General features: G+C 55.3%; 210 protein-coding genes, 6 pseudogenes and 1 riboswitch (1 of these 217 cut by a window edge). Of the genes and pseudogenes, 70 read left to right on the plus strand and 146 right to left on the minus strand.

Going from position 1 to position 230,686, the window contains the following annotated elements; translation table 11 throughout:
• Nucleotides 1-38: 38 nt before the first annotated feature.
• Nucleotides 39-1,835: a nitrate/nitrite two-component system sensor histidine kinase NarX gene (gene narX, locus BFV64_RS13000; RefSeq protein WP_069602168.1), complete on the plus strand. Its 1,797-nt coding sequence runs from the start codon at nucleotides 39-41 to the stop codon at nucleotides 1,833-1,835.
• Complete coding sequence (gene narL / locus BFV64_RS13005) at nucleotides 1,828-2,478, plus strand: two-component system response regulator NarL (RefSeq protein WP_008499531.1); 651 nt, start codon at nucleotides 1,828-1,830, stop codon at nucleotides 2,476-2,478. The genes narX and narL overlap by 8 nt, the downstream gene beginning before the upstream one ends.
• A 3-nt stretch (nucleotides 2,479-2,481) precedes the next feature.
• Here the strand turns inward: narL and BFV64_RS13010 are convergent, their stop codons facing one another.
• The 6 genes from BFV64_RS13010 to BFV64_RS13035 all read right to left on the minus strand — a co-directional run bounded on the left by BFV64_RS13010 (nucleotide 2,482) and on the right by BFV64_RS13035 (nucleotide 13,437).
• Nucleotides 2,482-3,888 (minus strand): YchO/YchP family invasin, encoded by a 1,407-nt coding sequence (locus BFV64_RS13010; protein ID WP_014884179.1) that lies wholly within the window; start codon nucleotides 3,886-3,888, stop codon nucleotides 2,482-2,484.
• Nucleotides 3,889-4,036: 148 nt separating this feature from the next.
• Nucleotides 4,037-6,514, minus strand: a complete 2,478-nt coding sequence (locus BFV64_RS13015) for a nitrate reductase (protein ID WP_069602169.1) — start codon at nucleotides 6,512-6,514, stop codon at nucleotides 4,037-4,039.
• Entirely contained in the window at nucleotides 6,511-10,497 is a 3,987-nt protein-coding gene (nirB, locus tag BFV64_RS13020; protein ID WP_081330963.1) for a nitrite reductase large subunit NirB, read from the minus strand. Before nirB ends, BFV64_RS13015 begins: the two co-directional genes overlap by 4 nt.
• Nucleotides 10,498-10,510: 13 nt before the next feature.
• Nucleotides 10,511-11,299, minus strand: a complete 789-nt coding sequence (locus tag BFV64_RS13025) for an ABC transporter ATP-binding protein (RefSeq protein ID WP_014884182.1) — start codon at nucleotides 11,297-11,299, stop codon at nucleotides 10,511-10,513.
• Nucleotides 11,300-11,308: 9 nt separating this feature from the next.
• On the minus strand, nucleotides 11,309-12,187 hold the full coding sequence (gene ntrB, locus BFV64_RS13030) for a nitrate ABC transporter permease (protein ID WP_014884183.1): 879 nt from the start codon (nucleotides 12,185-12,187) through the stop codon (nucleotides 11,309-11,311).
• 2 nt (nucleotides 12,188-12,189) lie between these two features.
• Nucleotides 12,190-13,437 (minus strand): CmpA/NrtA family ABC transporter substrate-binding protein, encoded by a 1,248-nt coding sequence (locus tag BFV64_RS13035; RefSeq protein WP_059373518.1) that lies wholly within the window; start codon nucleotides 13,435-13,437, stop codon nucleotides 12,190-12,192.
• Between BFV64_RS13035 and BFV64_RS26020 the strand changes: the two genes are divergently transcribed.
• The gene (locus tag BFV64_RS26020; protein ID WP_255343926.1) at nucleotides 13,436-13,558 is read left to right on the plus strand and encodes a hypothetical protein; all 123 of its coding nucleotides are present in this window, start codon (nucleotides 13,436-13,438) and stop codon (nucleotides 13,556-13,558) included. The two genes, BFV64_RS13035 and BFV64_RS26020, sit on opposite strands and share 2 nt — an antisense overlap.
• 106 nt (nucleotides 13,559-13,664) lie before the next feature.
• Here BFV64_RS26020 and nasR read toward each other — a convergent pair whose 3' ends face one another.
• Entirely contained in the window at nucleotides 13,665-14,849 is a 1,185-nt protein-coding gene (gene nasR / locus BFV64_RS13040) for a nitrate regulatory protein NasR (protein ID WP_059373521.1), read from the minus strand.
• 72 nt (nucleotides 14,850-14,921) lie between these two features.
• Between nasR and BFV64_RS13045 the strand changes: the two genes are divergently transcribed.
• The 3 genes from BFV64_RS13045 to BFV64_RS13055 all read left to right on the plus strand — a co-directional run bounded on the left by BFV64_RS13045 (nucleotide 14,922) and on the right by BFV64_RS13055 (nucleotide 17,617).
• A complete protein-coding gene (locus BFV64_RS13045; protein WP_059373523.1) occupies nucleotides 14,922-15,275 on the plus strand; it encodes a DsrE/DsrF/TusD sulfur relay family protein in 354 nt (117 codons plus the stop codon).
• A 106-nt stretch (nucleotides 15,276-15,381) separates the two neighbouring features.
• Complete coding sequence (locus tag BFV64_RS13050; protein WP_014884188.1) at nucleotides 15,382-17,166, plus strand: methyl-accepting chemotaxis protein; 1,785 nt, start codon at nucleotides 15,382-15,384, stop codon at nucleotides 17,164-17,166.
• 211 nt (nucleotides 17,167-17,377) lie between these two features.
• The gene (locus BFV64_RS13055; protein ID WP_045135486.1) at nucleotides 17,378-17,617 is read left to right on the plus strand and encodes a DUF1883 domain-containing protein; all 240 of its coding nucleotides are present in this window, start codon (nucleotides 17,378-17,380) and stop codon (nucleotides 17,615-17,617) included.
• A gap of 30 nt (nucleotides 17,618-17,647) precedes the next feature.
• On the opposite strand, the gene BFV64_RS13060 is transcribed toward BFV64_RS13055, so the two are convergent.
• A complete protein-coding gene (locus tag BFV64_RS13060) occupies nucleotides 17,648-18,343 on the minus strand; it encodes a gamma-glutamylcyclotransferase (RefSeq protein ID WP_023330588.1) in 696 nt (231 codons plus the stop codon).
• A gap of 179 nt (nucleotides 18,344-18,522) precedes the next feature.
• Nucleotides 18,523-18,753 (minus strand): putative cation transport regulator ChaB, encoded by a 231-nt coding sequence (gene chaB, locus BFV64_RS13065; RefSeq protein ID WP_014884191.1) that lies wholly within the window; start codon nucleotides 18,751-18,753, stop codon nucleotides 18,523-18,525.
• A gap of 269 nt (nucleotides 18,754-19,022) precedes the next feature.
• On the opposite strand from chaB, the gene chaA reads away from it, so the two are divergent.
• Nucleotides 19,023-20,123 carry a sodium-potassium/proton antiporter ChaA gene (gene chaA / locus BFV64_RS13070; protein ID WP_014884192.1) on the plus strand — a complete coding sequence of 367 codons (1,101 nt, stop codon included), beginning with the start codon at nucleotides 19,023-19,025 and terminating at the stop codon, nucleotides 20,121-20,123.
• Nucleotides 20,124-20,238: 115 nt separating this feature from the next.
• Here chaA and kdsA read toward each other — a convergent pair whose 3' ends face one another.
• The 6 genes and pseudogenes from kdsA to hemA all read right to left on the minus strand — a co-directional run bounded on the left by kdsA (nucleotide 20,239) and on the right by hemA (nucleotide 25,283).
• Nucleotides 20,239-21,093 carry a 3-deoxy-8-phosphooctulonate synthase gene (kdsA, locus tag BFV64_RS13075; protein ID WP_014884193.1) on the minus strand — a complete coding sequence of 285 codons (855 nt, stop codon included), beginning with the start codon at nucleotides 21,091-21,093 and terminating at the stop codon, nucleotides 20,239-20,241.
• A 36-nt stretch (nucleotides 21,094-21,129) separates the two neighbouring features.
• The gene (gene sirB1 / locus BFV64_RS13080; RefSeq protein ID WP_008499515.1) at nucleotides 21,130-21,939 is read right to left on the minus strand and encodes an invasion regulator SirB1; all 810 of its coding nucleotides are present in this window, start codon (nucleotides 21,937-21,939) and stop codon (nucleotides 21,130-21,132) included.
• 35 nt (nucleotides 21,940-21,974) lie between these two features.
• A pseudogene (locus tag BFV64_RS25920) lies at nucleotides 21,975-22,064 on the minus strand (siroheme synthase); the annotation flags it as partial.
• An 8-nt stretch (nucleotides 22,065-22,072) separates the two neighbouring features.
• Complete coding sequence (gene prmC / locus BFV64_RS13085; protein WP_014884194.1) at nucleotides 22,073-22,903, minus strand: peptide chain release factor N(5)-glutamine methyltransferase; 831 nt, start codon at nucleotides 22,901-22,903, stop codon at nucleotides 22,073-22,075.
• Complete coding sequence (prfA, locus tag BFV64_RS13090) at nucleotides 22,903-23,985, minus strand: peptide chain release factor 1 (protein ID WP_014884195.1); 1,083 nt, start codon at nucleotides 23,983-23,985, stop codon at nucleotides 22,903-22,905. Before prfA ends, prmC begins: the two co-directional genes overlap by 1 nt.
• A gap of 41 nt (nucleotides 23,986-24,026) precedes the next feature.
• On the minus strand, nucleotides 24,027-25,283 hold the full coding sequence (gene hemA / locus BFV64_RS13095; RefSeq protein WP_069602170.1) for a glutamyl-tRNA reductase: 1,257 nt from the start codon (nucleotides 25,281-25,283) through the stop codon (nucleotides 24,027-24,029).
• A gap of 201 nt (nucleotides 25,284-25,484) precedes the next feature.
• On the opposite strand from hemA, the gene lolB reads away from it, so the two are divergent.
• The 4 genes from lolB to dauA all read left to right on the plus strand — a co-directional run bounded on the left by lolB (nucleotide 25,485) and on the right by dauA (nucleotide 29,839).
• Nucleotides 25,485-26,096: a lipoprotein insertase outer membrane protein LolB gene (gene lolB / locus BFV64_RS13100; protein WP_045281217.1), complete on the plus strand. Its 612-nt coding sequence runs from the start codon at nucleotides 25,485-25,487 to the stop codon at nucleotides 26,094-26,096.
• Nucleotides 26,093-26,962 carry a 4-(cytidine 5'-diphospho)-2-C-methyl-D-erythritol kinase gene (ispE, locus tag BFV64_RS13105; RefSeq protein ID WP_045281216.1) on the plus strand — a complete coding sequence of 290 codons (870 nt, stop codon included), beginning with the start codon at nucleotides 26,093-26,095 and terminating at the stop codon, nucleotides 26,960-26,962. Before lolB ends, ispE begins: the two co-directional genes overlap by 4 nt.
• A 125-nt stretch (nucleotides 26,963-27,087) precedes the next feature.
• Entirely contained in the window at nucleotides 27,088-28,035 is a 948-nt protein-coding gene (gene prs, locus BFV64_RS13110) for a ribose-phosphate diphosphokinase (RefSeq protein ID WP_003856663.1), read from the plus strand.
• A 124-nt stretch (nucleotides 28,036-28,159) separates the two neighbouring features.
• On the plus strand, nucleotides 28,160-29,839 hold the full coding sequence (gene dauA / locus BFV64_RS13115) for a C4-dicarboxylic acid transporter DauA (RefSeq protein WP_069602171.1): 1,680 nt from the start codon (nucleotides 28,160-28,162) through the stop codon (nucleotides 29,837-29,839).
• On the opposite strand, the pseudogene BFV64_RS13120 reads toward dauA, so the two are convergent.
• Nucleotides 29,825-30,876: pseudogene (locus BFV64_RS13120) on the minus strand (MerR family transcriptional regulator). The gene dauA and the pseudogene BFV64_RS13120 overlap by 15 nt on opposite strands.
• A gap of 120 nt (nucleotides 30,877-30,996) precedes the next feature.
• A complete protein-coding gene (gene ychH / locus BFV64_RS13125) occupies nucleotides 30,997-31,272 on the minus strand; it encodes a stress-induced protein YchH (RefSeq protein WP_008499505.1) in 276 nt (91 codons plus the stop codon).
• 274 nt (nucleotides 31,273-31,546) lie between these two features.
• On the opposite strand from ychH, the gene pth reads away from it, so the two are divergent.
• Nucleotides 31,547-32,131 (plus strand): aminoacyl-tRNA hydrolase, encoded by a 585-nt coding sequence (gene pth / locus BFV64_RS13130; protein ID WP_069602172.1) that lies wholly within the window; start codon nucleotides 31,547-31,549, stop codon nucleotides 32,129-32,131.
• A 126-nt stretch (nucleotides 32,132-32,257) separates the two neighbouring features.
• Entirely contained in the window at nucleotides 32,258-33,352 is a 1,095-nt protein-coding gene (ychF, locus tag BFV64_RS13135; protein WP_023312134.1) for a redox-regulated ATPase YchF, read from the plus strand.
• Nucleotides 33,353-33,406: 54 nt separating this feature from the next.
• Here ychF and BFV64_RS13140 read toward each other — a convergent pair whose 3' ends face one another.
• From BFV64_RS13140 to BFV64_RS13305, 36 genes are all read right to left on the minus strand, one after another.
• Nucleotides 33,407-33,700 (minus strand): YciI family protein, encoded by a 294-nt coding sequence (locus BFV64_RS13140; RefSeq protein WP_045281214.1) that lies wholly within the window; start codon nucleotides 33,698-33,700, stop codon nucleotides 33,407-33,409.
• Between the two features lie 99 nt (nucleotides 33,701-33,799).
• Entirely contained in the window at nucleotides 33,800-34,165 is a 366-nt protein-coding gene (locus tag BFV64_RS24285) for a hypothetical protein (RefSeq protein ID WP_071890869.1), read from the minus strand.
• Between the two features lie 283 nt (nucleotides 34,166-34,448).
• The gene (locus tag BFV64_RS13145) at nucleotides 34,449-34,676 is read right to left on the minus strand and encodes a hypothetical protein (protein WP_032636254.1); all 228 of its coding nucleotides are present in this window, start codon (nucleotides 34,674-34,676) and stop codon (nucleotides 34,449-34,451) included.
• Between the two features lie 503 nt (nucleotides 34,677-35,179).
• Nucleotides 35,180-35,440, minus strand: a complete 261-nt coding sequence (locus tag BFV64_RS13150) for a hypothetical protein (RefSeq protein ID WP_014884203.1) — start codon at nucleotides 35,438-35,440, stop codon at nucleotides 35,180-35,182.
• A complete protein-coding gene (locus BFV64_RS13155; RefSeq protein ID WP_069602173.1) occupies nucleotides 35,437-39,816 on the minus strand; it encodes an RHS repeat-associated core domain-containing protein in 4,380 nt (1,459 codons plus the stop codon). Before BFV64_RS13155 ends, BFV64_RS13150 begins: the two co-directional genes overlap by 4 nt.
• 3 nt (nucleotides 39,817-39,819) lie before the next feature.
• Nucleotides 39,820-40,260 (minus strand): DcrB-related protein, encoded by a 441-nt coding sequence (locus BFV64_RS13160; RefSeq protein ID WP_059372652.1) that lies wholly within the window; start codon nucleotides 40,258-40,260, stop codon nucleotides 39,820-39,822.
• A gap of 350 nt (nucleotides 40,261-40,610) precedes the next feature.
• Nucleotides 40,611-41,165, minus strand: coding sequence for a hypothetical protein (locus tag BFV64_RS13165; protein WP_230278695.1), 555 nt, complete (start codon nucleotides 41,163-41,165; stop codon nucleotides 40,611-40,613).
• 76 nt (nucleotides 41,166-41,241) lie between these two features.
• Nucleotides 41,242-41,736, minus strand: a complete 495-nt coding sequence (locus BFV64_RS13170) for a hypothetical protein (protein ID WP_230939116.1) — start codon at nucleotides 41,734-41,736, stop codon at nucleotides 41,242-41,244.
• Nucleotides 41,729-43,651 (minus strand): type VI secretion system Vgr family protein, encoded by a 1,923-nt coding sequence (locus tag BFV64_RS13175; RefSeq protein ID WP_023337403.1) that lies wholly within the window; start codon nucleotides 43,649-43,651, stop codon nucleotides 41,729-41,731. Before BFV64_RS13175 ends, BFV64_RS13170 begins: the two co-directional genes overlap by 8 nt.
• A gap of 71 nt (nucleotides 43,652-43,722) precedes the next feature.
• Nucleotides 43,723-44,175, minus strand: coding sequence for a hypothetical protein (locus BFV64_RS13180; RefSeq protein ID WP_014884217.1), 453 nt, complete (start codon nucleotides 44,173-44,175; stop codon nucleotides 43,723-43,725).
• The gene (locus BFV64_RS13185) at nucleotides 44,159-44,962 is read right to left on the minus strand and encodes a DUF8093 domain-containing protein (protein WP_014884218.1); all 804 of its coding nucleotides are present in this window, start codon (nucleotides 44,960-44,962) and stop codon (nucleotides 44,159-44,161) included. The genes BFV64_RS13180 and BFV64_RS13185 overlap by 17 nt, the downstream gene beginning before the upstream one ends.
• 20 nt (nucleotides 44,963-44,982) lie before the next feature.
• Nucleotides 44,983-46,401 carry a serine/threonine protein kinase gene (locus BFV64_RS13190; RefSeq protein ID WP_014884219.1) on the minus strand — a complete coding sequence of 473 codons (1,419 nt, stop codon included), beginning with the start codon at nucleotides 46,399-46,401 and terminating at the stop codon, nucleotides 44,983-44,985.
• 24 nt (nucleotides 46,402-46,425) lie between these two features.
• Nucleotides 46,426-49,041, minus strand: a complete 2,616-nt coding sequence (tssH, locus tag BFV64_RS13195) for a type VI secretion system ATPase TssH (RefSeq protein ID WP_047625886.1) — start codon at nucleotides 49,039-49,041, stop codon at nucleotides 46,426-46,428.
• A gap of 38 nt (nucleotides 49,042-49,079) precedes the next feature.
• Nucleotides 49,080-50,123, minus strand: a complete 1,044-nt coding sequence (gene tssG, locus BFV64_RS13200; RefSeq protein WP_069602174.1) for a type VI secretion system baseplate subunit TssG — start codon at nucleotides 50,121-50,123, stop codon at nucleotides 49,080-49,082.
• A complete protein-coding gene (tssF, locus tag BFV64_RS13205) occupies nucleotides 50,120-51,991 on the minus strand; it encodes a type VI secretion system baseplate subunit TssF (RefSeq protein ID WP_014884222.1) in 1,872 nt (623 codons plus the stop codon). Before tssF ends, tssG begins: the two co-directional genes overlap by 4 nt.
• A 2-nt stretch (nucleotides 51,992-51,993) precedes the next feature.
• The gene (gene tssE / locus BFV64_RS13210; RefSeq protein ID WP_014884223.1) at nucleotides 51,994-52,557 is read right to left on the minus strand and encodes a type VI secretion system baseplate subunit TssE; all 564 of its coding nucleotides are present in this window, start codon (nucleotides 52,555-52,557) and stop codon (nucleotides 51,994-51,996) included.
• Nucleotides 52,550-53,362 (minus strand): type VI secretion system accessory protein TagJ, encoded by an 813-nt coding sequence (locus tag BFV64_RS13215; RefSeq protein ID WP_045281208.1) that lies wholly within the window; start codon nucleotides 53,360-53,362, stop codon nucleotides 52,550-52,552. The genes tssE and BFV64_RS13215 overlap by 8 nt, the downstream gene beginning before the upstream one ends.
• Before the next feature lie 9 nt (nucleotides 53,363-53,371).
• A complete protein-coding gene (locus BFV64_RS13220; RefSeq protein ID WP_045281207.1) occupies nucleotides 53,372-54,364 on the minus strand; it encodes a hypothetical protein in 993 nt (330 codons plus the stop codon).
• Between the two features lie 16 nt (nucleotides 54,365-54,380).
• Nucleotides 54,381-55,178: a PP2C family protein-serine/threonine phosphatase gene (locus BFV64_RS13225; RefSeq protein ID WP_014884226.1), complete on the minus strand. Its 798-nt coding sequence runs from the start codon at nucleotides 55,176-55,178 to the stop codon at nucleotides 54,381-54,383.
• Nucleotides 55,175-56,929, minus strand: a complete 1,755-nt coding sequence (tagH, locus tag BFV64_RS13230; RefSeq protein ID WP_023337405.1) for a type VI secretion system-associated FHA domain protein TagH — start codon at nucleotides 56,927-56,929, stop codon at nucleotides 55,175-55,177. Before tagH ends, BFV64_RS13225 begins: the two co-directional genes overlap by 4 nt.
• 87 nt (nucleotides 56,930-57,016) lie before the next feature.
• Nucleotides 57,017-57,433: a hypothetical protein gene (locus BFV64_RS13235; protein WP_032636243.1), complete on the minus strand. Its 417-nt coding sequence runs from the start codon at nucleotides 57,431-57,433 to the stop codon at nucleotides 57,017-57,019.
• Nucleotides 57,427-58,416, minus strand: a complete 990-nt coding sequence (locus BFV64_RS13240; RefSeq protein ID WP_069602175.1) for a hypothetical protein — start codon at nucleotides 58,414-58,416, stop codon at nucleotides 57,427-57,429. The genes BFV64_RS13235 and BFV64_RS13240 overlap by 7 nt, the downstream gene beginning before the upstream one ends.
• 113 nt (nucleotides 58,417-58,529) lie before the next feature.
• Complete coding sequence (locus BFV64_RS25415) at nucleotides 58,530-59,048, minus strand: hypothetical protein (RefSeq protein ID WP_127341522.1); 519 nt, start codon at nucleotides 59,046-59,048, stop codon at nucleotides 58,530-58,532.
• Complete coding sequence (locus tag BFV64_RS13245; protein ID WP_014884229.1) at nucleotides 58,999-59,481, minus strand: Hcp family type VI secretion system effector; 483 nt, start codon at nucleotides 59,479-59,481, stop codon at nucleotides 58,999-59,001. The genes BFV64_RS25415 and BFV64_RS13245 overlap by 50 nt, the downstream gene beginning before the upstream one ends.
• Before the next feature lie 179 nt (nucleotides 59,482-59,660).
• On the minus strand, nucleotides 59,661-60,110 hold the full coding sequence (locus tag BFV64_RS13250; RefSeq protein WP_080335823.1) for a T6SS amidase immunity protein Tai4 family protein: 450 nt from the start codon (nucleotides 60,108-60,110) through the stop codon (nucleotides 59,661-59,663).
• The gene (locus BFV64_RS13255; protein WP_045134166.1) at nucleotides 60,095-60,589 is read right to left on the minus strand and encodes a T6SS effector amidase Tae4 family protein; all 495 of its coding nucleotides are present in this window, start codon (nucleotides 60,587-60,589) and stop codon (nucleotides 60,095-60,097) included. The genes BFV64_RS13250 and BFV64_RS13255 overlap by 16 nt, the downstream gene beginning before the upstream one ends.
• A 3-nt stretch (nucleotides 60,590-60,592) precedes the next feature.
• Nucleotides 60,593-61,018 carry a Rap1a/Tai family immunity protein gene (locus BFV64_RS13260; protein WP_045134167.1) on the minus strand — a complete coding sequence of 142 codons (426 nt, stop codon included), beginning with the start codon at nucleotides 61,016-61,018 and terminating at the stop codon, nucleotides 60,593-60,595.
• An 80-nt stretch (nucleotides 61,019-61,098) separates the two neighbouring features.
• Nucleotides 61,099-62,598: a type VI secretion system contractile sheath large subunit gene (gene tssC / locus BFV64_RS13265; protein ID WP_014884232.1), complete on the minus strand. Its 1,500-nt coding sequence runs from the start codon at nucleotides 62,596-62,598 to the stop codon at nucleotides 61,099-61,101.
• 3 nt (nucleotides 62,599-62,601) lie between these two features.
• Entirely contained in the window at nucleotides 62,602-63,126 is a 525-nt protein-coding gene (gene tssB, locus BFV64_RS13270; protein WP_014884233.1) for a type VI secretion system contractile sheath small subunit, read from the minus strand.
• Nucleotides 63,127-63,201: 75 nt separating this feature from the next.
• Nucleotides 63,202-64,218: a type VI secretion system protein TssA gene (gene tssA / locus BFV64_RS13275; RefSeq protein WP_023330612.1), complete on the minus strand. Its 1,017-nt coding sequence runs from the start codon at nucleotides 64,216-64,218 to the stop codon at nucleotides 63,202-63,204.
• An 11-nt stretch (nucleotides 64,219-64,229) separates the two neighbouring features.
• Nucleotides 64,230-64,946 carry a type VI secretion system-associated protein TagF gene (gene tagF / locus BFV64_RS13280; RefSeq protein ID WP_014884235.1) on the minus strand — a complete coding sequence of 239 codons (717 nt, stop codon included), beginning with the start codon at nucleotides 64,944-64,946 and terminating at the stop codon, nucleotides 64,230-64,232.
• 16 nt (nucleotides 64,947-64,962) lie between these two features.
• Entirely contained in the window at nucleotides 64,963-68,583 is a 3,621-nt protein-coding gene (gene tssM, locus BFV64_RS13285; protein WP_023330613.1) for a type VI secretion system membrane subunit TssM, read from the minus strand.
• Between the two features lie 2 nt (nucleotides 68,584-68,585).
• Nucleotides 68,586-69,824 (minus strand): DotU family type VI secretion system protein, encoded by a 1,239-nt coding sequence (locus tag BFV64_RS13290; RefSeq protein ID WP_014884237.1) that lies wholly within the window; start codon nucleotides 69,822-69,824, stop codon nucleotides 68,586-68,588.
• Between the two features lie 17 nt (nucleotides 69,825-69,841).
• Complete coding sequence (gene tssK / locus BFV64_RS13295; RefSeq protein WP_014884238.1) at nucleotides 69,842-71,185, minus strand: type VI secretion system baseplate subunit TssK; 1,344 nt, start codon at nucleotides 71,183-71,185, stop codon at nucleotides 69,842-69,844.
• A 28-nt stretch (nucleotides 71,186-71,213) separates the two neighbouring features.
• Nucleotides 71,214-71,717, minus strand: a complete 504-nt coding sequence (tssJ, locus tag BFV64_RS13300; protein ID WP_069602176.1) for a type VI secretion system lipoprotein TssJ — start codon at nucleotides 71,715-71,717, stop codon at nucleotides 71,214-71,216.
• Between the two features lie 23 nt (nucleotides 71,718-71,740).
• Nucleotides 71,741-72,235, minus strand: coding sequence for a hypothetical protein (locus BFV64_RS13305; RefSeq protein ID WP_014884240.1), 495 nt, complete (start codon nucleotides 72,233-72,235; stop codon nucleotides 71,741-71,743).
• A gap of 998 nt (nucleotides 72,236-73,233) precedes the next feature.
• Here BFV64_RS13305 and BFV64_RS13310 point away from each other — a divergent pair.
• Both BFV64_RS13310 and BFV64_RS13315 read left to right on the plus strand, forming a co-directional pair.
• Entirely contained in the window at nucleotides 73,234-75,522 is a 2,289-nt protein-coding gene (locus BFV64_RS13310; RefSeq protein ID WP_069602177.1) for an FdhF/YdeP family oxidoreductase, read from the plus strand.
• Between the two features lie 22 nt (nucleotides 75,523-75,544).
• Entirely contained in the window at nucleotides 75,545-76,441 is an 897-nt protein-coding gene (locus tag BFV64_RS13315; protein WP_014884242.1) for a LysR family transcriptional regulator, read from the plus strand.
• Here BFV64_RS13315 and BFV64_RS13320 read toward each other — a convergent pair.
• Together BFV64_RS13320 and BFV64_RS13325 are read right to left on the minus strand one after the other, a co-directional pair.
• Nucleotides 76,420-77,178, minus strand: coding sequence for a phosphate/phosphite/phosphonate ABC transporter substrate-binding protein (locus BFV64_RS13320; RefSeq protein WP_045134172.1), 759 nt, complete (start codon nucleotides 77,176-77,178; stop codon nucleotides 76,420-76,422). The two genes, BFV64_RS13315 and BFV64_RS13320, sit on opposite strands and share 22 nt — an antisense overlap.
• Nucleotides 77,171-78,139: a fatty acid desaturase gene (locus tag BFV64_RS13325; RefSeq protein WP_045134173.1), complete on the minus strand. Its 969-nt coding sequence runs from the start codon at nucleotides 78,137-78,139 to the stop codon at nucleotides 77,171-77,173. Before BFV64_RS13325 ends, BFV64_RS13320 begins: the two co-directional genes overlap by 8 nt.
• Nucleotides 78,140-78,287: 148 nt before the next feature.
• Here BFV64_RS13325 and BFV64_RS13330 point away from each other — a divergent pair, with 148 nt between their 5' ends.
• Together BFV64_RS13330 and gap are read left to right on the plus strand one after the other, a co-directional pair.
• On the plus strand, nucleotides 78,288-79,268 hold the full coding sequence (locus BFV64_RS13330; RefSeq protein WP_069602178.1) for a GlxA family transcriptional regulator: 981 nt from the start codon (nucleotides 78,288-78,290) through the stop codon (nucleotides 79,266-79,268).
• 78 nt (nucleotides 79,269-79,346) lie between these two features.
• Entirely contained in the window at nucleotides 79,347-80,357 is a 1,011-nt protein-coding gene (gene gap / locus BFV64_RS13335; RefSeq protein ID WP_023330621.1) for a type I glyceraldehyde-3-phosphate dehydrogenase, read from the plus strand.
• Between the two features lie 40 nt (nucleotides 80,358-80,397).
• Here the strand turns inward: gap and BFV64_RS13340 are convergent, their stop codons facing one another.
• The gene (locus tag BFV64_RS13340; protein ID WP_014884246.1) at nucleotides 80,398-81,585 is read right to left on the minus strand and encodes an MFS transporter; all 1,188 of its coding nucleotides are present in this window, start codon (nucleotides 81,583-81,585) and stop codon (nucleotides 80,398-80,400) included.
• Nucleotides 81,586-81,700: 115 nt separating this feature from the next.
• On the opposite strand from BFV64_RS13340, the gene BFV64_RS13345 reads away from it, so the two are divergent.
• Nucleotides 81,701-82,657 (plus strand): AraC family transcriptional regulator, encoded by a 957-nt coding sequence (locus BFV64_RS13345; RefSeq protein ID WP_023337412.1) that lies wholly within the window; start codon nucleotides 81,701-81,703, stop codon nucleotides 82,655-82,657.
• 15 nt (nucleotides 82,658-82,672) lie between these two features.
• Here BFV64_RS13345 and BFV64_RS13350 read toward each other — a convergent pair whose 3' ends face one another.
• Complete coding sequence (locus BFV64_RS13350; protein ID WP_069602179.1) at nucleotides 82,673-84,013, minus strand: carbohydrate porin; 1,341 nt, start codon at nucleotides 84,011-84,013, stop codon at nucleotides 82,673-82,675.
• A 420-nt stretch (nucleotides 84,014-84,433) separates the two neighbouring features.
• On the opposite strand from BFV64_RS13350, the gene BFV64_RS13355 reads away from it, so the two are divergent.
• Nucleotides 84,434-86,119: an alpha,alpha-trehalase gene (locus tag BFV64_RS13355; protein ID WP_023338423.1), complete on the plus strand. Its 1,686-nt coding sequence runs from the start codon at nucleotides 84,434-84,436 to the stop codon at nucleotides 86,117-86,119.
• An 82-nt stretch (nucleotides 86,120-86,201) separates the two neighbouring features.
• On the opposite strand, the gene BFV64_RS13360 is transcribed toward BFV64_RS13355, so the two are convergent.
• Nucleotides 86,202-88,304 (minus strand): TonB-dependent siderophore receptor, encoded by a 2,103-nt coding sequence (locus BFV64_RS13360; protein ID WP_069602180.1) that lies wholly within the window; start codon nucleotides 88,302-88,304, stop codon nucleotides 86,202-86,204.
• Between the two features lie 112 nt (nucleotides 88,305-88,416).
• Nucleotides 88,417-88,671 carry a GlsB/YeaQ/YmgE family stress response membrane protein gene (locus BFV64_RS13365; protein ID WP_014884251.1) on the minus strand — a complete coding sequence of 85 codons (255 nt, stop codon included), beginning with the start codon at nucleotides 88,669-88,671 and terminating at the stop codon, nucleotides 88,417-88,419.
• Nucleotides 88,672-88,878: 207 nt separating this feature from the next.
• Here BFV64_RS13365 and ycgR point away from each other — a divergent pair, with 207 nt between their 5' ends.
• A complete protein-coding gene (gene ycgR / locus BFV64_RS13370) occupies nucleotides 88,879-89,610 on the plus strand; it encodes a flagellar brake protein YcgR (protein ID WP_014884252.1) in 732 nt (243 codons plus the stop codon).
• Nucleotides 89,611-89,647: 37 nt separating this feature from the next.
• On the opposite strand, the gene emtA is transcribed toward ycgR, so the two are convergent.
• Nucleotides 89,648-90,259 carry a membrane-bound lytic murein transglycosylase EmtA gene (gene emtA, locus BFV64_RS13375; RefSeq protein ID WP_014884253.1) on the minus strand — a complete coding sequence of 204 codons (612 nt, stop codon included), beginning with the start codon at nucleotides 90,257-90,259 and terminating at the stop codon, nucleotides 89,648-89,650.
• A gap of 106 nt (nucleotides 90,260-90,365) precedes the next feature.
• On the opposite strand from emtA, the gene ldcA reads away from it, so the two are divergent.
• Both ldcA and BFV64_RS13385 read left to right on the plus strand, forming a co-directional pair.
• Nucleotides 90,366-91,280, plus strand: coding sequence for a muramoyltetrapeptide carboxypeptidase (gene ldcA, locus BFV64_RS13380; RefSeq protein WP_069602181.1), 915 nt, complete (start codon nucleotides 90,366-90,368; stop codon nucleotides 91,278-91,280).
• A gap of 97 nt (nucleotides 91,281-91,377) precedes the next feature.
• A pseudogene (locus tag BFV64_RS13385) lies at nucleotides 91,378-93,093 on the plus strand (potassium/proton antiporter); the annotation flags it as partial.
• Here BFV64_RS13385 and BFV64_RS26150 read toward each other — a convergent pair.
• The 3 genes and pseudogenes from BFV64_RS26150 to BFV64_RS13395 all read right to left on the minus strand — a co-directional run.
• Nucleotides 93,049-93,150, minus strand: a pseudogene (locus tag BFV64_RS26150) (hypothetical protein); the annotation flags it as partial. The pseudogenes BFV64_RS13385 and BFV64_RS26150 overlap by 45 nt on opposite strands.
• 9 nt (nucleotides 93,151-93,159) lie before the next feature.
• Nucleotides 93,160-94,230 carry a catabolic alanine racemase DadX gene (dadX, locus tag BFV64_RS13390; RefSeq protein WP_069602182.1) on the minus strand — a complete coding sequence of 357 codons (1,071 nt, stop codon included), beginning with the start codon at nucleotides 94,228-94,230 and terminating at the stop codon, nucleotides 93,160-93,162.
• Between the two features lie 9 nt (nucleotides 94,231-94,239).
• The gene (locus BFV64_RS13395; RefSeq protein ID WP_014884257.1) at nucleotides 94,240-95,538 is read right to left on the minus strand and encodes a D-amino acid dehydrogenase; all 1,299 of its coding nucleotides are present in this window, start codon (nucleotides 95,536-95,538) and stop codon (nucleotides 94,240-94,242) included.
• 321 nt (nucleotides 95,539-95,859) lie between these two features.
• Between BFV64_RS13395 and BFV64_RS13405 the strand changes: the two genes are divergently transcribed.
• Nucleotides 95,860-97,392 (plus strand): SpoVR family protein, encoded by a 1,533-nt coding sequence (locus BFV64_RS13405; RefSeq protein WP_063861470.1) that lies wholly within the window; start codon nucleotides 95,860-95,862, stop codon nucleotides 97,390-97,392.
• 109 nt (nucleotides 97,393-97,501) lie between these two features.
• Here BFV64_RS13405 and fadR read toward each other — a convergent pair whose 3' ends face one another.
• Nucleotides 97,502-98,221 carry a fatty acid metabolism transcriptional regulator FadR gene (gene fadR / locus BFV64_RS13410; protein WP_014884259.1) on the minus strand — a complete coding sequence of 240 codons (720 nt, stop codon included), beginning with the start codon at nucleotides 98,219-98,221 and terminating at the stop codon, nucleotides 97,502-97,504.
• Nucleotides 98,222-98,421: 200 nt separating this feature from the next.
• Between fadR and nhaB the strand changes: the two genes are divergently transcribed.
• The gene (nhaB, locus tag BFV64_RS13415) at nucleotides 98,422-99,960 is read left to right on the plus strand and encodes a Na(+)/H(+) antiporter NhaB (protein WP_023330627.1); all 1,539 of its coding nucleotides are present in this window, start codon (nucleotides 98,422-98,424) and stop codon (nucleotides 99,958-99,960) included.
• Between the two features lie 143 nt (nucleotides 99,961-100,103).
• Nucleotides 100,104-100,634: a disulfide bond formation protein DsbB gene (dsbB, locus tag BFV64_RS13420; RefSeq protein ID WP_014884261.1), complete on the plus strand. Its 531-nt coding sequence runs from the start codon at nucleotides 100,104-100,106 to the stop codon at nucleotides 100,632-100,634.
• A gap of 99 nt (nucleotides 100,635-100,733) precedes the next feature.
• Here dsbB and BFV64_RS13425 read toward each other — a convergent pair whose 3' ends face one another.
• From BFV64_RS13425 to BFV64_RS13435, 3 genes are all read right to left on the minus strand, one after another.
• A complete protein-coding gene (locus tag BFV64_RS13425) occupies nucleotides 100,734-101,174 on the minus strand; it encodes a cysteine cluster protein YcgN (RefSeq protein WP_014884262.1) in 441 nt (146 codons plus the stop codon).
• A 93-nt stretch (nucleotides 101,175-101,267) separates the two neighbouring features.
• Complete coding sequence (locus BFV64_RS13430) at nucleotides 101,268-101,927, minus strand: fumarylacetoacetate hydrolase family protein (protein ID WP_045134178.1); 660 nt, start codon at nucleotides 101,925-101,927, stop codon at nucleotides 101,268-101,270.
• Nucleotides 101,928-101,973: 46 nt separating this feature from the next.
• Nucleotides 101,974-102,249, minus strand: coding sequence for a YcgL domain-containing protein (locus tag BFV64_RS13435; RefSeq protein ID WP_014884264.1), 276 nt, complete (start codon nucleotides 102,247-102,249; stop codon nucleotides 101,974-101,976).
• A gap of 123 nt (nucleotides 102,250-102,372) precedes the next feature.
• On the opposite strand from BFV64_RS13435, the gene minC reads away from it, so the two are divergent.
• The 3 genes from minC to minE are packed head-to-tail and all read left to right on the plus strand — an operon-like array spanning nucleotide 102,373 to nucleotide 104,189.
• Nucleotides 102,373-103,080: a septum site-determining protein MinC gene (minC, locus tag BFV64_RS13440; RefSeq protein WP_023330629.1), complete on the plus strand. Its 708-nt coding sequence runs from the start codon at nucleotides 102,373-102,375 to the stop codon at nucleotides 103,078-103,080.
• Between the two features lie 23 nt (nucleotides 103,081-103,103).
• Entirely contained in the window at nucleotides 103,104-103,916 is an 813-nt protein-coding gene (minD, locus tag BFV64_RS13445; protein WP_014884266.1) for a septum site-determining protein MinD, read from the plus strand.
• Between the two features lie 3 nt (nucleotides 103,917-103,919).
• On the plus strand, nucleotides 103,920-104,189 hold the full coding sequence (gene minE, locus BFV64_RS13450; protein ID WP_008500504.1) for a cell division topological specificity factor MinE: 270 nt from the start codon (nucleotides 103,920-103,922) through the stop codon (nucleotides 104,187-104,189).
• A 74-nt stretch (nucleotides 104,190-104,263) separates the two neighbouring features.
• On the opposite strand, the gene rnd is transcribed toward minE, so the two are convergent.
• The 5 genes from rnd to BFV64_RS13475 all read right to left on the minus strand — a co-directional run bounded on the left by rnd (nucleotide 104,264) and on the right by BFV64_RS13475 (nucleotide 110,643).
• Nucleotides 104,264-105,379 carry a ribonuclease D gene (rnd, locus tag BFV64_RS13455; protein ID WP_162184518.1) on the minus strand — a complete coding sequence of 372 codons (1,116 nt, stop codon included), beginning with the start codon at nucleotides 105,377-105,379 and terminating at the stop codon, nucleotides 104,264-104,266.
• 83 nt (nucleotides 105,380-105,462) lie between these two features.
• Nucleotides 105,463-107,148, minus strand: coding sequence for a long-chain-fatty-acid--CoA ligase FadD (fadD, locus tag BFV64_RS13460; RefSeq protein ID WP_014884268.1), 1,686 nt, complete (start codon nucleotides 107,146-107,148; stop codon nucleotides 105,463-105,465).
• A gap of 203 nt (nucleotides 107,149-107,351) precedes the next feature.
• Nucleotides 107,352-107,933, minus strand: coding sequence for a Slp family lipoprotein (locus BFV64_RS13465; protein ID WP_014884269.1), 582 nt, complete (start codon nucleotides 107,931-107,933; stop codon nucleotides 107,352-107,354).
• 37 nt (nucleotides 107,934-107,970) lie between these two features.
• Nucleotides 107,971-108,666, minus strand: a complete 696-nt coding sequence (gene tsaB, locus BFV64_RS13470; RefSeq protein WP_014884270.1) for a tRNA (adenosine(37)-N6)-threonylcarbamoyltransferase complex dimerization subunit type 1 TsaB — start codon at nucleotides 108,664-108,666, stop codon at nucleotides 107,971-107,973.
• Nucleotides 108,667-108,732: 66 nt separating this feature from the next.
• Entirely contained in the window at nucleotides 108,733-110,643 is a 1,911-nt protein-coding gene (locus BFV64_RS13475) for a DNA repair helicase YoaA (protein ID WP_023330632.1), read from the minus strand.
• A gap of 133 nt (nucleotides 110,644-110,776) precedes the next feature.
• On the opposite strand from BFV64_RS13475, the gene BFV64_RS13480 reads away from it, so the two are divergent.
• Entirely contained in the window at nucleotides 110,777-111,121 is a 345-nt protein-coding gene (locus BFV64_RS13480) for a RidA family protein (RefSeq protein ID WP_014884272.1), read from the plus strand.
• A 6-nt stretch (nucleotides 111,122-111,127) separates the two neighbouring features.
• On the opposite strand, the gene BFV64_RS13485 is transcribed toward BFV64_RS13480, so the two are convergent.
• A complete protein-coding gene (locus BFV64_RS13485; RefSeq protein WP_014884273.1) occupies nucleotides 111,128-111,322 on the minus strand; it encodes a YoaH family protein in 195 nt (64 codons plus the stop codon).
• A gap of 61 nt (nucleotides 111,323-111,383) precedes the next feature.
• On the opposite strand from BFV64_RS13485, the gene pabB reads away from it, so the two are divergent.
• The 4 genes from pabB (at nucleotide 111,384) to BFV64_RS13505 (ending at nucleotide 116,571) form a co-directional block, all read left to right on the plus strand.
• The gene (gene pabB / locus BFV64_RS13490) at nucleotides 111,384-112,712 is read left to right on the plus strand and encodes an aminodeoxychorismate synthase component 1 (RefSeq protein ID WP_047344673.1); all 1,329 of its coding nucleotides are present in this window, start codon (nucleotides 111,384-111,386) and stop codon (nucleotides 112,710-112,712) included.
• Nucleotides 112,713-112,714: 2 nt separating this feature from the next.
• A complete protein-coding gene (locus tag BFV64_RS13495) occupies nucleotides 112,715-113,293 on the plus strand; it encodes a CoA pyrophosphatase (RefSeq protein ID WP_069602183.1) in 579 nt (192 codons plus the stop codon).
• Between the two features lie 184 nt (nucleotides 113,294-113,477).
• Entirely contained in the window at nucleotides 113,478-114,842 is a 1,365-nt protein-coding gene (gene sdaA, locus BFV64_RS13500; RefSeq protein ID WP_023330634.1) for an L-serine ammonia-lyase, read from the plus strand.
• 130 nt (nucleotides 114,843-114,972) lie between these two features.
• Nucleotides 114,973-116,571 (plus strand): EAL domain-containing protein, encoded by a 1,599-nt coding sequence (locus BFV64_RS13505; protein WP_069602184.1) that lies wholly within the window; start codon nucleotides 114,973-114,975, stop codon nucleotides 116,569-116,571.
• 6 nt (nucleotides 116,572-116,577) lie between these two features.
• On the opposite strand, the gene yoaE is transcribed toward BFV64_RS13505, so the two are convergent.
• Complete coding sequence (gene yoaE / locus BFV64_RS13510) at nucleotides 116,578-118,137, minus strand: CNNM family cation transport protein YoaE (protein ID WP_014884278.1); 1,560 nt, start codon at nucleotides 118,135-118,137, stop codon at nucleotides 116,578-116,580.
• A 461-nt stretch (nucleotides 118,138-118,598) separates the two neighbouring features.
• On the opposite strand from yoaE, the gene manX reads away from it, so the two are divergent.
• The 5 genes from manX (at nucleotide 118,599) to mntP (ending at nucleotide 122,760) form a co-directional block, all read left to right on the plus strand.
• Nucleotides 118,599-119,561, plus strand: a complete 963-nt coding sequence (gene manX, locus BFV64_RS13515; RefSeq protein WP_014884279.1) for a PTS mannose transporter subunit IIAB — start codon at nucleotides 118,599-118,601, stop codon at nucleotides 119,559-119,561.
• Nucleotides 119,562-119,608: 47 nt separating this feature from the next.
• A complete protein-coding gene (gene manY / locus BFV64_RS13520) occupies nucleotides 119,609-120,409 on the plus strand; it encodes a PTS mannose transporter subunit IIC (RefSeq protein WP_008500490.1) in 801 nt (266 codons plus the stop codon).
• Between the two features lie 12 nt (nucleotides 120,410-120,421).
• The gene (locus BFV64_RS13525; protein WP_006810994.1) at nucleotides 120,422-121,273 is read left to right on the plus strand and encodes a PTS mannose transporter subunit IID; all 852 of its coding nucleotides are present in this window, start codon (nucleotides 120,422-120,424) and stop codon (nucleotides 121,271-121,273) included.
• A gap of 61 nt (nucleotides 121,274-121,334) precedes the next feature.
• A complete protein-coding gene (locus BFV64_RS13530; RefSeq protein ID WP_047026974.1) occupies nucleotides 121,335-121,793 on the plus strand; it encodes a DUF986 family protein in 459 nt (152 codons plus the stop codon).
• 199 nt (nucleotides 121,794-121,992) lie between these two features.
• A riboswitch (yybP-ykoY riboswitch) is annotated at nucleotides 121,993-122,183 on the plus strand.
• Between the two features lie 10 nt (nucleotides 122,184-122,193).
• Nucleotides 122,194-122,760, plus strand: a complete 567-nt coding sequence (gene mntP, locus BFV64_RS13535; protein WP_014884281.1) for a manganese efflux pump MntP — start codon at nucleotides 122,194-122,196, stop codon at nucleotides 122,758-122,760.
• On the opposite strand, the gene rlmA is transcribed toward mntP, so the two are convergent.
• The 6 genes and pseudogenes from rlmA to mgrB form a co-directional block, all read right to left on the minus strand.
• Entirely contained in the window at nucleotides 122,757-123,572 is an 816-nt protein-coding gene (gene rlmA, locus BFV64_RS13540) for a 23S rRNA (guanine(745)-N(1))-methyltransferase (RefSeq protein ID WP_045134181.1), read from the minus strand. The genes mntP and rlmA overlap by 4 nt on opposite strands.
• A 67-nt stretch (nucleotides 123,573-123,639) precedes the next feature.
• The gene (gene ftsI / locus BFV64_RS13545) at nucleotides 123,640-125,358 is read right to left on the minus strand and encodes a peptidoglycan glycosyltransferase FtsI (protein WP_032629033.1); all 1,719 of its coding nucleotides are present in this window, start codon (nucleotides 125,356-125,358) and stop codon (nucleotides 123,640-123,642) included.
• A gap of 218 nt (nucleotides 125,359-125,576) precedes the next feature.
• Nucleotides 125,577-125,786: a transcription antiterminator/RNA stability regulator CspE gene (gene cspE, locus BFV64_RS13550; RefSeq protein WP_001062678.1), complete on the minus strand. Its 210-nt coding sequence runs from the start codon at nucleotides 125,784-125,786 to the stop codon at nucleotides 125,577-125,579.
• Nucleotides 125,787-125,798: 12 nt separating this feature from the next.
• Nucleotides 125,799-125,943, minus strand: a pseudogene (locus BFV64_RS13555) (DUF2627 domain-containing protein).
• A 671-nt stretch (nucleotides 125,944-126,614) separates the two neighbouring features.
• Nucleotides 126,615-126,905, minus strand: coding sequence for a YebO family protein (locus BFV64_RS13560; RefSeq protein ID WP_069602185.1), 291 nt, complete (start codon nucleotides 126,903-126,905; stop codon nucleotides 126,615-126,617).
• Nucleotides 126,906-126,979: 74 nt separating this feature from the next.
• On the minus strand, nucleotides 126,980-127,123 hold the full coding sequence (gene mgrB, locus BFV64_RS13565; protein WP_014884286.1) for a PhoP/PhoQ regulatory lipoprotein MgrB: 144 nt from the start codon (nucleotides 127,121-127,123) through the stop codon (nucleotides 126,980-126,982).
• 160 nt (nucleotides 127,124-127,283) lie between these two features.
• Between mgrB and BFV64_RS13570 the strand changes: the two genes are divergently transcribed.
• A complete protein-coding gene (locus BFV64_RS13570; RefSeq protein WP_014884287.1) occupies nucleotides 127,284-127,523 on the plus strand; it encodes a YobH family protein in 240 nt (79 codons plus the stop codon).
• A gap of 66 nt (nucleotides 127,524-127,589) precedes the next feature.
• Here BFV64_RS13570 and kdgR read toward each other — a convergent pair whose 3' ends face one another.
• A complete protein-coding gene (gene kdgR, locus BFV64_RS13575; RefSeq protein ID WP_014884288.1) occupies nucleotides 127,590-128,381 on the minus strand; it encodes a DNA-binding transcriptional regulator KdgR in 792 nt (263 codons plus the stop codon).
• 178 nt (nucleotides 128,382-128,559) lie between these two features.
• Between kdgR and BFV64_RS13580 the strand changes: the two genes are divergently transcribed.
• On the plus strand, nucleotides 128,560-129,933 hold the full coding sequence (locus BFV64_RS13580; RefSeq protein ID WP_069602186.1) for an MFS transporter: 1,374 nt from the start codon (nucleotides 128,560-128,562) through the stop codon (nucleotides 129,931-129,933).
• Nucleotides 129,934-129,983: 50 nt separating this feature from the next.
• Here BFV64_RS13580 and htpX read toward each other — a convergent pair whose 3' ends face one another.
• The 4 genes from htpX to BFV64_RS13600 form a co-directional block, all read right to left on the minus strand.
• Complete coding sequence (htpX, locus tag BFV64_RS13585; protein WP_014884290.1) at nucleotides 129,984-130,865, minus strand: protease HtpX; 882 nt, start codon at nucleotides 130,863-130,865, stop codon at nucleotides 129,984-129,986.
• Between the two features lie 193 nt (nucleotides 130,866-131,058).
• On the minus strand, nucleotides 131,059-133,107 hold the full coding sequence (prc, locus tag BFV64_RS13590; RefSeq protein WP_014884291.1) for a carboxy terminal-processing peptidase: 2,049 nt from the start codon (nucleotides 133,105-133,107) through the stop codon (nucleotides 131,059-131,061).
• 19 nt (nucleotides 133,108-133,126) lie between these two features.
• Nucleotides 133,127-133,813, minus strand: coding sequence for an RNA chaperone ProQ (gene proQ, locus BFV64_RS13595; protein ID WP_014884292.1), 687 nt, complete (start codon nucleotides 133,811-133,813; stop codon nucleotides 133,127-133,129).
• Nucleotides 133,814-133,909: 96 nt separating this feature from the next.
• Nucleotides 133,910-134,407 (minus strand): GAF domain-containing protein, encoded by a 498-nt coding sequence (locus BFV64_RS13600; protein ID WP_014884293.1) that lies wholly within the window; start codon nucleotides 134,405-134,407, stop codon nucleotides 133,910-133,912.
• A gap of 132 nt (nucleotides 134,408-134,539) precedes the next feature.
• Here BFV64_RS13600 and yebS point away from each other — a divergent pair, with 132 nt between their 5' ends.
• From yebS to BFV64_RS13620, 4 genes are all read left to right on the plus strand, one after another.
• Nucleotides 134,540-135,823 carry a membrane integrity lipid transport subunit YebS gene (gene yebS, locus BFV64_RS13605; RefSeq protein WP_063943272.1) on the plus strand — a complete coding sequence of 428 codons (1,284 nt, stop codon included), beginning with the start codon at nucleotides 134,540-134,542 and terminating at the stop codon, nucleotides 135,821-135,823.
• Nucleotides 135,792-138,425 (plus strand): PqiB family protein, encoded by a 2,634-nt coding sequence (locus tag BFV64_RS13610; RefSeq protein WP_069602187.1) that lies wholly within the window; start codon nucleotides 135,792-135,794, stop codon nucleotides 138,423-138,425. The genes yebS and BFV64_RS13610 overlap by 32 nt, the downstream gene beginning before the upstream one ends.
• 77 nt (nucleotides 138,426-138,502) lie before the next feature.
• Nucleotides 138,503-139,945, plus strand: a complete 1,443-nt coding sequence (gene rsmF, locus BFV64_RS13615; protein ID WP_045134186.1) for a 16S rRNA (cytosine(1407)-C(5))-methyltransferase RsmF — start codon at nucleotides 138,503-138,505, stop codon at nucleotides 139,943-139,945.
• A 106-nt stretch (nucleotides 139,946-140,051) separates the two neighbouring features.
• Nucleotides 140,052-140,291 (plus strand): YebV family protein, encoded by a 240-nt coding sequence (locus BFV64_RS13620; protein ID WP_008500472.1) that lies wholly within the window; start codon nucleotides 140,052-140,054, stop codon nucleotides 140,289-140,291.
• A gap of 34 nt (nucleotides 140,292-140,325) precedes the next feature.
• On the opposite strand, the gene pphA is transcribed toward BFV64_RS13620, so the two are convergent.
• A complete protein-coding gene (pphA, locus tag BFV64_RS13625) occupies nucleotides 140,326-140,970 on the minus strand; it encodes a protein-serine/threonine phosphatase (protein ID WP_045134187.1) in 645 nt (214 codons plus the stop codon).
• A gap of 167 nt (nucleotides 140,971-141,137) precedes the next feature.
• Here pphA and BFV64_RS13630 point away from each other — a divergent pair, with 167 nt between their 5' ends.
• Complete coding sequence (locus tag BFV64_RS13630) at nucleotides 141,138-142,079, plus strand: VirK/YbjX family protein (RefSeq protein ID WP_045134188.1); 942 nt, start codon at nucleotides 141,138-141,140, stop codon at nucleotides 142,077-142,079.
• 405 nt (nucleotides 142,080-142,484) lie between these two features.
• On the opposite strand, the gene BFV64_RS13635 is transcribed toward BFV64_RS13630, so the two are convergent.
• Genes BFV64_RS13635 through yobA form a run of 3 tightly spaced genes read right to left on the minus strand, consistent with a single transcriptional unit; the run spans nucleotide 142,485 to nucleotide 144,082 of the window.
• On the minus strand, nucleotides 142,485-142,823 hold the full coding sequence (locus BFV64_RS13635) for a YebY family protein (RefSeq protein ID WP_014884299.1): 339 nt from the start codon (nucleotides 142,821-142,823) through the stop codon (nucleotides 142,485-142,487).
• Between the two features lie 16 nt (nucleotides 142,824-142,839).
• A complete protein-coding gene (gene copD / locus BFV64_RS13640; RefSeq protein ID WP_045134189.1) occupies nucleotides 142,840-143,709 on the minus strand; it encodes a copper homeostasis membrane protein CopD in 870 nt (289 codons plus the stop codon).
• A 1-nt stretch (nucleotide 143,710) separates the two neighbouring features.
• Nucleotides 143,711-144,082 (minus strand): CopC domain-containing protein YobA, encoded by a 372-nt coding sequence (gene yobA / locus BFV64_RS13645; RefSeq protein WP_023338431.1) that lies wholly within the window; start codon nucleotides 144,080-144,082, stop codon nucleotides 143,711-143,713.
• Nucleotides 144,083-144,219: 137 nt separating this feature from the next.
• Between yobA and BFV64_RS13650 the strand changes: the two genes are divergently transcribed.
• The 3 genes from BFV64_RS13650 (at nucleotide 144,220) to exoX (ending at nucleotide 145,898) form a co-directional block, all read left to right on the plus strand.
• Nucleotides 144,220-144,450, plus strand: coding sequence for a DNA polymerase III subunit theta (locus BFV64_RS13650; RefSeq protein ID WP_013096102.1), 231 nt, complete (start codon nucleotides 144,220-144,222; stop codon nucleotides 144,448-144,450).
• A 110-nt stretch (nucleotides 144,451-144,560) separates the two neighbouring features.
• The gene (locus BFV64_RS13655) at nucleotides 144,561-145,211 is read left to right on the plus strand and encodes a carbon-nitrogen hydrolase family protein (protein ID WP_069602188.1); all 651 of its coding nucleotides are present in this window, start codon (nucleotides 144,561-144,563) and stop codon (nucleotides 145,209-145,211) included.
• A gap of 24 nt (nucleotides 145,212-145,235) precedes the next feature.
• Nucleotides 145,236-145,898: an exodeoxyribonuclease X gene (gene exoX / locus BFV64_RS13660; RefSeq protein ID WP_014884303.1), complete on the plus strand. Its 663-nt coding sequence runs from the start codon at nucleotides 145,236-145,238 to the stop codon at nucleotides 145,896-145,898.
• Here the strand turns inward: exoX and ptrB are convergent.
• Both ptrB and BFV64_RS13670 read right to left on the minus strand, forming a co-directional pair.
• Nucleotides 145,895-147,955 (minus strand): oligopeptidase B, encoded by a 2,061-nt coding sequence (ptrB, locus tag BFV64_RS13665; protein ID WP_032636201.1) that lies wholly within the window; start codon nucleotides 147,953-147,955, stop codon nucleotides 145,895-145,897. The genes exoX and ptrB overlap by 4 nt on opposite strands.
• Nucleotides 147,956-148,040: 85 nt before the next feature.
• Entirely contained in the window at nucleotides 148,041-148,691 is a 651-nt protein-coding gene (locus BFV64_RS13670; RefSeq protein WP_069602189.1) for a tellurite resistance TerB family protein, read from the minus strand.
• Between the two features lie 169 nt (nucleotides 148,692-148,860).
• Between BFV64_RS13670 and purT the strand changes: the two genes are divergently transcribed.
• A complete protein-coding gene (gene purT / locus BFV64_RS13675) occupies nucleotides 148,861-150,039 on the plus strand; it encodes a formate-dependent phosphoribosylglycinamide formyltransferase (protein ID WP_023330716.1) in 1,179 nt (392 codons plus the stop codon).
• A gap of 43 nt (nucleotides 150,040-150,082) precedes the next feature.
• On the opposite strand, the gene kdgA is transcribed toward purT, so the two are convergent.
• From kdgA to zwf, 3 genes are all read right to left on the minus strand, one after another.
• Nucleotides 150,083-150,724, minus strand: a complete 642-nt coding sequence (gene kdgA / locus BFV64_RS13680) for a bifunctional 4-hydroxy-2-oxoglutarate aldolase/2-dehydro-3-deoxy-phosphogluconate aldolase (RefSeq protein WP_069602190.1) — start codon at nucleotides 150,722-150,724, stop codon at nucleotides 150,083-150,085.
• A 39-nt stretch (nucleotides 150,725-150,763) separates the two neighbouring features.
• Nucleotides 150,764-152,575 carry a phosphogluconate dehydratase gene (gene edd / locus BFV64_RS13685; protein ID WP_032636199.1) on the minus strand — a complete coding sequence of 604 codons (1,812 nt, stop codon included), beginning with the start codon at nucleotides 152,573-152,575 and terminating at the stop codon, nucleotides 150,764-150,766.
• A gap of 234 nt (nucleotides 152,576-152,809) precedes the next feature.
• On the minus strand, nucleotides 152,810-154,285 hold the full coding sequence (gene zwf / locus BFV64_RS13690) for a glucose-6-phosphate dehydrogenase (RefSeq protein ID WP_014884309.1): 1,476 nt from the start codon (nucleotides 154,283-154,285) through the stop codon (nucleotides 152,810-152,812).
• A gap of 358 nt (nucleotides 154,286-154,643) precedes the next feature.
• Here zwf and BFV64_RS13695 point away from each other — a divergent pair, with 358 nt between their 5' ends.
• Together BFV64_RS13695 and pyk are read left to right on the plus strand one after the other, a co-directional pair.
• Nucleotides 154,644-155,519 carry a MurR/RpiR family transcriptional regulator gene (locus tag BFV64_RS13695; protein ID WP_032629265.1) on the plus strand — a complete coding sequence of 292 codons (876 nt, stop codon included), beginning with the start codon at nucleotides 154,644-154,646 and terminating at the stop codon, nucleotides 155,517-155,519.
• A 134-nt stretch (nucleotides 155,520-155,653) separates the two neighbouring features.
• The gene (pyk, locus tag BFV64_RS13700; protein ID WP_008500455.1) at nucleotides 155,654-157,096 is read left to right on the plus strand and encodes a pyruvate kinase; all 1,443 of its coding nucleotides are present in this window, start codon (nucleotides 155,654-155,656) and stop codon (nucleotides 157,094-157,096) included.
• A gap of 45 nt (nucleotides 157,097-157,141) precedes the next feature.
• Here pyk and lpxM read toward each other — a convergent pair whose 3' ends face one another.
• From lpxM to znuA, 3 genes are all read right to left on the minus strand, one after another.
• Nucleotides 157,142-158,113 carry a lauroyl-Kdo(2)-lipid IV(A) myristoyltransferase gene (gene lpxM / locus BFV64_RS13705; RefSeq protein ID WP_045134193.1) on the minus strand — a complete coding sequence of 324 codons (972 nt, stop codon included), beginning with the start codon at nucleotides 158,111-158,113 and terminating at the stop codon, nucleotides 157,142-157,144.
• A 119-nt stretch (nucleotides 158,114-158,232) separates the two neighbouring features.
• Complete coding sequence (gene mepM, locus BFV64_RS13710) at nucleotides 158,233-159,552, minus strand: murein DD-endopeptidase MepM (RefSeq protein ID WP_014884312.1); 1,320 nt, start codon at nucleotides 159,550-159,552, stop codon at nucleotides 158,233-158,235.
• Between the two features lie 15 nt (nucleotides 159,553-159,567).
• Nucleotides 159,568-160,512, minus strand: a complete 945-nt coding sequence (gene znuA, locus BFV64_RS13715; protein WP_045134199.1) for a zinc ABC transporter substrate-binding protein ZnuA — start codon at nucleotides 160,510-160,512, stop codon at nucleotides 159,568-159,570.
• Nucleotides 160,513-160,589: 77 nt separating this feature from the next.
• On the opposite strand from znuA, the gene znuC reads away from it, so the two are divergent.
• On the plus strand, nucleotides 160,590-161,345 hold the full coding sequence (gene znuC, locus BFV64_RS13720) for a zinc ABC transporter ATP-binding protein ZnuC (RefSeq protein ID WP_014884314.1): 756 nt from the start codon (nucleotides 160,590-160,592) through the stop codon (nucleotides 161,343-161,345).
• Nucleotides 161,342-162,130, plus strand: coding sequence for a zinc ABC transporter permease subunit ZnuB (gene znuB, locus BFV64_RS13725; protein ID WP_014884315.1), 789 nt, complete (start codon nucleotides 161,342-161,344; stop codon nucleotides 162,128-162,130). The genes znuC and znuB overlap by 4 nt, the downstream gene beginning before the upstream one ends.
• 307 nt (nucleotides 162,131-162,437) lie before the next feature.
• On the opposite strand, the gene BFV64_RS13730 is transcribed toward znuB, so the two are convergent.
• From BFV64_RS13730 to aspS, 8 genes are all read right to left on the minus strand, one after another.
• Nucleotides 162,438-163,135, minus strand: a protein-coding gene (locus tag BFV64_RS13730; RefSeq protein ID WP_095033700.1) for an IS1-like element IS1B family transposase whose coding sequence is annotated in 2 segments (ribosomal slippage) — nucleotides 162,438-162,886 and nucleotides 162,886-163,135 — 699 coding nt in all. Because the reading frame shifts where the segments join, the coding sequence is not laid out codon by codon here.
• A 50-nt stretch (nucleotides 163,136-163,185) separates the two neighbouring features.
• Nucleotides 163,186-163,503, minus strand: coding sequence for a hypothetical protein (locus BFV64_RS13735; RefSeq protein ID WP_201159193.1), 318 nt, complete (start codon nucleotides 163,501-163,503; stop codon nucleotides 163,186-163,188).
• A 195-nt stretch (nucleotides 163,504-163,698) separates the two neighbouring features.
• On the minus strand, nucleotides 163,699-164,709 hold the full coding sequence (gene ruvB, locus BFV64_RS13740) for a Holliday junction branch migration DNA helicase RuvB (protein WP_069602191.1): 1,011 nt from the start codon (nucleotides 164,707-164,709) through the stop codon (nucleotides 163,699-163,701).
• Between the two features lie 8 nt (nucleotides 164,710-164,717).
• Nucleotides 164,718-165,332 carry a Holliday junction branch migration protein RuvA gene (gene ruvA / locus BFV64_RS13745; RefSeq protein WP_023330723.1) on the minus strand — a complete coding sequence of 205 codons (615 nt, stop codon included), beginning with the start codon at nucleotides 165,330-165,332 and terminating at the stop codon, nucleotides 164,718-164,720.
• An 81-nt stretch (nucleotides 165,333-165,413) separates the two neighbouring features.
• Nucleotides 165,414-165,935, minus strand: coding sequence for a crossover junction endodeoxyribonuclease RuvC (gene ruvC, locus BFV64_RS13750; protein WP_014884319.1), 522 nt, complete (start codon nucleotides 165,933-165,935; stop codon nucleotides 165,414-165,416).
• 34 nt (nucleotides 165,936-165,969) lie between these two features.
• Nucleotides 165,970-166,710, minus strand: a complete 741-nt coding sequence (locus BFV64_RS13755; RefSeq protein WP_014884320.1) for a YebC/PmpR family DNA-binding transcriptional regulator — start codon at nucleotides 166,708-166,710, stop codon at nucleotides 165,970-165,972.
• Between the two features lie 27 nt (nucleotides 166,711-166,737).
• Nucleotides 166,738-167,181, minus strand: coding sequence for a dihydroneopterin triphosphate diphosphatase (gene nudB, locus BFV64_RS13760; protein WP_032636195.1), 444 nt, complete (start codon nucleotides 167,179-167,181; stop codon nucleotides 166,738-166,740).
• A gap of 1 nt (nucleotide 167,182) precedes the next feature.
• On the minus strand, nucleotides 167,183-168,955 hold the full coding sequence (aspS, locus tag BFV64_RS13765; protein ID WP_014884322.1) for an aspartate--tRNA ligase: 1,773 nt from the start codon (nucleotides 168,953-168,955) through the stop codon (nucleotides 167,183-167,185).
• A gap of 264 nt (nucleotides 168,956-169,219) precedes the next feature.
• On the opposite strand from aspS, the gene BFV64_RS13770 reads away from it, so the two are divergent.
• Genes BFV64_RS13770 through cmoB form a run of 5 tightly spaced genes read left to right on the plus strand, consistent with a single transcriptional unit; the run spans nucleotide 169,220 to nucleotide 172,800 of the window.
• Nucleotides 169,220-169,786, plus strand: a complete 567-nt coding sequence (locus BFV64_RS13770; RefSeq protein WP_014884323.1) for a hydrolase — start codon at nucleotides 169,220-169,222, stop codon at nucleotides 169,784-169,786.
• Nucleotides 169,783-170,601, plus strand: coding sequence for a DUF72 domain-containing protein (locus BFV64_RS13775; protein WP_045134194.1), 819 nt, complete (start codon nucleotides 169,783-169,785; stop codon nucleotides 170,599-170,601). The genes BFV64_RS13770 and BFV64_RS13775 overlap by 4 nt, the downstream gene beginning before the upstream one ends.
• 51 nt (nucleotides 170,602-170,652) lie before the next feature.
• Nucleotides 170,653-171,048: an MAPEG family protein gene (locus BFV64_RS13780; protein ID WP_014884325.1), complete on the plus strand. Its 396-nt coding sequence runs from the start codon at nucleotides 170,653-170,655 to the stop codon at nucleotides 171,046-171,048.
• A 40-nt stretch (nucleotides 171,049-171,088) separates the two neighbouring features.
• Nucleotides 171,089-171,832: a carboxy-S-adenosyl-L-methionine synthase CmoA gene (gene cmoA / locus BFV64_RS13785; protein WP_014884326.1), complete on the plus strand. Its 744-nt coding sequence runs from the start codon at nucleotides 171,089-171,091 to the stop codon at nucleotides 171,830-171,832.
• Nucleotides 171,829-172,800 (plus strand): tRNA 5-methoxyuridine(34)/uridine 5-oxyacetic acid(34) synthase CmoB, encoded by a 972-nt coding sequence (gene cmoB / locus BFV64_RS13790; protein WP_014884327.1) that lies wholly within the window; start codon nucleotides 171,829-171,831, stop codon nucleotides 172,798-172,800. The genes cmoA and cmoB overlap by 4 nt, the downstream gene beginning before the upstream one ends.
• Nucleotides 172,801-173,062: 262 nt before the next feature.
• Here cmoB and cutC read toward each other — a convergent pair whose 3' ends face one another.
• Together cutC and BFV64_RS13800 are read right to left on the minus strand one after the other, a co-directional pair.
• Nucleotides 173,063-173,806 carry a copper homeostasis protein CutC gene (gene cutC / locus BFV64_RS13795; protein ID WP_045134195.1) on the minus strand — a complete coding sequence of 248 codons (744 nt, stop codon included), beginning with the start codon at nucleotides 173,804-173,806 and terminating at the stop codon, nucleotides 173,063-173,065.
• A 78-nt stretch (nucleotides 173,807-173,884) separates the two neighbouring features.
• Complete coding sequence (locus tag BFV64_RS13800) at nucleotides 173,885-174,445, minus strand: VOC family protein (RefSeq protein WP_014884329.1); 561 nt, start codon at nucleotides 174,443-174,445, stop codon at nucleotides 173,885-173,887.
• 239 nt (nucleotides 174,446-174,684) lie between these two features.
• On the opposite strand from BFV64_RS13800, the gene argS reads away from it, so the two are divergent.
• A complete protein-coding gene (gene argS / locus BFV64_RS13805) occupies nucleotides 174,685-176,418 on the plus strand; it encodes an arginine--tRNA ligase (protein WP_014884330.1) in 1,734 nt (577 codons plus the stop codon).
• Between the two features lie 35 nt (nucleotides 176,419-176,453).
• On the opposite strand, the gene bglB is transcribed toward argS, so the two are convergent.
• The 5 genes from bglB to flhB form a co-directional block, all read right to left on the minus strand.
• Complete coding sequence (bglB, locus tag BFV64_RS13810) at nucleotides 176,454-177,593, minus strand: beta-galactosidase BglB (protein WP_059372783.1); 1,140 nt, start codon at nucleotides 177,591-177,593, stop codon at nucleotides 176,454-176,456.
• Between the two features lie 4 nt (nucleotides 177,594-177,597).
• Nucleotides 177,598-179,181, minus strand: a complete 1,584-nt coding sequence (locus tag BFV64_RS13815; protein ID WP_069602192.1) for an MFS transporter — start codon at nucleotides 179,179-179,181, stop codon at nucleotides 177,598-177,600.
• 262 nt (nucleotides 179,182-179,443) lie between these two features.
• On the minus strand, nucleotides 179,444-179,836 hold the full coding sequence (gene flhE / locus BFV64_RS13820) for a flagellar protein FlhE (RefSeq protein WP_014884333.1): 393 nt from the start codon (nucleotides 179,834-179,836) through the stop codon (nucleotides 179,444-179,446).
• Nucleotides 179,836-181,914 carry a flagellar biosynthesis protein FlhA gene (gene flhA / locus BFV64_RS13825; protein WP_014884334.1) on the minus strand — a complete coding sequence of 693 codons (2,079 nt, stop codon included), beginning with the start codon at nucleotides 181,912-181,914 and terminating at the stop codon, nucleotides 179,836-179,838. Before flhA ends, flhE begins: the two co-directional genes overlap by 1 nt.
• Entirely contained in the window at nucleotides 181,907-183,055 is a 1,149-nt protein-coding gene (flhB, locus tag BFV64_RS13830; RefSeq protein ID WP_023330732.1) for a flagellar biosynthesis protein FlhB, read from the minus strand. Before flhB ends, flhA begins: the two co-directional genes overlap by 8 nt.
• Nucleotides 183,056-183,557: 502 nt before the next feature.
• Here flhB and BFV64_RS13835 point away from each other — a divergent pair.
• From BFV64_RS13835 to BFV64_RS13850, 4 genes are all read left to right on the plus strand, one after another.
• Entirely contained in the window at nucleotides 183,558-184,133 is a 576-nt protein-coding gene (locus BFV64_RS13835; RefSeq protein ID WP_014884336.1) for a fimbrial protein, read from the plus strand.
• Nucleotides 184,134-184,257: 124 nt separating this feature from the next.
• Nucleotides 184,258-184,950: a fimbrial biogenesis chaperone gene (locus BFV64_RS13840; protein ID WP_023330733.1), complete on the plus strand. Its 693-nt coding sequence runs from the start codon at nucleotides 184,258-184,260 to the stop codon at nucleotides 184,948-184,950.
• Nucleotides 184,951-185,039: 89 nt separating this feature from the next.
• On the plus strand, nucleotides 185,040-187,514 hold the full coding sequence (locus tag BFV64_RS13845) for a fimbria/pilus outer membrane usher protein (protein WP_158008544.1): 2,475 nt from the start codon (nucleotides 185,040-185,042) through the stop codon (nucleotides 187,512-187,514).
• A gap of 238 nt (nucleotides 187,515-187,752) precedes the next feature.
• Nucleotides 187,753-188,667 (plus strand): fimbrial protein, encoded by a 915-nt coding sequence (locus tag BFV64_RS13850; RefSeq protein ID WP_226856234.1) that lies wholly within the window; start codon nucleotides 187,753-187,755, stop codon nucleotides 188,665-188,667.
• A 46-nt stretch (nucleotides 188,668-188,713) separates the two neighbouring features.
• Here BFV64_RS13850 and cheZ read toward each other — a convergent pair whose 3' ends face one another.
• The 11 genes from cheZ to BFV64_RS13905 all read right to left on the minus strand — a co-directional run bounded on the left by cheZ (nucleotide 188,714) and on the right by BFV64_RS13905 (nucleotide 200,332).
• On the minus strand, nucleotides 188,714-189,358 hold the full coding sequence (gene cheZ, locus BFV64_RS13855) for a protein phosphatase CheZ (RefSeq protein ID WP_014884340.1): 645 nt from the start codon (nucleotides 189,356-189,358) through the stop codon (nucleotides 188,714-188,716).
• Nucleotides 189,359-189,368: 10 nt separating this feature from the next.
• On the minus strand, nucleotides 189,369-189,758 hold the full coding sequence (cheY, locus tag BFV64_RS13860; RefSeq protein WP_069602194.1) for a chemotaxis response regulator CheY: 390 nt from the start codon (nucleotides 189,756-189,758) through the stop codon (nucleotides 189,369-189,371).
• A gap of 17 nt (nucleotides 189,759-189,775) precedes the next feature.
• Entirely contained in the window at nucleotides 189,776-190,825 is a 1,050-nt protein-coding gene (locus tag BFV64_RS13865; protein ID WP_014884341.1) for a protein-glutamate methylesterase/protein-glutamine glutaminase, read from the minus strand.
• Entirely contained in the window at nucleotides 190,822-191,688 is an 867-nt protein-coding gene (gene cheR, locus BFV64_RS13870) for a protein-glutamate O-methyltransferase CheR (protein WP_014884342.1), read from the minus strand. The genes BFV64_RS13865 and cheR overlap by 4 nt, the downstream gene beginning before the upstream one ends.
• Before the next feature lie 19 nt (nucleotides 191,689-191,707).
• Entirely contained in the window at nucleotides 191,708-193,309 is a 1,602-nt protein-coding gene (tap, locus tag BFV64_RS13875) for a methyl-accepting chemotaxis protein IV (RefSeq protein ID WP_069602195.1), read from the minus strand.
• 44 nt (nucleotides 193,310-193,353) lie between these two features.
• Entirely contained in the window at nucleotides 193,354-195,021 is a 1,668-nt protein-coding gene (gene tar / locus BFV64_RS13880) for a methyl-accepting chemotaxis protein II (RefSeq protein ID WP_063943289.1), read from the minus strand.
• An 83-nt stretch (nucleotides 195,022-195,104) separates the two neighbouring features.
• Nucleotides 195,105-196,067, minus strand: a complete 963-nt coding sequence (locus tag BFV64_RS13885) for a Csu type fimbrial protein (protein WP_069602196.1) — start codon at nucleotides 196,065-196,067, stop codon at nucleotides 195,105-195,107.
• Complete coding sequence (locus BFV64_RS13890) at nucleotides 196,064-198,448, minus strand: fimbria/pilus outer membrane usher protein (protein WP_047626991.1); 2,385 nt, start codon at nucleotides 198,446-198,448, stop codon at nucleotides 196,064-196,066. The genes BFV64_RS13885 and BFV64_RS13890 overlap by 4 nt, the downstream gene beginning before the upstream one ends.
• Nucleotides 198,424-199,182 (minus strand): fimbrial biogenesis chaperone, encoded by a 759-nt coding sequence (locus BFV64_RS13895; protein WP_014884347.1) that lies wholly within the window; start codon nucleotides 199,180-199,182, stop codon nucleotides 198,424-198,426. The genes BFV64_RS13890 and BFV64_RS13895 overlap by 25 nt, the downstream gene beginning before the upstream one ends.
• Before the next feature lie 16 nt (nucleotides 199,183-199,198).
• On the minus strand, nucleotides 199,199-199,747 hold the full coding sequence (locus BFV64_RS13900; protein WP_032636170.1) for a Csu type fimbrial protein: 549 nt from the start codon (nucleotides 199,745-199,747) through the stop codon (nucleotides 199,199-199,201).
• A gap of 12 nt (nucleotides 199,748-199,759) precedes the next feature.
• The gene (locus BFV64_RS13905; RefSeq protein ID WP_023337442.1) at nucleotides 199,760-200,332 is read right to left on the minus strand and encodes a Csu type fimbrial protein; all 573 of its coding nucleotides are present in this window, start codon (nucleotides 200,330-200,332) and stop codon (nucleotides 199,760-199,762) included.
• Nucleotides 200,333-200,761: 429 nt separating this feature from the next.
• Here BFV64_RS13905 and BFV64_RS13910 point away from each other — a divergent pair, with 429 nt between their 5' ends.
• Nucleotides 200,762-202,021: a dicarboxylate/amino acid:cation symporter gene (locus BFV64_RS13910; RefSeq protein WP_014884350.1), complete on the plus strand. Its 1,260-nt coding sequence runs from the start codon at nucleotides 200,762-200,764 to the stop codon at nucleotides 202,019-202,021.
• Nucleotides 202,022-202,124: 103 nt separating this feature from the next.
• Here the strand turns inward: BFV64_RS13910 and cheW are convergent, their stop codons facing one another.
• The 6 genes from cheW to flhD all read right to left on the minus strand — a co-directional run bounded on the left by cheW (nucleotide 202,125) and on the right by flhD (nucleotide 207,557).
• Nucleotides 202,125-202,628, minus strand: coding sequence for a chemotaxis protein CheW (gene cheW, locus BFV64_RS13915; RefSeq protein ID WP_014884351.1), 504 nt, complete (start codon nucleotides 202,626-202,628; stop codon nucleotides 202,125-202,127).
• Nucleotides 202,629-202,647: 19 nt separating this feature from the next.
• Nucleotides 202,648-204,684 (minus strand): chemotaxis protein CheA, encoded by a 2,037-nt coding sequence (gene cheA, locus BFV64_RS13920; RefSeq protein ID WP_047626983.1) that lies wholly within the window; start codon nucleotides 204,682-204,684, stop codon nucleotides 202,648-202,650.
• A gap of 4 nt (nucleotides 204,685-204,688) precedes the next feature.
• Nucleotides 204,689-205,618 carry a flagellar motor protein MotB gene (gene motB, locus BFV64_RS13925; RefSeq protein ID WP_014884353.1) on the minus strand — a complete coding sequence of 310 codons (930 nt, stop codon included), beginning with the start codon at nucleotides 205,616-205,618 and terminating at the stop codon, nucleotides 204,689-204,691.
• Complete coding sequence (gene motA / locus BFV64_RS13930) at nucleotides 205,615-206,502, minus strand: flagellar motor stator protein MotA (protein WP_008500417.1); 888 nt, start codon at nucleotides 206,500-206,502, stop codon at nucleotides 205,615-205,617. The genes motB and motA overlap by 4 nt, the downstream gene beginning before the upstream one ends.
• A gap of 123 nt (nucleotides 206,503-206,625) precedes the next feature.
• Nucleotides 206,626-207,204 carry a flagellar transcriptional regulator FlhC gene (gene flhC / locus BFV64_RS13935; RefSeq protein WP_014884354.1) on the minus strand — a complete coding sequence of 193 codons (579 nt, stop codon included), beginning with the start codon at nucleotides 207,202-207,204 and terminating at the stop codon, nucleotides 206,626-206,628.
• 2 nt (nucleotides 207,205-207,206) lie between these two features.
• Complete coding sequence (gene flhD / locus BFV64_RS13940) at nucleotides 207,207-207,557, minus strand: flagellar transcriptional regulator FlhD (RefSeq protein ID WP_013096050.1); 351 nt, start codon at nucleotides 207,555-207,557, stop codon at nucleotides 207,207-207,209.
• Between the two features lie 794 nt (nucleotides 207,558-208,351).
• On the opposite strand from flhD, the gene uspC reads away from it, so the two are divergent.
• On the plus strand, nucleotides 208,352-208,780 hold the full coding sequence (gene uspC, locus BFV64_RS13945; RefSeq protein ID WP_014884355.1) for a universal stress protein UspC: 429 nt from the start codon (nucleotides 208,352-208,354) through the stop codon (nucleotides 208,778-208,780).
• A 16-nt stretch (nucleotides 208,781-208,796) separates the two neighbouring features.
• Here uspC and otsA read toward each other — a convergent pair whose 3' ends face one another.
• From otsA to araF, 5 genes are all read right to left on the minus strand, one after another.
• Nucleotides 208,797-210,221, minus strand: coding sequence for an alpha,alpha-trehalose-phosphate synthase (otsA, locus tag BFV64_RS13950; protein ID WP_014884356.1), 1,425 nt, complete (start codon nucleotides 210,219-210,221; stop codon nucleotides 208,797-208,799).
• Nucleotides 210,196-210,999 (minus strand): trehalose-phosphatase, encoded by an 804-nt coding sequence (gene otsB / locus BFV64_RS13955; RefSeq protein WP_063614365.1) that lies wholly within the window; start codon nucleotides 210,997-210,999, stop codon nucleotides 210,196-210,198. Before otsB ends, otsA begins: the two co-directional genes overlap by 26 nt.
• 176 nt (nucleotides 211,000-211,175) lie before the next feature.
• Nucleotides 211,176-212,156 carry an arabinose ABC transporter permease AraH gene (araH, locus tag BFV64_RS13960; protein ID WP_014884358.1) on the minus strand — a complete coding sequence of 327 codons (981 nt, stop codon included), beginning with the start codon at nucleotides 212,154-212,156 and terminating at the stop codon, nucleotides 211,176-211,178.
• Nucleotides 212,157-212,170: 14 nt separating this feature from the next.
• A complete protein-coding gene (araG, locus tag BFV64_RS13965; protein ID WP_014884359.1) occupies nucleotides 212,171-213,685 on the minus strand; it encodes an L-arabinose ABC transporter ATP-binding protein AraG in 1,515 nt (504 codons plus the stop codon).
• A 71-nt stretch (nucleotides 213,686-213,756) separates the two neighbouring features.
• A complete protein-coding gene (gene araF / locus BFV64_RS13970) occupies nucleotides 213,757-214,746 on the minus strand; it encodes an arabinose ABC transporter substrate-binding protein AraF (protein WP_008500409.1) in 990 nt (329 codons plus the stop codon).
• 788 nt (nucleotides 214,747-215,534) lie between these two features.
• On the opposite strand from araF, the gene BFV64_RS13975 reads away from it, so the two are divergent.
• Together BFV64_RS13975 and BFV64_RS13980 are read left to right on the plus strand one after the other, a co-directional pair.
• Nucleotides 215,535-216,038 carry a non-heme ferritin-like protein gene (locus BFV64_RS13975; protein ID WP_014884361.1) on the plus strand — a complete coding sequence of 168 codons (504 nt, stop codon included), beginning with the start codon at nucleotides 215,535-215,537 and terminating at the stop codon, nucleotides 216,036-216,038.
• Nucleotides 216,039-216,192: 154 nt separating this feature from the next.
• On the plus strand, nucleotides 216,193-217,536 hold the full coding sequence (locus tag BFV64_RS13980; RefSeq protein WP_014884362.1) for an anaerobic C4-dicarboxylate transporter: 1,344 nt from the start codon (nucleotides 216,193-216,195) through the stop codon (nucleotides 217,534-217,536).
• A 42-nt stretch (nucleotides 217,537-217,578) separates the two neighbouring features.
• Here BFV64_RS13980 and BFV64_RS13985 read toward each other — a convergent pair whose 3' ends face one another.
• Nucleotides 217,579-217,830, minus strand: coding sequence for a DUF2766 family protein (locus BFV64_RS13985; RefSeq protein ID WP_014884363.1), 252 nt, complete (start codon nucleotides 217,828-217,830; stop codon nucleotides 217,579-217,581).
• A 108-nt stretch (nucleotides 217,831-217,938) separates the two neighbouring features.
• The gene (gene azuC, locus BFV64_RS25425; RefSeq protein WP_014884364.1) at nucleotides 217,939-218,022 is read right to left on the minus strand and encodes a stress response protein AzuC; all 84 of its coding nucleotides are present in this window, start codon (nucleotides 218,020-218,022) and stop codon (nucleotides 217,939-217,941) included.
• A 237-nt stretch (nucleotides 218,023-218,259) separates the two neighbouring features.
• On the opposite strand from azuC, the gene yecR reads away from it, so the two are divergent.
• Together yecR and ftnA are read left to right on the plus strand one after the other, a co-directional pair.
• Complete coding sequence (gene yecR / locus BFV64_RS13990) at nucleotides 218,260-218,598, plus strand: YecR family lipoprotein (RefSeq protein WP_069602197.1); 339 nt, start codon at nucleotides 218,260-218,262, stop codon at nucleotides 218,596-218,598.
• Between the two features lie 197 nt (nucleotides 218,599-218,795).
• Nucleotides 218,796-219,293 (plus strand): non-heme ferritin, encoded by a 498-nt coding sequence (ftnA, locus tag BFV64_RS13995; protein WP_014884366.1) that lies wholly within the window; start codon nucleotides 218,796-218,798, stop codon nucleotides 219,291-219,293.
• A 36-nt stretch (nucleotides 219,294-219,329) separates the two neighbouring features.
• Here ftnA and BFV64_RS14000 read toward each other — a convergent pair whose 3' ends face one another.
• On the minus strand, nucleotides 219,330-219,671 hold the full coding sequence (locus BFV64_RS14000; protein ID WP_048997443.1) for a hypothetical protein: 342 nt from the start codon (nucleotides 219,669-219,671) through the stop codon (nucleotides 219,330-219,332).
• 231 nt (nucleotides 219,672-219,902) lie between these two features.
• Between BFV64_RS14000 and tyrP the strand changes: the two genes are divergently transcribed.
• On the plus strand, nucleotides 219,903-221,114 hold the full coding sequence (gene tyrP / locus BFV64_RS14005; RefSeq protein WP_048997444.1) for a tyrosine transporter TyrP: 1,212 nt from the start codon (nucleotides 219,903-219,905) through the stop codon (nucleotides 221,112-221,114).
• A 32-nt stretch (nucleotides 221,115-221,146) separates the two neighbouring features.
• Here the strand turns inward: tyrP and BFV64_RS14010 are convergent, their stop codons facing one another.
• The 9 genes and pseudogenes from BFV64_RS14010 to BFV64_RS14055 form a co-directional block, all read right to left on the minus strand.
• Nucleotides 221,147-221,815: a YecA/YgfB family protein gene (locus BFV64_RS14010; RefSeq protein ID WP_069602198.1), complete on the minus strand. Its 669-nt coding sequence runs from the start codon at nucleotides 221,813-221,815 to the stop codon at nucleotides 221,147-221,149.
• Nucleotides 221,816-222,418: 603 nt separating this feature from the next.
• The gene (locus BFV64_RS14015; RefSeq protein WP_000019445.1) at nucleotides 222,419-223,399 is read right to left on the minus strand and encodes an IS5-like element ISKpn26 family transposase; all 981 of its coding nucleotides are present in this window, start codon (nucleotides 223,397-223,399) and stop codon (nucleotides 222,419-222,421) included.
• 411 nt (nucleotides 223,400-223,810) lie between these two features.
• Complete coding sequence (locus BFV64_RS14020; protein ID WP_069602199.1) at nucleotides 223,811-225,853, minus strand: DUF262 domain-containing protein; 2,043 nt, start codon at nucleotides 225,851-225,853, stop codon at nucleotides 223,811-223,813.
• Nucleotides 225,846-227,297 (minus strand): DUF262 domain-containing protein, encoded by a 1,452-nt coding sequence (locus BFV64_RS14025; protein WP_080316470.1) that lies wholly within the window; start codon nucleotides 227,295-227,297, stop codon nucleotides 225,846-225,848. Before BFV64_RS14025 ends, BFV64_RS14020 begins: the two co-directional genes overlap by 8 nt.
• A 24-nt stretch (nucleotides 227,298-227,321) precedes the next feature.
• Nucleotides 227,322-228,490, minus strand: a protein-coding gene (locus BFV64_RS14030; RefSeq protein WP_137984540.1) for an IS3-like element ISEc52 family transposase whose coding sequence is annotated in 2 segments (ribosomal slippage) — nucleotides 227,322-228,241 and nucleotides 228,241-228,490 — 1,170 coding nt in all. Because the reading frame shifts where the segments join, the coding sequence is not laid out codon by codon here.
• Nucleotides 228,491-228,555: 65 nt separating this feature from the next.
• Nucleotides 228,556-228,744, minus strand: a pseudogene (locus tag BFV64_RS14040) (transposase); the annotation flags it as partial.
• A 60-nt stretch (nucleotides 228,745-228,804) separates the two neighbouring features.
• A complete protein-coding gene (locus tag BFV64_RS14045; RefSeq protein ID WP_069602200.1) occupies nucleotides 228,805-229,296 on the minus strand; it encodes a hypothetical protein in 492 nt (163 codons plus the stop codon).
• A gap of 388 nt (nucleotides 229,297-229,684) precedes the next feature.
• A protein-coding gene (locus BFV64_RS14050; RefSeq protein WP_095033700.1) for an IS1-like element IS1B family transposase occupies nucleotides 229,685-230,382 on the minus strand; the annotation gives its coding sequence in 2 pieces (ribosomal slippage) (nucleotides 229,685-230,133 and nucleotides 230,133-230,382; 699 coding nt in all).
• 175 nt (nucleotides 230,383-230,557) lie between these two features.
• A protein-coding gene (locus BFV64_RS14055; RefSeq protein ID WP_235611119.1) for a site-specific integrase crosses the window boundary here: on the minus strand, nucleotides 230,558-230,686 show its final stretch. 987 nt of this gene lie beyond the right edge of the window; 129 of the gene's 1,116 nt are visible here — the last part of the coding sequence; its start codon lies off the right edge, out of view; the stop codon is at nucleotides 230,558-230,560.

Raw genomic sequence — 230,686 nt, forward strand, 5'->3', positions numbered from 1 at the left:
TTCCTGCAAGCAGGCCACGTCAGGAGCCCGGCAACTCTATGTTAAAAAGATGTTTATCACCGCTGACACTCGTCAATCAGTTAGCCCTGATCGTTTTGCTGTCCACCGCACTCGGCGTGACCGGCATGGCGATTTCCGGCTGGCTGGTACAAGGGGTACAGGGTAATGCGCATGCCATCAATGAGGCAGGCTCGCTACGCATGCAGAGTTACCGTCTGCTGGCGTCGGTGCCTCTGACGCAGGACGACCAGCCTCTCATTGATGAAATGGAGCGCACGGCTTTCAGCCCTGAACTGGAAAATGCAGCCATCCGCGCCGGTCAGCAATCCCAGCTTAAAGCCCTTCAGGGCTACTGGCACACCCAACTGGAACCCGGACTGAAACAGGCGCAAAGCCCGGAGACGGTCGCGCAGGACGTGGCGGGTTTTGTCTCACGCATTGATGCCCTGGTCTCCTCTTTTGACCAAACCACTGAATTACGCATCGATCGGGTGGTGATGGTACACCGTGCCATGGCGCTGTTTATGGGCCTGCTGCTGATCTTCACCATTATCTGGCTCCGCGCGCGGCTGCTGAATCCGTGGAAACAGCTGCTGACCATGGCCCGGGCGGTAACCGCCCGGGATTTTACCCAGCGCACGCACATCAGCGGACGCAACGAAATGGCGATGCTCGGCCAGGCGCTCAACACCATGTCGGCAGAGCTGTCCGAAAGCTACGCGGTGCTTGAGCAGCGCGTACAGGAAAAAACGGCGGGGCTGGAGCAGAAAAACGAAATCCTCTCTTTCCTGTGGCAGGCCAACCGCCGGCTGCACATGCAGGTGCCGCTCTGTGAACGCCTCTCCCCGGTGCTGAATGGCCTGCAAAATCTGACCCTGCTGCATGACCTGGAGCTGCGCGTTTACGACGTGGAAGATGAAGATAATCATCAGGAGTTTACCTGTCAGTCCGACATGTCCTGTGATGATAAAGGCTGTCATTTATGCCCTCGCGGCCTGCCGCCGTCGACCACTGGCGGCACGACGCTGAAATGGCGACTAACGGACAGCCATACCCAGTACGGTATTCTGCTGGCGACCCTGCCCGCCGGGCGTCACCTGAGCCACGATCAGCAACAGCTGGTTGATACGCTGGTTGAACAGCTAACGGTCACGCTGGCGCTCGACAGGCATCAGGAAAAACAGCAGCAGCTGATCGTTATGGAAGAACGCGCCACCATCGCCCGCGAGCTGCATGACTCAATCGCCCAATCGCTCTCCTGTATGAAAATGCAGGTAAGCTGCCTGCAGATGCAGGATGCGCAGATGCCGGACAGTAATAAACAGCTGCTCAGCCAGATACGCAACGAGCTGAATACGTCCTGGGTACAGCTGCGTGAGCTGCTGACCACCTTCCGCCTGCAGCTGACCGAGCCGGGCCTGCGTCCGGCGCTGGAAGCCAGCTGTCAGGAGTTTAGCGCCCGGCTGGGGTTCCCGGTGAAGCTGGATTACCAGCTGCCGCCGCGGTTTGTCCCGTCACATCAGGCTATTCATCTACTGCAGATCGCCCGTGAAGCACTCAGCAACGTGCTTAAACACGCGGAAGCGACGGCGGTCACGGTCACCGTCAGCCAGCACGCTAACCAGGTCAGACTCACGGTTCACGACAACGGCCGCGGCGTGCCGGAAAATGCCGAGCGCACGAACCACTATGGTTTAATCATTATGCGAGACCGCGCCCAAAGCCTGCGCGGTGATTGTCAGGTTCGCCGGAGAGAGACGGGTGGCACGGAAGTCGTGGTCACCTTTATTCCCGAAAAACCGCTTACAACTTCTCAAGGAGAAACCCATGACTAATCAGGAACCGGCATCCATCCTGTTGATCGACGACCATCCGATGCTGCGTACTGGCGTAAAACAGCTGGTCAGCATGGCACCCGATATTACCGTGGTTGGCGAAGCCAGCAACGGGGAACAGGGCATTGAGCTCGCCGAGTCCCTCGATCCCGATCTGATCCTGCTCGATCTGAACATGCCCGGCATGAACGGCCTGGAGACCCTCGACAAGCTGCGGGAAAAATCGCTTTCCGGACGCATCGTCGTCTTTAGCGTCTCGAACCATGAAGAAGATGTGGTCACGGCGCTGAAGCGCGGCGCGGATGGTTATCTGCTGAAAGATATGGAGCCGGAAGATCTGCTTAAAGCACTGCAGCAGGCCGCGGCGGGCGAGATGGTGCTGAGTGAAGCCCTGACGCCGGTGCTGGCCGCCAGCCTGCGGGCCAACCGCGCCACGTCTGACCGTGACGTCAGCCAGTTAACACCGCGCGAACGCGATATTCTCAAACTAATCGCCCAGGGGCTGCCGAATAAAATGATCGCCCGCCGTCTGGATATCACCGAAAGCACGGTCAAAGTGCATGTGAAGCATATGCTGAAGAAAATGAAATTAAAATCCCGCGTTGAGGCCGCCGTGTGGGTACATCAGGAACGCATTTTCTAAGGATTACTCATCCGGCAGCAGCTTCCAGCGCGGGTCGTCGTCAGGAATAGCGATCAGCGGCTGCACCACCGCAAGCGTGATCTCATTGGACGAGACGCGCTGGCCCTTCTCATCTTCCACTACCGCCGAAAGATGCCAGCGGTTTGTCGCGCCTTCTGCCTCATTCCAGGCAGGCATAATCACGCTCCAGCCGTCGCTGCTGTTACCCTTCCCGGGCGACGTCAGGCTCAGTGCCTGGGTATCGCCCTGCCAGTGGATCTGACGGATGCCGTGCGTGCTACGAATCTGTAGCTTCAGCATGACGGTTTCCCCCCCTTTCAGATCCCACGGCGGCGTTGCCAGCCAGACGGACAGCGTTTTACGCTGGCGGAACTCCATAATCGGAAGGCTGTTGCGCTCGGGGGAATCATAGCGGCTGCCACGCAGAGAACGCGTGGCCGCAACTTCACTGGCGGAGAGTTGCTTCACCAGCGGCACGCCAAAGCGGTAGTTAAGCTTCAGGCCGAGGTTATTCTGGCTTTCGCCGCTTTCACCCTGCTTATGCGCGGCGGTCAGCGTGACCAGCGGAACGGGGGTATAGTTAAGCCCAAGATTGACCGCCACCGGGTTGTGATAGCCGGTTCCGCTGTTGAAGAGATCAACGTTGTCGCCAAAATACTGCTCGACGCTGACGCTGGTGTTCAAGTGATGAAACCACGGCAGCCAGGCTTTGGCGGTGACATCATATCCCCGCGCCATTCGCTGTTCCTGAACATCAGATCTGTCGCGCCATCCGGCAAACGGCTGGTAATAGTTCGCTGACAGGCGCAGATTCTCCCCCCACACCTCGGCGCCCAGTCCGGCACGCTGCAGGTTTTCGTCCAGCAGATTATCGTAGAAGGTGTTATAGCCCAGCAGCCATTTTCCGGCGACCCAGCGCTGGCCGATTCCGGCGTTACTGACCAGGCCATCCGTCTGCTGCGTCAGGCCAAGCTGGCTCCAGCTCAGGTAACGGTTGTTATCGTTCCAGGGGATAAACCAGCTCCCGCTGCTGCCGTTAAATTTGCCCTCGTTATCGACCAGTAAATTGACGCTGGCGTTCCCCCAGGGCGACAGCCAGGACTCAATCTGCTGGTTCACTTCGCCGCTCACCGCGTCGCGCACCTGACCAAAGGCAAACTGACGCGCCTGCTCGCCCGTTGTCAGGCCGTTGTCGGTCATACTGGCTTCACCAAAGGCTTTCGCCATTTCGGCCAGGTGCTTTTCCCCTTCCCCTGAGGGAGCAGCCATACCCAGGTCGGGCAGATTATCCCCGTTATTATCAAAAGGATTTTGTGCCTGCTGGATAAAGGAACGCGGCGCACCGTGAACGGCTCCGGCCGTAAGAAGGGGGAGTAAGAGCAGAAAACGAATGCGGGACGATACAACCATCAACGTCGTAAAAAAGAACCTGTGTTTATGGATAAACTCTTATTATGTTAACGCGATAAGCCTGGAAATGCAGTTCTGGCGGAAATTTCAGGATTATCCTGAAACTGATTGCCGGGTGGCGGCTACGCCACCCGACGCGCTTACACCATCATCCAAACAGTCCTTTCAACTCCGAAACGCAGGAGCCACAGTTCGTGCCGCACCGTAACGTTGCCCCCAGCGCGGCGACGCTTTCGCACCCTCCGGCTATCGCCTCCCGAATCGCATTTTCTCCGACGCTGAAGCAGCTACAGATAATGCGTCCCGGATCCGCCGTCTCCTCCACACCCTGCCCGTTCAGCAGCGCATGACGCTCTGCAGGCGTCGTGGGGGGCGAGCGAAAAGCAGCGTCAATGATCGGGTGTACCAGATCCGGTAACGCGGTGCCTTCCCAGAAGCCGAGCATCAGCTGACCTTCATGCCAGGCAAGCGCACTACTGCGTTCGCCGGTTTGAGCAACCTGTAACTGCCAGCCCCGGCTGCTGGCGTAGTTCATGACCCACGACAGCAACGGTTTATCTCCTGATACCGTCAGATGCGAGGCTTTACGCCACCAGTGAACCCAGGATGGTAACGCCGGCTGTTCGTGGGTATAGAGCACCCCTTGCCAGGCGGGCAGCCAGGGCATGATCCGAACGGCGGTTTGTTTGCTCTCCGGCTGGCCAGACGCCGGATCGCAGCGCCCTTCCACCAGCGCATTCACCTTTCCCTGACGGGCAAACACGGCGTTCCAGTGCATCGGGGCAAACGCCTCGCCTTGCCGGATGCCGCGGTTGACTCGCACTCTGGCGACCATCACGCCGCGCGGCGAACTGATCCGCGCCAGCTGGCCATCACACAACGAGAACCGCACGGCATCGCTGGCGCAGACCTCAACAAACGGCTCCGCGATATGCTGCATCAGCCGGGACACATACCCCGTCCGGGTCATGGTGTGCCATTGATCGCGGATGCGTCCGGTATTGAGGATCACCGGGTACAGCGTGCTGACCGCCGCACCGTGCTGGACCGGATCGACCGGCACCAGGTTTCGGCGCGGAAAATCCCCCGTTGACCACTGATACGGCTCCAGCCGCTCCCACGCTTCGCGGGTAAGTTCAGCCAGGTCATGCAGGTTCAATGCCCGCGTGCCGTCATTTTCAAAGGCCGTCAGCGCCGCGTGCTCGCAAAAAATCTCGTGCGGATGTTGCCAGGCAAAGGCGTCGCCGTGCCCCAGCCGTTTTGCAATCTGCGCGACGATCCACCAGTCCGGTTTTGCCTCTCCCGGGGCAGGCAGAAAGGCGCGCTGGCGCGAAATACGCCGCTCGGAATTGGTCACAGTGCCGTCCTTCTCCCCCCAGGCCAGCGCCGGAAAACGGATATGGGCGAACCGGCTGGTGTCGGTATCGTTCATGACCTCAGAAACAATCACCAGCGGGCAGCCTGCCAGCGCCTGACATACGGCGTGACTGTCCGGCAGCGAGACCGCTGGGTTGGTGCCCATGATCCACACCGCCTTCACTTCGCCACGGGCAATGGCATCGAACAGTTCAACCGCCATCAGGCCTGGCGTCTGCGCCAGCCTTTCCGTTCCCCAGAAACGCGCCACCCGCGAAAGGTCGTCCGGTTCAAAGTTCATGTGCGCCGCCAGCTGATTTGCCAGCCCGCCCACTTCCCGTCCGCCCATGGCGTTTGGCTGTCCGGTCAGCGAAAACGGACCGCAGCCCGGGCGGTTGAATTTTCCGCTGGCAAGATGGACGTTGATGATGGCGTTACACTTGTCGCTACCGCTCGATGACTGGTTGATCCCCATGGTGTAGAGCGTGATCGCGCGTGGCGCGGTGACAAACCAGTCATAAAACACACCAATATCCTGCACAGGAAGGTCGCAAAACGCCGCCACGCGGGCCATCGGCCACGCGTCGGTTCCCTGGATCACATTGAGCAACCCCACAAACAGCCCCGCATCGCTGCCGGGTTTTAGCGCCAGATGCAGGTCAGCGATATCACAGGTAGCCGTTTCACGCGGGTCAATCACCACCACCTTCATCTGCGGATTGGTTTGCTTTGCCTGCACCAGCCGCTGGTACAGAACGGGGTGCGTCCAGGCGGCATTCGAGCCCACCAGTACCACCAGATCGCTGTTCTCCACGTCCTCGTAACTGCACGGCACCACGTCCTCACCGAAGGCACGTTTATAACCCACCACCGCTGACGACATGCAGAGCCGGGAGTTGGTATCAATGTTCGCCGCCCCGATGAACCCCTTCATCAGCTTGTTAGCGGCGTAGTAATCCTCGGTTAACAGCTGGCCGGACGCGTAGAACGCCACCGCCTGCGGCCCCCATGTGTCGATAATGTGCTGGAGCCGTTCACCTGCCGCCCCCAGTGCCTGCGTCCAGTCCACCTCATGACCGTCGAGGACCGGGCGCAAAAGCCGCCCCTGTAAATCGGTTGTCTCCCCCAGGGCGGCCCCTTTCACGCACAGGCGACCAAAATTCGCCGGATGGGTTTCATCTCCCCGAACGCTGACCACGCCGCCTTCCAAGCGGGCGACCACGCCGCAGCCCACCCCGCAGTAGGGGCATGTTGTCCGGGTTTCTGTCATGAAGCCTCCGCACGCATGACCAGGGCATCGTTACCGACCCACACTTTGCCGTTTTCAATTTTCACCGGCCAGGCGCGTACCGCAGGCTCACCATTTTCAACCTGACAGCCATCGCGCAGACGAATGCGCTGTTTATAAAGCGGAGAGATCACCACCGGCTCCCCCGCCGCATCGCCAAGAATGCCGCGAGAAAGCACGTTCGCACGGCTTCCTGGCTCCAGGTCGTCGAGGGCATAAACGGTTTTGCCAAAGCGGAACAGCGCAATCGCATTGTGACCAAGACGCGCGCCAATGCCCGCCTGTTCGGGGATATCCTCGATACCGCAGATTTCCTGCCAGCGTTTGCCTTGCTCTGCGGCAGTGTCGTTCACAGCGGTGCGGAACAGCGCCAGACGGTTGGGATCGTTGAGCGTGGTCTGCCATTCGCACTGGTAGGTTTCTACCACCCGGGCCATCTCCTGCTCCAGTTCGTCGGCAATACCCAGACTGTCCTCGAGGATCACCTCGCGCAGATAGTCGAGGCCGCCTTCCAGGTTGTCCATCCAGGTGCTGGTGCGCTGCAGGCGATCCGCCGTGCGGATGTAGAACATCAGGAACCGGTCAACGGTACGGATCAGCGTTTCATCGTCCAGATCGCTGGCGAAAAGATCCGCATGGCGCGGCTTCATGCCGCCGTTGCCGCACAGGTAGAGGTTCCAGCCTTTATCGGTGGCAATGACGCCCACGTCTTTGCTCTGCGCCTCGGCACACTCGCGGGTACAGCCGGAAACCGCCATTTTGATTTTGTGCGGCGCGCGCAGGCCTTTGTAACGGTGCTCCAGTTTGACCGCGAGGCCGGTGGAGTCCTGCACGCCATAGCGGCACCAGGTCGACCCAACGCAGGATTTCACCGTGCGCAGAGATTTCCCGTAAGCGTGGCCGGTCTCAAATCCGGCTTCCACCAGCGCCTGCCAGATCTCCGGTAGCTGTTCCAGAGTGGCGCCAAAGAGGTCAATACGCTGCCCGCCAGTGATTTTGCTGTAAAGGCTATAGCGCTTTGCAATCTGGCCGATGGCGATCAGCCCGTCGGCGGTCACTTCCCCGGCGGGCATACGCGGCACGATGGAATAGGTTCCGTCCTTCTGAATATTGGCAAAGTAACGGTCGTTGGTGTCCTGCAGCGGCAGATGCGCCGGTTTAAGCAGATACTCGTTCCAGCAGGAAGCCAGCACGGACCCGACCAGCGGCTTACAGATTTCGCACCCGTGTCCCTGACCGTAGCGGCTGATGAGCTGGTCAAAGGTGCGGATATGGTTGACGCGCACCAGGTGGTAAATTTCCTGGCGTGACCAGGGGAAGTGTTCACAGATATCCTTTTTCACCTCCACGCCCTGTTCAGCTAGCTGAAACTCCATCACCTGCTTCACCAGCGCACTACAGCCCCCGCAACCGGTCGCCGCTTTAGTGCACTGTTTGATGGCACCGATATCCGTTGCGCCCGCGCTCACGGCCTGGCAAATATCGCCCTTGCTGACGTTATGACACGAACAGATCTGCGCACTTTCCGGCAGCGCCGCCACGCCCAGCGCTTTTGGCGCGCTGCCTGAGGATGCGGGTAATATCAGGGTTTCCGGCGCTTTCGGCAGGCTGATTCCATTGAGCATCATCTGCACCAGCGTGGCGTATTCGCTGGCATCACCCACCAGCACGCCGCCGAGCAGCGTTTTGCTGTCGTGGCTGACCACGATTTTCTTGTAGATTTGCTGCGGGCCGTGCGTCCACTGGTAGCTCAGCGCCCCCGGCGTGCGCCCGTGAGCGTCGCCAAACGACGCCACATCCACGCCCAGCAGCTTGAGTTTGGTGCTCATATCCGCGCCGGTGAAGGTTTTATCCTCCCCTGCCAGCGCGGCGGCGGCCACGCGTGCCATCTGGTAGCCCGGGGCAACCAGTCCAAAGATTTCCCCTTCCCACAACGCGCATTCGCCAATGGCAAACACGTCACGGTCGGAAGTCTGGCAGCCATCGTCAATGCAGATCCCGCCGCGCTCGCCGATAGCCAGCCCGCTGCTGCGCGCCAGCGCGTCCTGCGGACGGATACCGGCAGAAAAGACCACCAGGTCCGTTTCCAGCGCTTCGCCATCGGCAGAGCGCAGCACCAGCCCGTCATCCGTCGACGCAATTTCCGTAGTGGCTTTAGCGGTGTGAACGCCCACGCCCAGCGCCTCGATTTTCTTGCGCAGCATCGACGCGCCGTCGTTATCGAGCTGAACCGCCATCAGATTGGGCGCAAACTCCACCACGTGAGTATCGAGCCCGAGTTGTTTCAGGGCGTTTGCTGCCTCCAGCCCCAGCAGCCCGCCGCCGATGACGACCCCGCGACGCGCACCCGCCGCATGGGCCGCAATGTTGTCGAGATCGTCGAGCGTGCGGTAGACAAAACAGCCCGGCAGATCGTTACCCGGTACCGGCGGGACAAACGGGTATGAGCCGGTCGCCAGCACCAGTTTATCCCAGTGCGTTTCATGCCCACTGGCGGTACGCACCACGCGCGCGTCGCGGTCAATGGCGACAATCTGCTGCGACAGGCGCAGCTCAATGCCGTTATCAGCAAAAAAATCCCCTGCCACCAGCGAGAGCGAATCCGCACTGCGGCCGCCAAAATACTCGGACAGATGCACGCGGTCATAGGCGGCATAGCGCTCTTCACCAAAGACCACGATCTGATACTGCTGATGTAAGTTGCGGTTAACGCAATCTTCGAGAAAATGATGGCCGACCATACCGTGCCCAACCACCACCAGAGTAGGTTTTGTCATAGCGTTCTGTCCTGCAACCTGCGGTTGCGTAGTGAATCGATCGAACAGCCAGTCCGCGTGTGCGGGCGCAGCCGTTGCCCGTAAATCGGTAAATGTCGCCGCGTTGCGGCAATCTCCCATCAGCAGCACGCCAGCCAGCGTCCCCTGATGGATCAGTAAGCGACGATAGTGACGCGTCAGCGGATCCCATGAACGCCAGACCACGTCGCCCTCCTGCTCCGCCGCGCGACCCAGGCTGAACAGCTCCACGCCGGTCACCTTGAGGCGCACACCGTTGTCGGTGAGGGTAAATGGCGCAGTGGTGTCGCCCGCCAGCCGTGCGGCGAGGATATCGGCCTGCGCCAGACAGGGGGCGACCAGGCCAAACGTCTGGCCATCAATTTCGCAGCACTCGCCAATGGCATAGATGTCCGGCGCGGAGGTCTGCATCTGGTGATTCACCACAATCCCGCGCGCGCAATGAAGGCCGCTGGCCTTTGCCAGGTCAATGTTGGGCTGCACGCCGGTCGCCAGCACCACGCGCGCCGCAGCAATACTGCGTCCATTGAGCAACGTCACGGTATTGTCGTTAATTGCCGAGATGCCGGAGGCAAGCTCACAGCGCACGCCCCGTTCCGCCAGCGCCTCCTCCAGCAGCGCGCCAGCCTGTTGATCCAGCTGTTGTTCCATCAGCCACGGACCGCGATGAACGAGCGTGACGTTGTCACCTGAGCGTGCCAGTGCTGCCGCAGTCTCAACCCCAAGCACGCCGCCCCCCAGCACCACCGCCGGACCGGAAACTGCCTGAATGGCGCAGGTATCCTCCAGGGTGCGGAACGTGAACACCTGGGGCGCATCACCGCCGGGGATCGGCGGAACAAAAGGCGTTGAACCGGTGGCAAATACCAGGGCATCCCAGCCCAGCGTGCGGGTGGCGGTTCGCACTTCCCGTGAGGCCACGTCCACGGCAAGCGCCCTTTCGCTCCGCAGCACCGTAACGCCACGTACCCGGTACCAGTCCTCATCCTGAAGACAGATATCCGCTGCCGCTTTCTCGCCCCCCAGCACCGGCGAAAGCTGAATGCGGTTATAGGCATGCTCAGGCTCATCACCGACGACGGTGATAGCAAAACGACCCGAGGCCCGCCCGGTTAGCCCGTCAATCAGCCGGGTGGCCGCCATTCCATTCCCGATAATGACCAGTCGCATCAAAGCCCCCTCGTTACGCCGCTTTCGGCTGTTTTTCGTAGAGGAAATGGAGGATCTGCTGACGCATGTGGTGGTAGCGGCTGTCGTCCGCCAGCTGAACCCGGTTGCGCGGACGCGGCAGATCAACGCGCAGGATCTCTCCGACGGTCGCCGCCGGGCCGTTGGTCATCATCAGCACGCGATCGGAAAGCAGCACTGCCTCATCTACGTCGTGGGTAATCAGCACGATAGTGGTGTTCAATGCCTGCTGGATCTGCATCACCGAGTCCTGCAGATGGGCTCGCGTCAGCGCATCCAGCGCGCCGAACGGTTCATCCATCAGCAGCACTTTTGGCTTCATCGCCAGCGCGCGGGCGATGCCCACGCGCTGCTTCATGCCGCCGGAGATCTCCCCCGGGCGCTTATGCAAGGCATGCCCCATCTGCACGCGGTCGAGGTTGTGCTCGATCCACGCTTTACGCTCAGACTTGCTCATGGTGTGACGGAACACCTGATCCACCGCCAGGGCGACGTTGTCAAAGCAGGTGAGCCATGGCAGCAGGGAATGGTTCTGAAACACCACCGCGCGCTCGGGACCCGGCCCGGCAATTTCGCGGTTGTCGCAGATAAGCCCACCTTCCGTCGGCAGCGTAATGCCGGCAATAAGGTTCAGCAGCGTCGATTTGCCGCAGCCGGAGTGGCCGATCAAACTGACGGTTTCGCCCTCGTGAATATCAAACGAAACGTTTTGCAGCGCCAGAAACTCGCCGCTGGCAGTAGAAAAGCGCTGGCTCACGCCCTGGACCTGAATTAATGGTTTCATCTTCGCTCCTTATTTTTCCTGCCAGCTAAAGCGACGGGCAATCAGCATCAGCCCCTGCTCCAGCAGCAACCCGACCACGCCAATAATGACGATGGCGATGAGAATGTTTTCGACGTTGAGGTTGTTCCACTCGTTCCAGATCCAGAAGCCGATGCCTAAGCCTCCGGTGAGCATCTCGGCGGCGACAATCACCAGCCAGGCAATACCGATGGAGAGGCGTACCCCGGTCAGCACCGCAGGCAGCACGGCAGGAAAGAGAATGCGGCGCATGATGGTCCACTCAGAGAGTTGCAGTACCCGGGCGACGTTGAGGTAGTCCTGTGGAATACGGCGCACCCCTTCCGCGGTGTTGATGACCATCGGCCAGATGGAGCAGATAAATATGGTCCAGCTTGATGCTGGCTCCGCTTTCTGGAACAGCAGCAGGCCGATGGGCAGCCAGGCCAGCGGGCTAACCGGCCGCAGGAGGGCAATTAGCGGGTTGAACATGCGCGAGAAAAAGGTGAAGCGGCCAATCAGAAAGCCCAGCGGAATCCCCGCCAGCGCTGCCAGACCAAAGCCGATGGCGACGCGCTGCAGTGACGCAAGCACGTTCCAGCCTATGCCCATATCGTTTGGCCCGTCGCGATAAAACGGATCGGCGAACAGGGTTATGGCCGAGTCGAGCGTGCTGAGCGGCGTCGGGAAGCCTTTGCTGTTTATCGCCGCCAGTTGCCAGAGCACCACCAGCAGCCCCAGCCCCAGAAACGCCGGAATGACGCGCTGTAAAACATCATTCATTCGACGCGCCAACGCAGGCGTACGACGACGAACCTGTAACGGTGGCAGGACAATCACCTCCCCGCTCTCAGGCTTCTCTTGTGGTTTTGTGTTTTGCAGATGCGGCATAATCAGGCCCCTTTACGGTGAATGGCAAAACGGTTGGCGTACCCTTCCGGATCGGTTCCGCTCCAGACGGTACCGTCCATCAGCGTGCTGCTGCGATACGGTGATGAGGGAGTGGAGAGTCCGCCGACGGCGGTGGCAGCATCCTGCCAGACCGCGGTCTGGTTAATGCGCTGCGCAATACCCACGTAATCCGGCGCGGTTTTAAGCAAGCCCCAGCGGCGGAACTGGGTTAAGAACCACATGCCGTCAGAGAGATACGGATAACTGACGGCACCCTCGTTGAAGAAACGGATCGGGTGTGCGTCCTGCCAGCGCTGCCCCAGGCCGTTGTCGTATTCCCCGAGCATTCGCCCGGTGAGATACTGTTCTTTGCAGTTGAGCCACGCCCGGCGCGAGAGGATCTGCGCGGTTTCACGTTTGTTTTCCGGGGACGCCTCAATCCAGCGCGCGGCTTCCATCACGGCACTCACCAGCGCCCGGGCGGTGTGCGGATTTTTCTCCACCCAGTCGCGACGCGTGCCGAGAATTTTTTCAGGATGATCCGCCCAGATGGACTGCGACGTGGCAGCGGTGAAGCCAATGCGGTCGTTAATCGCCCTCGCGTTCCACGGCTCACCGACGCAAAAGCCCACCATGTTGCCAATGCGCATGTTCATCACCATCTGCGGCGGCGGCACCACCACTGTGCGCACGTCATCGAAGGGGTTAATGCCTGCGCTCGCCAGCCAGTAGTAAAGCCACATGGCGTGCGTTCCAGTCGGGAAGGTGTGCGCGAAAGTGTAAGTGCCAGGCGCCTGCTGCCCGACCAGCGTTTTCAGCCCGTCAAGATCGCGAACCCCCTTCTCCGCCAGATCGCTGGAGAGCGTAATGGCCTGACCGTTCTGGTTAAGCGTCATCAGGTTTGCCATCTGCTGCGGCTTGCCTGCAATACCCAGTTCAAGCCCGTACAGCAGACCGTAAAGAATGTGCGCGGCGTCCAGCTCCCCCGCCACCAGCTTGTCGCGTACCGCTGCCCAGCTCGCCTCTTTGGTGGGGACGATGGTGATACCGTATTTTTTATCAAAGCCTTTCAGGGCTGCGATAACCACCGGCGCACAGTCGGTCAGCGGGATAAACCCGATACGTACCGTCTCCTGCTCCGGTTTATCCGAGCCTGCCGCCCAGGCAGCCTGCATGACACCCGGTAATAACACTGCGCCACTCGCCAGCATGCTGGCCTGCAAAAACCGTCGTCTCGACAAATCCGCCATGACCACTCCTGAAAAAAAGCCAAAAAAAAGCGCCCACAGTGCCGAAGCACCGCTGGACGCCTTTATCCCGAAGACTGATGCACCGCCGTTGGCGCACCGTCAAAAATGGTTAATTCAATGATGCAAAGTCAATGCCAGGTTTGAACACCCTGTTTCAGGGCCGACAGCCGGGTTTTGCTCGCCATTACGCACCCCAATCAGGCACAACATGCCCACTGATTGTGCAGCTACTCCTTTGGGGTTATCTGCCACACGCTTTTCACCGTAAGCAGCGCCCGGGCGATATCCACCATGCGCTGATTCTTGTCCATCGCCATTTTGCGCAGCGTTGTCCAAGCCTGCTCCTCACTCATATTCTGGTGGGTCATCAGCACGCTTTTTGCTTTATCAATGGTTTTTCGCTCCTCAAGCGTATCGCGCAGCGACGCAAGCTGACGGGAGAGTTGCTCAATCTCGCGCGCCTGCTGGCGAACCAGAGGCAGCAGGGGTTTATCCGGGTAATGCGCCAGCGGGTCCTCTAGTTCATCTGCGGGATGGGGATAGACCTCGTCACGCTGAATCCGCTCATCCACCGCGACCATCAGATCGGCGATGATTGTCTCCTCCAGCGCGCGCAGATGCTCCAGCCGCGCCGTCTGCAGCGCAAACCACGCCAGCGCGGTATGGCCATTATCCGCGGCAGGCTGGCGGGTACAGGCCACGCGCCGGAGTTGCTCCGTCTCACGGTCGGGCTGGCAGTTGAGGGAGAAAGTGGCCTGAACGTCAGCCTGACTGTGGGAGAGGAAGATCTCAAAGCAGGCTTGCTGCCCGTCAATGCGATCTACCAGTCTCTGGCGGGTAACGTCATCAAAAAAACCCTGCGTGAAGCCTATCGCCCCCAGGGCCCGCTCTTGTCCCGCCAGCTCTTTCCCCTGCATCAGGCTGTAAAGGGCGACACACCGGCCCGCGATTTGCGGATCGTCAATGCTGTCATTGAGTTGCGGCACGATACTGAGCAGATGGCGAAGCATGCGGGAGTAATGTTCCATGGCCTGCGGGGCCGTCAGGGTTTGTTGACTTACCCCGTCACGCAGCGCGGGAAGTGTGTCCAGCGTATGCAGTGCATTACCGATACGTTCGCAGACGGCGCTCCCCGGGAGGAGGGACTGCTTGCCAAGTATCGTATTCAGCGCAGCAAGATTTTCGTCTACCAGTGCCCGGCTGGCTTTGCATTCAGGCGCGTAGAGCTTACCCTGTGAACAGAGCCAGACGTTGGATGCCCCGCGCTCGCACTGTAGCATATGTACCAGTTGGCTAATGCCGTGCACCAGCACGTTCAGCTCTGCCAGCTTGCTGAGCTGCTCCCGGCGCATCAGCCTCGCGCGCTGAAGCCATTCGGTTGCACCTGGCGAAATGCCAGCCATTAATGTCATGCTTACTCTCCCGGACAGCGAAACTCCGGAGAATTAAGCAATATTCGTGCCTTTATAAGAACAGGAGTCAACATGCAGAAGATTGTGATCGTCGCCAACGGGGCGGCCTACGGCAGCGAATCTCTTTTTAACAGCCTGCGTCTGGCCATTACGTTACGTGAAAAAGAGAGCGACCTGGCATTACAGATTTTTTTAATGTCGGATGCTGTCACCGCCGGGCTGAAGGGCCAAAAGCCGGCAGAAGGCTATAACATTCAGCAGATGCTGGAGATCCTGACCGCGCAAAATGTGCCGGTGAAACTGTGCAAGACCTGTACCGACGGACGCGGGATTACCACTCTGCCGCTGATAGAGGGCGTAGAAATCGGGACGCTGGTTGAGCTGGCCGAATGGACGCTGACCGCAGATAAAGTATTAACTTTTTAATAATAATCCCGTAAAAATATTATTTTCTTATGGACGCGGTTTCAGCATCAAGTTTACCTGCGGGGTTGCCGATAGGCATGGAAACAACACAGCAGGTATTTCACTTATGTTCAGATCGATTCGCGCACGTATTATCGCCACGACGACAGGTTGCCTTGTCGTCGCCCTTCTTCTCAATACCGTTATTAACTTCCAGGTCACGCGCCAGGATAACCAGCAGTCACAGCGCGATATATTGACCAGTACCAGCGCCAGCCACAACATGGCGATTGCCGACTGGGCCAAAAGCAAAATGACGGTGATTACCTCCGCACAAAGCGTCGCGCTGGCTGACGACCCGGTTCCGGTGTTTAAACAACTGGCGCAGGCGGGGGGATTCACTAACGTCTATGTGGGTTATGCGAGCAAGACGGCGAAGTTTTCTGAACCTGCGGGTGTCCCGGCGGATTATGATCCGACCATTCGTCCCTGGTATCAGCAGGTGGTGAGCACGGACGGCCCGGTAGTGACGGCACCCTATGTTGATGCCGGTACCGGAAAGCTGGTGGTGACGTTTGCTGTACCGGTGAAAGAAAATGGCGTCCTGAAAGCGGTGGTGGCGGGCGATGTCGCCATGGATAGCGTCGTGGCAAACGTGCGCGGCATCCACCCAACACCCGCCAGCAGCGGGCTGCTCCTGAACAGTGACGGTACCGTGATTGCCGCCAACGATCCGGCTTTGACCCTGAAGCCGTTTGCCGAGACGATCAAAGGGATCGACTTTGCGGCGCTGAAGCGCGGTAATCCGGTCGACGGAACCCTGAATGATGTAGACAAAACCTTCATTGCCTCAGCCGTGCCGGGCACAAACTGGCTGCTGGTCGTCGCGCTCGACAACAGCGATGCCACCTCCGGCATGCGTTCCCTGCTGAAAGCGTCGGCGATTTCGCTGGTGATCCTGGCACTCCTGAGCGGCGCCATTGTTCACGTCCTGATTGCCCGTCTGCTGAAACGCTTGTCTGACATTCGTGATGCGATGCATAACATTGCCAACGGGACCAACGATCTGTCCCAGCGTTTGCCGGACAGCGGCAATGATGAAGTGGCGCAAATTGCGCAGGCCTTTAATGCCTTCAGCGACAAGCTTTCCGTCGTGATGGTACAACTCCGTGACGCCAGCGCGTCGGTGAAAAATGCCGCGCAGGAAATTGCGGCTGGCAACCAGGATCTTTCCGGGCGTACCGAGCAGGCGGCGTCCAGCCTTCGCGAGACCGCCAGCGCGGTGGAGCAGATCACCGCCTCCGTCACGCAATCGAATGAATCGGCAGCGGAAGCGAACGATCAGGCAAGCAAAGCCTCTGCGGCTGCCGCGCGCGGTGGTGAAGTGGTTTCTCAGGCCATCAGCACGATGCAGTCCATCGAAGTGGCGTCCGCAAAAATTGGTGATATCACCAGCGTCATCGACGGTATCGCCTTCCAGACCAACATTCTGGCGCTGAACGCCTCCGTCGAGGCGGCGCGTGCCGGTGAGCAGGGCCGCGGATTTGCCGTGGTAGCCGGGGAGGTGCGTAACCTCGCCAGTCGTAGCGCCCAGGCGGCGAAAGAGATCAAATCCCTGATTGATTCCACCACCGATAGCGTGGCGACTGGTTCGCGCTATGTGCATCTGGCCGGTGAAAGCATGGATGAGATCCGCTCCAGCATCGGCAGCGTCTCCGGTATCATGCGCGAAATCTCCATCGCCACCAGCGAACAGATGAAAGGCATCCATGAGATTAACCATGCGGTGACCCATCTCGACAGAATGGTGCAGCAGAACGCCGAGCTGGTGGTGCAGTCCGCCGCCGCCGCGGGAGCCCTGCAGAGCCAGGCGGGCGACCTTGCTGAAACGGCCGGCCATTTCCGCATTTAATGTTCCCCCGGCGCGCGTTTCGCGGGTAAAACGCGCGCCAGCCTAACTTTTGAGGAATTTTGTCATTTTTGTTTAATCGTTATGCCATTTTTTGATCAAAATCAGCATCCCGACTCTCCCCCTTTGGTGTTATGCAACGAGTGAATTGTGAACAACATCACGCTCGGATATGGCTGCAGGGAGAGCGTTGTTTAAGACTACGGGGTAAAAAATGGCACGGGTAAAAACAAGTTTGAAACTGTTCGGCGGGGATACGGTAGTGGTGCGTTGCTCAGAACGCTGCCGCATACATCTCATGAGTTCAAAAGCGCAAAAGCAATCCCAGGCGGATATTCTGACCGTGCAGGATGATAAAGCGTGGCTTACCGTGCCGTATACCGGCACATGGGATGTGCTGATCGACAGCCACAGTCAGTCGCTGGAGCATTCCGTCAGCTACGTGGCAGCATAAGAGTAAACGCCCGGCCAGCCGGGCGTATTATCAGGCAAAACCCGGTCGCAGCGTACTGTTGACAGGGTTCCCTTCCAGCAGCGCCCTCACCTTTACCACCAGCTCATTCAGACAATCGTCCTTCATACCGAGGCGGGTCAGCTCCTGATCGAGGGAGAAGAGATACTGCGCGTTGGTGCCCAGCGGCCCGCTGGCGGCGGCAATTAACGGGGCGATGACCTGCGTGCGGGTATCCGCTTCATACAGCGGATGGCGTGGATCCATAATAAACACCAGCGCATTGACGGTACGTCCATCGTCAAGCTCCAGCTTGCACCAGCTCGGCATATAGCAGCCGGTGATCATCTCGCGCTTCCAGAGCAGCGTCAGCTCCTCTTCGAGCGTGGCATCCGGGAGGCGATACGCCACGCCCGTGGTGCGTCCGCCCTCTTTCAGTGCAAGCATGCGACCAGGCTGACACGCACTGCCGCGTCCGGCCGTCAGGCGCAGACAAAATGCGCGGTGCCAGCCAGGCAGCGTTCCCGTTGCCGATTCGACAAATTCCAGTGCCGGGTTCCACATCAGCGAACCGTAGCCAAAAATCCATACCGGGCCATCATCCGGGCGGCAGGCAAGCGTGGCAGCAAGCGACGCCGCACGTTGTTCAGCTGACCAGAGAAGCGATTCCTCAATAGCACCAAATGCCGTCTTACAATCTGCCTTCATTAAGAAATCACGCGTTAACACTTTACACCTCCGCCACTGCATGCTTCCTTGCGACATCTGTAATGCGCCTTCCCGGCATTTTTTTCTCTGGTCATTTTGCCAGCAGTGAAATAACGATAAGCAATTAGCGGACCAGTTGCAATACAACGGAAGTTCAACCGCCTGAAAAGTCAAAATGAAGGCAGCGAATTATTTCACGGCTATTTCTTTTTATGCCATTTATCATCGTCTCCTTTCTCGTAGTCATGTTTAACTGCGGCCCAGGCGACCTTATGCGCCGTCTCTTCCCGGCTGGCATCATCCCGGCGATCGTCTTTATCTTTGTACTGATCCCAGGCACTGTTAAACGCTTCCTTGTAGATATCCTGCGCGTGTTCAGGCAGGACATTTTTCACGTTATCAGGTAATTCGCGTTTCGTTTTGTAGGGCATCACTAATCTCTCTTTTCGGTAAAGAGATAAGTGTGGACGACGATATGCCATGGTGCCACCCAACAATAATTAATGAGTAAATTAAAATTATAATTCGTTGTTATTTAATGTTTATTTATGAGAGATATGGCATTATAGACATCAAAGATGAAAAGCATTACAAAAGGTAAAATTAAGTAAAAAATAGAAGGTATTTAACAGATTTCTGTTAATTTAATCTCCTTAAAATCTATCTATAATTACAAGCACCTGCATTGATGGAGAAGCACATGACAGCAACACACGAGGCGGTAAAGACCCGCCACAAGGAGACGTCACTCATTTTCCCGGTTCTGGCACTGGCTGTGCTGCTCTTCTGGGGAAGCAGTCAGTCACTGCCAGTGGTGGTTGGTATCAATATTCTTGCCCTGGTCGGTATTTTAACCAGCGCATTTAGCGTCGTTCGCCATGCGGACGTATTAGCCCACCGTCTGGGCGAGCCGTACGGTTCGTTAATTCTCAGTCTTTCCGTTGTTATTCTCGAAGTCAGCCTGATTTCCGCGCTTATGGCGACCGGCGATGCTGCCCCGACGCTGATGCGCGATACCCTCTACTCCATCATTATGATTGTGACAGGCGGCCTGGTGGGCTTCTCGCTGTTACTGGGCGGACGTAAATTTGCGACCCAGTACATGAACCTGTTTGGCATTAAACAGTACCTGATTGCCCTCTTCCCGCTGGCAATTATCGTGCTGGTCTTCCCGATGGCGCTGCCAGGCGCAAACTTCTCCACCGGTCAGGCGCTGCTGGTCGCGCTGATTTCCGCAGCCATGTACGGCGTGTTCCTGCTGATTCAGACCAAAACGCACCAGAGCCTGTTTGTATACGAACATGAAGATGACGGCGACGACGATGACCCGCACCACGGTAAGCCGTCTGCACACAGCAGCGTGTGGCACACGGTTTGGCTGATCGTGCATCTGATTGCGGTCATTGCGGTCACCAAAATGAATGCCAACCCGCTGGAGACGCTGTTGACCGAGCTGAACGCCCCGGTGGCCTTTACCGGTTTCCTGGTGGCGCTGCTGATCCTGTCCCCTGAAGGACTGGGGGCGCTGAAAGCGGTGTTGAACAATCAGGTGCAGCGTGCAATGAACCTGTTCTTCGGCTCCGTGCTGGCGACCATATCACTCACCGTACCGGTGGTGACGCTGATTGCCTTTATGACGGGGAACGAACTGCAGTTTGCGCTGGGCGCGCCGGAGATGATTGTGATGGTGGCCTCGCTGCTGCTGTGCCAGATCTCCTTCTCCACCGGACGCACCAACGTGCTGAACGGCGCGGCACATATGGCGCTGTTTGTGGCGTACCTGATGACGATATTTGCCTAGCCTCTTTGCCCAGCGGCGCTTCGCTTGCAGTGCCTACAGGTTTTGTAGGCCGGGTAAGCGCAGCGCCACCCGACAATATGTCCTATAAAAAAACCCGCCGAAGCGGGTTTTTTTATTAGTTGCTGGTATCCAGCTCGTCGAAGTTCTTCACCAGATCGTCAATCGCTTTGATCTGCTTCAGGAACGGCTCCAGCTTATCCAGCGGCAGTGCGGAAGGACCATCGCATTTCGCGTTAGCCGGATCCGGGTGCGCTTCAATGAACAGACCCGCCAGACCCGTTGCCATACCGGCGCGCGCCAGCTCGGTTACCTGCGCGCGACGACCGCCAGACGCGGCACCAAACGGGTCACGGCACTGCAGGGCGTGAGTCACGTCGAAGATCACCGGAGACTGGTTAGAGACGTTCTTCATCACGCTGAAGCCCAGCATATCCACGACCAGGTTGTCATAACCGAAGTTTGCACCACGGTCGCACAGGATAACCTTGTCATTGCCGCCTTCGATAAACTTGTCGACAATGTTCCCCATCTGGCCAGGGCTCACGAACTGTGGTTTTTTCACGTTGATGACCGCGCCGGTTTTCGCCATCGCTTCCACCAGGTCCGTCTGACGGGCCAGGAATGCCGGAAGCTGGATCACGTCTACCACGTCCGCTACAGGCTGTGCCTGCCAGGACTCATGCACGTCGGTGATCACTTTCACGCCAAACGTCTGTTTCAGCTCCTGGAAAATCTTCATGCCCTCTTCCAGGCCCGGGCCACGGTAAGAGTGAATGGAGGAGCGGTTGGCTTTGTCAAAAGAGGCCTTAAACACGTACGGGATGCCCAGCTTCTGGGTCACGGTCACGTAGTGCTCGCAGATACGCATGGCGAGATCGCGGGATTCCAGCACGTTCATACCGCCAAACAGCACGAACGGCAGGTCGTTTGCTACCTTGATATCACCAATGCTAACCACTTTTTGTTTCATAGGATCGCCTTATTCAGGTGTGAATCGGAATTAAGATTAATGCAGTGTAATTTGTTTGTGCGAGATCGCGTTGATCTGCGCGCGAATCATTTCGCTAATCGGATCTTCCGGGCACTGCTCAACGAAATAGCTCAGATCGTTCAGCGCAACGTGTTCGCAGTCGAGCTGGGCATAGATAAGCCCGCGGTCGCGAATTTCGTAGGGATCTTCCGGATTAAACTGCAGCAGCACTTCGCTGGCACGCAAGGCCAGCTCCATCTGACGCTCTTCCATCAGCGCTGATTTCAGCGTATCCAGCAGCTTGCGGATTACTTCGGCGTTATCGGCCTCGTCGAGATCTTCGTTAAAGAGCTCGGCGACCGGGCTGATGTTGCCTTTCAGCCAGACGTCCAGCGTATGCTCATCCAGCGTATCGCCGTTAAACGGATTAATGAGCCACATCTCGCCGTCCAGCCACTCCGCCCGCAGGATCATCTGCGTCGGGAAAATGACCGGCACCAGTGGAATATCAAGACGGTGCGCGACCCACAGCAAAATAGAGCCCAGCGCAACGGCGCTGCCCTGACGGTTTTTTAAGACCTGGTCCAGCCATAATGCGTCAGACAGGCGATACACGCCACGCGTGTCGCAGAAACCCCATTCGCCGTAGAAAAGCTCAAGCAGCTTCTCTAATTGCCAGTCCTGCGGGCGCGCCTGATTGATCTCTTCACGCGCCAGGCTGACCAGATTCTCCAGTTCATCGTAAACGTACTGCGACGTAAAATCGTCGCGTATCATCTCCGAAATCAGGATCATGCCATCGCAAAGCGGCACTTTATTAAATTCGAAATCGGCTAAGGACTTCATGACTTACCCCAGTAACGCCCGAACGTACAGCTACCCCCGGGCGCGATAAAACTCAAAACAATGTAGATGATAACGCCAAACCGCCTTTCAGTCAGCCTTACGCCTTTATCAGTAAATGGCAGATAGCCTTGCTTCACGCCCACTGGCCTAGCGTCAACCGTTCATTACCGCCGTAGTCGCGGCAGGTTTCCACTGCGGTATAACCCGCTTGCGTAAACAGCGCACGTACGGCTTCCCCCTGCGTCCAGCCATGTTCCACCAGCAGCCAGCCGCCGGGAAGTAAATGTTGCCGTGACGTTGTCACTATGTGATCAAGATCGGCTAACCCTGCGTTAGCCGCAACCAGCGCCGTCAATGGCTCGAAACGAACATCGCCCTGCGCAAGGTGCGGGTCGTGTTCGTCAATATACGGCGGGTTACTGACGATCATCTCGAACGAGCGAGTCTCCAGCGCGCTAAACCAGCTGCTTTGCAGCACGGTCACGTTAGTCAGCCCAAGACGCGCCACGTTACGCTGCGCCAAGGTCACCGCGTCAGGCATCACATCCACTGCTGTCACATCGCAATCCGGACGCTCGCTGGCAAGCGCCAGCGCGATAGCACCCGTTCCTGTTCCGAGATCGAGAATGCGGCTGGCCGCAGCCGGCAAACGCGCCAGCGCCTGCTCCACCAGACATTCGGTATCCGGGCGTGGAATCAGCGTTGCCGCTGAGACATAAAGCGGGAGCGACCAGAACTCACGTTCACCGACAAGATGCGCCACCGGCTCACCGTTTTTACGGCGGGCAAGCAGCGTAGCGAGCTGCGCTTGCTGCTCAGCGGTCAATGGCGTCTCACCGAATGCCAGCAGATACGTACGGGCTTTACCCGTTACATGCTCCAGCAAAATTTCGGCGTCGCGTTTTGGGCTTTCGCTTGCGGAAAGCTCACCGGCGGCCTCACGTAACCAGCGCTGAAAATCCATTATTCCTGCTCGGACAGCGCCGCCAGCTGGTCGGCCTGGTATTCCTGCACGATAGGCTCAATCAGCATATCCAGCTTCCCTTCCATCACCTCGTCCAGACGGTAAAGCGTCAGGTTAATGCGGTGGTCGGTCACGCGGCCCTGCGGGAAGTTGTAGGTACGGTTACGGTCGCTGCGATCGCCGCTGCCCAGCAGGTTACGACGCGTCGATGCTTCCGCCTGCTGGCGTTTCGCCATTTCGGCCGCGTGGATACGCGCACCCAGCACGGACAAGGCTTTGGCTTTGTTTTTATGCTGCGAACGCTCGTCCTGACACTCCACCACAATACCGGTTGGCAGGTGAGTAATACGGATAGCGGAATCGGTGGTGTTAACGTGCTGGCCGCCCGCACCAGAGGAGCGGAAAGTGTCGATGCGCAGGTCCGCCGGGTTGATGTCCGGCAGTTCCGCTTCCGGCAGCTCTGGCATCACCGCCACTGTACAGGCAGAGGTATGAATACGCCCCTGAGATTCCGTAGCAGGCACGCGCTGCACGCGATGACCGCCAGATTCAAACTTCAGACGACCATACACGCCGTCGCCGCTGATCTTGGCGATAACCTCTTTATAGCCACCATGCTCGCCGTCGTTAGCGCTCATGATTTCCACGCGCCAGCGACGCGATTCAGCGTAGCGGCTGTACATGCGGAACAGATCCCCGGCAAACAGCGCCGCTTCGTCACCGCCGGTACCGGCGCGGACTTCCACAAACGCGTTACGCTCGTCGTCCGGATCTTTTGGCAGCAGCAGCACCTGAAGCTGTTGCTCCATCTCTTCAGAACGCGCTTTCGCATCCTGTAACTCTTCCTGCGCCATCTCGCGCATTTCAGGATCGTCGAGCATCATCTGCGCGGTTTCGATGTCTTCCTGAACCTGTCGCCAGTCGGTAAAGCATTTAGAAACATCACTTAACTGCGCGTACTCACGCGAGAGTGCGCGAAAACGTTCCTGGTCCGCAATGGTCCCGGCATCCCCGAGCAGCGCCTGGACTTCTTCATGGCGCTCGTGCAGAGCTTCCAGTTTAGCGACGATAGAAGGCTTCATAGGCGTAAGTGCACCTTGTCTTAGAAAATGGGTATAGGGCGCTATTCCAGCCCGAGGCTGTTGCGCAGAATAGTCAGGCGTTCATCATCCCCGTCACGGGCAGCCTGTTGAAGAGATTTGGTTGGTGCATGGATCAGGCGGTTGGTCAGTTTCCACGCCAGATCCTGCATAATGGCCTGTGCGTCGCCGCCCTGTTCAAGGGCCGCTAACGCTTTGGCAGTCAGGTCATCACGCACCTGCTCCGCCTGCCCGCGATACTCGCGGATGGTCTCGCTGACGCTTTGCGCGCGCAGCCAGGCCATAAACTCGCTGGTTTCCTGCTCAACAATGGTTTCCGCCTGTACCGCCGCCGCTTTACGCTGAGCGAGGTTGTGCGAAATGATGCTTTGCAGGTCGTCAACGCTGTAAAGATAGGCGTTCGCCAGTTTACTGACTTCCGGTTCAACATCACGCGGGACGGCGATATCCACCAGCAGCATCGGCTGATTTCGACGCGACTTCAGCGCGCGTTCCACCATCCCTTTACCGATGATTGGCAGCGGGCTGGCGGTAGAACTGATAATAATGTCCGCCTCTTTCAGACGTTCATCGATGTCGCTCAGCGCAACCACTTCTGCGCCCACCTCATCCGCCAGAACCTGCGCACGTTCGCGGGTGCGGTTCGCGATAATCATCTTTTTCACTTTATGCTCGCGCAGATGGCGCGCCACAAGTTCGATGGTTTCGCCCGCGCCCACCAGCATCACGGTGACGGTGGAAAGGGACTCAAAGATTTGACGTGCAAGGGTGCAGGCTGCGAAAGCAACAGAAACCGCACTGGCACCAATGTCGGTTTCGGTTCGCACACGCTTCGCCACGGAGAACGACTTCTGGAACATACGCTCCAGTTCACTGGCCTTCAAATGCCCTTTTTGCGAATCCGCAAAGGCTTTTTTCACCTGACCGAGAATCTGCGGCTCGCCCAGCACCAGTGAATCCAGACCGCTGGCGACGCGCATCAGATGGCTGACCGCATCATTGTCCTGATGCCAGTACAGGCTATTACGCAGCTCGTCTTCGTTGAGATTGTGGTAGTCACATAACCAGCGGATCAGCGCTTCATGCAGATTATCCTGCTCTTCCACGCTTAAATATAGCTCGGTACGGTTGCACGTCGAGAGCACCACACCCCCTTGCACCATGGGTTGGGCAAGCAGGCTGTCCAGCGCCAGGTCAAGCGTATCCGGCGAAAACGTAACGCGTTCTCGCAGCGAAACCGGGGCCGTTTTGTGGTTAATACCGAGTGCTAATAGGGTCATGTTGAGCGGGAGTAGTACCAGCGTTAATAAGGTTAGCAGGACGCATCATACAGGATGCGCGAGATCAATAAAAGAGACCGCCTCCTTTCGGAGTAATAGCTTACGCATTGCTTTGAGATAATTTGAACGTAGACGGTGGGACTGCGGGACGCTAGCATTAACAGTTATAACTGCAACGTATCTCAAGGATTTGTCCTCATTATGACCCGACTGATTCGCCTGCTGCCTCTGGCGGCACTGGTTCTGACCGCATGTACTGTCACCCAACCAAAAGGCCCGGGCAAAAGCCCTGATTCACCGCAGTGGCGTCAGCACCAGCAGGACGTCCGCAATTTGAGCCAGTATCAGACCCGCGGCGCCTTCGCCTATCTCTCTGATGAACAAAAAGTGTATGCGCGTTTCTTCTGGCAGCAAACCGGGCAGGACAACTATCGCCTGCTGCTGCTGAACCCGCTCGGCAGCACCGAACTGGAGCTTATCGCCAAACCGGGCGAAGCGCAGATCACCGACAATAAAGGCCAGCACTACACCGCGACCGATGCCGAAGAGATGATTGGCAAGCTGACCGGGATGCCGATCCCGCTGAACAGCCTGCGCCAGTGGATCCTCGGCCTGCCGGGTGACGCCACCGACTACACCCTGGACGATCGGTACCGTCTGAGCCAGGTCAACTACACCCAGAATGGCAAAACCTGGAAAGTGGTATACAACGACTATGACAGCAAGAGTAAACCATCGCTGCCATCAAATATGGAGCTGACACAGGGCAGCCAGCGCATCAAGCTCAAAATGGATAACTGGATCGTTAAATGATGACCCACTGGCCTTCTCCGGCAAAACTGAACCTGTTTTTATATATCACCGGTCAGCGTGCTGACGGCTACCATACCCTGCAAACGCTGTTTCAGTTTATTGACTATGGCGACACGATCGCCATTGAGCCGCGTCAGGACGGGCAGATTTGTCTCCTGACACCGGTCGAAGGCGTGGCGCATGAAGACAACCTGATTGTGCGTGCCGCGCGCCTGCTGATGAAAGCGGCAGCGGAGTCGGGGCGGCTGCCCGCGGGAATCGGTGCGGACATCAGTATAGAGAAGCGCCTGCCGATGGGCGGCGGTCTGGGCGGCGGCTCATCTAACGCCGCCACGGTGCTGGTTGCCCTGAATCACCTCTGGGGCAGCGGGCTGTCGCAGGACGAACTGGCCGCCCTGGGCTTGACACTGGGCGCGGATGTTCCGGTGTTTGTTCGCGGTCATGCGGCCTTTGCCGAGGGCGTGGGGGAAATCCTCTCCCCGGTCAACCCGCCGGAAAAATGGTATCTGGTTGCTCACCCCGGCGTGAGCATTCCGACCCCGGTCATCTTTAAAGATCCTGACCTGAAAAGAAATACCCCGATTCGGTCAATAGAAACGTTATTAAATTGTGAATTCAGCAACGATTGCGAGGATATCGCAAGAAAACGTTTTCGCGAGGTTGATGCGGTGCTTTCCTGGCTGTTAGAATACGCGCCGTCGCGCCTGACTGGTACAGGGGCCTGTGTCTTTGCTGAATTTGACACCGAATCCGCCGCTCGTCAGGTGCTTGAGCAAGCGCCGGATTGGCTGCATGGTTTTGTAGCGCGTGGGATGAACATCTCCCCCCTACAGCAGGCCATTCTGGCGCAGACTGAGTTTCGGTGACAACGTCACCCTGTTCCAGACGTTGCATCGCGCTCTTTAATACACCGCCTGGATAGCCTTCGCCTGGCCCGCACAGTTTGCGGCGAACGCTATCCACCACTGGACGCATGCCTGAGGTTCTTCTCGTGCCTGATATGAAGCTTTTTGCTGGTAACGCCACCCCGGAACTAGCACAACGTATTGCCAACCGCCTGTACACTTCCCTCGGCGACGCCGCTGTAGGTCGCTTTAGCGACGGCGAAGTCAGCGTACAAATTAACGAAAATGTACGCGGTGGTGATATTTTCATCATCCAGTCCACCTGTGCTCCAACGAATGACAACCTGATGGAACTGGTTGTTATGGTCGACGCCCTGCGTCGCGCTTCCGCAGGCCGTATCACTGCTGTAATCCCTTACTTCGGCTATGCCCGTCAGGACCGTCGCGTCCGTTCCGCGCGTGTGCCAATTACCGCTAAAGTCGTTGCTGATTTCCTCTCCAGCGTCGGCGTTGACCGCGTACTGACCGTTGACCTGCACGCAGAGCAGATCCAGGGCTTCTTCGACGTCCCGGTTGATAACGTATTCGGCAGCCCAATCCTGCTGGAAGACATGCTGCAGCTGAACCTGGACAACCCGATCGTGGTTTCTCCGGACATCGGCGGCGTGGTACGTGCCCGTGCTATCGCTAAGCTGCTGAACGATACCGACATGGCGATCATCGACAAACGTCGTCCTCGCGCTAACGTTTCTCAGGTGATGCACATCATCGGTGACGTTGCTGGCCGCGACTGCGTGCTGGTTGACGATATGATCGATACCGGTGGCACGCTGTGTAAAGCCGCTGAAGCGCTGAAAGAACGTGGTGCGAAACGCGTATTTGCTTACGCAACTCACCCGATCTTCTCCGGTAATGCGGTAAACAACCTGCGTAACTCCGTCATTGACGAAGTTGTGGTATGCGATACCATTCCACTGAGCGACGAGATCAAGGCACTGCCAAACGTGCGTACCTTGACCCTGTCCGGGATGCTGGCCGAAGCGATTCGTCGTATCAGCAACGAAGAATCCATCTCTGCAATGTTCGAACACTAATCGAACACGGCCGAAAAACCCGCTGCGGCGGGTTTTTTTGTCTTTAGGTTTTATTTGTATGATTAATGCCTCCTTCACCTGCCATTCATATGACAGATGATGCGCACTCGGATGATAGATAATTGTGAAAAACGTAGCCTCCTCACATGTTCTGCCCTTTCGCGCCCTCATCGACGCTTGCTGGAAAGAGAAGTACACCTCGTCACGTTTTGTCCGTGACCTGATTGCCGGGATCACCGTCGGCATTATCGCCATACCGCTGGCGATGGCGCTGGCGATTGGTAGCGGCGTTGCACCACAGTACGGCCTCTACACCTCGGCCGTTGCCGGGATTGTCATCGCCCTGACCGGTGGTTCACGCTTCAGCGTCTCTGGCCCGACCGCCGCTTTTGTGGTGATCCTCTACCCGGTTTCGCAACAGTTTGGTCTTGCAGGCCTGCTGGTTGCCACCCTGATGTCAGGCCTGTTTTTGATTCTCTTTGGCCTGGCCCGCTTTGGCCGCCTGATTGAGTACATTCCCCTTTCCGTCACGCTCGGGTTCACCTCAGGGATCGGGATCACCATCGGAACCATGCAGATCAAAGATTTTCTCGGTCTGCAGATGCCTCACGTACCGGAACATTATCTGCAAAAAGTGGGCGCGCTGTTTATGGCACTGCCTACGGCCAACCTGGGCGACGCCGCCATCGGGATTGTGACGCTGGGTACGCTGATCGTCTGGCCTCGTTTAGGGATTCGTCTGCCGGGTCACCTTCCCGCGCTGCTGCTGGGTTGCGCAGTAATGGCAATCGTCAATATGTTCGGTGGTCATGTCGCGACGATCGGCTCGCAGTTCCAATATGTGCTGGCGGACGGTTCTCAGGGTAGCGGCATTCCGCAACTGTTACCGCAACTGGTACTGCCGTGGGACATGCCTGGCTCCAGCTTTACCTTAAGCTGGGATTCCCTGCGCGCCTTGCTTCCCGCCGCATTCTCTATGGCAATGCTGGGGGCCATTGAATCGCTGCTCTGTGCCGTCGTGCTCGACGGCATGACCGGCACCAAACATAAAGCCAACAGCGAACTGGTCGGTCAGGGGTTAGGCAATCTCATCGCCCCGTTCTTTGGCGGTATTACCGCAACGGCAGCCATCGCCCGTTCAGCGGCGAACGTGCGCGCGGGAGCAACCTCCCCCGTTTCGGCGGTTATCCACTCCGTGCTGGTGATCCTCGCTCTGCTGATCCTTGCCCCGCTGCTCTCCTGGCTGCCGCTTTCCGCTATGGCCGCGCTGCTGCTGATGGTGGCCTGGAATATGAGTGAGGCGCATAAGGTGGTCAACCTGCTGCGTCGTGCACCAAAAGACGACATCATCGTAATGTTGATCTGTATGTCGCTGACGGTTCTGTTCGATATGGTTATCGCCATCAGCGTCGGGATCGTGCTGGCTTCCCTGCTGTTTATGCGCCGCATTGCACAGATGACGCGCCTTTCGCCGGTCAACGTAGAGGTGCCTGATGATGTGCTGGTGCTGCGCGTAATTGGCCCGCTGTTCTTCGCCGCGGCGGAAGGCCTGTTCAGCGAACTGGAAACCCGCATCGCTGGCAAACGGATTGTGGTATTGAAATGGGATGCCGTACCGGTACTGGATGCCGGTGGCCTGGACGCCTTCCAGCGCTTCGTACAACGTCTGCCGGAAGGCTGCGAGCTGCGGGTGAGTAACCTGGAATTCCAGCCGCTGCGCACCATGGCGCGCGCGGGCGTACAGCCGATCCCTGGCCGACTCTCTTTCTACCCTAACCGGGAAGCGGCGTTAGCGGATCTGTGATTCACCTGATGCGGTGAAACGTCTCTGCATCATTATCCCGATGGCCTGCTGGAGCCATGCAAGCACAGCAGGCGACATCCATGTTCCTTTCATCAGCTGCGGCTCCTGCTGCATGGCCGCGCGAAACTTTTGCTGGGTTTCCGGGTTTGTTCCCGCATACGACTGGAATAACGCCAGCCAGTTTTCAGCCAGCTTTTGCGCCTCCTCACAGGCAGGATCGATACTTTTCCGCTGCGCCTGATGCAGTTTCGCCACCAGCGGCGGCCACTCCATCATGCGGTCAAAGTAGTGTGCCCTGGTAAAGGCCATCTCTTCGGCGGTGAGATACTTCTCCCATATGTTGAGCTTAGATTCAGCAAACGCCCGGGTAATGTACTCCGTCATCTCCGGCGTGATGCCAGTCTGCGCCTGCATTTGCGGCTCAACGCTGTGCATTTCGTTCAGCCGGGTAAGAAACTCCGGCTTGCCCGCCGTGTCCTGCTCCAGGCGTTCCATCCAGCGCGTCGCCAGCTCCATGGCTCGCGCATCCGTAACGGGGATATGTTGCTCCAGAAGTATGTTGGCCTCTGTAACCAGCCCTGACCAGATAGCCGCCAGTGCCTCCTTCTGCACCGCAAACGGCAGCTTCTGTAACTCTTCTTTGCTAAACCAGCGATCGTACATATTCATTAACTCCAGCGTCTGTAGCCAGGATTCCAGATCCGGCGTCGCATCGTCGCGAAGCCCGGTGCGCAGTTCCACCAGCCGGTCGCGCAGCGTATGTATGCTGCAAAGCTGTTTATCCAACAGCGTGATTTGCGCATCGAGTAAAACGACAGCGACGCCTGTTCCAGAAAATCCCTGATTTCAGCAAGTTCCAGCCCCGCTTTTGCCAGCGTCTGGATCATGTGCAGACGCTGGACATCTGCCAGGTTGTAAAGCCGGTAACCTGCCGCACTTCTGGCAGAAGGCAGCAACAACCCTGTTTGCTCATAGTGATGCAATGTCCGCACGGTGATCCCGGCCCGTTTCGCAAGCTCACCCACCTGAATCAACATAATTGCTCCTTTTTACTTTGCCAGTGCACACACTCTGGAGCCTTACGTTACGTGAGGGTCAATACTACATGCAAAAAAAAACGACTCCCTTGGGAGTCGTTCGGTGTTCTTTATCAGGTACTAGCTGTGCTTATGCTGATCCCTGCGACAACGTTTATCATAATGGCGCACCCACCAGTATTTATCGCAGACTTCCTCATGTCCGCTCACGCGCGCCCCGGCAAGCCACAATACTGCACCGAGGAAAATGCTCAGTACCGCGCCATGCGCGAAGTATTGCGGGAGATCAAGCTGCGGCAATTGGTTTAAAATTGAATAACCCACGCCGACAACCATCACGAACAGCCCCAACCCCATCAGCACGTTACCGAGTAACGAAGCGTTTTTGCGTTTCATGTGTCACCTCCGGAACTTTGGGTTGTCAGGGGAAAAGCCCCTAATCCTTGTGTGTAAAGTATAGACAACGCCCCTTTTATGAGTTGCGTGAATGATCACATTTACGGATAACTCCCAAACAAAAGTTTACAAATAAGGCGTTGAACAGCTTGAAATTCTAATTGTTCAGATGAGTAATTATTCGACTTTCGCCGTGACGATTGCAGAATTTTGTCAAGCGGCGCGCCAGACAGTAAACTACGCGCCAGATCTGGAACCCATTAGGAATTGAATCGTGACGATTAAACTGATTGTCGGCCTCGCCAACCCGGGCGCAGAATATGCGGCCACTCGCCACAATGCCGGGGTATGGTATGTTGATCTGCTGGCCGAGCGGTTGCGTGCTCCCCTGCGCGAAGAACCTAAATTCTTCGGCTATACCTCACGTATCAACCTTGCTGGCGCAGATGTGCGCCTGCTGGTACCCACCACCTTTATGAACCTGAGCGGTAAAGCCGTGGCGGCAATGGCAACGTTTTATCGCATCAATCCGGATGAAATTCTGGTGGCTCACGATGAGCTGGACCTCCCACCCGGCGTGGCAAAATTCAAACTGGGCGGCGGGCACGGGGGCCATAACGGTCTGAAAGATATTATCAGCAAGCTGGGCAATAACCCGAATTTCCACCGTTTGCGCGTAGGAATCGGCCATCCGGGCGATAAAAACAAAGTTGTTGGTTTTGTGTTAGGTAAGCCCCCGGTTTCTGAGCAGAAACTGATTGACGAGGCGGTAGACGAAGCGGTGCGCTGCACTGAAATCTGGCTGAAAGATGGCTTAACCAAAGCGACAAACCGCCTGCACGCTTTCAAAGCGCAATAATCCGCCCGATACGGCTTTTTTACCGCGCGTGATGCGGGTTACGTGTATAATAGGCAGAGTTATTTACTTTTCATCAATCGGTTATCGTTAACGGATTGATTATCAAGATATTAAGGTGATTTAGAAATGGGATTCAAATGCGGTATCGTCGGTCTGCCAAACGTGGGCAAATCCACCCTGTTTAACGCGCTTACCAAAGCGGGTATCGAAGCGGCGAACTTCCCGTTCTGTACCATCGAACCGAACACCGGCGTTGTGCCAATGCCCGACCCGCGTCTGGACCAGCTCGCGGAGATCGTGAAGCCACAGCGCATTCTGCCGACCACCATGGAGTTCGTTGACATCGCGGGCCTGGTAAAAGGCGCCTCCAAAGGTGAAGGTCTGGGTAACCAGTTCCTGACCAACATTCGTGAAACCGAAGCGATCGGCCACGTTGTGCGCTGCTTCGAGAACGACAACATCATCCACGTCAACAACAAAGTGGATCCGGCTGACGACATCGAGGTCATCAACACCGAGCTGGCGCTCTCTGACCTCGACACCTGCGAACGCGCGATTCACCGCGTGCAGAAGAAAGCCAAAGGCGGCGATAAAGACGCGAAAGCGGAACTGGCTGCGCTGGAAAAATGTCTGCCACAGCTGGAAAACGCGGGCATGCTGCGCGCGCTGAAAAACCTGACGGAAGAAGACAAGGCGGCGATCAAATACCTGAGCTTCCTGACCCTGAAGCCAACCATGTACATCGCCAACGTTAATGAAGACGGTTTCGAGAACAACCCGTATCTGGACAAAGTGCGTGAAATCGCCGCGGCGGAAGGTTCTGTCGTTGTCGCGGTATGCGCTGCCGTTGAATCTGATATCGCCGAGCTGGACGACGCTGACCGTGAAGAGTTCATGGCCGAGCTGGGTCTGGAAGAGCCGGGTCTGAACCGCGTAATTCGCGCAGGCTATGAGCTGCTGAACCTGCAGACCTACTTCACTGCGGGCGTGAAAGAAGTGCGTGCGTGGACGATCCCTGTAGGTGCGACCGCGCCTCAGGCGGCCGGTAAGATCCACACCGACTTCGAGAAAGGCTTTATTCGTGCGCAGACTATCGCGTTTGAAGACTTCATCACCTACAAGGGTGAGCAAGGCGCGAAAGAAGCAGGCAAGATGCGTGCGGAAGGGAAAGATTACATTGTTAAAGATGGCGATGTGATGAACTTCCTGTTTAACGTCTGATTCGTCTTGGATGAAAAAAATCCACGCCCTGGCGTGGATTTTTTTATTGCGGGGTTAAAACACATTTTCTAATAGTTCTGTTTTCATGCTGGGTTCAAAGGGAATGATCTCAACAGTCGCAAGCTTTAACCTCTGAAAAGGATCCTCGCGCAAGCGCTCTTCCAGAAAGGCAAGACTCTCAGATTTTGCAAGAATGACGCCACCGTTTCTTGGGATCCGTCTACCGGACGCCAGGAAAATCCCCTCTGAATACCCCTTTTTTAGCCACTCAACATGAGCATGTATCGCTGCGTCAATCTCTTTGAGTGGTTTGATATAGGTTAAAATGACAATGTAAACCGTGCTCATCCTTTGCCTCTTAGCTCTGTTTTAAACCGCTTGTTGGAACTGCTTATGCAGCCCTCTTTTGCCACCGGTTATTGTTATCATTTTCTGGCGCTTTTGATGTTAATACGCAGGGCCAGATAGAGACAACGCGTTACGCTTCATACCCCAGGAATAAAACCAATCATGCCAGCCGTTTTGCTTTTCCGCATAGCTACAGACTACAACCACTTCTTTTGACCGGTTGAATGTTAAGTAATAGAAAGCCGCACCTTCAGGAGGTGCAGACCAAAATAGTTTTTCGCCCTGAGCACTGAAAATGGTCAAAACGGTTGGTAGTGGCTTTGAGTCGCTTAACGCAAAGACTAACTGACGTGTTGGGTCGACCATTGCGAGATCTAAGCAAGGTATACTTATGCGTAAGCTTCTTGTACAGCATATCCACTCGAGCACCTCTTTTTCTTTAATAAAATTGAAGTCAGCGATCATCTTAGCTCTTAATAAATATTTTCATTTAGTTTATAAGAAAATTTCAGATCATCTCGATATGTTATAGTTTGAAGCCCGAAATATTATATAAAGCGTCACTTACCAAAGCGTTCTGGAGATGCCTAAGAGATTTGACAACTTTATTTTTGAAAACGACATCGCAATTTAATTTAGGGGTAAGTATTTTATCCGAATAATAACAAATGTTCATCTTTTCCGTACTAGATGATTTTGCTCAGCCTGTAATTATATCTTTTTAGAAGCAAGGATTTTATATCTCTAATTACGGCCCATAAAAATGCATCAATGTGTTAAGATCATCTAAATTTTGTTTAGTTGGTTTATTTTTCTCCATTTTATCATATTCATAAATTATTCCTTTCATAGGAATACCAGATTCATGATTAACCGCTATATCCAATAATAAATCAATATCAGACTGTTTTTTTAAAGTGCTCTTTAAAACTTTTTGGAGAAGTTTTTCAGCATCTTTTCTTTCTAAGAAATACATAATATATACCCCGTAACATTTCAATTAAGTAAATGAGTATCTTTACCATCTTTATATACTAGCAAAATGCAATCTTACAATGATCTGAATATTTTAAAGTTTCATACCAAATTAAGAATAGCAGGATGAGTGAGCAGATCAATTTTTAGAATCAGTTATAAACCATGCTGGCAGCAATGGCCATGAGCAGACAGTTTTAGTACTAATCTAAATCAAGAACAACAAGGACAACAAAGCCTCAAAAGGACAGTGTCTATCATCATGGTTTAGTGTAGGAAGCTGTCAAAAAATGGGACAAGACTGCTTCGAAGGTTAATTTCGTCAGCACACAGGTGGATTGATTGAAGCTGGCTTCGGTTTTAGTACATTTAGCCGGTAAATAGTAATTCTTTTGAGTTCTTTTATTAAAATTTGTCTGTCTTTGTTGTCGGCGTGAGAATTTTAAAAACAGACAAATGCTTAAATATAGTCTCGAAAAAAATATTCCTTCTTTTTGTTAAAGATCACGGCGTAATTTTTTTGATATCAAGTGCGTAATTAACAACATCATCCAATAGCTTTTCTTCCCTGAGGGAAAAGTTTGCGTATTGAGACATTGCTCTGCATGTTGACAGACTTTCAACGACTTCAAATGGAATTTTATCTCCAAAATTTATTATCTGATCATAACGAGTTTGAAAAAAATTGGCCGATTCATGTTTGCCATTGGCATTAAGTTCAAAAATTATTTGTTCAAGTGCATTTTTTAAGTTATTTAAATTCATTGCCAGGGAACCCCTAAAGTTTTAACCACCCATGCTCTTGGAAGATTGGACACCACAGCCTGGTATCCCATCCCAGGATAACCTGCCCCTTGAGCTGCAGCAGGACCTTCACTCACCCAAGTTCCCTTAGGAACTTTGAACTCTGATACATTAGTAATATTTACACCCCAATCATGGCGAATAGCTAGTTTTTCTCGCAAAACCTCCTCGGAATTATATTTTTCATTTGTAAGCCAAGAAATTTTTCTTCCTGTTCGATTATTTACACCATGATATTTATAAAAAGTCTCATCTGTTTTCAGCTGCCTATTTTTATAAACGCTTTTATCAAATGTTTCAGCAATTCCCCCAGGAAGTTGCGGCCCTGGTTTTTTTCCTGTACTGCATCTCGATAACCCCCACGGATCCACCCACCCCAGCGCATTCGGCGCATACTGGTAAAGGTTTATCCCCCCCGCCAGCCCTATCGGGTCCTGCTGCGTAAACCTTCCGCAGTCCGGGTCGTAATACCGGAACAGATTGTAGTGCAGCCCTGTCTCACGATCCAGGTATTGCCCCTGCATACGCAGGTTCTGAGAATATCCTGATACCTGCGTTTCGCTTTCCCGCAGCAGCTTGCCCCAGGCGCTGTTCACTCCTTCCCAGCGCACCTGCCCTTCGATATCCGTCATCCGCTCCGGCGTGCCGTTGGGCTGACAGTGGAACCAGAAGATTTCCGGGGCATCCACGCCGTCGATACGCGCCAGCGGATCGTAGCTGTCCTGATCGCTGTAGACGTAGGTCAGCGGCACATCCCCGTGCACTTCCTGCAGCAGGCGGAACCCCTCCCAGACAAAACGGGTAGTGACCGGCTTGCCGGTTGGCTGCCCGCCCAGCATCTGGCGACGCGTTTTGCTGATCCGTCGTCCGAGCGGATCGTAGCGGAAGTTGACCTGCGTCTGCGGTTTGTTGCGATCCCGCGGCTGGCTGATGACCTCCGTCAGGCGCTGCTCGCCGTCGTAGCGGTAGTGCCACCGGGTCTGGCCGTTATCCTTCTCCACGGTGCGGCCGTGAATGTCATAACGCCAGCGAATGCCGTTCAGCTGCGTCAGGCGGTTATGCGTGACCTTCTCAGCAGAGCCTTCCAGCGGGTTGCCAGCGGCATCCCAGCGCCACTGCTCCTGTCCGGGCAGGGAGCCGTCCTGAACCAGCAGGCGCCCAGCGCTGTCATACTGCCAGCGGTACCAGCTGAACGGATTATCGTCCCGCTCTTCCCGCACCAGGTTATTGCGGTAATCGTAATCCCAGCGGCGAGACCAGCGGCGCGGCGACGGGCGTTGGGCATTGCCAGTGAAGACATCCCGGCGATGCAGTCGACCGAGACGGTCGTACTCGCTGCGGGTGGTCAGCAGCCCCTGAGTACGGCTGGTCTCCCGGTGGAGTTCGTCGCGGGTAAAATCAGAGACCGACAGCTTATCGAGGGCAATGCCGAGCAGATGCCCGCTGCCGTAGTAGAACTGTTTCAGCTCGCGGCCATCGGGCAGCGTGACGGAGGTGCGGTTGCCCAGCGCGTCATACTCCCACGCCAGCTCGCCGTGTTCGCCCGCCTCGCGCGTCACGCGACCGAGCGCGTCATAGTCAAAGGCAAGCTCCTGCTCGGCCTCGGTGGTCCATGCGTCGGCTGAAAGCGCCGGATGCAGCCCGATCCGGCTTAATAGCCCGGATGGTGTGTAATGATAGCGGGTCTGGCCTTCCGGCGTGGTGCGGGCGACCAGCTGGCCGCTTGCACTCCAGGCGAAGGTGTAGGTGATGGCCTCCGGATGACCGGCGGCAAAGGTGCGCGCTATCGTGCGCCCGCAGGCGTCGTAGCGATACTGCGAGGCTACGCCATCAAGCCCTGTCTCTTCCAGCAGCAGCGAGTCCGCGCCCCAGCGGAACCGGTACGCTTCGCCGTTTTCGTTTTCCAGGGCAACCAGACGCCCGCGGCTGTCCCAGCGGCGGCGCACCTCTTCCCCCTGAGTATTGCGGGTGGCGGTTAAGCGCCCTGCGTCATCGTATCTGAACTCGCTTTCTTTCCCGTCAGCGCCCGCATGCTTCACCGGCAGGCCGCGCTCGTTCCATGCAAGTGACTCCGTCCAGCCTTCTGGGCGATCGAGCTGTACCGGACGTCCTGCCGCGTCGTAGCGATAGCGCGTCTCTTCGCCGTCGGCGCCAGTCTCGGCCACCAGCCAGCCGAGCGGATGATAACGGTAGCGGGTAATGCGCCCGGAACAGTCCGTCGCACGTACCATCTGCCCGGCGTCGTTATACTCCTGATAGCGGCTGTTTCCGGCGGCATCGACCTCTTCAACCACCTGACCAAACTCATCCCGGTGCAGCAGCGTGGTCTGCCCCATCGGGTCGACCACGCGCTTCAGGCCGTGATGTTCGTCGTACCAGAAACGGGTCGCGCTGCCGTCGGCTTCGATAATGGCCGCCGGAAGCGCGCGGTGCTCCAGCCAGGTGGTGGTACGGGTATTGCCGTCGGCGTCGATCTCCTGCACCCGGTTGCCCATTTCGTCGTAGACAAAGGTAACGGCATTGCCGAGGGGATCGACGCGACGGGTCAGAAGTTCGTTGTCATCCCACTCGTAGCGCCAGTTTTCACCGCGCTCGTCAACGTAACGGACAATCAGATTTTGCGCGTTCCAGTAGTGCTTACGCGTCTGGCCGTCGTAGTGCTCGACGGTCGTCAGCCCGGCGGCTAAATCATAGCTAAAGCGGCACCCGTCGCCGGTGCTGGTGCGGTTTTCCACCACGCGCCAGTGGTCGAATTTTTGCCAGCGGTATTCACTCTCCAGCCCACCAGGCAGGCGGTGCCAGACCATCAGGCCGCGGTCATTATAGCGATATTCACGCGTTACCACGCCGGAGGCATCTGTCGCGCTCGCCAGTTGGCCGCCCGCATCGTAGCGCCACTGCATCAGCGGCCAGGAACGGTTGCCGTCGAAATGGCTCGCCGACGTCACGCGCTGCGGGAAACGTTCATCTTCATAGCGCAAAGTCACATCTATTGCCCGTGGCTCGTCGTGAAGACCAACCAGCCTGCCGTGCTCATCCCACGTAGTCAGCAGCGCGTTGCCGTATTCGTCGCTGAGAGATGCCAGACGCAGAACAGCAGGGTTTGCCCGGGTTGGTTTGTACAGACGCCACACCGCACCGTCGTCATCAGCTATCGCCACGTCGCCATTTTCATTACGGCGGATAATGATGCCTTCGCTGATGCTGTAAAACGCGCGGTCGACAGGCGGCAGCTCGAAGCTCAGCTCACGCCCGGTTTCGTCGAACCAGGTGGCGTTGTTTTCTTCCAGCGTCAGATAGCTGTCAAAGGGGGTTGCCCAGCCCAGCCCGAACAGCCCTTCGCGGGTGGTCAGGCTGTTATAGCTGCGCTGCCACCGAAGCGGGAAGCGCCCCGGCAGCGAGAAATCGAGTTCATCGTCGTCATTCAGTACCTTTACGCCGGTGGCGGCGTGAACCGGATGCGAGGAGCCAAACACGGCATTCACGGCCATATCGGCCAGCATCCCGCCGCCGGCCGCCGCCAGCGCGCAGGGCATGTTTTTCAGAATCTTGCCCGGACGTCCGCGCAGCAGGGAGAGCGCAATCATCCCCAGCGCCAGTCCCGGCGTTTTACCGCTTTTGATATCGCGAACCGTAAGCGTGTCGCCGCCAATGATCACGTTCGGGGAGACATCGTCGGAAATGGTGCCTTCGCAGGTGGTGCGATCTTTCGCGCGCACTGCAGGCTGTCCGTTGATAAAGACGCTTTTGGAGCCTTCCGCCAGATACTGCGGCCCGGAGTGTTTTTCGCACGCCACCTTGTCTTCTTCAAGTGGCGAGGTCCCCGCCGCGGCAGAGGTCACGCTCGGCTGCCACATTTCGCTGCCAAATTGTCCGGCGGCGGAAAGCAGCATCCCTGCGTAATCGGCAAAACTGCCCGGAGACTGCGGTTCAGGGGAAGGGGTATCCGCAGGCGTCAGCGTTCCGGCCGCGCGCGCGGCGGGGATCGCATTCGTCAGAACGTTATTCGAACCGGTGGTAATTTTGCCCGCAGGCGACGGAGGGAAAAGCGCATTGCCCAACCCTTCCGCGGCATTGCTGATATCGTCAGTGATCCCTGCCACGTTCGCCAGCACGCCGCCGATAATCCCGCTTAACAGACAGCTGGATCCAATTGCCGCCACGCCTGCTGCCGCGGCCCCCGCCCCCAGCAGTGGCGCCGCTACGGTTGCAGCAGCGCCAACCGCCGCACCGATCACCGCATAGGCGGCACCTTCCGCCACAATGCTGGTGATGTCAGCAAAAATGCTGGAGTGAATAATCTCGTCGCCCTTACGGGCCGCGTTGTTATCGCTCATGCCTTACACATTCCGGTTTTCGTTTAGCGTCAGACTTTGCTTAAGCGCGCTCCAGCGCCCCTCGTCCTCTTCGGTGAACGCTCTGAGTGCCGAGAGGGTAAAAATCATCAACACCGGTTTGCCCGGCGTCTGTACGGCCAACTGTTTTTGCCACAGGCGTTGCCCGTTACTGTCGAAGGTGGTCTCAACTTCCAGCCCATTAATTTTTCCGTCAGGGCCGGCTTTTACATTCCGGAATTCGCTCTGAGCAATTTCGCCCATCTGAGGACGCAGCACATCCCACTGGCGGTGAAACTCTTGTTCGTAGTCACTGCCGTCCGGAATGACGCCGCGGCTGACCACCACGGATAATCCGCTTTCGTCATCGCGAATAATATTCATACTGTTATCCTGCCAGGCAGCAGGATAAAGGGAAAACGAACCTTCCTGGAGGGTGTATTTCATAAGTGAACTCGGGATGGTTAATATTGTGAGAAACAAGAAGGCCAATCCATGCTGGCCCTTTGGGCTGGCTGTTTTATTATTTACGCCATTGACCTGACTGTTCGACTAAAACCTGGCTACCTTTGCTGACAACCAGTTTCGCGGGTGCATACGTCACGGTATAAACGATTTCGCCATTCTTGTACGTTGAGCCGATTATTTTACCTGCGGAGTCGCGAAACGTTTTTCCCTTTGCGGCTAACCGTTTCGAGCTTATTGTATTGCGATAATTCAAGCGCCGATGACGTTTCAACGACGCCTGTCAATAAAGCGGTGAACAATGCGACTGCCAAATATTTTTTGGTCATAAATCACTCTGAAGTACCATTTTCGTAATTCATGGTTATTTTCACAACCTGACTGTCTATAACCTTAAAAGAGAGCAATTTCTTACCCAATTCATAGGAAATCCACTTCTCCCCGGAATCATTTTCGAACTGACCATCGCCGTACGCATTGTTCAGCTCTCTGATTGTTGAACCCACATGAACGCCACGCGGCGTTAAAATATCTGAGGCAGTCAGCGTAATCTGGGACACGATATAATCGTCAACGCTTCTTTCTGCTTTATCCCACCAGAGATTGGAAATGAATATTTCTAACCCAGCCTTTTGATGCTGGTAGAATTTATAGTTTGTTCCGTCAAAAGGAACTTCACCGACAAAATGGCCTTCCAACGGCACGTCAATTTTACGGGCAATATCAGGAGTCCATCTGTCGCCCAATGCGACAGGCTGGTCTTTAATCTGCACAGAAAAATCCCGTTTTGTCAGAACGGAAGGCATCACCTGAGCCAAAACCACATTGCTGCTCAGACAGGTAAACATCAGGGCAGAAAAAAGAAATACCGGAGTGTTTTTTTTCACGTTAATTGTCATTCAATGAATATTTATTGCGCTTCTCACCACTGGAAACCCCGTCAGGACATGGGAACTGTGTTTCTTATTCGGCGCTTATGACGACAGAATCCAGACAGTCAGGTTTTTTCACGGTGAAACTGAAGCTCACCTTTTGTCCATTACTGTCTTTTGGCGCGGTATAACTGGTCACTTCATTCTCAGAGCGGCCTTGCGGATAGTCAGTGAGCACCAGTTGCGGAAAGTGCATTTTAACGGTATCAAGCGTTATGCATTGACCTGACGGTGAAAAATTCAGTAAAGGCGCCATGTCGCCGTTATCTTTGCTTAAACGTAAACCAATTTCGGTAATGCTCGCTCCATCATCCAGTTTGAAATCGTCAGCATTGTAGAAATTGATATATTCATTTTGTCTGGTGATCTTAAATGACAACGGCGCATTGCTTAGGCTTGTAACGGATAATGATCTGAGTGATGCGCTCATCCCGGAAATGAACTTCCAAAGATCCTGTTTCTGAGCGCCTCCTTCAGCCATTCCCGTCGTTAATAATGCGATAAGCACCGCACCGGCCTTACTCATCTTTTGGCGTAAATTTCGCCTGCACAGCCGCATCAATATCCCCTTTATGCCCCGATCCCGGTGCCGTGGTGCCCGGCTTGGTTCCCGAGGTATTCAGGTGCAGCTTACCGCCCGTGGTGATATAACCATCCCCTTCCACGAAGAAGTTAAACTCTTTACCGATCAGGTTAATCTTGCCGTTAGCATTCAGCTCAATGGCGCTTTCCCCTGAGACCAGCCGCAGCTTCGTCCCGGAAGCAATGACGTACTGCTCCACCGCCGCATCCAGCTTGCCTTTGCCGGTCAGGATCTCAGTCCCACCTTTGACAGCCTGGGTCTGATTCGCTTCCACGCGATGCAGTTCATTTTTCTTCACGTAATGGCTGCGCTCGCCGCCGACGCTGTGCGTTTCATCATTTTTAACGCTGGTGTCCATGTTGCGCTCGGCCTGGATCCACACCTGCTCTGCACCTGCTTTATCCTCAAAGCGCAGGGCGTTGGCGTTGTCCACGGAGCCGTCTTTCGTCCGGCTCATAAAGCCCATCTGCGTCGCCGCCGCCGGCAGCGCCCACGGCGGCATGCTCGCGTCGTTGTACACACGCCCGGTAATAATCGGACGGTCCGGGTCGCCGTTGATAAAGTCCACCACCACCTCGTCGCCGACGCGCGGGATTTGCACCCCGCCGTAGCCCTGGCCCGCCCACGCGCTCGACACGCGCACCCAGCAGGAGCTGGTGTCATCCCCCTTCGCCAGACGGTCCCAGTGGAACTTCACCTTCACGCGACCGTATTTGTCGGTCCAGATACTCTCGCCGTTCGGGCCCACCACCTTCGCGGTCTGCGGGCCGTAGGTGCGCGGCCACGCCGTGCTCTGCGCCGGGCGATAAGAGACCGACGCCGGGATGACCGTGAAATCGGTCCTGTGAACAGTTTCACCTTCGCCGCTGGCGTAGCGGTTCTCTTCGAAGTGGTAGCCCGCCGCCGTCACCAGATACTCGCCGTTATCGCTGAAGAACGGCGCGTTGGTCAGGGTGAAGGTGTGGCCCGGCGCAATCCCCGCCGCCGTGGCGGTGGCCTGAATCTGCTGGTGCTCAACCTGCCAGCGCTCCTGGCGAATGCGGGCGTAAAACTCCGCATGCCCGGTCTCCACAAAGCGTCCCGGCCAGTCGTAGACGTCAATGCTGCCCGGCTTCGGCGACGCCGGGTTCTGCTGGGCCTGGAACAGCCACGCGTTCGGCTTGCGGAAGTCATAGTCGTCGAGGCTGTAAATCCCCGGCGTCACGCTGTCCTCAAGCGCCCACTGGCTGATGCCCTCTTCATCCGTACTGCCGCCGGACGGCGTCTGGTGGTAAGGAATGACCTCATAGCCGCTGAACGGCTGATGCTGGGTGGCGGCGTCGGTGAGCACCAGGGTGTGCTTGTCGGCCTCGTGGCTGAAGTGATAGGCAATCCCTTCCAGCTCCATCAGGCGGCTGATGAAGTCCAGGCTCGACTCCTGATACTGCACGCAGTAGTCCCACACCCGGTAGCTGCCGGTAAGTTTATCCTCCACGTTGACCTGATGTTCAGCCAGCAGGGTTTTCACAATCTGCGGCACCGTCTGGCCCTGGAAAATACGCAGGTTACGGTCGCGCTTCATCGGCCACAGGTCCGGCTCCACCGTCAGCTGGTACACCGCATAGCGAGTGCCCGTCAGCTCAACGGCGCTCACCGCCACGCGGGTAATTTTTCCGTTAACATAGCGGGACGTCAGCAGGTTCTGCGTCGGAATGGTCACCGTGACCGGCTGGCCCAGCAGTTTGCTGCGGTCAATGCGCGCGTCCGTGCCGAGCACGGTCAGCGTCAGCGCGAACGACTCGGACATCGCCTCGCGGCCCGTCAGTTTCCAGAACAGAAGCCCCTCCACCGGGAGCTGAACGGTAATTCGGTTGAGCATAATTTTTATTCCATCTAGCTTATGCGATTTAGAAAAGAGGTTCGCATCTACGCATCAGCGTCATTTATATATCAAAGTGAATGATTTCTTTTTCTTTTGCCCATTAAGTAAACAAGAGAATATATTTTTAGCAGTTCCGAGATAACGAACAATCCTAAATTTACCCAGACACTTGTAATACCAAACACACTTACCAAAAGTGGGAAAAAAGAAACCGAACATCTGAACGAAATTAGACGGAAAACTTCCTGAGCAAGGGCAAATTTAATCGCAACGTCTTTTCTCTTAAAAAACAACCAGGCCGAAATAAAAAGTGAAAGTAACAAGAGCAAATCAAATATAAAAAAGAGTGTTACGATAAAGTTGTAACCGCCTCCTGAAACTACATCTGAGGTTCCTGTGAACGCGATTAAATCTGAAATCAAGGGGATCCTGTCCTGACGAAGTGAGTTTACAGAATAAAGCAAAAGAGCCAGTACATCCATGCTTCCCCAGAAATACCATAATTTACTTTTTAAATTCATAATCCTCTTCTCTGACTCCAGGTATCCATTGCCATGATTTACCACTTACTGCCCAGGCATCATCACTCTCAAGGTATTTCTGATAAATGGATCGTTGTTCTCCGTATCGTCTGATGACCGATTTCTTAGATATAAACACGCGCGATTCTCCATCCAGATCTCCGGGTAGCGCTGTCCAGCGCTGAATTTTATCGCGCGACGTATTCATGTAATCTTTACCGTCCGATCCAAATACTCGTCCCTCATCCCCCATGCTCGTCAGTCGATTAATCGCCATAATCACAACATTTTTTGTGCCATGATAATCATCTTCAACAGTTTTCCAGTAACCCGGCCCGTAATTATTGGTAGAGGGAACGAATGAATCACGCGTTGGGGCTGGTTTTCCAAATAGAGCGACATTATTTCGGTAACGTTCGAGGACGTAATTCACAAAAGCTGAGTTGTAGATCGTCTCATCAACACAAAACAACTCCCCTGACTCAGAGATGAAAAAGGGATATAGGGCTTTTGTCCGTTGACGGTGATCTATTAAGACCACCTCCCCTGAATCAATTAACCGCTGTATTTTATTAAGATTTTGCGCATACAGGGGATCAAAAACGGCATTAGGATTAAATTCGAAGCGATGTCGTAACGTTAAACCATCAATGCTGTGAAATGGATTTGAAACGCCTCGCACCACAACAAACTCACGCCCTACGTCGCTCCGTGCATAGACAGGAGAGACAATCTTTTCGAATTCCTTTGGACGAAGCCTTTGGCTTCGAAGATCGTACACTTCCATAGTATCTCCTGTTTAAATTCCTACGGATTCACCAGCCAGGTGCCCGGCTTGGCAATATCCAGCGTCTGGCTGCGCGTTTTCCCGTTGCCCTGCAGTTCAATCTTCACCTCACCGGCGGGCAGCTTGAGCGATGCATAGCCGTTGGTCGCCGGACGCAGCGCTTTTGGCTCGCCGTTCACTTTCAGCGTTTCGCCGTCCTGAATACGGATATAGACCAGCGCAACAGGGCTTTCGACAGGCGGTGGCGTTTGTTGCGCCGTCGCCTGCTCGCTCACCTTAGCCGTTTCTGGCTTCACGTCTGGCGCGTTCGCGGCGGTTTCCGTCGGACGCGTCTCTGCGGGTGCCTGCGCAGCCTGCTCTGGCGCATCCTTGCCACCGCTGAACAGCATCGCTCCGGCGACCACACCCACCAGCACGCCTGCGGCAACCATGCCCGGGATTTTGTAACGACGCCAGTCGAGTGCTGAAGCCGGCTTTTCCTCTTCCACCGGTACCAGCATGGTGCCCGGTTTTTTCGCCGTCAGCACATCGTTTATGCCCGCAACCGGCATCTCGATCAGCGCGGCGAATTCGTCGATAGACTGAGGACGGTCTTCCATGTGCAGCGCCAGCGCGCGGTCGATGGCCTGCAGCAGCGGGATGGAATAGCCCTGCGGCATAATTTCCACCAGTGGCTTGCAGGTATCCTGAATAGAACGCACCACGCTCACCGGCGGCGGAGAACCCACGATCAGGGTACGCAGCACGGCGCCGAGGGCGTAAATATCCGTCCACGGTCCCTGCTCGCTTTCGTTGTCGTCGGTGTACTGCTCGATCGGTGCAAAACCCGGTCGCAGCATGGTTTCCGTTTCGTCAGAAAGGTTACCGATGGTGCGGCGCGCGGAGCCGAAATCAAGCAGTACCGGCAGGCCGTTATCCTGGATCTGGATGTTATCCAGTGAGATATCACGGTGCAGATAGCCTTCGTCGTGGATGGTCTTGATGGCGCCAAACAGCATCGGCAGCGTGCGGCGGATCCAGGCCTCGTTGATCAGCTCCGGTTTTTCTTCGCGCAGGCGCGAAAGCGTGGTGCCGCTGTAAAACAGCGTACCCATGTATGCCGTGTCATTTTGCACCCAGAAACGCAGGACATGCAGCAGGTTCGGGTGGTTAAAGCGCGCCAGCAGACGGGCTTCCTGAATGAAGCTGTTCAGGCCTGCGGAAAACGCTTTGCCAAAGCGCTCGCTGCGCAGCACCAGGGTCATGTCGTCGCCGCGCACGGCGAGCGAGGAAGGCATAAATTCTTTGATAGCGATAGTGCGTTCGAGCTGGTGATCCCACGCGCGATAAACGATGCCAAAACCGCCGCCGCCGATCACCTCTTTGATTTCAAACTCGTTGAAGCGGTACCCGACCGGGAGCGCGTTTGGGACAGTCCGATTGTTATCATTATCCGTCATCTTTTACAGTTCTCTTGATGATTATTACGCGGCAAACTGACAGTGAAACTCGCCCTGCTCGCAGGTGACATGCAGACGTCGGTACTGCTCGTCGCTGCGGCTGGCGGTAAGTAAGATCTGGCTCATCTGAGGCAGCAGGGTGTTGGTCAAAATAGCATCTACCATGCGGCCACCAGACTCCACCTCGGTACAGCGCTGAACAATCTGTTCCACCACGCTGTCGTCAAACTCAGAAATGATATTGTGATTCTCTTCCAGACGACGCTGAATGCGCTTGAGCTGCAGGCGAACAATCTGCCCCAGCATCGCGTCGCTGAGCGGGTAATACGGCACCACCAGCAGGCGGCCCAGCAGCGCAGGCGGAAACACCTCCAGCAGCGGCTGGCGCAGCGCGCCGCTTAAGGCATCCGGTTCCGGCATCAGTTCCGGATCGGCACACATAGCGCTGATCAGGTCAGTGCCAACGTTGGACGTCAGAATAATAATGGTGTTGCGGAAATCGATGTGGCGCCCCTCGCCGTCCTCCATCCAGCCTTTATCAAAGACCTGGAAGAAGATCTCGTGGACGTCCGGGTGTGCTTTTTCAATTTCATCCAGCAGCACGACGCTATACGGACGGCGGCGCACGGCCTCGGTTAACACACCGCCTTCACCATACCCGACGTAGCCCGGCGGCGCACCTTTTAAGGTGGAAACGGTGTGCGCTTCCTGGAACTCACTCATGTTGATGGTGATAACGTTCTGCTCGCCGCCGTACAGCGATTCCGCCAGCGCCAGCGCGGTTTCCGTTTTACCGACGCCGGACGGGCCGCAAAGCATAAAGACGCCCACCGGTTTGTTGGGATCGTCGAGTTTTGCCCGCGAGGTTTTCACGCGACGGGCAATGAGATCCAGACCGTGACGCTGGCCGATGACGCGCTGGTTCAGCGTGTCGGCAAGATTCAGCACCGCGTCGATCTCGTTTTTCACCATCCGCCCCAGCGGGATCCCGGTCCAGTCGGAAACCACTGCGGCAACCACGTTTTCATCTACCGCCGCAAACAGCAGCGGCTCATCGCCCTGCAACGTTTTCAGCGCCTGCTGCTGTTCCGCCAGCTGGCTGTGCAGCCCGGCGGACTCCTCCTCGCCCGAGGCAAACAGCGCGGCGCGCAGGCGGATAATTTCCTGCACCAGACTGCGCTCCTCTTCCCAGCGCTGGGTCAGGGCTTCACGTTTGCTTTCATACGCATCACGTTCTGTGATTAACGCCGTTACGCGCTCATAAACGCCTGCACCAACGCGCGCTTCGCGTTCGGCTATCTCAATCTCCACGTCCAGCGCGGCAAGATGGCGCAGGCAATCTTCCAGTTGCGCCGGTGGCGCGCTCTGGCTGACCGCCACGCGGGCACAGGCGGTGTCGAGCAGCGCAACGGCTTTATCCGGCAGCTGACGCGCCGGGATATAGCGATGCGACAGCTTCACCGCCGCGCTGACCGCTTCGTCGAGCAACAGCACCTGATGGTGGGTCTCCAGCGGCGATACGGTACTGCGCAGCATCAGAATGGCTTTCGTTTCGTCCGGCTCGTGAACCTGCACCGTCTGGAAACGACGGGTCAGCGCCGGATCTTTCTCGATGTACTTTTTGTATTCCGCCCAGGTGGTGGCGCCGATGGTACGCAGCTGTCCGCGCGCCAGAGCGGGCTTCAGCAGGTTCGCCGCATCGCCGGTCCCCTGCTGGCCGCCTGCGCCAATCAGGGTGTGGATCTCATCGATAAACAGAATAATCGGCGTGGCGCTGGACTGAACCTCGTTGATCAACGCCTGCAGACGGGCTTCAAACTCGCCCTTCATGCCTGCGCCAGCCTGCAGCATGCCGATATCCAGCAGCCACAGCTGAATATTTTGCAGCGGCTCCGGCACGTCGCCATCGGCGATACGCAGCGCCAGCCCTTCCACCACCGCCGTTTTCCCGACCCCGGCCTCACCGGTCAGCAGCGGGTTGTTCTGGCGGCGACGCATCAGGATATCGACCATCTGGCGGATCTCTTCATCACGCCCGACTACCGGGTCAATCTTCCCTTCGCGGGCGCGGGCGGTGAGATCCTGGCCGTACTGAGCCAGCGTACCCTGCGCTGCCGGTACCGCACCCGCTGGCGCCTCGATGGTGGCCGCAGCCTGCTGCGTCTCTTTGCTGTTGGCGCAAACCGTATCGAACTGCTCGATCAGCACCTCGACGTTAAGACGGGTGAACTGCGCCGAAATGCTTTTCAGCACGTTTGCCAGGTTCCAGGTTTTGAGCAGGCCGATCAGCAAATGGCCGCCACGTATGCGGCTGACGCCAAACTTCAGCGAGCCATAGACCCAGGCGCGCTCTACGGCGCTGTCGATATGTTCGGAGAGATCGGAAACGGAACTCGCGCCGCGCGGCAGCGCATCCAGCGCGGCCACGATATCGCGCGTCAGTTGCTGTTCGTCGAGGGCAAAGTGGCGGATGATCTGCTGCAAATCGCCATCCTGCTGTTGCATCAGTTGATGCAGCCAGTGCACCAGCTCAACATAGGGGTTACCGCGCAGCTTGCAGAAGGCAGTCGCGCTTTCCAGCGAGGTAAATAACAGCGTATCCAGTTTGCCGAAGAGCACGGCACGGCTAATTTCTGACATGTTAGTTTCCATTAACAATGATTCGGTATACGGAAGGATTACCGCTCTGCGCGATAGACCAGATCGCCACGCGGGACAGGCTGCGGCTGAAGGCCCAGCCAGGTGTTGTAGCCTAATTGCCCATTGCTGCCGAGCGAAGTACCCTGCACCGCGTCTTCATGCAGGATCACCCGCGTTTCCCATTCAAACTCCACCCCAATGTACTGGCGCACCCAGTCGCGCAGTTCGGTGACCCACGCTTCGCCAGGTAAAAACCGGTTGTACTCTTCAGCGCTCAGCGGGCCGATTTCAATACGAAACTTATGCTGTACGTCGCGGACGGCGACGCCAAGAAAGGCGGATTCCCCCATGCGCGGCATACGGCGACCTTCCCCCAGCTGTGCCTGCTCACGCGTGGAGAGCGGCATCCACTGCGGCACGTTGCTTACCAGCCTGATCGGGGCGTTAAAATAGTTGCGCAGGATCTTCTCCAGCCCCTCCGGATCCCGACTGTGGCGGGTCAGATGCCCGGCGTGGGTAAAGCGGGCATGGGCGCTCAGGCTGCCTTTATTCATCTGGCCCGGCTGTCCCATGCCAATCAGCGAGGCCAGGTAGCCCTCAAAGCGTTTGTTGTCAGCGCGATCAAGGGAGACGGCAGGCTGCGCATCCGCCCAGGCGCGGTAAAACAGCAGCGTCAGACGATGATGAAACAGATCGACAAACGCGCTCAGGCTGGTGTCCTGATGGTGATGAATACGCTCGCGGGCATATTCGGTCATGTGAACCGGCAGCGGGCCGTTCGGACCAAACAGCCCGAAGCTGAGGATAGACACCTCATGCAGCCCGCTCTCTTCCCGCAGGCTAACCTCGGCCAGCGTCGACGGCGCAAAGCTCATCGACGGCTGCTGGCCGATGCGCAGCGGCTCAAATTTCGGCAGCGGCGCGCGTCCCAGCGGGTAGCGCTCGCCGCCCTGGGCATCAATACGCCTTAACAGCTGAAACAGATCGTAGCGCCAGGGCGTTTGACGGACCCCGTGCCAGAACGTCTCCGGCAGCTTCGTCAGGCGATGCACGCGCAGCGGTGCAGTGGCAGCGTCACTCATACCAGCGCCCTTTTACCCATTCTCGGTGCCCAGTAGCCGATCTCACCGCGCTGCTGACTCTTCAGGGTGAACTCAGTAAAGCTGTTGATGGATACCAGCCGGGCAAACAGGCGTTCCAGCACGCTGCCGAAAAGCCACGGGCTGGCACCGGAAAATGCCCGCTCGTCTACGGTCAGGGTAATGCCGATTCCGCGGGCGAAAACGACCGGACCGGGTTCAGGCACGCGGCGGTGAACCGGCTCCAGCACGCAGTGGCGAACCCCCTCCACCTGACGCGCCACGGCCGTTTCGGCCAGGTTGGCATACAGCCCTAACAGCTGGCGAAGCGCGGCAGCCCCCTCTTCATTCTCGCTGTCCATCAGGCTGAGGTAGTTCATCTGCAACTGGCTGATGAGCCGCCAGGTGCTGAACCCTTCTGCCAGCGCCGGACGCGGTGGCGTCGGGCCTTTACGCAGGGTCAACGATTTCACCGGCATGGAGTCGGCCATGATGAACTGCCCAAGCTCCTGCTGTAGCATCAGCGGCAGGTCGCGGCTGGTGCAGAGCACCTCGGCAGAGATGTAGCGCAGGTTTTCCTGCCACGGGGCGTGCTGTTCATCCACCAGCGAAACAAAAACCTCTGAACCGATATAGCCGGTACGGGTGCCGTAGCGCTGGGCATGCTCAGAGAGCACGCGCTGTTCCCGGCGCAGGGAAAAATAGGCTCCGTAGTTGCCCGCATCCCCGCTCCAGGTGCTCCAGAAAGGACGAAACGTCTGGTCGTCACGCTGACCGTCCGCGCTGCCGAAGATTTTATTCACCGCGTAAATTTCATAATCCAGCGGGCGGATGTTATCGACCACCAGATGGTATTCGTGCTGGCCTTCATTCAGCTTTTGACGCGCCGCCACCTTCGGGAACAGGTTGATGACTGGCGTGCAGTGCAGCGCCAGATGGCTGGCATCCACCACGCGCTCCAGCTGTTCATCTGATTTATCCAGCAGGATGAAGATATCGAAGGCTTTTTCGCCTTCACAGCGCTGGAGCAGCGTGCTCAGGCCGCTCAGGCTGATGAAGCGGAAACGGGCTGGGAACGCGAAATACTCCTGCAGCAGACGATAACCGTCAAAGTTGCGCAGATCGTCCGGGAGCAGTGCCTGATCCGCGGCAAAGCCCTCCTGACACAAGGCATCCGACGCCAGCAGCTGTCGCTGAGGTTGCGGGCTGACCGTCTGGCAGACGATCCCGGCGTGATGTTCCATCACCAGCTCCAGCAGCTTCAGCGCTTCAATGTCCGGGCCGCTGAGGAAAAACGTCAGCTGGTCGAAATTCAGATGGCCGAGGTTTTGCGGGCCGTCGCAGGCAATGCGGATCCGCAACGCGCTGTTGATTCCCCGCTGGCTTAACCCCAGCTGTGCCAGCGGCAGGTCAGCAGGCACGCCGCCCAGCTCCACGTTGTCAATTTTCAGCGGCAGCAGATTAACCTCGTGCGCCGTAGTATAGCTGCAGGTTACGCCGGTCTTTTTCAGCGCCAGGCTGTCCATCATGGTGCCGCGCGGCACAATAAAGCCATTGCTCAGGTCGCCCCGGCTGCTGTCGGGCTCGATTTGCGCAATCGCCATTGATGGGGTTGGCGCGAGGTAATTCGGGGCGATCATCTCCAGCAGACGCTGGGAGAAACGCGGAAACTCGGCATCCATTTTCATCTGCACGCGGGAGGTCAGAAAAGCGAAACCTTCCATCAGGCGTTCCGTGTACGGGTCCGCCACTTCAATGCCGCGCATGCCCAGTCGTCCGGCGACTTTTGGGTAGCGCTCGGCAAACTCGGCCCCCATTTCACGCAGGTAGGCCAGCTCACGGTTGTAGTATTCGAGCAGTTTACTTTCCATGATTACCCCGCATCTTTCAGTTCAAAATGGCCGTTTTCCAGATCGACATCGGTGCGAAACAGAAACTCCAGCGGGTACGGCACACACCATAAACGCCCTTTTATCTCAATGGAGAGCACGTTGTGCAGATCCAGCGAGGAGGTATCCGACACGCAGCGCACCTGCAATCCCTGCGGCAAAATGCGCGGTTCAAAATTGATGATGGCCTCGGTGAGCTTGCGCTGAATATCGTGCCATTCGATATCTGACATTCGCTTACCTGCGAGCGGCGCGACGCCGAAGTTGATCACCGAGCGGCTCACCTGCGGCAAGGCGCTCAGATCGCCGGAGGCATCATGGTTGATGGTATTAAACAGCCACTGCAGATCCCGCAGGACATTGCGACGCAGCGCAGCGTGGGTGATCAGATTACTGTTGGCTGGCTCACGCTTTTTTTCCGGGTCGTTATCCGTAAGGCGATCCAGCAGCGAGGGCTGCATTTTGTCGCGCGCCCCCACCTTATCCTGCTTGCTGCGGGCCTGCCAGCCGCTGCGCAGCAGATCGCCTTCGCCAGCGGGATTACTCATCGGCTCCGTCCGTCGCAAACGTCACGAGGCTTAACGACAGCAGCGGGCTTTCGCTTTGCTCGCTCAGCCAGGCTTTTTGACCCAGCCCTTCATACAGCGTGCCGCTCTCATCAAGCGGATGCCACTCGGTAGTGCGCCCCAGTTTGACCGCATCCGGGGCATCAGCCGCAAAAGGATAGCGCGCCGGGATCTGGCACACCTGCTCGGTACCGTCGGTAAGACGGACCAGCGCATGACGCCAGACCAGATCGGTCACGCTGGCGGGCGCCTGGAAACGGATCTCCGCAATAGCGTTAAACGGCAGCCAGAAATAGCGTCCGTTAACAAGGGTTTCGCACACCGGACCAAGACGGGCATCACCCTCCATCAGCCAGTCAAACGCCTGCGTCTCCTCGTTTTCAAGGATGATGTGTCCCGCCGTTGCCTGCGCCTGTTCAAGGGCTTCCAGACGCAACGCCTGGGCGCGCTCGCCCTCTTCGTTAAGCGCGGCGGCAAGCGTGGTCAGCCACGGCCACTGAGATTCAGGCATGGCTGGACGCGCCTGGCCCGCCATCACCTGCGCACGCTGCAGCTCACCCTGAATGGCCTGCTCAAGCAGTGTGACGGTCGGCTTCGCCTGAGGCTTCAGCACCAGCCAGCTTTTCAGCTGGGTCAGCGCCCGGGTCCAGTTGCCGCTGAGGGTTAAAAACTGCACGAACGCGGCGCGAAGGTCGGCATCTGCCGGACGGGCTTTGATCCCGGCTTCCAGACGCGCCAGCGCGTCATTGAGCGTTTCACCCGCCAGCTGTTGATAGAGCGTATTCATAACCATTCCTTAATTCGCCGCGCGCCATGCGCCCACCGCCGGATCGCGCAGCTGAGGGCGCAGGGTGTCAATCAGAACGATATTCAGTGAGGTGCCGGGTGCGACCCAGGCGCTCCAGGTTTTCTTCACCGCCGCAATACGCGCCTGCAGCTTTGCATCATCGCTGGCGGTTTCACGGGAAATCTCTACTGCCACCGTGCCGTTACTTTTCCAGCCGTTGAGCGCGTTATCGTAAGGCAGGATCATCCAGCTCTGGTCGCTGTTTGGGGTGCTGAACACCATGCGCTCTTTGTTGACGGAGGTGATCAGCGCGTTTTCCGGGTCAGCGTTTTGATTCAGCCCCATGACCGGGAAGCCATGAATGTACGTCACAGCCATCTCTTTTTGCCCGCCGTTGCGGGACTGGGAGATCACGGTGTGACCGCTGAGCCAGCTGCCATTGCCGCAGCGGGTGGTATCAGAATCCGGAATAAAGAGCGCCGGTGCAGATGCGCCGCCTTCCCAGAAGGTGCGCAGGTGACAGCCGTCCTGGAGGGTAAACTCCTGCCACGGCGTGCGGTCAGCGGCAACCGTATGGGTTGCAACGTTTTGATCCGGCGGCATTAACGCCCCGCTGGCAGTGGTCGTCGTCACGGCTGGCGTCGCCTGCTGCTGTTTCACCACCAGCGCCCACTCCTGCGCTTTGGCGGCGGCTCCTTGCGCCAGCGTCGTTCCCGCCGGATCGTTGAGCGTCCAGCTGAGCGTGTTCACTTTGCTGCACTGGTGTTCCAGCAGTGAGCCAAGGCGTGGCACGAAGTTTTCCAGCACAGAGACATCCTTCTTGCCGTTCGCCACGATGCGCAGTGCCACCTCCGGCTTACACCAGCTTTGCGGGGTGTTGTCTTTGATGTTGTCGATCCAGATATCCAGCTTCTGCGCAGGAGACTGCACGATGCGGAAATTCTCAGCCTGCGCGGTGGAGGTCACCGCCAGAAGTGCCAAACCCGATAGCCAAAGTTTCATATCGTTCCTTGTGTGTCTAATCAGTTCCGCAGGGAAGAAATTGTGCTGCATCAGAGAGGGTATGCAGCAAAGTGGTGTCCTGAGGGTTGCCCATCCATACCGCCAGGGCGGTGTAGTTATCCTGCGCATTCCCCTCCTGCTCGCCATTCTTTTGAATGATTTGGTTCATTAAGGTCAGCCATTCCTGGGGCGTATTGACCATATGCAGCGATTGCTTCATTTGCTCTTCGCTGACGCCGTGCCAGAACCCGTCGGTGCAGAGCAGGAATGCATCGCCGTCTTCGACCTGCACGACATCGCTGTAGCTCGCTTCCGGCCCACCGTTTTCAATCCCCAGCGCCAGATAGAGCAGATTACTGTTCAGGTTGTCGGTCTGGTGCCCGGCATCTTTCATCTGCTGCACCAGGCTGTGGTCGGTGGTGACATGCCACAGCCATCCCCGGCGAAACAGATACAGACGGCTGTCTCCGGCATGCGCCCAGTAGGCCAGGCCATAATCACGGTCAATAAACAGGCTGACCAGCGTCGTGCCCATCCGGCGATAATCCTGAACGGCCTGCTGTTCGCTGAGAATGGTGCGATTCGCGGTCTGCACATAATCACGGATATGCTGCGCGTTAAGGTGTTTGTCGCCATCGAAGCGGGAAATAATACTGTTGCGGGCCAGTTCAGCGGCCACCTCACCGCCCGGCAGGCCAGCGATGCCGTCACAGACGACAAAGCAGGCTGAACGTTCCCCTATGGTTTCTCCCGTCTGATCCTGGTTGCTGGCGCGCGTCCCCTGGCGGGAGAGAGAAGCCGTTGCGATATTCATTTGTCTTCCGATCCGCTCTGTGAGTCTTTGTACTGATTCACCTCCATGTCATACGCATGAAGGAAGGCTTCGCCGAACAGGGTGTGGAAGTCATCCTCAATCTCGCCCGCCGTCTCGCCATAGCTGCGAACAAAATAGTCCCACAGGGCGGCTTTACGGCTGCCCGGCAGCGCCAGACGCGAGGTCATGCCGTTTTGCTTCGCCTGCTCTTCCAGTTGTTCCGGATTAAAGGATTGCAGCATCGCGGCAATAATGGCGCGGATGCCGGAGATCATGCCCAACTGGTGCGCCTGCAGATCGATCAACGCATCGCGCACGGATTTCGTTGGCGGCATAAAGCCCGGCATCGGGGTGCCAAACATCTGGATCAGAACCGTTTTCCCGGTCGGCAACAGCTTGAACGGGTTGTTGGCATCGTCCAGCACCATGGTCATATCGGCTTTTACGCCGCGTTTAAGAATAGAGCGTGAGGAGAGCAGCGCCACGGTGCCCTGAGAGAACATGCCGAGGATCTGCCCCAGCTGACGCATATTTTCCCGGTCAAACTGCGGGACAGGCTGCATTTCGCTCAGCCCCATCCCTTCCAGCAGTGCCTGCAGCAGTTCCCCCTGCAACACATCGCCCTTCTCTCCAGTGTTCGCGGTAGCAGATGGCGAGGCAGCGTTATTAACCGGATCGATACGCAGTCGGCCCTTAGGGGTCTGAGCGCTGCTGCGCGCAACGGCCTGCGGCGTAGGCATCGTGAAACCTGCGTAATCTGGTCTCACCGGCTCCTCTTCTGCACGCGGCGTTTCCTGCGGCTCAGGGGCAAAAAGCGGGGAACCGGCAAGGACGTCTTCCTCCTGCTCAGGCTCAGGCGCTGGCTTTTCGTCAGTGATGTCATCCGGATGGGTTAACGGCGCCCCGCCCATCAGCCCGAGCGGGTCATCATTGCGTGCAGCCGGCGCGCTGGCCTTGCCACCAAATAGCGCCAGCGGATCGAGTTCATCTACCGCCTCTTCTTTAGGGGCGGGTTGAGTCTCAACAGGTGGCACCAGCGTGGAAGGCGTCACGTCGTCGAAAATGCTCTCTTTTTTGAACAGCGTTTCTTCGCCGAACAGCGTGTCCGGGTCGACATTCTTACGCTCAAGCGTGGGATCGCTGTCGTTGAACATCGCCAGCGGATCTTCAGCATTACGCTCCGGCGCCGCAGGCTGAGAGAACGGATCCTGCGAAGCCGCTGACTGCGGTTTTGCACGGTTGCTGGAGATGCTGTCGGAGATGGAAAACTCCTGCATCAGGCTATCCCAGATTTCCGACGGCACGGCAGTTGGTTCCGCTTTACCGCGTGGCGCAGGGTTAGCAGGCTTCGGTTGCGATGCTGGCGCTGGCGCGGCTGTCGGATGCGCCTGCTGCTGCATGCTGGCGGCCATGCGGCTCACCGGCTGCGTGTCGTGGATAAGTTCGGCCACTTCGATACGGTAGTCATCAATACCGAGAATGTCGCCATCCTGCAGTTCAACCTGACGCCCCCGCTCCAGCGGAATATCATTTAATACCACGCGGGTGACGCTGCCACGGTTAGTGACGCGACATTCACCATTGGCGTCAACGTGAACAATGGCCTGCAGGCGCGAGATGGTGCGGTCATTGTCCGGCAACACCAGATTGTTATCCGTACCGCGCCCAATGGTGCCGCCCGGGGCATAAAAATCACAGCTGCTCTGCGGCGGCTGATGACCGGGTTTCGTAGAAATAATCGTGAATCGCATGGCGTATTCCTGCTGGTATGATTAGCGCTCAAACGCTGCCGCTCTCGGGGGTGAGAACGGCGGCGTTTGAGAAATTGAATATCAAAACTATTTAATGAAGGTGATAAAATATAATCCAACAATGAGCCATAGAGTGAATATTAATGCCTGTAGCTTATAACGACGATGTAACTTTAGTATCCAGCCAATTCTTTCTTCAGGTAACGACTGCACATATTTATAAGCTTCTTCCTGAACAAGCCTTTCACGCGTAAATTTCATTTTAATGCCTTTATAAAGGCGAACGAACCAGATTATTTTTTGATAATTAGCCAGCGAACCAAAAAAAGAAGCATAGTCGGTTACAAGATCCAGATCATATCCTTTGCGCCGATAGTCTGAAAGTAACTGATTATAATCAGCCTCGTGTTTTTTGAAATAACGAGAACTGAGCAGATCCATAATTATAACAATCAACAATAAAACCACGATAAGAAATAATAGTAAATTCTCTATATTCACCATATTTTATCCATCATATACTCAGTCGCTCCGCCCGCTATCTCACCACCAACGTATCCACCTGCAGCTGCCCCGACAATGGAGCAGGCGAGCAGTCCTACGCCCCCCGTCGCAACACCAAGCGCAACGCATACACCAGCACCTGCCATGGCTCCGTATTTACCACCGTAAATACCCCCTGCCAGGCTTGCACCAAAGCTGCTGTATTTTTTCACAGCAACTTTAGAGCAACTCTGCTCTCGTCCCGCGGTGCAGGCATTGTAAACTTCATTAGTGGTATTTGCACCTGCAAAACCTATTGCAAGCCACCCTCCCGCTTTAAGAAAACGAGCGGCCTTAGAGGCATTATCGATATATTTTGAATAACCACGAATAGAAGCGACTCCGGCTGTACTCCATTCATGTACAATGGATCTGCTTGACAAGCCTAATGCATGCTTCAATTCGTTATAGGGTTTCATCTTTAAGGTCAGACGAGACAATTTGTTTAATAAACCATCCAACTCAGAAAAGAGGCGCTGACGCTCAACAAAAAACTGTTGGCTTATCAATGTCCCTTGTGCTCTGTACTGATTCTGGTAAGCCAACTCAATGGATTTAAGTTTTTTTTCTATTTCACTAAAATATTTTTCGCCTGCATCAGCAACGACACCAAGGGACTTATCCATAAAATTAGTGACTGCAGCTATAGTACTAAAATGTTGGTTAAAGAAATTCGCTTCTCCAGAGTTAAGATCGGCCAGAGCACCATTGACTTTCTTTTTAGCAAGCTGTAATTGCTTAAGTTGCACAGAATTATTACTTCCCGGCACATCTAGAATCAACATCTGCCCAGGCTTTGACCACTGCGCATCACTATTAACCTGCATGAAATAACGTGCAGCATCACTATTTGGATTATTGAATAAAAGCCTTGCCTGGAAATCCAGGGTTCCGGGTTGCTGAACAATACAATATCCCGGATTAACTAATGATTGACTAGCCATATTCATTCCCATTGATTTTCACAAATAAGCACTCGCATTCAAATAAAAATGGAGGTGAACCAGCATCCAAACGTTGATGTTTTCTTAAAAAACGGCAACGTTTAAAAACTCTCCTACTCTGTTTTGGCTAGCGATAACTCACCTTTGGCATTTACACTGAGAATAAAGCGAGCCGCATAGCGAAGTTCCGTATTATGAGTTCTCGCCTTCAATACCACATCATATTCCCCTGACTGCCAGTCCACTTTATCCCAGCGAAGACACTCTTCAGAGTTTAAAATGTGGGTGGAAGGAAATGTTCCTGGAGAGAAAGCAATTTCCCATTTGTTACCTACACGTCGAGATATAGAAGGTTCGTAAACTAACACAGGCTCACTTAGCCTCATGTCATTCGAAATCCCAAAACAGGGTACATTTTTTTCCACCTTAACAGTTAAACTTTGAAACTGAGCAGGATGGGATATGCAGGCGCTACATGATAATACAATGGGTATAACCGTTAACGCTCTTTCCATCGCAAAAACACGCCGAATAGTGAACCAATCATAATGGCCGGGGAAAACTCCCCGGCCACATGCGCAATTACGCTTCTTTGTTCTCTTTGATGTTCCAGCCAGCGCTGCTTTCAGCACCTTTACCACCGGCAGTGGTCTGCTCCCAGTACTGCTGTTTCACTTTCGCAGCCTGGAACGCGTAGGTCACACCAACGGTATCGCCGTTGTCTGCACCGGTGTACTGAACAGAAGTCACGAGCACATCTTCCAGCGTGATGCGGGTATATTCCACCTGCTGACCACCGGCTTTACAGACGGACAGTTCAACTTTGGTCAGGTGTTTACCGCTGGCGCAGTGTTTCAGGATTGCAGTGGTGGATTTGTCGATCAGAGCGTTAACGTGCAGATCGTTAAAGTTTACTTTACCGGCACCGCCGCCACCGCCAACGCTCATATTACCCGGCTGGGAAGCGCCCCAGGAGAAGGAGGTAATATCAGTCCAGCCGGTGTGGTTAGAATCTTTAGATTCGCCCGTAACACCCTCGACCTTCAGAAACATATCAATAGCCATAATATCTACTCTTCGTGGATGAACAATATTGCTTTCGAAAAAGCACTTATATGGCAAACAGGAAAGCATGGGGCTGAATAAAACCGTCCATATTTTACCTCTGCCTCATATCAAATGACCCGTGTCATTTGACAGTCTTACATTCCCCCTGAATAAATGGAAAGAATGTGAAGTCTTTACTACTGCGGGTTATCCTGAAGCCAGGTGCGGTCAGGATTGCCGATAATTAATTGAGGTACAAGTTTATTAAGTTCGTCGCTATGATAAAGACGTAGACAGTTTAACGTTACGCCTTTGACATCGGGTTTTCGCTCCGAGTGAAAGCCGTTAATTTTATTTTTATATTTCCCAATAATGGCATTCACTTTGTCAATACCGTTTTCAGCATCAAACGGCACCCACTCAATAAATGCACTCGCACTGCGGGCCGCATCGATAGAAAACTGGCTGTTCTTATCTGCCACCTGTGCAAGACAGCGCGCCAGGACCAAATCTTTTACCACCTGTCGGTATGTTTGCTGCTGATAAAAATCAACGTATGGGTTATCACTGCGAGCAGGAAAACAGAAGGCAGCGAACAAAAGAAATACTGCTTTTAGATATCTGAAAACGATTATTTTAATTCCCAAAACCAGATTTCCTGACAGTAAGGAAAACAATCTGAGTTACATATAAACGAATTATTGCTCAGAGGCTCAATGAGGTCGATATGGCCACCGCCATAACCATCAATTCTATTGAAAAACACGACACCTTTTCTGCCCAACATTGAGCGGGCACCTGCCTCACGGTCAGTAAAAATTTCAGCCTTCCCAAAAACATGTGATTTATATAGTTGATCAGCAAGTAATTTTGCGCCAGGTTCAATTGTCTTTCCCTTATAGGGTCCCGCCTTTATGGGTAAACGCCCTGTAAATTCAACATTACATTTTAATAAGGCCAGACTCATTCGTACTGCACAGGTATTCTCGTAAGCAGGCTGCTGCTTGATAATCGTCGGATAGTCGTAGCCAATTTCAGAGAAGACCTGTTCACCCGAGGCAAACCCCGCGCGCGTGTGATTAGAAGAGTAATGCTGACGTTTCAGTTGTTCGTATAATGGTCTCATTTATTACTCTCCTTTCGTACAAGGACGTAATTCTTTCATGCCGTCAATGATGATTTTTGAAGCGCGCTCCGCGCCTTGCTGTTTCGATAAGTTTGCAAAACGCGAATAAAGAAATTCATGGAGAGTATTTGGCAAAAAAGGTTTGCCCTTGCACCATGCAGTGCCCTCAGACGCGTCGACTACGCCGAGAAGATACATATTAGCCTTTATGCGTTCACGTTCATTTGTTTTCGATAACCAGGCTTTAGCGAAGCGATCGGCGCTTAAATTTAAATCGTATCCCGTTAACAAGGACGGATCGCGTTGAAAGTTTGAAGTATCATCCTGAGGTAATGCTTCGGCCTGAGGATATTTATAATTTCCTGTTTCCGCGCTTGCCAGAGTAGAAGCTGCCAGCAAACTGGTTACGATTAATAAAGTTTTTATCATCGGATATCCTTATTCATTGACAGCAATTAACTGAAATGAGGCTTTTAGCTAGCCGGCCCCTTCGGGCCGGCTAGTCATCATCACGCGTCTTTCGTCTTCAGCGACGGCAGTTTAGAAACCAGACGCAGGGAAACGGTCAGGCCTTCCAGCTGGTAGTGTGGACGCAGGAAGAACTTCGCGGCGTAGTAACCCGGGTTGTCTTCAATCTCCTGCACCTGCACTTCTGCAGCCGCCAGCGGTTTACGGGACTTGGTTTCCTGAGAGGAGTTCGCCGGGTCACCGTCCACGTAGTTCATTACCCAGTCGTTCAGCCAGCGTTCCATCTCTTCGCGCTCGCGGAAGGAGCCGATTTTGTCGCGCACGATGCACTTCAGATAGTGGGCAAAGCGGCAGCAGGCGAACAGGTACGGCAGACGAGAGGCCAGACGCGCATTCGCGGTGGCATCCGGATCGTGGTACTCGGCCGGTTTTTGCAGAGATTGCGCGCCAATGAAGGCAGCAAAGTCGGAGTTTTTCCGGTGAACCAGCGGCATGAAGCCGTTTTTCGCCAGCTCGGCTTCGCGGCGGTCGCTGATGGCGATCTCGGTCGGGCATTTCATGTCCACGCCGCCGTCATCGCTTGGGAAAGTGTGGCACGGCAGGTTTTCGACTGCCCCACCGGACTCCACGCCGCGAATCGAGGTGCACCAGCCGTACTCTTTGAAGGAGCGGTTGATGTTGGCCGCCATCGCATAGGCGGCGTTCGCCCACGAATAGCTGTTGTGGTTTGCGCCGTCGGTCTGCTCTTCAAAATCAAAGCTGTCGACCGGGTTAGTGCGGATGCCATACGGCAGGCGCGACAGGAAGCGCGGCATCACCAGCCCCAGGTAACGGGCATCTTCAGATTCACGCAGTGAACGCCAGGCCGCGTATTCGGTATTCTGGAAGATTTTGGTCAGGTCGCGCGGGTTAGCCAGCTCCTGCCAGGACTCCATCTGCATCACGCCCGGTGCGGTACCGGTGATGAACGGACAGTGTGCCGCAGAGCCGATGCGCGCCATTTCGCCCAGCAGCTCAACGTCCTGCGGGCTGTGGTCGAAGTAGTAGTCGCCCACGATGCAGCCAAACGGCTCGCCGCCAAACTGACCGTACTCCTGCTCGTAGATTTTCTTGAAGATCGGGCTCTGGTCCCAGCCCACGCCCTTGAAGCGCTTCAGGGTACGGCCCAGCTCCTGCTTGGAGATGCTCATAAAGCGGATCTTCAGCATCTCGTCAGTTTCGGTGTTGTTCACCAGGTAGCTCAGACCGCGCCAGGCGCTCTCCAGCTTCTGAAACTCTTCGTGGTGAATGATCTGGTTCACCTGCTGAGAGAGTTGTTCGTCGATACCGGCAATCAGGTTCTGAATGGTGCGATAGGTATCGTTAGAGAAGGTAACGGTATTCTCCAGCGCCTGCTGTGCCAGGGTCTTGACCGCGCTTTCCACGGCAGAACGCGCCTGATCGGTTTTCGGGCGGAACTCTTTGTTCAGCAGCGCGCTGAATTCATCCTGGCTGAAGGCCTGACCCGCCTGCTGCTCATGTTGTTGAGTCTGGTTGCTCATCGATTATTCCTCGCTACCTTTCGCACTGTCGTCATTTTTCGGCAACTGGCTCAGAGATTTGAGCAGCGTCGGATCCTGCAGAATTTTTGCGATCAGCTCTTCCGCGCCGTTTTTGCCGTCCATGTAGGTCAGCAGGTTGGAGAGCTGAGTACGTGCTTCCAGCAGCTTGTTCAGCGGCTCCACCTTGCGGGCCACCGCGTCCGGCAGGAAGTCGTCCATGCTGTCGAAGGTCAGATCGACGTTGAGCTTACCTTCGCCGGTCAGGGTATTATCCACCTGGAACGCCACGCGCGGCTTCAGCGCCTTCATGCGTTCGTCAAAGTTGTCGATGTCGATTTCAAGGAATTTGCGATCGTCGACCGCCGGCAGGTTTTCCACCGGTTTACCGACCAGATCGGCCATGACGCCCATCACAAACGGCAGCTGAATCTTACGTTCTGCACCGTAGATCTCTACGTCGTACTCGATCTGCACGCGGGGGGCACGGTTACGTGCGATGAATTTCTGCCCACTGTTACTCATTGCCATGATGTTCTCCATCAAAGATGCGCGGTGAAGGTGAAACGGCAGGCTCCATGCCTGTCGTCATAATGCCTGGACGCGTTATTCGCGGCGTCCAAAGATGTTTTCCAGTTGGTTAACGCCGTCTGGCGCCAGGTCGCGAATAATGTCCATAAAGTTAAGTTCTGACAGCCGCTGCACCCGTTCAATCATCAGCGGTGCGGGGTGGCTCGGTTCGTACTGCGCAAAATACTGTTTTGCTTTTTCCAGCATCAGCTGCGCATCGGCACGGCTGGTGACCTGCACGCTGCGCCAGTCGGTAACCGGCTGAACGGGTTGTGTTGCCGCAGGTTGATGATCGGCTTGCGGTTCAGCCTGCGCCTCGCGGCCCGGCAACAGCTTGCTGATGTCGGTCACCTGACAGGCACTGGCGACCAGTCCTGTGGTCTTCAGCAGTTGTTCCATCTCGGGTACACCGCTTTCACCGAGATATCCGGTAAGCAGCGCGCGGATGGCCAGCAACCGCTCGTTAATCACGATTACCGCGGCAGTCCCTGGCTGGTCGCCGCGGGCCAGTTCGTCAATCAATCTTGGACGGCCCCCCGGATAGTCCGGGCATTCAGTTTTACTGCCGTCCAGCAGTGCCTGGGCGTCCCGCAGCGAAATTTCATCGCCGTTTGAACGCAGCAGCGAGGCGTTACGTACCGCAATGGTGAGTTCAGATTTATCGCTCAGCCCCGCCAGGGCATTAATCCGATAGAACGGGTCGGTTTCGCCATACTCCTCCAGAAGCGGATAAAGCGGCTCCCAGTAGCGCGCGAGCGCCTCCTGCACCAGCAGCAGCCCGTCTGCGTAGCCTGCCAGCCCGCGGCGGCGTGTCCACGCATGGGTTAGCGCCAGCATCACGCGCAAATCTTTCGTGCGCGCCAGCAGGCTGGTGGCGTATTTTTCTACCGTGTTCCAGTCAGCAGGCTCTGCCGGGATAATGGTGTCGCCAAACTGCTGTTCCGCTTTCCCCTGGCTTGCCTGGTTCATCACCTGGAAGTCAGCGTCGTATTCCAGATTGTCGCCACAGGGTTTATCCGGGCTTATGGGCGCGAGAAATTCTTCGATATTCATGAGATCCCTGCTTATTCAAACATGGGCGGATAAAGACCGTGACGTCCCGGGCGGGCGCCCCCTGCCGGGTCGAACAGCAGGGTGAAAAGCTGCCCGGTAAAGTTGCCGCTGTGGACATGGGTGTACAGCGGGTAACCGTCGCAGCGGTTGGTCCACCAGTAGCTGGTCTGACGCAGCGGGTCAAAACACTCTGCCGCCTGCGGCCAGCCAAGCGTGCTCTGACCGTCCTCGTCATAGCCAATCACGTCAAGGATGTCGGAACGCTTTTGCGGCTCGACGGGCTGCGGAGCCGGAATGGACATCAGCATTTCATCCAGCTGCGAGGCGGAAAAACTGTTGCGCACCGCGTGCAGTCCCAGACGACCTATCTGCTGATACCAGCTTTCCGCCTGGCTGAGCAGGCTGGTCGACCACTCTGACGGGGCGAAGCTCAGCTGGATGCACACCGGGTATTGTCGGCCAACGCTGTCCCGACCGGGCAGCAGGCAGCCCATCTGGATCATCTGGCTGCCCAGCATTGGGGGGACAACAAAATTCCACACCGGCGCTTTGGTGAACGGGCGTTCTCCGCTACGCTGCTCTTCCTGCTGCCAGGCAAGCAGGCCAACCTGAAACCAGTGCGACCACTGGCGCTGTAAGGTGTCAGGAAAGCGGCGCTGCAGGAAATCTCCGGCGCTGGGTAATTTGCCATACCAGCTGTAGCGGTTCATCGCAGGGGTATTCGTCATACGGCTGTCCTTGCGGTTATGGGCATGAGAAACGGGGTAGCTGGAACGGATTGCGAATGCTGTTTGGCGCAAACTCCAGCGTGACCTGATGTCCGTCGACGTTGAAGGTGGCCTGACGGCTCAGGCTACCTGCGCCCGGGCTGGTGCTCGCTTTGTCGAAAAAGCGGTTGAGTGCCCAGGCGCCGTTGGTCACCAGCGTCGCTGTGCTGCCGTTAGCCAGCCCCAGCTGCATGCGGACCTGGTTGGTGCCACCCGGCCCCGGCCAGTTCATGATTTGAACGGCTTGCGGACCGTGGCTGTAGCGCAGCAGCTGGCCGTCAACGTCCAGCGTCAGGTTCAGGATGGTGTTATCCATTCGCACGGTGCGTACCGTGACCTTGAAAGACGGCGTGGTGGCACCATTCGCAAAGAAAGCGTCGCGAATCGACTGGGCCTGCTGGAACGGTCTCAGCAGCCCTTCACTTCCCGGCAGCGTTTTACCGTCGATGCCCGGCATAAAGCGCCAGTTTGCCTGGGTGGTATCGACTTTATTGGTCAGGTTGTCGCGAAAGAAGGTGTCCATCAGCCCGGTACCAGGCGCAAACATGCGGGCGAGGTCGTCTGGGGTGACTTCCGTGCTGGCGCTACGCACCAGCGGATAACGCCCGGCAATGGCCTGGCGGCAGAACCCGCCCACTTCGACGTTAATCCGCTTACGCACATTCTCCAGATCGCGGCGCTGGGTATCGCTGCTGGCACCCACCGCCATATTGCTGAACATGGTTTGCAGCCCACCCGGCAGACGACCGGCGCTGGCCTGCAGACGGCTGATCGCCTCGCCGCCCGGCGCTGGCATGCCGCTGTTGGCGGCATCCTGTACGGCGGTCAGGTAACGATAAAGCTCATCCACCTGCTTAAGAAAATCATCAAAGACGATGGTCTTGCCCCCCTTCTCCAGCGGCTGAGCCAGCTCAATCATCGGGGCGTAGTGGTCCGTCACCAGCTGTTCCGGGGCCTGGGTAACGGCAGCGGCCTGCGTCGGGGCAGTGTCATTATTGCTGAACAGCGCTTCCAGCGTGCGGGTGGCACGGTTGCTCTGCGCCTGCGCTTTACCGGCGTCTTCCGGGGCTGGCGTATCGCGCGACAGCGTCAGCACCTGGCTCAGGTTCTGCACCAGACGGCGCAGGGGTGAGTTTGCGCCTGAGAGCAGACGCGCTGTGTTGATGCGCTGGGAAAGATCGGCGCTGTTGTTAAGCTGAATGTCGGCGAGAAAGCGATCCCAGGTAGCGATAAAGTCGCGCATGTAGAGCTGACGCACGGCGTTGTCGATCTGCTGTTTATCCTCCTGCGCCGTCGCGGCGCCCAACACCCAGGCGTCGTCTTCATGCAGTGCGGTGGTCACGCTGTCGATCTGGCTGTTAAAGCTTTTCCAGTAACCGTCTGGCGTATAAAGACCCGGCACGCCGTCGCTTACCGACTTGCCGCTTTTGCGTGAAAACACCAGCTCGCTCTGCGGTCCGCCCAGGTCGGAAAGGGAGACCGGCTTAAGGTTTTCATCATGCTCCAGCAGACGCTTAAGACGACCATACACGCGAGTGGATAACGGCTGCTGATTGATCAGCGCGCGTTCACGCGCCACCAAGGACGCGTCCTGCGCGTACGGCGAAGCCTGAATTTTCGGCTCCAGCAACTGCGTCAGGTGCCATTCAAGCTGTTGCAGCTGCGCTTTCGTCACGTTCTGCGGCAGGTTACGCTGCAGATTGAGCATCACCCATGAATGCAGGAATTTGCCGTCGTAGTGCTTCGGCTGGTAAAGCATCTGATAGGCTTTCAGCGCTTCATAGCTGTACTCCACGTCGCTGCCATTATCGTTGCGAAGCCAGGTGGTGATGTGCATGGCGACCGCTGGCAAGAGCAGCTGATCCAGCGCTTTCTGGTACAGAGACTGAGAGGCATCGCTGACGTCATCTCCGCGGTAGAGCCCCATGCGACGGGAAACCGGCGGATCGTTTACATCAAACGCATCGCTTTTTGGCAGATCAACCAGACCATTCATCAGCGGCAGCAGATCGAACAGATCGCGCTGCGGCTGGTTCTGCAAGGCTTTGCTCTGCTGATCCAGCAGCGGCACCTTCGCATCCACCTCTTCCAGATAGGCCTTATTTTTGGCATAGCTGGTCAGCCACAGTCCGCCGAGTATCACCAGCAGGGCCAGCAGCGCCGCATAGCCGGACCAGATCACCGCCCGGTTACGCAGTTCCCACCAGCGGTTTTCTCCGGCAATGCCGGCTTCCTGGAAAATGACGTTTTGCAGCAGGTTTTTAATAAAGAAGCTTTGGCCTTTCGCCCCAGGGATCGGCGCGTCTTTACTTACCGAATCCCAGTTATCACTCTCTCCCCCTTCCGGCAGAGAGAGCGCACGGTTCAGTTCGCCCATTACGCGGTCAAACGGCATCCCTTCCTGGGTGCCGCTGGCAAAGTAGATCCCACGTGGAGAGAACTCGGTTTCAAAGTTGGAGCGGGCGAAGACCGTGCTCAGGTAATCCGCCAGCAGGGGACGCAATGCGGCGAACTCCTGCGGGAAGAGATACGCTTCAGCACGGGTTTTCGCGTCATGCTCTTTCAGCATGGTTTCCGGCAGCCCGGCATCGAGGCGCTGCTGCAAGAGCGAGAACTCTTGCTGGAAGTTGCCCATCAGGTCGTAATCGGCGTGTTTAGTCTGCTCCCACGGCAGCGTAAAGCCCCAAATCTGGTCCCGCTGCGCTTTGTCGTAGTCGGCAAACCACGCACGGAAGCCTTTGAGCAGGTCAGCTTTGGTGACCATCACGTAAACCGGGAAGCGGATACCCAGCTGCTCATGCAGTTCAGAAAGACGCTGGCGCAGATTCACCGCCTGCTGGCGTGACGCCTCCGCAGACTGGGTGAGCAGATCAGAGATGCTGATGGTGACAATGACGCCGTTGATCGGCTGACGACGACGGTACTTACGCAGTAACCCCATGAACTGCAGCCATTCACCGGCGTCCTGCACCTGCTCGCTTTCTTGCGTGGTATAGCGGCCCGCCGTGTCGAGCAGAACAGCCTCGTTGGTGAACCACCAGTCGCAGTTGCGCGTACCGCCGATACCCCGCAGTGCGGTCTTACCGAAACGGTCAGCCAGCGGGAATTGCAGTCCGGAGTTAACCAGCGCCGTGGTTTTACCGGAGCCCGGTGCGCCAATAATGACGTACCACGGCAGTTGATACAGGTATTGCGTGCTGAAGCGTTGCGTCCACTGGGCGCCCTGTCCTGCTTTGCTGAAGTGCGCTTTTTTGAGCATCTGCGCGGCTTCATCGAAACGGCTGGCAAGGATTTGCTCCTCGCTGTTCAGGCGTTTCTGCGGATCCGCCGCTTCCGGGCTGGTGGTGTTCTCGTTGAGCTTGTCCATCAGCTTGCGGTTCAGCCAGGCGTTATAAAGACGCGGCAGAATGTGTCCCTGCGCCCAGAGCAGATAGACCACAGCAATACTGATAATGCGGTTCTGTTCAGATTCCAGGGGTCGGGTATCCACAATGGACAACAGCGGACCAATCATCCAGATCACCGCCGCAAGCGCGGTTACGCCCAGGAAGCTCCACAGAATGCGGTTGGTCAGAATGGAAAGAAGTGTAGTCAGCATCCTTAGTTTCCTTGCGGCAATCCGTTCAGCTCAGCCTGAGTGTTTTCAGGCGACACCAGCAGAGTAATTTCCACACGGCGGTTACGGGCGCGGTTTTCCGGCGTCGTGTTCGGTGCTACCGGGTTAATCTCACCCCGCCCTTCCGCTTTCACGCGGTCTGGCTGAGAGAGGCTTCCTTGCAGCATTTTCTGTACCGAGCGGGCGCGTTCCAGAGAAAGCTCGTAGTTGGAAGCGAAGCGCGCGCTGCGGATTGGAACGTTGTCGCTGTATCCCACCACCAGAATTTTGCCGCTGACGTTGTTCATCGCCTGCGCAATGCGGTTAACAACCGGTTCATAACGGTCACGCACCACCGTCGAGGCGGAGGCAAACAGCCCGTCTCCTTTCAGGATAACGACGCTGCGATCCGCTTCATCTTTTACCGCGACCAGACCTGCCTCGATTTCAGGCTTCAGGAAGCCGCGCAGGTTTAGCACAGCGGGTAACTGACGGGCCGGTTGCTGAATGGTGGTTTCCGGCAGCTGGGACTGATAAATCTTCGCCAGGACCGGACTGGTGTTATCGCCAAGACGCCAGTTAAGGACGATATAAAACAGGCAGGCGATAAACCCGGCCAGCGCCACGCAGGCCCACAGGGGAACCATCGGCCGCCACAGCTTACGCAGCACCGGGCGATCTTCCGGGTGGGGAGACAGCGGTGGCGGATAGCTGCCCCGCACGCCGCGAATCATCTGCCACAGCCGCTGCTTGATGGTCTCAAGCTGGGTGCGACCATTGTCCAGCACACGGTAACGCCCTTCGAAACCGAGCAGCAGGCAGTAGTTGATCATCTCCAGCAGCAGGATATGTTCGCGCGGGTTCTGCGACAGACGCGCCAGCAGCTGGAAAAACTTCTCGCCGCCCCAGGTTTCGTTATGGAACGTCACCAGCAGGCCATTGCTTGACCAGACGCCGCTGCTGCCCCAGGGGGTAAGCGCAGCGGCCTCATCCAGCGCCGTGCAAAGGCAGTAACGCGCCCCGACGATCACTTCGTAGGGTAGCCCCGCCTGCTGACAGCGGACTTCAAAACGGCGAATCTCATCGATCAGGCGCTGGCGTAACGCCACCTGATCGTCATGTGAAACCGAATGACGGATCTGCGGAATCGCATTGAGCAGCGGATTAGCGGCCGCCACCAGCTGATTGTTGCTACTGGCTCCGGTAAACGCGGCATCACTGCCGGTATCCTGTCGTTCCTGCATATTAAGCGCTCGCTTTATTATTCTGTCGGGCTACGGATGGCCCAAAACTCCATATCCAGCCCCGGGAACTCCCCTGCCAGGTGCAGGGCGAAGGCGCCGGACTTATCCATCTCGTGCCACAGCTCGCTGCCCTTCTCCAGCTCGAAATAGCTGTAGCCTGCATGCCACGGGATCTGCGGCGGCGCGACCGGCATGGCGCGCAGCATAATGCCCGGCAGCTGAAGCTGGACCAGATCGCGGATTTTCGACACCGGCGCGATTTTCATCTGCGCAGGGAAATGGGTTTGCAGGTGTTCGCCAGGCACATTCGCTTTGACGGCCAGCACGAAGCCAAACTCGCGTACCATGCTGGTTTCAGGAACGGTGGCAATGTTAAGACCATGCGAGCGCTCGTTAAGCGGCAGCTGAATAGCGTGGTCTTCCATCACCAGCGACAGCCCCTGACGCAGCATCAGCATCAGCTTACTGAAGCAGTTCGCCAGATCGTCGTGATCGTAGACCGGCAGCACGCTCTCCGTGGTCCGTTGTGGGGTCCAGGTGGCAAGCTCGGACGCAAACGGCAGCCAGCTGCGCCAGAGGGTTTCCGGGTGCAGCAGCGGCAGCGTTTTTAAATGCGAAACCTCGCCAAGATGACGGTTCACCAGCGACAGTAACGTAAATTCAATCAGTTCCGAGGTGTTAAAACGGCCAGGCTGGCGCAGACGGCCGCCGATCTGCTGGCTGCGCTGCACCAGTAAGCCGTGCAGATCGTTAATCATGCTGTAGATCTGCGGACTGTTATTGGCGTTCAGCATCGGCGGGATGTAGCTGTTATCGAGCCGGACGTGGTTGTCGTGGCGTTTTTCAGTGACAAACGCCACGCCGATGGCGGTCCATTCTGCCGTGAGATCTTTTTCCAGCATCAGCGTCAGGCGCAGGCGGCCAAACTGTACGGTGGCATCCCCCACCGACATGGCGTTGTCGTCTTCGACCTCTTGCTCGAACGCGATGAAGCGCGCCAGCGAGGCCGGTTCTTCGCTGAAGATCACCTCTTCCCGCTCGCCACGACGTACCGGCAGTGCGAGCACCACCTTTTCGTTGGTGAGATTGTCAGGGATTTTAAGCGGCACAGGACCATTGCGTCCGTTGCGTACCTGGAAGAAAGTCCCGTCTGGCAGAAGCCCACTGCAGTAGCTCAGGGCAATGCATCCCTGACGAAGCATCGCTTCGTCGAGTTCAACATCAAGAAAGCCCCAAAGATAGGAACGCTGCAACGCACCCCATTCACGAACGTGGTTGAGCAGATAACTTTCAGTCCGCTGAAAATGGTGTGGACGCAGGAACATGCCTTCGGTCCAGACGACCTTTTCTGCTTTCGTCATGATGATGTGTTTCCTGTTGTGAAGCGCGTTACTGGCTGATGACCCGAATGCCATTTACGTCGAGAAAAACGTTGGCCTGGAGTTCATCCGCGGACCATTTCCAGAACTGGTAGATATGATTTTCGCCTGGCACAGGCAGAGGGAGACACACGCGCCATTTTTTACCATCCAGCTTCTGATATTCCGCCATCACGCCGATGTAGCGAGCCTCGGGATCGCTCTGACCGCTGAGGGTTTTCGACAGCTGTCCCGGCATCAGGAAGAACACATCGCTGTTCAGCAGATTCGCGCCAAGGGTTGCTGACGCGTTGTTCTGCAGGGAATAGAAGTCGCTGGACATGAAATCCGCATCGGATTTCAACAACAGCACACGGACTTTAAGCGGCGCAGAATCATTGATTTGTGGATGAGCCTGAAACTGCAGATTGTAGCGGGAGGGGTCGCTGTGTGAAGACGACGTACAACCACTCACAAGGGCGAAAACCGCCGCGTAAAAGACCAACCACAGCTTATGAAAATTTTTATTATTCATAAAAATACGCCCACGAAAGCCGTTTAGTTCAGGATCCAGGTACCGTTAGCGCTGTCTTTGCAGGCTTTGCTGTTGCCATCGACATCAACGCAGGTCGCTTTTTTACGCGCCTTAGGACGAATGGCCTGTTTACGGACGGTCGCTTCATACTGGTCGGCTTTGATAACTGCACGCATCGGGACGTAACCAATCAGCTGGTCATTACCCTCATCGGCAAGCGCCATCCAGTAGTGTTCAACCTGACCCAGCACCACGTAGGTTTTTCCAGTTTCCAGCGTACGGATAACCTTTCCGCCAAAGTCAGGACGGCTCATCAGGGAAGCCGGATACATGGCACGATAAGGCTCGTTGAGCGGAGTGAATTCCGTCGGCGGCAACACGGCGTGACGGTGCGTTAAGGTGACACCGTTGACCTGACTGGTCACGATCGTGTCGTCGTTGATTGCAGGTTTCTGTGGCGCTTTACAGCCCGCCACCGCCATGACAAACAGAAGTGAAAACAGTACGCGCATTTTCATATGCTTTTCCGTAGCGATATTTCGATAATGGAGATAAGGGGATGAAATTTGACTTAGGTGCTATTGTTAAAATAGTCAGGATAATTTCGGGGTGTTACTATTTTGAGGGCATAGCTACCGCACGAACCTTTCAGAATAAGGCCCAGCGTCTTCCTGACATATTTTGACAAACGGTAAACAAGTTTACATGAGCTTCGCATCAATTCAATATTTACCGCTACGTAAGTGGCGGTTAATGAAGCAGTCGAAACATTATAGGATTTATCTGATAAAAAAACCCGACATGGCCTACTTTCACTTATTTTCACTCCACACACAGACGTAAGTTATTGTTGTAAAAATAAAAAACACAAAAGAGAACGACTTTCATTAACGCAATAAAGCTATTATCGCCACTACCATAATTAGTAGAATTCTCCTATTGGTGATGTCAAAACAATATATCGCCGATGAATTATTTGTTGCACTAACAGGGTATCTTTAATATTAACCGTACTGCCCGCTCGCAGGACGCCTATTTCACTTATGACGCGGGCGTTAATTTTACTGCTCAAAATAACTATATATTTCACGCTGTAATAATTACCGCATAAGACTTCAAAACAGCCATTAATCATTAAGCCAGAATAAACATTCAGGTCCCTATTTTAATCCTGAAGGTGCTATACCCCCTGCCAGCCGTGGCATTTCTGTTTCTCATCGACCTGAGCCTTCATTCGAAATTTTATCAGTGCTACATCCTTCCTCGCCCACCGCTATCTATCCCACCTACTGGATGATAGATATAATTTATTATTAAAATGATAAAAAAACGTTATAATTTCTTTAAATATTTAAGCCGCCCGTAAGTAACCCGCTGTAATAAATAGTATTTAAGATAAGCAATTATGTTGCGTCGCGAGCACTTCCCCACCCGGCCCTCATTGCTTTAACTTATTGCCCTTTTCAGTGGATTGGCGGGCGCATGCGCGGTATGACCGAACAAGTCAGGAGTAGGTATGAACAAGAAAAGACGCTCAGTTCCCGGTATCAGACACTATGATGGCCCTGCCGGCGGCTGGGGTGCGCTAAAAGCGACAGCCATTGCGGTACGAACCCAGATGGATACCTTTGATGCCCCCGCCACGCTGCTGCGCACCAACCAGCCTGATGGTTTTGACTGCCCGGGCTGCGCGTGGCCCGATAAAGAACACAAATCGACCTTCCAGTTTTGTGAGAACGGCGCCAAAGCGGTAACCTGGGAAGCCACCAGCAAACGCGTTACCCCCGCGTTCCTGGCGGAAAACACCGTCTCTTCTCTGCTGGCTAAATCTGACTTTGAGCTGGAAGGGTATGGTCGTCTGACGCATCCTCTGCGCTATGACCGGGCAAGCGACACGTTCAAACCGGTTGAGTGGGACGAGGCTTTTCAACGTATCGGCGAGGTGTTGCGCGAGCTTGAACCGGACCAGGTCGAGTTCTATACCTCCGGGCGAGCCTCTAATGAAGCGGCGTATCTGTTCCAGCTGTTTGCACGCGAATACGGCACCAATAACTTCCCCGACTGCTCGAATATGTGTCACGAGGCCACCAGCGTCGGTCTACCCCGCTCCATCGGGATCGGGAAAGGCACCGTCTCACTGGACGACTTCGATAACACCGAGCTGGTGATCTCCATCGGCCATAACCCCGGCACGAACCATCCGCGGATGATGGGTACGCTTCATGAGCTGGCGCGACGCAACGTGCCGATTATCGTCTTTAACCCGTTACGCGAGCGCGCCCTGGAACGTTTTGCTGACCCGCAAAGCGTCATTGAAATGGCAACCTATAGCTCAACGGACATCGCCTCGACCTACTTCCAGGTGAAGGCCGGAGGCGATGCCGCCGCGCTGAAAGGTATGGCCAAACACCTGCTGGAAATGGAGGCCGAACGCGGTAACGTGCTCGACCACACGTTTATCGCAGAACACACCCAGGGCTTTGATGACTTTGCCGCCGACATCGCGCAGACGCGCTGGGATGACATTGAGCGCGAGTCCGGGCTCAGCCAGGCTGCGCTCAAAAAGGTGGCCGAGGCCTATGCGAAATCCAACGCCACCATCATTACCTACGGGATGGGGATTACCCAGCATAATAAAGGCACGGCAAACGTCCGGCTGATCGCTGATGTGTTGCTTCTGCGCGGAAATATCGGCAAGCCCGGTGCGGGAATATGCCCTCTTCGCGGCCACTCTAACGTTCAGGGGAACCGTACCGTCGGGATTAGCGAGAAGCCCACCCCGGCCTTCCTGAACCGTCTGAAAGAGGTGTTTGGCTTTGAGCCCCCTTCTCACCATGGGCATGATGCGGTGCAGGCGACCCAGGCCATGATCGACGGTCGGGCGAAAGCGCTTATCTGCCTCGGCGGTAACTTTGCCGTCGCGATGCCCGACCACGAGAACGGCTTCCCGACAATGGGTAACCTTGATTTGAGTGTTCACGTTGGTACTAAGCTGAACCGTACCCATCTGCTGGTGGGTAAAGAGACGTTTATTTTCCCGTGCCTTGGCCGTACCGAGCTGGATGTTCAGGCCACCGGTCGTCAGTCCATCACCGTCGAAGACTCCATGTCGATGGTGCACGCCTCGTCCGGCAAGCTCAAACCCGCCTCACCGTTACTCCGTTCAGAACCCGCCATCGTCGCCGGCATGGCGAAAGCCACCCTGCAGGAGACCCGCGTGGACTGGATGACGCTGGTTGAAGATTACGACCGTATCCGCGATCTGATCGAGCAGACCATCCCGGGCTTTGAGGACTACAATGCGCGGATCCGTATTCCGGGCGGCTTCCGTATGCCGCTTCCCCCAACGAAACGCGTCTGGCCAACGGCGACGGGAAAAGCGATGTTCTCCGTATTCGACGGAGTACACGAGAACGCCAGCGGTGAAGGCGAGCATGTTCTGCGTCTGATTACGCTGCGCAGCCACGATCAGTACAACACCACCATTTATGCTCTGGACGACCGCTACCGTGGCGTGTTTGGCCGCCGCGACGTGCTGTTTATGAACGAAGAGGATATGGCCCTGTCAGGGCTGGAACACGGCGACCGCGTGGATATCGAAACCGCCCTGCCCGGCAGCGTTCAGCGTCTGGAAGACATTACCGTAGTGGCATACCACATCGCGCGGGGTTCAGTCGGGGCTTATTACCCGGAGGCCAACGTGCTGGTGCCGCTCGATTATCTGGATAAGGACAGCGGTACACCGTCTTACAAATCCGTTCCGGTTCGCATCATCCTGCGCTCGAAAGAGATCCGCATGCTGTAAGGCTGTTCGCGAAGAGTCATCCATGGATATTAAACAGTTAAAATACTTAATTGCGCTCGACGAGACCCGCCATTTTGGTAAAGCGGCCTCGCAGTGCAACATCACCCAGCCGACCCTCTCCATGCGCATCCGCAACCTGGAAGAGGAGCTCGGTCTGGTGCTGATTGCGCGCGGGCAGCGCTTTGAGGGTTTTACGCCAGAGGGCGAACGGATCCTGGCGTGGGCGCGTGCTCTGCTTGCCGCTCACGACGGACTACAGGCGGAAGCCGCGCTGTGCAAAGGCCAGGTGGTGGGTGAATTACGCCTGGGGATGGTTCCGCTGGCGAGCGTCGATCCGATGATCTTTATCCGCCAGCTGACGCAAAAATACCCGGAGCTGACCTACAGCCTCTATTCCATGTCCTCTGCACACATTGCCGATGGCGTCAGCCGCAACCAGCTGGAGCTGGGTATTTGCTATCTCAACAGCATCGATACCAGCCTGTTTGACATTATTCAGTTGCCTGAGACGAAGATGGGCCTGCTGCATGATATTCGTCATTTCCAGCTGGACCCGACGCCGCTGACCTGGCAGGACCTGACGGATTTTCCGCTGGGGTTCCTGACAAAAGGGATGCATTACCGGGCGCATATGGAGGCCAGCTTTGCCGCCGCCGGAATCGAACCCAGATCCGTTTTCGAGAGCGACTCTACGTTCCAGATCATTCAGGCGGTTCAGAGCGGCGTTTGCTGCGCCGTGATGCCGCTGAACAACGGGCTTGAGGCGCTAAACAACCATTTCAGGATTGTCCCCATCGCCGACGCGAACATTGAGGCGCCCATCGGCCTGATAATGCGCAGGCAAAAACCCCTCTCCTCCCTGGCGCTGCGCTGTTTTACCGACGCGCAGGAGATTTATCATGCGGACAATAACGCATAAGCCTGGCGCGTGACCACGCTAAACCCGCCGATCAGCACCGCATCACAGACCGCCCGGTGCTCCGGGACGGTTACCAGCGCGTGAAGCGCATCGCGGATGGCGTTAAGCGTGTCAGGAGGTGTATGAGGCGACGTGATTAAGGGCAGGCCCGGCGTTAGCGGAGTTTGGTCAATCACCGTCAGACCCGCCAACGCTTCCGGCTCATGACGCTGCAGGAGTGCCCAGGTGACACAGTCGATAGCGGCGATATCACCCTTCCCACGTTTGACGTCAATCAGCGACTGACGGTGGCTGCCGCTGAATGATGTTTGCGAAAAGAAAGGGGCGCGGGTCACCCACGGTGCCACTTTTTTTCGCAGCGCGTGATAGCCGGACTGCGAGTCAGGAGAATTACAGACCGCCCGGCGTCCGCGAAAATCCGCCAGCGAAAGAGGCCGATCCTCCGAGCGCGTCACCAGAACGCTGCGGTAGTGGCTCCCTTCGCATCCCGCTGCCGTGTAGTGAAAACAGCCCACCACCTGCACCTCCGGGAGCTGCGTGACCAGCGGGTAGCCGCAGGTCTGGCTGAGAATCAGCGCCGGCTGCTGCCAGTGGTTCAGCAGGTCCGATTCGGGCCAGCGGGGGACACGCTCAACGTACACGCCCCGGTCGGCCAGACGTTGTTGTACCGCCAGCCAGAGCGCGCGAGTGTCGGCGCGATCCACGGCATACATGGGAAACGCCAGCAGGTTACTCATATCTTTCCTCTTGTTTTCCGGGGTGAACGGTGACCGCCACTGGCCGGGTCGAGAACTGGCGTAGCCATTCGCCATAGCCCCTGACTACAAAACCGTGGTTACGCTGCCGGTACGCCTCGCGGTTTTGGTGGTAGATCGTCTGTAACCCATACCAGGGAACGCCCGGTAAATCGTGGTGAATGGAATGGTAGTTGAGATTTAAAAACAGTACCCGCCAGAATAGCCCAGCCTCGTTAATGACGGAACGCGCCAGCGGATCGTCCGCCGCGCGATGTTCGTAAAAGGAACGGACCTTGGTCAGCGCCAGCGCCGGATAGCTTACCGCCAGCACAAACCAGACGGGTGAAAAGCCGTTATGCGTCATCCAGGTGAAAAGCGCCGCCAGAAGCACAGCGTGAACCAGCCACATCGCCATCGCCCGCCGTTGACGCTGACGAAAGGCCGCCACGGCGATCCCCAGCGTCTGCAAAATATCCAGCAGCGGTGCCAGCACTATCCGCCCGCAGAAGGTATTGCGGGCCTGGATCATGCGCTTCTGCCAGGGGGAAAAGCGCGCCCAGCTCGCCTCTGTAAAATAGTACGACTCCGGGTCATCCACCGGGATGGTCAGACTGTCGTGACGATGATGCGCCAGATGGGAATCCCGGTACAGGCCATAGGGATACCAGACCGCCAGCGGGAGCGTGCCAAACAGCTGGTTAAGCCAGGCAAAACGCGTGGGATGCCCGTGGATCAACTCATGCTGCAGGGACATGTACCAGGCGGTAAACCAGATAAGCAGCAGCGTGGCGGGCAGCAGGCCGAGCGTTTGCCAGAACGTCAGCGTGGTAAACCAGCCAGCGTAAATCGTCAGGATCAGCAGCCATGTGGGCAATTCGCTTCGCCACAGAAATCCTGATGCAAGATGGTGGATGCGATCGCGCTGTTGCGGATGCAAATAGAGAGATCTTCGTTTACCCATTCCTTCAGACGCCGTTTCGCCAGAGACACTACCCTGACGATCGGGGATAACGTCTGAAATGACAAAGAACTTAAATCGCTTTGCTTTGCCAGAAACAGAGGCCCACGCGCGGCTTGACTTATTCTGTCATAAAGGTACTTTTCAGGACATGAAGAAGATCTTAATTATCGTCCCTGACGGCGGCATGCTGTTTGAAGCCGCCGGCATCGCCGACATTCTGATGCAGGCTAACCGGCTGCACCCGGAAGGGCTTGCGCACCCCCGCTACCGCATTATTATCGCCACCACGCAGCCGCACCAGGTGATCCACGGTCAGTCCGGCCTGAATCTGCTGGCGGATTATCGTCTGCCTGAACTTGATCCGCGTGAACCGCTGGACACCATTATCATCACCGGACGCGGGATGAACGAGCAGGAGAGCACGGCGGTGGTGGACTGGCTGCACCTTGCTGCGCCGCATGCCCGGCGGATAGCCTCCATTTGCGGCGGCGCGATGCTGCTGGCCCAGAGCGGCCTGCTGGATGGTCGTCGCGCAACCACCCACTGGCGGTTGCTGGTGACCATGCAAACCCAGTATCCGGCTATCCGCGTCGAAGGCGGTCCACTGTATATTCAGGATGGTCCCGTCTGGACCTCCGGCGGCGTGAGCTCGGGGTTTGATCTCACTCTGGCGCTGGTGGAGGATGACTATGGTTTCACCCTCGCCCGCGACGTGGCGCAGGATATGGTGATGTACCTGCGCCGGCCCGGCGGTCAGCTGCAGTTTAGCCGCTATAGCCTGCAGCCGTCCGGCGCGTCTGGGCCAATAAGCGACCTGCAGGCCTGGATACTACAGAACCTCACTGCCGACCTGTGCGTAGAAAATCTGGCCGAGAAAGCGGCGATGAGCCCGCGCAATTTCACCCGGGTCTTTACCCGGGACGCAGGCGTTCCACCTGCCCGCTACGTGACCGAAGCGCGCCTGGCCGCCGCCAGACAGCTGCTTGAGCAAACCCGTGATTCCCTTGAGCGCATTGCTGAGCAAAGCGGGTTTGGCACCAGCATTAACCTGCGCCGCGTGTTTGAGAAACAGCTCCACCTTACCCCGGGCGAGTACCGCCAGCGCTTCCACTGTCGCAAGATGGCCTAATCTGATCCTTTTTTGTCGTTTACGCCAATCGGCCTGACGCCTACAGTGACTCCAGACAACAGAGATAAGGAGTGCACCATGGTTAAGGTCGGTATTAACGGTTTCGGCCGTATCGGACGTAATTTCCTGCGCGCAGCACTGGGTAACCCGGATCTTCAGATTGTGGCCATTAACGATCTGACGGACAGCAAAACCCTCGCCCACCTGCTGAAACACGATTCCCTTCTGGGTAAATTGCCCGCACCGGTTGAAGCGGCTGACGGCGCATTGCAGGTTGATGGCCAGCGGATCGTGGTGTTTAGCGAACGCGATCCGGCAAATATTCCGTGGCGTGAAGCTGGCGTGGATGTGGTAATTGAAGCCACCGGCTTCTTTACCGAGCGGGAAAAAGCTGCGGTGCACGTCACGCACGGTGGTGCAAAGCGCGTCATCATCTCCGCGCCCGGCAAGAACGACGATCTGACCGTCGTCATGGGCGTGAACCACGATCGCTATGACCCGGCTCAGCACGTTGTCGTGAGTAACGGGAGTTGTACCACGAACGGTCTGGCTCCGGCCGCGCAGGTATTGCATCAGCAGTTCGGGATTGAGCATGGCCTGATGAATACCACGCATGCCTATACCAACAGCCAGGCACTGCACGATCAGCCGGAAAAAGATCTGCGCGGTGCACGCGCGGCGGCGCTGTCGATTGTGCCCTACTCCAGCGGCGCTGCAAAAGCGCTCGGCAAAGTCATCCCCTCTCTGGATGGTAAGCTGACCGGTTATTCCCTGCGCGTGCCGGTTCCGGTGGTATCGATTGTCGATTTGACGGTCACCCTGAGCCGTAACGTGACTGCCGAAGAGGTGAATGACGCATTCCGCAGTGCGGCAGCCAGTGGGCCACTGAAAGACATTCTGGGGTATAGCGATGAACCGCTGGTTTCCAGCGATTATCAGGGCGATCCGCGCTCCTCCATTATCGACGGGCTTTCCACGCTGGTGATTGGCGGGAACATGGTGAAGATCCTGGCGTGGTATGACAACGAGTGGGGATTCTCCAACCGCCTGGTGGACCTGGCGGTGCTGATGGATAAAAAAGGGCTGTAAGCCTCAAGCCGGGTGGGATAAGCACCCACCCGGCATAAAATCACGCCGCTTTGACCTTCACGCCCATAAATACAATGACCATCGCCGTCACCAGCAGGAAACCACTTCCGGCAAACACGCCGCTGGCCCCGTTGAGGTCAAACACCACCCCGCCCCCGGCCGCGCCAGCGCTAATCGCCAGCTGAATGGACGCCACCAGCAGCCCTCCGGCACTTTCGGCTTCATCCGGAACGGTGGTGGCAAGCCAGGTTGACCAGCCTACCGGCACCAGACCGAACGCAAAGCCCCACAGCGCCACCAGTAATCCGTCCAGCATCGCCAGATGACCAAACGCCACCATCATCAGCGCGAGTATGCCCATGCCGAATGGCACGAGGGCCAGCGTCAGGCGCAGATTACGGGCCAGCAGATGCCCGGCAATGGAGGTGCCGACAAAGTTGGCAAGCCCGAAGCCCAGCAGGATCAGCGAAATGGTTTCAACATTTGCCTGTCCGACGGTTTCAAGGAACGGGCGCAGGTAGGTAAAGAAGGCGAAATGGCCGCTAAAGATCAGAATGGTCGCCAGCATGCCGCCAATCATGCCAGGACGGCGCAGCACGCGGAACAATGTGCCAAGGCTACCGCTACTCTCTGGCTTCATGGACGGCAGCACCCAGATCTGCCACAGCAGCGCCAGCATGCTCGGCAGAATGCAGAGAATAAAGACGTTGCGCCAGCCGATCAGGCTTCCCAGATAGCTCCCCAGCGGGGCCGCGACCACGGTGGCGATCGACACGCTGGAGAAGATCACCGCCAGCGCTTTCGGCACTTTGTCCGCCGGAACCAGACGCATTGTTGTGGCCGTCGACATCGCCCAGAACCCACCGATGGCAACCCCTAACAGCAGACGCCCCATCAGCAGAACGTGCAGAGTGGGCGCAAAGGCTACCAGCAGGCTGGAGATAATTTGCAGCACGGAGAAAAACATCAATACCCAGCGACGATCGATTTTCCGGGTCGCCGGGGTGATCAGCAGTCCGGTGACTAACGCCACCAGCGCAGTGGCGGTCACGGCCTGCCCGGCCATCCCCTCACTGACGCCCAGGCTCGCGGCCATCGGCGTCAGCAAACTGGCGGGCAGGAACTCCGCCGTTATCAAACCAAAAACCCCCAGCCCCAGTGAATAGACGGCTCGCCAGGCGGGTTTGGCAGGCGCGACGGCCTCTCTCGCCTCGACACATGCATTCATCTGTTGATCTCCCGTTATAAAAGTGTGACAACTGTCGCAAAAGCATAGAGGGTTCACCCTGGACGATCTGTGACATATAATCTCCACTTATTGATTATTCGTCCGGAGTTACGCCATGACCGCACAGTCACCCGATTTGATCAGCGAACTTTTACGCGGCATGCGTCTGTCGGGGGTGAAATACCGCCGGATTGAAGCCAGTGCACCGTTTGGCGTCGCGTTCCATCAGGCACCGGGCAAGGCGCAGTTCCATTTTGTGAGCCACGGCAACGCCCTGCTGCGAATGGACAGCGGTGCAACCTTCGAACTGAGCAGCGGCGATGCGCTGTTTATTCCTGGCGGTAATGCCCATGCCCTGCTCTCTGACGAAAAGGCAACCATCACTCCAGTCAACGCTTTCCCCAGCGAGCCCATCTGTAGCTCGGTCTGTGCCATTACCTGTGAGCCCTGCCCGGAGAGCGAAAACACCATCATCTTTAGCGGGTGTATGGATTTTGAGCTGGGCGGCATGCAGCCGCTGATCAAAGCGATGCCGGAAGTGATGATGGTCAGCCGGTTGATGTCCACCTGGCCGGAAATTCATCCGCTACTGGCCGCGATGGAGCGCGAGTCCATGACGCGTCAGGTCGGGTTTGCCGGGATCCTCGCCCGTCTGGCTGACGTGGTGGCGGCATTGATTGTTCGGGGCTGGGTTGAAGCAGGCTGTGGTAAAGCGACGGGCTGGGTGCAGGTCTTACGCGATCCGCGTCTGAGCCGGGCCATCTACGCCATGCACCAGCAGCCGGGCCTGAACTGGAGCGTGGCGGATCTGGCGAAAGAAGCGGGCACCTCCCGCTCCGTGTTCGCTGAACGGTTTCTGGCGGCGACGGGGACGACGCCGGCAAAATATCTCAGCGAGCTCAGAATGCGACTGGCTATTCAGTATATTCGCCATGAAAATCAACCGATTGAAACCGTCGCGCTGCGGCTCGGTTACGGGTCTCTGGCGGCGTTTAGCCGGGCATTTAAGCGCATCATCGGCCATGCGCCGGGCACGCTTCGGGAAGTCAGCCAGACCCCGGAAGAGGTCTGACCGACTGACAGGACATCAGAAATAGTATTTAAAGCGCACGCGACCACCGTAGCGCTCGTCATTTTTATTGTCACCCTCTTTCGGGGATGCATTGACCCATGACGCATACGCGCCCAGATAGATGTTGAAGTTTTTCATCTTCATGACGTTCGGGATCAGGTACGAGGTATGAATAGTATGGATGTCATACTCGCCCGGGTCGGTTATCCAGCAGTCGTTTTCACACTCTGCGTCAAACGTTGAGGTATTAAACTCGTCGATTTCGTTATGGGCATAGATGTAACCCAACTCAAAATTACGCCAGAGGGCATTAATAGCTGAGGTAAAGTCGGTTTCGCCCGTCGCGTCCAGATAAGCCGTGTTGAGATTCATGACCACTCCGTTTTCCGGATCGGTTTTGAGCCCGTCCCAGGTCATCGTGAACCCGTAGCCCGTTCGCTCTGACTGATCTATCCAGCGTCCGGCGTCATCGCGATAGCCATAAGCGTTGTTGACCAGGTTGGTCTCCATAGCAACCGCGCTGGAAAACGGTCCATTCTGCCAAGAGATGACCGGGCGCACGTAGGCCACATTTTTGTCGTTCTCAAGTTCTGCACCGTGATAACGCTGGTCGACATACAAATCGCTGCCGTCTTTGAACAGGGTATTCAGCTCAAAATACCAGTTATCCAGCGTCTTGTTCATCAGGAAGTTGCCCCCGCTGTCGGTTCGCCCACGCCCCTCCTTCAGCATATAGATATAGCCGTAGCCGTCGCTGTAGAGATCGTCTGCGGTATTCCCGGAGTATTCCACAAACGTATCCTGGTTGAGCGGGAACATGTCATAGGCCTCAAAGCGTCCGACTTTTATTTCCCAGTCATTCTCAGTGCCAAAGAAGAATACCGCATCATCCAGGTACATTTGCCCGGCGAGGTCGCCGAGCGGCTGGACGGAGAATCCGGCAAAATTGCCGTTATCCATTTTACGATAACCATCAAAGCCTAATAAAATACGTCCGTTAATATCCCAGCGTTCTTTATCGCCCGGCGCCCAGTCACTATTAGCACTTTGCTTAACAGACGTGAGGCTACCCGTTTTACTGGCGGCATCCATATTAAATTCCACATCACCGTAAAATTTAATATCACCAAACCCTGAGAGCGTCAGTTTTGGCGGAGCGGTTTTGCTCACCGGCTCTTCCGACTGCACCACAACGGCTGGCGCAGCCTGCGTCGAGGCGGCCTGCTGCTGTTTAAGCTCCTGAATTTGCGCTTCCAGTTGCGCCAGCTTTTCTTCCACGTTCATTGAGGGTTGTGCCGCCAAAAGTGCGCCGGAATAGAATGCGCTTATCAGAATTACCGTTTTCTTTAATTGCATAGAATCCATCCTGATTATAAAAGTGAATACCCAAATATCGAGCACAGCCATTTCCACCAAATACCCTCAACGGTGCTATTATGTTTTTTCACAACGCAATTATGTTTTTTAACTTGTGTGATCGCCGCAGAGAAAACTTGCGGTAATGAAGAGAAGAAAGACCACCCGCTTCACACTCTTATTTCATTAGGTTTATGTATATTTTAACGTGCAATATATATGATTATTTAAAGGCATAATTCTTTTAATTTCATTTGCACAACAAATTTCTCCCGGCCGGACCGGACGGGCGAAGCGGTAAATTGTCTGGTTCTGCGCAAAATGGGATATTGAACACGCGAAGCGGGCGATATTCGTCTAAGGTTTTCAGGTGATTGATAACAGCGGTCACGCTGCTGAGCGAATACAGGAGACGAACAGATGATAAGACCTCGTACTTTACGCCCTGCTCTTTTGCACCTCGCGCTGGGAGGCGCGCTGCTCGGTGCGACGACATTGAGTTATGCTGATGAACAGCCTGCGTTCCAGAAAAACTCCCCCGATATTTTACTTGGCCCTCTCTTTAATGATGTGCAAAGTGCCAAACTGTTTCCCGATCAGAAAACCTTCGCTGATGCCGTCCCCAAAAGCGATCCGCTGATGATCCTGGCGGATTACCGGATGCAGCACACCCAGTCCAGCTTTGATCTGCGCCACTTTGTAGAGATGAACTTCACGCTGCCTGCGGAAGGCGAAAAGTATGTTCCGCCCGCAGGACAAAGTTTACGCGAGCATATTGACGATCTCTGGCCCGTACTGACGCGTACCACCGATAAAGCCAGTAATAAATGGGATTCCCTGCTGCCGTTACCGAAGCCTTACGTTGTGCCCGGCGGACGCTTCCGCGAGGTCTACTACTGGGACAGCTATTTCACCATGCTGGGTCTCGCGGAAAGCGGCCACTGGGACAAAATCAGCGATATGGTGGATAACTTCGCCTGGGAGATTGATACCTTTGGACATATCCCCAACGGCAACCGCAGCTACTACCTGAGCCGCTCCCAGCCGCCGTTCTTCTCCATGATGGTGGAACTGCTGGCGACGCACGACAGCGATGCGCTAAAGAAATATCGCCCGCAGATGGAAAAAGAGTATGCCTACTGGATGGAGGGGGTGGATTCTCTTCAGCCAGGGCAAGCTAACCAGCGTGTCGTGAAGCTGGATGACGGTTCGGTGCTCAACCGCTACTGGGATGACCGCGATACTCCGCGCCCCGAGTCCTGGCTTGACGACGTCAATACCGCCAAAAACAATCCTAACCGACCCGCGACTGAGATCTACCGTGATTTGCGCTCCGCAGCGGCTTCGGGCTGGGACTTTAGCTCCCGCTGGATGGACGATCCGCAAAAACTCGGCACGATCCGCACCACCAGCATCGTGCCCGTCGATCTGAACGCGCTGATGTTTAAAATGGAAAAACTGCTCGCGCGGGCAAGCCAGGAGGCAGGCGACAGCGCCGCGGCGAGTAAATACGAGGCGCTGGCGACCGCGCGTCAGAAAGCCATTGAGAACCACCTGTGGAATGATAAAGAGGGCTGGTATGCCGATTACGACCTCAAGAGTAAGAAGGTGCGTAATCAGCTTACCGCGGCCGCTCTCTTCCCGCTCTACGTGAAGGCGGCGTCGCAGGAGCGTGCCGATAAAGTTGCCGCGGCGACCTCCGCGCGCCTGTTGAAACCGGGCGGCATTACCACCACCACGATCAACAGCGGACAGCAGTGGGATGCCCCAAACGGCTGGGCTCCGCTGCAGTGGGTGGCGACGGAAGGGTTGCAGAATTACGGGCAGAATAAGGTGGCGATGGATGTCACCTGGCGCTTCCTGAAGAACGTGCAGCACACTTACGACCGCGAGAAGAAACTGGTGGAGAAATATGACGTATCAACAACCGGTACGGGCGGCGGCGGTGGCGAGTACCCGCTGCAGGATGGGTTCGGCTGGAGTAATGGCGTGACGCTGAAAATGCTGGATCTGGTCTGTCCAAAAGAAAAACCGTGTGACAGCGTGCCAGAAAATCAGCCTGCGGCGAATGACGAGGCGGCGCCGGTGAAAGCCTCGGCGCAGTAAGTGGGTATTGCCGGGTGGCGGCTACGCCTTACCCGGCCTGCGTTGGGTTTGCAGGCCCGGTAAGCGCAGCGCCACCGGGCAGTCAGAAGCTGTAGCTCGCCCCTAGCTGATACGTCCTGTCACGCCCAATCCAGCAGTTGGTTGCGTCGTAGCAGGTCAGCGTCTCTTTATTGGTGATGTTCTGCATACTCGCCTTAAGCGTCAGTCCCGCCAGCGAAGGCATGATTTCGCCCATCCGGTACGAGGCCGCCAGATCGTACTGCGTGGTGCCGCCCAGTTTACCCGCATCGTTAGCCGGTGAAATTTCCATCGGACCGGTGTAGCGTGCCCCAGCCCCCAGCATCAGCCCTTTCAGCGGCGTACTCTCGAAAGTGTAGTCCCCCCACAGATTGAAAGCGTTCTCCGGCACCTGAGTTGGACGTTTACCCTGGTATTTATCATCTTCGGTATTGATCGCATGGGTGTAGGCATAGTTGGCAATCAGCGTCAGGTTGTCCGTCGGACGGCTGATGGCGGAGAGCTCTGCCCCTTTGGATTTCACTTCCCCGGTCTGACGATAATTCAGGAAGCCCGGATCGGAGGTGACAACGTTTTTCTGCCGGATGTTAAACACTGAGGCGGTAAAGGTGGTGGCGTATTCAGCCAGCAGATATTTTACCCCGCCTTCCACCTGCTTGCTGGTGGTCGGTTTGACGTCTTTTGCCGTGAGCGTTCCCTGCGGTGACACCGGCGCAAAACCTTCGGAATAACTGATAAACGGTGAAACACCGTTATCGAAGGCGTAAAGCGCGCCCAGACGTTTGGTGACGCGGTCCTGCGACACCCAGGCTTTATCCCCGTTTTTCAGGTAATCGGTGGTGACGGAGCGGTAATCGTCGTAGCGCAGGCTACCCAACAGATTTAAGCCACCGAATTCCACCTGATCCTGCAGGTAGTAACCGTTCTGCTGATAGCTGAGGCGATTCTTCTGGGCGGTGTAGAGCCCCAGTGCGCCTTCGCTGATTTGCGCATAGTCAGGATCGCGCATGTCCATGCCTGGCGTGGCCGACGCGTAACGATAGTGGAAATGAGAGTTCATCTTCTGATAGTCAAACCCGGCCAGCAGATGGTGCTGCCATTCACCCAGCGCAACGGTTTTCGTCACCTGGTTGTCGATGTTGAAGCTCTTAAGATCTTCATCGGTGGTGTAAGCAAAGCGGTTGAGCTGATAAACCTCACTCCCCGTTCCTGTCGCATAGACGCTGCGCTGGTGGGTATCGACGTCAAAATAGCGCGCTTTCTGGTTAAAGCCCCAGCCGCTGTCAAACTCGTGTTCAAAGCTATAGCCCAGCATCCACTGGCGCTGCTTAAACCCACTCCATTCATCTCCGGCGTAATCACGGCGATCGGCATATTTCGAGCGCAGATAAGACAGCGGGAGCGGATTTGACGGCGTCAGGCTCGGGGAGTTTTGCGCCAGCGCATCCAGCGTGAGACGGGTTTTGCTGTCGGGCTGCCAGGTGACGGACGGGGCGACCAGGTAATTTTCATACCGGGTGGTGTGCGGCTGATCGTCATTCTCCGTCGCCTTGCCCAGCAGACGGTAATTCCAGTCGCTGTCGGCTATCTGCCCGGTTGAGTCGAGATAGCCCTCTTTCAGGTTGCGGTTACCGGTATTTAAACCGACCTCCGTTCGCGCTTCCCGCTGCGGTTTTTTACTTTGAATATTCACCAGCCCGCCCGGCGAACCACCGCCGTAAAGCACCGATGAAGGCCCTTTCAGGATATCGACGCTGTCAATCAACAGCGGATCGATACGAGCCTTGGTATTGCCGGTGACGTTATAGGGCAACTGCAATCCGTTATAGAACTCCTGATCGACGGTAAAGCCACGAATTTTGTATTCGCTCATGTAGGAGGTATTACCGCGCACTTCGGTTGAGACGCCCGGGGCATAGCGCAGGATTTCATTCACGGAGTTCGCATGACGCTTTTCAATTTCCTGGGCAGAAAGCGTATTGATGACCTGGGGCGTTTTACTTTCGGCAACGGCCGATTTCGTAGCGCTGTTCGTCCAGGCCGGCAGCGCGCTGCCCTGCTCTGAGCCCGTGACGACGATGGTAGATTCTTCGGCGAAAGCCTGGACCTGCAATGCCAGCGTGACGGCACCGGCCAGAGCGCATAACGTAAAACGTGAGGAGTTCATAATGTCGTCTTGTTGTTAGATGCAATACGGAACGACAATTATTATCATTTCGATTAACAAATCAAGATTCAGGCAAAAAAAACGGCCCTCCGCAGAGAGCCGCTATGTCATTTTAGGCTCGTCGCAGTAACCTGAATATGCCCAGCACAACAATGGCGCCGACGACAGCAACGAGGAAACTGTGCATGTCAAAACCACTGATGTTGCCTCCAAAGCCAAACATCGTCGCCAGCCAGCCGCCCACAACCGCACCAACAACCCCGAGAACACAGGTCAAAATGAAGCCGCCGCCATCGTTTCCCGGCATGATGAGTTTAGCGATAGCGCCAGCGATAAGACCAAAGATAATCCAGGCGATGATACCCATAGCGATGCCCTCTTTCAGGTTTAACGCATGTGCAGAAAACCTTCTGCGCAGCTAAGGTAAGTATAGGTCATCAGCATAAAATCATTTTCCTCTCACCGACTTATCTTGCGTGCAGCAATAAAAAAAACTCACCGGTTTGTATTAAGTTTGAGTGTGGATTGCCGATAACGCTCAGACAGTCTGTCATTAATCAAGGAGCCATCCGGCGTGAGTCATTACAGTGAGCAGTTCCTCAAGCAAAATCCGCTGGCTGTATTAGGGGTATTACGCGACCTGCAAAAAGGCGAAGTGCCGTTGCGCATCAGCTGGTCAAATAATCAGTTTATCAGCAAGATCCTTGACGTTTCGCAGGAGCGACTGATTGTTGACCTGGGCAGCCAGGAGTATGAAAACCGCGCTGCGCTAAGAGCGGAACATATTGCGGTGATGGCCGAAACCCATGGAGCTAAAGTGGAGTTTGTCCTGCCGCGACTGGAACTGAGCGAATATCAGGGACTTCCCGCTTTTGTGACCCCTCTTCCGGGCAACCTCTGGTTTGTCCAGCGTCGTGAATACTTCCGCATCAGCGCCCCGCTTCATCCTGCCTATTTTTGTAAGGCCAAAATGCCGGACAAAAAAGAGCTTCGCTTCCGTCTCTTTGACCTGTCGCTGGGCGGAATGGGGGCGTTGCTGGATTCAGCGAAACCGGACGGACTGGTAGAAGGCATGCGTTTTACCCAAATTGAGCTCGATATGGGCGGCTGGGGTCGCTTTTATTTCGATGCACAGCTGATTGCCATCAGCGAGCGCACAGTGGTGGACAGCAAAAACGAAACGATTACCACGCCGCGTCTGAGCTTCCGTTTCCTGAACGTCGGGCCAGGCGCTGAGCGCGAGCTGCAGCGTATTATCTACTCGCTGGAGCGTGAAGCACGGGAACGTGCAAATAAAGTCCTGTGAAAAAATCGGGCAGCGCAACCGCCGCCCGTTTGCGGCATTACATGGCATCCATCGCTTTCTGTACTTTCCAGATATAACGAGGCGCCTGTGGTGCCGGATGATTCTTCGCGACATGCTCGACGAACTCATCTTTGTCCATGCCGTTGATCTCGTCTATCGCCTCTTTACGGTCAGAGGAGAAAGTTCTGAGCAGCGCCCCTGCACCGTTCACGTATGAGACCACCAGCGCGTATTGCATCACTTCCGGATCCTCGATGCCCTTCAGCACGCCATGTTCCAGAATGCTCAGATACGCGGTACCCATGGAAATGTTGCGTTCCGGGTTCTTCAGCTCGCTGGTCGACGGCTGTCCGCTCCAGCCCATGTAGCGGTAGACCTCTCTCCCCGCCGTTGAAGCCTTAAGCTGCATCAGTCCCACCGCGTTGGATTTGCTGACGAGCGTAGGATTACCGCCGGACTCCACCGCAATAATCGCGGTGATCAGACGCGGGCTCACGCCCCAGGCCTTCCCGGCTTGTTCACTGATTGGCATCCACTGCATAGCCCGTTTCACCGGCACTTCCGGGTTCCAGGGCGGGTTTTGATAATCATGTTTTGAACTACAGCCAGCCAGCAGCACAATCAAAAAAGCAAACCATCTCAATTTCACGTCATCTATCCTTATAGCCGGTCATCGCGGTGCGCCGCCCTTGAAGCAGGCAGCGTATACGCGGCATGATATAGACAATTAGTTTCTCATTCAGCAAGGAATTGCCATGTCTCAGTTTCATCTCATCGCGCCGTCGGGCTACTGCATTAACCAGGACGCGGCACAGCGGGGCGTTCAGCGCTTACTGGAATCTGGCCATCAGGTAGAAAATCAGACAATTATCCCCCGCCGCCAGCAGCGTTTTGCCGGAACGGAAGCGCAGAGGCTGAATGATATCAATAGCCTGGTGAGTCTGAAGGGTAAGGATCGCATCGTCCTTGCCGTGCGCGGCGGCTACGGGGCGAGCAGGCTGCTGGAGAGCATTGACTGGCAGGGTCTGGCGCAGCGCCAGCAGCAGGATCCGCTGCTGATTTGCGGCCACAGCGATTTCACCGTCATCCAGCTAGGTCTTCTGGCCCTGCATAATGTCATCACGTTTAGCGGCCCAATGCTGGCCGGTAACTTCGGCGCGCCAGAGCTGGATGCGTTTACCATGGAACACTTCTGGCGCGCGCTGCGTAATCCTGCCTACAGCGTGGAGTGGCAAGGCAACGGACCGCACTGGGAGTGTGAAGGCCAGCTCTGGGGCGGAAACCTGGCGATGCTGGTCTCGCTCATCGGCACGCCGTGGATGCCGGACATCGAGGACGGCATTCTGGTGCTGGAAGATATCAACGAACATCCGTTCCGCGTCGAGCGCATGCTATTGCAGCTTTATCATGCCGGTATTCTTGCGCGTCAGTCCGCGATTGTGCTGGGCAGCTTTAGCGGCGCTGCCCCCAATGACTATGACGCGGGCTACTCGCTGGAAACGATGGTCGATTTCATTCGCTCCCGGCTGGACATTCCCGTCATCACCGGGCTGGATTTCGGCCATGAGCAGCAAACCGTCACTCTTGCGCTGGGGGCGCACGCCGGGCTGAAGCATGATGATGGCGGAAGCCAGCTCACCATCAGCGGCCATCCGGTCATAAAGGGGTAAAAAATCCGTTAAACCGCCTTAATAAAACGCTGTTACCGACGTTAATATGTTAGGGTTTTAGTAACAGCGTTAACATTGAGGTGGGAGTAAGAGAACATTGGATGCCGCAGCGATAATCAGCCTTTTCATTTTGGGTTCTGTCCTTGTAACCAGCAGTATTTTATTAAGTTCATTTTCATCGCGTCTCGGCATACCTATTCTTGTTATTTTCCTTGCTATCGGCATGCTGGCTGGCATTGATGGCATCGGCGGTATCCCATTCGATAACTACCCTTTTGCCTACATGGTGAGTAACCTCGCCCTGGCGGTGATCCTGCTTGACGGCGGCATGCGTACGCAGGCGAGCTCCTTCCGCGTGGCCCTGGGGCCTGCGCTTTCACTTGCCACGGTCGGCGTGTTAATTACCTCTGGCCTCACCGGGATGATGGCTGCGTGGCTTTTCCATCTGAATATCATGGAGGGTTTGCTGATTGGCGCGATTGTCGGCTCAACCGACGCGGCAGCCGTATTTTCCCTGCTCGGTGGAAAAGGGCTTAACGAACGTGTCGGCTCAACGCTTGAGATTGAATCCGGCAGTAACGACCCGATGGCGGTGTTCCTGACCATCACGCTGATCGAGATGATCCAGCAGCACGAGACCGGGCTGAGCTGGATGTTCGCGTGGCATATCCTGCAGCAGTTCGGCCTGGGGATACTGATAGGTCTGGCGGGGGGATACCTGTTACAGCAGATGATTAACCGCATCTCGCTCCCCTCGGGGCTGTATCCACTGCTGGCGCTGAGCGGCGGGATCCTGATTTTTGCCGTCACCACCGCTCTGGACGGCAGCGGTATTCTCGCGGTCTACCTCTGCGGATTCCTGATGGGTAACCGCCCTATCCGCAACCGTCACGCTATTTTGCAAAACTTCGACGGTCTTGCCTGGCTGGCGCAGATCGGCATGTTCCTGGTACTGGGCCTGCTGGTCACGCCCTCGGATCTGCTGCCGATTGCCATTCCGGCGCTGCTGCTGTCTGCGTGGATGATCTTCTTCGCCCGTCCGCTGTCGGTGTTTGCCGGTCTGCTGCCGTTTCGCGGCTTCAACCTGCGCGAGCGTGTCTTTATCAGCTGGGTGGGCCTGCGTGGCGCGGTGCCGATTATCCTTGCCGTCTTCCCGATGATGGCCGGGCTGGATAACGCACGACTGTTCTTTAACGTGGCGTTCTTCGTGGTGCTGATTTCACTGCTGTTCCAGGGGACATCGCTCGGATGGGCGGCGAAAAAAGCCAAAGTGGTGGTCCCGCCCGTGGGCTGGCCGGTGTCCCGCGTGGGGCTCGATATTCATCCGGAGAACCCGTGGGAACAGTTCGTCTATCAACTGAGCGCCGACAAGTGGTGCGTAGGGGCATCGCTGCGCGATTTGCACATGCCGGCCGAAACGCGGATTGCCGCGCTGTTTCGCGATAATGTCCTGCAACACCCTACCGGCAGCACCCGGCTTCGCGAAGGGGATATTTTGTGCGTGATTGGCCGCGAGCGCGATCTGCCCGCGCTGGGCAAGTTGTTCAGCCAGTCGCCTCCGGTGGCGCTGGACCAGCGTTTCTTCGGCGATTTTATTCTGGAAGCCAGCGCCAAATTTGCGGATGTGGCGCTGATTTACGGTCTGGATGAAGGTGCTGAAGACGGTGATAACCAGCAAACGCTGGGCGAAATCATCCAGCAACGACTTGGCGCTGCGCCGGTCGTCGGCGATCAGGTGGAATTTGCCGGGATGATCTGGACCGTTGCCGAAAAAGAAGATAACGCGGTGCGGAAAGTCGGTTTGCGGCCGATGGAAGAGGACGCAGAGTAGCGGGTTTATGCCGGGTGGCGGCTGCGCCTTACCCGGCATAAGAACACGTTACACCGTCACAACTGGCACTCTCGGCGCCAGGGCGCACATCAATTCATACCCCACCGTTCCCGCCGCCGCGGCCACGTCATCAATTTTGACTTCATTGCCCCACAGCTCAACCGGTGAACCGATGCCCGCCTGCGGACACGGCGTGAGGTCAACCGCCAGCATATCCATTGACACGGTCCCCACCGTGCCCGTACGGACGCAGTCCACCCAGACAGGCGTACCGGTTGGCGCGATGCGCGGATAGCCGTCGGCATACCCGCCTGCCACAATACCAATTCGCTGTTCGCCCTGCGCCCGGTAGCGGCTGCCATAGCCCACCGTGTCGCCCGCCTTCAGCGTCTGCACGCCGATAATCTCACTGCGCAGGGACATCACCGGCTTCAGGCCGCTGTTGGCGATATCCTGCCATTGACCGGACGGGGATGCACCATACAGAACGATCCCCGGACGCACCCAGTTATAATGCGCTTCGGGATGCCAAAGCGTCGCCGCAGAGTTCGACAGCGAGCGCGGACAGTCCAGCCCTTCTGCCGCCTGCTCAATGCGGACCATGGCATCGGCAATGCCGTCCGGTTTTTCCGCATCGGCAAAGTGCGCCATCAGCGTCATTTCGCCCACATTTTTCAGGGCGCGCAGCTGTTGCCAGACCGTATGTACCCGCTCAGGCTGAAAGCCCAGACGGTTCATGCCGCTGTTTACCTTGAGATAGATATCCAGCGGCGCGTGGAGTTTTGCATCCTGAATCGCTTTAATCTGCCAGTTGCTGTGAATGCTGGTGGTCAGACGATACTTATCCAGCAACGGCAGATCCTCGGGGTGGAAGAACCCTTCCAGCAGCAAAATCGGCCCTTTCCAGCCGCGTTCGCGCAGCAGGATAGCCTCTTCCAGATTGAGCAACGCAAAACCGTCGGTGGCGCTGAGCGCGCTCCAGATACGGTCAATACCGTGGCCGTAGGCATTCGCTTTGACTACCGACCAGACGCGCGAACCAGGTGCTGCCCGGCGAACAATTTGCAGGTTTTCCTTCAGGGCCTGCAGATCCAGCTGAGCCAGAACAGGACGGGACATGACAACTCCTTAGTTATGCGCGCCGTGCAGATGCTGTGGACGCGATGGCGTGAACCCTGATTGATAGCGCGCCGCACTTAAATCGTCAAATGGAATGGCTGGCGTGCGCCCGGAAATCAGGTCGCTCAGCAGCTGACCGGATCCGCAGGCCATCGTCCAGCCCAGCGTGCCGTGTCCGGTATTGGTCCACAGATTTTTAAACGGCGTACGGCCAACAATCGGCGTACCGTCCGGGGTCATCGGACGCAGACCGGTCCAGAATGTCGCCTGCTCAACAAAGCCCCCGCGCGGGAACAGGTCCCCCACCACCATCTCCAGCGTTTCACGACGCGGCTGCAGGAGGTCGGTGTTGAAGCCGACAATTTCCGCCATGCCGCCCACGCGGATGCGGTTATCGAAGCGGGTAATGGCGATTTTGTAGGTTTCATCCAGGATGGTTGATACCGGGGCGCCGCTCTCTTCTTTCACCGGAATGGTCAGCGAGTAGCCCTTCAGCGGATAAACAGGAATATCGAGAATGCCTTTCAGCATGGCGGTGGAATACGAGCCAAACGCCATCACGTAGGCATCCGCTTTGATCACCTCGTCGCCACACTTCACGCCGTAAATTTTTTCCCCTTCCGACAGCAGCTTGTCGACAGCGGTGTTAAAGCGGAATTTCACCCCCGCCTGCTCGCACATGTGCGCCAGACGCTGGGTAAAGAGCTGACAGTCGCCGGTTTCGTCATTAGGAAGACGCAGGCCGCCCGTCAGTTTATGCGCCACTTCCGCCAGGGCAGGCTCAACCTGTCCCAGCTGGCTGGCCTCCAGCAGCTGGTAAGGTACGCCGGCATCCTCCAGCACGGCGATGTCGCGGGTGGCGTTTTCATACTGTTGCGCGGTGCGGAACAGCTGCAGCGTGCCGCCCTGACGGCCTTCGTACTCAATGCCGGTCGACGCGCGCAGGGTCTTAAGACAGTCACGGCTGTATTCCGCCAGGCGCACCATGCGCCCTTTGTTTTCCATGTAGTGGCGGGTATCGCAGTTGCGCAGCATCTGCCACATCCACTTCAGCTGGAACGGCGTGCCGTCAAGGCTGATGGCCAGCGGCGCATGGCGCTGGAACATCCATTTGATCGCCTTCAGCGGTACGCCAGGGGCTGCCCACGGCGCCGCATACCCCGGAGAGATTTGCCCGGCATTCGCCGCACTGGTTTCAAGCGCCGGGCCGGATTCACGATCGATAACGGTAACCTCATGTCCTGCCTGACTTAAATACCAGGCGCTGGTTACGCCAACGACACCACTTCCCAGTATGACAACACGCATAGCCACTCCATAATGTGCAAAAGAACAATCTTCTAATTACAGATTGATAACCTAGTTGAAAATATTATTCAACATACGACTTTTTTATGGTGACTTGCCTCACACATCCCCCAGTATCAGGGGATGGTGCTAATTTGGGATCTCATGCTGAGCTTTATTTTTAACCAGCATAAAATGCTGAAGGAGTCGCTTTTTTTGCCGTATCAAAAACGGGAAATCGCAAAGAAAAAATTTCTTGTCGGGCACGCTTTTTAACACGTTGATCTATGCTTGAAAGGAGGCTCTCCAGACAGAGAGAGCACCCACAACGAGGGCGCGCTAATGGCTACTATTGATTCCCTGAACAAGGACAACACACGTCTGAGCGATGGACCCGACTGGACCTTCGAGCTGCTGGATGTCTACCTCGCCGAAATCGACCGGGTGGCAAAACTGTATCGCCTGGATACCTATCCCCATCAAATTGAGGTGATTACCTCTGAACAGATGATGGACGCTTACTCCAGCGTCGGGATGCCGATCAACTATCCGCACTGGTCGTTTGGTAAAAAATTCATTGAAACGGAGCGCCTGTATAAACACGGTCAGCAGGGGCTGGCGTATGAGATTGTGATTAACTCCAATCCGTGTATTGCGTATTTAATGGAAGAGAACACCATTACCATGCAGGCGCTGGTGATGGCCCACGCCTGTTACGGCCATAACTCGTTTTTCAAAAATAACTATCTCTTCCGCAGCTGGACGGATGCCAGCTCCATCGTTGATTACCTGATCTTCGCGCGTAAATACATCACCGACTGCGAAGAGCGTTATGGCGTGGATGAGGTGGAGAAACTGCTCGACTCCTGCCACGCCCTGATGAACTACGGCGTGGACCGCTACAAACGCCCGCAGAAAATCTCCCTGCAGGAGGAGAAAGCCCGACAGAAAAGCCGCGAAGAGTATCTGCAAAGCCAGGTGAACATGCTGTGGCGCACCCTGCCGAAGCGTGAGGAAGAGAAAGCCGTCGCCGAGACGCGTCGTTATCCCTCCGAGCCGCAGGAAAACCTGCTCTACTTTATGGAGAAAAACGCCCCGCTGCTGGAGCCGTGGCAGCGTGAGATCCTGCGCATCGTGCGCAAGGTCAGCCAGTATTTCTATCCGCAGAAACAGACGCAGGTGATGAACGAAGGCTGGGCGACATTCTGGCACTACACCATCCTCAACCATCTGTATGACGAGGGGAGAGTGACCGAGCGGTTCATGATGGAGTTTCTCCACAGCCATACCAACGTCGTGTTTCAGCCGCCTTATAACAGCCCGTGGTACAGCGGGATTAACCCGTATGCGCTTGGCTTTGCGATGTTTCAAGATATTAAGCGTATCTGTCAGTCGCCAACGGAAGAAGACAAGTACTGGTTCCCGGATATCGCCGGTTCAGACTGGCTTGAAACGCTGCATTTTGCGATGCGCGATTTTAAGGACGAGAGCTTTATCAGCCAGTTTATGTCGCCGAAGATCATGCGTGATTTCCGCTTCTTCACCGTGCTGGACGATGATCGTAACAACTACCTGGAGATTTCTGCGATTCATAACGAAGAGGGGTACCGCGAGATCCGCTCACGGCTCTCTTCTCAGTACAACCTGAGCAATCTTGAGCCCAATATTCAGGTCTGGAACGTCGATTTACGCGGTGACCGTTCTCTGACGCTGCGTTATATCCCGCACAACCGCGCGCCGCTGGATAAAGGACGTAAAGAGGTGCTGAAGCATGTTCACCGCCTGTGGGGCTTTGACGTGCAGCTGGAACAGCAGAATGAGGACGGCAGCGTAGAACTGCTGGAACGTTGCCCGGCGCGGTTGAATACGTTGTAATGTTTTTTGCCGGGTGGCGGCTACGCCTTACCCGGCCTACGGGTTTGTAGGCCCGGTAAGCGAAGCGCCACCGGGCGAAAAAAAACCTCTCACTTGAGAGGTTTTTCTTTCAGCGACTCTGAATCGCTAAATCGCCCGGCAGCGTTTTTTGCATGCGATGCCAGATTTCACCGGAATCATGACCGTAGCGACGCACGGTTTCATAAACCTGATCGTGCAGCCCTTCAGTGCAGAGCTTGCTGAGCTTATGGTAGAAACCCAGTGCCAGACTGCGCGCTTCGGGATTGGCAAAGTAGTGACGACCAATGCGGGTATAGAGCCCTTTCATCCCGTTGAGGATAAGACCGTAAATCGGGTTGCCGGAGGCAAACGCCAGACCGCGGAAGACGTTGTAATCGAGGGTGGCAAAGGCATCGGCATGATCTTCGACCTCGTTTGCGCTGGCCAGCACTGCAAGCGCATCTTCCGGGTGCTGACGGAAAGCGGTACGAATAAAGATCGTCGCGATGTTGGTACGCACTGAGAGCAGATTATCAATGAGCTGCGGTACGCTTTCGTGGTCGAGGCGCGCCAGCGTTTCAAGAATGTTCAGCCCCGAGGTTTCCCAGAAGTTGTTTACTTTTGTTGGCTTGCCGTGCTGGATCGTCAACCATCCATCACGCGCCAGTCGCTGAAGCACTTCACGCAGCGTGGTGCGAGTGACGCCAATCAGTTCAGAGAGTTCGCGTTCAGCCGGAAGAATGGACCCTGCAGGGAAGCGATTATTCCAGATGCTTTCAATGATGTACTCTTCCGCGAAACCCGCCGGGCTCTGCGCCTTAATGACCATAGTGAGATTTCCATTACACAGCTTTAGCAAATTGCACTCATCATACCAGAGGCATGCAGCGGCAGGTAGCGCGGTAAAGAGAGAAAAGAGGGATCGCCGTTTCATTTTTATGAAATTTACAATGCTCGCTTATCCGCCGCCGGGCCGCAATTTTGCGTATACTGATGTTTTGTTTTACGTGACGGGGAAGGACGTCTGTTGTGGAAATTTCTTTTGGGCGCGCGCTGTGGCGCAATTTTTTAGGTCAGTCTCCTGACTGGTACAAACTGATACTGCTGGTTTTCCTGGTCGTTAACCCCCTTATTTTTAGCGTGAACCCGTTTATCGCCGGATGGCTGCTGGTGGCGGAGTTTATCTTCACCCTGGCAATGGCGCTGAAATGTTACCCTCTGCTGCCTGGCGGTCTGCTGGCTTTTGAAGCAGTGGTCATCGGGATGACGTCTGCTGAGCATGTCAAAGCAGAGCTGGCGTCAAATCTGGAAGTGCTCCTGCTGCTGATATTTATGGTGGCCGGGATCTACTTTATGAAACAGCTGCTGCTGTTTATCTTCACTCGCCTGTTGCTCAGCATTCCGTCTAAAACGGTATTGTCGCTGGCGTTTTGCCTTGCTGCTGCCTTTCTTTCGGCCTTCCTGGATGCCCTGACCGTTGTTGCGGTGGTGATCAGCGTCGCCGTCGGGTTTTACGGGATTTATCACCGCGTGGCCTCGTCCCGCCCGGGCGAAGACTTGCAGGATGACAGCCACGTTGAGGCGCATAACCGTGAGGTGCTGGAGCAGTTCCGCGCGTTTCTGCGCAGTCTGATGATGCATGCTGGCGTAGGGACTGCGTTGGGCGGCGTGATGACCATGGTGGGTGAGCCGCAAAACCTGATCATCGCTAAAGCGGCTGAATGGCATTTTGGCGAGTTTTTCCTGCGTATGGCCCCCGTGAGCGTGCCTGTCCTTATCTGCGGGTTAGCAACCTGCATTCTGGTCGAAAAGTTCAGGGTATTCGGCTACGGCGCGCAACTGCCTGAGCCGGTCCGCAGTGAGCTGCATAAATTTGACGAGCAGAGCCGCAAACAGCGCACGCGGCAAGAGACGCTGCGTCTGATTGCGCAGGGTATCATTGGCGTCTGGCTTATCGTCGCGCTGGCATTGCATCTTGCAGAGGTTGGGTTGATTGGCCTCTCCGTCATTATTCTTGCGACCACCTTTAGCGGCGTAACGGATGAGCATGCTATTGGCAAAGCGTTTACGGAAGCCCTGCCATTTACCGCGCTGCTGGCGGTCTTCTTTGCGGTTGTGGCGGTGATTATCGACCAGCATCTGTTTGCCCCCATAATTACCTTTGTGCTGCAGGCTGCACCAGACGCGCAGCTTACGCTCTTCTATCTGTTCAACGGCCTCCTGTCGTCCATCTCCGATAACGTCTTTGTCGGGACGGTCTACATCAACGAAGCCAAATCCGCGATGGAAGAAGGCATTATTAACGCAGGACAGTTTGAGCTGCTGGCCGTGGCCATCAATACCGGCACTAACCTGCCGTCGGTAGCGACGCCAAATGGACAAGCCGCCTTCCTGTTCCTGCTGACCTCTGCCCTTGCGCCACTCATACGTCTTTCTTATGGAAGAATGGTCTGGATGGCGCTGCCCTATACGCTGGTACTCACAATTGTGGGATTGCTTTGCGTCAAAATTACCCTCATTCCCTGTACGCAATGGCTGATACAAGCGGGTATACTTGCGGCGCACTAAATGAGGCCTCTCGGGCAGTTCGCTGCCCGTTTGCCTTTTCGCACGATAAACATCCGATTACGTTTTATTTCGTCAGGTACAGGTGGCGCGAAAAACGAATTCGTTTACACTGCGCTTTCTAAGCATGTTCCAGGGAAATGATTATGTTGAGATTTTTAAACCAGTGCTCTCGCGGTCGCGGAGCGTGGTTGTTGATGGCCCTGACCGCCTTTGCGCTGGAAATGGTCGCGCTGTGGTTCCAGCACGTGATGGGGCTGAAACCCTGCGTGCTCTGTATCTACGAGCGCTGCGCCCTGTTTGGCATTATGGGTGCGGGCCTGGTAGGCGCCATCGCCCCGAAATCGCCGTTGCGCTACGCGGGTATTGCAATCTGGCTGTACAGCGCCTGGAAAGGAATTGAACTCTCCTGGCAGCACACCATGATGCAGCTGCATCCGTCACCGTTTATGACCTGTGATTTTGCCGCCCGCTTCCCGAGCTGGCTGCCGCTGGATAAATGGCTGCCGCAGGTGTTTGTCGCATCCGGTGACTGCTCTGTCCGTCAGTGGGAATTCCTGACGCTGGAGATGCCACAGTGGCTGGTGGGGATTTTTGTCGCCTACTTCATCGTGGCGTTGCTGGTGCTGATTGCCCAGCCGTTCAAGCCGAAGAAACGTGATTTGTTCGGAAGGTAAAAGCAAAACGGCAACGTCAGTTTTGTAGGTCGGGTAAGCGCAGCGCCACCCGACACAACAGCGCATAATAAAAAACCCGCCTCGGCGGGTTTTTTATTATCACCGATTAGGGTGATTCATAATATGGTCTTCCCAGTCCCGCACCTCGGACTCTTTCACGGCGATGTGGCGCACCGAAATGCGCTCGCCGTGCATCGCCGCTTTCGAACCGGTGAGCAACGGATGCCAGTCTGGTAACCCTTTCCCTTCCGCCAGCAGGCGATACGCGCAGGTATGGGGCAGCCATTCAAAGGTGGGCAGATTATCACGGGTTAACTTGATGCAGTCCGGCTCAAATTCGAACCGACGCTCATAGTTGCGGCACTGGCAGGTTTTAATGTTCAACTGCTTGCAGGCCACGTTGGTGAAGTAGATTTCGTCCGTATCTTCATCCATCAGCTTGTGCAGGCAGCACTGCCCGCAGCCGTCGCACAATGATTCCCATTCCGCGTCAGTCATGTCGTCAAGAGTTTTGCTTTGCCAGAAAGGGATGTCGTTCATCAGGATGTCCACACGTCAAAAGAAAGCGCACCTTATAACGAGTCTGGCACGTTGTTGCAAGTTTTGCCGCCCTCTTCAGGCGGCAAGATGTGGTTACAGCACGCGGGTTTTCAGCGACAGGCCGTTAAAACCGACCTCCAGCTCATCGCCGCTGAGGAGCGGGCCAACCCCTTCAGGCGTACCGGTCAGGATCACATCTCCGGGTTTCAGGGTGAAGAAGCGGCTCATGTAGGCGATCAGCGGCACAATCTTATGGATCATGTCTGCTGTGCTGCCCTGCTGGCGGATGTCACCGTTCACCTTCAGGCTGAGCGGCGTGTCCTGTGGATCAGTGGTAAATTCACTGACCGGAATGAATCCCGAAATCGGACACGCGTTGTCAAAGCCTTTGGCTTTTTCCCACGGCTGCCCGGCCTTCTTCATTTTTCCCTGCACATCACGCAGCGTCAGATCCAGCGCGACGCCGTAGCCAGCAATCGCTTTCTGGACATGCTCTTCGGAGGCCTGGCGCAGCGTGGCGCCGATCAGCACCGCGAGCTCAACTTCGTGATGCACTGACCCCAGCCCCTGCGGCAACGCCAGCGGCTGGCGGATATCGCAAAGCGCCGTCTCTGGCTTAATAAACAGAACCGGCTCTTCTGGTGTTGCGCTGCCCATCTCCTGAATATGCTTTGCGTAGTTACTGCCCACGCAGACCACTTTGCTGACGGGATAATCCAGTAACGCACCTTGCCAGTTATGATGTTGATACATGCTCGACCCCTAATCGGTTGATGTGATGCGCCCGAAACAGCTGAGACTATTTTTTCCCGTTCGCCTCAAGGTGCTGTTTTAATAAATTCTCAGGCGGTGGTGGAAGCTGTAAATAATAGCCTTGCTCGGCTAATGCCGTTTTCACTTTATCCAGATCGGCATTGACCAGTTTCTTACGACCATCCAGCGGCAGCAGCATCGCCAGCTGTGGTCGGCCAAAGCTCTTCATTAATTCTTCAGGCACGCGTGAAAAATCGTCTTTCTTTTCGACATAAAGATAGGTCTGGTCACGGCTTGTACTTCTGTAGATCACACAAAACATGTTTTTACTCTGAATTAATGGGTGGTTGCTTGCCTCAATATACTCCTGACTATAACATGCCTGATACTCTTCGGAATATCGCAGCGAATGGTTGCGGTTAATAGCAAATTGAGTAAGGCCAGGATGTCAAACACGCCCATCGAGCTTAAAGGCAGTAGCTTCACCTTATCAGTGGTACATTTGCATGATGCAAAACCCGAGGTTATTCGTCAGGCGTTAGAAGACAAAATCGCGCAGGCTCCCGCTTTTCTGAAACACGCCCCTGTTGTTATCAACGTGAGTGGTCTTGAGGCTCCGGTTAACTGGAAACTTCTCCAGCAGGCCGTCTCCTCTACTGGCCTGCGAATTGTCGGCATCAGTGGCTGTAAAGATAGCGAGCTGAAAGCGGAAATCGACCGTGCCGGGCTGCCCCTTCTTAATGAAGGTAAAGAAAAAGCCCCGCGTGCAGCACCTGCTGCCGTGCAGGCGCCCCCTCCTGTGGTGCAAAACGTTACTCCTGTCACAAAAACGCGAATGATTGACGTACCGGTTCGTTCCGGTCAGCGCATTTATGCACCAAACTGTGATCTGATTGTTACAAGCCACGTCAGTGCTGGCGCAGAGCTTATTGCAGATGGCAATATTCACGTTTACGGTATGATGCGTGGACGTGCGCTCGCAGGCGCAAGTGGCGATCGGGACGCGCAAATATTTTGTACTCACCTGACGGCGGAACTGGTGTCCATCGCAGGTGAATATTGGCTGAGCGACAAGATCCCAGCCGAATTTTATGGCAAAGCGGCTCGTCTGCGACTGGCAGACGACGCGTTGACCGTTCAACCGTTGAATTGATCCCTTTTTAACAAGGAATTTCTATGGCACGCATTATTGTTGTTACTTCGGGTAAAGGAGGCGTTGGCAAGACCACCTCCAGCGCGGCCATCGCTACTGGTTTGGCCCAGAAGGGAAAGAAAACCGTCGTTATCGACTTCGATATCGGCCTGCGTAACCTCGACCTGATCATGGGATGTGAGCGTCGCGTCGTGTATGACTTCGTCAACGTCATTCAGGGCGATGCCACGCTGAACCAGGCGCTGATTAAAGACAAGCGCACCGAGAACCTCTACATCCTCCCGGCCTCTCAGACGCGTGACAAAGACGCCCTGACCCGTGAAGGTGTCGAAAAGGTACTCGAGGAGCTGAGAAAAATGGAGTTCGACTTCGTTGTCTGTGACTCCCCTGCCGGCATCGAAACTGGTGCCCTGATGGCACTCTACTTTGCTGATGAAGCGATCATCACCACCAACCCTGAAGTCTCATCCGTGCGTGACTCCGACCGTATTCTCGGCATCCTCGCCTCCAAATCCCGTCGTGCGGAAAATGGCGAAGAGCCGATCAAAGAGCACCTGCTGCTGACCCGTTATAACCCGGGTCGCGTCAACAAAGGTGACATGCTGAGCATGGAAGACGTACTGGAGATCCTGCGCATTAAACTGGTGGGCGTCATCCCGGAAGACCAGTCCGTGCTGCGCGCCTCTAACCAGGGCGAGCCCGTGATCCTTGATACGACGGCAGATGCAGGTAAAGCGTATGCTGATACTGTTGACCGTCTGCTGGGAGAAGAACGTCCTTTCCGCTTCATTGAAGAAGAGAAGAAAGGTTTCCTCAAACGCCTGTTCGGAGGATAAGTTATGGCATTACTGGACTTTTTTCTCTCGCGGAAAAAGAACACCGCCAACATCGCAAAAGAACGTCTGCAAATCATCGTTGCGGAGCGTCGTCGTAGCGACGCCGAGCCTCATTACCTGCCGCAGCTGCGTAAGGACATCCTGGAAGTGATCTGTAAGTACGTACAGATTGACCCGGAGATGGTCACGGTGCAGCTGGAGCAAAAAGACGGGGATATTTCGATTCTGGAGCTGAACGTGACGCTTCCGGAAGCGGAAGAGTCGCGCCCGTAGGGTTGTGATTTTGTAGCCCCGGTAAGCGCAGCGCCACCGGGGGAATATGCCGGGTATATCGCCCGGCATATTTTTTACCGCGGATACCCTTCCAGCAGGGTATTCAGACGATCGGCCATCAATTCCCCACGCCAGCCCGCCATCAGTTCCGGCAGGCCATTCTGCGGTTTCAGCTTCCAGTGCCAGTTCAGCAGCTGGTTAATCTGACGACGCGATGCCAGCAGCTCAGCACTCAGCTTACTTTCAGTGGCAACGTTCTGCACCAGCGCTTTGATATCCTTAAACGCTTTGCGGTAACCCGGCATATCCATCAGGTTCAACAGCGGTTCCGGCAGCGCATCTTCCGGCAACGCCTGCGCTTTTGCGACCAGCGCCAGCAGGGTTTTACCGTGGAAACGGATCTCACTGCCCGAAAGCCCAATGCTGTCCAGCTCCCCTAGGCTGCCCGGCATATAGCGCGCAACTGCCCAGAGATGTTCCTCGCGCACCACAAAGTTAACCGCCAGATCGCGCTCGCGCGCTTTGCGTAAACGCCAGTCCGCTAACAGCTGCAGGCACGCCAGCTGACGCGTACGCAGCTGCCAGGCGTTGCTGATATCACGCCAGGCGTCTTTCGGATCAACCACTTCCTGGCGACGCAGCTGCGTCATACGACACTCGTCCAGCGCGGCAGAGAGCCAGCCGGAGGCCTCCGCCTCTTTCATCAGTTGTCCGGCAATCGGCAGCAGGTAAAACACGTCTGCCGCCGCATATTCCAGCTGACGTTCGGTAAGCGGGCGCGCCAGCCAGTCAGTACGGGATTCACTTTTGTCCAGCGTCAGGCCCGTATACTCCTCCACCATGGCGGCAAAGCCCCAGGAGAGCGGACGACCGCTAAAAGCCGCAAGGATCTGCGTATCGATCAGCGGCTGAGGCATGATGCCAAAGGTATTCAGAAAAACTTCCAGATCTTCACTGCCTGCGTGCAGGTATTTCGTTACTGCCGTATCCAGCAACAGGTCACGCATCGGCGTCCAGTCAGTGATGCCGAGCGGATCGATCAGCGAGACGTGCTTGCCGTCATACATCTGAATCAAACCCAGCTGCGGATAGTACGTCCGGGTACGGACAAACTCGGTATCCAGAGCGATGGCAGGAAAGTCGCGCGTCACTTCGCACAGCGAAGCCAGCTCGTCGTTGGTCGTGATCATCTGGTAATTCAAATCGGATTCTCTTTTGTTTGCGCCCATAAAAAACGCCGGCTTAACCGGCGTCAGGGCGATTAACGTGAAGCTCAGGCCTTATTGTCTACTTTGGCACGGGCTTCGTCACGTAATTCTCGTCGTAATATCTTCCCGACGTTGGATTTCGGCAGCTCATCGCGGAATTCCACCAGCTTCGGCACTTTATAGCCCGTCAGCTGACGACGACAGAACGTTATCAGCGCTTCCTCGGTGAGTGAAGGATCTTTTTTGACCACAAATATCTTCACCGCTTCCCCGCTGCTGCCGGAAGGCACGCCCACCGCCGCAACTTCCAGCACGCCGCTGTGCTGCATGACCACGTCTTCGATTTCGTTCGGATAGACGTTGAAACCGGAGACCAGAATCATATCTTTTTTGCGATCGACGATGCGCAGGAAGCCTTCGTCATCCATCACCGCAATATCGCCGGTATGCAGCCAGCCGTCTTTAATGATTTCGTCTGTTGCATCCGGGCGTTGCCAGTAGCCCAGCATCACCTGCGGCCCTTTCACGCATAGCTCGCCCGGTTCGCCCGGCGCGACTTCGTTATCGTTGTCATCGACCAGTTTGGCCTCCGTGGAGGGAACCGGCAGGCCAATGCTTCCGCTGTGGTAGTCAATGTCATGCGGGTTGACGCTGACCAGCGGTGCGCATTCCGTCAGGCCATAACCTTCCAGCAGATACTGCCCGGTGAGTTTCACCCAGCGCTCGGCGACCGCCTGCTGAACCGGCATACCGCCTCCCGCAGAGAGGTGCAACGTTGAGAAATCCAGCTGCTGAAATTCTTTATTGTTGAGCAGCGCGTTGAACAAGGTATTTACCCCGGTCATGGCGGTGAAGGGGTATTTTGCCAGCTCTTTCACCAGCCCCGGAATGTCTCGCGGGTTAGTGATCAGGACGTTTTGACCGCCCAGCTCGATAAACAGCAGGCAGTTCATGGTCAGCGCGAAAATGTGATACAGCGGTAGCGCCGTGATCACCAGTTCTTTGCCCGGATGCAGCAGCGGCCCGTAGGTGGCATTGACCTGTTCAAGGTTTGCCAGCATGTTGCGGTGGGTTAGCATCGCCCCTTTGGCCACGCCGGTTGTGCCGCCGGTGTATTGCAGAAAAGCGAGGTCCTCAGAGACCACTTCCGGTTTGACGTATTGCATGCGATAGCCCGCATGCAGCGCGCGGCGGAAAGAGATGGCATCCGGCAGATGGTATTTTGGCACCAGGCGCTTGACGTATTTAACCACAAAGTTAACCAGCGTCCCTTTGGCGGTGGACAGCTGATCCCCCATGCGCGTCAGGATGACGTGTTTAACCTGGGTTTTGTCGACCACTTTTTCCAGGGTATGGGCAAAGTTAGAAACAATAACTATCGCCACCGCACCGCTGTCGTTGAGCTGGTGTTCCAGCTCGCGCGGGGTGTAAAGCGGGTTGACGTTGACGACAATCATCCCGGCACGCAGGATGCCGAACAGCGCCACCGGGTATTGCAGCAGGTTCGGCATCATCAGCGCGACGCGGTCTCCTTTTTGCAGCCCAAGCCCTTCCTGCAGATAGGCCGCAAACGCCCGGCTACGCTCCTCAAGCTTACGGAACGTCATTACCTCGCCCATATTCACAAATGCGGGCTGGTCTGCGTAACGCCTTACCGAGTGTTCAAATAATTCAACCAGGGATTGATAACGGTCAGGATTGATCTCGGCAGGAACATCTGCGGGATAACGGTTAAGCCAAACCTTTTTCAATGCATCACCTCTGAAATGAGTGTTCGTCGTCATCACAACCCCGATAATAAATAGTTTGTTAACATTATATTAACTCAGCGTACCAGTTTATTAATTGTTCAGATTTAAGGTTGCGAAGCGCGTCACTCTTTTTTTTCGTATTATCCGTAAAAAAACAGAGACAGCGGCTAAGCCGCTGTCTCTTTCCTAGCAATAACAGTAAGTTACTCAGTTACGATCGTCTGGACCTGCGCAGGACCGGGGTTATACCAGCCCCAGCCCGGGTAACCATAACGATAAGGATGCGGACCCCACATCCACGGGTCAATCGGCTGAGGCGGCATGATCACCTGCTGTGCCAGACGCCAGCGTTTATACCCATTGACCTGCATGGTCATGAATTTATAAGGCGTGTTGCCGATTTTACCCTGCACGGCGCCGGTTATCGGTCCGACGACGGTCACCAGTTGCCCACGGAAATCAACGGGATCGAGGAAACCACTGACATCCGCATAGATGCGTCCCCGGGAGGCCTCACCAAGTACGGGTCGCGCACCGCTGTCCAGCGGCACGGTAGCAATCTCCAGCCGGGTTTTCCCCTGCTGGTTCTGCACCTCGATCACTTTCCCGCCGAAGCGCGCTTCCTGGCCGACGTAAAGCTCAGGCGCATTCATCACCCGAACCAGATCCTGCTGGGGCGTCGGGCTACTGCCCTTGATCGCATCAGGGACGGATACGCATCCGCTCAGTGCTATGGCAACCGCGCCTGCCATAAAAAGGCGTACTACTTTAGTCTGAACCGCCATGATGCGACTCCTTTTTCTCAGTTCCTGTTACTGAGATTCACTCGCGGCCCGGAAGTTTCTTCCACGCGACGGTGTTTCGCAAATAAACCGGCTCCGCGTGTTCAACAGCAACGGTTTTTCCTGCTGCGAGCAGCTGAGTGGCAATCGGAAGCATGTCTTCCGCCGCTGGCAGCAGCATGTTGCCGTCCACCAGCGTCACGCCAGTGTCGTTCGCCATGTCTGGCCATGCCGGCCAGCCCGTCCCCACGGTCGCCCACTCGCCGGACAGTTGCTTAAGACGTTCAGTGACCGCGTCAGGTTTAAGTACCGCTTCTGTCTCTTCGCCGTGCCAGACGCCGTTCTCATCACGGGTATATTCCGCCCAGTAAACTTCCCCCATGCGGGCATCAATGGCAGCCAGCACGCGGGTGGCGCCCGTCATACGCCAGGCCCCCTGCGCCATCGTCGCAAGCGTAGAGACGCCGATCATCGGCAGGTCAGCGCCCAGCGCCAGTCCCTGAGCAATGCCAATACCAATACGGACGCCCGTAAAGCTGCCGGGCCCGCGGCCAAAGGCCAGGGCATCAAGGTCGGTTAAGGCGGTGTTGCCCTGAGTTAAAATGTCTTTTACCAGGGGCAGAATACGTTGGGTGTGTTCCCGTGGGCACTCTTCGAAATGAGCAGAAACAGCACCATCACTCAGCAGAGCAACAGAGCAAGCCTCTGTTGCGGTATCAATAGCCAGAATTCGCATCAGTCGTCGCGCTCTCGCAAGGGTCAGTCACAAAATGGCGCGCATCTTAGCACACTCCGGGGCAAATTACTCCGCCGTTGGGTTTGCCAGAAAACGCACCGCGCGTTTTATATCCCGCGTCCGTGGCGCTGGAGGGAGGCTCGCAAGGAAGGTTGCGCCGTATGGGCGCATGACCAGCCGGTTATCGCAGATAACCAGCACGCCGCGATCGGTCACGTCGCGGATTAAGCGCCCTACCCCTTGCTTGAGCGTGATGACCGCCTCAGGCAGCTGAACCTCGTCGAACGGATCGCCTCCGCGCAGGCGGCAGTCTTCCATCCGCGCTTTCAACAGCGGGTCATCCGGGGAGGTAAACGGCAGTTTGTCGATAATGACCAGCGAGAGCGTATCGCCACGCACATCCACCCCTTCCCAGAAGCTGCTGGTGGCAACCAGCAGGGCATTACCGGCGCTGACAAACTGCTGGAGCAGTTGTCCTTTGCTGGTTTCCCCCTGCAACAGCACCGGCAGGGTCATGGTGGCACGGAACTGCTCGGCGAGGTCACGCATCATGGCGTGCGACGTGCAAAGCATAAAGCAGCGCCCGTTGTTGGCCTCAATCATGGGCTTTAGCATCGCCGCCAGATGACGCGCGGCGCCCGGCTGGTTTGGCAGCGGTAAATTGCGCGGGACACAGAGCAGCGCCTGCTTTTCATAATCAAACGGGCTTGGCAGCAGCAGCGACTCCGCCTGCTCAATGCCGAGGCGCTCGGTAAAGTGGTGCAGATCGTCATTCACCGACAGGGTTGCCGAGGTAAAGATCCAGCTTCCCGGTTTCTGCGCCATCACCTCTTTAAATTTATCGGCCACGGTCAGCGGCGTAAGCGCCAGGGTGAAGTGGCGCGAGGTGCATTCATACCAGTAGCTGTACCCTGGCTGGTTGATTTCTTTCAGCCGTTTCAACCGTCCTCGGTACAACGTGGCGCGTTCGAAGGCGGCATCCAGCAGTGCGGAGCGACCAAGCGACAGCTTCGCGACGTCATAACAGAGTTCAAGGGCATCATCGAGCAGCAGCAGCGCGCGCTGGATGTTTTTGTCCGCCAGCAGCTCGCGCAGGTTACCGCGATAGCCGGGTTCACCAAGCTGTAAACGGAAATCCTGCGCGCTTTGCGCCAGGCGGTCGGCACACTTCTGTAACTGCTGGGTATCTTTGAGTTCGGTCCGGTAGGCGATGGTGAAATCTTTTGCCAGGTCCTGCAGCTGGCGGCTGGAGAGCGACTGGCCAAAATACTGGCTGGCGATATCCGGAAGCTGGTGGGCTTCATCGAAGATCATGACATCCGCTTCAGGGATCAGCTCACCGAAGCCGCTGTCCTTAACCACCATATCTGCGAGGAACAGATGGTGGTTGACCACCACCACATCGGCATCCATCGCCGTTTTACGCGCTTTCACCACAAAGCAGTCTTTATACAGCGGACAGTCGCTGCCGAGGCAGTTGTCGTTGGTGCTGGTCACCAGTGGCCAGGCAGGAGAGTCTTCCGGCACGCTCGCACAGGTGCTGATATCCCCCTCTTCCGTCTGGTTGGCCCAGGCGCGAAGGATAATCACGTCGCTCAGGGTCTGAACCGGCAGATCGCCGCCCGCCAGCGCCTGCTGTTCAAGGCGCTCCAGGCAAAGGTAGTTAGAACGGCCTTTCAGCAGCGCCAGTCGGCCCTTGTATTTCAGCGCTTTCGCCACGGTGGGCAAATCACGGCTGTAGAGCTGATCCTGCAGCGCTTTTGAACCGGTGGAGATAATGACCTTCTTTTTCGCCCGCAGCGCCGGAGCGAGATACGCGTAGGTTTTCCCGGTGCCGGTACCGGCCTCGACCACCAGCGGCTGCGCCTTGTCGATAGCGTGCGCTACGGCGTGCGCCATCTGCCGCTGAGGTTCACGCGGTTTGAAGCCGGGAATCGCTTGTGCTAACTGACCTTCAGGGGAAAAATCGTCTGCCACGGTGCTCTCTCACTGTATTTTTGCACAGGGATTATGTCAGTCCCGCCTCTCCAGTGCCACCCCAAATAGTGACGACGCCGGCACAATATGGCAGTCTTGCCGCCTGATGACGAAAAATAACGAGGAAACGTTTATGACGATTAAGCGCATTGATGCCGAAGCCCGCTGGTCTGATGTGGTGATCCACAACCAGACGCTCTACTACACTGGCGTACCGGCTAACCTGGACGCGGATGCCTTCGAGCAAACGGCCAACACGCTGGCGCAAATTGATGCCGTGCTGGAAAAACAGGGCAGCGATAAATCCCGCATTCTGGATGCGACCATTTTTCTGGCCAATAAAGATGATTTTGCGGCGATGAACAAAGCCTGGGATGCATGGGTGGTGGCGGGTCACGCGCCTGTACGCTGCACTGTACAGGCCACGCTGATGAAACCGGAGTATAAGGTCGAAATTAAGATTATCGCGGCGGTTTAAGCCCGATCACTCCTCTTGATCTTCTGGATCATCATCTTCGAATCGCGCCACAATCCGCTCGCCGGAATGACTGGCGCGAATCTCCTGAGCGACGACGGTAATCGCCTGTCCGCTGCTCATTCCCTGGGACATCAGTTCCTGAATTCGCTCAACCGCTTTCTGCTGCTGTTCATGGCTCAGAGAAGGTAAACCTGCAAACATCGTCAACTCCTGCTAAATTATTCGCGCTAATTATTTCACGCTGCCCGGTAGTATGCCACACATGAACATGCGCTTCCCCACTGTATTGACGTTGCCCTGGCGTGCTGACGCCGCGGAGTTCTGGTTTGCCCGCATAAGCCACCTTCCCTTTGCCATGCTGCTGCATTCTGGCCATGCGGATCACCCTTACAGCCGCTTTGATATTCTGGTTGCCGACCCGCTTAAAACGCTGACAACCAATGACCTGGCGCCGACGGATGATCCCCTGATGCAGCTTCAGCAAGCGCTCAACGCGTTGGGCTTATCCGCCACCCCAGACCCGGATCTCCCTTTTCAGGGTGGCGCGCTTGGTCTGTTTGGCTACGATTTGGGTCGCCGTTTCGAAACGCTGCCCGAGCATGCGCAGGCTGATATTTCCCTGCCAGACATGGCCGTGGGGCTGTATGACTGGGCGTTAATTGTCGATCACCAGAAAAAAACGGTTTCTCTGCTGAGCCATAGTGACGTGCAGGCGCGACTGGCCTGGCTTGAAGCGCAACAGCCCGCCCCGGCCCAGACGTTCAGGCTGACCTCCGGCTGGCGCTCGAATATGAGCGAGACGGAATACGCTGAAAAATTCGCGCGCGTTCAGGCGTATCTGCAAAGCGGCGACTGTTATCAGGTGAACCTTGCCCAGCGTTTCCAGGCGACTTATCACGGAGATGAGTGGCAGGCGTTTTCCCGTCTTAATGCCAGCAACAAGGCGCCGTTCAGCGCATTCGTACGTCTGCCTCAGGGCGCTATCCTCAGCCTGTCGCCAGAGCGCTTTATTCATTTGGCCGAAGGGGTCATTCAAACCCGCCCGATTAAAGGCACACTACCGCGTCTGGCGGACCCCAACGCCGATCGCCAGCAGGCGGAAAAACTCGCCGCATCGCCGAAAGATCGCGCCGAGAACCTGATGATCGTCGACCTGATGCGTAACGATATTGGCCGCGTCGCCGAACCCGGCAGCGTGCGCGTGCCGGAGCTGTTTGTCGTCGAGCCTTTCCCGGCGGTACATCATCTGGTCAGCACCATTACCGCGCGCCTGCCCGCCACGCGCACCGCCTGCGATCTGCTTCGCGCCGCGTTTCCGGGCGGCTCCATCACCGGAGCCCCCAAAATTCGCGCGATGGCGATCATCGACGAACTGGAACCGCACCGCCGCAACGCCTGGTGCGGCAGTATCGGCTATATCAGCCTGTGCGGCACCATGGATACCAGCATCACCATTCGTACCCTGACGGCCTGCGACGGCAATCTGTACTGCTCTGCAGGCGGTGGCATTGTGGCGGATAGCCAGGTCGAGGCGGAATATCAGGAAACCTTTGATAAAGTTAACCGTATCCTGAAACAACTGGAGAACTAACGGTGGAGAAAGAGAACCTGACGCTGGATGATTTTCTGTCGCGCTTTCAGCTTTTGCGACCGCAGGTCAACCGCGCCACGCTGAATCAACGTCAGGCGGCGGTGCTGATCCCGGTGGTGCGCCGGGAGCAGCCGGGGCTGTTGCTGACGCAGCGCTCGCCGCATATGCGTAAACACGCCGGTCAGGTTGCCTTTCCCGGAGGCGCGGTGGACAGCACCGATGCGTCGCTGATCGCCGCCGCGCTGCGGGAAGCCCAGGAAGAAGTGGCCATCCCACCTGAGGCGGTCGAGGTGATAGGCGTGCTGCCGCCGGTCGACAGCGTGACCGGTTTTCAGGTCACGCCCGTGGTGGGGATTATCCCGCCGGGCCTGCAGTATCACGCCAGCGTCGATGAAGTGTCAGCCGTGTTTGAGATGCCGCTTGAAGAGGCGCTCCGGCTTAGCCGTTATCATCCGCTGAATATTCAGCGTCGAGGGCATGATCATCGGGTCTGGTTGTCGTGGTATCAGCATTATTTTGTCTGGGGCATGACGGCGGGGATCATTCGTGAACTGGCGCTGCAAATCGGCCTGAAACCTTGACTATACTTTACATTCCATCCTTTTTTGCAGGTTTGCGATCCGCGTCGCGCTATTAGCAAAACCCATCGTTAACCATTAGTTTAATTCATGTGAATAGTTAAGCCGAGGTCGGTGTTCCCTCTTACACTATGCGCAGTTATAACATCGTTACTGGAACCCCGGTAACCCTGTCAGGAGTGTGAAAGTGATTAGTATATTCGACATGTTCAAAGTGGGAATTGGCCCTTCGTCTTCCCATACTGTTGGGCCTATGAAGGCCGGTAAACAGTTCGTCGATGATCTGGTCGAAAAAGGATTACTGGAAAGCGTTACCCGTGTCGCCGTAGACGTTTACGGCTCGCTGTCATTAACGGGTAAAGGCCACCACACCGATATCGCCATTATTATGGGTCTGGCAGGCAATATGCCGGACACTGTTGATATTGATGCCATCCCGGCATTTATCCGCGACGTGGAAACGCGCGGACGCCTGCTGCTGGCTAACGGCCAGCATGAAGTGGATTTCCCGCAGGATGACGGCATGCGTTTTCGCAGCGACAACCTGCCGCTGCATGAAAACGGCATGACCATTCATGCCTGGAGCGGTGAAAAAGAGATTTACAGCAAAACGTACTACTCCATCGGCGGTGGCTTCATCGTCGATGAAGAGCATTTTGGCAAAGACAGCGTTGGCGACGTCAGCGTCCCGTATCCGTTTAAGTCGGCTACCGAGATGTTGGGGTACTGCAAAGAGACCGGTCTTTCCCTGTCCGGTATGGTGATGCAGAACGAACTGGCGCTGCACAGCAAAAAAGAGATTGAAGACTATTTTGCTAACGTGTGGCAAACCATGCGCGCCTGTATTGACCGCGGGATGAACACCGAAGGCGTATTGCCTGGGCCACTGCGCGTGCCGCGTCGTGCCTCTGCCCTGCGCCGTATGCTGGTGACCACGGATAAATTCTCGAATGACCCGATGAACGTGGTCGACTGGGTAAACATGTTTGCCCTGGCGGTTAACGAAGAGAACGCCGCCGGTGGCCGTGTCGTGACGGCGCCAACCAACGGTGCCTGCGGCATCGTTCCAGCGGTACTGGCCTACTACGATCACTTTATTGAGCCTGTCACGCCCGATATCTATATCCGCTATTTCCTCGCGGCAGGGGCCATCGGCGCGCTGTACAAGATGAACGCGTCCATCTCCGGTGCGGAAGTGGGCTGTCAGGGTGAAGTGGGCGTTGCCTGCTCGATGGCTGCCGCCGGTCTGGCTGAACTGTTGGGTGCAAGCCCTGAACAGGTTTGCGTGGCGGCAGAGATTGGTATGGAGCATAACCTCGGTCTGACCTGTGACCCTGTCGCGGGCCAGGTACAGGTACCGTGCATTGAGCGTAACGCGATTGCCTCTGTCAAAGCGATCAACGCCTCACGCATGGCGATGCGCCGTACCAGCGAACCGCGCGTGTCGCTGGATAAGGTCATCGAAACCATGTACGAAACCGGCAAAGACATGAACGCGAAGTACCGTGAGACGTCGCGTGGTGGTCTGGCTATTAAGGTGCAGTGCGACTAATACTCGCTTTCGCCCATCTGCAACGGATGGGCGAATTTCCCCCCTCTTTCTCGTCTCCTTTCGCTTTCCCCACTACACTTTTACTGTTGCGTCCGGCTTTTGGGGCTGGTGGCTTATCAGGCGACCGTTCATGCAAACTGCACAAACGATCATTAAACATTACCGCCGAAAACGCGTTATCGTCTGTGTGACGGTTGCGATCCTTACGCTCATTCTGACCCTGGGCGCTCGCTTTATTTCTCAGCGCAACGTTAACCAGCAGCGGGTACTCGACTTCAGCAGCCATACCGTTCGCTCTCTGGATAATCTTCTCCTTTCGCTGGAAAAACGCCGCAGCGTGTTCCAGCAGCTGGTGGGTCAGCCCTGCCCTCAGGCACATTTGGCCCTGCGAAAACAGGCGGCCATTTTGCAAACGGTACGCTCCATTGCCCTGATTAAAGACGGTATCCTGTATTGCTCCAGCGTTTTCGGCAGCCGTAATATTCCCATCCGCGACTTTCTCCCGGAATTACCCGCCAGCACGGCGAAGCTGATTTTATCGACCGATCGGTGGCTGATGAAGGGCAGTCCGATCTTGATCCAGTGGAACCCGGTGTCCCAGGACGGGGAAGATGGCGTCATTGAGATCATTAATATTGATTTGATCACCAGAATGATACTGGAGCCCGAGCGTCCACTTATTGATGATGTGGCGTTATCCGTGGGCGATCGTTTTTTGCGCTATGGTCAACGGGTCACCGATAGCCTGACTTTCGAAAAGGCTGGCGCGCTTGTTCAGCTGTCATCCACCCACAACCCCTTCTCCATCATCGTCAGCGGGCCAGGTCCAGGAGAGCTGGCCCTGAAGACCCTGCCCGCGCAGCTTCCGTTGGGTCTTATGCTGAGCCTGCTGCTGGGCTATCTCGCCTGGCTGGCGACGGCGAACAGGATGAGTTTCACGTGGGAGATTGATATGGGCATTGCGGCCCGGGAATTCGAGCTTTTCTGCCAGCCGCTGGTGAATGCCCGTACTCAGGCGTGCGTCGGCGTTGAAATTCTGCTGCGCTGGAATAACCCACGACAGGGGTGGATCTCCCCGGAAGTGTTTATTCCTCTGGCGGAAGAACATAATCTGATTGTCCCTCTGACACGCTATGTCCTCGCCGAAACCGTACGTCAGATAGGCTACTTTCCTTCCAGCGCCGGTTTTCACATCGGCATTAACGTCGCTGCCAGCCATTTCCGTCACGCGGTGTTGTTACAGGACCTGAACCGCCTCTGGTTCAGCGCTAACCCGCGTCAGCAGCTGGTGATTGAATTAACAGAACGGGATGCTCTGCCGGATGCGGAATATCGTATTGTGCGCGAACTGCATCGCAAAGGGGTGAAGCTTGCCATCGACGATTTTGGTACCGGAAACAGCTCCCTCTCCTGGCTTGAAAAGCTGCACCCGGACGTACTAAAAATCGACCAGTCGTTTATCACCGCCATTGGCACCGACGCCGTGAATTCAACGGTGACGGATATCATCATTGCACTGGGTCAGCGACTCAATATAGAACTGGTGGCTGAAGGGGTCGAAACAGAGGAGCAGGCGCGATATCTGCGCCGCCATGGCGTATCGGTCCTGCAGGGATTTTACTATGCGCGGCCGATGCCGCTGAGAGACTTTCCACAATGGCTGGCGGGAAGTGCTCCCCCGCCAGCACAGCATAACGGACACATTGTGCCCTTAATGCCCCTGCGTTAAGCAGAGCTATTCTTCTTCATCGTGGACAGATTGTTCTTTAACAATACGGACCATATCAACGCGATAGTCGTTGGCTTCAACAATGGTAATGTGCAGCGGCGGCAACTCAATCACATCCCCGATACGCGGGATTTGCCCGTTCACGGCGATAACCAGACCGGCAACGGTCGCGATGTCTTCTTCATCGTTGACCACGTTTTCCACCCCGAGCGTATGCGAGAGCGCGTGCAGGTCGGTCGTGCCTTTAACCAGCCAGCCTTCGCCGTCGGCGACGATCTCAGGCGTTTCGTCAGCATCCGGGAACTCACCGGCAATCGCTTCCAGCACGTCAAGCGGCGTGACCAGACCCTGCACCACACCGAACTCGTTGGTGACGATAACGAAGCTGCCGCGTGCGCGTCGCAACACGCCCAGCAGGTTGATCGGATCCAGCGTTTCCGGCACAACAATCGCAGGCGATGCAGCCGCAATGGCTTCGACGTTGACGCCCTCTTCCAGGGCCACCAGCATCTCTTTCGCGCGCACGACGCCGATGATCTCATCCAGTTCACCGCGACACACCGGGAACAGGCTGTGCGGTGAAGAGAGCAACTGCTGACGAATTTCATCCACGCTCAGGTTCGCATCGACCCAGCTGATTTCCCCGCGCGGGGTCATGATTCCGCGCAGCGAACGGGAAGCAAGGGAGAGCACGCCGTTGATCATGTAGCGCTCTTCTTCTACAAACGCCCCTTCCGGAACCGGCACCGGATTACGGTTTTCAGTATCAGACTGAACGTTCACCTGGCGACGACCGCCCATCAGACGCAGAATGGCATCCGCGGTACGGGCACGCAGCGGCTGATTCGACTGCTGCTTAATAAAGTTCCGGCGCGCAATCTGGTTGAACAGTTCAATCAGGATCGAGAAGCCAATTGCGGCGTACAGATAACCTTTCGGAATATGGAAGCCAAAACCTTCCGCTACCAGGCTCAGACCAATCATCAGCAGGAAGCTCAGACAGAGCACAACCACCGTCGGATGTTGGTTGACGAAACGCGTCAGCGGTTTCGACGCCAGCAGCATGACCGCCATAGCAATGACCACAGCCGCCATCATCACCGGGAGATGGTTCACCATGCCGACCGCCGTGATTACCGCATCCAGCGAGAAGACCGCATCCAGCACGACGATCTGCAGCACCACCACCCAGAAACTGGCGTAGCCCTTACCGTGTCCATCGTCGTGCTGACGGTTTTCCAGCCGCTCGTGGAGTTCCGTGGTCGCTTTAAAGAGCAGGAATATCCCCCCAATCAGCATGATTAAATCACGCCCGGAGAAGGTGTAATCCATGACGGAGAACAGCGGTTTTGTCAGTGTGACCATCCAGGAGATGACGGAAAGCAGTCCCAGTCGCATGACCAGCGCCAGCGAGAGGCCAATCAGACGCGCTTTATCACGCTGTTTTGGCGGCAGCTTATCCGCAAGGATGGCGATAAACACCAGGTTATCGATGCCGAGAACGATCTCCAGCACCACCAGCGTGAGCAATCCCACCCAGATTGACGGGTCCATTAAGAATTCCATGACAAGCTCCTGCTAAAGGAATGACGAAACGGTGCCCCACTCAACGTGGGCAAAACAGAGGAAGACAGAGTCGGTACATGGCGAGGATCGCCGGTGAAAAAGGCGCAAATTGGCCTGAAAGATGATTGACGTCGGTGACGGTCCATATAGTGGGCTGTAGCCCTATACTCCTGAACAGGTAAACGGAGGCTAAACATATCAGAGACACCAGGTTTTAAGCAAAGATTTACGTTCTTTTGCAAAAACGCAATATGACTAAATTTGTGTTGAGAATTTTCTCGACCGGGAAAGCTAAATTACGGATCTTCATCACATAAATTATTTTTTCACTGTCTAAAATAATTCGCGGAAGTCTTAGTTTTTTGAACTCTAACCCTTATCTGAATCGATTCGGTTCGCCAATACGATTCTCAGTACGTCTGCCCGGCAGGCGTATTAATGATAATAAAAGGAGGTAGCAAGTGACCATTGCTATTGTCATAGGCACACATGGTTGGGCTGCTGAGCAGCTACTCAAAACGGCAGAGATGCTGTTGGGCGAGCAGGAAAACGTCGGCTGGATCGATTTCGTTCCCGGTGAAAACGCCGAGACGCTGATTGAGAAGTACAACGCTCAACTCTCGAAGCTGGATACCAGCAAAGGCGTGCTGTTTCTCGTTGATACATGGGGCGGCAGCCCGTTCAATGCTGCCAGCCGTATTGTCGTCGATAAAGAGCATTATGAAGTCGTCGCCGGCGTTAACATTCCCATGCTGGTGGAAACCTTTATGGCGCGCGACGACAACCCGACGTTTGATGAGCTTGTCGCCCTGGCGGTTGAAACGGGCCGTGAAGGCGTGAAAGCCCTGAAAGCACAGCCGGTTGAGAAACCCGCTCCCGCGGCAGCAGCACCGAAAGTGGCTACACCGGCAAAACCCATGGGCCCGAATGATTATATGGTCATCGGCCTTGCACGTATTGATGACCGATTAATCCACGGCCAGGTGGCAACGCGCTGGACTAAAGAGACCAACGTTCGCCGCATTATCGTCGTCAGCGACGAAGTTGCCGCCGACACCGTACGTAAAACCCTTCTGACTCAGGTTGCTCCTCCTGGCGTCACCGCGCACGTGGTGGATGTCGCCAAGATGATCCGCGTTTACAACAACCCGAAATACGCGGGTGAACGCGTAATGCTGCTGTTTACTAACCCGACAGACGTTGAGCGCATTGTTGAAGGCGGCGTGAAAATCACCTCCGTGAACATTGGGGGCATGGCGTTCCGTCAGGGCAAAACGCAGGTCAACAACGCCATTTCAGTCGATGCGAAAGATATCGAGGCATTCAACAAGCTGAATGCGCGCGGTATTGAGCTGGAAGCCCGTAAAGTTTCCACTGACCAGAAACTGAAAATGATGGATTTGATCGGTAAAGTTGGGAAATAAGCCCGCGCCGGTTTTTCACATAAAGCTTATGTAATAGGAGAAGTACAATGGAGATTACCACTCTTCAGATTGTGCTGGTGTTCGTCGTCGCATGTATTGCGGGTATGGAATCCGTACTTGATGAATTTCAGTTCCACCGTCCTCTGGTGGCCTGTACGTTGATTGGTGCCGTTCTGGGTGATATGAAAACCGGTATCATCATCGGGGGTACGCTGGAAATGATCGCCCTCGGCTGGATGAACATCGGTGCTGCCGTTGCGCCAGATGCCGCGCTGGCCTCCATCATTTCGACCGTTCTGGTTATTGCCGGTCATCAGAGTATCGGTGCAGGTATCGCTCTGGCCATCCCTCTGGCCGCAGCAGGCCAGGTTCTGACCATTATCGTACGTACCATCACCGTTGCTTTCCAGCACGCGGCGGATAAGGCGGCCGAAAACGGCAACCTTACGGCACTGTCCTGGATCCACGTTTCATCCCTGTTCCTGCAGGCGATGCGTATCGCCATTCCGGCGGTTATCGTTGCGATCTCAGTCGGTACCAGTGAAGTCCAGAGCATGCTGAACGCCATTCCAGAAGTGGTCACCGGCGGTCTGAACATCGCGGGCGGTATGATCGTGGTCGTTGGTTATGCGATGGTCATTAACATGATGCGCGCAGGCTACCTGATGCCGTTCTTCTACCTCGGCTTCGTGACCGCAGCATTCACCAACTTCAACCTGGTTGCACTGGGTGTCATTGGTGCCGTCATGGCAATTCTCTACATCCAGCTCAGCCCGAAATATAACCGCGTTGCGGGTGCCCCAGCGCAGGCTGCTGGTAACAACGATCTCGATAACGAACTGGACTAACAGGTGAGCGAAATGGTTGATATGACAAAAACTACCACCGAGAAAAAACTCACTCCGGGTGATATTCGTGGCGTGTTCATCCGTTCTAACCTGTTTCAGGGTTCATGGAACTTCGAACGTATGCAGGCGCTGGGCTTCTGCTTCTCCATGGTACCGGCGATCAAGCGCCTGTACCCGGAAAATAACGAAGCACGACGTCAGGCGATTAAGCGTCACCTGGAATTCTTCAACACCCATCCATATGTAGCCGCGCCGGTTCTGGGCGTAACGCTGGCGATGGAAGAGCAGCGTGCCAACGGCGCAGAGATTGACGATGGTGCGATCAACGGTATCAAAGTCGGTCTGATGGGTCCTCTGGCCGGTGTAGGTGACCCTATCTTCTGGGGTACGGTTCGTCCGGTCTTTGCAGCACTGGGGGCGGGGATCGCCATGAGCGGCAGCCTGCTCGGTCCTCTGCTGTTCTTTATCCTGTTCAACGCAGTGCGACTGCTGACACGTTACTACGGCGTGGCCTACGGCTACCGCAAGGGCGTGGATATTGTTAAGGATATGGGCGGCGGCTTCCTGCAGAAACTGACCGAGGGGGCGTCAATCCTGGGCCTGTTTGTGATGGGGGCACTGGTGAACAAGTGGACGCACGTGAACATCCCGCTGGTGGTATCGACCATCACCGGCCAGGATGGTCAGACCCGCGTCACCACCGTGCAGACTATCCTGGATCAGCTGATGCCGGGCCTGGTACCGCTGCTGTTGACCTTCGCCTGTATGTGGCTGCTGCGTAAGAAGGTGAACCCGCTGTGGATCATCGTTGGCTTCTTCGTCATCGGTATCGCGGGCTACGCTGTCGGCCTGCTGGGTCTGTAAAGCAGTAACGTGAGACGCCGGGGGCTTGCCCCCGGTTTTTTATCGCTTATCCGGAGGATGAATGACTGTCACGGACATCGTACTGGTTTTATTTATTGTTGCCCTTCTGGCTTACGCTATCTATGACGAGTTCATTATGCCTCGCCGCCACGGCGAGACGCTACTGACCCTTCCCCTCTTACGCCGCGGACGCATTGATGCGTTTATCTTCGCGGGTCTGGTGGTCATTCTGATCTACAATAACGTCACCAGCCACGGTGCAATATTAACCACATGGTTATTATGTGCGCTGGCATTAATGGCGATTTACCTTTTCTGGATCCGTTCGCCAAAACTCATTTTTAAAAAACATGGATTCTTCTTCGCCAACGTATGGATAGAATATAACCGCATTAAAGAGATGAATTTATCCGAAGACGGTGTGTTAGTGATGCAATTAGAACAACGCCGCCTGCTCATCCGGGTCAAGAATATTGATGACCTTGAGAAAATCTACACATTACTCCTTAAAACTCAATAAGTTAAATTTATAGCATCGGCTATATATTACGCTATTTTCTCACCCTGAATATAGCCGTTGCTATATCTGCTATCCTCTTTTGACTTATATTCATTAACGATATTTTCACGCACAAACCTAAATGAAAATCGTTATCAAGAGAGCGAGTAAATTAAGCCTTCCTCGATGTTGTTTTATATTCTCAAAATATGTTAAGGTTGCGCCCGTCGTTGGGGAGTAGCCGATTTCCTGCACGCAGGAAATGTACGTGTCAACATACTCGTTGAAAAACGTGGCACGTACGGATCGCTTTCAGCACGCTTACGGTGCAAAAGAGATCAGGCGAGACCATAGATACATCAACTGCTGTTTACTGGGGGCAGTGATGTGTCATATGGATATCCCCGGTCTGGACGCTGTTATGAATATCTCCGCTACGATCCTTCTCGCTTTTGGCATGTCCATGGACGCTTTTGCTGCCTCCATTGGCAAGGGTGCCACGCTCCACAAACCTAAATTCTCAGAAGCACTGCGTACCGGGCTGATTTTTGGCGCCATCGAAACGCTGACACCGCTCATCGGTTGGGGTCTGGGTATGCTCGCCAGCCAGTTCGTGCTCGAGTGGAATCACTGGATCGCGTTCGTTCTGCTGGTGTTTCTCGGTGGCCGAATGGTCATCGAGGGTTTTCGCGGCGGGGATGATGAAGGTGCGGAACCGCAATACCGCCATGGATTCTGGCTGCTGGTGACAACCGCTATCGCCACAAGCCTTGACGCCATGGCCGTCGGGGTGGGTCTGGCTTTCCTGCAGGTTAACATTATCGCCACTGCGCTGGCCATTGGGTGTGCAACATTGATTATGTCCACGCTGGGCATAATGGTCGGACGCTTTATCGGCCCGCTACTGGGTAAACGCGCCGAGATCTTAGGCGGTATCGTTTTGATCGGCATTGGTGCTCAGATCCTCTGGGCACACTTCGCGGGTTAAGCGTCGCGCTGCCAGACATGGATACTGAAATCTGTCTGGCAGCTAAACGTCGTCCGGGCCGCTAGCGCCGCCCAAACTTCCGGTTTTGCCCGCCACGCGAACGGCGTCATCTGCAACAGTGCTACCGCCTCCTGCCCCTCCAGATCCATTTGATACGCCACTGACTGCTCCTGCTTCAGCGTAAAACCGGCCAGCTGTTCAGAATGGGGGGCATGCAGACGCACGTCATCATAGATGAGCCCTTTCAGTTCCATCAGGTGACGCGGGCCGGGTGTGACGGTGATGACCCATCCGCCGGGTTTCACCACCCGTGCAAGCTCTTGCGCTTTACAGGGAGCATAGATGCGGATGATAGCGTCCATACTGGCATCTTCGAACGGCAACCGGTGGCTTGAAGCCACGCAGTACGTCACGCCAGCGTAGCGTTTAGCCGCCGCGCGAATGGCCACTTTCGACACGTCGAGACCGAATGTTACGGCCCCCTTCTCACGCGCCACTTCCGCAAACCGCGCGGTGTAGTATCCTTCTCCACAACCGATATCCAGCATGGCGGACGCCGAATCAGGCAACATATCATCCAGCATCTGCGCAACTGTCTCCCGCAGCGGCAGATAGTGTCCGGCATCGAGAAATGCACGGCGTGCCTGCATCATCTCCGCACTATCGCCCGGATCGCGGGAGCGCTTATGCTGCACCGGCAGAAGATTCACATATCCTTCTTTCGCCATATCAAACTGATGTCCCTGCGGACAACGATAACTTTTATCTGAGCGCATCAGCGACGCATGACAAAGGGGGCAACTGAAGGACATGGCAACTCCGGGGCATAAACCAAAGGGCGAAGTGTACCGCTATTCGCCCCGCTATAAAACGGCTGGATTACCGCATGACGATAAGGTGGTCAGAACCGGCCGGGAGGCCATCAGGTTTTATATTCTCCAGGCGCAGCACGTTGCCCATGATTTCGCTGAAAACCGGCGCTGAAACCGCCCCACCGTAGTAGGCCCCGTTTTGAGGCTCGTTAATCACCACGACCAGCGCAAAACGCGGATCGCTCGCAGGCGCGACGCCCGCGGTATAGGCGACATATTTATCGACATATTTGCCGCTGTCATCAATCTTCTTCGCCGTACCGGTTTTTACCGCCACGCGGTAATCACGCACCGCGGCCTTAACGCCACCGCCACCGGGTAGCGCAACGCTCTCCATCATATGCTCCACCTCATGCGCGATCTCCTCCGGCATAACGCGGTGCCCGATAACGGGGGGATCGATGCGGGTGATCGACAGGGGACGCTCCAGTCCAAATCCGCCAATCGTCGCATAGACGTGGGCAAGCTGGAGCGGCGTCACCATCAGGCCATAGCCGAAGGCAAAGGTCGCGCGGTCGAGCTGGCTCCAGTACTTACGCTGTGGCAACAGGCCCGCGCTCTCCCCCGTTAAGCCAAGACCCGTGTTCGTGCCAAAACCAAAGTTCCGGTAGGTATCAAGAAGGTGCTGTATGGGCATCGCCAGCGAGAGCCGGGAGACTCCGGTATCGCTCGATTTCTGCAGGATCCCGGTCATCGTCAGCTCCGGGTAGTAGCCCACGTCGCGAATACGGTGTCCATCAAGTGTATAAGGATGGGTGTCAATCACGCTGTCCGGCTGGACCAGCCCCTGCTGCAGCGCCGTCATCAGCACCAGCGGTTTAACGGTCGAACCGGGTTCGAACGTATCGCTAATAGCCCGGTTACGAAAATCGTTAATTGTCGCGCCTTCCCGGTTATTGGGGTTGAAGTCCGGGTAACTCGCCATGGCGAGTATTTCGCCGGTTGGGATATTGATCAATACCGATGCCCCTGATTCGGCCTTATTCCAGGCCACGGCATTATCCAGCGCGTCTTCGGTAATGGTCTGTAGCCGCTCGTCGATGCTGAGCTGAATGTTATGCGCTGGCGTGGGCGCAACTTCCGTCAGGTTTTCAACCACCCGGCCGTAGCGATCCTCCCTTACCTGTCGGACACCCGCTTTACCCGTCAGCTGAGTATTAAAGCTTTTTTCCACCCCTTCAATGCCCTGCCCGTCAATATTGGTGAAGCCAATCAGATTGGCCGCCACGTGGCCTGCCGGGTAAAAACGGCGCGATTCATCACGCAGGTTAATTCCCGGCAAATTCAGTTTATCAATCCATTTGGCCTGCGCAGGATCAACCTGACGAGCCAGGTAAATGAACCGGCCCCTGGGATTGGCGTTAATGCGCGAAGAGAGGGTATTCAGGGAGAGATGAAGCGCGCTCGCCAGCGCCTGCCAGCGATCGTCAAAACCAACGCCCCCTTTTGCGAGTACCGTTTTAGGGTCGGCCCATACGGCTCTGACGGGCACGCTGACCGCCAGAGGTCGGCCTTCACGATCCGTGATCATCCCTCGTGGAGCATCAATCGTCAGCTGACGCAGCGATCGCATATCTTCCTGCTTCACCAGGTTGTCAGGTTTGATGATTTGTAGCCAGGCAACACGACCCAGTAAAAAAGCCAGACTGCAGAAAATAGCAAAACAGAGCAGCGCAAAACGCGCTGGTGTGAAATTGCCAGCGCTCATAATTAATTTCTTTTTCACCTGAACCCCAGAGCTGTTAAACAACGCTCTGATTTAACGGGAAAGGATGCGCTGAGGGAGGCGAAACTGTGCTTCTAACCTCGCAGCTTTGCAACAAGTTGCTAACGAGACAGAGGATAGTCATATTTTGAAAGATAAGGGCATAAAAAAGCCCCGCATTGTGCGAGGCTTTATGTCTGAGATTGAAGTGCTACGCGCTTCAGTCAGCAGCGGTTCGATCAGATAGCAGTTACGTTAACTGCAGCTGGGCCTTTCTGGCCGTCCTGAATTTCGAACTCAACGTTCTGGCCTTCAGCCAGAGTTTTGAAGCCGTTACCCTGGATTGCAGAGAAGTGTACGAACACGTCTTTGCTGCCGTCAGCAGGAGTAATGAAACCAAAACCTTTAGACTCGTTGAACCACTTAACTTGACCTTTAATCTTTGCCATTTGCAAAATTCCTTAGAGTGTTTTCTTAGCCCGCAGGCATTGACTGAGATAAAACTGAGACATTACTGCATGAGGCACTAATATAAGGTTCGGCAGAGAAGCGGTATTCAACGACAACGTGTTTACTCAGGACTTCTTTACTGAAAATGCCACACATAAACAGAACTGTACCTCGTTTGACCCAAAACGTGTTATCACACACTATGTTTAATATGGCAAGCCATTTTTAAACATGTCTCGATCCGCCGCACAAATTCGAACACTGTCTGTAAGGATTTGCACAATTATGCGCGATACACACAGACAGCTTATCGCTCTTACACAGGCTCTACGGTGCTTTCGCAAGCACTGTAATCTAAGACTTTTTTAACATAGCTCAATCATTACAATGCGTCCAGCAACCGTGAAAAGAAATCTTCGGAATTGATTGAGTTAGAACAAATTGTGAAAACTTATGCTTAAATTATTGCAACGGGGGCGTATTGTTTCAGGAAAAACTCAATGTTAATAATCCGCACCGAACTGTATTAAAATGCAGCAGGTAATAAGGAGGGTTATGCACCAAAATAATGAAATTTTTATGACGCTGCATCAAAACAAGGCAAGCAAAACGTTTCGATAAAAATAAAACATTTTTGAGCGTAGATACATACAGAATATATGCAACAATTCATCGCTTCGTTTATAAGGATAAATAATCGCCAGTTTTCAGTATCCTGAAAGTACTATTAACTGGTGCTAAATTATCTGCCTTGCCACTTAACGCGTTTTCAGGGAGGGATTACACCTGGACTGAACCAGACCACAGTCCCTCCCGGGACACGGCAATCAGCGCTCAGCCACCAGACGGATAAAATCGTCCTGATCCTGGTTGTTTTCAGCGACAGCCTCTTTTGACTCGTCTTTCCCTTCCAGTTCGTTAGCCTCGCACAGACGACGCAGCAGCGCATTCTGACGCTTTTGCTGATCGAGCAGCGCTTCCAGCAGTTCAATCTGCTCGTTTGTACGGGAACTGGCACGGTTCACGAAAAAACACATGACCAGACCCACCAGCAGAACAACCAAAGAGATCATCAGGGATGCTACATTCAGCAACCCTGAGTTCAGTAACTCACCCATTTCACCACCTCAATAAAAACGCCTATTTTACCACTGGTGCGAAGGAAGGAAATCACCTTAAGAAAAAATGCGTGCTACCACGGGATAAACTTATTGATTGCGCAAACGCCGCTAAAAAACTGTACATCCTGATCGCACATCACATTGATCGTCTGCGTCCATAACACCACGCACGCTATCAGTACGACAATCAGAATCACCCAGCGTATTTTTTTCACTCCACACTCCGTCTAAAGACCTGATACAACCAGGTTATCACGGTGACCTTAAACAAGGACTAACTGTACCAACATCAGGTCTTTTTCAGAATCCTGCACTTGTTTCATTACGTAAACCGTTTAGGCTAGCCTCATGATAACAACGATAAAAGAGGTAACAATGCGCGTAATCATTCGAACGATTATAGTACTGGCGATACTCTGGATTGGACTTTTGTTAACCGGCTACGGTGTGCTTGTGGGAAGCACCGAAAATGCAGCAGGCTTAGGTATTCAGTGTAAGTACGTAACAGCACAAGGCGTAAGCACGGCGCAGTATCTCCATTCTGATAGCGGCATCATTGGTTTAACCAACTGCCCGGTACTGAGAAAGATGTCCGTAGTGGTTGATAATGGCTAACTGGCCTGGTTAACCACTGACGAAAAACGCCGCAGAAGATGCGGCGTTTTTTTATGCTAAAACGCGTTAAAAGGGATAGTCGTGATAGCCCATCTGCTCGGAAATCTTACGCGCGGCAGTGTGCAGAATAGCCACATACTCGTGCAGACGCTCTTCTGAGAAGCGCAGGGTTGGGAAAGAGATACTTAAACCCGCGATCACCACGCCAAAACGGTCAAACACCGGAACGCCGATGCAGCGCAGCCCTTCTTCCTGCTCTTCGTTATCTTCGCCGTATCCTTGTTCACGCACCTTGTCGAGTACCGTTAACAGTTCATCAGTATTGGTAATGGTTCGTTCCGTACTGCGTTTATATTCCACACCATCAAGGATCTGCTTCACCTCTTCGCGATCGCGCCACGCCAGCAGAACCTTGCCAATTGCCGTGCTATAAAGCGGGTTGCGGCGGCCAATGCGCGAATACATACGCAGGTTGTACATGGAGTCGATTTTATGGATGTAAACAATGCTGTCTTCATCCAGTGCACCCAGGTGGATGGTCTCTTTGGTCAGACGGGAGATCTCACGCATCTGAATGTCCGCGCTGCGGATCAAATCAACGTTTTGCAGCGCCCGGGCACCCAGTTCGAACAGCTTTAGCGTCAGAGAGTATTTTTCAGACTCTCCTTCCTGCGCTACATAACCCAGTGACTTCATGGTTTGCAAAAAGCGGTAAACGGTGCTTTTCGACATCATCACACGCTGCGACAACTCTGTAATACCAATTTCACGCTCTTCTCCGAGCGCCTGTAAGATGCCAAACACCTTCAGCACGGAAGAAACAGAATCTGGCTGTTTATCCAAATCCGCAATTGCCATTTACCACCTCATAGAGAGTGTTTTATAAAAATCAGAACCGGTTTTTATTATAAATTCCTGTGATGTTACCTGCAATCAATGCGCGTTTGTTTCGTTACAAATCTGCGACATATAACGGCGTTAACAGTGCTAAAATCGTTACCCTGAGAATAATTTCACCCTGAGCTTTTTATCCCCGATGGAAAAGAACCTTTCCGATGGTCTGCCTTTGCCCCTGCGGTACGGCGCCATTGCTACGATTATTATTGGGATCTCAATGGCCGTCCTTGATGGCGCGATTGCGAACGTTGCCCTGCCCACTATCGCCAGCGACCTGCAGGCATCCCCGGCCAGCTCGATATGGATTGTTAACGCCTATCAGATTGCGATTGTGATTTCCCTGCTCTCCTTCTCTTTCCTCGGCGACATGTTCGGCCACCGTCGGGTCTATCAGTGCGGCCTGGTGGTGTTCACCTTTACCTCGCTGTTATGCGCCCTGTCTGACTCATTGCACACGCTGACGCTGGCGCGCATAGCGCAGGGCTTTGGAGGTGCGGCGCTGATGAGTGTAAATACGGCATTGATCCGCTTGATCTATCCGCAACGCCACCTTGGACGCGGGATGGGAATAAACTCGTTTATAGTCGCGGTTTCCTCCGCCGCCGGACCAACAATTGCAGCAGCCATACTTTCTGTCGCCTCATGGCAATGGCTCTTTGCCATAAACGTGCCGCTGGGTATCGTGGCTATCTTCTTTGCCCTGCGTTTTCTTCCTGCTAACGGCCCCAAAAGTACCATGCCGCGTTTTGACGTCCCCAGCGCAGTGATGAATGCACTGACCTTTGGTCTGCTGATTACAGCCCTGAGCGGCTTTGCTCAGGGGCAATCCATGGCGCTTACCGGCATCGAGCTTATCGCCCTGCTGGTAACAGGATTCTTCTTTGTTCGCCGTCAGCTCGCCCTGCCCGTTCCTTTGCTGCCGGTAGATCTGCTGCGTATCCCCCTCTTTTCGCTCTCCATCTGTACGTCCATTTGCTCGTTCTGCGCTCAGATGCTGGCGCTGGTTTCTCTGCCCTTCTTTCTGCAAAGCGTGATAGGACGTTCGGAGGTGGAGACCGGGCTGCTGCTAACGCCCTGGCCACTGGCGACGATGGTGATGGCGCCGCTGGCGGGTTACTTAATTGAACGTATCCATGCCGGTTTGTTGGGTGCGGTGGGACTGGCCGTCATGGCAACCGGCCTTTTCGCGCTGGCACTGTTACCGTCATCACCCAGCGATCTGGACATCGTCTGGCGCATGATCCTCTGTGGTACGGGGTTCGGCCTGTTTCAGTCCCCCAATAATCACACCATCATCACCTCTGCGCCCCGTCACCGCAGTGGCGGCGCCAGCGGGATGTTGGGAACTGCGCGCCTTCTGGGGCAAAGCAGCGGCGCGGCGCTGGTTGCCCTGATGTTTAACCTTGCCGGGCAAAACGGTAACCACGTTGCGCTGCTCACCGCCGGCGCGCTTGACACCCTCGCGGCCATCGTCAGCGGTCTGCGCGTTACCCAGCCCAGGGTTCAGGCATAAAAAAAGCCGGGCGGAGAATACGCCTGCCCGGCTTATTGTGACGCTTCGCGTTACTTCAGGTATTCCCCACTGCGCAGCGCTTCAATACGTTTATCCAGCGGCGGGTGAGACATAAACAGCTCACTGAGCGACTTTGATTTACCGTTGATGCAGAAGGCCATCATGCTGTTCGCTTCCTGCGGCTCGTAGCTGGTTTTCAGGCGCTGCAGGGCAGCAATCATCTTCTCGCGTCCCACCAGTTTCGCAGAGCCGGCATCCGCGTGGAATTCACGGTGGCGCGAGAACCACATGGTGATAATACTCGCCAGAATACCGAACACCAGTTCCAGCACCATCGACACGGCGAAGTAGATCAGCGGGTTACCGTTGCTCTCTTCACCTTCATCACGGTTGCCGCCCATAAAGCCCGCCGCAATCTGCGCCAGGATACGGGAGATAAAGATAACGAAGGTGTTCACCACGCCCTGAATCAGCGTCATGGTCACCATGTCGCCGTTGGCAATATGGCTGATTTCGTGAGCGATGACCGCTTCGGCTTCGTCACGGCTCATGTTTTGCAGCAACCCGGTGCTGACAGCAACCAGCGATGCATCACGACGGGCACCCGTGGCAAACGCGTTAATATCGGGCGCATGATAAATGGCCACCTGCGGCATGGCGATCCCGGCCTGACGGGATTGCTGAGCCACCGTATTCATCAGCCACTGTTCCATATCGTTACGCGGCTGCTCAATCACCTCACCGCCGACGGATTTCAGCGCCATCCACTTTGACATCAGCAGGGAAATGAACGAGCCACCAAAACCAAACAGCAGCGCCATAATCAACAGACCCTGAACGCTGCTCGACTGAATTCCTGTCAGGCTTAGCACGAGCCCGAAAACCACCATCACCGCCAGGTTGGTGAGCAGGAAGAGCGCGATTCGCATCATAATTTTCTTTTAACCTCAGTTTAACAAAGCGCACTATGCGATTACCCACATCGTATGGGTATTGCGGCTATTTTCAAGTATCCGGAGGGCGTAAGTCACCAGAAAGACACAACTTTACACAATTGGAAATCTGCCTGACGGAAGGATGCGGAACAAAAAGAAACAGGCACAATTTCTTGTGCCTGTTGGGGGATTATTTCGCCGGAGCGGGTTGCTCAGCAGGCTTATCTTTTTCCAGATTCGCCAGGTCGAGGGCGATATGCACCGTCTCGTCCAGGTAAGGATCCGGCTCCTGGTAATCTTTTGGCAGATCGTCCAGTTTCTTGAGCAGAGGCTTACCTTCACGCTTGAAGCGGTCGTTGATACGGGCCAGACGCGTGGCATCGTCTTCGTTGTTCTCTTTCTCACGCTGGGCGTAGTTCAGAGAAACAATATTCCGTTTATCCTTCAGGGCATTGAAACGCGCAATGTCCTTCATGATGTACTGGAATTCCGGATCTTTCGCGATGCGGTCGTTATGCGCTTTCAGCAGTTCAGGGCCAAATTGCGTCATATCACCCGCTTTCACGTAGGTCGCAGCATTGATGCTGTCCCACGGTAACGCGTTATCTTCAAACTTCTCGCCAGTTTCGGTCTCTTCCGTTCCTGTCGGCATCATGATATCCGGCGTGACGCCTTTACGCTGCGTACTGCCGCCGTTGACGCGGTAGAACTTCTGAATGGTGTACTGCACTGAACCCAGCGCAGGCCATTCCGGACGCAGCATCTGATCGTAGATACGGTTCAGCGATCGATACTGCTGAACGGTGCCTTTACCAAAGGTTGGCTCACCCACGATCAGCGCACGGCCGTAGTCCTGCATTGCCGCGGCAAAGATCTCAGACGCAGACGCACTGAAGCGGTCGACCAGCACGACCAGCGGGCCTTTGTAGTAGACCACACCATCGTTGTCGGCATCTTCACGGACTTTACCGTTGTTATCACGCACCTGAACCACAGGGCCAGACGGGATGAAGAGGCCAGAGAGCGATACCGCTTCTGTCAGCGCACCACCGCCGTTGCTGCGCAGGTCAATGATGACGCTGCTGACGTTCTGTTTCTCAAGTTTCTGCAGCTGAACCTTCACATCGTCGGTCAGCCCTACGTAGAAGCCAGGGATATCCAGGACACCCACCTTCTCTTTACCCACGGTTTTCACCGACATTTTCACCGCGCGGTCTTCCAGACGGATACGCTCACGGGTCAGGGTAACGATACGGGTTTTAGTGCCTTTACCCGCTGGCAGAATTTCCAGACGAACTTTGCTGCCTTTCGGACCTTTAATCAGCGCAACCACGTCGTCAAGACGCCAGCCAATGACATCGACCATGCCTTTACCGGTTTGTCCGACCCCAACAATGCGGTCACCTACGCTGATCGCTTTGCTTTTGGAGGCCGGGCCACCCGCCACCATGGAATTGATCACGGTGTAATCATCGTCCATCTGCAGTACCGCACCGATACCTTCCAGAGACAGGCTCATTTCGGTATTGAACTGTTCGGTGTTGCGCGGGGAGAGATAGTTGGTGTGCGGATCGATTTCGTGCGCAAAGGCCGTCATTGCCAGAGAGAAGACATCCTCACTGTTGGTCTGCGCCAGACGACGAATGGCAAATTTGTAACGACGCGTCAGCGTGTCACGGATCTCTTTTTCATCTTTGCCGGTCAGCTTGAGACTCAGTTCGTCGTATTTGACCTTTCCGTCCCACAGCGCATTCAACTCGGCTTCATCTTTCGGCCACGGCGCTTTGCTGCGATCAAGATTGAAATTGTCGTTGCCGGTGAAGTCCATCGGACGTTCGAGCACTTTCAGGGCGTACTGATAGCGTTCAAAGCGGCGCTTTTGCGACAGGTTGTAGAGGTCGTAGAAAAGATCCAGCTTGCCTGACCGCAACTCATCACCCACCTCGGATTTGCGCTTAGCGAACTGCTCGACATCACTGGCGAGCAAAACGTTATGGCTGTAATCCAGCAAGTTCAGATAGCGGTCAAAGATTTTGGCCGAAAAGGCCTGATCGAGATCGAACTGACGATAGTGCGAGCGGGTGAAACGAGACGTCACGCGCTCGCTCACCGTCGCGTGCTGCGTCTCTTCCTTGAGTACCGGAATTTGATCAACACGCGTGATATCGTCCACTGCGAAAGCATGGCCTGTTATAGCAAACAGACCCGCCAGCGCGGTGAGCTTAAAAAAAGTGTTCATGCCAGGCTTGGCCTCCGTTTCAGAACAACAAGTGTTCTGCGCGTACAATCATTGACATACCAGAAGTCAGCTGTACACGAACGCCATCTTTGGTGATTTCCAGTACGGTGGCGTCCATAGCATTGTTGCCCGCTTTGACCTTCAGCGCCTGACCCACGCTCAGCGCGTTGATGTCAGAAACCGGGGTATGGCGCGGCTCTTCACGAGGCGCACGTGGGGCTTTGGCTGCTGGTTTGTCTGCACGCGGTTTGCGATCGTTATTATCGTGACGACGCGGCGCAGGGCGCGGTTTACGCTCACGACGAGGCGCTTCTTCCTGGCCGTTTGCCGCTGCGGCTTCGCGTTTTTTCGCTTGCTGTTCTGCACGTTGTGCCTGAACGCGTGCTTTGGCTTCTTCAAGCTGCTTGCGTGCGTGTTCAACGTGCTGCTCGTCCAGCTCACCACAAGGGTTGCCGTCGAGATCCACGCGAGTCGCGCCCGGTTTGATACCGTACAGGTAACGCCAGCTCGAAGTATAAAGACGTAAGGCAGAACGCAACTGAGTTTTGCTGAGGTTCATTTCCCCCTCAACGCGCGCTACCAGATCCTGAAAAATACCGACTTTCAGGGGACGAGCTTCACCTTCCGCGCTGAAGCACTGCGGGAAACGCTCGGCCAGAAATGCGATAACTTCTTTACTGCTATTCAACTTAGGTTGATTTTCCATGAAATTTCCTGATTACAACGGACGTTGCCAACAAGCGCAGGCATGAACAGGCGTCATTATAATGACGCTATCAGTAAATGCTACGTTATCCGTTGATTATCCTGCGACGCTCGCAAAGAATTTTTGATAATCGGTGCCGGCAAGGACGTTTTCCAGATTCGCCACCAGCTCGCGCAGCCCTTGCTCGTCCTCGGTTGTGAAGCGACTGAAGACGGTGCTGTCGATATCCAAAACGCCAATAATCTGATTTCTTACGACCAGCGGCAGTACGATCTCAGAATTACTGGCGGCATCACAGGCGATATGCCCGTCAAACGCATGAACATCTTCCACACGCTGTACCTGATTCTCGGCCACCGCAGTACCGCATACACCGCGCCCGACCGGAATACGCACGCAAGCCAGTTTGCCCTGGAACGGGCCAAGTACCAGCGTGTCACCTTCCAGGAGGTAAAAGCCAGCCCAGTTCACGTCAGAGAGACGTTCGAACAACAATGCGCTAGTATTTGCCAGAGTGGCTAAGAAGCTGGTCTCACCCGCCATCAATGCCTTAAAATCGCGGTTCAGATCCGCGTAGAATTCTGTTTTGTTCATTATTCAATCACTTAGTTGTCTTACAAAATTACCGCATAGCCTATTAAAATAAGCATTAAATGCGCTCATGCTCAAGATGAATCCGTTCATGAGTTAATATAACGTTCAACAATACTTATTTGTGCGCAGCTGATGGCCTTAAAAACAACCAAAATTACGCCGACAAAAAAGATAACGGTCCATACGGTAAGAGACGCTTTGCCTCGTGCACATTATCAGCGTTGCCCCCAGTGCGATACGCTTTTTATGTTGCCGAAGATGAAATCGCACCAAAGTGCCTTTTGCCCCCGATGTGACGCGAAAATTCGTGACGGCCGAGACTGGTCGTTAACCCGTCTGGCCGCCATGGCCGTCACCATGCTGCTGCTGATGCCCTTCGCCTGGACCGAGCCCCTGCTGAAGCTCTACCTGCTTGGCGTACGCATTGATGCCAACGTGCTGCAGGGGATCTGGCAGATGACCCGCCAGGGCGATCCGATTACCGCTGCCATGGTGCTGTTTTGCACCGTTGGCGCGCCGCTGGTGCTGGTTGCAGCCATTGCCTATCTGTGGTTTGGCAACATCCTGGGGATGAATCTTCGCCCTGTGCTGCTGATGCTGGATAAACTCAAAGAGTGGGTGATGCTGGATATCTATCTGGTCGGTGTGGGTGTGGCATCAATTAAAGTGCAGGATTATGCTTTTCTGCAGCCGGGCGTCGGGCTTTTTGCCTTTATCTGCCTGGTGCTGCTCAGCATCCTGACGCTGATCCACCTGAACGTTGAGCAACTCTGGGAGCGTTTTTACCCTCAGCGCCCTGCCACCCGTCCGGATGAGAATCTCCGCGTCTGTCTGGGATGCCATTACACCGGGTTGCCCGATCCCCGTGGGCGCTGTCCGCGCTGCCACATACCCTTGCTGCATCGACGCAATAACAGTCTGCAAAAATGCTGGGCGGCGCTGATTGCCTCCCTGGTGTTCTTGATCCCCGCCAATATGCTGCCGATTTCCGTCATTTACGTGAATGGTGCCCGTCAGGAGGATACAATCCTCTCCGGCATTATCTCCCTGGCGCACAGCAACGTTGGGGTGGCGGCCATCGTCTTTATCGCCAGTATTCTGGTTCCTTTTACCAAAGTAATGGTGATGTTCACCCTGCTCATCAGCATTCACTTTAAGTGTGAGCAAGGATTACGAACCCGAATACTGCTTTTGCGATTCGTCACCTGGATTGGCCGCTGGTCCATGTTGGATCTGTTTGTGATTTCGCTGATGATGTCGCTGATCAATCGCGACCAGTTACTTGCTTTTACTATGGGACCCGCAGCTTTTTATTTCGGCTCTGCGGTGATATTGACTATTCTTGCTGTGGAATGGCTGGATAGCCGCTTACTTTGGGATGCACATGAGTCAGGAAACCCCCGCTTCGCCGACTGAAGCGAGAATTAAAACTAAACGCCGCATTTCGCCATTCTGGTTGCTGCCTGTCATCGCCCTGATGATTGCAGGCTGGCTTATCTGGACGAGCTATGAAGATCGCGGAAGTACCGTCACCATTGATTTCCAGACCGCCGACGGCATTGTCGCCGGACGAACCCCCGTTCGTTTTCAGGGGGTTGAAGTCGGTACGGTTCAGGACATCTCACTCGGAAAAGGGCTGAACAAAATTCAGGTGCGGGTCAGCATTAAATCGGACATGCAGGACGCGCTGCGCAGCGAAACGCAGTTCTGGCTGGTCACGCCGAAGGCGTCTCTGGCGGGTGTCTCGGGGCTGGATGCGCTGGTTGGCGGTAACTACATCGGTATGATGCCAGGCAAGGGCGAACCGCAGGATCACTTTGTCGCGCTGGATACGCAGCCAAAATACCGTCTCAATAACGGCGATCTGATGATCCATCTGCAGGCGCCGGATCTCGGCTCACTGAACAGTGGCTCGTTGGTCTATTTCCGAAAAATTCCGGTGGGTCGCGTTTACGATTACGCCATCAATCCGAACAAACAGGGCGTGACCATCGATGTGCTGATCGAACGCCGATTCACCAACCTGGTGAAAAAAGGCAGCCGCTTCTGGAACGTGTCTGGCGTAGATGCCGACCTCAGCCTGAGCGGTGCTAAAGTGAAGCTGGAGAGCCTGGCCGCACTGGTAAACGGGGCGATTGCCTTTGACTCCTCGGAGAACTCCAGCCCTGCTGCTGCCGATGATACGTTCGGGTTGTACGCTGATCTGGCGCACAGCCAGCGAGGGGTGATCGTCAAACTTGTTCTGCCCGATGCGAAAGGTCTGAAAGCCGGATCAACACCGCTGATGTATCAGGGTCTGCAGGTAGGTCAGCTCACCAAAATGACGCTCAACCCTGGCGGCTCGGTGACGGGCGAAATGACCGTCGACCCCAGCGTGGTCGATCTCCTGCGCGAGAAAACGCGTATCGAGATGCGCAGTCCGAAGCTCTCTCTGAACGATGCCAGTCTCAGCACTTTGCTGACCGGCAACACGTTTGAACTGATCCCCGGTGAAGGAAAGCCAAGCAACAACTTCGTGATCGCCCCGGCGGATAAAGCCCTGCTGCAAAAACCGGGCGTTGTGACGGTTACGCTAAATGCACCCGAAAGTTATGGTATTGAAGCCGGTCAGCCGCTGATCCTCCACGGTGTCCAGGTGGGTCAGGTTCTGGAGCGAACGCTTTCCGAAAACGGCGTGAGCTTCTCGGTAGCGATCGATCCGCAATACAGCAACCTCGTCCATGGCGACAGTAAATTCGTGGTTAACAGCCGCGTCGATGTGAAGGTAGGCCTGGACGGCGTAGAGTTCCTTGGTGCCAGTGCCAGCGAATGGGTTAACGGCGGCATTCGCATTTTGCCGGGCGATAAAGGCCCCATCCGCGAAAATTACCCGCTGTATGCCAACCTGGACAAAGCGATTGAAAACAGCCTGAGCGATCTGCCGACGACCACGCTGACCTTGAGCGCCGAGACGCTACCGGACGTCCAGGCAGGTTCTGTTGTGCTGTATCGCAAGTTTGAAGTCGGGGAAGTGATCGCCGTTCGCCCGCGTGCGGACGCGTTTGATATCGAACTGCATATCAAGCCGGAGTATCGCAAGCTGCTGACGCCAAACAGCGTCTTCTGGGCCGAAGGCGGCGCGAAAGTTCAGCTTAACGGTAACGGGCTGACCGTGCAGGCCTCCCCGCTCTCACGCGCGCTGCGCGGCGCCATTAGCTTCGATAACCTCAGCGGTGCAGGCGCAAACCTGCGTAAGGGCGATAAGCGTATTCTCTTCCCGTCCGAAACCGCCGCGCGTGCCGTGGGTGGGCAGATTACCCTGCATGCATTTGATGCCGGTAAGCTGGCGGAAGGCATGCCGATTCGCTACCTGGGCATTGATATCGGCCAGATCCAGAAGCTGACGCTGATCACCTCCCGCAACGAGGTACAGGCCACCGCGGTGCTCTACCCGGAATATGTGCAGACCTTCGCCCGTACCGGTTCCCGCTTCTCGGTGGTGACGCCGCAGATTTCGGCCGCAGGCGTTGAACATCTCGACACTATTCTGCAGCCCTATATCAACGTCGAACCCGGCCAGGGCAATGCACGGCGTGATTTCGAACTGCAGGAAGCCACCATCACCGATTCGCGCTACCTCGGTGGCCTGAGCATTGTGGTGGAAGTCCCGGAAGCAGGCTCACTTGGCATCGGCACACCGGTTCTGTTCCGCGGTATTGAGGTAGGTACGGTAACGGGTCTGACGCTTGGTACGCTCTCCGATCGTGTGATGGTGGCGTTACGTATCAGCGACCGTTACCAGCACCTGGTACGAAATAATTCGGTATTCTGGCTGGCATCTGGCTACTCGCTGGACTTCGGCCTGACGGGGGGCGTGGTGAAAACCGGTACCTTCAACCAGTTCATCCGTGGTGGTATTGCGTTTGCCACCCCGCCGGGCACGCCACTGGCGCCAAAAGCGCAGTCAGGGAAACACTTCCTGCTGCTCGAAAGCGAACCGAAAGAGTGGCGTGAATGGGGAACGGCTCTGCCGCGTTAATCTGAAAGGCTCCGGTGTCAACGCGCCGGAGCCTTTATGTTACACTGCGCACCTGAACTTTTCCCTGTGGTGTGCACGTGGCTCAAAACTCCGTATTTCTTCCTGAACAATTCCTTGCGCAAATGCGCGAGGCGCTTCCCTCTCACCTGTCGTTAGATGATTTTATAGCCGCCTGCCAGCGTCCGTTACGCCGGAGCATTCGCGTCAACACGCTGAAAATCAGCGTCGATGATTTTCTGACGCTGGTTTCCCCATACAACTGGCAGCTTACGCCGGTGCCCTGGTGTGCAGAGGGGTTTTGGATCGAGCGCGATGACGAAGATGCCGTGCCGCTGGGAAGTACCGCAGAACATCTGAGCGGTCTGTTTTATATTCAGGAAGCCAGTTCGATGCTGCCGGTTGCCGCCCTGTTCGCAGAAGGCAACGCACCTGAACGCGTGATGGACGTGGCCGCCGCGCCCGGCTCGAAAACAACACAAATTGCCGCCCGGATGGGTAATCACGGGGCGATTCTTGCCAACGAATTTTCCGCCAGCCGCGTGAAAGTCTTGCATGCCAACATCAGCCGCTGCGGTATCCAGAATGTCGCCCTGACGCATTTTGACGGACGCGTGTTTGGCGCCGCCTTGCCGGAAGCGTTCGATGCCATTCTGCTCGACGCCCCCTGCTCTGGCGAGGGGGTGGTGCGTAAAGATCCCGATGCGTTAAAGAACTGGTCTGTGGAAAGCAATCTTGAGATCGCTGCCACGCAGCGCGAACTGATCGACAGCGCCTTTCACGCCCTGCGACCCGGCGGCACGCTGGTTTACTCCACCTGTACCCTCAACCGCGATGAAAACGAAGACGTCTGTCTGTGGTTGAAAGCGCAATACCCGGATGCCGTTGAGTTCCTGCCACTTAACGATCTGTTTGCCACGGCAGATGAGGCCGCCACGCCGGAAGGTTTCCTGCACGTGTTCCCACAGATTTACGACTGCGAAGGGTTCTTTGTGGCTCGTCTGCGCAAAACTCAGGCGGTGGCTCCCCTGCCAGCCCCGAAATTTAAGGTCGGCAATTTCCCGTTCGCCCCGCTGAAGGGCCGCGATGCTGTGCAACTTAAAGCCGCCGCCAACAAGGTTGGGCTGATCTGGGATGAGAATCTGCACCTCTGGATGCGTGATAAAGAGATATGGCTGTTCCCGGCACCCATTGAGCCGCTTATTGGCAAAGTCCGTTTTTCACGTATCGGGATCCGCCTGGCGGAAGTGCATAATAAAGGTTACCGCTGGCAGCACGAAGCGGTCATCGCCCTGGCGGACAGCGATAACACGTTTGAATTGACGCATCAGGAAGCCGAAGAGTGGTATCGTGGTCGCGACGTTTACCCGGAAACCACCCCGTCTCAGGATGAGGTTATTGTGACGTATCAGGGCTTCCCGTTGGGTCTGGCGAAAAAGGTCGGCTCGCGGCTGAAAAATAGTTATCCGCGGGAGTTGGTCCGCGATGGCCGGTTGTTTACGGGTAACAGTCCCACCGACTAAAAAAAAGCGCATTTTTTTACTGGCGATTTTGCTCTCCTTGTCTACGATCAAAAATGGATGCCCATACTGGTCATACCAGATTCTGAAAACCGACCCGGAGAGCACTATGACGAAAACCAGCGTGCGTATTGGCGCTTTTGAGATCGACGACGCAGAGCTGCGCGGCGAAGCACAAGGCGATCGAACGTTAAGTATTCCCTGCAAATCCGACCCGGATTTGTGCATGCAACTCGACGCATGGGATGCGGATACCAGCGTCCCGGCGATACTTGATGGCGAACACTCTGTTCTTTACCGTGAGCATTACGATAGCAAAACCGATGCCTGGGTCATGCGCCTTGCCTGACCTAAAGAGAACCCGCCCGAAGGCGGGTTATTTATTACTGTAGCTGTGCCAGCGTGAAGTAACCGTCGAACACCGCTCCGGTATCAATATAGTGCAGGTTATCAAAATCATACCGCCTGTCGACGGGCGTATGCCCGAACCAGAAATGATCCGCACCGCTAATCCCCTGCCCTTTGCCCACCATAAAGCCCATCAACCTGTCGCGATCCCACAGCACGCGCTGGGCGCTCACCGGTTTTTGCCAGCGGTATTCCGCGGCGGGGTAATCTGCGTGCGCAATAACATTGAGACCGTTTGCGCAGGTTATCTCGATAATATGCGGCAATTCGCGGCAGGCGTTTAGTAACGTTCGCGCCAGCGCCTGCTGCTCGCGATCAAGGCGCGTAAACCACACTCCACCATTCATCGCCCACAGCGAAGAATCATTATTGTCCAGACTATCAATTGCCATTTGCTCATGGTTACCCCGCACGGCTCTGAACCATTTCTCATTGATGAGCTGCAGTGTTTTTACGCTGTCAGGACCGCGATCGATCAAATCGCCAACGGAAATAAGCAAATCCTCATACGGATTAAAATGGCGGCGTTTCAGTTCGTCCATAAGCCAGTGATAACAGCCATGTATATCGCTGACAACCCAGACGTGACGCCACATCCCACCCTCTATTCGCTGATACATAAGGCCTCCTTTAAACAGTATAGCCGCCGTATAAAAAGCAAAAGACGGGAGCGGTTCTTACAAAGTCAAACAAACGGTAAACCAACCAGAAATAAAGATCCTCACGCTATTAATCCCTTATTCCTGGCTCCTTAGAATAGAGGCAGAAAAAAACGAGGGATCTTCACGTGTCTAATACACACCTGCATAACGATGTGTTCTACCCACATCGCACAAATATAATTTCCGAGCTGGTGAACGGCGAACGTGTCCCGGGACCCATCTGGCGGAAACGCGATTATCGGCTGAAGTTCCTTTTACGTTCGCTTCTGTTCTGGTCTTCCACCCGTCGCATGCTGGAAGCCCTTTCAGGGCGTGACGATTTCGACAAACTGCTCGCCGCTCAAATTACATTGCCCAGCAAGACCCATCGGCAGTATCTGATGCGTGGCCTGACCGCGAACGATCGCGCCGACGCTATCGTTACCCATTATTACTGGATCGATAGCCTGAAAGAGCGCGCCCTCGCCCAGGCGCTGACCAGCCCGCAGGAACAAACCGTTGTTCAGTTCCATGCAAAAGAGGGCGTGATCTATACGGTTAATGCATCCTCTGCCGGGAAAGCCGAGCGCGAAGGTGAGAGCACGCTGTGGCTGCGCGATAACGAGGATACGCTGCTTGCCAGCCTGACCTTTAGCGTAGCCCGCAGCAACGGACAACGCGTAATAGTGATTGGCGGGCTTCAGGGCCCCCGCCGCTGCGTGTCGCGGGACGTCATTAAACAATCCACCCGCGCCTGTCACGGCCTGTTCCCTAAACGCGTGCTGATGGAAGTTCTTTTCCAGCTGGCCTTACAGTCATCTGTTAAGGCGATTTTTGCCGTCAGCGACGAGGGACACGTTTTCCGCGCATTGCGCTATCGCCTCAGCAAAGGCCGCCATTTCCACGCCAGCTATGACGAATTCTGGGATTCTCTGGGCGGTAAAAAGGTCTCCGGCTTCTGCTGGCAGCTCCCGCTGCAGATGGAACGCAAATCTCTCGACGAGATCGCGAGCAAGAAGCGTGCGGAATACCGCCGTCGTTTTGAATTGCTTGATGAAATTGAGGCGTCGGTAAAATCCCGCTTTTAAGCACGGCGCTGACTTTCCTTAATTGCTCACAAAAATTTAACAAAACAGGCAAAAAGGGCTGGACTTCCGCCTGCGGTGTTGTGATATGTTTTACGAAGTCGCACAGGATGCATCCGCTGCATAAAGATGATAAAAGGCGTAACGTATTGTCTTTCATACAGATAAAAAGAGACCGAATACGATTCCTGTATTCGGTCCAGGGAAATGGCTCTTGGGAGAGAGCCGTGCGCTAAAAGTTGGCATTAATGCAGGCTAAGTCGCCTTGCCTTTTAAGAATAGATGACGACGCCAGGTTTTCCAGTCCACAGTTAAAGCGGCCAGAAAAAAAGCGTTAAATCATCATTAAAAACAAAAAACCGCAGTGCTTTCGCGAGCATCTGCGGTTTTTTATTGGAAACCTGAACGCTAGCAGAGCTTGTCAGCGCGTTCGATAAACGGTGTCAGGCTCATCTTCTGCCCCGGATGAGCCGGGTCATCAATCTGAATCACGCTGATGGGCTGGCCGCTGCTCTTGCCGCTGGCCACCTGCTGCTCTGCAACCTCATTCAACGGGTATTGCACCAGCGTACTCGGGTTGATCGCGTATAACGCATGTCCCGGACGACAGGTCAGCATCACCTCTTCGCGATTAAACGCCCACTTGTCTTTACCCACTTCAAAACGGCTGACGGTGATCACCTGCGGCGCGGCCAGAGCGCTCCCCGTGCAGGCCAGCAATAAGAGCGAAAGTACTGTTTTTTTCATATGTTAGTTAACCTTGTCAGAAGGGTTCCCAGGTGGCGAACAGGCTGACCGCTGCCAGAACCAGCGCTCCCAGCACCACTTCTGCCTGTGTCATCCTGATAAAAAGCTGTTGTGCCCACCCGGAATCCGGACGAAACCGTGGCACCAGAAAATACCGATTTGCCAGCGCAATTGCCACCATCAACGCCACCAGCGCACATTTGAACAATAAAAGCTGCACGTAGCCAGCCTGCCAGGGAATATGGACGCCCAGAATCAAGAGCGAATTGATCGTCCCTGTGAGCAGCACGCCCGCGACGGCATAGTGGCCTACGCGCGAGAAACGCATCATGGTGTAGATGGCCGCGTTCTGCCAGCGCCCTTTTGCCAGATGCATGCAGAACAGCAGCGGCAGTAATCCGCCGAGCCAGGTTGCGGCACATAACAGATGAACGGCATGATTGAGACGCTGCACAGCCCCCAACGGACCTTCGTTCATCGTCGCGTGGCCTACCCCTGCCAGCAGGACAAACTGCCCCATTGCGAGCAGTAGCAGCCGGGAGCCTTTCAGCGGCGCAAGCCACGCGGCAGCAACCGTAATGGAAGCCAGGATAATTTGCCACAGCCAGACGCTGCCAAACTGCGTCCCCAGTACGCCGTGCCAGACTTGCGTGTTAATCACATCTCCCCAGCCGTCGCCCATTAATCCGCCCTGAAGCATGAACATCAGAAGCGCAGCGGCCAGGCTGATTAAAGATGCCACCCGCTGCTGTAGCGCGAAACGCAGAGCCATCAGACGGTGGAGAGAGGAAGGCGCCAACCAGACGCTGTATAGCGCATTACCAAAAACGAGCATCAGCGCCGCGAAATGGATAAAGCGCAACCCAACATAGACCAGTGCCAGCATGCTATTTCACGCTAAAGTGATAGCTGCCTTTGGTTTTGTGGCCGTCGACGGAAACCACATGCCAGTCCACCTGGTAGGTTCCGGTCGCCAGCGTTTGCGCCAGCGGAACGATCAGTTGAGCCTTGTTCTTTTCGTCTCGCGTTACGGCTCCCGTTTTGACGACCTGCTTGTGCGCATCCGTCACCACCACACCGCTAAATCCCGGTTCGATACCTTCCGAAAAATTCAGCGTCAGTGACTGCGGAGCGCTCACCACGCTGTCTGCTGCCGGGCTCTGCTGTTTAAGATGCGCATGCGCCAGCACAGCGGGCGAGATAATGACTGATGCCAGAAAAACCAGCGCGCATACCGTGCGGGAAGTGGATAACCCCATCGCGATCATTCCTTTTTGTTATGTCTGTATGCTAAAGAATAACGCTGTATAATAGACGAGTCGAGGATCATCCCGCCTCCGCTTGTCATCGTCGCGCAATCGCGGTAACGTTGCCGCCGCATAAACAGGAGAAGGAAATGAAAATCAATCTGGCCGCCCTTCCTCAGGACGAGATGGATAAAGTGAATGTCGATCTCGCAGCCGCTGGCGTTGCGTTCAAAGAGCGTTACAACATGCCCATCGTAGCTGAAGTTGTGGAACGGGAACAACCCGCCCATTTGCGCGACTGGTTCCGGGAAAGATTAATTGCTCACCGTCTCGCTTCGGTCAACCTCTCTCGTCTGCCGTACGAGCCTAAAGTTAAATAAGCTTAACGAGTCGTTACACTTCCTTACGCGAAATCTGGCAGGATAAGAAAACCCTGATTAAATTAGGTGTATTCTTAAATCCCTGCGACTCAGTGTATAAGGAAGTCACGATGTCACAATGGAATATAGCGGCAGCCCAGTATGGCGGGCAGTATCACAGTGTTGATGAACACGTTACCCACCACCTACGCTTCATTGCCGAAGCGGCACAGCAGCAGTGCGATCTGCTGGTCTTCCCGGAACTCTCCTTAACCGGCTCAGGCACAACGACGTTACCTCCCCCACCGTGCGACGCACAGCTGGAACCCTTGCTTGATGCGGCACATTTTTACCAGATTAGCGTTATTGCCGGGCTTCCCCTTGAGCGGAATGGCCAGCGTCAGAAAGGTCTCGTGCTCTTTACGCCCTCTCGGCCGAGCATCGTGCGCTATCCGCAAGGCGGCGGTGCGAGCCTGGTTCCGGGGGATAAACAGCTCACCATCATTGATGCGCAGGGCGATTCCCCCAATCTCGATTCGCAGGCAACGCTGTTCACCAGCAGCCAGTCGGTAAGGGACAACCGCTGGCGGCAGTCCATCAGCACCCTGCAACGCTTTGCACACAAATATGCCATTGCGGTATTAATGGCGAACGCCAGCACCGGCAGCGCATTATGGGATGAAAAAGGCCAGTTGATCGTGCGGGCGGATAAAGGCGAGCTGCTGTTAACCGGCACGCTTAACCGACAGGGTTGGCAAGGCGATATCATTCCTTTAGGCTAAGCGTTTTAAGCTCAGGAGATTTTCATGCTGCGCGTCATTGATACCGAAACTTGCGATCTTCAGGGCGGAATTGTGGAGGTGGCCTCGGTCGACGTCGTTGACGGAAAAATAGTCAACCCGATGAGCCATCTGGTGCGGCCCGATCGCCCTATTAGCCCGCAGGCCATGGCTATCCATCGCATCACTGAATCAATGGTGGCGGATAAACCCTGGATAGAAGACATTATCCCGCACTACTATGGCAGCCCGTGGTATGTCGCCCACAATGCCAGCTTCGACCGTCGGGTTCTCCCCGACATGCCCGGGGAATGGATTTGCACCATGAAGCTGGCGCGTCGCCTGTGGCCGGGGATCAAATACAGCAATATGGCGCTGTATAAATCCCGCAAGCTCAGCGTCAGAACGCCTGAAGGGCTTCACCATCACCGCGCGCTGTATGACTGCTATATCACCGCTGCGCTGCTGATCGATATTATGAATACTTCCGGCTGGACACCGGATGATATGGCGACGATTACCGGCCGTCCTGCACTGCTGACGACGTTCACCTTCGGAAAATACCGCGGGAGAGCAGTATCGGATATTGCAGATAAAGATCCAGGCTATCTGCGCTGGCTGTATAACAACCTCGACAAGATGAGCCCGGAGCTACGCTTAACCCTGAAGCATTATCTGGGTGAAGCTTAACGTTCAGCCTGGCCTGGAAGCGTATCCTGCGCCAGGCCGATCAAAAAGGCGTATTCCAGCGCCACCCCTTCATAAGATTTAAACCGCCCCGACTTCCCTCCGTGCCCGGAGTCCATATCGGTACAGAGCAGCAGCAGGTTGTCGTCGGTTTTCAGTTCCCGCAGCTTTGCCACCCATTTCGCCGGTTCCCAGTACTGCACCTGTGAATCGTGCAAACCGGTGGTCACCAGCATGTGCGGGTAGGCTTTCGCTTCCACGTTATCGTACGGGCTGTACGCTTTCATATAGCGATAATAGGTTTCATCCTGTGGATTCCCCCACTCTTCAAACTCCCCGGTCGTGAGCGGGATAGATTCGTCGAGCATGGTGGTGACCACATCGACAAACGGTACCTGCGCAACGATGCCCTTAAAACGCTCGGGACGCTGATTGATCACAGCGCCCATCAGCATGCCGCCCGCGCTGCCGCCCATGCCAAAGCAGAGCTGCGGATCGCCATAGCCTTGTTCAATTAAGGCGTCGCAAACGTCGAGGTAATCATTGAACGTGTTTTGCTTTTTCAGGAATTTCCCGTCTTCATACCAGTGCTGGCCCAGCTCACCGCCGCCGCGAATATGAGCGATGGCAAAAACAAAGCCGCGGTCGAGCAGACTTAATCTGCTGCTGCTGAAGTCGGCATCCATGCTGGAACCATAGGAGCCGTAGCCGTAAACCAGGATAGGGTTTTTACCTTTCTGAAAATGCGCCTTGTGATACACGAGCGAAACCGGCACCTCGACACCATCGCGCGCGGTAACCCACAGGTGTTCGCTACGATAATTGTCGGATTCAAATCCCTTCACTTCTGTTTGCTTCAACACCTGGCGCTGGCCGGTATCCATATCCAGTTCGAACAGCGTATCCGGCGTGGTCATCGACGAGTAGCCATAGCGCAGCCGGGACGATTCAGGCTCAGGATTAAAACCAATCCAGGTGACGTAGGCCGGGTCGTCAAACGCGATCCCTATCACCTCGCGCGTTTTGCGGTTGATTTGCCGGATACTGGTCAACCCCCGCTGACGCTCTTCCACCACCAGCCAGTCGGTAAACAGCGTGAACCCTTCGAGCATCACCTGTTCCCGCGCGGGAATAAGCACCTCCCACTTGCGCTCGTCGCGCACCTTGGTCTTATACAGGCCAAAGTTTTTCCCCTCGCGGTTTGAGCGCAGATAAAAGCTGTGCTGGAAGTGATCCAGACTGTACTCATGGTCTTTTCGGCGCGGCAGAAAGCAGAGCGGCTGGGCATCAGGCAGTTCGGCATCCAGCAGCAGCACTTCTGAGGTGGTAGCGCTGGCAAGGAAAATAATCACATAGTGGCGTGAGGACGTTTTATGCAGGCTGACATAAAACGTTTCGTCTTTCTCTTCATAGACCAGTTCGTCATCGGCAGAGTCCGTGCCTACACTGTGGCGCCACACCTGATAAGGCAGCAGCGTGGCGGCGTGCTTTTTAACGTAGTAGACCGTCTCGGAATCGTTCGCCCAGACAAAATCCGGGGAGACGTTTTCCAGCATTTCCGGATACCAGTTACCGGTTTCCAGATTGCGGAATCGCAGGCCATACTGACGACGGGAGAGATAATCCTCCGCCAGCGCCATAATGGTGTTATCCGGGGAGATGGACATACCGCCCAGCGTATAAAACTCGCTGTGGGCGGCACGCTGGTTGGCATCCAGCAGAATATCCCATTCATCCCACTCGGCGCTTAATACCGACTGTCGCTGATAGATGGGATATTCACTGCCGGGCTCGTAGATATGCCGATAACGATAGCCGTTTTTGGTCCAGGGCGCGGAGATATCGCGCTGAGGAATGCGCTGCACCATTTCGTTCAGCAGCTGGTCCTGAAGCGCCTGCTGGCTGGACATGACCTTGCGACCGTAATCGTTTTCTTCATGCAGGTAGTCGAGTACCTCTGGGCGGGAACGTGAATCGTCCCGTAGCCAGTAATAGTTATCTATACGCGTATCGCCATGGGTGGTGATCGCATACGGAGTACGTCGGGCTTTCGGTGGCATGACATCATTCTTTTAAGTTTTACATCCTATAAGGTTGGCAAAACCCGCGAATGATGCAAGCGAAACATGGCTACATCAGCGATAGCTAGCCCTGTAGCGTCTGTTTTTGCTCCCGGATATCCTGCTCAATCCCCTCGCGAACATCCTGAGGGATTTTCAACGCATCGCCCAGGGCGTTGAGATAGCTGCGTTCCATAAAGTGGTCAATATCAATGGCGGCACAGCTCAGGAAATAGAGTTCCAGCGCCTCTTCCTCATTCTGCACGCTTTGTGCCAGACGCTGCGGATCGAGCGGCTGCTCAATGGCCTGCGCCACCAGCGTTCTGCCCTGCTCTTCCACGCCGGCTTCTCGCATCTGCTGCTCGATAGCCGCTCGTTCTTTATCATCAATATGCCCGTCGCTTTTTGCGGCAAACACCAGCGAAAGAATGAGTCGCTCCGTACGCAGATCCAGCGGCGAAGTCTCCTCCCCAAAGTGGGGTTCATCCTGGTGCGCCGCGCGTACCCTGTCCTTGTACTTATTCCACAGCACGGTACCGGCGATAGCGCCGCCACCGGCCAGCAACGCGCCGGTACCGTACTTTGCCAGCAGCTTACGTGAGGATTTATTGGCGACCAGCAGCCCTGCCAGCCCTCCGAGCGCCCCCGATACCAGCAGTTTGCTGAGCCCCTGGTCGCCGGAACCTGATGTTTTCTGCCCTAGCATGGATTGCAGTTGATTTAACCAGCCTGACATGATTTCCCTCACTTAACGGTTAACATTTCCACAGCGTAAGCGAGCAGGCGTCAGGAAATGTCCGTCGAGGCTAAAGAAGCGCAAATTTCTCGTCGGCCCTTTTGCCCTGCGCAAGACAGACGCAAACGTTTTCGTTTATACTGCGCGCATCTTTTTCAGGGGGAATGTTATGACTCGTTTAGGAACCGCGCTGCGACCTGCGGCGACGCGTGTGATGCTGTTAGGATCGGGCGAGCTGGGGAAAGAAGTCGCCATTGAGTGCCAGCGTTTAGGGGTAGAAGTGATTGCCGTAGACCGCTACGCCGACGCGCCCGCCATGCATGTTGCCCATCGTTCTTATGTGATTAACATGCTGGACGGAGAAGCTCTGCGGACACTCATCACGCAGGAGAAACCGGATTTTGTGGTGCCGGAGATTGAAGCTATCGCGACCGATACGCTGATCGCGCTTGAGCAGGAAGGTCAGCGCGTGGTGCCTTGCGCCAACGCAGCGAAACTGACCATGAACCGCGAAGGCATTCGCCGCCTGGCGGCAGAGGAGCTGGGGCTGCCCACTTCAAGCTACCGTTTTGCGGGCGATAAAACCGCATTCCTGCAGGCCGTCGATGAGATGGGTTACCCGTGCATCATTAAGCCGGTGATGAGCTCCTCCGGAAAAGGGCAGAGTTTTATCCGCGACAGCAGCACGCTGGACAAAGCCTGGGATTATGCGCAACAGGGTGGCCGTGCCGGAGCTGGCCGCGTGATCGTCGAGGGGGTGGTGAAGTTTGATTTCGAAATCACCCTGCTTACCGTCAGCGCCGTGGATGGCGTCCATTTCTGCGATCCGATTGGTCACCGCCAGGAGGATGGCGATTACCGCGAATCCTGGCAGCCACAGCAGATGAGCGCCCTGGCGCTGGAACGTGCCCAGGATATCGCCCGTAAAACCGTTCTGGCGTTAGGTGGTTACGGTCTGTTCGGCGTGGAGCTGTTTGTCTGCGGCGACGAGGTGATTTTCAGCGAAGTCTCCCCTCGCCCGCATGACACCGGGATGGTGACGTTGATATCGCAGGATCTCTCCGAGTTCGCCCTGCATGTTCGCGCCTTCCTTGGCCTGCCGGTTGGCGGTATTCGTCAGTACGGCCCGGCGGCCTCGGCGGTGATCCTGCCGCAGCTGACCAGTCAGAACGTGACGTTTGATAACGTCGAGGGCGCAACGGGCGCCGGGTTACAGGTACGTTTGTTCGGTAAGCCGGAGATCGACGGCACCCGTCGTCTGGGCGTGGCGTTAGCAACCGGGAATAACGTCGACGAGGCCATCGCACGCGCAAAAGCGGCGGCAGCGAACGTTAAGGTAGCAGGATAAAAAAAACGGGCCGAAAGGCCCGTTTTTCATACGATAAAAAAACTTATTGCTTCGCGCCTTCAACCGCTTCGCGAGCCAGTTTCGTGATGCGATCCCAGTCGCCCGCTTCCAGCGCATCCGCTGGCACCAGCCATGAACCCCCGATGCACAGCACGCTTTTCAGCGCCAGGTAGTCACGGTAGTTCGCCGGAGAGATACCGCCCGTCGGGCAGAAACGCACCTGAGAGAATGGACCTGCAATCGCCTGCAGCGCTTTGGTGCCACCGTTGGCTTCTGCCGGGAAGAATTTGAACTCTTTCAGGCCGTAGTCCATGCCCAGCATCAGTTCAGACACGGTGCTGATACCCGGGATCAAAGGAATAGTGCCTTCGGTCGCTGCTTTCAGCAGCGGCTCGGTCAGGCCAGGGCTGATAGCGAACTGAGCTCCGGCCTCCGTGACTTCTGCCAGCTGTTGCGCGTTGAGAACAGTGCCCGCACCGATGATGGCCTCCGGCACTTCTCTGGCGATAGCGCGAATCGCATCCATCGCGCAGGCGGTACGCAGGGTCACTTCCAGAACACGAACGCCACCCGCAACCAGCGCTTTCGCCATTGGCACAGCGTGCTCCAGCTTGTTTACCACGATAACCGGCACGACAGGGCCAGTGGTCAGGATTGCTTCTGCACTTGTTTTCCAGTTTTTCATCAGAGTTTTCTCTCGCCAGATCGTTAAAATCAAGTCGTCTTAAAACGTAATACAGGTTGCGCCCTGCTCCGCACCGGAGAGTTTCTCACGCAGCGCGCTGAACATTTCGCGTCCGGTTCCCACGCGCGATGCGCTCAGGTCAGGAATATGTGGCTGACGTGCCGCCAGCTCTGCCTCATCCACCAGCAGGGTTAACTCACCTGTCTGACCGTTCACGCGGATCATGTCACCGTCGCGCACTTTCGCCAGCAAACCGCCGTCATAAGCTTCCGGCGTGACGTGGATAGCTGAAGGCACTTTGCCGGATGCACCGGAGAGGCGTCCATCGGTCACTAACGCAATTTTGAAACGGCGGTCCAATAATACACCAAGTGGTGGCATAAGTTTATGTAATTCTGGCATGCCGTTCGCTTTTGGCCCCTGATGACGCACTACCACCACACAGTCTTTATCAAGCAAACCCGCGTCAAAAGCGGGTAATACGTCGTGCTGGCTTTCAAACACCACAGCCGGCGCTTCAATAACCTGGTTCTCTTCCGGTACAGCAGACGTTTTCATCACCGCACGACCGAGGTTGCCGCTCAGCACTTTGGTGCCACCATGAGGAGAGAACGGTTTGTCGATGGTGGCAATCACCTGCGCATCGAGAGATGCGGTCGCCCCGTCGCGCCAGTCCAGCTCGCCATTGTTCAGCCACGGCTCCTGGGTATAGCGCTGCAGGCCAAAGCCTGCCACGGTGTTGACGTCTTCATGCAGCAAACCGCCTTTCAGCAGCTCGCGCATCAGCAGCGGTACGCCACCCGCAGCCTGGAAGTGGTTGATGTCCGCCGGACCGTTCGGGTAAAGACGTGCCATCAGCGGCACCACGGAAGAGATCTCAGAGAAATCATCCCAGTTGATCAGAATGCCCGCCGCGCGCGCCATGGCCACCAGGTGCATGGTGTGGTTGGTCGAACCGCCGGTGGCCAGCAGAGCCACGATACCGTTGACGATCACTTTTTCGTCGACCATTTTGCCCATCGGCATCCATTCATTGCCGTTTCCGGTCAGACGCGTCACCTGACGTGCTGCGGCCTCAGTCAAGGCCTGACGCAGTGGTGCATCCGGCTGGATAAAGGACGAGCCCGGCAGCTGCATGCCCATAAATTCCACCACCATCTGGTTGGTGTTGGCCGTGCCGTAGAATGTACAGGTACCCGGCGCATGGTAGGACGCGGCTTCCGCCTCCAGCAGCGCCTGACGGTCTGCTTTTCCTTCCGCATACAGCTGGCGAATACGCACTTTTTCTTTGTTCGGCAGGCCGCTTGCCATCGGGCCAGACGGCACAAAGATCGCGGGCAGATGGCCAAACGACAGCGCTGCCATCACCAGTCCCGGAACGATCTTGTCGCACACGCCCAGGTACAGTGCGCCATCAAACATGTTGTGTGACAGGCCTACTGCAGCAGACATCGCAATCACTTCGCGGCTGAGCAGCGACAGTTCCATACCATCCTGCCCCTGGGTCACACCGTCGCACATTGCCGGCACGCCACCCGCGACCTGACCTACCGCATTCACGCTGTGCAGCGCGTTACGAATGATATTGGGATAGACCTCATACGGCTGGTGGGCGGAGAGCATGTCGTTATAGGAGGTAATAATGGCGATATTGTTACGCAACATGCTTTTCAGGGAGGCTTTATCATCGGGCTGGCAGGCCGCGAAGCCGTGCGCCAGGTTACCACAGGCCAGCTGGGAGCGATGGACGGTATTGCTCTTTGCCTGTTCAATCCGGGCGAGGTAGGCCGAACGGGTCTCCTTCGAGCGCTCAATAATGCGTTGTGTTACGCGTAACAATGTCGGATTCATAAAAGCTCCTCTAATTTATCTGTCCGGGCTCAGGAGTTTACAACGTCGCTGGCAGTTGTTAACACCGCTGAAACGCTTGCTGTCCGGAGCTCTGGGGCAAAATCACTTCCGGCAGTGTAATAAAAAAAGCGCCGCGGGGAAATCCACGTGGCGCTTAAAAGAATAAAAATTGTGCCACTAGCTGTGTTAGATCATGTTACCGGTAAAATAACACTTTCGGGCTAGTGGATTATCCTACTCAAACTCGTTCCAGGAGCGGCCATCACGGGTGATCATGGCCACCGATGCAACCGGCCCCCAGGTGCCCGCCTGATATGGTTTTGGCGCATCCTGATCGGCTGCCCAAGCTTCGGTAATGGAATCGACCCATTTCCACGCCTCTTCCACTTCATCGCGACGCACGAACAGCGCCTGGATACCACGCATGGTTTCCAGCAGCAGACGCTCATAAGCATCCGCGAGGTGCGTCTGGTTGAAGGTTTCGGAGTAGCTCAGATCCAGTTTGGTGGTCTGCAGGTTATGCTTGTGATCCAGGCCCGGCACTTTGTTGAGGATCTGGATATCAACCCCTTCGTCCGGCTGCAAACGAATGGTCAGTTTGTTCTGCGGCAGCTCCTGCCAGGACTCTTTAAACAGGTTCAGTTCCGGGTTTTTGAAGTAGACGACGACTTCGGAACATTTGGTTGGCAGACGTTTACCGGTACGCAGGTAGAACGGCACGCCCGCCCAGCGCCAGTCATCGATGTCCACGCGGATCGCTACAAAAGTCTCGGTGTTGCTGGATTTGTTCGCGCCCTCTTCTTCCAGGTAGCCCGGCACTTTTTTGCCTTGCGCAAACCCGGCGGTGTACTGGCCGCGAACGGTCTTCTCACGCACGTTGGAGCGGTCAATGCGGCGCAGCGACTTGAGCACTTTGACTTTGGCGTCGCGAATGCTGTCTGCCGTCAGGTCAGACGGCGGTGACATGGCGATCATGCACAGAATTTGCAGGAGGTGGTTCTGGATCATGTCGCGCATCTGGCCTGCCTGGTCAAAGTACCCCCAGCGGCCTTCGATACCTACCTCTTCCGCCACGGTGATTTCCACGTGGTCGATAGTGCGGTTATCCCAGTTATTCACAAACAGGGAGTTAGCAAAACGCAGCGCCAGCAGGTTCAGTACCGTCTCTTTACCGAGATAGTGGTCGATACGGTAAACCTGGCACTCTTCGAAGAACTCTCCCACTTGGTCGTTGATTTCACGCGAGGTTGCCAGAGAGGTACCCAGCGGCTTCTCCATCACCACGCGCGCCGGTTTGGCGTTCAGTTTGGCTTCGCCGAGACCTTTGCAGATGGCGCCGAAAGTGCTTGGCGGCATGGCGAAATAGTTAATGGTGACACGGTTTTTCTGATCCAGCATGGCGCCCAGGCGGTTAAACGCGCTGACGTCATTGACGTCCAGGTTGCAGAAATCAAGACGACCGCTCAGGGTATCCCACAAACTTTCATCAATTTTTTCCTTCATGAAAGTTTCGAGCGCCTCGCGGACGACTTTGGTATAAGCGTCCTTATCCCAGTCGGCGCGCCCTACCCCCAGGATACGGGTATCCGGATGAATTTGGCCCGCTTTCTCCAGTTGATACAGGGAAGGCAGCAATTTTCGGCGTGCAAGATCGCCTTTCGCGCCGAAAATGACCAGGTCACATGCCTGGGCTGTTTGCGTTACCGCCATGTCATTCTCCTCAGTTGGATCACCTGGTACTTCTGCCAGGTATCGTTGTAATTTTATTACAATGCACTGTACTGCTTTTACGTCATTCCCGAAACCATTAGCACTTATCGTCTCGTGCGATACGGCAATTTTTCGCCTTGCAGCCGATTACGGGGGCATTATGACGCAACAAGCGTCGATAATTTGCGCAACAGGGTCATAGCAAAACCCGACATCGATCAAGTAATGAAAAAAAACAACAACATTATCTTGTCGACTGTTACCCTTTATGGAAGCCACAGGGGTAATATCGGCTAATCGAATGAAGATTTCATCCATTTATGAAATCGTTTCCACCCCCACGAGCGCCCTGTTAACAATGAATATGCTTGAAAAAATCCAGTATCAACTGGAACACCTTAGCAAATCCGAGCGAAAAGTGGCTGAAGTCATTCTTGCCTCTCCCGCTCAGGCGATTCATTCAAGCATCGCCGCGCTGGCTCAGGAAGCAGGCGTCAGCGAACCGACCGTTAACCGCTTCTGCCGTAGCCTGGAAACGCGCGGCTTTCCTGATTTTAAACTGCATCTGGCACAAAGTCTGGCAAACGGCACCCCTTATGTTAATCGTAATGTGGATGAAGACGACAGCGTAGATGCCTACACGGCGAAAATTTTTGAGTCAGCTATGGCCACGCTTGACCACGTTCGTCAGTCTCTGGATATGAGTTCGGTGAACCGTGCGGTGGATTTACTTACCCAGGCCAAGCGGATCGCGTTCTTCGGACTTGGGTCGTCGGCCGCCGTGGCGCACGATGCCATGAATAAATTCTTCCGCTTCAACGTGCCGGTGATTTATTCCGATGACATTGTGCTGCAACGCATGAGCTGTATGAATTGCAGTGAAGATGACGTCGTGGTACTCATTTCGCATACTGGCCGCACCAAAAGTCAGGTGGAACTGGCGCAGCTGGCCCGTGAAAACGATGCCATGGTGATCGCCCTCACCACCGCCGGTACGCCGCTGGCACGAGAGGCAACGCTCGCCATTACGCTGGACGTCCCGGAGGATACCGATATGTATATGCCTATGGTTTCCCGTCTGGCACAGCTCACGGTTATAGACGTGCTGGCGACCGGTTTTACCTTGCGCCGGGGCGCAAAATTCAGAGATAACTTGAAGCGAGTCAAGGAAGCGCTGAAGGAATCGCGTTTTGATAAAGAATTGCTCATAAAGAGCGATGTTTCCTTAAAGTAGATAACGAAGACGTAACCAATAATTACGATGTAATGATTTACGGCATTCGGTCCTCTCTTTGCTGCCTTGCGGCAGATGAAGGCCGATTCAATGTTCACGCAACACCAAAGTTGTTTCAGTCAACGGAGTATTACATGTCCAGAAGGCTTCGCAGAACCAAGATCGTTACCACCTTAGGCCCGGCCACCGACCGCGATAATAACCTTGAAAAGATTATCGCCGCGGGTGCCAACGTGGTGCGCATGAACTTCTCTCACGGTACGCCAGAAGACCATAAATTACGTGCCGACAAAGTGCGTGAGATCGCCGCTAAACTGGGCCGCCATGTCGCTATCCTCGGCGATCTGCAGGGTCCTAAAATTCGTGTCTCCACCTTCAAAGAAGGTAAAGTTTTCCTCAATATCGGCGATAAATTCCTGCTGGATGCCAACCTGGGCAAAGGCGAAGGCGATAAAGAAAAAGTCGGGATTGACTATAAAGGCCTGCCAGCTGACGTGGTGCCTGGCGATATCCTGCTGCTCGACGACGGACGCGTACAGCTGAAGGTGCTCGAAGTTCAGGGGATGAAAGTGTTCACCGAAGTCACCGTCGGTGGCCCGCTCTCCAACAATAAAGGTATCAACAAACTGGGCGGCGGCCTCTCTGCGGAAGCGCTGACCGATAAAGACAAAGCGGACATCGTTACTGCGGCTCTGATCGGCGTTGACTACCTGGCAGTCTCCTTCCCACGCTGTGGCGAAGATCTGAACTATGCACGCCGTCTGGCCCGTGATGCAGGCTGTGATGCCAAAATTGTTGCCAAGGTTGAACGCGCGGAAGCCGTTTGCGATCAGGACGCCATGGACGATGTGATCCTGGCTTCTGACGTGGTGATGGTGGCCCGCGGCGATTTGGGTGTGGAAATCGGCGATCCTGAGCTGGTTGGTATCCAGAAAGCGCTGATTCGTCGCGCACGTCAACTGAACCGCGCGGTGATCACCGCGACCCAGATGATGGAATCCATGATCACCAACCCAATGCCAACCCGTGCGGAAGTGATGGACGTCGCTAACGCCGTGCTGGATGGTACCGATGCGGTGATGCTGTCTGCGGAAACCGCTGCGGGCCAATATCCTGCTGAAACCGTGGCCGCGATGGCGCGTGTCTGCCTGGGCGCAGAGAAGATCCCAAGCATCAACGTCTCTAAACACCGTCTGGACGTGCAGTTCGACAACGTGGAAGAAGCGATTGCGATGTCTGCCATGTACGCGGCAAACCATCTGAAAGGGGTTACCGCGATCATCACCATGACCGAATCAGGCCGTACCGCGCTGATGACTTCCCGTATCAGCTCCGGTCTGCCGATCTTCGCCATGTCCCGTCATGAACGTACGCTGAATCTGACGGCGCTGTACCGTGGTGTGACGCCAGTGCACTTCGACAGCACCAATGACGGCGTGGCAGCCGCGCACGATGCCGTCAATCTGCTGCGCGACAAAGGTTACCTGGTGTCCGGTGATATCGTTATCGTGACGCAGGGTGATGTGATGAGCACCATCGGCTCAACCAACACCACCCGCGTTATGACCGTCGAGTAACAACATCTGTGTTAAAAAGCCCTCTCCATCTGGAGAGGGCTTTTTTTATTTCCTCGGATAAAGCTCTTTGCGTTTATAAGGTTCCGTTTCACCCGGCTTTCGCGTTTTAAGCAGCTTCAATATCCACGTGTACTGTTCGGTATGCGGCCCCACCAGGATTTCCACCTCTTCGTTCATGCGACGCGCAATGGTGTGATCGTCTGCGGTCAGCAAGTCATCCATCGGCGGGCGAACTTCAATGCTCAGACGGTGCGTTTTACCATCATAAACCGGGAAGAGTGGGATCACGCGGGCGCGACACACCTTCATCAGGCGGCCAATCGCCGGAAGTGTGGCTTTGTAGGTCGCAAAGAAGTCGACAAACTCACTGTGCTCTGGTCCGTGGTCCTGATCCGGCAGATAGTAGCCCCAGTATCCCTGACGTACGGACTGAATAAACGGCTTGATACCATCGTTACGCGCATGCAAACGACCGCCAAAACGACGACGTACGGTATTCCAGACAAAGTCGTAGATTTTGTTGCCCTGGTTATGGAACATGGCCGCCATCTTCTGACCCTGAGAAGCCATCAGCATCGCCGGAATGTCGACACCCCAACCGTGAGGAACGAGGAAAATCACCTTCTCGTCATTGCGACGCATTTCGTCAATGATTTCCAGCCCTTTCCAGTCAACACGGTCAACGATTTTTTCCGGCCCTTTCAGCGCCAGCTCTGCCATCATTGCCATTGCCTGCGGCGCGGTGGTATACATCGCATCGATGATAGCCTCGCGCTCGGCATCGCTTTTTTCGGGAAAACAGTAATAGAGGTTGATCTGCGCACGGCGACGCGCGCTTTTGCCTAAACGCCCGGCCAGACGGCCAATTTTCCCCAGCAGGGGATCGCGCAGCGCAGCAGGCAGCATAGCGATGCCTGCAAATGTGTAGACCCCGAGCCAGGCGCCCCAGTTGCGCGGATGGCGAAAGGATTTTTCAAACTCAGGAATGTATTCAATATTGTTTTTTTTTGTTTCCATGCTGGTTCCAGGGTCTGGTGACGCAAAATTTTATTGATAGTGTAGCGAGGCAGTCGTCCACGCACAAAAGAAAAAGCCGGCGCATACTGACACCGGCTTTTTTCACAAAAACAGAAGGCTTAGTTTAAGCTCAGCTGCGGTATCACCTCTTTCACCTGCGCCAGGTAATCAGAACGATCTTTACCCGTCAGGCCTTCGGTGCGTGGCAGTTTCGCCGTCAGCGGGTTTACGGCCTGTTGGTTAATCCACACTTCATAGTGCAGGTGCGGGCCGGTCGAGCGTCCGGTGTTGCCGGAGAGCGCGATACGGTCGCCACGTTTCACTTTCTGTCCAGGTTTAACCAGCAGTTTACGCAGGTGCATATAGCGGGTGGTGTAGGTACGACCGTGACGCACCGCGACATAGTAGCCTGCGGCACCGCTACGTTTAGCCACGACCACTTCACCATCACCCACAGCCAGCACCGGCGTGCCCTGCGGCATGGCAAAGTCAACGCCACGGTGTGGTGCGACGCGCCCGGTAACCGGGTTCAGACGACGCGGGTTAAAGTTAGAGGAAACGCGGAACTGTTTAGCCGTCGGGAAGCGCATAAAGCCTTTCGCCAGTCCCGTACCGCTGCGGTCGTAGAACTTACCGTCTTCGGCACGGATGGCATAGTAATCTTTGCCATCAGAGCGCAGACGTACGCCCACCAGTTGGCTCTGCTCACGCTTGCCGTCGAGCATTTCGCGAGACATCAGCACGGAAAACTCATCGCCCTTCTTCAGCTTGCGGAAATCCATCTGCCACTGCATGGCTTTGATCACCGCACTGATTTCAGAGCTGGTGAGACCGGCATCACGGGCGCTGGAAACGAAGCTTCCGCCTACTGTGCCTTTCATCACGCTGTTCACCCAGTCGCCCTTCTGCATTTCACTGGTCATTTTGAAACCGTTTGCAGTGCGATCGTAGGTGCGGGTTTCACGGCGGGACATCTCCCAGGTTAACCGCTGGAGATCGCCATCCGCCGTTAAGGTCCAGGAGAGCTGTTGCCCTATTTTCAGGTTACGCAGGTCTTTATCTGCAGCAGCGAGCTGACTGATATTCCCCATGTCGATACCGTACTGATTGAGCACGCTGCTCAGCGTGTCACCGGTAGAGACAACATACTCGTGGATCCCGGCCTCGTTCTCGATTTTATCGTCCAGTTCATCCTGGGGAATCGCTTCATCTTCCTGAGCAGCCTGGTCGATAGGCTCACTGGCTTCAGGCAGTAAAGAACGGATCTCGCTCTTTTCAAGCTCGATGGTTTTGATGATAGGGGCAGAACTCGGGTGGTAAACATAGGGCCGCCAGACGGCGACCGCTAAGGTGAGTACTGTAAGCGACCCCAGCATAACGCGGTGGGGTCGAGGCAGATTGTTAAATGCCAGGGCGACAGAGCGGGCTATCTGTTGCACGTATTCACTTCCTCGTTAATCTCCTTTCAGGCAGCTCGCATACTGGTCCGCCAGTTGGCTGAGGAACTGCGAATAGCTCGCTTTGCTCAACTGGATATTCGTTCCTAGCGGGTCAAGGGTCCCCATGCGCACGGATGTCCCCCTGGCCACGGCTTCTACGACCGCTGGCCTGAACTGTGGCTCAGCAAAAACGCATGTTGCTTTTTGCTCAACCAACTGTGTTCTGATTTCATGTAAACGCTGCGCACCAGGTTGAATTTCAGGGTTGACGGTGAAGTGCCCAAGCGGGGTCAAACCATAGTGTTTTTCATAGTAGCCATAGGCGTCATGAAAAACGAAATACCCTTTTCCTTTCAACGGTGCGAGCTCATTACCTACCTGCTTATCGGTTGCGGCTAATTGTGCCTCAAAATCCTTCAGGTTGGCGTCTAGTTTGGCTCGACTTTGCGGCATAAGTTCCACTAATTTGTCGTGGATTGCAACCGCTGAAAGCCGCGCTATCTCTGGGGAAAGCCAGAGATGCATGTTGTACTCACCATGATGGTGATCTCCATCACCTTTTTCACCCTCTGCCGCGTGATGGTCATGTTCATCACCGTCGTCATCCGTGCCTTTCATGAGCAACGGTTTCACGCCGGAAAGCCCGGCAATCGCAACCTGTTTATCGCCTGGAATCTGTTTGGCCGACTTCTGCATAAACGCTTCCATCTCTGGTCCAATCCAGACGACTAAGTCCGCGTTTTGTAAGCGTTTTACATCTGAAGGGCGAAGAGAATAGTCATGCTCAGAGGCCCCGTCAGGCAGCAAAACCTGGGTTTCCGTCACCCCATCGGCAATGGCCGACGCGATGAATCCAAGCGGTTTAAGCGAAGCGACAACCGCCGCGTTAACATCTTGTGCGGTTGTACCCCAAAGGGCAGCGGATAATGCTGCGAAAAGAAGCGTATTTTTATGTAACATAATGCGACTAATCATCGTAGTGAATGCGTGGAATGTGATATTATAACATTCGTTGACTTCTTCAAGCTTAAATTGACATGACGACACTGGTTTCTCTCGATAATATTTCGGTCTCTTTCGGCCAGCGCCGCGTCCTCTCTGACGTGTCGCTGGATCTGAAGCCCGGCAAAATTCTGACGCTGCTTGGTCCTAATGGCGCAGGCAAATCCACGCTGGTACGGGTTGTACTGGGTCTGGTGACGCCCGATGAAGGTGTTATCACCCGCGAGGAAAAATTGCGTATCGGCTATGTGCCTCAGAAATTACATCTGGATGCCACGCTGCCTTTAACGGTGAGTCGCTTTCTGCGCCTGCGCCCCGGCACGCGGAAAGCCGATATTCTCCCGGCGCTGAAACGCGTACAGGCGGGCCACCTGATTGACGCGCCGCTGCAAAAACTTTCCGGGGGTGAGACGCAGCGCGTTTTGCTGGCGCGCGCGCTGTTGAGCAGCCCGCAACTGCTGGTGCTTGATGAGCCTACCCAGGGGGTGGACGTTAATGGTCAGGTCGCGCTTTATGATTTGATCGATCAGCTTCGCCGTGAACTGAATTGCGCCGTGCTGATGGTCTCCCACGATCTCCATCTTGTGATGGCGAAAACGGACGAAGTGCTGTGCCTTAACCATCATATTTGCTGTTCCGGCACGCCTGAAGTGGTCTCGATGCACCCGGAGTTTATCTCCATGTTTGGCCCTCGTGGCGCTGAACAGCTGGGTATTTACCGTCATCATCATAATCACCGCCATGATTTACAGGGACGAATTGTCCTGCGCCGGGGAAATGGACACTCATGATTGAACTGTTACTGCCCGGCTGGCTGGCCGGGATTATGCTTGCCTGCGCCGCGGGTCCACTCGGCTCGTTTGTGGTCTGGCGCAGAATGTCCTATTTCGGTGATACCCTCGCGCACGCCTCTTTGCTGGGCGTGGCTTTTGGTTTACTGCTGGATGTGAATCCCTTCTACGCGGTGATTGTCGTCACCCTGCTGCTGGCAGCCGGGCTGGTCTGGCTGGAGAAACGTCCGCACCTCGCCATTGATACGCTGCTTGGCATTATGGCCCACAGCGCGCTCTCGCTGGGTCTGGTGGTGGTGAGTCTGATGTCGAATATCCGCGTCGACCTGATGGCCTATCTGTTTGGCGATCTGCTTGCCGTGACGCCGGAAGATTTAATTTCCATCGCCTTCGGTGTGGTGGTGGTACTCGGTATTCTGCTCTGGCAGTGGCGTAACCTGCTGGCGATGACCGTCAGCCCGGACCTGGCCTTCGTCGACGGCGTGAAGCTGCAGCGGGTTAAGCTACTGCTGATGCTGGTGACGGCATTAACCATCGGCGTAGCGATGAAGTTCGTCGGGGCGCTGATTATTACATCGCTGCTGATCATCCCTGCCGCCACGGCGCGCCGTTTTGCCCGCACGCCGGAGCAGATGGCCGGTGTGGCCGTGATTATCGGGATGATTGCGGTAACGGGTGGGTTAACCTTCTCGGCGTTCTATGACACGCCTGCGGGGCCGTCAGTGGTGTTGTGTGCGGCGGTGCTGTTTATTTTCAGCATGATGAAAAAACAACCGAATGCCTGAATGAACGATTAGCGCTTCCACAGAGGGTGGCGCTTCGCTTCATGTGCTGTGATCAACGCATGGCGGGACTTAAACCGCTGGAGTGCGCCCATGTTGGGTGCACACGTAAATAAGCCCCGATGAAATTATCGGGGCTTATTTTATTACCTGGTACACGTTGCTAAATGCAATTTGGCACCAGGGACGTTTATACCGCCTTCCATATCAAGACACTTGACAATACCATCGGTATCAACTTTTTTCAGCTGTCCGTTAATATAGTCCCAATGACTCGCAATAGGTTCATATTCGCGGTAATGACTCCAACTTATTGATAGTGTTTTATGTTCAGATAATGCCCGATGACTTTGTCATGCAGCTCCACCGATTTTGAGAACGACAGCGACTTCCGTCCCAGCCGTGCCAGGTGCTGCCTCAGATTCAGGTTATGCCGCTCAATTCGCTGCGTATATCGCTTGCTGATTACGTGCAGCTTTCCCTTCAGGCGGGATTCATACAGCGGCCAGCCATCCGTCATCCATATCACCACGTCAAAGGGTGACAGCAGGCTCATAAGACGCCCCAGCGTCGCCATAGTGCGTTCACCGAATACGTGCGCAACAACCGTCTTCCGGAGCCTGTCATACGCGTAAAACAGCCAGCGCTGGCGCGATTTAGCCCCGACGTATCCCCACTGTTCGTCCATTTCCGCGCAGACGATGACGTCACTGCCCGGCTGTATGCGCGAGGTTACCGACTGCGGCCTGAGTTTTTTAAATGGCGGAAAATCGTGTTGAGGCCAACGCCCATAATGCGGGCGGTTGCCCGGCATCCAACGCCATTCATGGCCATATCAATGATTTTCTGGTGCGTACCGGGTTGAGAAGCGGTGTAAGTGAACTGCAGTTGCCATGTTTTACGGCAGTGAGAGCAGAGATAGCGCTGATGTCCGGCAGTGCTTTTGCCGTTACGCACCACCCCGTCAGTAGCTGAACAGGAGGGACAGCTGATAGAAACAGAAGCCACTGGAGCACCTCAAAAACACCATCATACACTAAATCAGTAAGTTGGCAGCATCACCCATATTCGCGTATATAAACTTTGCCGCTTGCTGGTGCGAAGGCATATTCTGGATATGTTTCCAGCATCAGCATCCCATTAATAGCGAAATTGACCTCACGAATATTCTGCAATTCTGGATTAGAATCACATGGCTCCATCACCGCCTGCTGGTAAGCAATGCCAGTCATACATAATTTTCGTCCGTTACTGGTATTTTCAAGTTTATTATCCACCATTTTCCATGTTTGGGTTCCGGAAATAGCGGCATTCGCGGCGCCAGACAAAGCCGCCATAGTCAGAGCGGCAATAGTCAGAGCCGTCATTGTTTTCATTTTGTTATTCCTGATGTGATGATGAAATTTATTCATAGCATGGATATCGCTATAAATTCATCATAGAGGGAATAAGCGAATTATCTAAAATGATAGGTAGGATAAATTTATCCAAAATAATATGGATGATAATTCAGATGAGGTAACTAATCGGTCAGCGTCGCAGGCGAAATTTAACATCCCGCCTGCTCACCATTACGGCATTGACGGTGGCGTAATGCCGAAATGATTCCACGCCCGCACCGTCGCCATACGACCACGCGGCGTACGCTGTAAGAATCCCTGCTGGATCAGATACGGCTCCAGAACATCCTCGATAGTTTCACGCTCTTCACCGATCGCCGCCGCCAGGTTATCCAGCCCGACCGGTCCGCCAAAGAATTTATCCAGCACCGCCAGCAGCAGTTTGCGGTCCATATAGTCAAAGCCTTCGGCATCGACGTTAAGCATATCCAGCGCCTGGGCGGCAATCTCTGCCGAAATGGTGCCATCGTGCTTCACTTCGGCAAAGTCGCGCACGCGACGCAGCAGGCGGTTGGCAATACGCGGCGTACCGCGCGAACGCTTCGCCACTTCAAAAGCGCCCTCTTCGCTCATCTCCAGCCCCATATAGCGCGCGCTACGACCGACAATATGCTGCAGGTCCGGCACCTGATAAAACTCCAGACGCTGCACGATACCGAAGCGGTCGCGCAATGGAGAGGTCAACGATCCGGCACGGGTCGTTGCGCCAATCAGGGTAAACGGCGGCAGATCGATCTTGATGGAGCGCGCAGCCGGGCCTTCACCAATCATGATATCCAGCTGGTAATCTTCCATTGCCGGATAGAGCACTTCCTCTACCACCGGAGACAGACGGTGGATTTCATCGATAAACAGTACGTCATGCGGTTCAAGGTTGGTCAGCATTGCCGCCAGATCGCCGGCTTTCTCCAGCACCGGGCCGGAGGTCGTGCGCAGGTTGACGCCCATTTCATTGGCAACGATATTCGCCAGCGTGGTTTTCCCCAACCCTGGCGGGCCAAAAATCAGCAGGTGATCGAGCGCTTCGCCGCGCAGCTTTGCCGCCTGGATGAAAATCTCCATCTGGGAACGTACCTGCGGCTGGCCGATATACTCATCAAGCAGTTTCGGGCGGATCGCACGATCCACCACGTCTTCTGCCTGAAGGGTGCCTGCCGATACCAGGCGGTCTGCTTCAATCATCCTTTACCTCACAATGCAGCGCGCAGCGCTTCACGAATCAGGGTTTCACTGCTGGCATCCGGTTTGGCAATTTTGCTTACCATCCGACTGGCCTCCTGAGGTTTATAGCCCAGCGCCACCAGCGCGGCAACCGCTTCCTGCTCAGCGTCATCATCTGTTGACGGCGCCCCAGGTGACGTCAGAACCAGATCGGTGGCTGGGGTGAACAGATCGCCATGCAGACCTTTAAAGCGGTCTTTCATCTCAACAATCAGACGCTCGGCGGTTTTCTTACCAATCCCCGGGAGTTTAATCAGCGCCGCAGGATCTTCGCGCTCAACGGCATTCACGAACTGCGGAGCAGACATACCGGACAAAATCGCCAGCGCCAGCTTCGGCCCCACGCCGTTGGTTTTAATCAGCTCGCGGAACAGAGTACGTTCCTGCTTGTTGTTGAAGCCGTAAAGCAACTGAGCATCTTCACGCACCACGAACTGTGTAAAGACAATCGCCTCTTTACCCGCGTCCGGCAGCTCATAGAAGCAGGTCATTGGCATGTGGACTTCATAGCCCACGCCACCCACTTCCAGCAGCACTAACGGGGGTTGTTTTTCAATGATGATGCCTCTGAGTCTGCCTATCACGTGACGCTCCTGCGTTCTGGAAAATGTTTGACTGGCGACATAATAAAAAAAGGCTGGATGTTTATCCAGCCTGATTTCTCTTTATCGTAACCTGCCTCGCGCCAGATTGAGCCGCGATTCACTCATTTGCATCGCGTTCTGGCTGACGTGACAGTGGGTAATCGCAATGGCCAGTGCATCGGCGGCATCGGCCTGCGGGTTCGCGGGAAGCTTCAGCAAGGTACGCACCATATGCTGCACCTGGCTTTTCTCCGCGCTACCTATCCCCACCACCGTCTGCTTTACCTGACGTGCGGCATATTCGAACACCGGAAGATCCTGGTTCACGGCGGCAACAATCGCCACGCCGCGCGCCTGCCCCAGCTTTAGCGCCGAATCGGCGTTTTTTGCCATAAAGACCTGCTCAATGGCAAAAAAATCAGGCTGAAACTGGGTGATGATTTCCGACACGCCCGCATAAATCAGCTTCAGGCGCGACGGCAGATCGTCCACTTTGGTGCGAATACAGCCGCTGCCGAGGTAGGTTAGCTGGCGTCCCACCTGGCGGATAACGCCATAACCGGTGACGCGCGAGCCGGGGTCAATCCCAAGGATAATCGACATCACGCGTCTCCCGTAAACGGCTTATACGCTCTCATCAGAGAGTCGCTGCAACCTCATCAGAGATTTCACCGTTGTGATACACTTCCTGCACGTCGTCGCAGTCTTCGAGCATGTCGATCAGACGCAGCAGTTTTGGCGCAGTTTCCGCATCCATGTCCGCTTTGGTGGATGGGATCATGGAAACTTCAGCGTTGTCCGCTTTCAGACCCGCGGCTTCGAGTGCATCGCGCACGGCGCCCATCTCTTCCCACGCGGTGTAAACGTCAATTGCGCCATCATCGTAGGTCACCACGTCTTCCGCACCGGCTTCCAGGGCGGCTTCCATGATCACATCTTCGTCGCCTTTCTCGAAGGAGATGACGCCTTTTTTGCTGAACAGGTAAGAAACGGAACCGTCGGTACCCAGGTTGCCGCCGGTTTTAGTGAATGCATGGCGCACTTCCGCAACGGTACGGTTACGGTTGTCGGACAGACACTCAACCATTACGGCAGTACCGCCAGGGCCGTAACCTTCATAAATGATGGTTTCCATGTTCGCGTCTTCATCACCGCCTACACCACGTGCGATGGCACGGTTCAGGGTGTCACGCGTCATGTTGTTAGACAGCGCTTTATCCACCGCCGCGCGCAGACGCGGGTTAGAGGCCGGATCGCCGCCGCCCAGACGTGCCGCTGTCACCAGCTCACGAATGATTTTGGTAAAGATCTTACCGCGTTTGGCATCCTGTGCCGCTTTACGGTGTTTGGTGTTGGCCCACTTACTATGACCTGCCATAAAAAGTTCTCCAAAAATCGCGCCTTCTCAGGCAGCGTTAATTACAAATTCTTCAATCGCCTGCCGGTTGCTCCACGACTTGGTCAGTGCGGCGGCATCCGTCGCATCCACCCAGCGGTAGTTCAGGTGTTCGGTAAACACGATCTCCCGCTCATGGGGGAGCGCGAGACAGAACCACGATTCCGTATTGCGCTCAATGCCCGGCGCGTAGCGATGACGTAAATGGCTAAAAATTTCAAACTCCACCGTGCGCTGACAGTCCTTCAGGGTCAGTTGCTCGCGAGCAACATCAATGGTGACCTCTTCCTTTACTTCACGCGCGGCGGCCTGCTGCGCGGTTTCCCCCTCTTCCAGGCTGCCGGTAACCGACTGCCAGAAATCAGGATCGTCGCGCCGCTGCAACATTAGCACCCGCTTCGTGTCCTGGGCATAAATGACAACTAAGACAGAAACGGGAAGCTTGTATGTCATATCAGTTTTTCTCTTCCTTCTTCACCACCTCAATGCCCAGCTCAGCCAGTGCAGTCGGGTTAGCAAAGCTTGGCGCTTCGGTCATCAGACACGCTGCGGCAGTGGTTTTCGGGAAGGCAATAACATCACGAATGTTATCGGTGCCGGTCAGCAGCATGGTCAGACGGTCAAGACCGAAAGCCAGACCCGCGTGTGGCGGTGTACCGTATTTCAGGGCGTCCAGCAGGAAGCCAAATTTCTCACGCTGCTCCTGTTCGTTAATGCCCAGGATGCCGAACACGGTCTGCTGCATTTCGCCGCTGTGAATACGCACGGAACCGCCGCCCACTTCGTAGCCGTTGATCACCATGTCGTAGGCGTTTGCCACTGCATCTTCCGGAGACGCTTTCAGCTCTGCCGCCGTCATGTCTTTTGGCGAGGTGAACGGGTGGTGCATCGCGGTCAAGCCGCCTTCACCGTCGTCTTCAAACATCGGGAAGTCGATAACCCACAGCGGTGCCCATTTGGTTTCGTCGGTCAGGCTGAGGTCTTTGCCCAGCTTCAGACGCAACGCGCCCATCGCATCGGCAACCACTTTCTTGTTGTCTGCGCCGAAGAAGATCATGTCGCCATCCTGCGCGCCGGTGCGCTCAAGGATCGCTTCCACGATGTCCGCATTCAGGAACTTCGCAACCGGGCTGGTGATCCCTTCCAGACCTTTCGCACGCTCGGTTACTTTAATATAGGCCAGACCTTTCGCGCCGTAGATCTTAATGAAGTTGCCGTAGTCGTCGATCTGCTTACGGCTCAGTGCCGCACCGCCCGGTACGCGCAGGGCTGCAACACGGCCTTTCGGATCGTTAGCCGGGCCGGCGAATACCGCGAACTCAACGGATTTCACCAGGTCTGCAACATCCACCAGCTCCATCGGGTTACGCAGGTCTGGTTTGTCGGAACCGTAACGACGCTCGGCTTCGGCGAAGGTCATGATCGGGAAATCGCCCAGCTCGACGCCTTTCACGTCATTCCACAGGCTACGCACCAGCGCTTCCATCACTTCACGCACCTGCTCGGCGGTCATGAAGGAGGTTTCCACATCGATCTGGGTGAATTCTGGCTGACGGTCAGCACGCAGGTCTTCGTCGCGGAAACATTTGACGATCTGATAGTAGCGATCGAAACCGGACATCATCAGCAGCTGTTTGAACAGCTGTGGAGACTGTGGCAGCGCGTAGAATTTGCCTTTATGTACGCGGGATGGGACCAGATAATCGCGCGCACCTTCCGGTGTGGCTTTGGTCAGCATCGGGGTTTCGATATCGAGGAAACCGTGGTCATCCATAAAACGGCGCACCAGGCTGGTGATTTTCGCACGGGTTTTCAGGCGCTGGGCCATCTCCGGACGACGCAGATCCAGGTAGCGGTATTTCAGACGCGCTTCTTCCGTGTTGACGTGGTTGGAGTCCAGCGGCAGCGCTTCAGCACGGTTAATGATAACCAGATCGGACGCCAGTACTTCAATGGCACCCGTCGCCATGTCTGCGTTGACGTTTTTCTCGTCACGCGCACGCACGGTACCGGTGACCTGAATGCAGAACTCATTACGCAGCTCAGAAGCCAGCTTCAACGCATCCGCACGATCCGGGTCGAAGAACACCTGAACGATACCTTCACGGTCGCGCATATCGATGAAAATAAGGCTACCAAGATCACGACGACGGTTGACCCAACCACACAGGGTGACCTGCTGTCCGACGTGGGACTGACGCAGCTGCCCGCAATATTCTGTACGCATGAGATATCCCTTAATTAGCCGCAGGCTAAATGTCGCCTGGAATGCAGGCTACTATGTCGCAGCTTTCTGTATGTCACAACTGGATGAAAAAAGGCGGCTATTATACTGGAAATTCCGCCGGACGATAAGAGCGAACCACGGCCTGACGGTCGTTTGCTGCACTCTTATTGCGCATTCTCACAAAAATTAACAAAATTATCCGACCCATTACAGGTCATCACGTCGTATGGTGTTACGGAAGTGATTCATTTAACGGGAGTAACGATGTTAACACTGGATGCCAGCAAAACCGCGCTTGTGGTGATTGATTTACAGGAAGGGATCCTGCCCTTTGCCGGTGGCCCGCACGCTGCGGATGATGTGGTTAGCCGCGCCGCTCGTCTGGCGGAAAAATGCCGTGCCAGCGGTGCCCCTGTAGTCATGGTGCGCGTCGGCTGGTCCGCTGATTTCGCCGAGGCGTTAAAACAGCCCGTTGATGCACAGGCGCCCGCCCATGCCCTGCCGGAAAACTGGTGGACGTATCCGGTGTCGCTGGGCAAACGCGACAGCGATATCGAAGTGACCAAACGTCAATGGGGCGCATTCTACGGAACCGATCTGGAACTGCAGCTCCGCCGTCGTGGTATCGACACCCTTATCCTGTGCGGCATTTCCACCAACATCGGCGTGGAGTCTACCGCCCGTAACGCCTGGGAGCTGGGCTTTAACCTGGTCATTGCGGAAGATGCCTGCAGCGCGGCTTCCGCGGAACAGCATCAGGGCAGCATGACCCATATCTTCCCGCGTATCGGACGCGTGCGCAGCACGGACGAGATCCTCAGCGCGCTATGATGTATGTGGGGTTACCCCAGTGGTCGCACCCGAAATGGGTGCGCCTGGGCATCACCGGCCTGGAAGAATATGCCCGACACTTCAACTGTGTCGAGGGCAACACGACCCTCTACGCGCTGCCTAAAGCGGAGATTGTTGAACGCTGGCGGGAGCAAACGACCGACGATTTCCGGTTCTGTTTTAAGTTTCCGGCGACCATCTCCCACAACGCCGCGCTGCGCAACTGCGGGGATTTAACCGAAGAGTTCTTTACGCGCATGTCGCCACTGGCGAACCGGATTGGGCAATACTGGCTCCAGCTTCCCGCCACGTTCGGCCCGCGCGATCTGCCTGCCCTGTGGCAGTTTCTGGATAGCCTGCCCCGCGAGTTTACCTACGGCGTGGAGGTCAGGCATGCTGAATTTTTTGCCAAAGGTGAAGCAGAAATAGCGCTCAACCGCGGCCTGCTGGAACGTGCGGTCAACCGTGTCATTCTTGACAGTCGCCCCGTCCACAGTGCAATCCCGCACAGTGAAGCGATTGTGGATGCGCAACGCAAAAAACCGAAAGTGCCGGTCCACGCCATCGTCACCGCGCAAAACCCGATGGTCAGGTTCATCGGTAGCGACAACATGCAGCAAAATCAGGCGATGTTCGCCGTCTGGCTGCAAAAATTAGCAAAGTGGGAGCAAACCACTACGCCCTATCTCTTTTTGCACACACCGGATATTGCGCAGGCACCCGAACTGGTCGATGCTCTCTGGCAGGCCTTGCAGGCCGCGGTTCCCGCCGTGGGCAACGCCCCCTCCATTCCACAACAATCTTCTCTTTTCTGATATCACCCCCTATCATAGTGAAGTGCCATCTGCCAAAAACAGGGAGTTTGTATGGTCAGCGCGCTGTATGCGGTGTTAGGTGCATTACTGCTGATTAAGTTTTCATTTGATGTTGTGCGTCTGAGAATGCAGTACCGCGTTTCTTATGGTGACGGCGGTTTTTCGGAACTGCAAAGCGCTATCCGCATTCACGGTAATGCGGTCGAATACATCCCCGTCGCCTTGATTTTACTGCTGTTTATGGAGATGAATGGCGCAGAAACCTGGATGGTTCACGTCTGTGGCCTGCTTCTGATTGCTGGCCGGCTAATGCATTATTATGGCTTTCACCACCGCTTATTCCGCTGGCGTCGTTCCGGCATGAGCGCGACCTGGTGTTCGCTTTTGCTGATGGTGCTGGCTAACCTTTGGTATATGCCGTGGGAGTTGGTTTTCTCCCTCCATTAGCGCACAATACGCCACTTTATTTTTCCCGGATTTTTACGTTATGTCAGATCGCGACACGCTTTTTTCCGCGCCTATCGCCAGCCTGGGCGACTGGACCTTCGATGAACGGGTAGCCGAAGTCTTCCCGGATATGATCCAGCGCTCTGTTCCCGGTTATTCCAATATTATCTCTATGATCGGTATGCTGGCTGAGCGCTTCGTTCAACCCGGCACGCAGGTCTATGACCTGGGCTGCTCGCTCGGCGCGGCAACGCTGTCGGTACGTCGTAACGTTCATCATGAAGATTGCCGAATCATTGCCGTCGACAACTCCCCGGCGATGGTAGAACGCTGCCGTCGCCATATTGATGCGTATAAAGCCCCTGTACCGGTGGACGTCGTCGAAGGCGATATTCGTGAGATTGAAATTCACAACGCGTCGATGGTCATCCTGAATTTTACCCTGCAGTTCCTGGTGCCTGAAGACCGTCAGCTGCTGCTGGACAAAATTTACCAGGGGCTAAATCCCGGCGGCGCGCTGGTGCTTTCCGAGAAATTCAGCTTTGAGGATGCCGACGTTGGCGAACTGCTGTTCAATATGCACCACGATTTTAAACGTGCGAACGGTTACAGCGAGCTGGAGATCAGCCAGAAGCGCAGCATGCTGGAAAACGTGATGCTGACAGACTCCGTAGAAACCCACAAAGCACGCCTGCGCAAAGCCGGATTTGAGCATAGCGAACTGTGGTTCCAGTGCTTTAACTTTGGCTCACTGGTGGCGCTAAAAGCCGGAGATGCAGCATGATTGAGTTCAGTAATTTCTATCAGCTGATAGCTAAAAACCATCTGTCTCACTGGCTGGAAACTCTGCCCGCGCAGATTGCCGCCTGGCAGCGCGATCAGCAGCACGGCCTGTTAAAGCAGTGGTCAAATGCGGTGGAGTATCTGCCGGAGCTGACCCCGCATCGTCTGGACCTGCTTCACAGCGTCACCGCAGAAAGCGAAGCACCGCTCCCGGCCGGGCAGATCAACCGCATCGAAACGCTGATGCGTAACCTGATGCCGTGGCGCAAAGGGCCTTTCTCGCTCTACGGGGTGAACATCAACACCGAATGGCGCTCCGACTGGAAATGGGATCGCGTTCTGCCTCATCTGTCTGACCTGACCGGGCGCACTATTCTGGACGTGGGCTGCGGCAGCGGTTACCACATGTGGCGCATGATTGGCGCAGGCGCGCATCTGGCAGTCGGTATCGACCCAATGCAGCTGTTCCTTTGCCAGTTTGAAGCAGTGCGTAAACTGCTGGGCAATGACCAGCGCGCCCACCTGCTGCCGCTGGGAATTGAGCAACTTCCTGCCCTGAAAGCGTTTGATACCGTATTTTCCATGGGCGTGCTCTATCATCGTCGCTCCCCGCTTGAACATCTGTGGCAGCTGAAAGATCAGCTGGTCAGCGGCGGCGAACTGGTACTGGAAACGCTGGTGATCGAAGGTGACGAACATGCTGTTCTGGTGCCGGGCGATCGCTACGCCCAGATGCGTAACGTCTACTTTATCCCGTCCGCGCTGGCATTGAAGAACTGGCTGGAGAAGTGCGGTTTTGTGGATGTGCGGATTGCCGATGTCAGCGTGACGTCACTCGAGGAGCAGCGCCGCACCGACTGGATGATCACCGAGTCGCTGGAGCAGTTCCTTGACCCGGCCGACCACAGCAAAACCATCGAAGGCTATCCGGCGCCGATGCGTGCGGTATTGATCGCGACGAAGCCGTAACCCTTTAGCCGGGTGACGGCTACGCCTTACCCGGCCTACGCGTCGCACGTTTTCTCCAAAATAGTTCAAGTTGCAGCAAGGCGGCAACGCAGCGAATCCCCGGGAGCTTACATCAGTAAGTGACCGGGGTGAGCGAGGCGGCCAACGCGGCTGCGGCTTGAAATATGAAGGAGAAAAAAAGGCCCCTGTGTAATTTGCAGGGGCCTGGTACAAGCAAGCATCATATTGGGCGACATGATGCGCGGTAAAAATCGGTACGTTGCTACACGTGATAGCGCTCAATCAGCGACTTCATTTCCGCAACCGACTCTCCATCTACACCGTAGCGTGAATACTCATCCGCTTCAGCATCCGTCGACATTGACAGCCCTGTATTGCGATAACGCATGGGTGAAGGTATCCATTTCCCCGCAGAGCTGTGAAGCTCTTCCACCCCGGCGTTTAAAAACCGTTCCAGATTGCCGGCACGGACTCCCGCACCCGCCATTATTATTGGAACACCGGAATGGGCTTTTAGTTCCGTAATTAATTGCAGACCTTTTTCAGCAGAAGACTGTTGCCCTGATGTCAGAACGCGCGCCACACCCAGTTCGGCAAGGGTATCAAACGCTTGCAGTGGGTTTTTGCACATATCAAACGCACGATGAAACGTCACGGCCATTCCTTTTGCGGCGTCCATCACCTGACGCATACGCGGCAGATCGACCTCACCGTCTTCATCCAGCAGGCCGGTCACCAGCCCGGGGAACCCGAGGTCACGAACAAAGGCGATATCTTCAAGCATGGCACTGAACTCACCCGACGTATAACAAAAATCACCGCCGCGAGGACGAATAATGGGGTGTACCGGAAGGGTGACGGCCTTACGGGCCGACGTTAGCACGCCGTATGAGGGCGTTAACCCTCCTTCTTTCGGGGCGGCGCACAGTTCAATGCGATCGGCCCCTTTCCGTTGCGCGGTGACGGCACACTCCACGCTATAACAACAAATCTCCAGCAGCGCCATCGACTCCTCCTTAAAATCGGCTTAACGCGCCATCATGGCACGCCTTTTGTTTTGGGTCTCAGCGACGAGTCACAACTCTCAGGCTTCGCTGGCAACGATCTGCTCAATGGTCCACGGATGAAATTTCACCGTCACCTGCCCGTCAGTCACGGCCAGCGTCGGATTAGGCAGACGCTCACGCTCGCCTTTGGGCGAACTTGTCTTCACAAAAATGCCCGGCTGGCTTAATCCCTCGTCTGAGAGCAGGGCCAGCGCGCGCGCGTTCAACGTTTCCGGCTCACCCGGCAGGACGATTTCGATATGCTCCCAGCCTTCGTGCGGGTAACGTTTTTCACCCGGCCATGGCAGTTCTACAACGGTGAATTGCCAGTGCGCCACGCAGACCGGTTCATGCAGTTTGAACAGACAAATGGGACGACCATTAATCATGTTCTCAGAAAGCAACTCACCACACTGTTCAAACCCGCGACGCCAGCGCTCGGCAGTCGCGTTTTGATGGCAGCGCAAAGAGATGTGATCGGCCTCAAGCGGCGCGATATCCAGACCAAGACGGGTGGCAAGTTCTGTGAACGCCTGGGTGAAGCGCGGTAAATCTGCGGAAATATCATGCAGTTCGTCAATGGATTGCCAGTTCGCCATACGTCAGTCTCTTTTCATGTCGCAAAGCCGCTAATTTACTCTGTTGCCCCGTTTCGACCAACCTCTGAATCGCGGTTTTTACGACTGCATGTTTATGCACCTCTTCTCTGGCTGGATTCTGAGCAATCTTCGGGCCCCGCAATGCTGACGGCAGAAGGCATTTGCAGTATACTCCCGCCCTAAATTCTTTAACTGGCGCGGGCGGTTGTAGGCCCGCATCAAAAACGTAAGGTATCCAGGTGAATATTCAGGCTCTTCTCTCCGAAAAAGTCAGTCAGGCACTGATTGCCGCAGGTGCGCCTGCGGATTGCGAACCACAGGTTCGTCAGTCAGCAAAAGTACAGTTTGGCGACTATCAGGCTAATGGCGTGATGGCAGTGGCTAAAAAACTGGGCATGCCGCCGCGACAGCTCGCTGAGCAGGTATTGACGCATCTGGATCTCACCGGTATCGCCAGCAAAACCGAAATCGCTGGCCCGGGCTTCATCAACATTTTCCTGGAGCCTGCATTCCTGGCAAGCCACGTTGACGCGGCGCTGAAATCAGACCGTCTGGGTGTCTCCCGACCACAAGCGCAGACGGTGGTGATCGACTACTCTGCCCCGAACGTGGCGAAAGAGATGCACGTTGGCCACCTGCGTTCCACCATCATTGGTGATGCCGCGGTGCGCACGCTTGAGTTTCTCGGTCACAAGGTAATCCGCGCAAACCACGTTGGCGACTGGGGTACCCAGTTCGGCATGCTGATTGCTTACCTGGAAAAACAGCAGCAGGAAAACGCGGGCGAAATGGCGCTGGCGGACCTGGAAGGGTTCTACCGCGAAGCGAAAAAGCATTACGACGAAGACGAAGCCTTTGCCGAGCGCGCGCGCAGTTACGTCGTCAAGCTGCAGGGCGGGGATCAATACTTCCTCGAGATGTGGCGCAAGCTGGTGGACATCACCATGTCCCAGAACCAGCTCACCTATAACCGTCTGAACGTGACCCTGACCCGTGATGATGTGATGGGTGAGAGCCTTTATAACCCAATGCTGCCGGGCATTGTGGCGGACCTGAAAGCGAAAAACCTGGCGGTTGAGAGCGAAGGTGCAACGGTCGTGTTCCTTGATGAGTACAAAAACAAGGAAGGTGAACCGATGGGCGTGATCATCCAGAAAAAGGATGGCGGCTATCTCTACACCACCACCGATATCGCCTGCGCGAAGTACCGTTACGAAACCCTGCATGCTGACCGTGTGCTGTACTACATCGACTCCCGTCAGCACCAGCACCTGATGCAGGCCTGGACTATCGTGCGTAAAGCCGGTTACGTACCGGATTGCGTTCCGCTGGAACACCACATGTTCGGCATGATGCTCGGTAAAGACGGCAAGCCGTTCAAAACCCGTGCGGGTGGTACCGTGAAGCTGTCTGACCTGCTGGATGAAGCGCTGGAGCGCGCCCGTCGTCTGGTGGCAGAGAAGAACCCGGACATGCCTGCCGACGAGCTGGAAAAACTGGCTAACGCCGTCGGTATCGGCGCGGTGAAATACGCGGATCTCTCTAAAAACCGTACCACCGACTATATCTTCGACTGGGATAACATGCTGGCGTTTGAAGGCAACACGGCGCCTTACATGCAATATGCTTACACCCGCGTGCTCTCGGTGTTCCGTAAGGCGAACATTGATGAAAACGTGCTGGCGAATGCGACCGTGACCATCACGGAAGATCGTGAAGCCCAGCTGGCGGCGCGTCTGCTGCAGTTTGAAGAGACGCTGACGGTTGTCGCCCGTGACGGTACGCCGCACGTTATGTGCGCTTACCTGTACGATCTGGCGGGTCTGTTCTCCGGCTTCTACGAGCACTGCCCTATTCTGTCTGCGGAAAATGAATCGGTCCGCAACAGCCGCCTGAAGCTGGCGCAGCTGACGGCGAAGACCCTGAAGCTGGGTCTGGATACCCTGGGTATCGAAACCGTAGAGCGTATGTAATACAAAAAACCCGGCAGCCGCCGGGTTTTTTATTATCAGAAATACTTCCGCAAATACTCCGTCAGACACAGAATCGCCATGGCCTGTCCATAGGGCATCGACGTCAGCGGGATTTGGCGATAAAACGCCAGGTCGCTGCCCATCCCCGTGCCGAACGACGTTTGCAATAACTCCCCTTCCGGCGAGATATTTTTCACGATGCCGCGAATCGCTTTTTCAGCAACGTCAGCATACGCAGGCGCAACATAGCGCTTACGCACCGCTTTCAGGATCCCGTAGGCAAACCCGGCCGTCGCGGACGCCTCCAGGTACGAGCCCGGATCGTCCAGCAGGGTATGCCACAAGCCGCTCTCGTCCTGACACTTTGCCAGCGCGGCAATTTGCGCATTCAATACCTGCACCAGATAACGGCGCACGGCGTTGTTTTCCGGCAAATCAATCAGTTCGAGGAAATCCGGAATCACGATGGTGAGCCAGCTGTTGCCCCTCGCCCAGCGGGCACGGGCAAAGTTATGGTTGCCGTCGTAACTCCAGCCGTGGAACCACAGGCCCGTCTCCCGGTCCATCAGGTTCTGCACGTGCAGCAGGAACTGATACACCGCCTCTTCAACGTACTCCGGTTTGTTGAGCAGTTTGCCGATTTTCGCCAGCGGCAACACCGTCATCATCAGCGTGTCATCCCACATCTGCTGATGATTCTCTTCCGCCAGGGTGATGTGCTGCATGCCACCGTGATCGGTGCGCGGCATCTCGGTCATCGCCCATTCCGCCCAGCTTTCCAGCCACGGCAGCCAGGCCGGGTTTTTGGTCTCTTCATAACGACAGGCCAGCGTCAGGAACGGCGACATCGTATTGACGTTTTTGGTAGTGGCACCTTCAGCAAAACGGTCAGCAAACCAGCTGTCGATAATGTCGCGCATGCCTGTGTCACCGGTCTGGCAGTAATACTGCCAGATACCGTACAAACCGACGCCGTGCGTCCATTCCCATCCGGCCCAGCCTTTGGTGTCGATCACGCGCCCGTCGTCCAGCCGCAGCAAAAACTCACCCGTCTTGTCGTGGATATTGACCAGGTTATGCGTCACCTTTTGAATCAGTGCTTTCAGCTCATCTCTGGCAATAAAGCGTTCAGGTTGACGCAATAACGGGCTATGTTTGACAGGCCAAACTTTCATCATCTTAACCTCTGTTGTATGTCGAATTCAGTACTGCACGATCCTTCAGCGAAGGTGCGGCTGGCTTATTGCGATTCAGATAACCGATGTTGTTATTACCCCACAGTGACGCATACGGCATACCGGCCAGCATCTCGACAGTGGCGCGGGCGTGCGGCGTCGCTGATTCCGGTATCGCATGACCCCACGCACGCATTTTCGCGGTCTCCTCGCGCAGCGTGCTGTGGGTCTGTAAATTCAGTCTGAAACGCAGGGAAACGAGGAATCCGCAGAACAGCACCAGGAGGATGCCCACACTCAGGATCATCAAAATGGTATGGCTCACTTCCGCAGGCTGCACTTTCTGACCGCTGACAAAGCCGGACATCTGCATCACGATGCCCACCAGCATCACCGCACCGGCCTGAGACGCTTTACGGGTGAGGGTCATGATGCCGGCGAAGATCCCTTCGCGGCGCTGACCGGTGATCACTTCGTCCACATCAGCGATGTAGGTATAGGTATTCCACGGCACGTAGTTGATACCGCCGCGGCCAAGACCGGCAATGGCAGAAACCAGCAACAGCAGAGAATAGATGTCGCTCAGCCCGGCATAATAGAGGACGGCATAAGAAAGAGAGGCCAGGCCAAACAGTACCACCACCATGCGGTAGGACGGCGCAGGACCAAAGCGAATGCACAGCGGGATCATCCCGAGCACGGCGAGAAACTGGAAGATGGCCATCGTACCGAGCAGGTTAGAGGCCATTGAGGCTTCCTGCATCAGCACAAACACCACGTAGTAGGTGAAGACCGCGTTAAATACATCCTGCGCAATGTAGCCGCCGAGATACATGCCCAGATGCTGGCGGAAAATTTTAATTCGCAGCGTAGAACTCAATTCCACGAACAGACGATTCAGGCTCTGGCCCAGCGTCAGCTTCTTCTTCTCTTCTTCAGCCCGCAGCGCCGCTTCGGACCATTCCTCACGCGGACGTTCCCAGGTAAAGCACCAGACGAAAATGAGCATCAGGGCGCACAGAACGGAGAAAACCAGGCTTGCATAGAAGAAGGAGACCGCATTGTCTTTACCGAAATGCGTGAGCAATATCCCGGGCAGAAAGGAGGCCAGAATGGCGGACATCTGCGCCATGGAAATACGCGCCCCGGAGAACTTGGTTTTCTGTTTGAAGTCATCGGTCATTTCCTGCACCAGCGTCTCGTACGGCACCAGAATCATGGTGTAGACAATATCAAACACCAGATAAGTCAGCAGGTAATACCAGAAATTCATGTCCCCCACCCACATCAGCGAGTAGCTGAACACGCACGGGATCCCCAGCAGAATAAAGAATTTACGGCGACCAAAGCGCTTTCCGAGCCAGGTCGTACCGAAGTTGTCCGTCAAAAACCCCATTAACGGACTGACAACGGCATCCAGCACCCGTGCCGCGGCAAAAATGAACGTTGCTTCAATCGGTGTGAGTCCACAGAAGGTGGTGTAAAAATACAAAAGCCAGGCCGCCGTCAGGGCGGTGGTACCCGCCCCGAGGAAATCACCTGACCCGTATGCAAGATAATTTGCGAGTCCAATTTTACGTGTTTTCATTGCCGTCAACCCTAATCAATGTTGGGAGACTCCCTGTAAGCAAACCTCGTCCGGGAGCTTTTACACGGCTACAGTAAAGGCATCGACTTCCTGATACCTTTCTGTTTCTGCCATCACGCAGGGGGTGAATGGCAAAAATGCAAAGAGTATCGTCACGCGTGTCACTGATTTATAAAACAGCGTTTCTTTTTCATCAGAAGGTGAGGTCAGTTTTGCGAGCCAGCCATCAGTATTCCCTGATGGCTGGTGAAAAAGCGGGCAGTTAGCGGTAGTTTACAATGACAGAATTGCTCTGCACTTTTAGCGCCGGGATCAAACGTCCCCCGCCCGGCACTTCCCAGATAAAACGCAAAGGTTCAATGGCGGGCACGCCGTTGAACGCCTGCGTCGTGCCATTCTCTCCGTCGATTTCCGTACAGCGACTCTGGGAGCAGAGCCGCACCCGCAGTCCGGCTGGCGTTGGGCCAATCAGTCTGTAATTCCAGACCACCATCCCCATCAGACCGGAAACCGCTTCAGAGGGCGACAGCGGAGTAGAAGACATGGCGACACCCCGGTTGCTCAGGGTCACGCCCATGCTGCTTGCCTGCCAGGCGCCTTCCCCGGCCGCCTGTGCCGCCAGCGGGAAGAGCATAATCCAAAGCCATTTAGCCATTATTTTCCTCCAATCGTCGCCGTCATGCGGATATGACGGTTATCCGACAACTCCATATTCGACAGCACCACCAGCTGGTTCAGGCTGCGACGCAGGAAGCGCGACAGCAGCGGACGCAGCGCATGGTTGACCAGCAGCACCGGTGGCGCCCCCAGCATCTCCTGACGTGCCAGCGCCTCCTGGGTCTGCTCCAGCAGGCGATCCGCCAGACCTGGCTCCAGGCCGCCCCCGCCCTGCAGAGCCTGCAGCAGCAGACGTTCAAGCGGCGTGTCGAGGCCAATCACCTGCACTTCTCCGGTTCCCGGGAACCACTGCTGCGTGATTGCGCGCCCCAGCGCCACGCGCACCACCGCCGTCAGCTCGTGCGGATCGCTTTGCAGCGGCGCATGCTCGGCAAGGGTTTCCAGAATGGTTCGCATATCGCGAATCGGCACTTTTTCCTCGAGCAGGTTTTGCAGCACCTTGTGCAGCGTGGTTAACGTCAGCACGCCCGGGACCAGATCTTCCGTCAGCTTCGGCATCTCCTGCGTCACGCGGTCGAGAAGCTGCTGCGCTTCCTGACGACCAAACAGCTCTGCCGAGAATTGCCCAATCAGATGATTAAGATGGGTTGCCACCACGGTACTGGCTTCGACTACCGTATACCCCTGGATTTGCGCCTGCTCTTTCAGCGCACTTTCAATCCAGATGGCCGCCAGACCAAAGGCCGGATCGACGGTTTGCTCGCCCGGCAGCGTGCCTGCCGCGGTGCCAGGGTTAATGGCCAGCCAGCGACCCGGGTAGGCATCACCGCTGCCAATTTCGACCCCTTTCATCAGAATACGGTAGCGTGCAGGCGGCAGATCCATATTGTCACGGATGTGAACCACCGGCGGCAGGAAGCCCATATCCTGAGCGAATTTTTTACGGATACTGCGGATACGGCCAAGCAGCTCGCCATCCTGCTGAAAATCCACCATCGGGATCAGGCGATACCCCACTTCCATTCCCAGGGAATCTTCCAGCTGCACGTCGTTCCACGTCGCCTCGACGGCCTGAGTATTCTCCGGCATTTTCACCGGAACCGGATCCGCCGCCGGTTGGGTTTCACGGCCACGCATCCACCAGGCAAGGCCCAGCAGACCCGCCGTAAACAGCAGGAAGACGAGGTTTGGCATGCCCGGTACCAGACCAAGCAGACCCAGAACGGCAGCGGCCAGCAGCATTACGCGCGGGTTACTGAAGAGCTGGCCAACCATCTGCTCGCCAACGTCCTGATCGGTACTCACGCGGGTGACAATCACGCCCGCCGCCGTGGAGATGACCAGCGCCGGGATCTGCGCGACCAGACCATCACCAATAGTCAGCAGCGTGTAGCTTTCCGCCGCGTGGCCCATGTCCATGCCGTGCTGCAATACCCCCACCAGAAGGCCGCCCACCACGTTAATCACCATGATCAGAATGCCCGCGATGGCATCACCGCGCACAAACTTACTCGCACCGTCCATGGATCCGTAGAAGTCCGCTTCCTGAGTGACTTCCGCACGGCGTTTTTTGGCTTCATCTTCCGCGATTAACCCGGCATTCAGATCGGCGTCGATCGCCATCTGCTTGCCCGGCATCCCGTCCAGCACAAAACGGGCGCCCACTTCAGCAATACGCCCGGCACCTTTGGTGATAACCATAAAGTTGATGATCACGAGGATAACGAACACCACGATACCGATAGCGAAATTACCGCCTACCAGGAAGTGGCCGAAGGCCTCCACCACTTTACCTGCTGCTGCCGCGCCGGTATGTCCTTCCATCAGAATGATACGCGTGGACGCCACGTTCAGCGCCAGTCGCAGCAGAGTGGTAAACAGCAGAATGGTCGGGAACGCGGCAAACTCCAGGGTCCGCTGAGTGAACATCGCCACCAGTAGCACCATAATGGAGAGCGCAATATTAAACGTGAACAGCAGATCGAGGATGAATGCCGGGAGCGGCAGAACCATCATCGACAAAATTAACAGGATGAGAATCGGCCCGGCGAGGATCTGCCATTGGGTCGATTTCAGGTTGCCGGGCAGGCGCAACATTGCCACCAGATTAGCCATCAGTGTCCTTCTCGTTCATAAAATCCAGCGCGGCAGGCACCGGAAGGTTCTCAGGTTTCACAGGCCGTTGACCCCCGGCCAGACGCCAGCGTTTCAACTGCCATACCCAGGCCAGCACTTCCGCCACCGCGGCGTAGAGTTGTCCCGGGATCTGTTGTCCGATTTCCGCATGGCGGTATAAGGCACGCGCCAGCGGTGGAGCTTCCAGGATCGGCACGCGGTTTTCGGTGCCAATTTCCCGGATACGAAGTGCGATCAGCCCTGCCCCTTTCGCCACCACTTTCGGCGCGCTCATCTTATTTTCGTCGTAGCGCAAGGCAACGGAATAGTGTGTCGGGTTGGTGACGATGACATCCGCCTTCGGCACATCCTCCATCATGCGCCGACGAGCGGCAGCACGCTGCATCTGACGGATACGCCCTTTAACGTGCGGGTCACCTTCCATCTGCTTATATTCGTCACGGATATCCTGACGTGACATCCGCAGTTTCTTGAAATGGCTATAAAGCTGGAAGATAACGTCAAAACCGACCATCGGGATAATGCTGAGCACCACCAGCAGCGCGCAGAGTCCAACCAGATTCAGGGCGTTACTCATGGCAGTAAGGGGCGACTCGCTGATGAGGCGCATCATTTCGGGCCAGTGATACCAGAGGAAGAACCCGGCAGAACTGCCCATCAGCACCGATTTGAGAATAGCCTTGAGCAGCTCGGCCCCGGTCTGCGCCGAAAACATTTTCGCAATGCCCGGCAGTGGGTTCAGCTTCGAAAATTTGGGCTGCAGTGATTTTCCGCTAAACACCAGACCGCCCAGCATGACTGGAGAGACCAGCGCCACCAGCACCACGCCGGTAATTAAGGGCAGCAGCGCAACCATGGCCCCTTTTATTAACTGAATAATCTGGCTGAGGATAAGATTCGGGTCATTGACCATACTGTGGTCAAAACGTAAGCCAGTTGAGAGCATTCCCGCCAGCTTGCGGGCGAGCGACTCCCCACCCCACCAGATAATGCACACCCCTACGACAAGGATCAGCAGGGAGGTCAATTCTCGGGATCGGGGGATCTGCCCTTCCTCACGCGCTTTTTCAAGTCGGTGGGGTGTGGGGGCTTCCGTTTTGTCGTCGTTCTCTTCTGCCACAGTGCATGCTCAGCCCATTACGTCACGGTTATCTTGCCACGGGAGGTTATCGCCAATGGGTAGATAAACCCCTATAATCATGCCCTGTTAACCACTTTAACGATTAAACGCTGTAGCGAGGCTGTTTGCCGTTCAAAAAACGTACAACCCAGGTTTGGCAATCACTTTTTAATACTGATTATTTTTTAAGAGTGTTTTTAATAAAAATAAATATAAAATTTTTAAAAACTGAGTTGGCCGGTTTCATCATCAAAATACGTCTATTTTTTGATCAAAATATACTTATGGATAATATTAAATCGAAAAAATTATAATTGATTTATATCAATGATGGTTTTTCTCCAGTATTAAAATATTTTTCATGACGGTTATAATAATTAATATTAATCTTGACCCGCAATTACTTGAAGGAAATTACCCGCTATACTTCTGCACGGTGTCAATTGAGCCAAAATATTAAATTGAATACCTAACGTGTTTTTAAACTCAGGAGTTTTTGCAGATGGATTTCAAAAATAACTTTATGGCTGGCGCAGTACTTGCGGCCATTTCGATGGGCAGTTTTGCTGCCGAAATGAATGCGGGGACGGTCCACTTTACGGGAGAAATTATTGAACCGAGCTGCACCATTCAGGGTGATAGCGGCACGGACAGTACGGTCCCTCTGGGGACGTACCCTAAATCTCTTTTTAAGGCGGTCGGAACTGAATCTTCCCTGACCCCGTTCTCGATTACGCTCGCAAACTGCCCGGTAAAGAGCGATGGGCTGCCGGCAGTACAGCTCACCTTTAACGGCACGACGACCCTGACCAATACCTCTACGCTGCTGGATGTCAGCAAAATCACCACCACCGGTGAGACCGCCGCCACCGGTATCGGCGTCGCCGTTAGCCCGGCGGGCAAAGACACTCAACTTATCACCATGGATGGGGCAGAAGGACAGGTTTATATTCAACTGGCCACCCGTACTACCGATACCATTAAAGCCGACTTTAACGCCCGCTATAAGTCATTTGCCGCAACGGTGACCGCTGGCCCTGCCGATGCGGATATGACGGTGAATATTTTATACCGTTAATACCTGTTTATCTAATATTCAGCATGCCACTGATTAGATAATGACACGTAATGCGTCATGCTCCGATAATAGTCCGAAAGCGGACTATTATCATTATTTCAACCTGCTCCAATAAGGGTTTCCCGTGCGCACATCCCTGCTGTTTTTATTATGCCTTCCCGTTATAACAAGTTCGTTTTGTCACGCCGCGGGAATACAAATCGGCCGCACCCGCATAATTTACGATGCTGCAAAAAAGGAAGTTGCCCTGCCGCTTACGAACAGTGAAAAAGAATTGCCCTGGCTGATCCAGACCTGGACAGACACTGGCGATGGCAAAACGCGTGGGCCCTTTATTGTCACTCCCCCCCTCTTTCGACTCGATCCTCAAAAAGAGCAAAGCCTGCGAATCACCTGGAACGGCAGCCCGTTACCGAAAGACAAAGAGACGCTGTTTTATTTGAATGTCCGCACGGTGCCCGCAACCGCCGCAGAGGATGCCGATAAAAACGTGCTACGACTCATCTACAAAACGCGACTGAAGCTGTTCTGGCGTCCCGTGGGGCTCAACGGGACGCCAGGCGAGTCCTGCAAGAATCTGCGCTTCGTTCGCCAGGGCCAGCAGCTGACGGTGATAAACGACAGTGCGTTTTACACCGTTTTTGACTCTCTCTCGCTAGGCTCGCAGAAGCTCGAAAGCGCCGATATGGTGGGGCCAGCATCACGCGTTGATATCCCTCTTCCCGACGCTGCACCGGCGAATGACGTCAGTTGGCGGTGCATTACCGATTACGGCAATGCCTCCGAAAAATACACGTTCCATCTGACCAGGGGATAAACGACAGAATGATTGCAGGACGTAATTTCTTGCCTGTTGGGGGAACCTTTCGGCTGAATTCGGTTACCCGCTGTCTGGCGAGTACCCTGATGTTAATGATTTTTTCCGCAGATGCCCGGGAGTATCTCTTTTCCCCTTCCTCACTCGAAGGGGACATGCTGACGCAGCAGGATATCGACCTCTCGCTTTTTACAAAATCGAATGCCCAGTTGCCCGGCACCTACTCTTCCGTCATCACAATCAACGATCGCAGGCTGAAGGATGCCAACATTCGCTACGTCAGCAGATCTGACGGGCGCCTGATCCCCCAATTGAGCCCCGCGATGCTGCGCGCCTGGGGCATTAATATCGACCGTTATCCTCCGTTGCTGAAGCGTCCGGCGGAGGAAACGCTCCCAGAGTCGCTGGATAACTATATTCCACAGGCGTCTGCGGAGCTTGATTTCTCAACAATGACGCTTAGGTTGAGCATCCCCCAGGCCGCGCTGGCTGATAACGGTCGCGATTTTATCGATCCCTCGCGCTGGGACGATGGTGTTCCCGTCCTGTTCAGCGATTATTCGCTGTCGGGCTCGCAAAGCAAAGAAGATCGCGAGGACAGCACAGAAAGCCGCTATCTGAATTTGCGTACCGGGGCGAACCTGGGCGGCTGGCGTCTTCGAAACTACTCAACGTGGAGCAAATCGGACGGCGATTCACAGTGGGATAACATCAACACGTTCCTGCAGCACGACATCGACGCGCTGAGAGCGCAGTTCACCGCGGGCGAGAGCAGCACGCGCGGCGAAGTGTTCGACAGCCTGCAGTATCGGGGCGTCAATCTCGCCACGGACGAAGAAATGTTGCCCTATAGCCAACGCGGCTATGCACCGGTCATTCGCGGCGTCGCCAGCTCGAATGCGGTCGTCTCGGTGCGCCAGAACGGATATCTCATCTACCAGCAGAACGTAGCCCCCGGAGCGTTTGAGATCAACGACCTTTACTCCACCACCAACAGCGGCGACCTGGAAGTGACGGTGAAAGAGGCCGACGGCACCGAACATCACTTTACTCAACCCTACTCAAGCATCGCCATTATGCAGCGCCCGGGACACATGAAGTATGAATTGACGGCGGGCCGTTATCGCGCAGACAGCGGGAGTGACCAAAAGGAGCCCGACTTCCTTCAGGGGAGCGTCATCTACGGCGTCAACAATCTGCTGACCTGGTTTGGCGGGCTAACCCTTTCGCAAGACTATAATGCCCTCAATACGGGCGCTGGCATCGCGCTCGGGCCGCTGGGTTCGCTCTCTACAGACGTCACCGCCGCCGATACCACGCTTGACGACGGCAGCAAGCATGTCGGCCAGTCCTGGCGCGTACTCTATTCGGGGAAAATTGACGCCACCGATACCAATTTCACGCTTGGCAGTTATCGCTACTCGAGTCGCGGGTATTACAGCTTTGCTGACGCTAATCAGAAGCAGGACGGAAAAGATAGCGATTTGCTCTTCCGCTATAACAAACGCAACCGCGTTCAGGCCAGTATCAGCCAGAACCTTGCTGGCGTCAGTCTCTATCTTAACGGCTACCAGCAGGACTACTGGGGGACGTCGAAAAAAGAACGCAGCCTGTCGTTAGGTTTTAACACCGTTCTGTCTGGGGTGAGTTATCACCTGGCATATACCTACAGTAAAACGAACGACGAGGAGGCCGACCGGATGGTCTCCTTCGGCTTTAGCGTGCCGCTAACTCGCTGGCTCCCCCGCGCGTGGAGTAGCTATAACATCAGCAACTCCAAAAATGGCTACACCCGACACAATATCGGCGTCAACGGAACGCTGCTGGACGACGAACGTTTAAGCTATTCGCTGCAGCAAAGCCATTCTAATCACGATGGGGAGGATACCAGCAGCGTATATGGTACCTATCGTTCTCAATACGCCAACCTGAATGCCGGTTATTACGCCTCTTCCGGCAGCGCGGAGCAGATGAACTACGGGATCAGCGGGGCCATTGTTGCGCACCCGCACGGCGTTACGCTGGCGCAGCCGTTAGGGAGCCAGTTTACCATTGTCAATGCCAACGGCGCCTCCGGTGTACGCTTCCAGAACCAGCAGGGTATTCAGACAGACTGGCTGGGTAACGCCGTTATCCCGTCCCTGACGCCGTATCAGGAAAATGCGATTCGTATCGACACCGCAAGCCTGCCCGAAAACGTGGAGAGCAGCGATACGTCAATCCGGGTGATCCCTTCACGTAATGCCGCCGTTGAAAGCCGGTTCGATGCGCACGTGGGTTATCGGATGCTGATCGCATTAACCCGCCCCGGCAATCAACGCGTCCCCTTTGGCGCAATCGTCACCAGCACGAACGCGGACCTGAGCGGCATCGTGGACGATACCAGCACGGTATACCTGGCCGGCGTCGGCGAGCCCACACAGCTCACGGTGAAATGGGGAAAAGCGCCAGACCAACAGTGCGTCGCCCATATTTTACAGCAGGCAGAGGGATACACGGAGAGCCCTAACGGTATCCGTTCAACCCGCGCGCTTTGTCAGCAGGAAACAGCTTATGCTCACTAAAATGAAAAGACGAATCCTTACGGTTTCTCTGACCAGCACGCTGATGCTGGTATCGACGGGGTCTTTCGGCGCCGTCACGGTACTCAAAAATTGTTTCGGAGTCCCACAGACGTATTCCATTGATTACTATCATGAATTTACATCGACGGAAAACGTTGCAAACAACGATTATGATATTCCGGGTCACCTGGTCGGCGCAGGTGCCGACCTGGAAGCAAACTGCACGTGCCCGGGAAACATGTTTTCGTCAAGCACCGTCTACGAAAAAACCCTGGCTGGCAGCCCCCTTAACCCCGGCACCAGCGGTACTGGCTATCTTACGGATAAAATTGATGCCCACATTACTGGCTATGCGGATGCGATTAACTCCCCGGACGGCAGCTCGCTCACCCCAATCCCGATCAATGAGTACCCGACCCCGCGGGGAAATATGCTTACCGTGCTCGAATCGAGCCTGTCTAAAACAGAAGAAGAAAGCGACGTATGCAGCAATGACTCCCGGCCTGACGGTGGTGCCGCATCGAAACGCAAGTTTCGCTGGAACGTCGTGGCCGTGCTGCTGCACATAAAAAAACCGATCCTGGGTGAAGAGGTGATCCCGGCGACGCTCATCGCCCAAAACTACGCCTGCCTTTATATTGGCACCGGTGGAAGCTGCGACGCCACTCAGGCAGAACACGTCTCTGATATCTGGTTTGGCGGCACCCTTTCTGCACCGCTGAGCTGCACCATCAACGCAGGCAGCACGATTGAAGTCCAGTTTGGCAGCATCGTCAGTAAACAGTTTACCCGCAAAGGGCAACCGCCTCAGGGCTATGCCCTAAAAAGCGTCGATATTAACTACCACTGTGACGATAACGCCGTTGGTAATAATGACCGGATAAAGCTCACCCTGACGGCCGACCAGGGCATAGTGGATAGCAGTACGCCCTACATTGCTAAGCTGCTTGAAAGGGACGATCTGGGCGTGCGGGTGTACGACGAAAATAGCCAGAACGTGGCGCTGGATGGGACTTATGCATTTCCAGTAAATCTGGACGAGCAGGGAAACGGCAGCGTTAAAATACAGGCGGTTCCCGTCAGCACTACGGATGCCACGCCCGCACCGGGGAGCTTCGAAGGAAACGTCACGGTGAAGATGGATCTGCGCTAGAACAGACCCTCAGGTTACGCAGGCAACCTGAGGGTAACGGCACCAATCAGAAGCCGAGGCTGTCCAGCAGATCGTCAACCTGATCCTGGCTTGCCACCACGCCCGCTTTGCTGGCGTCGAGCTGTGGGCCATTGAGCAGGCTTTCGTTCTCGCGTTTTGGACGGGCTGCCGGTTCCGGAATATTCTCCAGCAGAACCATCAGCAGCTGGCGTTCAATCTCCTGAATCACATCCATCATGCGCTTGATCACCTGACCCGTCAGGTCCTGGAAATCTTGCGCCATCATGATATCCAGCAGCTGGGCGTTGGTGAAGCTGGTGTGGCCCGGCACATCCCCCAGGAACTGACGGGTATCGGTCACCAGCTCGCGGGCATTCGCCAGCTCGATCGGGTTCTCGAACCACTCGTCCCAGCGTTGGGTCAGCGCTTTCGCGCCTTTTTCCATCGCATCCTGATGGGGCTGCGACGCTTCAACGCTGTTCAGCGCACGTTCTGCCGCCTGGGCGGTCATCTGCACAACGTAGTCCAGACGATCTCGCGCGTCAGGAATCGCTTCCGCCGCTTCCGCAATCGCCTGATCCAGACCCAGCTCACGCAGGCTGTCACGCAGCATGCGCGTCAGGCTGCCAATACGGACGATGATATCGCTCGGCGAGTGTTCTTCAACGGGTTTCATAGCAGGTTGCAACATTTCCATCACCTCACATGCCGAGTTTCTCGAAGATCTTACCGAGCTTCTCTTCCAGGGTTGCCGCGGTGAATGGCTTCACCACATAGCCGCTTGCGCCCGCCTGTGCAGCAGCAATGATGTTCTCTTTTTTCGCTTCTGCGGTGACCATCAGAACCGGCAAGGACGCCATTCCCGCATCGGCACGAATGGTTTTCAGCAGCTCCAGACCGTCCATGTTTGGCATGTTCCAGTCGGAGATAACAAAACCAAACCCACCCGCCTGCAGTTTGTTCAGCGCATCAACGCCGTCTTCTGCTTCTTCAAAGTTGTTGAAGCCCAGCTCTTTCAGCAGGTTGCGCACAATGCGACGCATGGTGGAAAAGTCATCCACAACCAAAAACTTAAGCTCTTTATCCGCCATAAAATAATACTCCTGAGTCAAATACGTATTGCCTGTCCGGCACTGATTTTCGCCAGCATCTGCTGGCTTACCTGGCTAAGATCGACCACTTCGCTCACGCCACCCATATTGATGGCCTCGCGCGGCATGCCGAACACCACACAACTTGCTTCATTCTGCGCAATCGTCCAGGCGCCAGCCTGGTGCATTGCAAGCATTCCGGCGGCACCATCGTTGCCCATCCCCGTCAGGATCACCCCAACGGCGTTGCGCCCCGCATGTTTCGCCACCGAATGAAACAGCACATCCACCGACGGACGGTGCCGGTTGACCGGCGGTCCGTCATGAATTTTGATTTGATAGTTTGCACCGCTGCGCGCCAGCTCCATATGCTTATCACCCGGGGCGATATAGGCATGTCCCGGGAGCACGCGCTCGCCATCTTCCGCCTCTTTCACGCTGATCTGACACAGCTTATTCAGGCGTTCGGCGAACGAGCGGGTAAAGCCTGGCGGCATATGCTGGGTAATCAGAATACCCGGACTTGAAAGCGGCAATGGCTGGAGTACATGACGAATTGCCTCTGTTCCTCCGGTTGACGCCCCAATCACCAGCAGTTTTTCCGAGCTGAGTAACGGGCCGGCCTTCAGGGTTGCCGGGGCGGCCATTGGCTTATGGGCCGCCAGTTTTGCCCGCGATGCGGTACGAATTTTCTCCGCGATCATCTCGCTATACGCCAGCATCCCCTCGCGAATACCGAGCTGCGGTTTGGTGACAAAATCTACCGCCCCCAGCTCCAGCGCGCGCAGGGTGATTTCCGATCCTTTCCCGGTCAGGGAGGAGACCATCACCACCGGCATCGGCCGCAGCCGCATCAATTTCTCCAGGAAATCGATGCCATCCATGCGCGGCATCTCGACATCCAGCGTGAGCACGTCGGGGTTATATTTTTTAATTAAATCCCGCGCGACCAGCGGATCGGGCGCCGTTGCTACCATCTCCATGTCGCTGTGGCTATTGATGATTTCAGTCATGATCTGACGCATCAGCGCTGAATCGTCGACAGACAATACCCTGATTTTACTCATGCTTTTTCCTTACTCAGCGCATATACCGTTTGCCCACGCAGGCTAAACTCTCGCGCGAGGTTGCTGAAGTTTTCCGAGTGCCCGGCAAACAGTAAACCGTCAGGCTTGAGCAACGGAACAAACCGACGCAGAATGTCCTGTTGCGTCGTTTTATCAAAATAAATCATGACGTTACGGCAAAAAATGGCGTCGAATGGCCCCGGCACGTTGTACTGCTTGTCCAGCAGGTTAACGGGCGCGAATTCGACGCAATTCGCCAGCTCCTGGCGTACGCGTACCAGGCCTTCATGCGGGCCTGTCCCACGCATGAAATATCGCTGCAACTGCTGCGGCGACAGCGTTTTCAGTTCGTCCTGCCGATACACGCCGTTGCGCGCCTTCTCCAGCACCTCGGTGTCGATATCGCTGGCGTAAACCTTCCAGCGCCCGGGCGCCATCCCAAGCGTGTCGGCAAGTGTGATTGCCAGCGAGTACGGCTCTTCACCGGTCGAGGCGGCCGCACTCCAGACGCGATACTCCCCGGTACGACGCCGCGCGTGCTCGGCCAGTACCGGGAAGTGGTGGGCTTCGCGGAAAAAGGCCGTCAGGTTAGTGGTTAACGAGTTGATAAAAGCCTGCCACTCTGCGCTGTTCTGGTTGGCTTCGAGCATGCTCAGATAGCGACCAAAATCATCCAGCCCCAGCGTACGCAAGCGCCGCACCAGACGGTTGTAGACCATGTCCCGCTTATGATCCGCAAGCACGATCCCTGCACGCTGGTAGATTAACTGACATATCCGACGAAAATGCGCGTCGGACAGCGCGAGGCGCTGTGTCATCTGCAACAATAATGACGTTTGCCCAGGGGGCATTGGTGATGTCATAGCGCCTTCTTAATTACATTCAGGATACAACTGGCACGGCCTGCGACCGCCCGACTTCTGTTACTGCTTCAACGTGCTCTTTCACATTAAATACCGCGACCAGCCCGGTGAGACGATCCGCCTGGCTGGCCAGCTGATCGGTTGCCGCTGCCGCTTCCTCAACTAACGAGGCATTCTGTTGCGTCACCTGATCCATCTGGCTGACGGCCTGAGCAACCTGCTCAATGCCGCGACGCTGTTCGTCCGACGCAGACGCAATCTCGCCCATGATGTCGTTAACCCGCGTGACGGAGGTGACGATCTCATGCATGGTATGCGCCGCCGTATCCACCAGGGCTGAGCCTTGCTGGACGCGTGATACCGACTCTTCAATCAGGACCTTAATCTCTTTCGCCGCGTTGGCACTGCGGCTGGCCAGGTTACGCACTTCCCCCGCCACGACCGCAAACCCACGCCCCTGTTCACCGGCGCGCGCCGCTTCAACCGCGGCATTCAGCGCCAGAATGTTGGTCTGGAACGCGATACCGTCGATCACGCTGATGATGTCACCAATCTTTTGCGAGCTGGTGGCAATCTCCTGCATGGTGCTGGCAACGTGAGAGGCCTGATCGCCCCCTTTTTTCGCCGTCATTGCCGCCTGTTTTGACAGGTCAGACGCCTGACGCGCGTTATCGGCGTTCTGGCTGACCGTCGCGGTCAGCTGCTCCATGCTGGCCGCCGTCTGCGCCAGCGAGGCCGCCTGCTGCTCGGTGCGGGAAGAGAGATCGTTGTTGCCTGCCGCAATCTCTGAGATCCCGGTGTGCATGGCATAACTGCCCTGACGCACATCGGAGACGGTTTCCCGCAGGGCACCCTGCATCGCCTTCAGGCTGGCAAAGATCGCCGAAATTTCGTTCTTACCGAACACCGCCACCGGACGCGCCAGATCGCCCTTCGCAATACTGTCGAAGTGGCTGCTGATAATCGCCAGCGGCTGCACAATCATTTTGCGTGACCAGAGCAGTGCCCCACCGGTCAGTAGCCCCGCCAGAATCACGACGACGCCAAAGATCACACCCGACATGTGATAGCTGATACGGCTGTCTTCCTCTGCACGTTGAACAGACTGGTTAATATCCTGCTGCCACGCGTTAAAGCTGTCGTCGAACGCATCCTGTGAGGCCTGCACCGGCGCGGTCATAAAGTCCGAGAGCTGGTTGTTCTCAAGCCAGGTCGCCTGGTGGTCCAGATCGCTGTACCACTGTTCAAAGTTCTTCTTCATGGCGGCTTTCAGCGCGTGCTCTTTCTCGCTGCCCGCCGCCTGCGCCGTGAAAGCGTTAAACTGTGCGCCAGCCTGTTTCAGGCTGCTTCGCGCGGTGGCCATCAGCGCTTTAATGTCATCCGGCGGATAGCTCAGCGCGGTTAAGGTGCCCGCCTTGTTCAGCGCAGTGCTTGCCTGCAACAGCACGGCACGCGTTTGTGCCAGTGCGGAGCGCTGCTGATTACTCGCCTCAACTTCCTGCAAATTCTGATAGCCATCGCGAAACGCCCAAAAAGACAACCCGTTACTGCCAACCTGCAACACACCGCAAAGGATCAGAATCAAAAACAGTGTGGTCGAGATACGAATACGATTTAACATCCACGCTCCCATCAAGCGGCAAGCAGCCGCGGTTTAATTGTCAGTCAAAATGTTTCCCAGTTTTCATCTTGTCCGGTCGGTGCAGCACGCAGGCGAGTTGCCGTCGATTCGGCGGCAGGCGCTTTATACGTGGCTTGCGCAGTGACCGTATTTCCAGCGAGTGAAGCGAGACGAAACGCCGAGACGGCCATCTTCAGACGGCTCGCCTGGTCTTCAAGTGCAGCGGCCGCGGCCGCGGACTCCTGCACCAGCGCGGCGTTTTGTTGTGTCACGCGATCCATTTCCGATACCGCCAGGGCAACCTGGTCGATACCACGACTCTGCTCATCAGATGCAGAGGCGATTTCACCCATGATGTCCGTTACGCGGGTAACAGCATTCACGATGTCATTCATGGTCTCCCCGGCGCTTTCCACCAGTACCGAGCCGGTATCCACGCGGGAGACGGAGTCTTCAATCAGGGCCTTAATCTCTTTCGCCGCGTTGGCGCTGCGGCTGGCCAGGTTGCGCACTTCCCCGGCAACCACCGCAAACCCGCGACCCTGCTCACCCGCCCTCGCCGCTTCCACGGCGGCGTTCAGCGCCAGAATATTGGTCTGGAAGGCGATGCCGTCGATGACGCTGATGATGTCGGCGATTTTCTTCGAGCTGTCGGCAATTTCGTGCATGGTTTTCACCACGCCATCCACCACGCGGCCGCCGCGCTGCGCCGTCTCGGAGGCGCTTTCAGCCAGCTGAGAGGCCTGACGGGCGTTATCGGCGTTCTGCTTCACGGTTGCGGTGAGCTGCTCCATGCTGGCAGCGGTCTCTTCCAGCGCGGACGCCTGCTGCTCGGTACGGGATGAGAGATCGTTATTCCCCATCGCAATTTCGCTGGTGCCGGTATAGATGGCATCCGTGCCGCTACGCACGTTGGCGACGGTATCGATGAGCGAACGCTGCATATGGTCAACGCTGTTAGCCAGTTCGGTAATCTCATTGCGCCCGGAAACGGCCAGCGTTTTGGTTAGATCGCCACTGGCAATTTCACGAATGTGGGCAATGACGCGACCGAGAGGATTCAGCAGGATGTGGCGAATGCCGTACCACACCGCGACCAGGACAATAACCAGCGCCAGCGCCATCGCCGCCATCTGCCATTTCGCAAAGCGGTAGTCATTCTGGCTTTCCGTAAAGGCCGAGTGATACAGATCGCCACTGGCCTTCGCATATTCCCCGAGCGCGGCGCCGAGTGCGTTTTGCATCCCCTGCGTGGGCTGTGCGAAATAGGCGTCCATGTTGCCGCTCTCCAGGAACTGGATCAGCTCCGTCAGGCCAGCAAAGTAGGCAGTGTATTTTTCATCAATATTCTGGCTAACCTGCGCCATAGCAGGCTGCGGCGCGATCTGTTTGAAGGCGGCGTAGTGTTTTGCGGCGTCAGCCAGGGTGGCGCGGGCATTTTTCAACAGATCGGTCTTCGCGCTGCTCTGCTGATTGTTAGGGTCCATCATCATGCGCGCGGACGAGCGGCTCAGGTTGATACGCGTTTGCAGCATCAGATCCCACGTCGAGGTGAGTTCACTCTGCTGCAGGCGAAGATCGTTCGAGGCGGCGAAACTGTCCTGGTTCTGTTTTAATGACGAGAAAAAAAGCCCGCCGGAGATAAGCTGAAGTAGTGCGAAAATGACCAGCACCATCATAAGCATTGTGACAACGCGGATACGGTTCAACATACAACACCTTCTCATAGATTTATTAACGGTGTTATCGGCACAGGCCACAGGAACTTTACATTTGCGAAAGGGAAAAGCGTGGACTAAAACGCGACGTCAACAATCAGCGTATCGGTGTAGGTGCCAGCGGGCGGCGTAGTCTGACTGGTCAGGACCTTCGCGGTGTAGTTGTAGGTGCGCAGTAAACCGTCGGTGCTGACCTGGGACGCGGTCGCGCTGGTCCAGCGTTCGGCACCGCTGCCGCCCCAGCGGTTGGTGGTGGCTTCTTTATAAATGTCATAACTGAGGAAGTTGCTGCCGCTCACCATACGCCGTACGTTGTTCAGGGCGTTGGCACCATTATTAATGCCAATGGTGTAGGTGCTGCCTTTAGTACAGGTCACGGCAATGGCCTGCGAGACGGTGGGGAAACTTTGCACCAGCGGCGCGCTGTTAAAGTTCACGTCCGGCGTGGTCATGGCGCTGCAGTCATTGGTGACGGTCATGTTCAGCAGAATACTGGTTGTTGCGGTTCCCGACTGGGGAGACGTACAAAGGCTTCCAAGACCGACGGCACAGACGTTGTAATTGATGCTGAAGGTCAACAGCACCTGGTAAGGCCTGGCCGTCACGTTTTGCCCGGCGACGGTGCGAAAATAGAGCGGTATGTTGTACCGCTTTGAGCCAAGCAACCCCAGCAGGGTGTTACCGCTCCAGGTATACGATTTACTTATCTGCACTTCGCTACTGCTCGCACAACCCGATAATCCACACAGCCGGGTGGGGATCACATCCGTAATACTCGTGTCGTCGGTGCGTTTCAGGTTGGCGCGGCTGTTGCCCGAAACCGACGCCGCGGTGTAATTCAACGTCACCGAATCGTTGGTCAGAACATTCAGTACCGCATCGCATGCCACCACCAGCGTACCGGTGGTCTCCACCTCCCCGGTGCCGCTAAGCGCAAACGACGTGACGCTACCAAACGAGGCATTGACCGTACTGATGGTACACGCCGCCCAGCCCCCGCAGGAGAACAGCAGCAGCATCAACAGCAGCCAGCGTTTCACGGGCCCTCCCGACACACCAGCGGACCGTAGGTTTGCAGCTTATGCTGCGGATTAGGCCCCACGTTCAGGGTCGCCGTGCAGCGCTTCCCGGCAGGCGTGATCACCTCAAGCGGATTGACGTCGCTGAGATTCTCCAGCCAGGCGATCCCGTCATAGCCCACCACCGCATTACTGCGCGAGGCTCGCCGCACCTGGCTTCCAACCGGAATCGCTTGCCCGCGCGCATCATGTAGAATGACGCTTGCCACTCTCTCCTGCTCCATCGGGAAATCCACCAGATAACCGCTGTGACGACGGATGGCAATCCGCCGCTCTGTCTCTTTCAGCCGGGTATCCGCAGGCAGATTCAGCGTATCAATCCGGTAGCTTGCCGGGTAATACGCCGACACCCCGCTGACCAGCAGGTAACCGTTGTTATTCGTTTTACCCACGGGCTGGTTCTCATAGCTGACGGGCACGTCCGGATGACCGTCGGTGCTGATCACCACAAACGCATCGTTGATTTTGTTCGCCGCAAACAGCTCTCCGTCCATCAGGACAATCGCGCCCATTGCCTCGCCCCACCAGGTCATGGTGTCTCTTTCGCCGTAGCCACCGCCCTGCAGTTCGATGTTGTTATTGCGCCAGCCCAGCGTACCCTGCTGATAATCACTGGATTTTGACTGATTTGCCCAGGCCATGTTCCAGCTAAAACCACCGTCAGAAGGCATGGAGTGGTTATAGTTAATCCGCTGCGTGCTGCCCGCATCCGGGGTGTTCTCAACGGTGACGGCAGCGCTGTCGCGTGCGCCCAGCGGCACCTGCAGCGAGAGCGCAACCGTCCAGTCCCCCCGCTGCTGGTCCCGGCTGCCGGCCAGGTAAATACTGCTTGCGCCCCACAGATTTCGGCTCCACGAGAGATTCAGCAGCTCCGTTTTTTGGCCGTCAAAGCTCTCTACGCCGATCCAGGCCGCGCCAATATTGCCGTACTGCCCCATATTAAACGTCAGGGAATACTGGTCCGTATTGCGGCTAAAGCTGGCGATGGGTTTGTCGTTTTCGTCATAGACCGTCGGCTGGTCATAAAGGGCAAGATTGCCAAAACCGCGATCGCGACGCGTGTGCTGGGTGGCCACGCTGAACTCGCTGGTATTGTACTGGTAACCCCAGTTGATTTGCCCGCCGTTGTCTCCGCGCATGCGGCTTTGTGAGTAAGAGGTGTTCACTACGCCAAACTGGCCGAGTTTGATCACCGTCCCTGCCCCGCCCAGCGCCAGCTCCTGCGCCCCTTCCGCATGGCCCTCCAGCGTCAGCCAGTCGGTCACCCCGTAGCGATACGAGCCGCTACCGGCAGCAGGACCGTAGTCAAAATTCCTGATGCCATAGTTACGGCGCAGGCTGCCGAGCGTCACGGCGCCGTCACTCAGCCCTTGTTTGAGCAAATCGCTGGTGACATAAAACGGTAGCGTGGTACTCACCTGACGGCCCAGCGCATCGGTGGTGACCAGCACCGCATCCCCGGCACCGTTGATATAGGGCAGATTGGTCAGGGTGAAGGGGCCAGGCTGAAGCTGGGTTGAGCCAGAGCGATAGCCGTTGATAAACAGATCCACCGAGGTAGGCACCGCGGCTTCACCCGAAAACTCCGGCAGCGGCCATGTCACCAGGTCCGGGCGCAGGGAGAAATCACGTCCGTAGCTAATACCGCCCATCCGCACGCTGGAGGTCCAGCTCAGGGCATCGCTGATCACGTCCCCCGCGCTCAAGGTGGTCGCGTCATCCTCACGGGTTATCAGCAGCGTCGTGTCATAGCGAACATACCCTTCCTGTTGACCGTCGTTTCCGGTGAAATTTTTCCGGGCGTAGCCGGTGGAGGAGAACGAGCCGTTCTCGTTGAAGTAGCGGAATTCATGCCAGAGCGACGCCTGACCGCCGATATGTTCCGTGTGGTTGGTATACAGATCGTAATTCAGCAGCGCCCCGCGCCCATAGTGCGGTTTGGTCTGCGCCGTTTGGGCACTGAAAGGCGTCACCCGGGCACTGATCCAGTCGCGGGGAACGGTCAGCAACAGGCGCTGTGCGGCACTGTCATACGCCACACGAACCTGACTCAGTGAGGCGAGATTCACCTCGCCGGCGGGCACATGCTCCGGGGGGAGCCCCGCGCGCAGCAAATCGGCGCTGGAGATAAAGAAAGCGCCGTTACGTTGCGTCACGGGTACCACCAGACCGGTGTCGTAGTGGTTGAGCACGAGGGCAAGCTGGAAAACCGCCTCATCATTTACCGCCTGCGCCTGAGGAGGCGGCGGTAAACTGTCGTCACCGGGATCGGCCCAGGTTGTGGTGCTGACGCAAAGCAGTAGCATCATTGCCGGCTTCAGTTGACGGGCGTCGACTGCCATTGTTCATCCCTGGCATTAATCTGCGCGCTCATCCGGTCCGGCTGACGAACGCCAGCGGGTATTGGCCAGCTGCGGGTGCTACCCGGGAGGACGTAACCCAGTAATCCCTCCGCTACGGTGCGTTTCTGTCCGCCCTGCTCCAGTGACACCTGGCTTAATCTGACGTGCACATCCCCCTGATTACGTACCTGTAATGCAGGCTGTCCTCCCTCGTGGGTCACGCGCCAGCTCAGGTTTCGGGTCTCGGCCAGGGCATGATGCGCCCCCTCTTTAAGGGTCGGGATACCCTGTCCGTAGACAAACAGCGGAATGGAATAGCGCATCTGTAATTTAAGGCCGATGGAGGGTTCGGCTTTCGCGTCGGGCTGGGGAATTTCATCAACAATAATGCGGTAGGCTTGTTCGACCCCGACAGGGACTGCGCTCTGTTTGATAAGGCGAATCAGCTGTTTATTGCCTTTCTGAATGGTGACAATGGGCGGGCTGGCGACCACGTCCTGCTGCGCGCTGTAGCGTTCGTATCCCCCTTCCTGCTTCCAGCGCACAATACGCACCTGCATCGTCGTTGCGCTGTTTCCCTGGTTCTGGATCCAAAGCTCCGTGGCGTTGGCATCTGCGGCAAGCCAGGGATCGATGGGCCAGAGCAGAATGGTGGCCGCCGCCTGCGCCTCGCCTGTGGCCGCGACGCCTGATAAAACACCCGCCAGACACAACTGCCGGAACAATGGCTTCATCGACTCTCTCCCTTTATTACCATGACAAGGTCACGGTGAGCTGATCGGTATAGGTTCCTGCCGGGCTAAAGCCGGTCAGTAGCGCCACGCCAAACAGCGGCAGCGCGATGTTATTACTGTTGGTATAGGTCACCGGTATTGCCTGGTTAACGCCAATTTCGCTGTTGGCGGCCAGCGAGCTGCTGCTGTAGAGCCGGTACGGCACCAGTTCTGTTCCTCCGGACCGCTTCATCCGACGGACGGATGAATAATTTTGACCGCCATTAATGCTCATGCTCAGCGCCACGCCAGGCGTACAGGCGATAGACAACGCCCCGTTTGGCACAAAGCTGGTACTGACTGGCGCGCTTTCCACCCCGTTATGGGTGCCAAAATCCAGCGTACCGAGAAGCCCCCCGCTACCGGTGGCCACCGCGCAACCCGGTACAATGGTCGCGCTGACCTTAAAGGACTGCGATGTCACCGCCCCCGCAGCAGGTATCAGCAACAGCCCGACGATCAGCGCGAAAAAAGGCTGCACGCTTCCCTCTGCGCGTTTGCGCAGACCTGTAAAAGGGGCCTTCATGGCAGGGCAGATCTAATAGGTCACGCTGACGTTAATCGTGTCGGTATAGGTGCCGGGTACCACCGTTACGCTGTTCCCGCCTCCGGTAATGCGGCCGTACAGGGTATAACTGTCGACCCCACCTGCCGTAGACGCGATCGGCAACGCGGTGTTATTGGCAATCACAGAGTTGAACCCGCTGTCGCTGTACAGGCTATACGCCACGCCCTGTGCCGCGTTGGCCGTATTGACCAGGTAGCGCTCAGGCGTCCCTGGCGACCCCACCACGGAGCCAGGGGCGGTGGAATGGGTATTGCCGGTTATCGCGACCGTATAGCTGGCGGTCGTACACTGGACGGTAAAGGTGTTTCCGCCGCTGGCGCCGCTCAACTGCGTCGTAAGGGTGGAAAACGTTGCGGGATGGGTACCAAAATCGAGCGTCCCGAAGTTAATACCACTTTGCGTGGGCGATCCGTTTATCAGGCAGCCGTTTGTCAGCGTCAGCGTCGCCCCGATGGTGCCGCTACTGGTAACGGCCAGTGCCTGATTAACTACGGTCGTAGTCAGTAATGTGCCTGCACAGATCAAAAGGAGTTTTCTTTTCATTTACCACCCTCCAGAAGACGCCTCCGTTCCCTTGCAACATTTTATTTTTAACGTTCAAGATGTTAGCCCCGCTTAACGTTCCTCTGAGGGGGTTATTGAGAATTTAGTTTACGGATATCGCTTCGACCACCCGACGCAGGGTAGTCACAACCTATGTCTTATTGACAGCATTTATATTTTAAAAACAGAAAGTTAAACCGAAATAAAAGAATATTCGGGCGCGCAGGCTGAGGATATATCCGCAAAAGTGTGATAAGCGTCACAATATATCGTCTGCACATTAACAACAAAATTAATAAAACTTAAAAACTTGTTGTATCCCCCTACGCTTTGCGTCAATTTATGTGCCGAATAATTTCCCGCGCAGTAATAAAAAATCTATATGTATCGGCGCGGGCGACATCTAAAGCGCATAGAGGGTCTTTTTTCGTGGCAAGTGCAAACAAACTCACACTCTTCATCGTGATATTCATGCTGGCGGGTATTCTTTCAGGGGCAGCAATTCATGAATACGCATCTGCGGATGCCATTAAAGCCTGGTCGGATAATATTACCCTGCTGACCGACATCTTCCTTCGTCTGATCAAAATGGTTATTGCACCCTTGGTCTTCAGTACGCTGACCGTCGGCATTATGAAACTGGGCGAAACCTCCACCATTGGCCGCGTTGGCGGTAAAGCGATGGTGTGGTTTATCAGCTCATCGGTGCTCTCCATTCTGGTCGGACTGTTTATCGTCACGCTGGAGCATCCGGGAAGTGGTCTGAACCTGACGATCCCAACCGAAGCGGTAGATACCGGTCTGGCCGTTGGAGGCATGACGCTGAAAGCGTTTCTGTCTCACACTATTCCAACCAGTATCGCAGGCGCGATGTCGAACAATGAGATCCTGCAGATTGTGGTGTTCTCAATGTTCTTCGGTATCGGCGGTGCGTCGCTGGGGCAGAAATTCAACGCGCCGCTGGTTGCCGCGCTGGATGTGGTTTCCCATATCATGCTGAAGGTAACCGGTTACGTGATGTACGTTGCGCCGCTGGCCATCTTTGCGGCGATCTCCTCCGTCATTGCCACTCAGGGCTTAGGCATTCTGTTGAACTATGCCTCCTTTATTGGCGGTTACTATGTTGCCATCCTTCTCACCTGCCTGGTATTGCTCGCCGTGGGCTATATGGTTTTGAAAAAAGAGGTGTTTCGCCTGGTCAGCATGTTGAAAGACCCGGTACTGGTGGCGTTCACCACCAGCAGTTCTGAAGCCGCCTACCCTAAAACGCTGGAGCAACTGGAGCGTTTTGGCTGCTCACGCAATATCGCCTCTTTTGTTCTGCCAATTGGCTACTCCTTCAACCTGGTGGGGTCGATGGTGTACTGCTCGTTCGCGTCGATGTTTATCGCCCAGGCGTATAACATTCACCTGAGTTTCTCAGAGGTAACGGTATTGATGTTAACCCTGATGCTGGCGTCAAAGGGGATTGCGGGCGTACCGCGTTCGTCCCTGGTGGTGCTGGCTGCGACCATTCCAAGCTTTAATATCCCGGTAGCGGGCATTCTGCTGCTGATGGGGATCGACCACTTCCTGGATATGGGGCGTTCAGCCATTAACGTGCTGGGGAACGGGATTGCGACCGCGATGCTGTCGCAGAATGAAGGGGCGCGGGAAGCGGAAGCTGAGCTGGTAAAGCAGGAAGCGTAAGGATATGAAAGGGGTGAGGCCTGATGCCCTCACCCCGACCCTCTCCCACAGGGAGAGGGAGCAAACATAAAAAACGGCAAACGGGTTGCCGTTTTGCATTTACCTACGCTACATGATTCGCCGCGATATCCAGCAGCGCCATCTCTTCGCTGTTCAGCAGCTTCTCAATGTTCACCAGAATCAGCATACGCTCGCCGAGCGCACCCAGACCGGTAAGGTATTCGGTCGACAGGGTGACCGCAAACTCCGGCGCAGGGCGAATCTGGTCAGAGGTCAGAGAGAGCACGTCAGATACGCCATCCACCACGATACCCACCACGCGCTGCCCCAGGTTCAGGACGATCACCACGGTGTTGTCATTGTAGTCAACGTCGCCCTGGCTGAACTTCACGCGCAGATCGACGATGGGCACAATGACGCCGCGCAGGTTGGTGACACCTTTAATAAAAGCAGGTGTGTTAGCGATGCGGGTAACCTGATCGTAACCACGAATTTCCTGCACTTTAAGGATATCGATGCCGTACTCCTCATCGCCTAAAGTGAATACCAGGAATTCCTGTCCTGATGGCTCGCCCGCCAGTTTCGTTACATTACTCATACCGGTCATGTTTTTACCTTCTACTTAATCAGGCGGCTGTGTACGCCACACGTTGTTCACGATTTAATCCCTGAAGCGCCGACACATCGACGATCAGCGCCACGCTACCATCACCCAGAATGGTCGCGGCAGAAATACCAGGCACTTTGCGGTAGTTGCTTTCGAGGTTCTTCACCACCACCTGATGCTGACCAATCAGCTGATCAACCAGCAGCGCATAGCGACGGCCCGCACTTTGCAGGATCACAACGATGCCCTGCGTGGCCTCGGTCTTCGCGCCGTCCACTTCGAACACTTTCCACAGTTCCACCAGCGGCAGATATTCCCCGCGCACTTCGAGCACGCGCTCACCGCCCGCCAGCGGATGCAGATCTTCTTCACGCGGCTGCAGGGATTCCATCACCGCGTTCAGCGGAAGAATGAACACTTCGTCTGCCACTTTCACGGACATCCCGTCGAGGATCGCCAGCGTCAGCGGAAGCAGGATGCGAATGGTGGTGCCGGAACCCTGCTTAGACTGGATCTCAACGTGGCCGCCCATCTCCTGGATGTTACGTTTCACCACGTCCATGCCGACGCCGCGCCCGGAAACGTCAGTCACCTGCTCTGCGGTAGAGAAGCCGGGCGCGAAGATCAGCATCCCCACTTCTTCATCGGTCATGTTTTCGTTGACCGCCATGCCCTGCGAAATCGCCTTCGCCAGAATACGCTCGCGGTTAAGACCCGCGCCGTCATCGGTCACTTCGATGCAAATATTCCCGCCCTGATGTTCCGCAGAGAGAATCAAATTGCCCACCGGCGATTTTCCGGCAGCAATGCGGTTTTCCGGCAGTTCAATACCGTGGTCGAGGCTGTTACGCACGAGGTGCGTTAACGGGTCGATGATGCGCTCGATCAGGCTCTTATCCAGCTCGGTGGAGCTACCCATCAGCGTCAGTTCAATCTGTTTATTCAGTTTGCTCGCGAGATCGCGTACCAGGCGCGGGAAGCGGCTGAAGACATATTCCATCGGCATCATACGGATGGACATGACCGATTCCTGCAGATCGCGGGCGTTACGTTGTAACTGACCCATGCTGGTGATCAGATCGCCATGGGTAACCGGGTCCAGTTCATTAGAACGTTGTGCCAGCATCGACTGGGTGATCACCAGTTCGCCCACCAGGTTGATCAGCTGGTCAACCTTCTCAACGGCAACGCGAATGCTGGTGGATTCGCTGGAGCGCGCGGCCGGTTTTTCACCACGTGCAGGTGCAGCAGCGTCTTTTGGCACCGCTTTCAGCGCCGGGGCCGCAGGCGCGACAGCCGGGGTCGGAGCCTGAGCGATGACGGCCACCTCTTCCTGCGCTACTGGAGCTTCCGCTTCGGCGGTTTCGGTTTCGAAGGCAATCTGGTCGGCTTCAATCACAAAGCACAGCACCGCCACGATATCGTCCTGACCAATCCCGTCATCAAGCGTAGCGGCGAGGCTGTCTTTGCCTTTCACGACATTGCTTAACGTCGCCAGGTTACCCAGCTCTTCTTCCAGCAGGTTAACCTCATTCTCTTTCAGGCGTGAAAGCACAACACGCAATTTGCCCGCTTGCGCAGCGGCTGGCACGGTTTCACCGGCACCAACCGCATCGACAACGCTCAGTTTTGCAGCAGGGACAACGGCTGCTGCGACCTCACCTTTTGCTTCCAGGGCGAGTTGGCGAAGCGCATTGCAGATATATTCAAAGCTGGCGGCATCAGGCTCTGCCGAACTTTTATAGGCGTCGAGCTGTTCCTGCATAATATCTTTGGTTTCCAAAAACAGGTTGATAATGTCGGTATTGAGCTGCATCTCACCGCGTCGTGCTTCATCCAGCAGGTTTTCCATTAAATGGGTTGTTTCCTGCAGGATGGTAAATCCAAACGTTCCGGCTCCGCCCTTAATGGAATGCGCCGCACGGAAGATGGCATTGAGCTGCTCGGAGTCCGGTGCTTCGGGCACCAGGTCGAGCAAATGTTGCTCCATATCGGCCAACAATTCGTCGGCTTCATCAAAGAATGTCTGGTAAAAATCGCTAATATCCATGCTCACGCTATCACCTCGGATTGGCTGGTGGCGATGTTGGAACGGCAGCCGAAGGAACGGCCCCAGGCTGTTTTAAATCGTCCAGTGACTCATTCTGACTTTCGGCGTTTTCATGCAGGATGGCCTGCTCCGCCTGCTGGTTCAGCACTAAAAGACTGATACGACGGTTGATGGCGTCATCCGGCCCGCGGTCGGAGACGCGCATGGTTGCTGCCATGCCGACCACGCGCAGTACCTTGCCATCATCAAGCCCACCGGCCACCAGCTCGCGACGCGAGGCGTTGGCACGATCGGCAGAAAGCTCCCAGTTGCTGTATCCCTTCTCCCCACTGGCGTACGGGAAATCATCCGTGTGGCCTGACAGGCTGATTCGGTTAGGAATGCCGTTCAGCACCGGTGCAATAGCGCGCAGAATATCGCGCATGTACGGCTCAACCTCAGCGCTGCCGGTTTTAAACATCGGACGGTTCTGGCTATCAATGATCTGAATACGCAACCCTTCCTGCACCAGATCGATTTTCAGGTGCGGTCGCAACGCACGCAGTTTGGGGTCAGCCTCAATCAGCTGATCGAGATCGCCACGCAGTTTTTTCAGACGCGCCTGTTCCATCTTCCTCTTCAGCTCGTCGATGTTCGGCTCTTTTTTCACCTCACCCTTCTGCTGGGTGTAATCATCACCGCCGCCAGGAATGGGGCTGTCGCTGTTAGAGATACGCGGCCCACCGGTCACTGCCGTCGCCAGCGGCGTACGGAAATATTCGGCAATCTGGATCAGTTCTTTCGGGCTGGAGATGGAGATCAGCCACATCACCAGAAAGAACGCCATCATTGCAGTCATAAAGTCGGCGTACGCGATTTTCCACGAGCCGTGCGCGCCATGCCCACCGCCCTTGTGCTTGCGTTTTTTTACGATGACGATCGGATGGGACTGATTTTTCATGCGTCCTCAGTTGTCGTCTGTTGGTTTGGGTTTTTCACCGCGCGCACGTGTTCTTCAAGTTCGATAAACGACGGACGCTCGCTGGAGTAAAGCGTTTTACGGCCAAATTCAACCGCGATCGGCGGCGCATAACCGTTGAGGTTTGAGAGCAGCGTGATCTTCACGCACTGCATCATTTTTGTGGTTTCCGCGCTCTTCTGGCGCAGGACGCTGGCCAGCGGAGAGATAAAACCATAAGCCAGCAAAATACCGAGGAAGGTCCCTACCATCGCATGGGCAATCAGCGCGCCCAGTTCGGCCGCCGGACGATCCGCCGAGGCCAGGGCATGTACCACCCCCATCACCGCCGCAACGATACCGAAAGCCGGAAGCGAGTCACCCACCAGCGCCAGGCTGTTGGCAGGCACTTCAGATTCGCTTTCGTGGGTTTCGATCTCTTCATCCATCAGCGCTTCGATTTCGAAGGTATTCATATTGCCGCTGATGATGAGTCGCAGATAATCGACGATGAAATCCAGCATCATGGCATCAGCCAGAATGCGCGGATAGCTGGCAAAAATTTCGCTCTCTTTCGGGTTTTCAATATCCCGCTCAAGAGAGAACATCCCCTGCTGACGTGACTTCGCCATCAGGCGATAGAGCAGCGCCAGCAGATCCATATACATGCTTTTGGTATATTTCGAGCGACGGAACAGCAATGGAATGGCTTTCAACGTGCCCTTGATGGATTTGCCGTTGTTACCAACGATAAAAGCCCCTACCCCTGCGCCGCCGATGATAATAAGTTCAGCCGGTTGATAGAGTGCTCCAAGGTGCCCGCCGGTCATCATGTAACCGCCGAAAACTGTACCGAGAACTACCAGGTAACCTAATAAGATAAGCACGACATCATCCTTCCGCTAGTGACTATGGCAAGGACGTTCAGTTCGTAGCGTTTACCGTTTGAGGGGTAAAAAAAAGCAGCGGTAATGACTTACCGCTGCTGGAATCTTGCCCACACGTTCGGGTTAAACAGCTTGTTCGATCTGTTCATCCAGCAGTTGTGGAATAATATCGGCAGCATCCCGGGAAAGTTTACGTCTTTTTACTGCGCGGGATGGAGGCTGGCATAAACTACAGGCGAAGCTGCCAACAGGCTGATGAGCATGGGTAATAAAATTGCCATCGCAGCAATTGCAGCGCGACAATTCAAGCATTCCGCTCTCAACAAAACGTACCAGCGTCCATGCTCGGGTCAGTGCCAGCAGGGGGCCTTCGTCCTGCTGCGGGCATTGTTCAAGGTAAAGTTTATACGCTTTGATCACGGCGTCGACGCCGCTACACAAACCGGTTTTCAGAAGGTATTGCCAGGCGTTACAGAACATCGATGCGTGGATATTTTGCTCCCACGTCATAAACCAGTCTGTCGAAAACGGCAACATGCCTTTCGGCGGGGGACTACCACGTAACTCTTTATACAGTTTAATGAGGCGACCACGGCTCAGCTGAGTCTCGCTTTCCAGCATTTGTAAACGAGCACCCAGCGTAATCAGCTCCATGGCAAGCTGTATGTCACGCGCTTCCTGAACAATGCTTTTCTCGCTCATTGCTAGGCCCTTTTCTTACGGGCTGCGTCATCAGGCTGGCTGATTTCGTTAAGCAAGCGAGTGGAGAGAAGAATACCGGTATGGATCTGTTGCAGATCGTCAACACGGGATTCCTGCGTCAGACGCGTGATCGTCTGCGGATTGTCAAAACGGAACTGGCAAACCAGTTGATTCGTTTCGGCCAGTTTTACCATCTGCGGGAGGGTTAAACCACCCAGCATGGTTGCCATTTCTTCGTTAATACCCAGACGAAACATCGCGGACGCTTTGTCCTGACTAATTAAACGCTGCGCGAGCAGTAAATATGACAAATTGATGTCATAGATATGTTTTAGCAACTCGGATGTATGCATTGTTCCCATCCCGAATAACCAACTATTATTTTTATGCGGAAAGACCGCACCCCGTGATGTCGCCGGGAAATCACCCGGTATAAAAAGAAAAGGCTAAATGCATAGTTGAATCTAGGTTTGTATTCATCGAAACGCGCAAGAGTCGAAACGCAGTAACGTCTCTTACGTGGTTTATCATTTCTTACAAATAACTAAGATTTTTCCTAATTCGACGCAAACTCTACTCGTCAGATTTGCCACATACAATGCAGCCACCCTCAAATTTAAAAAAAATGTGATCCACGTCACACAATTTAAGTGAATATCCTCCATAAATCCATCAGTATGACTTGTAGTTTGTTCATTTTTTGCCCAATTGGCACAGTTTTGTATTCTTAATCGACGAATAGTCATGCAGAAGGGTGAAGCGAACTGGCATGTATCGTGCTTTTCCTGCCGTGAGCGCGCCCCGGAAACCTTCACAAGATGCTCATCTTAAGGAAACATTTTTCTTACCGTGAAAAAACATAGAGTTATGCAAGCCGCCCACAAAAATTGTTTCAGAGCGTGATCATTCGAAATATGTTTATAACGGGTTAAAACGATTTAACGGCAAAAGAGGGAAATTGTGTGATTTACGTTAAGTTGTTAATTTTTTTCATTTAGACGCGTTTTTCAGTTATTCTTCTTATAAGAATAATTAATGAATAATTATGATAAGCTTCACACTAATGTCGTAATCCCCTCTTGCAGATCCTGGTCATTCGCGGTAATGGTGATCACACGCTGTCTTTCAGACATCTAAGGAGTGCGACATGAGTTACTCCCATCTGCTTGTATCTGTTGCTGTTTCTCCCGAAAGCCATCTGCTTGTTTCCCGGGCCGTGTCCATCGCCAGGCCCAGCAATGCGCGCATTAGCCTCATCACGCTTGCAGCCGAACCCGAGATGTATAATCAGCTGGCAGCCCCCATGCTGGAAGATATTCGTGAGGTATTGCAGGAAGAAACACAGCAATTTCTGCGAGAGTTGGTAGAAAAGGCACAATATCCTGTTTACGAGACCGTAATTGCGACCGGTGAACTTAATGCTCATATTCTCGACATGTGTCGCAAACAGAATATTGATTTAGTAATTTGCGGGAACCATAACCACAGCTTTTTATCTCGCGCAGCTTGCGCGGCAAAATCGATTGTCGCGTCAAGCCAGGTTGATGTGCTGTTAGTGCCGCTTGGGGGGTCGTAAACCCCCCGGAGGAATATCAGGCGAGTTTAGGGAATGTTGCGATCTTTTTTTGCAGATCGCCTTCATGGCTTTGCGGCGTTATTTCGCGGAGATCCTGAATAAAACGCGCCTGCCAGTGATTAATATCGTTCTTACGGATCGTTTCCATCATCTCAGCATGGCGTGAAATGCGCTCCGTCAGCGGCATGGTCAACGCGCGGTTGAGGGCATTAGCCACGTCATCCCTATCGTAAGGGTTCACGATAAGCGCTGACGTGAGCTCATTCGCCGCCCCGGCAAACTGGGAAAGCACCAGTACCCCCGGGTCCGCCGGGTCCTGAGCCGCCACATACTCTTTTGCCACCAGGTTCATCCCGTCACGTAACGGGGTGACCAGCCCCACGTCTGCATAGCGGAAGACTTTCATCAGGATTTTGCGGTCAAAATGCTGATTCAGGTAAAAGAGCGGCGTCCAGCCAAGCTGACCATAGCGACCATTGATGCGCCCCGCTTCCGTTTCCAGCTGGTGACGAATATCCTGGTAGGCCTGAACTTCACCGCGCGACGTTGGCGCTATCTGTGTATAACGAATTTTACCGTGGTGCTGAGGGTATTTATCCAGCAGCGTTTCATAGGCCAGGAAGCGTTCCGGTAGCCCTTTGGAATAATCCAGACGCTCTACCGAGAAGATATTCTTCACATGCTTGAGTTCATTCTTCAGCTGCGCCAGCTTCGGCGGCAGCGGGCCGGAAGCCTGATCCGCAATCTCGTCGGGTTCAATCCCAATCGGATACACTTCGGTGTGGAAGGTTTTCCCCCACGCCGTATGGGTCTTGCCGCCTTTTGTCATCAGTCGCGTTTTACCTGACACCGAATCCAGGAACGCGAGGCGGTCATTTTCGGTCTGGAAGCCCAATAAATCGTAATCACACAGCCCCTCCAGCAGCGCTTCATGCGGCGGCAGTGCGGTAAAGATCTCCGGCGTCGGGAACGGTATGTGCAGGAAGAAGCCAATCCGGTTGTTTACTCCCCTTTTACGCAGCTCTCGGGCGAAGGGCAGCAGGTGGTAATCGTGGATCCATAAAATATCGTCTTCCTCTATAAGAGGCAGCAGTTTATCCGCCAGCAGCGCGTTGACGCGCGAGTACCCTTCGAAGGATTCACGCTGGAATTTGACCAGGTCAAGACGGTAATGAAACGCAGGCCACAGCACGGCGTTGGAGAATTGCGAGTAATACTCGTCATAGTCTTTCTCTTTCAGCGCAAAGGATGCCCACGTGATATTCCCACGCGTCACTTTGTTAAGCGGTTTCTCTTCTTCACTGATTTCACCACTCCAGCCAAACCACAGCCCACCAGCAGCTTTCAAGGCACCTAACACCCCTACCGCCAGGCCACCTGCACTGGATTTTTTATCATCAGGCGGTGCAATTCGGTTAGAGACGACGACTAAGCGACCCATAATGGTTTCCCCCTTTGTTTTGCGCTATTTGTTGTTGTTGCTGGTTAGCGATTTCAGATATCCACTGCCAGACGGCGTCGACATTTGCCAGACGCCATTCTGCGACAGTGTTACCAGGCCCCACCTTAACGGCGATCCCTCCGGCCTGATTCACCACGCGAAATCCGGCCTCGTCGGTCAGATCATCGCCTAAAAATACCGGTATACGTCCCTTAAATGGCGGTTCCGCCATAAACGCCGCAATAGCAGCACCTTTATTAATGCCTTCAGGTTTTATCTCAACGACACACTTCCCCGGCTGTAGCGCGAGCTGCGGGTGTGCATCGACCACGCTACGGGCAATCGCAAATATCGCTGCTTCGTGATGCGGTGCCTGCCGATAGTGCAAGGCGAATGCCATGCCTTTCGCTTCCAGTTCCGTACCCGGGAGTGACGCCAGCGCCGAGGAGAGTTCAGTGTGTAACGCCTGAATTAAGGTATCGGGGAGTGATACAACATGCAGTTGATCATGGATATCGCGGCGCTCCGCTCCGTGTACACCGGCTAGCGGAAAGTGGTAAGGACTGGCGAGCACATCCAGCTCGGCCATTGAGCGCCCTGAAATCAATGCCAATGCGCCCTCGTTCAGTCGAGAGAGCTGCTGCAAATTCTCTAGCACCGTATCCGGTACGACCACGTCGTCAGGATGCGGCTGGATCCCGGCGAGCGTCCCGTCGAGGTCAAAAAAGAAAGCATATTTTCCGGGCAGTACAGGCGGTGCGGTTAACGAGTCAGCCACCCTATTCCTCCTTACAGTTGATGAGAGGTAAACGCCTTTACCTCTTTCATAGCCATGTAAGTATAGACAGTGTGATGGGGCTCGCCATTTGACAACCGCCCCGCCAGCAAAACTGGCGAGGCGGTTCAGGGGTCAACTATGGTTATAAGTTGAGCAATAAAAAGTCAGCGTCGGGGTTACACGGTACGCTTTGCTTTTTGCTTGTAACGGTCGAATATCACCGCCGCCAGCAGGATCAGACCACGCACCACGTACTGAGAGAACGGCGAAATATTCAGCAGGTTCATGGCGTTCTCTACCGTCCCTAAAATCAGGATACCAGCCACCACATATGAGATTTTTCCGATGCCGCCCTTGAGGGAAACACCCCCTAAAACGCAGGCAGAAATGACGATCAGCTCATAACCAATCGAGGTCATTGGCTGGCCGCTGGTCATACGCGAGGCCAGAATAATCCCGGCGGCGGCAGAAACCAGTCCCGAGAGGACAAAGATAATAATCTTGGTGCGCACCACCGGCACACCGGCCAGACGTGCGGCTTCTTCATTGCCCCCGATCGCCAGAGTATTGCGGCCAAACGTGGTCCGGTTGAGCAGGAAGCCGAACAGGATCAGGCAGGCCACGGTGAGCCAGATTGGCGCAGGCAGGCCCAGCCAGTTAGCGTAACCCAGCGTAAAGAAGCGCTCGTCTTCAATCCCGACCGCTTTACCGTCGGAGATGATATAGGCCAGACCTCGCACAATTTGCATCGTCGCAAGCGTGGTTATCAGGGCGTTAATCTTCAGACGAGCAATGACAAAACCGTTCACCAGGCCGCTAAGCACGCCTAGTAACAGACCCGCCAGCACGCCAATCCACAGGCTTTCTGTCATGTTGATCACCACGGCGGTGGTCACGCCCGCACAGGCGATAACAGAGGCCACCGACAGGTCGAAATCACCGGAGGCCAGACAGAACAGCATACCGCAGGCCACCATGCCGGACATGGAAATGGCCAGGCCCAATCCTTTCATATTAATGAAAGTGGCAAAGTTAGGGACGAAGATCGCACAGGCGACGAAAAGTGCGGCAAAGACCACCAGCATGCCGTACTGATCCCAGATACGACCAAAACTAAAAGCCGACTTCGGCGCTCCGGATGTAGTAACAGAGGACATCATTAACTCCTTACTCAGGCGACTGCCTGGCTGACTTTAGGCATGGCGAGGTTCAACGCCTGTTGTTCATTCGCCTGTTCATGAAGTAATTCACCGGCGATTTCGCCTTCACGCATCACCACAATGCGGTCGGCAACGCCAAGCACCTCCGGCAGATCGCTGGAGGCGAAAAGTACCGCCACGCCGCGTTTTGCCAGTTCATAGATCACGTTATAAATCTCGTGTTTTGCGCCCACATCGATACCGCGCGTCGGCTCATCCAGCAAAATGACCTTCATGTCTTCCGACAACCAGCGGCCTAAAATGGCCTTCTGCTGGTTCCCCCCTGACAAATTCATAATCAGCTGTTCCGGGCCGGGCGTTTTAATATTCAGCGAGCGAATATGGTGGTCGGCATTGCTCGACTCCCAGCTGTCGTTTATCAGGCAACCCGCGCGAATAAACTTACGGCGGGCGGAAATATTGATGTTGTCACGCACCGAATGCACCGGAATGATCCCTTCCGCTTTGCGGTCTTCCGGACAGAGCATCATTCCTGCCCTGATCGCGTGGGCGGGTTTCTGGATATCAACCTGCTCACCGTCGATGGAGACCCGCCCTGCGGAAATGCGGGTACCCCCGAACAAGCCTTTCATTAATTCGCTGCGCCCCGCCCCTACCAGGCCAAACAGCCCGACGATCTCGCCGCTGCGGACGGATAATGAAACCGGTGTTCTCACGCCTGGCGCTTTCACGTTTTCCAGCCGCAGGCGTTCAGGGCCATACTCGCGCGGCTTCCAGTGATAGATATCGCCCAGATCGCGCCCGACCATCGCCTGAACAAGCTGGTCATGGTTAACCTGCTGCATATCGCTAAAGGTGCGCACATAGCGCCCATCTTTAAAAACGGTAATGGCATCGCTCAGGGCAAATATCTCTTCCATGCGGTGCGAGACATACAAAATGGTGCGTCCTTCCTGTCGCAACTCGCGGATCACGCGGAACAGGTTTTCGATTTCACGCTTGGAGAGCGAGCTGGTGGGTTCATCGAAAGCAATAATTTTGGCGTTGCGCGCCAGCGCCTTGGCAATTTCAACCATCTGCCACTGGCCGATGGAGAGATATTTCAGCGGCGTCTGGGGATCGACATCCAGACCAAGATGTTTAAGCTGCAGCCCCGCTTCATAATTAAGTAGCGAACGGTTCACCACGCCGCCTTTGTGCGGAAGCTGGCCTAAATAGATATTTTCCGCCACGGTCATCTCGGGAATAAGGTGCAATTCCTGATAGATAATGGCCACCCCGGCATTAAGCGCCGCCGTGGTATCGGCAAAGGCCATCTCTTCGCCGCGAATAGCCAGCGTGCCGGTTGTTGGCGCGTAGTTGCCGCTGAGGATTTTTAACAGCGTGGATTTCCCCGCTCCGTTTTCCCCCATCAGGGCGTGAACCTGTCCGGCATAGCAGTCAAAGCTGATATCGGTCAGCGCATTAACACCGGGGAACGTTTTCCCGATGCCGCGAAAAGAGAGATAGGGATGAGACTGTTGCATAACGACTCCGTGATTCCTGTAGTCTGTACGTCTGGCCCCTTACGGCGAGTAAGGGGCACAATCACAGCGTATTACTTACCGCCCAGTCCTTTTTTCGCCAGTTCCTCTTTGAAGTTGTCGCGGGTGATCAGCACCACGTCGGTCACTTCGGTAAATTTCGGCGGTTCAGCGCCTTTGGTTACCCAGTTGTAGAGCATTTCGCTGGATTTGTAGCCGTGGACATCCGGGCTTGGCAGCAGAGAACCGTAGAAGCCGGTGGCCTGCGCTTTGGAAAGCTCACTGACGGCGTCAACGCCGTTGATGCCAATTCCGATCACATCGGGCGCTTTAAAGCCCTGGCCTTCTGTCGCACGGACCCCACCCAGCACGGTGTTATCGTTCATACCGACCACCAGCCAGTGCTTCACTTCCGGGTGCTGAACCAGCATGGAGTTCGCGGCGTCAAATGCCCCCGGGATATCGTTGGATTTGGTCGGGACTTTATAGATCTGTTTCTCCGGGAAACCGGCCGCTTTCAGCGCGTCCATTGAGCCCGTCGTACGACGACGTGCTGTGTCCAGCTCATCAGCGGTAATGGCCATGACGGCGGTCTCTTTCACATCCCAGCCGCGTTTCTGCATTTCTTTATAGAGTTCCTGACCCTGACGTTCGCCGATTTTGGTCGCCGCCATCATGACCAGCGGCACGCTGTCCATCGGTTTGCCTTTGGCATTCACGAACTGATCGTCAACGGCAATGACTTTCATGTCGTAACCGCGGGCTTTCGCCGCAATGGCGGACCCCAGTTTCGGATCCGGTGTACAGATAACAAAACCTTTTGCACCGCTGGCCGCCAGGCTGTCGATGGCGTTCAGCGTTTTCTCACCGTCGGGCACGGCGATTTTAATCACTTCAAAACCTAAATCTTTCCCGGCTTTATCTGCGAATTTCCACTCGGTCTGGAACCAGGGTTCTTCGGGCTGTTTTACCAGAAAACCGAGTTTTAAATTCTCAGCGATAGCGGATTGTGACATAACGGCAGCCAGACCGATGGCCGCCAGCGCTTTAGTAAATTTGTGCATGGTAAACTCCAGCTTTAGCATTCTTTTCTGTAGGGAATATTTACGTGCTTCTTATTTAATCGGACTTAAAACAAGGCATTAGCGCTTACCTCGTCATAAGCGTTATTGCTGGTGATAGTTTTAGCGGGAAATTAATCATCCATAAGAGAGCCCCATCACACCGCAGAATTACAGTAATTGCGTACATAAATTCAGCGAAAATGACATAAAAAAGGCAGGATTTGTCAGACAAATAAAAGAGGGGTGAGCAGAATTATCCATAAGATTCGCTAAGAAGTCCCTGATGCCATTAGACCGGTCACGCCGGGGCTAAGGGTTGAAAGGAACACCCTGCTTTCCATCAAAAAAACACACTCGCGCTGAAAATATATTTCCCGGCAAAAATTGATTTAGCGCAATTTTAATGAAACATCATATATGCGAAATGAATTATCTGTATTTCTTGCTTTCCCAGATAATTATTCCGACGCAATCCCCCCGAAACACAAACCGCAACATTAAAAACACACTCCCCCTTAACTATCAGTAAGATAGAATGATTTCATTTCATGGGAAACTATTTGAATATTTGTACTATATTAAATTTTGTAATGTATGGTAAAAACAGCGGGATTAAGACTTTTCTTAAATTAAAGACAACGGTATGCTTATTTATATCGAACACAGGAAGTGAATTTCGGTCAGCTTTGGCACTGCAGAATCTCTTTTTCTGCTCTATTTCTTCGTATTTGCCTGGCGCTCAGGTTAAGCAACGGACATCACGTCCCACAGTCTATAAGGATATGAGTATGGCTACCCAAACGATGATGCAAAAACTTAACGCGCAGATGAACCTTGAGTTTTACGCCTCAAATCTGCACCTTTACCTCAGTGCGTGGTGTTCCGAGAAAAGCCTTACGGGCTCTGCCACGTTCTTTCGTTCACAGGCCCAAAGCAACGTCACCCACATGATGCGCGTCTTTAATTTCCTGAAAGCGGCGGGGGCAAACCCGGTTGTTAAAGCCCTGGAGGGGATCAACGATAATTACTCTTCTCTGGAAGAATTGTTTGAAAAGACGCTTGAAGAGTATGAACAGCGTTGCACGACGCTCAACAAGCTGGCCGATGAAGCCAGAGCGCAGCATGACATGACCACGCTGAAATTCCTGCGCGATATGGATAAAGAGCAGCAGCAGGACGGAATGCTGCTGAAAACCCTTGCGGACGAGATCCATAATGCGCAACAGGCAGGTTTGTGCCCGGAACAAACCGATCGCCACCTGCTCGACATTGTCACAGTGCAGCATCACTGACGCTTTTGACCTGCTCCCGTTCGGAGCAGGTTACCTTCCCTGCGCCAACCTTCTGCTTTTGCTGAGATTTAACAAATCAGATCTCGCTCCCAATGATTAACCACACAACATGTAATGATTTATTTAATTACATAATCATTGACGAGGGAGCAGCATGATCACCATTGAGTTTATTGTCATTCTCCTCTGCCTGCTGACGGGTACACGTTTCGGCGGCATGGGGCTTGGGTTAATCAGCGGGATTGGCCTTTTTATTTTGTGTTTTGTCTTTGGTCTCCAGCCCGGCAAGCCGCCGGTTGACGTGATGTTGACCATTCTCGCCGTGATTGGTTGTGCAGCCACCCTGCAAACTGCCGGTGGGCTCAATGTCATGATGCAATTTGCCGAACGCCTCCTGCGCAAACATCCGCAGCACATCACGCTTCTCGCCCCGTTTACCACCTGGATGCTGACCTTTCTCTGCGGTACCGGCCATGTGGTCTACACCATGTTCCCCATCATTGCGGATATCGCCCTGAAAAAAGGGATCCGACCCGAGCGCCCAATGGCCGTGGCATCGGTAGCATCGCAGATGGCAATCACGGCATCACCGGTTTCCGTCGCCGTCGTGTCGCTGGTCTCCATCCTGGCCGCCCAGCATGGGATCGGTCACGCATGGGGGATCCTGGAAATACTCGCCGTGTCGGTTCCCGCTTCACTTTTTGGTGTCGCCATTGCTGCCCTGTGGAGTTTACGCCGCGGGAAAGATTTGTCTGACGACAGGGAGTTTCAGGAAAAACTAAAAGATCCAAAGCAGCGTGAGTTTATCTATGGCGGTACGGAGACGTTAATGAATCAACGTTTTCCGAAGCAGGCTTACTGGTCGACCTGGATTTTCTTTGCCGGTATTGCCGTGGTTGTCCTGCTCGGGGCCTTCCCCGAACTGCGCCCCGCCTTCGAGTTGAAAGGCAAAATGACGGCGCTGTCGATGAACCTGGTCATTCAGATGATGATGCTCATTGCCGGTGCCGTGATGCTGATGGCCTGCAAGGTCAATGCCTCAGCCATTTCTAACGGCGCGGTATTTAAGGCCGGTATGGTGGCGATTTTCTCGGTGTTCGGGGTGGCGTGGATGAGCGATACCTTTTTCCAGGCGCATCTCGACGAGTTAAAACTGGCGCTGGAAGGCGTGGTGAAAAGCCATCCGTGGACGTATGCCATCGTGCTTTTCCTGGTGTCGAAGCTGGTGAACAGCCAGGCGGCTGCCCTGACGGCCGTGGCGCCAATGGGGCTGATGCTGGGGATCGATCCAAAAATGCTGATCGCCTTTTTCCCGGCGTCATACGGCTATTTTGTTCTGCCGACCTATCCCAGTGATTTAGCCTGCATCGGCTTCGATCGCTCAGGAACCACCCGCATCGGCAAATTCATCATTAACCACAGCTTCATTCTGCCCGGATTAATCGGTGTGAGCTGCGCGTGTGCGGCGAGCTACCTGCTGGTACAGACTTTCTTTTAAAGGCATCAACGGTCGACTTACGCGGTCGCCCGTTTGCAGATATTAATGCGACTCGCCCTGCGGGGTGAAGCGCAGCTCAATCAGCGCGATCGCTTTCTGGATCGCACGAAGCGTCACCGGGTCAGCGGCGGCAGGATGGCTGGTGAAATCAATGTTTCTCAGCTGCGTGGACATCTTCTCGCGGACTTCAACCGGGGCAATAACATCCAGAACATCAAGGATTTGCTTAATAACCAGCTGACAGGCAACAACGTCAGAGACCAGTTCCTGATCGGCGCTCAGGTTTTGTGACATGGGGCTTCTCCTTATTTAAAGGCCGCCATAGTATCAAAACGCAGCCCCTGACATCTCCCCTTCGTCACCAGCAGGGACAAAAAAACCCGCCGAAGCAGGTTTTTTTTATCAGAACATGGCGCCCGGCGGCACGTCTTTAAAGGTGCGGCAGTAATTGGCCCACATACTTTTGAGGATTTTGCGCAGTTTCATTGTGATGCTCCATTAACTTGTCATACAGCTTTATCGTCAATGCGCCTATAATATGACCAACATCACAAAAATCAATGTTTTTGTGATGTGCATCACAATTCAATTTACTGCAACACCTGTTAGCCAGCAAAACCGCGAACAAAATCAAAGAGAGAAGGCAGATCGTCCGGCTATTCCTGGCATTGGGCTACGTCTCTGCGGGTACGATAACGTATCTCCATCCACTCAGAGCGAACCATGAAAAGAGTCATCGTAGCCGGTACGATCCTGCTGCTCGCGGGATGCAGCGTTAACCGTCAGGCGGAAATCAGTAGCCTCGACGCACCAAACGGCATTGTCCGCCTCGATTACGGTCAGGCCGTGCTGCAAAATGCCTGGTCTGACGAATATGTAAATAACGGCACCGCAGTGAAAGCCTGCCAGGGTATGGGGTATGCCACCGCGTCTGCCTACGGGCAACCCGTCAAAACCTGTGCGCTGATAAGCGGCTCTTTGTGCCTTAACGAAAGCGTGACCATTCAGTATAAATGCATGGGTTATGCCGTTAACCCTAAGTCAAATAATCCCTGGTATTAATCCAAGCTGCCAGCGTTTGCTGGCACTTTATTTAACTAAGAACAAAAACAATTCGCATTAATATAAAACCGACAATGCGTTTTATTCCCATTCGTATTTTGAAGTAATGAATATTTATTTTACGTTTTGCAAATAATTAAATAACAAATTATAGTGTCGCTCATTGTGAACCAGTAATAATAACCCGGAGCGTCACCATGCTGAAAACTGAAATGATCGACAAGCTCAATGCGCAAATGAACCTTGAGCTCTTTTCATCCCTTCTCTACCAGCAGATGAGCGCCTGGTGCAGCTACCACAGCTTTGAAGGTGCGGCCGCGTTTCTGCGTCGCCATGCGCAGGAAGAGATGACCCACATGCAGCGCCTGTTTGATTATCTGACCGACACCGGCAGCCTGCCGCGCATTGAGACCGTGGCCTCGCCTTTTGCCGAGTATAATTCTCTCGATGAACTGTTCCGCGCCACCTACGAGCACGAACAGCTGATCACGCAGAAAATTAACGAACTGGTTCATGCGGCAATGACCAGCCAGGATTATCCAACCTTTAATTTCCTGCAATGGTATGTGGCAGAACAGCATGAAGAAGAGAAGCTGTTTAAATCCGTGCTGGATAAATTATCCCTGGTGGGTAAATCAGGTGAAGGTCTTTACTTTATTGATAAAGAACTTTCCACTCTCGATACACAGAATTAATTTCAACGCGGTGCGGGTTTCCTGCACCGCGTTAATTTACATACATCCTGCGCAGCTGGTACAGCGCCAGTCATGGGGATTGACGGCCTGATAAAAATAGCGGTAGCTGGCCGTCTCAAGCGGAATACCCACCTCGAAAAACAGGTCTGTCAGCCAGTCAACGTTTTCGATAATCCACTCATCTTCCTGTAAGCCTTGTGCAAAGGTTTCATCTTCAGGATCAATAACCGAATAGATTGCCCAGGTGCCCATATCCTTTTCGCGGCGGGACTCAGGCAGCGTCAGAGGCTGGTTCTGCCAGCTTATTATCCAGTGTCCATGGCACAACAGATTGCCTCCCCGGCTCCATGCCGCCGTAAATGGATTCTCCCCCTCCATAAAAAATCCTCACATTATTTTATTATTTGCACGAGTTGTTTACGTTACGCCTGAAATTTGCGCCGTGACATTGCTCTTATGAAGTAGGCATCGCCCCATTAAGGATCACTGCACGCCTAACCCGTAAATATTTCATTACACATCTTGTAACGGTGATTTGACGAGTTACGGCTTTTCCCTTACTCTGCGCCGCAGAAATTGTCGCGATTCACCATCGTCGTAGAGGAAAGCGTGAAAAACAGAACCCTGGGAAGTATTTTTATCGTCGCCGGAACGACGATTGGCGCAGGAATGCTGGCAATGCCCCTGGCTGCTGCAGGTGTGGGATTCGGGATGACGCTGCTGCTTCTTGGCACACTCTGGGCGCTGATGTGTTACACCGCGCTGTTGTTGCTTGAGGTTTACCAGCATGTGCCCGCCGACACCGGGCTGGGTTCACTGGCGGCGCGCTACCTGGGACGCTACGGTCAGTGGATAACCGGCTTTAGTATGATGTTCCTGATGTACGCCCTGACTGCCGCGTATATTAGCGGGGCCGGGGAGCTCATTGCCTCCAGCGTCAATGACTGGTTTGGCTCTGACATTACCCCGGCGACGGGAGCAATCTTCTTTGCGCTCATCGGCGGCGGCGTGGTCTGCGTGGGGACCTCGCTGGTCGATCTGTTCAACCGTTTTCTCTTCAGCGCCAAAATTCTGTTTCTGATTGTCATGCTGGTCCTGCTGGCACCGCATGTGCACAAGGTTAATCTGCTGACGCTGCCGCTGGAAAAAGGGCTCGCACTTTCCGCTATCCCGGTGATTTTCACCTCGTTTGGCTTCCACGGCAGCGTACCGAGTATTGTCAGCTATATGAACGGCGATACTCGCAAGCTGCGCCGCGTGTTTGTTATCGGCAGCGCGATCCCGCTCATCGCCTATATTTTCTGGCAACTGGTGACGCTGGGCAGCATTGACTCTACAACCTTTATTGGACTCATGGCGCAGCACGCTGGCCTGAATGGTTTTCTGCTGGCACTGCGCGAGGTCGTCACGTCTCCTCACGTGGAGCTGGCGGTCCATCTGTTTGCCGACCTGGCGCTGGCGACCTCGTTCCTGGGCGTGGCGCTCGGCCTGTTTGATTACCTGGCCGACCTGTTCCAGCGTCGCAATACGGTTAGCGGACGGTTACAGACGGGGGTAATTACTTTCCTGCCGCCGCTCGCGTTTGCGCTGTTTTACCCACGCGGGTTTGTGATGGCGCTGGGTTACGCCGGGGTGGCGCTGTCGATCCTGGCGCTGTTACTCCCTTCCCTGCTGGCATGGAAGAGCCGCCAGCAGCATCCTCAGCAGGGGTACCGCGTGGCGGGAGGAAAACCGCTGCTGGGCATTGTGTTTAGCTGTGGGGTGGTGATTATTCTGGTGCAGGTATTGATTGCCGCCGGCATGTTGCCGGAAGTGGGTTAAATAAAAAAGGGGCTATCTTTAGCCCCTTTTTATCAATGCAAACAGCAGCTCTTAAACTTCTTCCCGCTGCCGCAAGGACACGGATCGTTGCGCCCGACCTTCGTACCGTTCACAATCGGCTTCTTTGCTTCAGGCTGCTGCGGGTTATCTACCCAGTATTGATATAAACGCAGTGGCGCTGGCTGGATGCGCTCAATGCTGGCGATATAGTCTTCTTCGCTCAGTTCATCCAGCTTCTCGCTGTTCTCTTCCGTACCGTGCAGGGCAATCACTTCGAGATCGGCCTTCAGAGACTCCGGCAAGGCTGACCAGTCCGTCAACGCCACGCCGCGCATATAGCCATAGCACCACTCTTCCACCACGGTGTAGCTCTCACCGTCGACGTCGTTATATCCAAACATCGGCTCAAACTGGTCCGGGTATTCGCTCAGCCGCTCAGCAATGTCGTTCATATGCTTAAAGCAGAGATCGATAAAACGGTTCATTTCACGATCGTTTTTCCAGCGCGGAATGTATTTCTCCCCGCCCCACACGGCCACCAGCCAGGTATCTGGCTCAACGACAACAGGGCCGGAAAGCACTGCGGTAAGCATGCCGTCCAGTTCGGATACGTCAATCACAGACGCATCGTCATGGCCGTAAGACATGAGAGTCTCTTCCAGCCATGCCATTTCGCTTTCATTTAATGGACCTTCCGTCATCGCGGACACTCCTGATAAAAAGGAAAAGATCCTAACACAGTTCTCACGCCGTTCCCGGCTGAAGTTTAGGTCTTTATTGCTGCAAAAGTGTGCAAATCGTGACCCTTGCACAACTTATGGGCTTTAATGTTAACGATATGTGATCTCCGCTGTAATTTCTTCTCCTGCCGCAGGGCGGCAGAACGCGGCGCTCTATACTCAAAGATGTCATAACCCCGTCAAGGGGTTAACCATTCTGGCAACGTTTTTGCTTGCTGTTCTTCGCGCGACGCTGCGCATGGAAACCTCGCCGTATCATGCAGGATGCCGTTCGTTTAGTGCATTTTGTTCTTGCCCGTGTTTTGGATTGGCTGCGCCCTGGGCGTTCAGGTTTACGCCGTGGTGCAAAAACCTCTTTGCTAAGGAACATAATAATGTCGCTGAAATTAATCAGAACTCCCCTGTCTCTTGTGTTAGGGAAGGTGCGAATAAGCAGGTCATTTCTTCCCAAGCTGACTCGCTGATTAAAATTTCGCGGATCTGGGCCGATTTTTTTCCCGCAAACACATCGAATCAGCCTATTTAGGCTATTTTTTCCACCATTTCTGGCGTTATTTCCGGTTTTTACTGAGATCTCTCCCACTGACGTATCATTTGGTCCACCCGAAACAGGTTGGCCAGGGTGAATAACATCGCCAGTTGGTTATCGTTTTTCAGCAGCCCTTTGTATCTGGCTTTCACGAAGCCGAACTGCCGCTTGATGATGCGAAACGGGTGCTCCACCCTGGCACGGATGCTGGCTTTCATGTATTCGATGTTGATGGCCGTTTTGTTCTTGCGCGGATGCTGCTTCAAGGTTTTTACCTTGCCGGGACGCTCGGCGATCAGCCAGTCCACATCCACCTCGGCCAGCTCCTCGCGCTGTGGCGCTCCTTGGTAGCCGGCATCGGCTGAGACAAATTGCTCCTCTCCATGAAGCAGATTACCCAGCTGATTGAGGTCATGCTCGTTGGCCGCGGTGGTGACCAGGCTGTGGGTCAGGCCACTCTTGGCATCGACACCAATGTGGGCCTTCATGCCAAAGTGCCACTGATTGCCTTTCTTGGTCTGATGCATCTCCGGATCGCGTTGCTGCTCTTTGTTCTTGGTAGAGCTGGGTGCCTCAATGATGGTGGCATCCACCAAAGTGCCTTGGGTCATCATGACGCCTGCTTCGGCCAGCCAGCGATTGATGGTCTTGAACAATTGACGGGCCAGTTGATGCTGCTCGAGCAGGTGGCGGAAATTCATGATGGTGGTGCGATCCGGCAGGGCGCTATCCAGGGATAATCGGGCAAACAGGCGCATGGAGGCGATTTCGTACAGGGCATCTTCCATGGCACCGTCGCTCAGGTTGTACCAATGCTGCATGCAGTGAATACGCAGCATGGTCTCCAGCGGATAGGGCCGTCGGCCATTGCCCGCCTTGGGATAAAACGGCTCGATGACAGCGGTCATATTCTGCCATGGCAGAATCTGCTCCATGCGGGAGAGGAAAATCTCTTTTCGGGTCTGACGGCGCTTAGTGCTGAATTCACTATCGGCGAAGGTGAGTTGATGGCTCATGATGTCCCTCTGGGATGCGCTCCGGATGAATATGATGATCTCATATCAGGAACTTGTTCGCACCTTCCGTAGTGAAGACCCTTTTTGAGTGATAGGGAAATTCAAAAGTCGATTTCGAGACGTAAGGTCCAATAACTTCTTACGCATAGCCTCGAGGGAAGTCAGAATAAAATCTGAGCCTCCTTGATTGAGTTCCTCTGCTGTAGAGGTATCTACAGTCGACATAATGTTCTCCATTTCTTAGGGTCCACAAGTAAAACGTTTTATGCTGATGCATCACAAAAAGACCGCAGTAAACTGCTGCAAAGAAGAGGAGATTTTTAGTCTCCCCTTCTTTATCAATCAGATCATACAATCAACTTAACGCCCATTAGTTGATAGCAGCCAAATTTCATAAACAGATTCAATCCGTTATTGCTGAATTTGATTGGATAGTAAGACCTGCAACATATCTTGTTGATGCACAGCTATCTCATCTTCCAGCCAACGACCTTTATCTTTCATCAGCCGAATCATAGCAAGCAATTTAAGACTATCAGTCTGGTTATTGGCAAGGCTTGCTTCAAAGTGCTCCTGCTTCTGTTGCGGCTGGAAGTTACTCAAGCGCGAGTTCTTGCTGTGGCTGATAAGGCAAAGGTTGCCAAACGAATGGAGTGCACTCTGCTCAACCGGTTTATAGCCATCCATCGGATGCTGGGGTGAGAAGTGCTCCACCGAGCTGCGGAAAGTGAACTCAAAGGGGCCAGCAACTTTGTCACTATTCCGATCTCGTACCCACAGCAGATAGTCGAGGAAGTTGAAGACAAAGTTGTTCTCGATATGACCGAAGCGAAGTTTGGATGTAATCACCTTGTGCCAACTCTCATCCACATTGATGGCGGGCAACAGGGCGTTATCAAGGTAGAGCATCTGGTAATAGGAAGCCCCTTCACCAGGCGCCAAAAAGCGCTGGAAGACAAAGCGGCGAGCCTGACTCTCCAGATAGGACAGATAAGCCCCGGCATCCACCGGTTGATCAGGGTGACAATTGTCGAACAGATATCTCAGTGCACCATTCAGCCAATGTTTGTAAACCAGGGTCGGGGTCGACACATGAAACGCCGACAGCAACATCAGGACCCGCCGGTTAACACCAGAGAAACCATTCTCATTTTCATCCTTGTCAAAGGTATTGATGTAACTGACGCTCTTTTCCGAATACCAGTGCAGCCGCTTCAGACTCCAACTATCCTTGCCATCGGCAAACTCGCGCTTGATGATGAACTGATCAAACAGATACTTGCTCTTTAACAGGCCATAGATAAAACGCTGAACTGCCGCTACTGGATCCGGTTGCCTTATCACTCGCAGCTCAAACTGATCGACCAGTTGTTTATCATCAAGCGGCACCCCCTCCGTATCACCCGGGTCGCGGCTCACGAGTCGCAGCACATGGAGCAAGAAGTTGGAGAAGTTGATGACGCTGTTAAAGCGCTCGGAGCCTGCGCTCTCCTCCTCCACCGTCTGCTCACCATCAAGCTTGTCATCCTGCAAAATGGCCAACAAGGTGCGCCCTTGGCTACCGGCAGCTGCACGGCTTTTATCGGCAGCGTCGGCCGTGTTTGGGGATCCTAGCAGATCAAGCAGATGGGCAAAATCACGGGGCACAAACTGACCCCAGTCGCTCTCACCAAACAGACGGTGGCGCTCTTGCGGGGTAAAGCCGTACTGGATATAGCGCTCCATATTGGCGCAGGCATCCCATACCCGGGTCAGTATATGAATACTTTGGCGACGATGCTCTTCCTCGGGTATCTGGTTCAGCGTCTCCATCAGCCGCGCCTTGATCACTTCATGCTTTTCCAACTGCTCGCCGCGATTGTTCATCGCCTCGAAGAAGTGATTGAGATCGGTATCCTTGGGTACTTCGATACGAGAGATCTGCACATGCTTGAAGAGGTAGTCGCAAAAGGCCGTCAGTTTAGCCCCTACCAAACCAAGATCCGCCATTGCCTTGCCAATCAGCTCAAAACCGTTCACCAAACCTTCATTGAAGGTACTCCCCCGCAAATCGTAGGGGGCAACACCCTGCCATAAGCGCTCGAAGGTATGGCTCGATATCGGGCGACTCTCAAAAGCGAGGTTGATGGTCTGATACCAGCTCATATCCACCGAATCTATCGCGTGATGTTTGAGCCAATTGGCCAGCAGAGAGAGGGTAGTAAAGCGCTGCTGGCCATCGATTACCTCGAAACTGCCATCGTCCCGGGCAAACACCACCAGGGTGCCGATATAGTAGGTTTGCGGCCCCTTACCACTGACCAATTTTTGATGATAATCCAGCACATCCTGCAGCAGCTGGGTGATCTCTCCCTCACCCCAGGCATAGTTGCGCTGGTACATGGGCACCAGATAGCGGGCGCGATGTTCAAGCAGTGCACGAATGGAAAAGGGGCGAACGCCTGCATCATTCATAATATTTCATCTCCCGAAACAGCCCGACCAGCTCATCTTCGGCACCATTGCGATTGTTCTTGTTCTCTCGACTGCTCATGCTAGGCAAAGGGAAGCCGTGCAGATCTCCCGGCAGACGAGCATCACGAATGGCACGGATCAGATTGTGCTCCAGCACATAGTTATCCATGGTTGCCAACTGCACTACCTGCTGGCGGATGCGGCAGCGATAGGCCCAGATAAAGCACTTCTCGATGGCCAGTGACAGCCCTTGGCTGCCGAACTTGTCGATATAGAAGATCAGGGCGCAGTCGAACATGGCCCGCACATAACGATCCCCGGTGCGGTGGCGACGCTCGTAGCTGCCCAGGGTCGATAGCACCTTGCTGGCCATCGGTGTCAGCGTTTCGCCGAGCAGGGTGGCAGATTGCGCCTTGCCGGAATCAGACTCCTCGGCCACGATGGCGGCCACCCGCGTCTGGTAGTACTCGGCCATCTCGAAAAAGCGCCGACCATTGATGATCATCTGGTCGAGATGAAAGGGAAACGTCATGTACTGGCCGTCAATCTTGCGCTGGTACTGGCTGTTGTACTCATCGACAAAGTGGTGGGCGATGCGCAGCGACTCCACGTAAGGATAATGCCCTACCCGATCTAGGTTGACCCCCTTGAAGAGATCCACCTCCCCCTTGCCAAAGTAGCGGGCCGACTTGCCCTCGGCCCACTGGCGTACCCGATAGAGATAGAGGGCGAACATATTGGCCAGCTCGTCGCTTGGCAGGCGCTCCCAATGGGCGACCGCCTCGGCCTTGAGATTGGCCTCATGACCGGCAAACTCGCGCAGGTGAAATGCCTTGAGCAGATCGTGAGGAGCCAGATCGCGCCCCCGGGCATTTTGCGAATCGAAGAACTGGAACGCCTCCGAGATATCCTGCAGTACAAAGCAGACCACCTGACAGCGGTTGAGCAGAAAGTCAATTTGCTGCTCGTCAAACTCAGGGCGGGCCACCAGCCGACGCAACTCCAGATAGTTGCGTCTGAGGTTGAACTCCGAATCCCGGCTGGGGAAGCGCTGGCGCTGCATAAACGCATCGATAGGTCCACGCAAGACCTGCAATTGCTCACGCAGATCCTGACGTTGAAACCGGATACTCTTCTCTTTGCCACTGCGATTTTCGTTATCCAGCACCTCGATCAGCGCCTTGACGGTCAACATCAGGGTCAGGGTGCGTTGCTGACCATCGACGATATCAAGCATCTCGCCCTGCTCACTATCGGTGTGCTGATGAAACACCACCGAGCCCAGCCGGTAGGCGCTCTTGTCCTGATGGGTTGCCAAATCGGTAAAGAGATTCGAGATATTCTTGGAGCCCCAGCGGTAAGGTCGCTGATAGCTTGGGATGGCCAGTTGGGGAATGGCCAGCAACTGGCGTACCGACTGCACTTGATTATTAATGCTCTCCATCATGCCTCCTGCGGTATGAAGTGGTCAACAAAAACTGGCCACCGCGTTAGAGTTTTTCCAGTATCGGTTTTCTGATTCGTTTGGCGGTAACCCACCATTATATTCGTGCGGTCTTAGTGCGCTGTAATATCCAACGATATAGTCCGTTATTGCGTGAGCTGCATCGCTGAAGCTTACATAGCCCGTCGCCGGCACCCATTCGTTCTTCAGACTCCTGAAGAAGCGCTCCATTGGGCTGTTATCCCAGCAGTTTCCACGCCGACTCATACTCTGCCTGATCCGGTATCGCCACAGTAACTGCCGGAACTGCCTGCTCGTATAATGGCTACCTTGATCGCTGTGGAACATCACCCCGACGGGCTTACCACGGGTTTCCCATGCCATTTCCAGTGCTTTCATGGTGAGCCTGCTGTCCGGCGAGAACGACATGGCCCAGCCCACTGGTTTTCTTGCGAACAGGTCGAGAACAACGGCGAGGTACGCCCAGCGCTTACCCGTCCAGATATAGGTCACATCACCGCACCACACCTGATTTGGTTCCGTTACGGCGAACTGTCGCTCAAGATGATTCGGGATAGCAACGTGCTCATGACCGCCACGCTTATACCGGTGAGTCGGCTGCTGGCAACTGACCAGCCCCAGCTCTTTCATGAGTCTGCCAGCAAGCCAGCGCCCCATCTGGTAGTCTCTCTGGGTTGCCATTGTGGCGATGCTTCTTGCTCCGGCAGAGCCGTGGCTGATGCCATGCAGTTCAAGTACCTGACTGCGTAATACAGCCCGTCTGCCGTCTGGCTTTTCAGGACGGTTTTTCCAGTATTTGCAGCTGCTGCGATGAACCCCGAACACATGGCAGAGAGTGGCCACAGGATAACGCGCCCTGAGTTTCCCGATTATCGAGAACTGTTCAGGGAGTCTGACATCAAGAGCGCGGTAGCCTTTTTTAATATTTCATTTTCCATTTCAATACGTTGTAGCTTTTTCCTGAGCTCACGGATTTCAATTTGTTCCGGGGTAATGGGGGAGGCTTTTGGTGTTTTGCCCTGCCGTTCATCACGTAATTGTTTCACCCATCGCGTCATTGTGGAAAGGCCGACATCCATAGCGCTGGCTGCATCTGCCACGGTGTAGTTCTGGTCAACGACCAGTTGAGCGGATTCGCGTTTAAACTCTGCGCTGAAATTTCTTTTTTTCATTATGACACCTGTGTTGTTCTGAGGTGAGCATATCACCTCTGTTCAGGTGGCCAAATTCAGTAAACCACTTCAGCCTGAGCATCTGACTGTTCTTTATTAGTGGAAGAATCCGGACCGTACTTCTTTATCCAGGCATAAAGGCTGTGGGTGGTGATATCGAGACGTGTTGCAACGCTGGCAACAGAATAACCGCGATCAACAACCTGTTTGACTGCTTCAGTTTTAAACTCTTCGGGATAACGCTTACCGCTCATGGGCACCTCTCTTTAAGCCATCTTAAATGACTCTGAGGTGTCTGTTAAACCCGTGGCGATTCAAACCATATTCATAGCCAAGAATCCGACACCTCCAGCCAACACCAAGATACCTAAAACAACTATGGTTCGTAGCCCGCTTATCGATCTTTGCTGAGACTCCACCGCTGCCTCTAACTTGCTTTTCAATTCCGCTAATTGTTTAGCAATGCGGCTATCAATTGCTGTGCAGCCTTGTTCAAACTGATCAGGTGTTACAAACTTCAAGGCTGCAACCTCACGCCTTAGTTTCAACTGTTCATCTTTGATCTGGCCTAGAAGATCATTCAGTGACGTAAGGCGACCGTCAAACTCTTCAAATTTATTCGAGTTCTTCGTAACCAATTCAGCTTGTTCATAAGCTAGACTTGCGAGCGTTGATTTCGCTGCCTCTATCTCAGTTCTTGCATCGTTGACGGCGCTCAACAGGCCATTAAACTCTGCCACTTGCGTCGATTGCTCTTCGAGTGAATCGATTAATGGGGTTACTACATGAAAGCTCGAAAAAGTCATAGTCAATCAATTGACTGGTTTCTATTGAAACAGCATCAGAATCTTCGAAGTTTCGATAGAAATCGAAGTAATCCGTACGTGAATATATGACGTCTTGGTTAACTTGAAAGGAATCGTCATAACGCTCCAGTAAGCTGAAGTCGATGAATATATTTTCACCAGACCGTTCGCTCGGAAGCTCATCTGATTCGATCAGCGCAACCTCAATTCGCTTTTCTTCAATGCCGATGAGACGAAAGATATTCGATAACAAATCGTTCAGGTCGTCCAACGCAGCAATGCTGATTTACGTCATTTCACGCGCATCCTGGGTATTGATGGGCTGTTCCCTCGCTGGGATGACAGACTACTGAGTATTTTGTTAGGTAACACGGGTAATGACTCCAACTTATTGATAGTGTTTTATGTTCAGATAATGCCCGATGACTTTGTCATGCAGCTCCACCGATTTTGAGAACGACAGCGACTTCCGTCCCAGCCGTGCCAGGTGCTGCCTCAGATTCAGGTTATGCCGCTCAATTCGCTGCGTATATCGCTTGCTGATTACGTGCAGCTTTCCCTTCAGGCGGGATTCATACAGCGGCCAGCCATCCGTCATCCATATCACCACGTCAAAGGGTGACAGCAGGCTCATAAGACGCCCCAGCGTCGCCATAGTGCGTTCACCGAATACGTGCGCAACAACCGTCTTCCGGAGCCTGTCATACGCGTAAAACAGCCAGCGCTGGCGCGATTTAGCCCCGACGTATCCCCACTGTTCGTCCATTTCCGCGCAGACGATGACGTCACTGCCCGGCTGTATGCGCGAGGTTACCGACTGCGGCCTGAGTTTTTTAAATGGCGGAAAATCGTGTTGAGGCCAACGCCCATAATGCGGGCGGTTGCCCGGCATCCAACGCCATTCATGGCCATATCAATGATTTTCTGGTGCGTACCGGGTTGAGAAGCGGTGTAAGTGAACTGCAGTTGCCATGTTTTACGGCAGTGAGAGCAGAGATAGCGCTGATGTCCGGCAGTGCTTTTGCCGTTACGCACCACCCCGTCAGTAGCTGAACAGGAGGGACAGCTGATAGAAACAGAAGCCACTGGAGCACCTCAAAAACACCATCATACACTAAATCAGTAAGTTGGCAGCATCACCGGATGTCGATGTCAGGAACCGGTCATCGCGAGTCACCTCTGCTATCTTTCCGGCAGTTTCTGTCACTGTGTTTCGGCTACCACACTTAGGACATTTTAACGGCATACTCATTCTCCACGTTTAAGGGGTGCTAAAATCATCATTGTTACCGGCAGTAACGGTGTTCAAAAGAAGGTCAGTTACGCCCTGCCCGGTCTGACGCATACGCTCTGGTGTCAATTTCGCGTAGCGCTCCGTACTTTGAATACT

Origin of the sequence: Enterobacter kobei, assembly GCF_001729765.1 — a bacterium.
In the GTDB taxonomy this organism is placed as follows: domain Bacteria; phylum Pseudomonadota; class Gammaproteobacteria; order Enterobacterales; family Enterobacteriaceae; genus Enterobacter; species Enterobacter kobei.

Bases quoted from the DNA above. Each gene is read 5' to 3' on its own strand.
- narX (WP_069602168.1), top strand. From the start codon at position 39: ATGTTAAAAAGATGTTTATCACCGCTGACACTCGTCAATCAGTTAGCC.
- narL (WP_008499531.1), top strand. From the start codon at position 1,828: ATGACTAATCAGGAACCGGCATCCATCCTGTTGATCGACGACCATCCG.
- BFV64_RS13010 (WP_014884179.1), bottom strand. From the start codon at position 3,888: ATGGTTGTATCGTCCCGCATTCGTTTTCTGCTCTTACTCCCCCTTCTT.
- BFV64_RS13015 (WP_069602169.1), bottom strand. From the start codon at position 6,514: ATGACAGAAACCCGGACAACATGCCCCTACTGCGGGGTGGGCTGCGGC.
- nirB (WP_081330963.1), bottom strand. From the start codon at position 10,497: ATGCGACTGGTCATTATCGGGAATGGAATGGCGGCCACCCGGCTGATT.
- BFV64_RS13025 (WP_014884182.1), bottom strand. From the start codon at position 11,299: ATGAAACCATTAATTCAGGTCCAGGGCGTGAGCCAGCGCTTTTCTACT.
- ntrB (WP_014884183.1), bottom strand. From the start codon at position 12,187: ATGCCGCATCTGCAAAACACAAAACCACAAGAGAAGCCTGAGAGCGGG.
- BFV64_RS26020 (WP_255343926.1), top strand. From the start codon at position 13,436: ATGACCACTCCTGAAAAAAAGCCAAAAAAAAGCGCCCACAGTGCCGAA.
- BFV64_RS13035 (WP_059373518.1), bottom strand. From the start codon at position 13,437: ATGGCGGATTTGTCGAGACGACGGTTTTTGCAGGCCAGCATGCTGGCG.
- nasR (WP_059373521.1), bottom strand. From the start codon at position 14,849: ATGACATTAATGGCTGGCATTTCGCCAGGTGCAACCGAATGGCTTCAG.
- BFV64_RS13045 (WP_059373523.1), top strand. From the start codon at position 14,922: ATGCAGAAGATTGTGATCGTCGCCAACGGGGCGGCCTACGGCAGCGAA.
- BFV64_RS13050 (WP_014884188.1), top strand. From the start codon at position 15,382: ATGTTCAGATCGATTCGCGCACGTATTATCGCCACGACGACAGGTTGC.
- BFV64_RS13055 (WP_045135486.1), top strand. From the start codon at position 17,378: ATGGCACGGGTAAAAACAAGTTTGAAACTGTTCGGCGGGGATACGGTA.
- chaB (WP_014884191.1), bottom strand. From the start codon at position 18,753: ATGCCCTACAAAACGAAACGCGAATTACCTGATAACGTGAAAAATGTC.
- chaA (WP_014884192.1), top strand. From the start codon at position 19,023: ATGACAGCAACACACGAGGCGGTAAAGACCCGCCACAAGGAGACGTCA.
- kdsA (WP_014884193.1), bottom strand. From the start codon at position 21,093: ATGAAACAAAAAGTGGTTAGCATTGGTGATATCAAGGTAGCAAACGAC.
- sirB1 (WP_008499515.1), bottom strand. From the start codon at position 21,939: ATGAAGTCCTTAGCCGATTTCGAATTTAATAAAGTGCCGCTTTGCGAT.
- prmC (WP_014884194.1), bottom strand. From the start codon at position 22,903: ATGGATTTTCAGCGCTGGTTACGTGAGGCCGCCGGTGAGCTTTCCGCA.
- prfA (WP_014884195.1), bottom strand. From the start codon at position 23,985: ATGAAGCCTTCTATCGTCGCTAAACTGGAAGCTCTGCACGAGCGCCAT.
- hemA (WP_069602170.1), bottom strand. From the start codon at position 25,283: ATGACCCTATTAGCACTCGGTATTAACCACAAAACGGCCCCGGTTTCG.
- lolB (WP_045281217.1), top strand. From the start codon at position 25,485: ATGACCCGACTGATTCGCCTGCTGCCTCTGGCGGCACTGGTTCTGACC.
- ispE (WP_045281216.1), top strand. From the start codon at position 26,093: ATGATGACCCACTGGCCTTCTCCGGCAAAACTGAACCTGTTTTTATAT.
- ychH (WP_008499505.1), bottom strand. From the start codon at position 31,272: ATGAAACGCAAAAACGCTTCGTTACTCGGTAACGTGCTGATGGGGTTG.
- ychF (WP_023312134.1), top strand. From the start codon at position 32,258: ATGGGATTCAAATGCGGTATCGTCGGTCTGCCAAACGTGGGCAAATCC.
- BFV64_RS13140 (WP_045281214.1), bottom strand. From the start codon at position 33,700: ATGAGCACGGTTTACATTGTCATTTTAACCTATATCAAACCACTCAAA.
- BFV64_RS24285 (WP_071890869.1), bottom strand. From the start codon at position 34,165: ATGATCGCTGACTTCAATTTTATTAAAGAAAAAGAGGTGCTCGAGTGG.
- BFV64_RS13145 (WP_032636254.1), bottom strand. From the start codon at position 34,676: ATGTATTTCTTAGAAAGAAAAGATGCTGAAAAACTTCTCCAAAAAGTT.
- BFV64_RS13150 (WP_014884203.1), bottom strand. From the start codon at position 35,440: ATGAATTTAAATAACTTAAAAAATGCACTTGAACAAATAATTTTTGAA.
- BFV64_RS13155 (WP_069602173.1), bottom strand. From the start codon at position 39,816: ATGAGCGATAACAACGCGGCCCGTAAGGGCGACGAGATTATTCACTCC.
- BFV64_RS13160 (WP_059372652.1), bottom strand. From the start codon at position 40,260: ATGAAATACACCCTCCAGGAAGGTTCGTTTTCCCTTTATCCTGCTGCC.
- BFV64_RS13170 (WP_230939116.1), bottom strand. From the start codon at position 41,736: ATGAGTAAGGCCGGTGCGGTGCTTATCGCATTATTAACGACGGGAATG.
- BFV64_RS13175 (WP_023337403.1), bottom strand. From the start codon at position 43,651: ATGCTCAACCGAATTACCGTTCAGCTCCCGGTGGAGGGGCTTCTGTTC.
- BFV64_RS13180 (WP_014884217.1), bottom strand. From the start codon at position 44,175: ATGAATTTAAAAAGTAAATTATGGTATTTCTGGGGAAGCATGGATGTA.
- BFV64_RS13185 (WP_014884218.1), bottom strand. From the start codon at position 44,962: ATGGAAGTGTACGATCTTCGAAGCCAAAGGCTTCGTCCAAAGGAATTC.
- BFV64_RS13190 (WP_014884219.1), bottom strand. From the start codon at position 46,401: ATGACGGATAATGATAACAATCGGACTGTCCCAAACGCGCTCCCGGTC.
- tssH (WP_047625886.1), bottom strand. From the start codon at position 49,041: ATGTCAGAAATTAGCCGTGCCGTGCTCTTCGGCAAACTGGATACGCTG.
- tssG (WP_069602174.1), bottom strand. From the start codon at position 50,123: ATGAGTGACGCTGCCACTGCACCGCTGCGCGTGCATCGCCTGACGAAG.
- tssF (WP_014884222.1), bottom strand. From the start codon at position 51,991: ATGGAAAGTAAACTGCTCGAATACTACAACCGTGAGCTGGCCTACCTG.
- tssE (WP_014884223.1), bottom strand. From the start codon at position 52,557: ATGAGTAATCCCGCTGGCGAAGGCGATCTGCTGCGCAGCGGCTGGCAG.
- BFV64_RS13215 (WP_045281208.1), bottom strand. From the start codon at position 53,362: ATGAATACGCTCTATCAACAGCTGGCGGGTGAAACGCTCAATGACGCG.
- BFV64_RS13220 (WP_045281207.1), bottom strand. From the start codon at position 54,364: ATGAAACTTTGGCTATCGGGTTTGGCACTTCTGGCGGTGACCTCCACC.
- BFV64_RS13225 (WP_014884226.1), bottom strand. From the start codon at position 55,178: ATGAATATCGCAACGGCTTCTCTCTCCCGCCAGGGGACGCGCGCCAGC.
- tagH (WP_023337405.1), bottom strand. From the start codon at position 56,929: ATGCGATTCACGATTATTTCTACGAAACCCGGTCATCAGCCGCCGCAG.
- BFV64_RS13235 (WP_032636243.1), bottom strand. From the start codon at position 57,433: ATGGTGAATATAGAGAATTTACTATTATTTCTTATCGTGGTTTTATTG.
- BFV64_RS13240 (WP_069602175.1), bottom strand. From the start codon at position 58,416: ATGGCTAGTCAATCATTAGTTAATCCGGGATATTGTATTGTTCAGCAA.
- BFV64_RS13245 (WP_014884229.1), bottom strand. From the start codon at position 59,481: ATGGCTATTGATATGTTTCTGAAGGTCGAGGGTGTTACGGGCGAATCT.
- BFV64_RS13255 (WP_045134166.1), bottom strand. From the start codon at position 60,589: ATGAGACCATTATACGAACAACTGAAACGTCAGCATTACTCTTCTAAT.
- BFV64_RS13260 (WP_045134167.1), bottom strand. From the start codon at position 61,018: ATGATAAAAACTTTATTAATCGTAACCAGTTTGCTGGCAGCTTCTACT.
- tssC (WP_014884232.1), bottom strand. From the start codon at position 62,598: ATGAGCAACCAGACTCAACAACATGAGCAGCAGGCGGGTCAGGCCTTC.
- tssB (WP_014884233.1), bottom strand. From the start codon at position 63,126: ATGGCAATGAGTAACAGTGGGCAGAAATTCATCGCACGTAACCGTGCC.
- tssA (WP_023330612.1), bottom strand. From the start codon at position 64,218: ATGAATATCGAAGAATTTCTCGCGCCCATAAGCCCGGATAAACCCTGT.
- tagF (WP_014884235.1), bottom strand. From the start codon at position 64,946: ATGACGAATACCCCTGCGATGAACCGCTACAGCTGGTATGGCAAATTA.
- tssM (WP_023330613.1), bottom strand. From the start codon at position 68,583: ATGCTGACTACACTTCTTTCCATTCTGACCAACCGCATTCTGTGGAGC.
- BFV64_RS13290 (WP_014884237.1), bottom strand. From the start codon at position 69,824: ATGCAGGAACGACAGGATACCGGCAGTGATGCCGCGTTTACCGGAGCC.
- tssK (WP_014884238.1), bottom strand. From the start codon at position 71,185: ATGACGAAAGCAGAAAAGGTCGTCTGGACCGAAGGCATGTTCCTGCGT.
- tssJ (WP_069602176.1), bottom strand. From the start codon at position 71,717: ATGAATAATAAAAATTTTCATAAGCTGTGGTTGGTCTTTTACGCGGCG.
- BFV64_RS13305 (WP_014884240.1), bottom strand. From the start codon at position 72,235: ATGAAAATGCGCGTACTGTTTTCACTTCTGTTTGTCATGGCGGTGGCG.
- BFV64_RS13310 (WP_069602177.1), top strand. From the start codon at position 73,234: ATGAACAAGAAAAGACGCTCAGTTCCCGGTATCAGACACTATGATGGC.
- BFV64_RS13315 (WP_014884242.1), top strand. From the start codon at position 75,545: ATGGATATTAAACAGTTAAAATACTTAATTGCGCTCGACGAGACCCGC.
- BFV64_RS13320 (WP_045134172.1), bottom strand. From the start codon at position 77,178: ATGAGTAACCTGCTGGCGTTTCCCATGTATGCCGTGGATCGCGCCGAC.
- BFV64_RS13325 (WP_045134173.1), bottom strand. From the start codon at position 78,139: ATGGGTAAACGAAGATCTCTCTATTTGCATCCGCAACAGCGCGATCGC.
- BFV64_RS13330 (WP_069602178.1), top strand. From the start codon at position 78,288: ATGAAGAAGATCTTAATTATCGTCCCTGACGGCGGCATGCTGTTTGAA.
- gap (WP_023330621.1), top strand. From the start codon at position 79,347: ATGGTTAAGGTCGGTATTAACGGTTTCGGCCGTATCGGACGTAATTTC.
- BFV64_RS13340 (WP_014884246.1), bottom strand. From the start codon at position 81,585: ATGAATGCATGTGTCGAGGCGAGAGAGGCCGTCGCGCCTGCCAAACCC.
- BFV64_RS13345 (WP_023337412.1), top strand. From the start codon at position 81,701: ATGACCGCACAGTCACCCGATTTGATCAGCGAACTTTTACGCGGCATG.
- BFV64_RS13350 (WP_069602179.1), bottom strand. From the start codon at position 84,013: ATGCAATTAAAGAAAACGGTAATTCTGATAAGCGCATTCTATTCCGGC.
- BFV64_RS13355 (WP_023338423.1), top strand. From the start codon at position 84,434: ATGATAAGACCTCGTACTTTACGCCCTGCTCTTTTGCACCTCGCGCTG.
- BFV64_RS13360 (WP_069602180.1), bottom strand. From the start codon at position 88,304: ATGAACTCCTCACGTTTTACGTTATGCGCTCTGGCCGGTGCCGTCACG.
- BFV64_RS13365 (WP_014884251.1), bottom strand. From the start codon at position 88,671: ATGGGTATCATCGCCTGGATTATCTTTGGTCTTATCGCTGGCGCTATC.
- ldcA (WP_069602181.1), top strand. From the start codon at position 90,366: ATGTCTCAGTTTCATCTCATCGCGCCGTCGGGCTACTGCATTAACCAG.
- dadX (WP_069602182.1), bottom strand. From the start codon at position 94,230: ATGTCCCGTCCTGTTCTGGCTCAGCTGGATCTGCAGGCCCTGAAGGAA.
- BFV64_RS13395 (WP_014884257.1), bottom strand. From the start codon at position 95,538: ATGCGTGTTGTCATACTGGGAAGTGGTGTCGTTGGCGTAACCAGCGCC.
- BFV64_RS13405 (WP_063861470.1), top strand. From the start codon at position 95,860: ATGGCTACTATTGATTCCCTGAACAAGGACAACACACGTCTGAGCGAT.
- fadR (WP_014884259.1), bottom strand. From the start codon at position 98,221: ATGGTCATTAAGGCGCAGAGCCCGGCGGGTTTCGCGGAAGAGTACATC.
- dsbB (WP_014884261.1), top strand. From the start codon at position 100,104: ATGTTGAGATTTTTAAACCAGTGCTCTCGCGGTCGCGGAGCGTGGTTG.
- BFV64_RS13425 (WP_014884262.1), bottom strand. From the start codon at position 101,174: ATGAACGACATCCCTTTCTGGCAAAGCAAAACTCTTGACGACATGACT.
- BFV64_RS13430 (WP_045134178.1), bottom strand. From the start codon at position 101,927: ATGTATCAACATCATAACTGGCAAGGTGCGTTACTGGATTATCCCGTC.
- BFV64_RS13435 (WP_014884264.1), bottom strand. From the start codon at position 102,249: ATGTTTTGTGTGATCTACAGAAGTACAAGCCGTGACCAGACCTATCTT.
- minC (WP_023330629.1), top strand. From the start codon at position 102,373: ATGTCAAACACGCCCATCGAGCTTAAAGGCAGTAGCTTCACCTTATCA.
- minD (WP_014884266.1), top strand. From the start codon at position 103,104: ATGGCACGCATTATTGTTGTTACTTCGGGTAAAGGAGGCGTTGGCAAG.
- minE (WP_008500504.1), top strand. From the start codon at position 103,920: ATGGCATTACTGGACTTTTTTCTCTCGCGGAAAAAGAACACCGCCAAC.
- rnd (WP_162184518.1), bottom strand. From the start codon at position 105,379: ATGATCACGACCAACGACGAGCTGGCTTCGCTGTGCGAAGTGACGCGC.
- BFV64_RS13465 (WP_014884269.1), bottom strand. From the start codon at position 107,933: ATGGCGGTTCAGACTAAAGTAGTACGCCTTTTTATGGCAGGCGCGGTT.
- tsaB (WP_014884270.1), bottom strand. From the start codon at position 108,666: ATGCGAATTCTGGCTATTGATACCGCAACAGAGGCTTGCTCTGTTGCT.
- BFV64_RS13480 (WP_014884272.1), top strand. From the start codon at position 110,777: ATGACGATTAAGCGCATTGATGCCGAAGCCCGCTGGTCTGATGTGGTG.
- BFV64_RS13485 (WP_014884273.1), bottom strand. From the start codon at position 111,322: ATGTTTGCAGGTTTACCTTCTCTGAGCCATGAACAGCAGCAGAAAGCG.
- pabB (WP_047344673.1), top strand. From the start codon at position 111,384: ATGAACATGCGCTTCCCCACTGTATTGACGTTGCCCTGGCGTGCTGAC.
- BFV64_RS13505 (WP_069602184.1), top strand. From the start codon at position 114,973: ATGCAAACTGCACAAACGATCATTAAACATTACCGCCGAAAACGCGTT.
- yoaE (WP_014884278.1), bottom strand. From the start codon at position 118,137: ATGGAATTCTTAATGGACCCGTCAATCTGGGTGGGATTGCTCACGCTG.
- manY (WP_008500490.1), top strand. From the start codon at position 119,609: ATGGAGATTACCACTCTTCAGATTGTGCTGGTGTTCGTCGTCGCATGT.
- BFV64_RS13525 (WP_006810994.1), top strand. From the start codon at position 120,422: ATGGTTGATATGACAAAAACTACCACCGAGAAAAAACTCACTCCGGGT.
- BFV64_RS13530 (WP_047026974.1), top strand. From the start codon at position 121,335: ATGACTGTCACGGACATCGTACTGGTTTTATTTATTGTTGCCCTTCTG.
- mntP (WP_014884281.1), top strand. From the start codon at position 122,194: ATGAATATCTCCGCTACGATCCTTCTCGCTTTTGGCATGTCCATGGAC.
- rlmA (WP_045134181.1), bottom strand. From the start codon at position 123,572: ATGTCCTTCAGTTGCCCCCTTTGTCATGCGTCGCTGATGCGCTCAGAT.
- cspE (WP_001062678.1), bottom strand. From the start codon at position 125,786: ATGGCAAAGATTAAAGGTCAAGTTAAGTGGTTCAACGAGTCTAAAGGT.
- BFV64_RS13560 (WP_069602185.1), bottom strand. From the start codon at position 126,905: ATGGGTGAGTTACTGAACTCAGGGTTGCTGAATGTAGCATCCCTGATG.
- BFV64_RS13570 (WP_014884287.1), top strand. From the start codon at position 127,284: ATGCGCGTAATCATTCGAACGATTATAGTACTGGCGATACTCTGGATT.
- kdgR (WP_014884288.1), bottom strand. From the start codon at position 128,381: ATGGCAATTGCGGATTTGGATAAACAGCCAGATTCTGTTTCTTCCGTG.
- BFV64_RS13580 (WP_069602186.1), top strand. From the start codon at position 128,560: ATGGAAAAGAACCTTTCCGATGGTCTGCCTTTGCCCCTGCGGTACGGC.
- htpX (WP_014884290.1), bottom strand. From the start codon at position 130,865: ATGATGCGAATCGCGCTCTTCCTGCTCACCAACCTGGCGGTGATGGTG.
- prc (WP_014884291.1), bottom strand. From the start codon at position 133,107: ATGAACACTTTTTTTAAGCTCACCGCGCTGGCGGGTCTGTTTGCTATA.
- proQ (WP_014884292.1), bottom strand. From the start codon at position 133,813: ATGGAAAATCAACCTAAGTTGAATAGCAGTAAAGAAGTTATCGCATTT.
- BFV64_RS13600 (WP_014884293.1), bottom strand. From the start codon at position 134,407: ATGAACAAAACAGAATTCTACGCGGATCTGAACCGCGATTTTAAGGCA.
- yebS (WP_063943272.1), top strand. From the start codon at position 134,540: ATGGCCTTAAAAACAACCAAAATTACGCCGACAAAAAAGATAACGGTC.
- BFV64_RS13610 (WP_069602187.1), top strand. From the start codon at position 135,792: ATGAGTCAGGAAACCCCCGCTTCGCCGACTGAAGCGAGAATTAAAACT.
- BFV64_RS13620 (WP_008500472.1), top strand. From the start codon at position 140,052: ATGACGAAAACCAGCGTGCGTATTGGCGCTTTTGAGATCGACGACGCA.
- pphA (WP_045134187.1), bottom strand. From the start codon at position 140,970: ATGTATCAGCGAATAGAGGGTGGGATGTGGCGTCACGTCTGGGTTGTC.
- BFV64_RS13635 (WP_014884299.1), bottom strand. From the start codon at position 142,823: ATGAAAAAAACAGTACTTTCGCTCTTATTGCTGGCCTGCACGGGGAGC.
- copD (WP_045134189.1), bottom strand. From the start codon at position 143,709: ATGCTGGCACTGGTCTATGTTGGGTTGCGCTTTATCCATTTCGCGGCG.
- yobA (WP_023338431.1), bottom strand. From the start codon at position 144,082: ATGGGGTTATCCACTTCCCGCACGGTATGCGCGCTGGTTTTTCTGGCA.
- BFV64_RS13650 (WP_013096102.1), top strand. From the start codon at position 144,220: ATGAAAATCAATCTGGCCGCCCTTCCTCAGGACGAGATGGATAAAGTG.
- BFV64_RS13655 (WP_069602188.1), top strand. From the start codon at position 144,561: ATGTCACAATGGAATATAGCGGCAGCCCAGTATGGCGGGCAGTATCAC.
- exoX (WP_014884303.1), top strand. From the start codon at position 145,236: ATGCTGCGCGTCATTGATACCGAAACTTGCGATCTTCAGGGCGGAATT.
- ptrB (WP_032636201.1), bottom strand. From the start codon at position 147,955: ATGCCACCGAAAGCCCGACGTACTCCGTATGCGATCACCACCCATGGC.
- BFV64_RS13670 (WP_069602189.1), bottom strand. From the start codon at position 148,691: ATGTCAGGCTGGTTAAATCAACTGCAATCCATGCTAGGGCAGAAAACA.
- purT (WP_023330716.1), top strand. From the start codon at position 148,861: ATGACTCGTTTAGGAACCGCGCTGCGACCTGCGGCGACGCGTGTGATG.
- kdgA (WP_069602190.1), bottom strand. From the start codon at position 150,724: ATGAAAAACTGGAAAACAAGTGCAGAAGCAATCCTGACCACTGGCCCT.
- edd (WP_032636199.1), bottom strand. From the start codon at position 152,575: ATGAATCCGACATTGTTACGCGTAACACAACGCATTATTGAGCGCTCG.
- zwf (WP_014884309.1), bottom strand. From the start codon at position 154,285: ATGGCGGTAACGCAAACAGCCCAGGCATGTGACCTGGTCATTTTCGGC.
- BFV64_RS13695 (WP_032629265.1), top strand. From the start codon at position 154,644: ATGAATATGCTTGAAAAAATCCAGTATCAACTGGAACACCTTAGCAAA.
- pyk (WP_008500455.1), top strand. From the start codon at position 155,654: ATGTCCAGAAGGCTTCGCAGAACCAAGATCGTTACCACCTTAGGCCCG.
- lpxM (WP_045134193.1), bottom strand. From the start codon at position 158,113: ATGGAAACAAAAAAAAACAATATTGAATACATTCCTGAGTTTGAAAAA.
- znuA (WP_045134199.1), bottom strand. From the start codon at position 160,512: ATGTTACATAAAAATACGCTTCTTTTCGCAGCATTATCCGCTGCCCTT.
- znuC (WP_014884314.1), top strand. From the start codon at position 160,590: ATGACGACACTGGTTTCTCTCGATAATATTTCGGTCTCTTTCGGCCAG.
- znuB (WP_014884315.1), top strand. From the start codon at position 161,342: ATGATTGAACTGTTACTGCCCGGCTGGCTGGCCGGGATTATGCTTGCC.
- BFV64_RS13735 (WP_201159193.1), bottom strand. From the start codon at position 163,503: ATGAAAACAATGACGGCTCTGACTATTGCCGCTCTGACTATGGCGGCT.
- ruvB (WP_069602191.1), bottom strand. From the start codon at position 164,709: ATGATTGAAGCAGACCGCCTGGTATCGGCAGGCACCCTTCAGGCAGAA.
- ruvC (WP_014884319.1), bottom strand. From the start codon at position 165,935: ATGTCGATTATCCTTGGGATTGACCCCGGCTCGCGCGTCACCGGTTAT.
- BFV64_RS13755 (WP_014884320.1), bottom strand. From the start codon at position 166,710: ATGGCAGGTCATAGTAAGTGGGCCAACACCAAACACCGTAAAGCGGCA.
- nudB (WP_032636195.1), bottom strand. From the start codon at position 167,181: ATGACATACAAGCTTCCCGTTTCTGTCTTAGTTGTCATTTATGCCCAG.
- aspS (WP_014884322.1), bottom strand. From the start codon at position 168,955: ATGCGTACAGAATATTGCGGGCAGCTGCGTCAGTCCCACGTCGGACAG.
- BFV64_RS13770 (WP_014884323.1), top strand. From the start codon at position 169,220: ATGTTAACACTGGATGCCAGCAAAACCGCGCTTGTGGTGATTGATTTA.
- BFV64_RS13775 (WP_045134194.1), top strand. From the start codon at position 169,783: ATGATGTATGTGGGGTTACCCCAGTGGTCGCACCCGAAATGGGTGCGC.
- BFV64_RS13780 (WP_014884325.1), top strand. From the start codon at position 170,653: ATGGTCAGCGCGCTGTATGCGGTGTTAGGTGCATTACTGCTGATTAAG.
- cmoA (WP_014884326.1), top strand. From the start codon at position 171,089: ATGTCAGATCGCGACACGCTTTTTTCCGCGCCTATCGCCAGCCTGGGC.
- cmoB (WP_014884327.1), top strand. From the start codon at position 171,829: ATGATTGAGTTCAGTAATTTCTATCAGCTGATAGCTAAAAACCATCTG.
- cutC (WP_045134195.1), bottom strand. From the start codon at position 173,806: ATGGCGCTGCTGGAGATTTGTTGTTATAGCGTGGAGTGTGCCGTCACC.
- BFV64_RS13800 (WP_014884329.1), bottom strand. From the start codon at position 174,445: ATGGCGAACTGGCAATCCATTGACGAACTGCATGATATTTCCGCAGAT.
- bglB (WP_059372783.1), bottom strand. From the start codon at position 177,593: ATGAAAGTTTGGCCTGTCAAACATAGCCCGTTATTGCGTCAACCTGAA.
- BFV64_RS13815 (WP_069602192.1), bottom strand. From the start codon at position 179,181: ATGAAAACACGTAAAATTGGACTCGCAAATTATCTTGCATACGGGTCA.
- flhE (WP_014884333.1), bottom strand. From the start codon at position 179,836: ATGGCTAAATGGCTTTGGATTATGCTCTTCCCGCTGGCGGCACAGGCG.
- flhA (WP_014884334.1), bottom strand. From the start codon at position 181,914: ATGGCTAATCTGGTGGCAATGTTGCGCCTGCCCGGCAACCTGAAATCG.
- BFV64_RS13835 (WP_014884336.1), top strand. From the start codon at position 183,558: ATGGATTTCAAAAATAACTTTATGGCTGGCGCAGTACTTGCGGCCATT.
- BFV64_RS13845 (WP_158008544.1), top strand. From the start codon at position 185,040: ATGTTAATGATTTTTTCCGCAGATGCCCGGGAGTATCTCTTTTCCCCT.
- BFV64_RS13850 (WP_226856234.1), top strand. From the start codon at position 187,753: ATGTTTTCGTCAAGCACCGTCTACGAAAAAACCCTGGCTGGCAGCCCC.
- cheZ (WP_014884340.1), bottom strand. From the start codon at position 189,358: ATGTTGCAACCTGCTATGAAACCCGTTGAAGAACACTCGCCGAGCGAT.
- cheY (WP_069602194.1), bottom strand. From the start codon at position 189,758: ATGGCGGATAAAGAGCTTAAGTTTTTGGTTGTGGATGACTTTTCCACC.
- BFV64_RS13865 (WP_014884341.1), bottom strand. From the start codon at position 190,825: ATGAGTAAAATCAGGGTATTGTCTGTCGACGATTCAGCGCTGATGCGT.
- cheR (WP_014884342.1), bottom strand. From the start codon at position 191,688: ATGACATCACCAATGCCCCCTGGGCAAACGTCATTATTGTTGCAGATG.
- tap (WP_069602195.1), bottom strand. From the start codon at position 193,309: ATGTTAAATCGTATTCGTATCTCGACCACACTGTTTTTGATTCTGATC.
- tar (WP_063943289.1), bottom strand. From the start codon at position 195,021: ATGTTGAACCGTATCCGCGTTGTCACAATGCTTATGATGGTGCTGGTC.
- BFV64_RS13890 (WP_047626991.1), bottom strand. From the start codon at position 198,448: ATGGCAGTCGACGCCCGTCAACTGAAGCCGGCAATGATGCTACTGCTT.
- BFV64_RS13895 (WP_014884347.1), bottom strand. From the start codon at position 199,182: ATGAAGCCATTGTTCCGGCAGTTGTGTCTGGCGGGTGTTTTATCAGGC.
- BFV64_RS13900 (WP_032636170.1), bottom strand. From the start codon at position 199,747: ATGAAGGCCCCTTTTACAGGTCTGCGCAAACGCGCAGAGGGAAGCGTG.
- BFV64_RS13905 (WP_023337442.1), bottom strand. From the start codon at position 200,332: ATGAAAAGAAAACTCCTTTTGATCTGTGCAGGCACATTACTGACTACG.
- cheW (WP_014884351.1), bottom strand. From the start codon at position 202,628: ATGACCGGTATGAGTAATGTAACGAAACTGGCGGGCGAGCCATCAGGA.
- motB (WP_014884353.1), bottom strand. From the start codon at position 205,618: ATGAAAAATCAGTCCCATCCGATCGTCATCGTAAAAAAACGCAAGCAC.
- flhC (WP_014884354.1), bottom strand. From the start codon at position 207,204: ATGAGCGAGAAAAGCATTGTTCAGGAAGCGCGTGACATACAGCTTGCC.
- flhD (WP_013096050.1), bottom strand. From the start codon at position 207,557: ATGCATACATCCGAGTTGCTAAAACATATCTATGACATCAATTTGTCA.
- uspC (WP_014884355.1), top strand. From the start codon at position 208,352: ATGAGTTACTCCCATCTGCTTGTATCTGTTGCTGTTTCTCCCGAAAGC.
- otsA (WP_014884356.1), bottom strand. From the start codon at position 210,221: ATGGGTCGCTTAGTCGTCGTCTCTAACCGAATTGCACCGCCTGATGAT.
- araH (WP_014884358.1), bottom strand. From the start codon at position 212,156: ATGTCCTCTGTTACTACATCCGGAGCGCCGAAGTCGGCTTTTAGTTTT.
- araG (WP_014884359.1), bottom strand. From the start codon at position 213,685: ATGCAACAGTCTCATCCCTATCTCTCTTTTCGCGGCATCGGGAAAACG.
- araF (WP_008500409.1), bottom strand. From the start codon at position 214,746: ATGCACAAATTTACTAAAGCGCTGGCGGCCATCGGTCTGGCTGCCGTT.
- BFV64_RS13975 (WP_014884361.1), top strand. From the start codon at position 215,535: ATGGCTACCCAAACGATGATGCAAAAACTTAACGCGCAGATGAACCTT.
- BFV64_RS13980 (WP_014884362.1), top strand. From the start codon at position 216,193: ATGATCACCATTGAGTTTATTGTCATTCTCCTCTGCCTGCTGACGGGT.
- BFV64_RS13985 (WP_014884363.1), bottom strand. From the start codon at position 217,830: ATGTCACAAAACCTGAGCGCCGATCAGGAACTGGTCTCTGACGTTGTT.
- azuC (WP_014884364.1), bottom strand. From the start codon at position 218,022: ATGAAACTGCGCAAAATCCTCAAAAGTATGTGGGCCAATTACTGCCGC.
- yecR (WP_069602197.1), top strand. From the start codon at position 218,260: ATGAAAAGAGTCATCGTAGCCGGTACGATCCTGCTGCTCGCGGGATGC.
- ftnA (WP_014884366.1), top strand. From the start codon at position 218,796: ATGCTGAAAACTGAAATGATCGACAAGCTCAATGCGCAAATGAACCTT.
- BFV64_RS14000 (WP_048997443.1), bottom strand. From the start codon at position 219,671: ATGGAGGGGGAGAATCCATTTACGGCGGCATGGAGCCGGGGAGGCAAT.
- BFV64_RS14010 (WP_069602198.1), bottom strand. From the start codon at position 221,815: ATGACGGAAGGTCCATTAAATGAAAGCGAAATGGCATGGCTGGAAGAG.
- BFV64_RS14015 (WP_000019445.1), bottom strand. From the start codon at position 223,399: ATGAGCCATCAACTCACCTTCGCCGATAGTGAATTCAGCACTAAGCGC.
- BFV64_RS14020 (WP_069602199.1), bottom strand. From the start codon at position 225,853: ATGAATGATGCAGGCGTTCGCCCCTTTTCCATTCGTGCACTGCTTGAA.
- BFV64_RS14025 (WP_080316470.1), bottom strand. From the start codon at position 227,297: ATGGAGAGCATTAATAATCAAGTGCAGTCGGTACGCCAGTTGCTGGCC.
- BFV64_RS14045 (WP_069602200.1), bottom strand. From the start codon at position 229,296: ATGACTTTTTCGAGCTTTCATGTAGTAACCCCATTAATCGATTCACTC.